The following is a 230,686-nucleotide window of genomic DNA, read 5'->3' on the forward strand; positions in this document are numbered from 1 at the left end:
TTCGTCACTATGATAAGGAAACTTATCAGGTTGTCGCCTGCATGGGTAATGAACCATCGGAAGAAGATGTTCAGGATTTTGAAAATCAATACGGCATTCGTCTGCCAGAAGATTTCAGGGAATTCACCATGTCATCTCTGGGAGGTCTCTTTATGGAAGTCAGAGAAGAGCTATGGCCAAGAGCCAAGGCTTACGATGTAGCACCATTTTGGACCTTCTGTCGAGGTATTAAGGTCTTGGGAATTGCAAATGGCATCCCAGACTTCTTAGACATTCGCCTTCAAACCAAAGAATTACACGCTCTAGGATTTGTGGATTATATCCCATTTCTGTCTATCATTGGTGATGGAGATGTGATTTTCTGTTTTGATAAGGACAATCACATAGTTGCTCTAGACTGGTACAACAGTGGCGAAACCGAGGAGTTTAATTGTGATTTTTCAGAGCTTTTGCTTCATCAAATTGCAGAGCTAGAAGAACGTAAAAATGAGATGGTCAAGCTACTGGCAAATGGAAAAAATAGTCAGTGATTGAAGGCAAAAATCAGGATTGATTTTTAATAATAGCTGTTTCTATAAGGGAAACAGCTTTTTTTGTAAAATCATTAACTAAATGTACATTCAGATTTTTAAACTTTTATACAAATTATAGAAAAAACAATCAAAAATATGATTTTTATGTTTATAGTATTGAAATTTCCTATATTATTTTATAAAATAGGGGGAAAAGGCTATGGAAAAGTAATGCGCTCGCATAGAAATGGAAGCGGTTACTAAAGGAGGGTTTTATGGAAAAAGGCCATTGGAATCGTAAAAGAGTCTACAGTATTCGTAAGTTTGCTGTAGGAGCTTGCTCTGTCATGATTGGAACCTGTGCGGTTCTATTTGGAGGAAGTGTCATTGGAGAATCACCAGTTTTTGCGGATGAAACTCCTATTACACACACTGTAGAACAAGCAAAAGAGGATAGTCCAGCAGTGGAGGAAAAAGAGGATCAAGCAGTAGCAGAGAATAGCAAGGCTACAAGTGTGGATCAAAGCCAAGCTGCTGCCATTGAAGCAAGTAAACAAGAGGTGAAAGAAGATGAACCTGTAACTCCGAAAGAGGAAAAAGCATCTTCTAAATCTGAAGAAACAGCTCCAAAGGTAGAATCTCAAGCTTCAAGTCAAGAAAAGCCTGTTAAGGAAGAATTGAAAGCTGCGACAAATGAAGAAGTAAATCAAATGATTGAAGACAGAAAAGTGAATTTTAATCAAAATTGGCACTTCAAACTCAATGCAAACTCTAAAGAAGCTGTGAAACCAGATGCAGATGTATCAACATGGCAAAAATTGGACCTTCCACACGACTGGAGTATCTTTAACGATTTTGACCATCAGTCCCCTGCCCAAAATGAAGGTGGACAGCTCAACGGGGGTGAAGCTTGGTATCGTAAGACCTTTAAACTTGATGAAAAAGATCTCAAGAAGAATGTTCGTGTGACCTTTGATGGTGTCTACATGGATTCTCAAGTCTATGTCAATGGCCAGTTAGTGGGACATTATCCAAATGGTTATAACCAGTTCTCATATGATATCACCAAATACCTTCACAAAGATGGTCGTGAGAATGTGATCGCTGTCCATGCTGTCAACAAACAACCAAGTAGCCGTTGGTACTCAGGTAGCGGTATTTACCGTGATGTGACCTTGCAAGTGACAGATAAGGTTCATGTTGAGAAAAATGGTACAACCATCTTAACACCAAAACTAGAACAACAGCAACATGGCAAGGTTGAAACGCATGTAGCCAGCAAAATCGTTAATACAGACGATAAAGACCATGAACTTGTAGCAGAATATCAAATCGTTGAACGTGGTGGTCAGGCTGTAACGGGCTTGGTTCGTACAGCGAGCCGTACCTTAAAAGCACATGAATCAACAAGCCTAGATGCGATTTTAGAAGTTGAAAGACCAAAACTCTGGACAGTTTTAAACGACAAACCTGCCTTGTACGAATTGATTACGCGTGTTTACCGTGACGGTCAATTGGTTGATGCTAAGAAAGATTTGTTTGGTTACCGTTACTATCACTGGACTCCAAATGAAGGTTTCTCTTTGAATGGTGAACGCATTAAATTCCATGGTGTTTCCTTGCACCATGATCACGGAGCGCTTGGAGCAGAAGAAAATTATAAAGCAGAATACCGTCGTCTCAAACAAATGAAGGAGATGGGTGTTAACGCCATCCGAACAACTCATAACCCTGCAAGTCCACAGACCTTGCAAATCGCAGCAGAACTTGGTTTGCTGGTTCAGGAAGAGGCCTTCGATACTTGGTATGGTGGCAAGAAACCTTATGATTACGGACGTTTCTTTGAAAAAGATGCCACTCACCCAGAGGCTAGAAAAGGTGAAAAATGGTCTGACTATGATCTTCGTACCATGGTCGAAAGAGACAAAAATAACCCAGCTGTCTTCATGTGGTCTATCGGAAACGAAATCGGTGAAGCAGATGGAAAGGCTCACTCACTTGCAACGGTTAAACGCTTAGTAAAAGTGATTAAAGATGTTGATAAAACTCGTTATGTTACTATGGGAGCAGATAAGTTCCGCTTTGGTGATGGTAGTGGTGGTCATGAGAAGATTGCCGAAGAACTCGATGCAGTTGGTTTTAACTACTCAGAAGATAACTACAAGAAACTTCGTGCGAAACATCCAAACTGGTTGATTTACGGTTCAGAAACATCTTCAGCAACCCGTACACGCGGTAGCTATTATCGCCCTGAACAGGAATTGAAACATAGTAACGGACCTGAACGTCATTACGAACAGTCTGACTATGGTAATGACCGAGTTAACTGGGGTAAAACGGCAACAGATTCATGGACTTTTGACCGTGATAATGCTGGCTATGCTGGACAGTTTATCTGGACAGGTACGGACTATATCGGTGAGCCTACGCCATGGCACAATCAAAACCAAACTCCCGTTAAGAGTTCTTACTTTGGTATCGTAGATACAGCGGGCATTCCAAAACATGACTTCTATCTCTACCAAAGCCAATGGGTTTCTGTTAAGAAGAAACCGATGGTTCACCTTCTTCCTCACTGGAACTGGGAAGACCCTAGTCTAAAAGCAAATGTTGCTGACTCAGAAGGAAAGATTCCTGTTCGTGCATACTCTAATGCTGCAAGTGTTGAATTGTTCTTGAACGGTCAATCTCTCGGAGTTAAGACCTTCAACAAAAAACAAACCAGCGATGGTCGTACCTACCAAGAAGGTGCCAATGCTAAGGAACTCTATCTTGAGTGGAAGGTTGCTTACCAACCAGGTACCTTGGAAGCTGTAGCTCGCGATGAAGCTGGAAAAGAAATTGCACGTGATAAGATCACTACTGCAGGCCAACCAGCAGGAGTTCGCCTCGTCAAGGAAGAACACGCAATCGCCGCAGATGGAAAAGACTTGACCTACATCTACTACGAAATCGTTGACAGTGAAGGAAATGTGGTACCAACTGCCAATAATTTGGTTCGTTTCCAATTGCATGGCCAAGGTCAATTGGTCGGTGTAGATAATGGGGAACAAGCCAGCCGTGAACGCTACAAGGCACAACCAGATGGTTCTTGGATTCGCAGAGCCTTTAACGGTAAAGGGGTTGCCATTGTCAAATCAACTGAACAAGCAGGTAAATTCACCCTTACTGCCCATTCAGATCTCTTGAAATCGGACCAAGTCACTGTATTTACAGGCAAGAAAGAAGGTCAAGAAAAGACTGTTCTCGGGACAGAAGTACCAAAAGTACGTACTGTTATTGAGAAAGAGCCAAAAATGCCGAAGACAGTCGGTTTTATCTACAGTGATGGCAGTCGTGAAAAACGTCCAGTAACTTGGTCTTCAGTTGATGTGAGCCAAGCAGGAGTTGTGACTGTTAAAGGTATGGCAGACGGACGTGAAGTTGAGGCCCGTGTCGAAATTCTAGCAATTGCGAAAGAACTACCAACTGTTAAACGTGTTGCTCCAGGAACAGACTTGAGTGCTGTTGACAAATACGTTTCTATCGCTGTAACAGATGGAAGCGTTCAAGAATACGAAGTTGATAACTGGGAGATTGCGGAAGCAGATAAAGCTAAACTTTCAGTTGCTGGATCACGTATTCAAATGACTGGCCAACTAGGAGGCGAAACCGTTCATGCTACCCTTGTGGTAGAAGAAGGCAATCCTGCAGCACCTGTAGTGCCAAATGTAAGTGTTGGTGGTGAAGCCGTTACAGGCCTCACTAGTCAACATCCAATGCAATACCGCACTCTTGCTTATGGTGCATCCTTGCCAGAAGTCATAGCAAGTGCTGAAAATGCAACTGTTACAGTGGTGCAAGCAAGTGTAGCTAACGGTATGCGTGCAAGTATCTATGTTCAACCAAAAGATGGTGGTCCTCTTCAAACTTATGCAATTCAGTTCCTTGAAGAAGCACCAAAAATTGCCCATTTGAGCCTGCAAGTGGAACAAGCTGATGCTCTCAAAGAAGACCAAACAGTCAAATTGTCTGTTCGGGCTCACTATCAAGATGGAACGCAGGCTGTATTACCAGCTGATAAAGTAACCTTCTCTACAAGTGGTGAAGGGGAAGTCGCAGTTCGTAAAGGAATGCTTGAGTTACATAAGCCAGGAGCAGTCACTCTCAAAGCAGAATATGAGGGGGCTAGAGGTCAGGTTGATCTCACTATCCAAGCCAACACTGAGAAAAAAGTAGCGCAATCTATCCGTCCAGTAAATGTAGTCACAGATTTGCATCAGGAACCAAGTCTTCCAGTAACAGTAACAGTTGAGTATGACAAAGGTTTCCCTAAAGCCCACAAAGTCACTTGGCAAGCCATTCCAAAAGAAAAACTCGACCACTATCAAACCTTTGAAGTTCTAGGTAAAGTTGAAGGTCTTGATCTTGAAGCGCGTGCTAAAGTATCTGTAGAAGGCATCGTTTCAGTTGAAGAAGTCAGTGTGACGACACCAATCGCAGAAGCGCCGCAATTACCAGAAAGTGTTCGTACCTACGATTCAAATGGTCACGTTTCATCTGCCAAGGTTACTTGGGATACGATTCGTCCAGACCAATACGCCAAGGAAGGTGTCTTTACAGTTAATGGTCGCCTAGAAGGTACGCAATTAACAACTAAACTTCATGTTCGCGTATCTGCTCAAACTGAGCAAGGTGCAAATATTTCTGATCAATGGACCGGTTCAGAATTGCCACTGGCCTTTGCTTCAGACTCAAATCCGAGTGACCCTGTTTCAAACGTTAACGATAAATTGATTTCCTTTAATGACCGCCCAGCTAACCGTTGGACAAACTGGAATCGTAGTAATCCAGAAGCTTCAGTTGGTGTCCTATTCGGAGATTCAGGTATCTTGAGCAAACGTTCGGTTGATAATTTAAGTGTCGGATTCCACGAAGACCATGGAGTTGGCGTACCGAAGTCTTATGTGATTGAGTATTATGTTGGTAAGACTGTTCCAACAGCACCTAAAAACCCTAGCTTTGTAGGCAATGAAGAACATGTCTTTAACGATCCAGCTAACTGGAAACCTGTTACTAATCTAAAAGCCCCAGCTCAACTCAAGGCTGGAGAAATGAATCATTTCAGCTTTGATAAAGTTGAGACCTATGCGGTTCGCATTCGTATGGTTCGACTTGATAGCAAGAAAGGAACATCTATCACAGAAGTACAAATCTTTGCGAAACAAGTCGCAGCAGCCAAACAAGGACAAACGAGAATCCAAGTTGACGGTAAAGACTTAGCAAACTTTAACCCTGATTTGACAGACTACTATCTTGAGTCTGTAGATGGAAAAGTTCCTGCAGTAACAGCAAGTGTTAGCAACAATGGTCTGGCTACTGTTGTTCCAAGCGTTCGTGAAGGTGAGCCAGTTCGTGTTATCGCGAAAGCAGAAAATGGCGACATCCTAGGAGAATACCGTCTACACTTTACAAGCAATAAAGACTTGCTCTCTCGTAAACCAGTTGCCGCGGTCAAACAAGCTCGCCTGCTACAAGTAGGGCAATCGCTTGAATTGCCAACTAAGGTTCCTGTTTACTTTACAGGTAAAGACGGTTACGAAACAAAAGACTTGGCAGTTGAATGGGAAGAAGTTCCAGCAGAAAATCTGACAAAAGCAGGTCAATTTACCGTTCGAGGTCATGTCCTTGGTAGTGATCTTGTTGCTGAGTTCACTGTACGAGTGACAGACAAACTAGGCGAAGCTCTTTCCAATAATCCAGAGTATGATGAAAACAGTAACCAAGCCTTTGCTTCAGCCACTAACGATATTGATAGAAACTCCCATGACCGTGTGGACTATCTCAATGACGGAGATCATTCAGAAAATCGTCGTTGGACAAACTGGTCTCCAACACCATCTTCTAATCCAGAAGTATCAGCAGGTGTGATCTTCCGTGAAAATGGTAAGATTGTAGAACGGACTGTTGCGCAAGCCAAACTTCATTTCTTTGCAGATAGTGGTACGGATGCACCATCTAAACTCGTTTTGGAACGCTATATTGGCCCAGAGTTTGAAGTGCCTACCTACTATTCAAACTACCAAGCCTATGATGCAGCCCATCCATTCAATAACCCAGAAAATTGGGAAGCTGTGCCTTATCGTGCGGATAAAGATATTGAAGCTGGTGATGAAATCAACGTAACATTTAAAGCTGTCAAAGCTAAAGCCATGAGATGGCGCATGGAGCGTAAAGCAGACAAGAATGGTGTTGCGATGATTGAGATGACCTTCCTTGCACCGAGTGAATTGCCTCAAGAAAGTACGCAATCGAAGATTCTTGTGGATGGAAAAGACCTTCCTGATTTCGCTGAGGATCGTCAAGACTATCAAATCACCTATAAAGGTCAACGTCCAAAAGTCTCAGTCGAAGAAAGTAATCAAGTAGCTTCAACAGTTATAGATAGCGGAGACGATAGCCTTCCAGTACTTGTTCGCCTTGTTTCAGAAAGTGGAAAACAAGTCAAGGAATACCGTATCCAGTTGACTAAGGAAAAACCAGTTTCTGAGAAGACAGTTGCTGCTGTACAAGAAGATCTTCCAAAACTCGAATTTGTTGAAAAAGATTTGGCCTACAAGACAGTTGAGAAAAAGGATCCAACACTGTATCTAGGTGAAACTCGTGTAGAACAAGAAGGAAAAGTTGGTAAGGAACGGATCTTTACAGCGGTTAATCCTGATGGAAGTAAGGAAGAAAAACTTCGTGAAGTGGTAGAGGCTCCGACAGACCGCATCGTCTTGGTTGGAACCAAATCAGGAACCTCCCTTCCAGAAGATGAAGTGAAGAACCTAGTCCTTAACAGACCAGAACTTGTAATCGAAGAAGAAACAATTGACTTCAAGGTTCAGGAACGTAAGTCTGATAAGTTGTATCTAGGTGAAACTCGTGTTCTCCAAGAAGGTCAAAAGGGTATCCGTGTTCACTTGATCGAGGTTGAAAATGGTAAGCGGACTGAAAAAGAAAGCTATGATAAAGTTTTAACTCAGGATCGCATCGTAGAAGTAGGAACAAAACCAGGAACCTCCCTTCCAGAGGATGAAGTGAAGAACCTTGTCCTTAACAAACCAGAACTTGTAATCGAAGAAGAAACAATTGACTTCAAGGTTCAGGAACAAAAGAACGATAAGCTTCCAGCAGGTCAAACCCGTGTTCTCCAAGAAGGACAAAAAGGTATCCGTGTTCACTTGATCGAAGTTGAAAATGGCAAGCGAACTGAAAAAGAAAGCTATGATAAAGTCGTGGCTCAGGATCGCATCGTAGAAGTAGGTACGGCTGGTGAAACAACTAAACCAGTACCTCAAGAATCTACAAAACCACAAGTATCAGAAAAAACAGATACAAAACAAAACACTTCAAGTGCAGCTGGTCCGGTTCAAAAAGAGCAGTTACCAAATACAGGAAGTGCAGAAAGTCAAGCAGCTCTAGTAGCAGGCTTAGCTCTTCTTGGTTTGAGCGCAGGACTAGTAGCCACTAAAGGCAAAAAAGAGGATTAGAATTTCTACGATATGAAGAAATGGGGACAAAATAGATTTATATTTTAAAAGCTCTTCATTATGAATTTTGAAAATCTAATAGATTAAATAAAAAGTGAACCAAACTATTCTGGGACAATCAGAATTCTGTTTAGTTCACTTTTTGTTATGTTCTAAACTTTTGATTTAATATATTTCTACTATATTAAATCTTATAACAGCATATAGATTAATAAATTGGCTATATTTAGTTTTATGAATAAAGGGACATTATTTATTGAAGGGGAGTAGAAATATCAAAGGAATGAATTCTTTAAAGTTGACATTTTGTAAATAATTTCTTTAGTAATGAGATATATTAATTAAAATATATATGATATAATAGACTTGGTAGGTTCTATTATATTATGTGCTGTAAGTGAATATAATTTTATCAAGAATAGAGTATGGTGTTATTATGGATGCGTCACTATATTGTGGAGGTGTTGCGTATGTGAAATTGAATACTTAATTTTTTATCAATATACAAATGGAAAGGTTGGTCATAATGGATAAGATAAAAAAATATCTAACTTTTCTAATGTTTCCCCTTTTCCTCTTGATGATGTTTTTCCCAGCGGGTGAAGCACATGCGGCAACTGATATTACAAATAAGGTAATACTTAAGAACTTGAAATTAACGATTGCCTCTACTGGAGATGAGTCAACGGGTTATCATGGTGAAAATGATACTACAGTTGCATTAAAGTATTCGGGAGAATTTTCATTTCCAAATGTAACAGCAAATGAGATTAAGGAGGGAGATTTTTTTATAGTAGAAGCCCCTTCTAATCTGAGTTTAGAGGATAGAACCCTCAAGTTGGAAGATAAAATATCAGGAAAGATTATAGGGAATGTAAGGGTAGAGAGTGCCAAACACCGATTGGTATTCACTTTTAATAGCGAAGTAGAGGATAAACAGAATATTCGTGGTGATTTCTTTGCTAGTGCAAAAGAGACAGTCACAAAAGAAGATAAGATAGTCACCTATGTTTTGCCGGGAGGTAAAACGCAAATAATCACATTCAAGACTTTGAAAACAAAACAGGCTCCTGTTGAAGGAGAGGTCATTTACAAAGGTGGCTGGAATCACGGAAGTCTTGCAAAAGCAGGTTATTACGTACGTATTAACCGATCTCAACAGGATTTAAAGAATAAAACCGTTGAAATAACCGATGATATTAGTTTAGGGGCATTTGCTTCTTATATGGATGGTAGTTTTGCACTAAATGAAGCGGAGTTTGATACAACAAATACGAATTTTGCTAATCTTAAACGTAAAATTAAACCCTATAAAATAACGACTGATCCTGAAGAATATAAAAAGGACTCTGATAATACGGCTTTGCTTACACTGACAAATGGTAAGCGTAGTTTTAAATTGCTGATGCCAACTAATATGGGAAAGAAGAGTTTCTTTCTTGAATATGCGACAACTTCACCAGCTGATACTTCAGAGATCAAGAATTCAGCACAATTTTTGATTGATAATGAGCCCCAGTTAACGTGGAAAAAATGGGGTGATAAGATTAATACAAGTAAAGAGAGTATTGTAACACTGAAAACGGTTAAGGCTGCAGGTGCATCAGTCACAGCTGATATTGCTGGTAAAATCAAAATCACAAAATTCGATGAAGCTGATGCAACTGTTAAGTTGGCAGGCGTTGTCTTTGAAATTGTAAACAAAAATAATTCATCAGAAACTTATACTGTAACAACTGATGAAAATGGTGTTGCACTTTCTCCAGCTCTTTCAGATGGTCAATACATCGTAAAAGAAAAGACACCTAAAGCTGGTTATGTAGCGAATAGTCAAGAGTTTGAAGTAGAGATGAAGCAAGGAAAGGGTGTTCCTCTAAACATCTCCAACAAACGTAAGACAGTTGACTTTGAAGCCACTAAGACTTGGGTAGGTGGAAAATCTACAGATTATAAGAAAGCTAAGCTCGGCTTGTATGTCCATAAAGAAGGACAGACCATTGCAGATTCCAAACCTGTTTCTGGTAGCTATACTCCAGAAGTGACAGAGTCCAATGGTGTTTACACTTACAAGTGGAAAAACCAACTTCCTAAGTATGATGTTGATGGAACGAAATTAATCTACTCTGTTCGCGAGCTTCAAGATACTACTGAACTTCCTTTGAAAGAAGGAGAGAAAGTCGCATCTGGCGATCATAACTACGTCGTCTCTTACAATGCAGACAAGACACAAGTAACCAATACTTATGAGGTTCCAAAAACAAAAGTAACTGCTAATAAAGTCTGGACTGGTGGAAGGGATAGTGTTCGACCAAGTCTCTTCTTTAAATTGTATCGTACTCTAGAAGGCGGTACTGCAGAAGCGGTTACAAATGCTGACCAAAAAGAAGTACCTAAGACAGACGGTACTGTAGAATGGTCAGATCTTCCTGCGACCGATCAAAATGGTGTGACATATACCTACAGCGTTAAAGAAGTTGATAAAGATGGAAATCTAGTTACTACAGTTGATGGCTATACCTCAGAACAAACAGCAGGATTGACTGTTACCAATAAGTATGCAGTAAAACTAACTTCAGCCTCTCTTGAAGTAACTAAGAAGTTGACAGGCCGTGAGTTGAAAGCTGATGAATTTGAGTTTGTCTTGAAGAATGATGCAGATGGTTCAGAACTTCAAAAAGTGAAGAACACTGCTGACGGTAAAGTAACATTCGCTCCAATCGAATATACTAAATCTGGTACATACAACTATACCATTGTTGAAACAAACGCTGGTAAGACTGTTGATGGTGTGACTTACGATAATCTTGAAGTTAAAGTCACAGTAGAAGTTACAGATGACGGCGAAGGAAAACTTCATGCGAATGTGACTTACCCAGAGGACAAAGAATTCAATAACAGCTATGGAACTTCAAAAGCAAAAGCAGCTCTTGAAGTGACTAAGAAGTTGACTGGTCGTGAGTTGAAAGCTGATGAATTTGAGTTCACTTTGACAGACCAAGACGGTAATGTGAAAGAAACTGTGAAGAATGACGAAGACGGAAACGTTAAGTTCTCAGAATTGGAATTCGACAAAGCAGGCACTTATACTTATAATATTGCTGAAAAAGCGGGTACTGCTACAGGTATCCAGTACGATACGAAAACTATCACAGCTACAGTAACTGTAGCGGACAATGGTAAAGGTGTCCTTGAAGCAACCGTTGCTTATGACGGTGAAAAAGTATTCGAGAACACTTACACTCCAGCAGGAGCTACAAGTGTAACTCTTGGAGCGAAAAAAGTTCTTGAAGGTAAGAACCTTGAAGCAGGAAAATACAGCTTCGAATTGAAGAAAGAAGACGGTAGTGTTGTTGAAACAGTAACAAATGCTGCTGATGGAACTGTGACCTTCTCACCAATCTCATATGATGAGAGCCAAGTAGGAACTCACAAGTACACTATCTCAGAAGTTGCTGGATCTGAAACAGGAATCACTTACGATAAGACCGTTCAAGAAGTTGAAGTAACGGTTGAAAAAGTAAGTGCAACTGAATTGAAAGCAACAGTTTCAAAAGAAGCAAAAGATCTAGTCTTCACCAACAAGTACACACCAGCAGGCGCAACAACTGTAACTCTTGGAGCGAAAAAAGTTCTTGAAGGTAAAAAACTTGAAGCGGGCAAATATAGCTTTGTCTTGAAGAAAGAAGACGGTAGTGTTGTCGAAACAGTAACAAATGCTGCCGACGGAACTGTGACCTTCTCACCAATCTCATATGATGAGAGCCAAGTGGGAACTCACAAGTATACTATCTCTGAAGTTGCTGGCTCTGAAGCAGGAATCACTTACGATAAGACAGTTCAAGAAGTTGAAGTAACGGTTGAAAAAGTAAGTGCAACTGAATTGAAAGCAACTGCCTCAAAAGAAGCAAAAGACCTAGTCTTCACAAACAAATACACACCAGCAGGAGCTACAAGTGTAACTCTTGGAGCTAAGAAAGTTCTTGAAGGTAAAGACCTTGAGGCAGGTAAATACAGCTTTGTTCTGAAAGAAGGCGACAAAGAGCTTGAAACAGTTACAAACGCTGCTGACGGAACAGTGACCTTCTCACCAATCTCATATGATGAGAGCCAAGTGGGAACTCACAAGTACACTATCTCAGAAGTTGTTGGCTCTGAAGCAGGAATCACTTACGATAAGACAGTTCAAGAAGTTGAAGTAACGGTTGAAAAAGTAAGTGCAACTGAATTGAAAGCAACGGCTTCAAAAGAAGCAAAAGACCTAGTCTTCACCAACAAGTACACACCAGCGAAAACTTCAGTTTCTGTGAAGAAAACATGGGATGATAAGGACAACCAAGATGGTAAACGCCCATCTTCTGTCACAGTTAAATTGCTTGCGGATGGTCAAGATACTGGTAAAACACTTGAACTCAATGCCGCAAACGGTTGGGCTGGAAGCTTCACAGACCTTGATGCTGATAAAGGTGGCATACCTATCCAGTACACTGTAGTAGAAGTAACTGTTCCTGGTTACACTTCAGAAGTTACTGGTGATGCTGCATCAGGATTCACTATCACAAATAGCTATTCTCCAGAAACAGTTGACATTAAAGCAACCAAGAACTGGGATGATGCGAATAACCAAGACGGCAAACGTCCAACTAAGATTACAATCAATCTTTTAGCAGACGGTCAGAAAGTTGATTCAAAAGAGATTCAAGCTGCACCAGACGGCACTTGGTCTGTTGAATTTACAAAACTTGCAAAATATAAGGATGGAAAAGAGATTAAATATACTGTGACAGAAGAAGCAGTTGCAGAATATGACTCTTACATCAAAGACTTTACCATCACAAACAAATATACTCCTAAAGCAATCGACTACAAGGTAACAAAAGTATGGAATGACGCGAACGACCAAGACGGCAAACGTCCTGAGTCCGTAACGGTTCAACTTTATAAAAAAGTAGGAGATGCAGATCCAGTAGCCGTTGAAGGTAAGAAATTGACCTTGACAGCTAAGGATAAGACAGATGCTAACACTTGGGTAGCATCATTTACAAATCTTCCACAATTCGAAGCTGGTAAAGAAATCACTTACTCCATCAAGGAAGTGGATGTACCAGCTGGCTACGAATCTTCTGTAACTGGACAAGTGGTAACAAACACTCACAACCCAGATACTGTTATCCTTTCAGGAACTAAGGTGTGGGATGACAACAACAACCAAGACGGTAAACGTACAACATCTGTGAAAGTTCAAATTCTTAACGGTGACAAAGTTGTTCAAGAAATTGAAGTTTCAGAAAAAACTGGTTGGAAGTTTGAATCTAAAAAACTTCCTAAGTATGAAAATGGTAAAGAAATCAAGTACAAAGTCAAAGAAGTGGTTGTTGCAGAATACAAATCAGTAGTAACTGACCACGAAGACGGTAAGTACACCATTACCAACAAACATACACCAGAGAAAACAACTGTAAAAGGTAAGAAGATCTGGGATGATGCCAACAACCAAGATGGTAAACGTCCAGACTCAATTACAGTAAGACTTTTGGCAAATGGCAAAGAAACTGATAAAGAAGCTACAGCTTCAGAAGCAAGTGGTTGGACGTATGAATTTACAGATCTTGATCGTTATCAAGATGGTGGTAAAGAGATTGTTTATACAGTTAAAGAAGCATATGTTCCTAAAGGCTATACTTCTGAAGTAATTGGCACTAATATTGTAAATCACCATAAGCCAAAAGACCCAGAACCAAATAAACCACAGGATCCAGAGCCAAACAATCCAAAAGATCCAGAACCAAACAAACCAGGAAAACCAGGACAAAAACCTCAACTTCCTAACACTGGTGAAAAAGCATCTAATGTAGCAGTAGTTGCAGGACTTGCTTTGATGGTAGTGACTGGTGGATTGTACTTTGTAAGCCGTAAAAATAAATAATCTAGCGTGAGAAAGATAGTTTTCATTTATTTTTCTTAGGTTTAATCTGCAATAAAAAAGGCCAGAGGAATCCTCTGGCCTTTTTTAGGTATAGGAGTAAAAGAAAGACCCAGCATTTAATACTAGGTTGGTAATCATTTTACCATTATCAATTCGACAATCATTGCTATATAGATGATTAGGGTTAGGAGAAAACCAGCTCTCCAGAAGAATTTGATGAATTTAGGGTAATAAAAACTTCGTTTTTTGACAAGGAAAAAGATTACAAGGAGGATTGCTAGGAGAGAAAGTGCGACACCGAGTCGCGGTAGAAAGTTGTGGGTAAAGGCTTTAGCAGTAATCAGATAGTACTCGAATACCAAAAGTGGAAAAGCTAGATCCGCGAAATTAAATCCTATTTTCCTGAGTCCGAAAAGTTTGGTAACAATAAAGCAAACCACCAAGGTTAATATCAATAATAAAATAGATGCTATTTTCATTAAAATCATACCCATATTGTATCATAAAAAAACGCTAAAGGAAATGAGAAACGAGGGAATTTGTAGGAAAGTCAGGCTTTTGAGATTGTAGGTGTTTTTTGTTATAATGAAAGTTATGAAATCTTATAATACCTTGAATGATTATTATCGAAAACTTTTTGGAGAAAAGACTTTCAAAGTTCCTATTGATGCGGGATTTGACTGTCCAAATCGGGATGGAACTGTAGCTCATGGTGGTTGTACTTTTTGTACGGTTTCAGGTTCTGGAGATGCCATCGTGGCACCGGATGCCCCTATCCGTGAGCAATTTTATAAGGAAATTGACTTTATGTACCGCAAGTGGCCAGATGTTAAAAAGTATCTAGTTTATTTCCAAAACTTTACCAACACCCATGAAAAGGTGGAAGTGATTCGGGAGCGATATGAGCAGGCTATCAACGAGCCAGGTGTAGTAGGGATCAATATCGGAACACGGCCAGACTGTCTGCCAGACGAAACCATCGAATACTTGGCTGAGTTATCGGAGCGGATGCACGTGACGGTTGAATTGGGCTTGCAGACTACTTTTGAAGCAACCTCTGACTTGATTAACCGTGCCCATTCTTATGAATTGTATGTTGAAACAGTAAAACGCTTGAGGAAATATCCCAAGATTGAGATTGTTTCCCATTTAATCAATGGTCTGCCCGGTGAGACTCATGAGATGATGATTGAAAATGTACGCCGCTGTGTTACGGATAATGATATTCAAGGAATTAAGTTGCACTTGCTTCACCTCATGACCAATACACGGATGCAGCGGGATTACCACGAAGGACGCTTGCAACTGATGAGTCAGGATGAGTATGTCAAGGTCATTTGTGACCAACTGGAAATCATTCCCAAGCATATCGTCATCCATCGGATTACAGGAGATGCACCTAGAGATATGCTGATTGGTCCTATGTGGAGCCTCAATAAATGGGAAGTGCTAAATGCTATTGAAACTGAGATGCGACGTCGTGGAAGCGTGCAAGGATGCAAGGCTGTAAAACAGGAGTTTAAAAATGAAAAGACCACTTGAGATGGCACATGATTTTTTGGCTGAGGTTGTGACAAAAGAGGATATTGTAGTGGATGCGACCATGGGCAATGGCCACGATACCCTTTTTCTAGCCAAGCTAGCCAAGCAAGTCTATGCCTTTGATATCCAGGAGCAGGCTTTGGAGAAAACCCAAGAGCGTTTGGATCAGGCAGGTATGACAAATGCCCAGTTAATCTTGAAAGGTCATGAGACACTAGACCAGTTTGTGACAGAAGCTAAGGCAGGGATTTTTAATCTGGGTTATCTGCCTTCTGCTGACAAATCCGTCATCACTCAACCTCAGACTACTATTGAAGCCTTAGAAAAGCTGTGTCATTTGCTTGTCAAAGGAGGACGGATTGCCATTATGATCTACTATGGTCATGAGGGAGGAGACACCGAGAGGGATGCTGTGTTGGATTTTGTTAGCCAGTTGAACCAACAAGAGTATACAGCTGCCATTTATCGGACTCTCAACCAAGTTAATAATCCACCGTTTTTAGTTATGATTGAAAAATTAGAAAGGTATAGACATGGATAAACAATACCTTCGTGAGAAGCTTGAGGCAATGCGCCAAAATTTTGTCGAGTCAACGCATCACGAGCGAGCAGTCGGGGTGCTCGACGAAGCACATATGAGCAAGAAAATGCTTAAAATCAAGAAAAAATTAGTGTCTCTTGAAATGGAACGATGCCAGAAAAAAATTGAGCACAAAGACTGTTCTAAGATTGATCAGAAAATCCAAGAGCAAAAGGAGATTTTTGAATCTTGTTGTAAAAAAGATTAAGGAGGAATTGTGTGGAATTACTCATTTACTTGATTCTATTTTTATTTGTCTTAATCATTTCAACTACGACCAATAAACTTCTCCCTTTTTTGCCCCTTCCTCTTGTACAAATCCTTTTGGGGATTGGGATTGGTTTATTCGTTCCCGATGCAGACTTTCATCTCAATACAGAGCTGTTTCTGGCCATGGTTATTGGCCCCTTACTTTTCCGGGAGGCAGAAGAAGCGGATATTACGTCCATTTTGAAGCACTGGCGGATTGTCGTCTTTCTGATTTTTCCTGTGATTTTTATCTCGACCTTAAGCTTGGGGGGCATGGCTCACTTCCTTTGGATGACTCTTCCTTTGGCGGCCTGTTTAGCAGTTGGAGCGGCACTTGGACCAACAGATTTGGTTGCCTTTGCATCTCTGTCTGAACGTTTTCGTTTTCCCAAACGGGTTTCTAATATCCTAAAAGGGGAAGGACTCTTAAACGACGCTTCTGGTTTGGTTGCCTTTCAGATGGCTCTTGCTGCTTGGACAACAGGAACGTTTTCTTTCAGCCAAGCTGGAACATCCCTAGCACTTTCAATCCTTGGTGGTTTTGCAGTTGGTTTTGTGACGGCTATGGTCAATCGTTTCTTGCATACCTTTTTACTGAGTGTGCGAGCGATAGATATAGCCAGTGAACTATTGCTAGAGCTAAGTTTACCACTCATGACCTTTTTTATCGCAGAAGAGTTTCATGTTTCAGGGATTATCGCAGTAGTGGTTGCAGGTATTTTGAAGGCTAGTCGCTTTAAGAAAATTACGCTCCTTGAGGCTCAGGTAGACACCGTGACGGAGACCGTCTGGCATACCGTGACCTTTATGCTAAATGGCTCAGTCTTTGTTCTCTTGGGAATGGAATTAGAGTTGATAGCGGAGCCAATTCTGTCTAATTCTCTCTACAATCCCCTTCTTTTACTGCTTTCAGTTGTCGTTCTGACCTTCTTGCTTTTTGCGATCCGCTTTGTCATGATTGCTGGTTTTTACTTTTTGAGGACGCGTCGACTTAAGAAAAAGATTCATAAGTACATGAAAGATATGCTTCTTTTGACCTTCTCTGGTGTCAAAGGGACAGTATCTATCGCGACTATTCTCCTCATACCAAGTCATTTGGAGCAGGAATATCCTTTATTACTCTTCCTTGTAGCAGGCGTTACACTGCTGAGCTTTTTAACGGGTTTACTAGTCCTCCCTCACTTATCTGAGGAACAAGAGGAAAGCAAGGACCATTTGATGCATATTGCGATTCTGAATGATGTGGCTGCAGAATTAGAAAAAGAGCTGGACCATCACAAGAACAAACTTCCTCTTTATGCAGCTATTGATAATTATCATGGCCGGATTGAAAACCTCATCCTTAGTCAGGAAAATAAGAGAGTCCAAGAGGACTGGGAGTCCCTCAAGCTTCTTATCTTGAGTATTGAGAGTGACGGTTTGGAGCAAGCCTACGAAGAAAATAGAATCAGCGAGCGTGGCTATCGAGTTTACCAACGTTACCTAAAAAACATGGAGCAGAGTATCAATCGAAATTTCGCTTCTAGAGTGACTTATTATTTCCTTGTTTCCTTACGGATACTGCGCTTTCTACTCCATGAAATGTTTACCTTTGGCAAAACTTTTCGTAGTTGGATGAACGAAGAATCTCGTAAACTACTAGCAGTTGACTATGATCAGATTTCAGAGTTGTATTTGGAAAATACAGAGTTGATTATCGAGAGTTTGGAAAACCTAAAAGGGGTTTACAAGAGTTCTCTGATTAGTTTTATGCAAGAATCTCGTCTACGCGAGACGGCCATTATCGGAAGTGGTGCCTTTGTTGAGCGGGTTATCAATCGCATCAAGCCAAACAATATCGATGAAATGCTACGAGGCTACTATCTTGAACGTAAGGCAATCTTTGAATACGAAGAAGCTAAACTGATAACAGCCAAGTATGCCAAAAAACTACGCCAAAATGTGAATAACTTAGAAAATTATTCTCTGAAAGAAGCTGCAAATACCTTGCCTTATGATATGCTAGATTTAATCAGAAGAACTTAGATGATGAAGAAAATGACGGAGGATGGAAGATGAAAAAGTGGTGGAAAGAGCTGATGGACAGGCCCTTATTGAAAGCTTTCTTGCATTATTATCAAGCATCTGATAGTGAGTTGACCAGTGTTGCGGTTGCCTACTATTGGTTGATTTCAATCTTTCCTTTGCTAATGATAATGGTCAATATTTTGCCTTATTTTCAGATTCCGGTCTCAAATTTCTTACTGACGATCAAGGAATTTTTGCCTGATACAGTGTATGATGTGGTCGCTAAGATTGTCCGAGAAGTTCTGACTCAACCATCGACTGGTTTGCTGAGTTTTGCTGTTTTGTCAGCCCTATGGACCTTTTCAAAATCAATGGATTTCCTCCAAAAAGCTTTTAACAAAGCCTATGGAGTGACCAAAAGTCGAGGAATTATCTCCCATCAGTTGATGAGTTTACTTGTTAGCCTTGGCTTGCAGATTCTTTTTGCCTTAGCCTTGTTTTTGAGTATGTTTGGTCGTATGTTGCTCAACCTCCTCAAAACTTACTGGCAATCAGACAGTCCGCTATTTTCCTACCTGCAAGATTTTACAGGCCCTCTGGTCTATGCCATGATCTTTGCCATTCTGGTTATGATTTATTACTTCCTTCCAAAAGTAAAAGCACCACGAATTCGCTATGTTTTACCAGGAAGTGTCTTTGTCTTGCTAACTCTTATCGGTTTATTGAATATCTTTTCTGTTTATTTTAATAACTATGTCAATCACCTAGTGGATGTCCGATTTTTCAGTTCCATCATCGTGGTAGTCATGATGTTCTGGTTTATTCTCATTGCAAAGATTTTGATTATCGGAGCAGTTATCAATGCCAGTGTTCAGAGCTTGAAAGATCCAAAGTTCAGAACAGACTAACTAGTTCTTTATCCATTACAAAACGCATAGGATCAAATCTGATTCTATGCGTTTTTTGATTATGAAATTAATAGATAAACATGGCATCGCCAAAACTGAAGAAACGGTAGCGTTCTTGAATAGCGTGCTGGTATGCATCTAAGACTAATTTACGGCCGGCAAAGGCAGAAACCAACATGACGAGAGTTGATTTTGGCAGATGGAAGTTGGTTGAAAAGGCGTCCACAACCTTCCATTCGTAACCAGGTTTGATAAAGATATTGGTCCAGCCAGAATCAGCCTGGATTTGCCCGTCAAACTTGGAACCAATAGTCTCTAACGTGCGGATAGAGGTTGTTCCGACAGCGATGACGCGTCCACCATTTTCCTTAACAGAGCGAAGGGTGGCAGCTGCTTCCTCAGAAAGTTGGTAGAATTCGGAGTGCATTTCATGTTCGTCCAGATTGTCCACAGAAACAGGTCTAAAAGTTCCTAAACCAACGTGGAGAGTCAAATAAACCAAATGGACACCCTTGGCTTGGATTTCTGCTAGCAGTTCTTTGGTGAAGTGCAGGCCAGCAGTTGGTGCAGCAGCAGAGCCACTTTCCTTGGCGTAGACGGTTTGATAACGTTCACGGTCATCCAGTTTTTCGTGGATGTAGGGTGGTAGTGGCATTTCACCCAGACTTTCCAAAACTTCTAGGAAAATTCCTTGGTATTCAAAGCGGACAATGCGGCCCCCGTGGGTTAATTCTTCCGTAACGACAGCGCTGAGGCGACCATCTCCAAAGCTGACGCGAGTACCGACCTTGAGACGTTTGGCAGGTTTAGCCAGAACTTCCCACTCATCACCACTAGTATTTTTGAGTAGGAGAAGCTCCACATGGCCTCCTGTCTCCTCTTTTTGACCATAGAGGCGGGCAGGGAGAACGCGAGTGTCGTTCATGACGAGGGCATCACCGGGTTCTAGCATGTCGATAATAGAGTGGAAGTGTTTATCCTGCATTTCTCTCGTCTCACGATTAACGATAAGGAGTTTAGACGCATCACGTTTTTCAAGTGGCGTTTGGGCAATCAATTCCTCTGGCAAGTGGAAATCAAAATCAGCTGTATTCATATATCTGTTCATTCTTTCTAAGTTCTAATCTTATCCATTATAACACGTTTCAAGTTTGGGCGCTCTTTTTTTAGAAATTAAATCGTTTTCACTTGACAAAAATTGGTCTATACCATATAATAAATATAGATTAAAACGGAGGATGAAAAGATGAAAGTTATAAAAGTTGAGAATCAAGTCGAAGGTGGAAAAGTAGCTTTTGAGATTTTGAAGGAAAAATTGGCCAATGGCGCTCAAACATTAGGACTTGCGACAGGGAGCAGTCCACTTGAGTTTTACAAGGAAATCGTTGAGAGTGACCTTGATTTTTCAAATCTAACTAGTGTAAACCTTGATGAGTATGTGGGCCTTGACGGAGACAATCCTCAGTCTTATCGTCATTTTATGCAAGAACACTTATTCAACCAAAAACCATTTAAAGAAAGCTTCTTACCTCGTGGAATTAAGGACAATGCTGAAGCTGAAGTTGAACGCTACAATCAAATTTTGGCTGACCATCCAGTTGATTTGCAAATCTTGGGAATCGGCCGCAATGGCCATATCGGATTTAATGAGCCAGGAACTGCTTTTGATAGCCAGACACACCTTGTAGACCTAGACCAGTCTACAATCGAAGCCAATGCTCGCTTCTTTGACAAGATTGAAGACGTTCCAACACAAGCCATCTCAATGGGGATTAAAAATATCTTGGATGCCAAGTCAATTATTCTCTTTGCTTACGGTGAGTCGAAAGCAGAGGCCATTGCTGGCACAGTATCAGGCCCAGTGACTGAGAACCTCCCAGCAAGTAGCCTACAAAACCACCCTGATGTGACTATTATTGCGGATGCTGAAGCGCTCAGCTTGCTTGAAAAGTAAAATGACAAGAACCACTTGCTCTTTGGAGTGAGTGGCTTTTTACTTCAAATGTTCACTATCCTGCTAAAGTGGTATAATATAGCTATACGGGGAGGCTCGATTTCGATTTATATAATCGGTTTTATTTGTTTTTTACTTTTAATGTTTCTGTTTAGTCGCTTAATTCAGCAATCAAAGAATCCTTCGGGCTTTCTAGGAAAACGAATGATGAAATTGTGGAATCGATCCTATCTCTCCATGTTTGTATGGGCAATTCGTCATCTGGATAGGACATTTTACCCTGTAATCTTAGATGTAGGAGTTGGGAATGGTCGTTCAACTATCCTGCTGAAAGAAACTTTTCCGCAAAGTACCATAACTGGAATCGATATTTCAGATACTGCAATAGCTCAAGCCAAACAGGTAGAGATGACTAATCTAAATTTTGAACGAAGAGACGTTAGGGAGACAGGCTTTTCTGATGAAAGTGTTGGTTTAATCACAGCCTTTCAAACTCATTTTCATTGGCGGGACCTAGAGGCTTCTTTTATGGAACTTCGAAGAATACTCAAATCAGACGGGATGCTCTTACTGGCTTGTGAATATAACAAGTTGTCTTACTTTTTACCAGAGGTTCAAAGCGAAGAAGCATTTAGACGATTCTTGTTATCAGTAGGGTTTGAGCTCGTAACTAGTCAAAGAAAGGGATCATGGATCCTTTATAAAATTGTTAAACATTAATGGAGGTACAATCATGAAACAGTTATTTTTATGTTCATACTTTGCTGGAGTCAAAAAGCTTTTTAGCGATTATGCAAAGGAAAAGAATCTAGAAAACAAGGTTTTATTTATTCCTACCGCTGGGAACAAAGAGGATTATACTGCCTATATCGATGAGGCTCAGCAAACATTCAAAGATTTAGGATTTGAGATAGAGGTTCTAGATATTGCTTCTTGTGATCGAGAAACTGCACAGGCAAAGATTTTCCAAAGTAAGATTCTTTATATCTCAGGCGGGAATACCTTTTATTTATTACAAGAATTAAAGAAAAAGCACCTCCTATCTCTCATCAAAGAGCAAATAAGAGATGGGTTGGTCTATGTGGGAGAATCAGCAGGGGCTATCATTACAGCCAAGGATATTGACTACAATAAACTCATGGACGACAAGACGGTAGCGACAGAGTTATCTGATACAGCGGGATTGGATGAAGTGGATTTTTATGTCCTTCCACATTATGGTGAGGAACCTTTTACTGATAGTAGCAAAAAGACTTTTGAAATGTATAAAAAGCAGCTTGAATTGCTACCGCTTCATAACCACCAAGCAGTTATCGTTAACGATGAGCAAATAGATATCTTGACAATAGAATAAAAGCGTGGTTGGAAGAACGGTAATATTTTACCAATAAAACGATTAGCGGTTGATAATTCACTTAGTGGGAATCTGCCATGGATAGATTAATTTTATGAATTCAAGAAGGGAAAAGTTATGAAAATAAAAACGTTAGATAAAATAGGCGGGGTTATTTTCTTGTTTCTAACGATTGCTATCATTGTCGTTTTTTTATCAGATACGAGCTTTTTTGAGTGGGCATTTACTAGACACCAGAATACTCTGAGTTGGTATATTCGCCCTCTCTTTATTATTCCAATTGTAATGGGAGCTTATAAAAAATCCTATAGCCTGATTTTCTTTTCTATATTTTGCCTATTTACTAGCATGTTTTGGTTCCCAAAGCCGGAAATAGTTGATGTAAAAGTAATTGAGTTTTTGAATTTTGAGAAGACTTATTTTACGAGCGGATGGAGTATTGAAAAAGTTATTATTCTGGCGACGATTCTAGCATTTTTTACGGCGATTATATCCTTAACGTGGAGTAGACGTTGGTATGGATTATTAGCAACGGTAGTGATCGGAGCGTTTCTGAAGGTTGCCCATAGTCTTTTATTTAGCGGAGGAAGTGGCATATCGATTGTGAAACCAGCTGTTTTGGGATTGATTCTCTGCATCTTAGTGATTTATTTCATCTTCAAAAGAAGAAAGTAAAAATAATAAAAGTTTATGGTTGCTTTTCTCTTGACAATTATTCACTTTGTGTGTAAAATGGAATAGATCTTGAACTTGAAGGGAGTGAAAAAAATGTCTAAAACAGTAGTACGTAAGAATGAATCTCTTGACGATGCACTTCGTCGTTTCAAACGTGCGGTTACTAAAGCTGGTACTCTTCAAGAAACACGCAAACGTGAATTCTATGAAAAACCTTCTGTAAAACGTAAACGTAAATCAGAAGCAGCTCGTAAACGTAAAAAATTCTAATTTGAAATGAAAGGCTAGACTTGTCTAGCCTTTTTTCTTTCCAAATAAATACTGTAAATCCTGCAAAAAAAGGAAACTTCCTACCACAATTTGATATAATAGTGGGGAGAACTCGATTGAAGGAGGAAATTATGTCGGTTTTAGTAAAAGAAGTCATTGAAAAGCTCAGGTTAGACATTGTTTACGGTGAAGGTGATTTACTTGAAAAAGAAATCAATACTGCAGATATTTCTCGACCAGGTCTGGAAATGACGGGTTATTTTGATTACTATACTCCGGAGCGGCTTCAACTGTTGGGAATGAAGGAATGGTCTTATTTAGTCTCCATGTCTTCTCATAACCGTTATCAAGTTTTGAAGAAAATGTTTCTACCTGAAACACCCGCTGTCATCGTTGCTCGTGGCTTGGTAGTGCCAGAAGAAATGTTGAAAGCTGCTAGGGAATGTAAGATTGCGATTTTAACCAGTCGAACATCAACCAGTCGTTTATCTGGAGAGTTATCTAGCTACCTTGATTCCCGTTTGGCTGAACGTACGAGTGTGCATGGTGTCTTGATGGACATCTATGGCATGGGTGTCTTGATCCAAGGGGATAGTGGTATCGGTAAGAGTGAGACAGGTCTTGAGCTTGTGAAACGTGGGCACCGTTTGGTAGCAGACGATCGTGTAGATATCTTTGCCAAGGATGAAATGACCCTTTGGGGAGAGCCCGCTGAAATTTTGAAGCATTTGCTTGAGATTCGTGGAGTGGGTATTATTGACGTGATGAGTCTCTACGGAGCAAGTGCTGTAAAAGATTCTTCACAAGTTCAGTTGGCTGTTTACTTGGAAAATTATGATACCCATAAGACCTTTGATCGTCTAGGAAACAATGCTGAAGAACTCGAAGTTTCTGGTGTAACGATTCCGCGTATCCGCATTCCAGTAAAAACAGGACGCAATATCTCTGTTGTTATTGAGGCGGCAGCCATGAACTATCGCGCTAAAGAAATGGGATTTGATGCGACGCGTTTATTTGAAGAACGCTTGACTAATCTCATCTCCAAAAATGAGGTGAAAGATGATTAATCCAGTTGCATTTGAAATCGGTCCTTTTTCCATTCGTTGGTATGCTTTGTGTATTGTAGCTGGTTTGGTTCTGGCAGTCTACCTTGCCATGAAAGAAGCTCCTAAAAAGAAAATCCTGTCAGATGATATTTTGGATTTTATCCTGATTGCTTTTCCTGTAGCTATTTTAGGTGCTAGGCTATACTACGTACTCTTTCGCTTAGATTATTATCTGCAAAATCCAGGTGAAATCATCGCCATCTGGAATGGCGGCTTGGCCATTTACGGAGGTTTGATAGCGGGCGCTATTGTCCTTTATATCTTTGCAGATAGAAAGCTGATTAATACTTGGGATTTCTTAGATATTGCAGCACCGAGCGTCATGGTTGCCCAGAGTTTAGGGCGCTGGGGGAACTTCTTTAACCAAGAAGCCTACGGTGCAGCAGTAGATAGTTTGGATTATTTGCCGGGCTTCATTCGTGACCAGATGTACATTGATGGTAGCTACCGTCAGCCGACCTTCTTATATGAGTCGGTTTGGAATCTAATTGGGTTTGCTTTAATCTTGATTTTTAGAAGAAAATTGAAGGGAATCAGACGTGGTCATATCACTGCTTTCTACTTGATTTGGTATGGCTTTGGTCGTATGATTATCGAAGGGATGCGGACGGATAGTCTCATGTTCTTTGGTCTGCGAGTTTCCCAATGGTTATCAGTTATCCTTATCGGACTCGGTATTTTTATCATACTTTATCAAAATCGAAAGAAAGCCCCTTTCTACCATACAGAGGAGGAAAAATAAATGTTAGAAGTTGCATATATACTTGTTGCGATTGCTTTGATTGTCTGTTTAGTCTATTTGACAATCACGATTCAAAAAGCAGGTCGTATGATTGATGAGACAGAGAAAACCATCAAAACGTTGAGCTCAGATGTGAACGTTACCTTGCATCAGACCAATGAATTGTTGGCTAAGGTTAATGTGCTAGCAGACGATATCAATATCAAAGTTGCGACGATTGATCCACTTTTTACAGCTGTGGCGGACTTGTCAGAGTCAGTATCTGATCTCAACCAACATGCACGTGTCTTGGGTAAAAAAGCCTCATCAGCTGGTTCAAAGACCATTAAAACAGGTGCAAGCTTGTCCGCTCTTCGTGTCGCAAGTAAATTTTTCAAAAAATAAAAAAGGAGAAATCTTATGGGAAAACTATCCTCTATCCTTTTAGGAACAGTTTCAGGTGCAGCTCTTGCTTTATTTTTGACGAGTGACAAGGGCAAGCAAGTTTGTAGTCAAGCTCAGGATTTTCTAGATGATTTGAGAGAAGATCCAGAATATGCCAGAGAGCAAGTCTGTGAGAAATTGACAGAAGTGAAGGAACAGGCAAGGGACTTTGTGCTGAAAACAAAGGAAAAGGTAGAATCTGGTGAAATCACTTTTGATAGTGTCCTTGACCAAGCTAAAAACTGTGCTCGACAAGCGACGGAAACGTCAAAAGAAACCTTTAACAATCTCAAGGAGCAGTGGCAAGAACAGTCAGCAACTCCAGATATCGTAGAAGACGAAGAAGAGATTATTATTGATATTACAGAAGAATAAAACATCACCATCTCTGGTTCTGGAGATGGTGATGTTTATCTGGAAACCAGTCTTTGTGGTATAATAAGTACTATGCAGAAAAAACCAACGTCAGCCTATGTGCATATTCCCTTTTGCACACAGATTTGTTATTATTGTGACTTTTCAAAGGTGTTTATCAAGAATCAGCCAGTAGATAGTTATTTGGAGCATCTGCTAGAAGAGTTTCGTTCTTATGATATCCAAAAATTGCGAACCCTCTATATTGGAGGTGGGACGCCAACGGCTTTGTCAGCTCCGCAATTAGAAGTGCTCTTGGATGGCTTGACTAAAAACTTGGACTTGTCAGTTTTGGAAGAGTTGACCATTGAAGCCAACCCAGGCGATTTGGACGCAGATAAGATTGCGGTTTTGAAACAGTCGCCAGTCAATCGTGTTTCTTTAGGTGTGCAGACTTTTGATGACAAAATGCTGAAAAAGATTGGGCGCAGTCACTTGGAGAAGGATATTTATGAAAATATCGACCGCCTTAAATTGGCTGGTTTTGACAATATCTCCATTGACCTAATCTATGCTCTTCCAGGTCAAACTATGGCTCAGGTCAAGGACAATGTAGCTAAGGCTATCTCGCTTGATATTCCTCATATGAGCCTTTATAGCTTGATTTTGGAAAATCATACGGTCTTTATGAACCGCATGAGACGTGGGAAGTTGCCTCTGCCCAAGGAAGAGTTAGAAGCGGAGATGTTTGAGTACATTATCGCAGAGCTTGAGCGAGCTGGTTTTGAGCATTATGAGATTTCCAATTTCTCTAAACCCGGCTTTGAAAGTCGCCACAATCTCATGTACTGGGACAATGCCGAGTATTATGGTATCGGTGCGGGTGCTTCAGGTTATGTGGACGGAGTGCGTTATAAAAATCACGGTCCTATCCGCCACTATCTTAGTGCAGTAGAGGCAGGAAATGCTCGAATTACAGAAGAACACCTAAGTCAAAGGGAGCAGATGGAAGAAGAAATGTTCCTAGGCCTCCGGAAAAAATCCGGGGTTTGTATGGCACGATTTGAGGAAAAATTCGGACGGTCCTTTGATGGACTATATGGAGAAATCATCAGAGACTTGGTTCAACATGGACTCATGCAGATCGACGGTGACCGTGTCCGAATGACAAAGAGGGGTCTCTTTTTAGGAGACACTGTAGCAGAACGATTTATTTTGGAGTAGAACAATGGGTTTAACTTATCAAATGAAAATGAAAATTCCTTTTGATATGGCGGACATGAACGGTCATATCAAACTTCCAGATGTGATTTTGCTGTCCTTGCAAGTATCAGGTATGCAGTCGATTGAGCTGGGAGTTAGCGACAAGGATATGTTAGAACGTTACAATCTGGTCTGGATTATTACAGACTATGCGATTGACGTGGTTCGCTTGCCTCGCTTTGCTGAGGAGATTACGATTGAAACAGAAGCGTTGACTTACAATCGTCTTTTTTGCTACCGCCGTTTCACTATCTATGATGAAGCAGGGGAGGAGCTCATCCACATGATGGCGACCTTTGTTCTGATGGACCGAGACAGTCGTAAAGTTCATGCTGTCGAACCGGAGATTGTTGCTCCTTATCAGTCCGAGTTTGATAAAAAACTCATCCGTGGGCCAAAGTATGCAAATCTAGAAGACCCGATCAGTAAAGACTACCATATTCGTTTTTACGACTTGGATATGAATGGTCATGTCAATAACAGCAAATACTTGGATTGGATTTTTGAGGTCATGGGAGCAGACTTTTTGACCAAGTATATTCCAAAGAAAATCAATCTCAAATATGTAAAAGAAGTGCGACCAGGTGGCATGATTGCTTCAACTTATGAACTCAAGGGACTAGAAAGCAAGCATGAGATTCTCAGTGATGGCGAGATCAATGCCCAAGCTATGATTACGTGGCAAGAAATTGAAGCGAATTAGAAAGGACGATATGGCTTATAAAGGTTATTTAATTGATTTAGACGGAACCATTTACAAGGGGAAAGACAGAATTCCCGCGGGTGAGGCTTTTGTGCATGAACTGCAAAAGCGAGAAATTCCCTATCTCTTTGTAACCAACAATACAACCCGAACTCCAGAGAGTGTTCAAGAGATGTTGGCTCAGAATTTTAATATCGAAACGCCTCTATCAACTGTCTATACAGCAACCTTGGCAACCATCGACTATATGAATGACTTGGGACTGGAAAAGACAGTCTATGTCATCGGCGAAGCTGGGCTCAAGGATGCCATTCAGGCAGCTGGTTATGTCGAAGACAAGGAAAATCCTGCCTATGTGGTCGTTGGACTGGACTGGCAAGTCGACTATGAAAAGTTTGCAACGGCGACTCTAGCCATTCAAAAGGGGGCTCACTTTATCGGAACCAATCCTGACCTCAATATCCCGACAGAACGTGGTCTTTTGCCTGGTGCTGGTTCACTAATTACACTTCTTGAAGTCGCAACTCGGGTAAAACCAGTTTATATCGGAAAACCAAATACTATCATCATGGACAAGGCAGTTGAGCACTTGGGCTTGAAAAGAGAAGAGTTGCTTATGGTTGGGGATAACTACCTGACAGATATCCGAGCAGGGATTGACAATGGCATTCCAACGCTCTTGGTGACGACAGGTTTTACCAAGGCAGAAGAAGTGGCGGACCTGCCGATTGCACCAACTCATGTGGTTTCTAGCCTTTCGGAGTGGAATTTTGATGAAGACTAAACTGACCTTTTGGGGAAGTATGCTTTTCTTCCTCTCCCTTTCTATTCTCTTAACCATTTATCTGGCATGGATTTTCTATCCTTTGGAAATTCAGTGGCTGAACTTAGCGAATCGAGTCTATCTAAAGCCAGAAACCATTCAGTACAACTTTCATATCTTGATGAATTACCTGACCAATCCCTTTAGTCAGGTCTTAGAGATGCCAGATTTTCGTTCATCAGCGGCTGGTTTACATCATTTTGCGGTGGTGAAGAATCTCTTTCACCTAGTTCAGCTAGTTGCCCTAGTGACACTACCAAGTTTCTATTTCTTTGTTAGAAAGATAGTGAAAAAAGGCTTTTTGCCCCTATATCGTAAAAGTATCCTGATTCTAGTGCTATTACCTCTAGTCATTGGGCTTGTGGGAGTGTTGATTGGTTTTGAGCAATTCTTTACTCTTTTCCATCAGATTCTCTTTGTGGGAGATGATACCTGGCTTTTTGATCCAGCAAAGGATCCAGTTATTTGGATTTTGCCAGAGACCTTCTTCCTCCATGCTTTTTTACTTTTCTTTGCTTTGTATGAAGGAATGTTTGGTTTCCTCCTTGTTAAAGCTTCAAGGAAATAGAGGATAACATTCTGTATTTTTAATAAAAAACGAGAGAAGTTGCCCTGCTCCCTATTTATTGTTATGTTATCCTAAAGATAAGCTTGTAAAACAGGTGATTTTTACAGAAAACAGTCTATTTTCTATGAAAAAATAGGCTTTTTTTCTAAAAATACCTAGTCAAGCGCTTTATTTTTTTGTATAATAGAATAGCAAGTATAGATAAAAGAAGAGAAAAGCATGATTACACTATTTTTATCACCGAGTTGTACATCATGTCGTAAGGCAAAGGCTTGGTTAGAGACGCATAAAGTGCCCTTTCAAGAGCATAATATTATGACTAGTCCTTTAACAAGAAAAGAATTACAACATATTCTTTCCTTGACCGAAAATGGTACTGATGACATCATTTCAACTCGTTCAAAAATTTTTCAAAAATTAGATATTGATGTAGAGAGTATCTCGGTATCGGAGTTGCTTCAGATGATTGAGCAATATCCTAGTCTTTTGCGTCGCCCAATTATTACAGATACCAAACGCATGCAAATCGGTTTTAATGAAGATGAGATTCGTGCTTTTCTCCCTCGTAGTTACCGTAAACAAGAATTAAAAGAAGCAACATTGAGAGCTGGTATTGGATAGATGAACAAACAGTATAGTTACCCACTAGATTTGTCGTGGAGCACTGAAGAACTTGCTTCAGTGCTCTCTTTTTTTAATGATGTTGAAGCTGCTTATGAAGATAAGGTAGAAGCAAAAAAACTGCTAGAATCTTACAAGGAATTTAAGTCTGTCGTTCCGAGCAAAAGTGAAGAAAAGCGCCTAGGTCGCGAATTTGAGACGGCTAGCGGTTATTCCTTCTATCATGCGGTTCAATTAGCAAAAGAAAAAAGAGAAGGGAAGATTTCTCTTGGAAACTAAATTTGAATTTGCCAAACAGATTGTGCAGGAAGCTGCTGACTATATTTTGGCTCACATGAAAGAAGATTTGCAGGTTGAGTGCAAGTCTTCACCTACTGACTTAGTGACACGTTTGGACAAGGAGGTCCAGGAACTCTTGGTTGATCGGATCAAGTCCTCCTATCCTGAGGACTTGATTTGCGCGGAAGAGGGCTGTTTGCGTGCTGCGGTCGATCAAGGTTCTGTTTGGGTGATTGATCCCATTGACGGTACCAATAACTTTGTCGCTCAGCAGGAAGATTTTGCCGTGATGTTGGCTTATTTTGAGAATGGTGTGGGCAAATTTGGCATCATCTATGATGTTATGAAATGTGATTGTTACCATGGTGGTGGTGCCTTTCCTCCTTGTCGCAATAATGAGCCCTTACCGCCTTTTAAAAAGAAGCCCCTCAGAGAATTCCTGGTTGCTGGTAACTCAGGTATGTTTGAAAGCAATGAGTGGGGCCTGGCGGATTTGGGGCGAGCAGCGTTGGGAGTCCGTGTCTACGGCAGTGCGGCCATTAGTTTTGCCAAGGTTTTATCGGGTCGTCTTCTGACTTATATTACCTACTTACAGCCATGGGATTACGCTGCGGCCAGTATCTTAGGGGAAAGTCTGGGTTATCGTCTTCTTACAGTATCAGGTGAGCCCGCTGATTTTAAAACGCGTCAGCCTGTCATGATGGTGCCAATCGAGATGCAAGAAGTGATTCAGTCTTATATCTACGAAAGGAAAGAGAACTAAATGCAATTTCCAGAAGGATTTGTTGAAAAATATGAAGCGATACTAGAAGATGAGGCAAGAGACTTTCTTGCCTCTTTTAAGCGGGAAGCGGTTTCGGCTTTTCGAGTCAATCCCTTAAAAGAAAGTCAATTGTCGTTTGCGGATGCTATTCCCAATACACCTTGGGGGTATTATGGTAAAGTTTCTGGGAAATATCCAGAGCACGCGACAGGTCTTGTTTATTCGCAAGAGCCTGCAGCCCAAATGGTGGCCCAGGTGGCTCAACCAAGTCCTGGCATGAAGGTCTTGGACTTGGCGGCAGCACCAGGTGGAAAATCCACTCAACTAGCCGCTTATCTGGCTAATCAAGGAGTCCTTGTCTCCAACGAAATTTCAAGTAAGCGTGCTAAGATTTTAGTAGAAAATATGGAGCGATTTGGAGCGACAAACGTTGTCGTGACCAATGAATCTGCTGACCGCTTGGCCAAGGTTTTTAAAGGCTATTTTGACCTCATTATCCTTGATGCCCCGTGCTCGGGGGAAGGGATGTTTCGTAAGCAGCCAGAGGCCATGGATTATTGGAGCATCGATTATCCGAGCCAATGTGCTAGTCTCCAAAGGGAAATTTTAGAAGATGCAGTGACCATGCTTGCAGAAGGTGGTCGTTTGGTCTATTCGACCTGTACTTGGGCACCTGAGGAAAATGAAGAAATCGTCCACTGGTTACTGGATACGTATGATTTTGAACTGCTTCCAGTCGAGCATGTGAACGGTATGGTGGCAGGAATTGATCTTCCTGAAACGGCGCGGATGTATCCTAATCATTTCAAGGGAGAAGGCCAGTTTGTTGCCCACCTGCAGTTTAAGGGAGAAAATCCAGCACCTAAATTCAAGGCTAGCAAGAGCAATCTCAGTCGTGAACAGCTGGCCTTGTGGCATGATTTTGCCCAAAAACACTTGCGGGTCAATCTAACTGGTATCTTGCAGACTTTTGGAGACCAACTCTATCTCTTGCCAGAGATGCTACCTGATCTAGGGAAACTCAAAATTGCCCGTAATGGGCTCCATCTGGGTACTTTTAAGAAGAAACGTTTTGAACCAAGCTTTGCTCTCGGTTTGGCCTTGAAACCAAGTCAAGTACTACAAAGTGTTGAAATCAACGATGAGGATTTTGTAAAATATGTGGCTGGTGAGACTGTTCAATTGTCTGAAGCTCGACCAAATGGCTGGTACCAAGTTGTGGTTCAAGGAAACGGACTAGGCTTTGCCAAGGTAACGGGAAATGTTTTGAAAAATTATTACCCAAAAGGACTCAGATTCAGGTGAAAAAGCTAGTCAAAGAGCCTATTCTATGTTATAGTGGAAGTATGAGTTTTTTCTGATAGTCTTTCATTATTACTTATATTATGCGATAGAATTGTCCGCTCCTAAGAATGTCTAGATAAAATAAAGCGGGACAATCATTGATGATAATTGGATGATCAGGACAAACGGAAGAAATCAGAACATTTATCATTATGTTCAAGGAGAATAACAGTGAAAAAAAGAAAAAAGCTCGTCATGTCTCTTGCAGCTCTTTTGATGGCAGGTTCTCTAGCAGGATGTGCTAGCTGGATTGATCGTGGAGAATCCATGACAGCCGTTGGTTCAACTGCTCTTCAGCCTCTTGTCGAAGCGGCAGCAGATGAATTTGGTTCTAGAAACATCGGAAAAACAGTCAATGTTCAAGGTGGTGGATCGGGTACAGGACTATCTCAAGTCCAGTCTGGAGCAGTAGACATCGGGAACTCTGACGTCTTTGCAGAGGAAAAAGATGGAATCGATGCTTCGGCTCTAGTAGACCACAAGGTTGCAGTGGCTGGTCTTGCAGTGATTGTAAACAAGGAAGTGACTGTTGAAAATCTCACAACCGAGCAACTTCGCAAAATCTTTACTGGTGAAGTGACCAACTGGAAAGAAGTTGGGGGCAAAGACCTGGCAATTTCAATCATCAACCGAGCAGCAAGTTCTGGTTCACGAGCGACGTTTGATACGGTGGTTATGAATGGCCAATCTGCTATGCAGAGTCAAGAGCAGGATTCTAACGGGATGGTCAAGTCGATTGTATCCCAAACTCCTGGAGCCATTTCTTACCTGGCTTTTGCCTATGTAGATGACTCCGTGAAAAGCATGAAACTGAATGGGTATGAGCCTACATCTGAGAATGTAACGACCAACAACTGGCCTTTGTGGTCTTATGAACATATGTACACACTTGGTCAGCCAAATGAGTTAGCTGCTGAATTCCTGAATTTCGTCCTCTCAGATGAAGCTCAAAATGGAATTGTTAAGGGCATAGGCTATATTTCTATCAATGAAATGAAAGTCCAAAAGGATGCTTCAGGTACTGTTACAGCAGTAGAAGGAGGTCAATAATGAATCAAGAAGAATTATCTAAAAAATTACTCTCTCCTTCAAAGAACTCTCGGCTTGAGAAGTTTGGTAAAGGATTGACCTTCACTTGCCTTTCTTTGATTGTTATCATTGTGGCGATGATTTTGATTTTTGTAGCCCAAAAAGGCTTATCGACTTTCTTTGTCAATGGGGTGAACATCTTTGATTTCCTCTTTGGACAAACTTGGAATCCTTCAGGGAAACAATTTGGTGCCCTTCCGATGATTTTGGGTTCCTTTATTGTGACGATTTTATCAGCCCTCATCGCAACTCCCTTCGCCATCGGAGCTGCAGTCTTTATGACAGAAGTATCACCAAAGGGTGCAAAGATTTTGCAACCAGCTATTGAACTCCTTGTCGGGATTCCTTCAGTCGTCTATGGATTTATCGGTTTGCAGGTCGTGGTTCCTTTTGTCCGTAGCGTCTTTGGTGGAACTGGGTTTGGGATCTTGTCAGGGATTTTCGTTCTCTTTGTCATGATCCTACCAACTGTAACCTTTATGACAACAGACAGCTTGCGTGCTGTTCCTCGTCATTACCGTGAAGCCAGTTTGGCTATGGGAGCCACTCGTTGGCAAACCATCTGGCGGGTGACCTTGAAAGCAGCACGTTCAGGTATTTTCACTGCAGTGGTCTTTGGGATGGCGCGTGCCTTCGGTGAAGCCCTTGCCATTCAGATGGTTGTCGGAAACTCAGCAGTTATCCCAACTTCGTTAACAACACCAGCTGCGACTTTGACATCTGTTTTGACAATGGGAATCGGAAATACCGTCATGGGAACGGTTGATAATAACGTTCTCTGGTCACTGGCCTTAGTCTTGCTCTTGATGAGTTTGGCCTTTAACAGTGTGATTAAATTGATTACGAAAGAAAGAGGAAAGAAAAATTATGCACGCTAAGAAATTAGATAAACTTGCAACAGCTGTCCTCTATACCATCGCTGGTATCATCGTTGCCATCTTGGCATCCTTGATTCTCTATATCTTGGTGAGAGGGTTACCGCACATCTCTTGGTCTTTCTTGACTGGGAAATCTTCCTCTTATCAAGCAGGTGGGGGTATCGGAGTTCAGCTCTACAATTCCTTCTTCCTTTTGGTCATTACCTTGATCATTTCTGTTCCCCTGTCTATGGGGGCTGGGATTTACCTAGCTGAATATGCAAAAAAGGGTCCCGTGACAAATTTTGTCAGAACCTGTATTGAAATCTTGTCTTCTCTACCATCAGTCGTTGTGGGTCTCTTTGGTTACTTGATTTTTGTAGTCCAGTTTGAGTATGGATTTTCAATCATTTCAGGTGCCTTAGCCTTGACGGTCTTTAACCTCCCTCAGATGACTCGAAATGTTGAGGACAGTTTAAAAAATGTTCCCCATACGCAACGTGAGGCTGGTCTGGCCCTTGGCATTTCTCGTTGGGAGACTGTGGTCCATGTCGTCATTCCAGAAGCCCTTCCAGGTATCGTAACGGGCGTTGTTTTGGCATCTGGCCGTATCTTTGGAGAGGCCGCTGCTCTTATCTATACGGCAGGACAGTCCGCTCCAGCCCTTGACTGGTCTAACTGGAATATCCTCAGTGTTACCAGTCCTATCTCAATCTTCCGTCAAGCAGAAACCTTGGCGGTCCACATCTGGAAGGTCAACAGTGAAGGAACCATTCCTGATGGAACCATTGTATCAGCTGGTTCTGCCGCCGTGCTCCTCATCTTTATCTTGATTTTTAACTTTGGAGCTCGCAAACTCGGAAGCTATTTACACAAGAAATTAACCGCTGCCTAAAGGAGAAGCCATGTCAAAATATAACTGGGATGAAAAGCATATCATCACCTTTCCTGAAGAAAAAGTGGCCCTCTCTACCAAGGATTTACATGTTTACTATGGTAAAAATGAATCCATCAAGGGCATCGATATGCAATTTGAAAAAAATAAAATTACAGCCTTGATTGGTCCTTCTGGATCAGGGAAATCTACTTATCTTCGCAGTCTCAATCGGATGAATGATACCATTGATATTGCAAAGGTCACAGGTCAAATCCTCTACCGAGGGATTGACGTTAACCGTCCAGAAATCAATGTCTATGAGATGCGCAAGCATATCGGAATGGTCTTCCAACGTCCAAATCCATTTGCTAAGTCTATCTACCGCAATATCACTTTTGCTCATGAACGTGCAGGAGTTAAGGACAAGAAAGTCTTGGATGAAATTGTAGAAACCTCTCTAAGACAGGCTGCCCTATGGGATCAGGTCAAAGACGACCTCCACAAATCAGCCTTGATGCTTTCTGGTGGTCAGCAACAACGTCTCTGTATCGCTCGCGCCATCTCTGTCAAGCCAGATATCCTCTTGATGGATGAGCCTGCTTCAGCCTTGGATCCGATTGCGACAGCCCAGCTGGAAGAGACCATGTTGGAATTGAAGAAAGACTTTACCATCATCATCGTTACCCACAGTATGCAGCAGGCTGCACGTGCAAGTGACTACACAGGATTTTTCTACTTGGGCGATTTGATTGAGTATGATAAGACATCCAATATTTTCCAAAATGCCAAGCTACAGTCTACCAATGACTATGTAACGGGACGCTTTGGTTAGAAAGGAAGTAGTATGACAGAACCGATTTTGCAGGTTAAAGACCTGTCCGTTTATTACAATAAAAAGAAGGCCTTGAATAGTGTTTCCCTTTCTTTCCAACCTAAGGAAATAACCGCCTTGATTGGTCCTTCTGGATCAGGAAAGTCCACTCTTCTCAAAGCCATCAACCGCATGGGCGATCTAAATCCTGAGGTGACAACAACTGGAACAGTGATTTATAATGGTCACAATATCTACAGTCCGCGTACCGATACGGTTGAATTGCGTAAGGAAATCGGTATGGTTTTTCAACAGCCCAATCCCTTCCCTATTTCTATCTACGAAAATGTTGTCTATGGGCTACGTATCAATGGAGTCAAGGATAAACATGTTTTGGATGAAGCAGTAGAAAAAGCTTTGCAACGTGCTTCTATCTGGGATGAGGTCAAGGATCGCTTGCATGATTCAGCCATTGGTCTCTCAGGTGGCCAACAGCAACGTGTTTGTGTTGCCCGTGTCTTAGCAACCAGTCCCAAGATTATTCTCTTGGATGAACCGACTTCAGCTTTGGATCCTATCTCGGCTGGTAAGATTGAGGAAACCTTGTATGGTCTGAAAGATAAATACACCATGCTCTTGGTAACACGTTCGATGCAACAGGCCTCTCGTATCTCTGATAAAACAGGATTTTTCCTAGATGGGGATTTGATTGAGTTTAACGATACGAAGAAAATGTTCCTAGACCCACAAAACAAGGAAACAGAAGATTATATTACAGGAAAATTTGGATAAGGAGTTGAATGATGTTACGATCTCAATTTGAAGAAGATTTGGAGAAATTGCACAACCAGTTCTATGCCATGGGACAAGAAGTGCTCTCACAAATCAATCGTACAGTGCGTGCCTTTGTCACACATGACCGTGATTTGGCAAAAGAAGTTATTGAGGAAGATGCAGAAGTAAATGGATATGAAGTGAAACTCGAAAAGAAATCATTTGAAATGATCGCGCTTCAACAACCTGTTTCTCAAGACCTCCGTACTGTATTGACCGTTCTCAAGGCAGTATCAGACCTGGAACGCATGGGAGACCATGCAGTGTCAATCGCAAAAGCAACTATTCGTATGAAGGGGGAACAACGCATTCCTGCAGTTGAAGAAGAGATCAAAAAGATGGGACGCGATGTGAAAAACTTCGTCGAAGCGGCTCTAGATCTCTATCTGAACGGTTCGGTGGATCAAGCCTACGAAGTAGCAGCGATGGACGAAAAAATCAACCATTACTTTGATAGCATTCGTGATTTGGCTACAGAAGAAATTAAGAAACATCCTGAAGCCATCGTTACAGGCCGTGATTACTTCCAGGTCATTTCCTTCTTAGAACGTATCGGAGACTACGCTAAAAATATCTGTGAATGGGTTGTTTACTTTGAAACAGGGAAGATTGTCGAACTATAAGAAACGGTTTAAATATACAGAATAAAAGGCTGATTGTGATAAATCAGTCTTCTTTTTATGAAAAGAATTATTTTACATTCAAAATCTCTAAAAGGGTTGACAACTATTTTTAAAAGAGTTATAATTATTCAGAAATAACAGAAAGGTCGTTTATTTATGAAATTTAAAAAATGGATGTTAGTTGTATGTAGCATGCTTGCCAGCATGGTTTTGGTAGCTTGCCAGTCAGGAACGGATAGCTCCCAGTCTGCTGTGGACGCTATCAAACAAAAAGGAAAGCTAGTCGTTGCGACCAGTCCAGACTATGCACCATTTGAATTCCAATCCTTGGTAGATGGTAAAAACCAAGTGGTTGGGGCAGATATTGATATGGCTCAAGCGATTGCGGATGAGCTTGGGGTTAAACTTGAAATCTCTAGCATGAGTTTTGACAATGTTTTGACCAGCCTTCAAACTGGAAAGGCTGACTTAGCCATTGCAGGAATTAGTGCCACAGATGAGAGAAAGGAAGTCTTTGACTTTTCAATCCCTTACTATGAAAATAAGATGAGTTTCTTGGTTAGAAAAGCCGATTTAGACAAGTACAAGGATCTCTCAAGCCTCGCAAGTGCCAATATCGCAGCTCAAAAGGGAACTGTGCCAGAAACCATGGTCAAGGAACAATTGCCAAATGCCCAGTTGACATCCTTGACCAATATGGGGGAAGCAGTTAATGAATTGCAGGCTGGAAAAGTGGATGCTGTTCATATGGATGAACCAGTTGCTCTTAGCTACGCAGGTAAAAACTCAGATCTTGCCGTTGCAACTGTTAATTTGACGATGAAAGATGGCGAAGCCAATGCTGTTGCTATTAAGAAGAATCAATCAGACTTGAAAGCAGTAGTCGATAAGGTTATCCAAAAACTAAAAGATGACGGAACCTATCAAAGCTATCTAGAAAAAGCAGCGAAACTAACAGAAGTTGAACAATAAGAAAAAACAGAGTTGGACTTTAATCCAATTCTGTTTTTATGTATTCTAATAGCTCTTCTAGATTTTCAAGAGTGACTTTGGCAAACTGATAAGGACAGGCATCCAAATAAGCCTTCTCAAAAAAGTCTAGTTTGAGTGAGCTGTGTTTCAAACTGGCAATCTTAGGATAGTGTCTCAAATCAAGGAGAAGGCCATCATGTAGAGGATAGTGGGGCAAGGGACAGGTGTTTTCTTCAAGTACTTTCTTTATCTGAGCCTGATAGTTCTCTTGAAGGGTCAATCGAGCCAGTCGATTTTTTTCAAATAACTGGCTATCGATGTAAAGGGAAAGAGCCTTTTGCATGATGAGATTGCTGTCATAGTCCAGGATATTTTTGTAGGAAACAAAGGCCTCTTTTAGGGCATTTGGGAGAATGAGAGCGGTAATACGAAGAGCTGGAAAGAGACTGGTTGAGAAGGACTTGATATAAACGACCCGATCCTCAGTATCCAGATAGTGGAAGGTTTGGCCCTTTCTAGGATCTAGGTCCCCTAAATAGTCATCCTCGACGATATATACACCATACTGGTTTGCTAGATCCAGAATGGCCCTTTTTTCCTGATCAGAATAGGAATGGCCGAGAGGATAGTGGAAGCGAGGAATGGTATAGAAAAACTTGATTTTCCCAGATTTGAACTGTTCTTCCAGTTCTTCAAGGTCAATGCCATCAATACGGCGTTCAATGGTCTGGTAGGCCAATCCCTGAGCGACCAAGAGGCGGTTCATTCGGTGATAGGTCGGTTGTTCGACCAAAATCTCCGCTCCCTCGCTCGGAAAGTTGATCTGAGAAAGGATAAAGAGAGCTTGCTGAGTACCAGATGTTAGAACCAGTTGGTCGGGTTTGCAGTAGAGGGCTTGGTTGAAAAGAAGTTGATGGACAGATCGTCTCAGTTCCTCAAGTCCTTCTTGGTTGTCATAATAGTTGAAGAGGTAGTTTTCTCTTCCAATTAGGGTTTCATTGACACAGAGTCGGAAGTCGTCATAGGCACTGGCATGTTCATCAGTGACTTCGATTTCCAAGTCCTGATGCTGTCCTTGTTCCAGAACATAGTAACCACTCTGAGGTTTGGCATAGAGGTATTGTTCATGGCGCAATTCCAGTAGGGATCGTTGGATAGTGTCCTTGCTACAGTGGAAGTCCTGGCTCAGTTGACGGATAGAGGGAAGTCGGCTGCCTGTTGGAAATTTTCCTGATTCGATTTCCTTTTTTAGAAAGGAAACGACTACTTGGTATTTACTTTCTTTCTTCATTCCAGACCTCCCTTGATTTTGTTACATTGTACCTTTTTTTTGCCTCCTTTGCAATGGGAAAAGCATTTCTCCCTTTCACAACTAGGAGCAAATGTGGTATACTTAGAAAGTATGATGATTCATTGAATAAAAGATAAGAAAGAGAATGGATAGAAAAGTGCAGGAACCGGTAAAATTATTTCAATACAATACTTTAGGTGCCCTAATGGCAGGTCTCTATGGTGGAACCATGACCGTAGGAGAATTGCTGGAACATGGCGACCTTGGCTTGGGAACATTGGATTCGATTGACGGGGAATTGATCGTCCTTGATGGCAAGGCTTATCAAGCCAAGGGATCTGGTAAAACGCCTGAAATCGTCGAGGTGGCAGCAGATGCCCTTATTCCCTATGCAGCAGTGGTTCCTCATCAGGCAGAAGTGATTTTCCGTCAGCGCTTTGAGATGACAGATAAGGAATTGGAAAAGCGAATTGAGTCCTACTATGATGGGGAAAATCTCTTTCGTTCCATCAAGATTCATGGCGAATTTTCACAAATGCATGTGCGGATGATTCCCAAATCCACACCTGATACCAAGTTTGCTGATGTCGCTACTCACCAACCTGAATATAGCCGTGAAAATGTATCGGGAACTATTGTTGGATTTTGGACACCAGAGATTTTCCATGGAGTGAGTGTTGCAGGCTACCATTTGCATTTTATCTCAGATGATTTGACCTTTGGTGGGCATGTGATGGACTTTGTTATCAAAGAAGGAATGATTGAGGTTGGGGCAGTCGACCAGTTGGACCAACGTTTTCCAGTCCAAGATCGCCAGTATTTGTTTGCCAAATTTAACGTTGACGAGATGAAGAAAGATATTGATAAGTCAGAATAGGAGAAAAAAATGACAGTACATATTATCCTCACCATGATCGCTTTGGTTCTCATTCTAGTAGGTGGAACTTGGTATGCCAAAAAACGGTTTAAAATCTCTCTTGCAGTGATGGGCTTGGGGGCAATCGCATTTTTTGTTTCTTCTCAGGTGTTAGAGAAGATGGTTCACCTTCTGGTACTTCATCCGCAAAAAGACGGAACCATTTTACTAGCGCAGGAGCATCCTTTCTTATACGTCCTTTATGGGATCGCTATGGCAGCCCTCTTTGAAGAGACGGCTCGTCTTGTCTTTTTTAAATGGTTGGAGAAAAAGAGAAAGTTGGAAGATAGAGATGCTTGGGCTTATGGCTTAGGACATGGAGGCTTAGAGATGCTCTATCTCGGAATGGGAAGTTTGATTAGCCTTTTGATCCTCTTTTCACTCCTACAATCTTCAAACTCTGATGCGGCGAATCTTCTTACAAAGAGTACATTAGAAACAGTTCAGTCTCTATCAGCATGGCAGGTCTATCTACTAGGGGTTGAGCGTGTGCTTGCTCTGGTTCTCCAAATTAGCCTTACTGTCTGGGTCTATCAAAGTGTCCGTCAAAAGAAATGGATCTATCTCGTTGCTGCCTATGGTTTGCATGCCTTATTTGACTTGGCTCCAGCCTTATCTCAAGTGGGGTGGATTGCAAATCCACTTCTAGTTGAGTTCATCCTTCTCGCAGAACTTCTAGCTCTTGTCTGGCTGACAAAATCTACATTTTGGAAAAAATCATAAAAAGAGGGTGACCTCTTTTTATTGTTCTCTCTTAACTCTGTTATTTCTGTTTCTTGCTATTTACCGCCAGCTGTATTATCTGGAAGACAAGCCTATCTTTCTGTTTAATACCTATTTACCAAGGGACAGTCAGCTTTTCAAGAAATGAAAAACTTGTTTGATAAAATCTTTCAATTAAGCCAAGGAGATGCCGTTATCAATCAAGCCCCCATCAACTCTGTCTATACTCGAAAAAATTTAAAAAATTTTTCATTTTCCTCTTGACATGGAACGCGTTCCAGAATGTACAATGGTATCAAAGGTTGGGAATGCGCATTTAAACCGACCTATACACGCTAGCGGACAAAGAAGAAAAGAGGACAATATTATGACCATCAAACGTATTTTTTCAGATATGGACGGCACGCTTCTCGATTCTGAGGGCCGCGTTTCTAGCGAGAATAGCAAGGCTATCCGCGATGCTCAGATTCCGCTGACTCTGATTTCTGCTCGAGCTCCAATGGAAATGAGAGAGGCTATCGAAGCACTTCAGCTGACTGGCCCTCAAGTAGGTTTTAACGGTGGTTTGATTTATCAGATTGTGGATGGAAAGGTCAAACCCCTTCATATAGATATTCTTCCTAGAAAGACAGCACAAACTATCTTACAGGCAGTGCGCCAGCATTTTCCACAAATTAGCGTCAGCTATTATGATATGACGAACTGGTATTGTGATAGAATAGATGAAGGGATTCGTCTAGAGTTCAACATCACGCGCCAGGCACCAACACTTACAAACGAGGCGGATTTTCTAGCAGCTAAGGACAATACCTTCAAGATAATGATGATTGCCCTAGATAATGACGAACTATTAGCACTGGAGAAATACTTGCAAGCCCTAGACTTGGGCGAGGTCAGCATTCTCCGATCTAGTCAATATCATCTAGAAATTACCAGCAAAACTGCTAAAAAATCAAAAGGTATTGCTTATATTCTCAAAAAAGAAGGTTTAGATAAGAGCCAGACCGCTGCCTTTGGTGATGGGCACAACGATATCCCAATGTTTGAGATGGTGGGCTATCCAATCGTAATGGGCAATGCCTTTCCTGACATCAAAGAGCTGGCTTATAAGGTAACACGCAGCAATGATGAACATGGTGTCGGCTACGGCATCCGTAAATATCTTAAAAAAATCCATTAATCACGTGTTCGGAGGGTGTCAATCCTCCTATAGAAAGCAAACAATGACAAATATTCGAAAAATTGCCAAACTGAGTGGCTACTCGGTTTCTAGCGTATCACGCGTTATTAATAACCATCCCCATGTTTCAGAGGAAGCTCGCCAGAAAATCCTGCAAGTTATGGAGGAATTGGACTATCGTCCTAACATCTTAGCTCAGGAGTTAAGTTCGGGTTCGACTCGTAGGGTTGGTGTTGTTATTCCCTACACGACACTCCATCCATATTTTAGTCAGTTACTGAATGGGCTTTTGGATGCGGCCTTGGCTCATAACCACTCGCAGTGTGGATTTAGAAACCATTGCTTCCTACACTAAGTATGGTAATATTGTCTGCTGTGAGGAAGTGCAGGACCCCAATCTGAGCAGCGTCTATGTGAACCAGACCCATGCCTGCAAGACAGCCTTCAACTGGATTAAAGACCAGGGAAAAAGTAGAATTGCTCTGCTATTTACCCGAAAAGACCTAAAAAGTTCCACCTACCGTCTCACTATGGAAGCCTACAAGGAAGTTTTTGGTGAAAAAAAGGAACCTCTGATTTTGGATGGTATTTCCACGGGAGAGGATGCTTATGAGCAAGGGGATAGCCTACTAGAGCAAGATTTAGACTGTATTTTCAGCAACGGAGATGATGTGGCAACTGGTGTAGTTCGCTATTATCAGGAGAAAAATCTTGAATTACCTTTGCTGATTGGCCAAGAAAAGCAACTGACAGGAGAGGTGCTGGGGATTCCTACCATTGATAATAAATCCTACCAACTCGGACAGGAAAGCTTCAAACAAGCTCTCTCTGACGAAAAACGGACCATTATCCTACAATCGGAGTTTATCATACGATGATAAAATAGTCTCAAGTGACAATCGTCACTTGAGACCTATTTTTCTTCTATACAGCATCCGTAAACAAACCAGGATGCAGATGCTTAGGCAGGCAATCAAGACCAGACGATACGGATCCAGTCCTGAGCTAGAACTAGCTAGGTGCACCAAGTTACCAGAGAGATAAAAGACAAGTACGCTAACAAGATAGGCAATCCCCTGATAAATATTCCAAATTGTAAAGGGGCTAGGACTTGCTGCCTGGTGTTTGACTAGAGAAATGTAGAGTCCCCATAGAGCTCCCACAGTCCCATTTAATAACCCCCAACCTATGCTCCAAAAGATTGTATAGGATACAGCATCATGGGGAAGAAAGAAGATCAAAAGAATCTCGCATCCCGTTACCACCAGTAAGATTGTGAAAAACAGAGAACGTCTTTTCTCAAAACAAGGACCTGCAAGAGCAAAGGCTAGGACGTTCCCCAGCAAACTCATACTCGAATATAGAGAAACGAGGTTGGCGGAGAGGTGCAATACCTGTACCATATAGAGGACATTCATTGTTAAGGTCACATATAAAATCAAACTATCCAAAAGTAGGATACGGACATGGTGCCAGAGTTGTTTTTTCAAAACCTGCCAGTCCATTTGTCTTGTTACTTGATGATTTTGAAACAAGCTATAGTCGGTTTGTAACTGTTTCAAAAGGATAAACTGCATGAATAGACTAGCAAGAGCAATCACCAGTAACCAACGATAATGAAGTGCAGTCAGTTCTTTTCCGATGAAAAAGGAAATAAGAAGGGTATAAAAGCTCGTGACCAGCTGAAACAAACCTAAGTAACTGAGAAATTTTGCGCGGACTTTCTCTTCTGTTAATAATGATATTAAGGGATTCCAAGCCAGACCAAAGCCCAACTCCACGGCTATCTGATATAGAACCAGAAAAAGAGCATAGATAGAAAAAGTCACACTTTCGTAGGGAATCACTACTAATATCCCTAGCAAACATAGCTTAGACAGTATACTCCACCGCATCAGGTCAAGGAGATTTTTCCTTCGCATCAGATAAGACAAGGGAATGCGGACAAGGGCTATAATCGGTAGCATTGTGATAAGCCAGCTATTTTGCAAATCACTAAAACTTAAAATCTGACTCATAAAAAGAATCATGAAGTCACCTGTGATGGTGATGGAAACAATTTGATTACTGAGGTTGAGCCCTACCATACTAGATTGATACGATTTTTTCATTTGTTCTCCTTTCTTGCCCCATTATAAACCAGAGTTTGTTCCTTTTCTAGGAGTTCATGATGAAGAAATATGCACTTATGTTGCAAGGAGAAAGCATTTATGAAACTATGGCACTATTTTAAAGAAACATCTAAGGAATTTTACCTTGAAGAGTGTGGGATTGATGATTATTCTAGCTTTCCGTTTTATGACTATACTGTTTTTCAGGATTTTGTCATCCACTGGATTTGTGAAGGGAAAGGCTACCTGCAAGTTGATGGGCAGACCTATTCTTTGGAGAAAAATGATGGTTTTATCCTAAGAAAAGGCCAAAAAGTACGCTATTGGGCAAATCCAGAAGATCCTTGGACAACCTACTGGCTGGGATTCTCTGGAGACAAATTAAGCGACTATCTCCAAAACACACAAGTTTTTTATGAGTCTGTTTGCCATTTCGATAGTTATTTTCAAAGCAGAGAAATCATTCAAGACATCTGTCACAAAACTGCAGAAAGTAGGCAAAAAGAGAGCTGGTACCAGATGCAAGTTTATACTTTCCTTTACTACCTGCAGGAAGAATTTCCAGCAGAAATACCGCTGAATGTCGCTCAACTCCCTGTTGAAAAAGCTGCGCTAATTTTACTACAACAGTACAAACAAGACATCTCCATTCAAGACTTGGCATCCCAGGTCGGACTCAGTCGTAGTACTTTGTTTCGTCAGTTTAAGAAACTTTACCATAAATCTCCTCAGCAATTTCTCCTTGAAACACGCCTGCTAAAGGCAAGAACACTCTTAACTGACACTAATCTATCTATAAAAGAAATTACCTTGGAAGTCGGCTATCAGGACCAACTAGTCTTTTCAAAAGCTTTTAAACATTTTTTCTCTGTGAGTCCTAAATTTTACCGCCAAAGCTGGAAAAGGTCCCCACTCGATTAGCATCCATTTCGGCATTTGCTTTTAGAAGGGTCTTATTGATTGCTTCAAGTGCAGATCGATTCAATATAAAAAATTTTGACAACAGCATCCTGAAAGTTAGATATCATTCATCTAACTCTTGGGGTGTTTTGCTATAACCTTACATTCATGTTCACATCTATCATCTGAAAAATAAGAATGCGATTAACAATAGTAATTTTGAGGTCGTCAAAAATCTTTAAAAATGGTATAATGAAATCACTTTACAAAAGGATGAGAGATATGACATTAGTAACTAGAATACAAGAACAATTAGAAGGAATTGATATTCGTTTTAAGGAACCCTTGAAGCTCTATACCTACACTAAGGTAGGGGGACGAGCGGATTATCTGGTTTTACCACGCAATCGCTATGAGATGGCGCGTGTCGTTCAATTTGCCAATCAAGAGAATATTCCTTGGATGGTGCTAGGGAATGCCAGCAATATCATCGTTCGTGACGGTGGAATTCGTGGATTTGTCATCTTGTGTGACAAGCTTAATAACGTTTCAGTTGATGGCTATACCATTGAAGCGGAAGCTGGGGCCAACTTGATTGAAACGACACGTATTGCCCTCCGTCATAGTTTGACTGGTTTCGAGTTTGCTTGTGGCATTCCAGGGAGCGTCGGCGGTGCGGTCTTTATGAATGCGGGTGCTTATGGAGGAGAGATTGCTCATATCTTGCAGTCTTGTCAAATTTTGACCAAGAAAGGGGAAATCGAGACCTTATCTGCCAAGGAATTGGCTTTTGGTTACCGTCATTCAGCTGTTCAAGATTCTGGAGCTGTTGTTTTGTCAGCTAAATTTGCCCTATCTCCAGGGAATCATCAGATTATCAAGCAAGAAATGGATCGCTTGACGCACCTACGTGAACTCAAACAACCTCTAGAATACCCATCTTGCGGTTCGGTCTTTAAGCGTCCTGTTGGTCATTTTGCAGGTCAGTTGATTTCAGAGGCTGGCTTGAAGGGCTATCGTATCGGTGGTGTTGAAGTGTCTGAAAAGCACGCAGGATTTATGATTAATGTTGCTGACGGAACGGCCAAAGACTATGAGGACTTGATCCAATCCGTTATTGAAAAAGTCAAGGAACACTCAGGTGTCATCCTTGAGAGAGAAGTCCGAATCTTGGGTGAGAAAGAATAAAATTTAGGCAGAAAAGCTGCTACTATGTCAATGGAAAGGGGGTGAAAGCCTATCGTTAGCGAAGATGCATGTAGGCAGTTCAATCTCCTACACGAGGTAGTAGTGGCCTGACAGAGCCCTGATCTGTTAATTTATGAAAAAGAAGGAATTTATGACAATTGAAAAAACCAATTATTGAATTCAAAAACGTCTCTAAAGTTTTTGAAGACAGCAACACCAAGGTTCTCAAAGACATCAACTTTGAGTTGGAAGAAGGGAAGTTTTACACTCTTTTAGGCGCATCTGGTTCAGGGAAATCAACCATCCTAAACATCATTGCAGGTTTACTGGATGCGACGACAGGGGATATTTTACTGGATGGGGTGCGGATCAATGATATCCCAACCAATAAACGTGATGTTCATACCGTCTTCCAATCCTATGCCTTGTTTCCACATATGAATGTGTTTGAAAATGTTGCCTTTCCCCTCCGCTTGCGTAAAATCGACAAGAAAGGAATCGAACAACGTGTAGCGGAAGTTCTCAAGATGGTTCAGTTGGAAGGTTATGAGAAACGTTCTATCCGTAAACTTTCTGGAGGACAACGTCAGCGTGTGGCCATTGCCCGTGCCATTATCAACCAGCCCCGTGTAGTCTTGCTGGACGAGCCCTTGTCAGCGCTGGACTTGAAATTGCGAACAGACATGCAGTACGAACTGCGTGAACTGCAACAACGATTGGGGATTACCTTTGTCTTTGTCACTCACGATCAGGAAGAAGCCCTTGCTATGAGTGACTGGATTTTCGTTATGAACGATGGCGAGATTGTTCAGTCTGGAACACCAGTGGACATCTACGATGAGCCAATCAACCACTTTGTTGCTACCTTTATCGGTGAGTCAAATATCTTGCCTGGTACTATGATTGAGGACTACTTGGTTGAGTTTAACGGCAAACGCTTTGAAGCAGTCGATGGGGGGATGAAGCCAAATGAGCCAGTTGAGGTTGTCATTCGTCCAGAGGACTTGCGCATTACCCTTCCTGAAGAAGGCAAGCTCCAAGTCAAGGTTGATACCCAGCTCTTCCGTGGGGTTCACTATGAGATCATCGCCTATGACGAACTCGGAAATGAATGGATGATCCACTCGACTCGTAAGGCCATTGTGGGTGAGGAAATCGGTCTGGACTTTGAACCAGAAGATATCCACATCATGCGTCTCAACGAAACCGAAGAAGAGTTCGATGCTCGTATCGAGGAGTACGTAGAAATCGAAGAGCAAGAAGCAGGTCTGATTAACGCGATCGAGGAGGAAAGAGATGAAGAAAACAACCTCTAAACTCTTTGTAGTACCCTACATGCTTTGGATTGCCCTCTTTGTCCTCGCACCCTTGGTCTTGATTTTTGGACAATCCTTTTTCAACATTGAAGGGCAGTTTAGTTTAGAAAACTATAAATCCTACTTTGCGTCACAAAACTTGACCTATCTCAAAATGAGCTTCAACTCTGTTCTTTATGCAGGAATTGTGACCTTGGTGACGCTTCTCATCAGCTATCCAACAGCCCTCTTTTTGACCCGCCTTAAGCACCGTCAGCTCTGGCTCATGCTGATTATCCTGCCGACATGGATTAACCTGCTCCTTAAGGCCTATGCCTTTATCGGGATTTTTGGTCAGAATGGCTCTATTAATCAATTTTTGGAATTTATCGGAATCGGTTCGCAGCAGTTGCTCTTTACTGATTTCTCCTTCATCTTTGTCGCAAGCTACATCGAGCTTCCCTTTATGATTTTGCCGATTTTCAATGTATTGGACGATATGGATAACAATCTTATCAATGCCAGCTATGACCTCGGTGCGACCAAGTGGGAGACCTTCCGCCATGTTATCTTTCCTCTGTCTATGAACGGAGTAAGAAGTGGTGTCCAATCAGTCTTTATCCCAAGTTTGAGTCTCTTCATGCTGACACGTTTGATTGGTGGAAACCGGGTTATCACGCTGGGAACGGCTATTGAGCAGAACTTCCTGACCAATGACAACTATGGAATGGGTTCTACCATCGGTGTGATTCTCATCCTGACCATGTTCATCACCATGTGGGTGACCAAGGAAAGGAGAGAACGATGAAAAAATTTGCCAATCTCTACCTAGCCTTTGTCTTTATCGTCCTTTATTTGCCTATTTTTTATCTGATTGGTTACGCATTTAATGCAGGGGATGATATGAACAGCTTTACTGGTTTTAGCTTGAGCCATTTTCAAACCATGTTTGGTGATGGTCGTCTCATGTTGATCCTCACCCAAACCTTTTTCTTGGCCTTTCTATCAGCCTTGATTGCGACCATTATCGGGACTTTTGGTGCTATCTATATCTACCAGTCTCGTAAGAAATACCAAGAAGCCTTTCTATCACTCAATAATATCCTCATGGTTGCGCCTGACGTTATGATTGGTGCTAGCTTCTTGATTCTCTTTACACAGCTTAAGTTTTCACTTGGATTTTTGACGGTTCTATCTAGTCACGTGGCCTTTTCAATCCCTATCGTGGTCTTGATGGTCTTGCCTCGTCTTAAGGAGATGAATGATGACATGATTCATGCGGCTTATGACCTTGGTGCCAGTCAGTTTCAGATGTTTAAGGAAATCATGCTTCCTTACCTAACTCCGTCTATCATTGCAGGTTATTTCATGGCCTTCACCTATTCGCTAGATGACTTTGCTGTGACCTTCTTTGTAACGGGAAATGGATTTTCGACCCTATCAGTTGAAATCTACTCTCGTGCTCGTAAGGGAATTTCGTTAGAGATCAATGCCCTGTCCGCACTTGTCTTTCTCTTTAGTATTATCCTGGTTGTAGGTTATTACTTTATCTCACGTGAGAAGGAGGAGCAAGCATGAAAAAACTCTATTCATTTTTAGCAGGAATTGTAGCGATCATCCTTGTCTTGTGGGGAATTGCGACTCATATAGATAGTAAAATCAACAGCCGAGATAGTCAAAAACTGGTTATCTACAACTGGGGGGACTATATCGATCCAGAACTCTTGGAGCAATTCACAGAAGAAACAGGAATCCAAGTCCAGTACGAGACCTTTGATTCCAACGAAGCTATGTATACTAAGATCAAGCAGGGTGGAACGACCTATGATATTGCCATTCCTAGTGAGTACATGATCAACAAGATGAAGGACGAAGACCTCTTGGTACCACTCGATTATTCAAAAATTGAAGGGATTGAAAATATCGGACCTGAGTTCCTCAACCAGTCTTTTGATCCGGGAAATAAATTCTCCATTCCTTATTTCTGGGGAACCTTGGGAATTGTCTACAATGAAACCATGGTAGATGAGGTGCCTGAGCATTGGGATGACCTCTGGAAGCCAGAATATAAGGATTCCATCATGCTCTTTGATGGAGCGCGCGAGGTGCTGGGACTCGGGCTTAACTCACTTGGTTACAGCCTCAACTCAAAGGATCCTCAGCAGTTGGAAGAGACAGTAGATAAACTCTACAAACTGACTCCAAATATCAAGGCCATTGTGGCAGACGAGATGAAAGGTTACATGATCCAGAACAATGCTGCTATCGGCGTGACCTTCTCTGGGGAAGCCAGCCAGATGTTGGAGAAAAATCCTAATCTCAAGTATGTCGTTCCGACTGAGGCCAGCAATCTTTGGTTTGACAATATGGTCATTCCCAAAACCGTGAAAAACCAAGATGCCGCCTATGCCTTTATCAACTTTATGTTAAAACCCGAAAATGCTCTTAAAAATGCAGAATATGTCGGCTATGCAACACCAAATAACACAGCCAAGGAACTGCTCCCAGAGGAGACCAAGGAAGACAAATCCTTCTATCCAGACGCTGACACCATGAAAAACCTAGAAGTTTATGAGAAGTTTGACCATAAATGGACAGGAAAATATAGTGACCTCTTCCTACAGTTTAAAATGTATCGGAAGTAGGAGTAAATAAAAAAACGAATCAGTCAAGCTGGTTCGTTTTTGTTTTAAAAAATTTATATTTGAGCTTGACAAAAGGAATTTTAATGATAAAATAGTATCCTTTATACATTTAGGAGGAATAAAAAGGTATATGATTAATTTGGTTTTTAGAAATGAAAACTCTTTCAAAATATGGTATACTAATAGTAGTTTCCAATAGGTTATATCTAGTGCTTGTTATAGGTTTACATACAAGATATGGGGTATAGATACCTATCTACCTCGAGAGGGGACGGAAACGTACCTTGTTTCTTATTGGTATTGAAAATAACATCAGTATAGATACCTATCTACCTCGCAAGGGGCCGGAAACGAAGTTTAGAAGACGTAGAATGAAAAGGATACAATTGTATAGATACCTATCTACCTCGAGAGGGGCCGGAAACAAATAGTTGTTATCGTCTATCACTCTGCCAAAGCCTTGTATAGCCACCTATCTACCTCGCGAGGGGCCGGAAACTCTGAATGAAGGAAAAGTTGAATTGCTGGATTACCGTATAGATACCTACCTACCTCGAGAGGGGCCGGAAACAGCCTGTCATAATCTTCGATGCATTCTCTAAAACTGTATAGATACCTATCTACCTCGAGAGGGGCCGGAAACCGGTCTGAGATTTCTTTGTTCATTGGGATCCAGTCGTATAGCTACCAATCTACCTCGAGAGGGGCCGGAAACTAATCAATCCTTGGCATGACCACTGTCAGCACACCTTGCTGAAAGTATAGCCCCCTATCTACCTCGGGAGGGGACGGAAATCACTCCACCTCCTCAATCTCAATACCCGGGCAATCAAAGTATAGCTACCTATCTGCCTCGAGAGGGGCCGGAAACTAGAAGTCAGCGTCAAACGTTCCCTGTACTCCAAGGTATAGCTACCTATCTACCTCGCGAGGGGCCGGAAACTTATCGAGTGCTGATTGATACATTTTTACCAACTTGTATAGCCACCTATCTACCTCGTTAGGGGTCGGAAACTGTTTAACTGCTGACTCAACGAATGTGTCAAGATCAGTTTATAGCTCCCTATCTACCTCGCGAGGGGCCGGAAACCCACGTTGGCTCAAGATTGCACGTTCTTCTGCTGTGAAGTATAGCTCCCTATCTACCTCGCGAGGGGCCGGAAACCCCAAAAGTTCTGGATTTTCGTAGATGTTCCCGATAGTATATCCCCCTATCTGCCTCGCGAGGGGCCGGAAACTCTTTCTCGACCTCGTAGTCGTCAAGCCAAGCACGAGTATCAAATTCTGTTTAACTCTAAAGGGGTCGGAAACTAATAGCGATCTACCGCACCATAATCAAAATGTGGTATAGGACATCTTTCTACCTCAGGAGGGGCCGGAAACAATATTGAATATATCGGTTTATTAGTTTGTACAATTAGTATAGATACCTATCTACCTCGCGAGGGGCCGGAAACTCTGTATACCAGAAATGAATGTTTTCAAACAATGAAAGTATAGCTCCCTATCTACCTCGGTAGGGGCCGGAAACCACGCTCTAAATTTTGGAATCATCCCAAATCCTCGTATAGATACCTATCAACCTCTAGAGGGGCCGGGAACTCTTTTTGTGTTATAATTCAGTTAGATTTTTTGGTATAGCTCCCTATCTACCTCGCGAGGGGCCGGGAACTATTTAGTTGTAATCAAACCATCTGGCTCTATTGTGAATTCTGTATAGATACCTACCTCGCGAGGGGCCGGAAACATAGATGGGAAGTATTCAAAATCAGCGTTTCCATCGTATAGATATCTATCTACCTCGAAAGGGGACGGAAACTTCATAACAGTATTTCCACAGTAAACCAAAACGTTGTATAGACACCTATCTACCTCGAGAGGGGCCGGAAACATTTCTATCCAGTGGTTATCATTAGTTGCATTTTTTTACAGTATAGATACCTATCTACCTCGAGAGGGGACAGCTTCATAAGGGCAAAGGATTCTGAAAGTAAAAAAAAGCGCTCATGAGAAACCAAAAGCGCAATTGTATCAATAAAGGAGGCATATGAAACGCATCGAACTATCATTTAAGCGGATTGACCAATCACCGAGCGACCTATCGACAAAATTTCAAGGTTTTCTCATGGAGAACCTAGAACCAGACTATGTGACTTGGCTACATGAGCAGGAGACAAACCCCTACTCACTAAAAATCATCCATCAAAAGGACAAGACCCTATGGTCCCTTCATCTCCTGACGGATGAGGCTGTCAAGCAGATCTTGCCTGTTCTATTGGAGCTCAAGAAAGTAGAACTTCATGATTTGCCAACTCTCATGGTTGAGTCTTTGTCCATGCAAGATCTCAGTTCAGAGCAACTCTTTGAGTTTTTTAATGAAAACCAAGATCGGTCACTCTACACCATTCTTTTTCAAACTCCGACAGGATTTCGCTCTCAGGGAGAGTACGTGTTCTTTCCGACCATGCGTCTCATCTTTCAGAGTTTGATGATGAAGTATGCACGTCTGGTCGAGAATCGTCAGGACATCGAAGAGGAAACCTTGGACTACTTGGTCAAGCATAGTAGAATTACCAGCTATCGATTGGAATCCAGCTATTTTAAAGTCCATGGCAAAAAAATACCTGGTTTCAGGGGGAAATTGACCTTTAAAATTACAGGTCCAAATACCTTGAAAGCATATGCCAATATGCTTCTAAAATTTGGGGAATACTCAGGTCTCGGTATGAAAACTAGCTTAGGGATGGGAGGTTTAGAACTTGAAGAAAGAAAAGATTGATTTGGTTTATGGATCACTTTTGCACGCTATCGGCAAGGTGATTCAAGGTTCCAGGTATGATGAGAAAGACCTGGGTACCATTGGGTCCGAATGGTTTAGACGCTTTTCGGATAATGAAAAGATAGCCCAGCAGATAGCCAAGGCGACTTCTAGTGATTTGCCGACGGATTTAGCTCCTGATAGTTTAGTCTATATCACGTCAGCTGCTGCAAAGATTGCTTCAGGCCTAAAAGGGGTAGCAGATACTCATGGAGGTAAAGAAGATTTCCTAAGCAAACAATCGGATATCTTCAATGTATTTTTAGATAGCCCTAGTCAACGTTATCTTGATGCACGACCATTAGAGCTTGACGGGGAACCAAACTATGCTAAGAAATCGAGTGAGCCGTCTGACCAGTCAGATTATGACTTGATAGTAGAAACCTTAGAAAAAGAGTTTGAGAGATTGGACTTTAGCCAGTCTGAGATAGATGCCCTTTTGAATCTCCTTGAGTCTACTCTTTCCTATGTGCCTGTTTCGACAAGGACCAAGGAATTATCAGATATTTCTCTAGCAACCTACAGTCGACTAACAGCTGGCTTTGCCCTAGCCATAGAGGACTATTTAGCAGACAAGAATTGCCGTGACTATGAGAAGGTACTGGGGCAAGATTTAGAAGCTTTTTATAGCGAGAAGGCCTTTTTATTAGCAAGTTTTGACTTGTCAGGGATTCAGGATTTTATCTACAATATCGCAACAGCTGGTGCAGCTAAGCAACTAAAAGCACGTTCCATGTATCTAGATTTTATGGGAGAACATATCGCAGACAGCTTACTAGAGAAATTAGAGCTTACAAGGGCTAATCTCCTCTACGTTGGTGGAGGTCACGCCTACTTTATCCTTCCAAACACCGAAAAAATTAAAGAAACCTTGGCTAACTTTGAAGCAGAATTCAATCAGTTTTTGGTCAAGCATTTCCAGACAGGTTTGTATGTCGCATTTGGTTGGAGTCCATTTTCTGCCAATGATATGACAACGACACTGGCCGACTATCGAAAAGTCTATCAAACAACCAGTCGGATGATTTCCCAAAAGAAAATTTCTCGTTACGATGCCAAAACTCTCCTTGAACTTAACCAAGGTGGAAAAAGCTCCCAGAAAGAATGTGCAATTTGTCACTCAGTCGAAAAGCTTGCCAAGTATAAAGATCAAGAGGTCTGTCATATCTGTGCAGGGATGTATCGCTTTGCCAGGGAAATACAAGAAAACTACTATATTGTGACAAAAGAAAAAGGCCTGCCGATAGGTCCGGGAGCCTATATTAGTGGTATTTCTAAAGCCGACCTTGCCAATGAAGAGTGGGACCGTGTTTATGTAAAGAATAGCTATAGTACAGATATCCTAAAAGCAACCCATGTCTTTGTCGGAGATTACAAGTATGATGAGATTTACGAGTATGCCAAATTATCTCAGGATAGTGAAACTGGACAAGGGATTAAGCGATTAGCAGTTGTTCGACTAGATGTGGATGATCTAGGAGCAGCCTTTATGGCTGGGTTCTCCTATCAAGATGGTGGCAAATATAATACTCTGGCACGCTCGGCAACCTTCTCTAGAAGCATGAGTATCTTCTTTAAGGTCTATATCAATCAGTTTGCGAAAGAGAAAAAACTATCAATCATCTATGCCGGTGGAGATGATGTATTTGCTATCGGTTCCTGGCAGGATGTTATTGAGTTTACTATTTGTCTCCGACAAAACTTTATCAAGTGGACAAATGGCAAATTAACCCTATCAGCAGGGATCGGCCTCTTTCCAGATAAAACTCCAGTTAGCCTGATGGCTGAGGAAACTGGTAAGTTAGAAGGAGCAGCGAAGGAGAACGACAAGGATAGTATTTCCCTTTTTGAAAAAGCCTATACCTTGAAGTTCGACCAATTTATTGACAAAGTCTATAATGGGAAACTTAAGAGTATTCGTTACTACTTTAATATTCAAGATGAGCGCGGAAAGAGTTTTGTATACAGACTGATTGAGCTCCTTCGTAACTACGATCGTATGAATATTGCTCGATTAGCCTATTATTTGACCCGCTTAGAAGATCAAACTTCTAAGGATAAAAAAGAAGAGTTTAAAGAGTTTAAAGATTTATTCTTTTCTTGGTATACAGGTAGCGATAATGAACGTAAGGAAGCAGAGATAGCTTTACTTCTATATATTTATGAGATTAGAAAGGATTCATAGATGGCAATTTTAACAGATGATAATTACGTAGATAAGGCAGAGAATGTTATTAAATCACTGAATCGAAACACTAGAGATTCTAGGAACCCTGAAGCATTCCTTTTAACAACCAGCAAAATTAGAAACCTACTAAGCTTGACGAGTACCCTCTTTGATGAAAGTAAGGTTAGAGAGTATAAGGATTTAGCTGACAAAATTGCTTATTTGAGAGTGCAGTTTGTTTATCAATCGGGCCGAGAAACTGCGGTTAAAGACTTGGTTAAAAAGGCTGAAATTCTAGACATTCTAAAAGAAATAAACAATAAGGAAAGTCTCCAACGTTTTTGTCGCTATATGGAAGCACTAGTAGCTTATTTCAAATTTTATGGAGGAAAAGATTAATGGCATTTGCAAAAATTCAAGTAAAAGGACAAATTCGTCTAGAAACAGGACTTCATATTGGTACAAGCAATGCTTTTGCGGCAATTGGGGCTACTGATTCGCCTGTAATCAAGGATCCTATTACTAACTTACCAATCATTCCGGGTTCAAGTATAAAAGGGAAGATGCGTAGTCTTCTTTCAAAAGTTCATAATGAACGACTAGCTAAGAAACCAGGAGAAGATGGAGAAATTCTAAGTCGACTCTTTGGGAACAGTTCTGATAATCGCTATAAAATGGGGCGACTCATTTTTAGAGATGCCTTCTTAATCAATAAGGACAAGTTAGATTCATTAGGGGTCAAGAGTTATACTGAAGTTAAGTTTGAAAATACTATTGACCGTATCACTGCTGAAGCGAATCCAAGACAAATTGAACGTGCTATCCGAGACAGTGTCTTTGGATTTGAGTTAATCTATGAGGTGACAGATAAGAGTCAAGCTCAAGTGGAAGAAGATTTCAAAGTAATACTTGATGGATTAAAACTCTTGGAACTTGATTATTTAGGTGGATCTGGCTCTCGTGGATATGGTAAAGTTGTTTTTGAGGATCTTAAAGCAAATACAGTTTTCGGAAACTATGATGTTAGTAGATTGAATGAACTTTTAACTACGGAGGTCTAGTATGACCTATAAGATGTATATTATGAACTTCCATACTGCTCACTTCGGAGCAGGAACTCTGGATAGTTCTAAAATGACTTTTGCAGCTAATCGCTTATTTTCTGCCTTAGCTATTGAAGCGAAAAAAATGGGGAAAATGGAGGAATTTGTGTCATTAGCAGGTCAAGATGAATTTGTTTTGACAGATGCCTTTCCTTATCAGTCAAGTCCATTTTTACCGAAGCCGATTGGATTTCCAAAGTTTGATCAGCAAGACTTAACAACGGATGTTAAAGAAGTAAGACGTCAAGCGAAAATGGCAAAGAAACTTCAGTTTATTCCTTTAGATAAATTTGATTCCTATGTAAATGGGACGCTTTTTGAAGATGCAGAACATGCAGTAACAAACATTATCACTAAAAACCAACCTCACGTGGATGGGGCTCTTTATCAAGTTTCTACGGTTAGATTTGCTGATAAGTCTGCTCTCTATGTGATTGCTACCGAATCAGACTTCTTGAATGAACTCATGACAAGTTTGCAGTACGCGGGAATTGGGGGTAAACGTTCTAGCGGCTATGGACGGTTTGATTTAACCATTACAGACATACCTGATGCTCTTAAAAATCGTCTTACTAAGGTCCATCAAGGAACAGTCATGGCCTTAACAACTTCTTTACCAATTGAAAAGGAACTTGAACATGCTATGGAAACTGGTTCCTATTTACTAAGTAAATCAAGTGGTTTTGCCTTTAGTACAGAAACTAATGAAAATTATCGTAAGCAGGATTTATATAAGTTTGCTTCTGGATCTACTTTCTGTGAAACCTTTACAGGACAGATTGTAGATGTAAGGCCTCTTGATTTCCCGCATGAAGTATTAAACTATGCTAAACCACTATTTTTCAAGATGGAGGGAGAAAGATGAGAACAGAATATAGAACCTTTCAATTTAGCCTCCTAGCCATGGCTCCTATCCATATTGGGAATGGTGAGAAATATACTTCTCGAGAATTTATCTATGAAAATGGCTACTTTTATTTCCCAGATATGGGTAAGTTTTATAATCGAATGGTGGAGAAAGGTTATGATCAGGAGTTTGAACGGTTTTTACAAGAGACTAAGCCAAGCGCCAAAAATAATCGCTTGATTTCCTTTTTAGAGGATAACCGTATTTCTGACCGTAACTTTGGTGGCTATAGAATTATTGAAACTGAGTTAGAAACAGATAATAAACAATTAAGAGGAGGCGCATTAAATCAAGTATCAAAGTTTATGAGAGATGCTTTTGGAAATCCGTATATTCCTGGAAGTTCATTAAAGGGAGCTATTCGGACTATCTTGATGAATACCAATCCTGACTGGAATAATAAAAATGTTGTGAAAGATAAAAAGGAAAACAAATCTTTGATTCCTTGGGGAGCAAAAAAAGGTCAGAACTATGATGACTTGTTTAACGCTATTCGTGTTAGTGATAGCAAACCATTTAGTAATGAGAGTCTTATTTTAGTTCAAAAATGGGATTGTTCAGCCAAGACCTCCCTTGCCAAGCCTCTTCCTTTATACAGGGAAGCTTTAACTCCTGGCAAAATAATTAATTTTAAAATTACCACAACTACAAAGGAGGCGGGGGAATTAATTGAGAAACTTGGTGAGAAAGCATTTGAATTTTATAATGACTATAAGATTTTTTTCCTCAAAGATTTTCCTGAAAATAAAATTCAGCCAAATATTCAATATCCTATCTATTTGGGAGCGGGAAGTGGAGCTTGGACAAAAACCTTGTTTCAACAAGCGGATGGAATCTTACAAAAACGGTATAGTCGAATGAAGACCAAGATGGTTGGCAAGGGTGTTCTGAAATTGACAAAAGCGCCTAAGAAAAATCTTAAAACTACAACGGGAAATAGAAAACTGTTAAAAAATGATGAATCCTTCTATGAGATGGGCAAGGCAAACTTTATGATTAAGGAGTTTACTAAATGACAATTTTAATTTCAGCAGTAGGTAACACAGATCCTATCAGTAAGAACAGAGATTCAGCCTTAATGCACATAACTCGAAAATATAAACCAGAAAGAATCATCTTACTCTATAGTGAGGAAATGTTAGTTAAAAAAACTCTTATTGAGAGAGCCCTTTTTTCATTTAAAGACTATAAACCTGATGTGAAAATTCATGAGCAAATATTAAGGAATGATGAGGTTTATTTGTATGATAAAATGTATGAGGTCATAGGAAAAATTATAAAAGAGTATTCTAAATTAGGAGAGGAATTAATTCTAAATCTATCTTCTGGTACTCCTCAGATAAAATCAGCTCTATTCGCTATAAACCGAATTGATGACTATAATACGAAGGCAATTCAAGTTACCACTCCTAGTAATTCATCTAACAATCCCCAAAAAATACTCTCCAAGGAAGAGGAAGATAATCTGTTTAAAAATAATGAAGATAATCAGGATAATTATGACAATAGATGTATCATGGATATAGCGGAGAAGTTCAATCATTCTTTAGTTAAACGTCATTTAAGAAGTTTGATAGAGTCATATGATTATTTAGCAGTTGAAAAGATTGTTATCCGGAGAGATTCGAAGGGGCTGCTTTCAAATAAGCAGTTAGCTCGTTTAAGAATCATTCTAACCGACTTAGTAAATGTTTTTAAAAAACAAGAAGTTCTTTCAGAAATTCAGAAATATCCACTTTCAGAGGTTGAGAAAAAAGCCCTTAATTATTTTTTGATGATTGAGATTTTAAACAAACGAGGTCAAGTAGCAGATGTTTTGATTAAGTCAAAATCATTAGTCGAATTTATATTAGAAGATAGAATAAAAAGGAACCATCCGAATCTAATAACATATACAAATAAGTTACCTAAACTAAACAAAGAACATCAAGATTTTGAAAAAGTTATCGGTTATTTAGATAGTGATTATAAAAAAGCACAGAATGAAAATGAGGGCAAAAAAGAAGACTTTTCTCCTACAACAACTCTAAATCTAATTATATACACTAAAATTTTAGAGTATTACAAATATAGTCCTGAATTAATTAAGTCACTTAGAGTTATCATTTCTTTAAACAATGAGAGAAATAAGGTGGCACATGGTTTGTCAGAGATTGATAGTAAACTAGTCAATACAAAGAAATTGCAACAGACAATAGATACCTTGCGTTTTATTTTACAAGATACATTCGAGATTGATGATAGCTATTTCTCTTGTTATCAAGCACTTAATAATGAAATGCTTGACTTACTTCGTCAATAATGTATACCTTTATTGATAAGTCTACCTTTCTGGTGAAATATTTCATGAGATTATGACTCCTTGGTTTCCCAGTTGACGCAAACTTAAAAAAACGATATAATAAGAAAGTTGAGAATTGATTTTCAGTTGTCTTAGTCCAGAGAAATGGCGGTGCTGCGAGCCATCTAAGGTAGAAAGTCATGCTACTCAATCAGACAATTGCATAAGATTATGAGAATGACAAGTTCATTGAATGAAGGTGGTACCGCGGTTTTTCGCCCTTCGTGATGTGAGCTTGTCTTTTGATTTTTGGAGGTGTTTATGAAGACATTTCTCGTGAAACAAAAGTTTCGTCTTGGAGGCGAACGCTTTGATATCAAGGATGATAGAGGAGTGGTAAACTATCAGGTGGAGGGATCTTTCTTCCAAATTCCTAAGACCTTTACCATCTATGACGCCTATGGTGAGCAAGTCAGTGAGATTAGTAAAGAATTTTTCACCTTGCTTCCTCGCTTTAATATCCAGTTACGAAACGGTTCAAATTTCGTCATTCGTAAGAAGTTGACCTTCTTTCGAGATAAGTATGAGTTTGATCATCTAGGGCTTCGTATCGAGGGCAATATCTGGGATTTGAATTTCAAATTGCTAGATGATCGTGATCAGCTTGTCGCCGAAATTCAAAAAGAAATTTTCCATTTGACCTCAACCTACACTGTAACCGTCTATGAAGACTCTTATGCAGATCTGGTCATTTCCCTCTGTGTCGCGATTGACTATGTGGAGATGCTAGAAAGCCAATCAAATTAAACAAGTAAATAAGGAGATATTATGAAACAACTATCTAGTGCTCAAGTTCGCCAAATGTGGCTAGATTTCTGGGCAAGCAAAGGCCACTCTGTAGAACCATCAGTCAGCTTGGTTCCAGTAAACGACCCAACACTTTTGTGGATTAACTCAGGGGTTGCTACCCTTAAGAAATACTTTGACGGGACTATCAAACCTGAAAATCCACGTATCACCAATGCGCAAAAAGCTATCCGTACCAACGACATCGAAAATGTCGGAAAAACGGCTCGCCACCATACCATGTTTGAAATGTTGGGGAACTTCTCTATCGGAGATTACTTCCGTGATGAAGCCATCACTTGGGCTTATGAGCTCTTGACAAGCCCAGAATGGTTTGATTTTCCAGCTGAAAAACTCTACATGACCTATTACCCTGATGACAAAGATTCTTACAATCGCTGGATTGAAGTAGGAGTGGATCCAAGCCACTTGATCCCAATCGAAGACAATTTCTGGGAAATCGGTGCAGGACCTTCTGGACCAGATACAGAAATCTTCTTTGACCGTGGAGAAGAATTTGACCCAGAAAACATCGGTATTCGTTTGCTTGCAGAAGATATTGAAAACGACCGTTACATCGAAATCTGGAATATCGTTTTGTCACAATTTAACGCAGACCCTGCTGTTCCTCGTAGCGAGTACAAGGAATTGCCACACAAGAACATTGATACGGGCGCTGGTTTGGAGCGTTTGGTAGCCGTTATCCAAGGGGCTAAGACAAACTTTGAAACAGACCTCTTCATGCCAATCATTCGTGAAGTTGAGAAATTGTCTGGTAAGGTCTACGACCAAGATGGCGACAACATGAGCTTCAAGGTTATTGCAGACCACATCCGTTCACTTTCATTTGCCGTCGGTGATGGTGCCCTTCCAGGAAATGAAGGCCGCGGTTATGTTCTTCGCCGTCTTCTCCGTCGTGCTTCTATGCACGGTCAAAAATTGGGAATAAACGAGCCTTTCCTTTACAAACTCGTTCCAACTGTTGGAAAAATCATGGAAAGCTACTACCCAGAAGTGCTCGAAAAACGTGACTTTATCGAAAAAATCATCAAGAGCGAGGAAGAGTCATTTGCACGTACCCTTCATTCAGGTCAACACTTTGCAGAAACCATTGTAGCTGATTTGAAAGCGAAAGGTCAAAACGTTATCGCTGGGCAAGATGTCTTCAAACTCTACGACACTTACGGATTCCCAGTTGAGTTGACGGAAGAAATCGCTGAAGAAGCTGGGATGACTGTAGACCGTGAAGGTTTTGAAGCAGCCATGAAAGAGCAGCAAGAACGTGCGCGTGCGTCAGCTGTCAAAGGCGGCTCAATGGGAATGCAAAATGAAACCCTTCAAAATATCACAGTGGAAAGTGTCTTCAACTACAATGCCAGCCAATTGCCTTCTAAGTTGGTGGCTATCGTAGCGGACAATGCTGAAGTTGAAGCTGTTTCAGAAGGAACTGCCTCTCTGATCTTTGCAGAGACTCCATTCTACGCTGAAATGGGTGGACAGGTAGCTGACCATGGTCAAATCTTGGATGCTGCAGGAAACCTTGTGGCTACAGTGACAGATGTTCAAAAAGCGCCAAACGGACAAGCTCTTCACACGGTTGAAGTTCTTGCACCGCTTGCTTTGAACCAAGAATACACCTTGGCCATCGATACCAATCGTCGTCACCGTGTCATGAAAAACCACACAGCCACTCACTTGCTCCATGCGGCCCTTCACAATATCCTTGGTCACCATGCGACACAAGCAGGATCTCTGAACGAAGTCGAATTCCTTCGCTTTGACTTCACTCACTTCCAAGCCGTGACTCCAGAAGAATTGCGTGCTATTGAACAGCAAGTCAATGAGAAAATCTGGGAAGCAATTGCAGTAGAAACTGTTGAGACAGATATTGACACTGCTAAAGAAATGGGAGCTATGGCCCTCTTTGGTGAAAAATACGGTAAGGAAGTTCGTGTTGTGACCATCGGTGACTACTCAGTGGAACTCTGTGGTGGTACCCACGTTGGCAATACTTCTGAAATCGGTCTCTTCAAGATTGTCAAAGAAGAAGGAATCGGTTCAGGTACCCGCCGTATCTTGGCAGTAACTGGTAAGGAAGCCTTTGAAGCCTATCGCGAACAAGAAGACGCTCTGAAAGCCGTCGCAGCAACCTTGAAAGCACCTCAACTCAAGGAAGTTCCTCATAAGGTTGAAGGACTTCAAGAGCAACTTCGTCAATTGCAAAAAGAAAATGCAGAATTGAAGGAAAAAGCCGCGGCCGCAGCTGCAGGTGATGTCTTCAAGAATGTTCAAGAAGCAAACGGCCACCGTTACATTGCTAGTCAAGTTTCTGTATCTGACGCAGGTGCTCTTCGCACCTTTGCGGATAACTGGAAACAAAAAGACTACTCTGATGTGCTTGTCCTAGTTGCCGCTATCGGTGACAAAGTCAATGTTCTTGTAGCTAGCAAGACAAAAGATGTGCATGCAGGAAATCTTGTCAAAGAATTGGCTCCAATCGTTGATGGACGTGGTGGTGGTAAACCAGACATGGCCATGGCAGGAGGAAGCAACCAAGCGAAAATCCAAGAACTCTTGGATGCAGTAGCAGGTAAATTGTAAGACAATGAAGATCTATCCATTTGGGTAGGTCTTTTTGTGCATACAAAAAAGCCAAACCCGGTTGGATTTGACTTGTACCTGATAGGTTTATTTTGCTGCCCAGACACTGACTGAACCCGCTGCTACTGGAAATTCTCCATAACCTTCTTCATCAATTGTAACTTGACCTTGGTGGTTTCCAAGTAAGTCTACAAAGGTTTGGTTAGCCCATTCTTGACCGACAAACATAGACTTGCTGTTTTCTTGATCATTTGAAATCAAGACTGCGATTGGGGATTGATTTTCAGCACCTGAACGTACCCAACCGACACAGTTAGCGTCATCAAAGTAGTCTGTTTGCTCTCCATAGGCCCTGTCTTTTCGGATGGCTAGGAGACGATCAAGAACTTCTCTGAAATCTTGTTGAGCAAATTGCCCAGAAATACCATAATAGTCTCCGTAAAAGACACATGGAAGCCCATCTTGGCGTAATAGAATAAGGGCATAGGCTACTGGTTTGAACCATTCTTCAACAGTAGACTCAAGGGCTTGACCTCGTTGGGTATCATGGTTGTCGACAAAGGTCACAGCCTTATCGGGTTTTAGTTCAACCAAGCTATCTGTGAAAATGCCACGAAGGTCGTAGCTTGCTCCAGCCTGACTAGCTTCAAAGAGATTTTGGTGGAGGCGAACATCGACAAGGTCAAAACGTTCTTCTGTCTTTTCAAGATAGTCTAGATTGGCTTCCTTGTCAGGGTTCCAAAATTCTCCAAAAACATAAAAATCTTGACCGTATTTCTCCTTCATATCACGGATGAAATTGCCCATAAAGAAGGAGTCAATGTGCTTAACGGCATCCAAGCGGAAACCAGCTACACCAGTCGTTTCCATGAACCAGTCAGCCCAGTCATAGATGTTTTGGATGACTTCAGGATGCTTAAAGTCTAGGTCAGCGTACATGAGGTAGTCGTAGTTGCCGTTTTCGTTATCGACCAATTCCTCATTCGCCCAACCCTTATTGTCTCCCTGGATCAGGTAAATGCCAGATTTACGGCGCTTGGCATCGTAGTCTGTACCTGTGAAGTGGTACCAGTGCCAGTGGAAGTCATTGTAGGTGTCTTGGCGACCATCGAAGGTGAAGTGGGTCCAGCCATTGATAGTAAAGGGCTCACTTAGTTGAACGGTACGATCCTCAGGGTCCACTTCAATAACCTGAAAGGCTTCCATGTGATCGGCAGCAGCCTTGTGATTGAGCACTACATCGGCCATAGGTTGAATTCCCTGAGCCTTTAGGGCTTGAATGGCTTGAAGATAGTCTTCTTTAAACCCATACTTGGTGCGGACAGTCCCTTTTTGGTGAAATTCACCTAGGTCAAATAGGTCATATACCCCATAACCCACATCTTTTTCATTTGTAGCCTTGAAGGCTGGTGGCATCCAGACGTGGCTAATTCCCAGATGGGCTAGGTGCTCTGCATCATTTGTCAGTCGCGTCCAGTGTTGGCCGTCGTGAGGCAGATACCATTCAAAGTACTGCATAAGTGTCTGATTTTGCATTGTTTTTCCTCTTGCTTATCAATGTTGTGTTTTATTCTATCATAAAGTTTAGAACTAGGCAAACGTTTGCGCAATTTTCTATACTCATTTCTAGAATTGTCTATTTTTAAAGACACTATTTCCTTCCCATTGCTAGAGAAAGAATGTGTAGGAGAAAAAATGAATTGAGTAAACTTATTTTAATAAAAATGGCACTTAATAAACTAAAGTACAGATGGTTAAACGGTTTCTTTTTTGAGAATTGTCATAAAATTTGCTATAATAGTAGCTATGAATAGAATTAGGGTCAGCAAACGTGTTGAAAAAAAGCTAGCTAAGGGTCTAGTTCTTTTGGAAGCAAGTGATTTAACAGATATTGATCTGACGGATCAGGCAGTAGAAGTTCTTAGTCAAGACGGGAAGTTTTTAGGGAGTGCCTATCTTTCTCAGCAGAACAAAGGCATCGGCTGGATGGTCAGTAAGGAAAAGGTTAGCTTTAACCAAATCTTTTTTGAAGCTCTGTTTCGTAAGGCCAAGGAAGTTAGAAAGCCTTATTATCAGGATGACTTGACTACTGCCTTTCGCCTTTTTAACCAAGAGGGGGATGGCTTTGGCGGTCTGACTGTTGATCTCTACGGAGATTATGCTGTCTTTTCGTGGTACAACTCCTTTGTTTACCAGATTCGGAAGTTGATAGTAAAGGCTTTTAAGGAAGTTTTTCCTGAGGTCTTGGGTGCTTATGAGAAGATTCGTTTTAAAGGTCTAGACTACGAGTCTGCCCATATTTATGGTGAGGAAGCACCAGACTATTTTACTGTTCTTGAGAATGGCGTGCTCTATCAAGTCTTTATGAATGATGGCTTGATGACAGGGATTTTTCTAGACCAGCATGAAGTTCGTGGGAGTCTGGTTGACGGTCTAGCCATGGGCAAATCCTTGCTCAATATGTTTTCCTATACGGCTGCTTTTTCTGTCGCTGCAGCTATGGGAGGCGCGAGTGAGACAACTTCTGTCGACTTGGCCAAACGATCGAGAGAGCTATCAGAAGCTCATTTTCAGACAAATGGATTCAGCACGGACAATCATCGTTTTATCGTCATGGATGTCTTTGAATATTTCAAGTATGCCAAGCGAAAAGGCTTGACCTATGATGTGATTGTGCTTGATCCGCCGAGCTTTGCCCGTAATAAAAAACAAACATTTTCTGTGGCGAAGGATTATCACAAGTTGATTTCCCAGAGCCTAGAGATTTTAAATCCGGGAGGGATTATCATTGCTAGTACTAATGCTGCCAATGTTTCCCGCCAGAAATTTACAGAACAAATTGATAAAGGTTTTGCAGGAAGAAGGTATCAGATTTTAAACCAATATGGTCTTCCTGCAGACTTTTCCTATAATAAAAAAGATGAAAGCAGTAATTACCTCAAGGTGATTAGTATGAAGGTTAGTAAATGAAATTAGTCGTCTCAGTAATGCCAAGAAGTTTAGAAGAAGCGCAAGAACTGGATGCCACTAGGTATGAAGATGCCGATATCATTGAGTGGCGTGCGGACTTTCTTGCAAAGGACGCTATTTTACAGGTAGCACCCGCTATCTTTGAAAAATTTGCAGGACGCGAACTGGTCTTTACCCTTCGGACTCGAGCTGAGGGAGGAGAAATTGAACTTTCCTCAGAAGAGTATGTTCAAATTATCAAGGAAGTGGCGCAACTCTATCAACCAGACTATATTGATTTTGAGTACTACAGCTACAAGGATGTTTTTGAGGAAATGTTGGATTTTCCAAATCTCGTATTGAGCTATCATAATTTCCAGGAGACACCTGAAAATATGATGGAAATCCTGTCGGAGTTGACCAGTCTCTCTCCAAAGGTGGTCAAAGTATCAGTTATGGCCCATACGGAGCAGGATGTTTTAGACCTGATGAACTACACACGAGGATTTAAAACACTCAATCCTGAGCAAGAGTACGTGACCATTTCCATGGGGAAAATGGGCAAGGTATCACGCATTACTTCAGATGTGACGGGTTCAAGTTGGTCATTTGCTAGTCTGGATGAAGCGAGTGCCCCAGGTCAGATTTCTCTATCAAACATGAAGAAAATCAGGGAGATTTTGGATGAAGCTTGATGGCTATACACGTTTAGCTGCAGTTGTTGCAAATCCCATTAAACACTCTATTTCACCTTTTATCCACAATAGGGCCTTTGAGGCGACAGCTATTAATGGTGCCTATGTAGCTTGGGAGATTGAAGCGGGTGATCTGGCAGAAACAGTCGCCAATATTCGCCGTTACCAGATGTTTGGGATCAACCTGTCTATGCCTTACAAGGAGCAAGTGATTCCTTATCTGGATGAGTTGAGTGATGAAGCTCGTTTGATTGGGGCAGTCAACACAGTTGTTAATCAAGACGGAACGTTAATTGGATATAATACAGATGGCAAGGGATTTTTTAAGAGCTTGCCTTCTTTTACAATCTCGGATAAGAAAATGACCATTCTGGGGGCAGGTGGTGCGGCCAAATCAATATTGGCACAAGCCATTTTGGACGGCGTCAGTCAGATTTCTGTCTTTGTGCGTTCAGCTTCCATGGAAAAAACAAGACCTTACCTAGACAAGTTGCAGGAGCAAACAGGCTTTAAAGTGGACTTGTATGCTTTAAAAAATCTTTCTGAACTGCAATCAAGGATTGCCGAGTCGGACCTACTCGTCAATGCGACCAGTGTAGGGATGGATGGCAAATCATCCCCAGTTCCTGAAAGCATAGTCTTACCAGAAACTCTCTTGGTGGCAGATATCATTTACCAACCTTTTGAGACGCCATTTTTGAAATGGGCTAGAAGTCAGGGCAATCCAGCTGTCAACGGCCTGGGGATGTTGCTCTATCAAGCTGCTGAAGCTTTTCAACTGTGGACAGGAAAAGAAATGCCGACAGATGAGATTTGGCAGTCCTTAACAGAAAAATATAAATAGTGAAAAGGAGACCCTACTATGAAAATCAGAATCGATATTCCGCATCATCCTTATGATATTCAGATTGAAAAAGGTTGTCTGGCCCAGGCTGGTCAATGGTTGCGAGAACTCTGGCAACCTCAAAAAGTGGTTATCGTAACCGACAACCATGTAGCTTCTCTCTATGCAGAGAAGGTTAAACTCAGCCTAGAAGATGCTGGTTTTCAGGTAGCTGTTTTTGACTTTTTAGAAGGCGAAGAACGAAAAAATTTAACCACTGTTCAGAAGGTCTATGAGTTTCTAGTTAAGCAAGGTTTGACTCGTAGCGATGGAATCGTGGCTCTAGGTGGTGGTGTCGTTGGGGACCTGGCTGGTTTCGTAGCCTCTACCTATATGCGGGGCATTCACTTTGTTCAGATTCCGACTAGTTTGACAGCCCAGGTGGATTCTTCTATCGGTGGAAAGACGGGTGTTAATACTTCTTTTGCTAAGAATATGGTGGGTACCTTTGCTCAACCAGATGGTGTTCTGATTGATCCGCTTGTCCTTGAAACACTCGGAAAAAGAGAGTTGATTGAGGGAATGGGGGAGGTTATCAAGTACGGCTTGATTGAGGATCCAGAACTGTGGGCTCTCTTGACGGAACTGGATGGTTCTGTAGAGAGCATACTTGAACATGCAGAGACTTTGATTGAACATTCTTGTCAGGTTAAGCGCAAGATGGTGGTTGAGGATGAGTTGGACAATGGCGTTCGCCTTTACCTCAATTTTGGGCACACTATTGGTCATGCTATCGAAGCAACGGCCGGTTATGGCAAGGTCATGCATGGTGAGGCCGTGGCCATGGGGATGGTGCAGATTTCCAAGGTTGCTGAGGAAAAAGGTCTTATGCCAGAAGGAATAACCCAGTCCATTAGAGAGATGTGCCAGAAATTTGGTTTACCTATTGACTATGAGAACTGGGATGTTGACAAGCTTTATCAGGCTTTGACTCATGACAAGAAGGCACGTGGCAACACCTTGAAATTGGTCTTGGTACCAGAGCTTGGTTCAGCGACCATTCACCCAGTTTCTCTGGAAGAGATGAAAGACTACTTGGTAAAATAAGGAGAACGTATGAGATATTTAACTGCAGGAGAATCACATGGACCCCGTCTGACGGCAATTATTGAAGGAATTCCAGCTGGACTTCCTTTGACAGCAGAGGATATCAATGAGGATCTAAAACGTCGTCAGGGTGGCTACGGTCGTGGTGGTCGTATGAAGATTGAGAGTGACCAGGTTGTCTTTACATCGGGCGTTCGCCACGGGAAAACGACAGGGGCTCCCATTACAATGGATGTCATCAATAAGGACCACCAGAAATGGCTGGATATCATGTCTGCAGAGGACATTGAAGACCGCCTTAAAAGCAAGCGAAAAATTACCCATCCTCGCCCAGGTCATGCCGATTTAGTTGGGGGCATCAAGTACCGTTTTGATGATTTGCGAAATTCTTTGGAACGTTCATCAGCTCGTGAAACCACCATGCGAGTTGCTGTTGGGGCAGTAGCCAAACGTCTCTTAGCTGAGCTAGATATGGAGATTGCCAACCATGTCGTGGTCTTTGGTGGTAAGGAAATCGATGTACCTGAAAATCTAACAGTCGCTGAGATTAAGGAACGAGCTGCCCAGTCTGAAGTTTCTATTGTCAACCAAGAGCGGGAACAGGAAATCAAGGACTATATTGACCAAATCAAACGTGACGGTGATACCATCGGTGGGGTTGTGGAGACAGTCGTCGGAGGTGTTCCAGTTGGTCTTGGTTCCTATGTCCAATGGGACAGAAAATTGGATGCGCGATTGGCCCAAGCAGTTGTTTCTATCAATGCCTTTAAAGGGGTGGAATTTGGTCTTGGATTTGAAGCTGGTTACCGCAAAGGCAGCCAAGTTATGGATGAAATTCTCTGGTCTAAAGAAGACGGCTATACTCGTCGTACCAATAATCTAGGTGGTTTCGAAGGTGGTATGACCAATGGGCAACCCATTGTTGTTCGTGGTGTTATGAAACCCATTCCCACTCTCTATAAACCACTCATGAGTGTGGATATCGAAACCCACGAACCTTACAAGGCAACAGTGGAGAGAAGTGATCCGACCGCCCTTCCAGCAGCAGGTGTGGTCATGGAAGCCGTTGTGGCAACGGTTCTGGCACAAGAAATCCTTGAAAAATTCTCATCTGACAATCTAGAGGAATTAAAAGAGGCAGTTGCCAAGCACCGAGACTATACAAAGAACTATTAAGGAGTCCTTATGGCAAAAACCATCTATATCGCAGGTCTCGGTTTGATTGGTGCTTCGATGGCACTCGGTATCAAGCGTGATCATCCTGATTATGAAATTTTGGGTTATAATCGCAGTCAGGCTTCGAGAGACATTGCCTTGGAGCGAGGTATGATAGACCGTGCGACGGATGATTTTGCCAGTTTCGCTCCTCTAGCAGATGTCATCATTCTGACCTTGCCAATCAAACAGACCATTGCTTTTATTAAGGAGCTGGCAGATTTAGATTTGAAAGAAGGTGTCATTATCTCGGATGCCGGCTCGACCAAGTCAGCCATTGTAGATGCGGCGGAGGAATATTTGGCTGGTAAACCTGTTCGCTTTGTCGGGGCCCATCCCATGGCTGGTAGCCACAAGACAGGAGCCGCCTCTGCGGATGTTAATCTCTTCGAAAATGCCTACTATATCTTCACACCTTCGAGCCTGACAAGTCCTGACACACTTGAGGAAATGAAAGATCTGCTTTCAGGCCTTCATGCTCGTTTTATCGAGATTGATGCCAAGGAGCATGATCGAGTCACTTCTCAGATTAGTCATTTTCCTCATATTCTGGCTTCTAGTCTCATGGAGCAGACAGCAGTTTATGCTCAAGAACATGAAATGGCAAGGCGCTTTGCGGCGGGAGGATTTCGAGATATGACTCGAATTGCGGAAAGCGAGCCAGGTATGTGGACTTCTATTCTCTTGTCCAATCAAGAGACTATTCTAGATCGAATTGCGGATTTCAAGGAGCGCCTAGATGAGGTTGGACAAGCCATCAGCAAGGGAGATGAAGAGCAAATCTGGAACTTTTTCAACCAAGCGCGTGAGCAACGACAAGCTATGGAAATCCATAAGCGTGGTGGTGTGGATAGCTCTTACGACCTCTATGTCGACGTTCCCGATGAAGAAGATGTCATCTTGCGAATTTTGGAATTGCTACGTGGGACTTCCTTGGTCAACATTCACATCAACGAAGAAAACCGTGAGGATATTCACGGGATTCTACAAATTTCCTTTAAGAATGCTCAAGATTTAGAACGAGCCGAGCATCTCATAACAGAAAATACGGACTACACAGTCGTCATCAAATAAGGAGAAAATCATGTCAAATATTTACGATAGTGCAAATGAACTTAGTCGCGGGTTACGCGAATTACCAGAATACAAGGCAGTTAAGTCAGCCAAAGATGCTATCCAAGCTGATGAACAAGCTAGCAAGATTTTTGTAGACTACCTCGCTTTCCAGCAAGAAATCCAAGTCATGGCGCAAACGGGACAAATGCCAGACACCTCTTTCCAAGAAAAGATGCAGTCCTTCAGTAAGCAAATCCAAGAGAACGCTCTGTTGTCAGATTTCTTTGCCAAACAGCAACAATTGTCCATTTACCTTTCAGACATTGAAAAAATTGTCTTTGAACCTGTTTCAGAATTATTGAAATAGTATTTTATCTGTATAAAAGCCAGAAATTTCAGGAATTTCTGGCTTTTTTGTGATAAAATAAGAAAAGTATTGCAAGTATGAGGTCAACTATGAAACTAAAAACAAGCATTCGCCACTTACATGGCAGTATCCGGGTACCAGGTGACAAGTCTATCAGCCACCGTTCGATTATTTTTGGAAGTTTGGCTGAGGGCGAGACTAAGGTTTATGATATTCTGCGTGGAGAGGATGTGCTTTCAACCATGCAGGTTTTTCGTGACCTTGGTGTTGAAATTGAGGACAAAGATGGGGTTGTTACCATTCAAGGTGTTGGGATGGATGGTTTAAAAGATCCTAAAAATGCTTTAGACATGGGGAATTCTGGAACCTCGATTCGTCTGATTTCAGGTGTACTTGCTGGAGCAGATTTTGAAGTAGAGATGTTCGGAGACGACAGTCTTTCTAAACGCCCTATGGACCGTGTGACTCTTCCTCTGAAAAAAATGGGTGTCAGCATTTCAGGGCAAACCGAGCGAGACCTGCCTCCTCTTCGCCTAAAAGGGACGAAAAATTTAAGACCGATTCACTATGAGTTGCCAATCGCCTCCGCTCAGGTCAAGTCTGCCTTGATATTTGCAGCCTTGCAGGCTCAGGGGGAGTCCGTTATTCTCGAGAAAGAATGCACCCGTAATCATACTGAAGATATGCTACAGCAATTTGGTGGTCATTTAAGTGTGGATGGCAAGAAAATCACAGTTCAAGGGCCACAAAAACTGACCGGACAAAAGGTAGTTGTTCCAGGAGATATTTCCAGTGCAGCCTTTTGGTTGGTCGCAGGTTTGATTGTTCCAAACTCTCGTGTAGTGCTGCAGAATGTGGGCATCAATGAAACGCGTACTGGTATTATTGATGTCATTCGTGCCATGGGAGGAAAACTAGAAATAACTGAAATCGATCCAATCGCTAAATCAGCAACCTTGACTGTCGAGTCTTCAGACCTGAAAGGAACGGAGATAGGTGGCGCTTTGATTCCACGCTTGATTGATGAATTACCCATTATTGCCCTTCTAGCGACCCAAGCGCAAGGTGTAACGGTCATTAAGGATGCTGAAGAACTCAAGGTCAAGGAAACCGACCGCATTCAGGTGGTGGCAGATGCCTTAAATAGTATGGGAGCGGATATCACTCCTACAGCAGATGGGATGATTATCAAAGGGAAATCAAGACTTCATGGCGCTAGAGTCAATACGTTTGGTGACCACCGAATTGGAATGATGACAGCTATTGCAGCCCTCTTGGTTGCTGATGGAGAAGTGGAACTTGACCGTGCTGAAGCCATCAATACCAGCTATCCTAGCTTCTTTGATGATTTGGAGACTTTGATTCATGGCTAAGGTATTACTCGGATTTATGGGGGCGGGCAAATCGACAATCGCTAGAGGATTGGACCCAGACTACATCGATATGGATGCCTTAATTGAGGAACGTTTGGGCATGTCCATTGCGGATTTTTTCGCTGAAAAAGGAGAAGTGGCCTTTCGTCAAGTAGAGTCAGAAGTCCTATCTGACTTACTACAAAAAGATAAAGTTGTGTCAACTGGAGGAGGGGTTGTCATTTCTCAGAGAAATCGCGACTTGCTTAAGACCAATCCTGATAACATCTACCTAAAAGCAGATTTTGAAACCCTCTACCAACGTATCGCAGCTGATAAGGACAATCAGCGCCCGCTTTTTCTTAATAAAAGCAAGGAAGAACTAGCCAGTATTTTTCAAGAAAGACAAGCTTGGTATGAGGAAGTAGCCAGTCGGGTTCTAGATGTGACCAAGTTAAGCCCAGAGGAAATTATAGAGGAACTGAGATGAAAATTGCCTATCTAGGTCCCAAGGGATCTTTTTCGCATCATGTTGTGCAGACAGCTTTTCCCAAAGAGGAATTGCAGGCTTTTGCCAATATCACAGATGTCATCAAGGCCTATGAACAGGGCTTGGTGGACTATTCTGTGGTACCAGTTGAAAACTCCATTGAAGGTAGTGTCCATGAAAGCTTGGATTATCTTTTTCATCAGGCTCGCATCCAAGCAGTTGCAGAAATCGTTCAGCCCATTCACCAGCAGCTGATGGCAGTTCCAGGTCAGTCAAAAATTGAGAAGATTTTTTCCCATCCTCAGGCTTTGGCTCAGGGAAAAAAATTCATCGATGAACACTATCCAGAGGCCAAAATTGAGATAACCGCCAGTACCGCCTATGCAGCTCGCTTTATTTCGGAACATCCAGACCAGCCATACGCAGCCATTGCTCCTAGAAGTTCAGCTGAAGAATATGGATTGGCATTGATTGCTGAGGATATTCAAGAAATGGAAGCCAATTTCACGCGTTTTTGGGTGTTAGGGGCAGAGATACCGAAGATTCCTTTGAACTCACAGGCTGAAAAAATGAGTTTGGCCTTGACCTTACCAGACAACCTACCTGGTGCTCTTTACAAGGCGCTTTCGACCTTTGCTTGGAGAGGGATTGACTTAACAAAGATTGAAAGTCGCCCCCTTAAAACAGCCTTGGGAGAATACTTTTTCATTATCGATGTAGACAATAGTGACAAAGAACTGGTTCATTTTGCCAGACAAGAACTAGAGGCCATTGGGATCCAGCACAAGATACTGGGAACCTACCCGATTTTTACCATAACTGATATAGAAAAGGAGAGTCAATGAGCAAAGAAAATCCTTTAAGTCATCACGAGCAGTTACGTTATGACTATCTCTTCAAAAATATTCATTACCTCAACGATCGTGAACGGAGGGAGTTTGACTATCTGCAGCAAAAAATGACAGGTTCCAAGTCTGAAGTTCACCATTTCTATCAAGAAGAAAAAGAAGAAACTTGGGGTAGAGATATTGATCTTCCAACTTATGGCAGTAGAAGTCGATCTAAGAGACGTGAAAAGGGAACTCCTCTGCCTAAAGTCAAAAAGAAAAAAAGAAGAATTCGCTTCAAACGAATACTGACTTGGTTCTTGCTGTTGATTACTTGTGTGGCTGCAGGGATGATTTTTATGTTTCTTCGAGGATTCCAGTCAGCAACAAATCCAACAAATAAGCCGGCTGACGCCAAGGCGGCACAAGTACAGGTGTTTAATGGTCAAGATACTAAAGACGGGGTGAATATCCTAATCATGGGGACAGATGGCCGTATTGGCCAAAACAGTGCAGAAACCCGTACCGATACGATCATGGTACTAAATGTCAGCGGATCGGATAAAAAGATCAAGCTAGTCAGCTTCATGCGCGACAACCTAGTTTATATTGACGGGTATAGTAAGATTGTAAATGGCAAGAAACAAACGGATAATAAACTCAATGTTGCCTATGAACTTGGGGAGCAGGAGGGACAAAAAGGAGCAGAAATGGTTCGCAAGGTTCTAAAAGACAACTTTGATTTGGACATCAAGTACTATGCCCTAGTTGATTTCCAAGCCTTTGCAACAGCCATTGATACCCTCTTCCCTGACGGAGTAACGATTGATGCTCAATTCTCAACATTGAATGGTCAACCTTTGACAGAAGCCACAGTTGGAGATGACCTTCATGCAACAGAGACTGAGTCGCCAACTCAAACTATCAAAGTTGGAAAACAGCAGATGAATGGATCCACCTTGCTGAACTATGCTCGTTTCCGTGATGATGATGAAGGGGACTATGGTCGTACCAAGAGACAACAACAAGTGATGTCAGCTGTTCTTGAGCAGATTAAAGATCCAACCAAGCTTTTTACAGGATCAGAGGCACTTGGAAAAGTCTTTGGCATGACATCAACAAATCTACCATATAGCTTTTTGTTGACCAATGGCTTATCTGTCCTAGAAGGTGCTCAAAATGGAATTGAAAGACTCACAGTACCAGAACTTGGTGATTGGGTAGATGCTTATGATGTCTATGGAGGGCAAGGACTTCTTGTCGATCAAAATAAATACCAAACCAAGCTCGCTCAAATGGGGATGAGATAAGAGGTGATAAATGAAAATCAAAGTTTGATTCACTAGTGAAATGGTATTCTGAGCTTTGGTTTTTCTTACTATCTGATAGATTTTTAAGGCTTTTTTATGGTATAATAAAACGATATAACTCGTTATTGGACAGAAGAGGAGAGATATGAGTGATTTGAAAGCGATTCAGGCTCGTAGTCTAGAAATGGCTGAATATTTTGTCGCGTTTTGTAAAGAACATAATTTGTTATGCTACCTCTGTGGTGGAGGAGCTATTGGCGCCCTTCGTAATAAGGGTTTCATTCCTTGGGATGATGACTTAGACTTTTTCATGCCTCGTAAGGACTATGAAAAATTAGCAGAACTGTGGCCCCGTTATGCAGATGAGCGCTATTTCTTGTCAAAGAGCAAGAAGGATTTTGTAGACCGTAACCTTTTTATTACCATTCGTGACAAGGAAACCACTTGTATCAAGCCTTATCAGAAGGATTTGGATTTGCCCCACGGTTTGGCCTTGGATGTTTTGCCTTTGGATTATTATCCTAAAAATCCGGCTGAGCGTAAGAAACAGGTTCGTTGGGCCTTGATTTATTCACTCTTTTGCGCCCAAACTATCCCAGAAAAGCATGGTGCCATCATGAAATGGGGAAGTCGCATCTTACTCGGCCTGACTCCAAAATCTCTACGTTATCACATTTGGAAAAAAGCTGAAAAAGAAATGACCAAGTATGGTCTGGCTGAGAGCGATGGAATCACGGAATTATGCTCAGGTCCCGGCTACATGCGAAACAAATACCCAATCGCATCCTTTGAAGACAATCTCTTTTTGCCATTCGAAGGAACAGAGATGCCCATTCCAGTTGGCTACGATGCCTATCTCAGCACTGCTTTTGGGGATTATATGACACCGCCACCAGCGGACAAGCAAGTACCGCATCATGATGCTATTATAGCAGACATGGACAAGAGCTACACAGAGTATAAGGGAGAATATGGAGCATGATGGGAGAAAAAATAAGCGTTATCGTTCCAGTCTACAATGTAGAAGCCTATCTGGAGCGATGTGTGGAGTCGATTCTTCAACAGACTTATGCCCATTTTGAGTTAATCTTAATCAACGATGGTTCTACTGATTCCAGCGGACAGATCTGTGATCACTTAGCATCTCAGTATGAGAATATCAAGGTTCATCATATCGAAAATGCTGGAGTTTCAAATGCTAGAAATATGGGAATTCAGCTAGCGACGGGTTCTTGGGTTACCTTTATTGATAGCGATGATTTCGTTACCCAGGATTACCTAGCTACTTTAGCTAGTGCAGTTGAGGGGTTGAATGTAGGCTTTGTAATTGCTCCTCTGCACCATATTAAAAATGGCATTGTGACAGATTTACCTCCACATTCTGGAAAAACAGAACTCTGGTCAACAGAAGAAACCATGAAGGAACTACTGATGACCACCAGAACGTCATTTTTTCCAGTTGCAAAACTGTTTAAGAGAGACCTGCTTGCGGATGAAAAGTTTAATACAAATTATCACCTAGCTGAAGATGCCTTATTTTTAACTGAATTGCTACTAAAGACAAGATGCAGTAGCGTATTTATTGACAAGCCTGTTTATTATTATGATCATCGTGAGGGAAGTGCAACAACATCTGTTAATCAGCATGTGTTTGATACGATAGAAGTTTATAAGCAAATAATTGCTCAAGTTTCACAAGTCTTTCCTAATTTAAAATATGAATTAAAAAATAGAGAATGTTGGTCGTACATCACAGTTTACGATAAAATTATCTTTACTTCACGTGAAGAGTATCAAAAGGAGAAAGTCGAGCTGAGGACTTGGATTGTTCAGCATCGACGCGAAATATGGAAGGATGCTTATTTCACTACTTTTCGCAAGGTAGCGATCCTTTCACTTGTCATTTCTCCATGGCTATATAAGAAAATTGTTGGATTAAAAAACTAATATCATGAGAAGGAGTTGAAAATGAATTTTTCAAAAATGGATGAATACTTTGAAAAATCAAAACCATGGATTGCGTATCTGTTTGTTTTCATTTCGATTTTAAGTATGAGTTCACTGGTTTATAAGATAGCAAATCCCTTCTATAAGGGATTGTCCGCGATTGTAGTGCTTTATATTTGCTATACCTTATTGTTTAAGCGGAAAGAAATCACAGTAGATCGCAAATTTCTATCCTTATTTGGACTCTTAGCTGGAAGTCACCTGCTATCTGCTGTCTTCAATCGCTCTGGACATCTGATTGGAAATGTGATTGAAATTCTCTTCATGGTAACCTATGTTTTATTATTTACCATGTTACAATCAGGGCAACTTAAAAAATTATTTGACTGGATTGCCTATACGGTTCAAATTGTTTCTTTTTCTTCAGCAATTTTTGCGTTTGGTTTATTGGTAAGTAGAGTCCTTATCCTATTTAAGATTGGCGAACAATCTTATTACTATGGTGTCATGAATGGACGTCTGTGGGGGATTGTCAATCCTAATGCTAGTGCGATATTTTCATACATTAGCATTATTTTGGCCATGTATTTGATCCATAAAGGAAGTAAATATTCTGTTTATCTTAAACTGAACAATGTGATTCAATTAGTTTACTTCGCTACGATGCAAAGTCGAGGAGCCTTACTTTCTTTACTTCTCATGGTTGGACTTTATAGTTTCTTTGCTACTAGAGGAAGTATCGTTAAACGATTCCTCACTTTTATAGTTGCTGGTTTGCTGATTACTGCTGCTAATATTGGATTAAGCTATGCAACTTCAATTTATATCGCATCTGAAACTGCGACTGTCTTAGATTTAAACAAAGGGCAATCCTATGCTGAAACAGATTCGTCTGTCGCTAAGAAGAACGGTGAACTTCATCTAATCGAAACAACACCAAGTGGTAGAACGTATATTTGGAAAAATGCCATCAAGATGGGAAGTACGAAACCAATTTTTGGTTATGGTGTACGGAATGTTCCAGATTACTACACAGAATATTTCAGTAAATTTGAGATTCAAAACTCTCTTATCGGTGGGAATTTCCATAATATTTTTGTGACCATATTTGTCAGTTCGGGAGTTCTAGGCTTGGTATCCTTCCTTCTTATACTGGCTTATGTCATCAAGCGCTTTTTAACGTATTTGATTGTTTCAAAGAAAAATACTGATAAATTGATCATGATCCTTTTCTTCGGTATCTTGTTTGGTCAATTATTTGAAAGTCAGATTATGTATTCAACCAACTTTATTAATATCATCTTCTGGTTAGCAATTGGCTATGGACTCGTAGTCTGCAAACGAGATGAAGGAGTTCGGTACCAAGAAGTAACAGAAGTCAATGAAATTCAACAGATGGAACTTGGAATCATGGAGTATATTCATGAAGTTTGTCAGAAAATTGGTGCCAAATATTTCTTAGCATATGGAAGTCTAATTGGTGCGGTTCGCCATAAAGGTTTTATTCCTTGGGATGATGATATGGATATCTGCATGCTAAGAGAAGACTATGAGAAACTACAAGATTACCTTATCGCTAACCCTGATGAACGTTACGAAGTCATGTCTTATAAAAATAATCTCAACTATGTCTATCCTTTCATGAAAGTGAAGGACAACCATACTTACTTGTTGGAAGAAGATGTTCGCATCGATTCAAATATGGGAATCTATGTGGATATTTTCCCTGTAGATGGTTATGAAGATGATGCAGATTTTAAAAACAAAATGACGAAACTCATAAAGAAACGTCAATTGAGTTGTTACACTTTTAAAGGAATTACTAATACAAAAAGTCTACTAAATTCTCTAATTCGTTATATTTCTGTTGTCATTTTCTATTTCACAAATACGAATAAGTATGTTGAGCAAATTGATGGGCTTGCTAAATCTAGAGCAGTTGCTGACTACGAGCAAATTGACTATTTGATTTACAAGGATATGAATAAGCCAGTTTGGAAACGTGAGTGGTTAGAACAAGTGATTGTGGGAACGTTTGAAGGCAAGAAATTTATGATTCCAAAACACTACCATGAAATTTTGACCTCTGACTATGGGGATTACATGCAATTGCCGCCTCTTGAACAAAGAGTATCTCACCATGATTTTAAACTGTGGAAAATCACTAAAAGTTCTAAGTAAGCAAATCGCAGTTAAAAATCGTTTAAAAAATTAGTCAAAATTAGGAGAATAGAAAGTATGTCTGAGAGAGTTTTAAGTCTTGAAGAAATAAAACAAGTGGAGTTGGATATTTTAAAGTATCTACATGAACTATGTGAACAGCATCAGATTAAATATTTTATTGATTTTGGAACCTTACTAGGAGCTGTTCGCCATAAAGGATTTATCCCTTGGGATGATGATACGGATATTTCTTTGGCGCGTGATGAATTTGAAAAGCTTTATCAGGTTTTAAAAAATGAGAATCATCCCTACTACAAATTGATTTCATTTAGAGAAACAAAAGGATATCCTTACAGTTATATGCGTGTCCATGATATTAGAACACGTAGAGATGCCAATCTTCTGGACCCGACAGTCGTATTGGGAACTTGCGTTGACATTTTTCCATACGATGGTGTCGTGACAGAGGAAAGTGATTGTAAGAAAATGAAGCTCTATAAACACTTTGTCCGCCTTTCTTCTTTGAATTTCAAAGGAATTAAATCAGAAAATGGGGGGATAAAAAATCTACCTCGTTATATTGGGTCAGCTATTTTTCGCCTAAGTTCTCCACAAACTTGGAATCAAAAATTAGAGAACCTTGCTTTGAAATATAGCGTAAATCAAGCTACAGATCTTACCTGTACGATATTTGATCCAAGCTTTCCAGAGGGAATCAAAAAAGAATGGCTCTATGATCTGGTTGATATGCCATACGAAAACATCGTAGTGAAGGCTCCGAGAAAATACCATGAAATTCTTGTCTACGAATTTGGAGCAGACTATATGACTCCACCACCTGTTGAACAACAGGTTCCAGGAACTGATAAGAATTATTGGATTGATTAGTAAGAGATTGTTTTCATCGAGAAAGGAGTGTTCAAGATGAAGAATAAAGGATTAGTTAAATCAGTCAGTTATAGTTTCTTTGCTTTCCTTTTTGTGTTGATTGGTTTATCACAACAAGTTAATGCAGACACCATTACTGCTGGTTCAGGCAATCGTATCCATTTCATAAATACTAAAGCAAAATCTGGGAGTGATGCCATCCTTCTGGAGAGCAATGGTCATTATGCCCTGATTGACATGGGGGAAGACTATGACTTTCCTGATGGGAGTGATCCACGCTATCCAAGTCGTTGGGGAATTTCCATGAGAAATTATCAAGTCTTGGAAGACCGTTTGATTCGCCATCTTGATCAGATTGGTGTTAAAAAATTAGATTTTATTTTGGGGACTCATGTTCATAGTGACCATATAGGCGGAGCAGATGAGATACTTAATCGTTACCAAGTTGGTAAGTTTTATTTAAAAAAATATTCAGATGAACGGATTACCTCACACTGGGGACTCTGGGATAATCTTTTCAATTATGATAATGCTTTAAGAGCCGCATACAAACGAGGGGTTACTCTTATTCAGAATATTACAGATGAGGATAGTCACTTTAAATTAGGTGATATGGATATCCAACTCTATAATTATAAAAATGAATATGATGCTGAGGGGAATCTGAAAAAAGTTCGAGATGATAACTCAAACTCAATCGTTTCAGTGGTGACTGTGGCAGGAAAGAGAATCTACCTTGGTGGAGATTTGGATAATGCCGAAGGAGCGGAAGATAAGTTAGGTCCAGTTATCGGCAAGGTTGATATGATGAAATGGAATCATCATTATGATGCGACAATTTCAAATACGATTAATTTTCTTGAAAACCTATCTCCAAAGATGATTATTCAAACAACTGGTGGTGATATTAATGTTGCTTCAACCAGAGAATACCTCCAAAAGAAAAATATTCAAGTTCTCAGAGCTTCTAGTCAAACTCAAGATGCTACCGTTTTTGATATTAGTGATAGCGGATTTGCCAATGTTTCTAATCTCTTCCCTGACATCCCTGTAGTTGACGAAAAATGGTATCAAGAAGGTGGCCACTGGAAATATCGTTTAAGTGATGGGGAAATGGCTATCGGTTGGAAAGAGATTGGCGGAGCCACTTACTTCTTTAATGGAAAAGGACAAATGCAAGCAGGCCGCTGGCTTCACCTTAATGATGATTGGGGAGAAAATGCTAAGGGAAATGATTACTATCTCAACTCAAATGGTAAAATGCAAACAGGTGGTTGGTTCAAGCTAGATGGTCATTGGTATTATATCCAATCAAATGGTGCTAGACGATTTAGTGAGCTTTCTGAAATTGGAGGTAAGAAATATCTCTTTGCAGCAGATGGGAAAATGCTAACAGGAAATCAATTCTTTAATGGCAAGAAGATGTTCTTTGCAGACAGTGGTGCACTCCAAACAGCAGGTAAGCCTTCAACCTGGCAAAAGATTGACTCAGATTGGTATTTCTATGATGAGGATGGGTTACGAACTATCGGTAAAAAGAATATCAATGGAAGCACATATTACTTTAATCAAGAAGGTGTCATGCAAAATGGCTGGGCCTTTGTTGATGGTCACTGGAACTATTTTGCAAGTTCTGGAGCTATGAAAACTGGATGGATCAAGGATCAGGATACTTGGTATTATCTGGACAAAGATGGTATCATGCTCACTGGAAAACAAGATATAAATGGTGTTCGTTACTATTTGAACGCTAGTGGTGCCATGCAAACTGGCTGGAAATGGCTAGAGAACCATTGGTATTACTATGCGAACTCAGGAGCTATGAAAACAGGCTGGATTAAGGATAATGAGAAATGGTATTATCTAAATCAAGATGGTATTATGCAGATCGGGAAACAAGAAATCAATGGTACGCGCTACTATTTGAATACCAGCGGTGCCATGCAAACAGGCTGGCAGTGGCTTGATAAACACTGGTATTATTATGCTGACTCAGGAGCTATGAAAACTGGTTGGTTGAAGGATCAAGGAACATGGTATTATCTTGAAGATCAGGAAGGTATCATGCTGGTTGGTTTCCAACAAGTAGATGGTAAGCAGTATTACTTTAGTGCATCAGGAGCTATGCAAACAGGCTGGAAATGGTTTGATAATCATTATCGTTACTTTGAAGTAAGTGGAGCTATGAAGACAGGTTGGATCAAGGATAAAGGAATCTGGTATTATCTCAATCCTGAAGATGGTATCATGTTGGTTGGCCTTCATAAAGTAAATGGTGATCATTATTACTTTGATGAATCAGGAGCTATGCAGACCGGTTGGAAACGACTTGATGGTAATTGGTACTATTTCCAAGCTGATGGTTCTTTATTGAAGAATGCAACGACACCTGATGGTTACAAGGTAAACGAAGAAGGAATTTGGAGACAGGCTGTTGCTACTGTAAATAGCGATGCAGTCAAGCCAGAACAGAAACAAGAAGCTAATTCCTCTAGTGCTGAACAGCCAAAACAAGATTCAAATCTAGAAGCCAATACTTCTGACAAGAAAGAAAAAGAATAAATAAGAAACACCCTACTGATAAACGAGCGTTTATCAGTAGGGTGTTCTTTTAGTTTCTTTTGATCTTAGCTAATACTAGGTTCAGTGCATAGTGAAGTGTTTTATCCTTAGTGAGAAAGAGTGTTAAGAGATAGTAGATTCCACAAGTAGCTATGGTAGAGAGAACCATGAGGATCATGTTGAGGTTCACCGTATAGGAACTGATTTGGAAAATCATCTTGAAAATATAGAAGATCGGGATAAATCCAAGGGATATGAGACCATAACGTGTTAAGGTCTCAAAGATTTCTTTTAAATTAATTAGTTGATGTTTCTTAATAAAATGAATTTCTAAGAGAACAACGATGGCTTCCGCAATAATGGTAGTAGCAATATAATACTCAGGGGCAAAAATATTATTGATATACAAGATACAGTTGAAGAGGAGATTTGCTCCACCACCAGCAAAGTAGAAAGCGGTCAAGCGGTTCTCGTGGTCATTGATAAAGATAATTTGCTTACCAAGAATCAATTCAATAGCCCAGATAATGGTTCGAAAGGCGAAGACGCTGGTCACGATACCTGCCTCAAGATACTTTTCAGAAGAGTAGATAACCGTTGCGTACTTTCCCAAAATCATAATCCCAAAACTAGTTGGAATCATGAGAAAATAGAATAATGACGCCGCTTGATTTACAAGATAATTATAAGAATTATAATCCTTTTTCCCGAGGTAGTAGCCGAGACGTGGAATGCTGACACTGATAGCTCCACTTAAGACACCTGCAATCAGCATAACGATGTTATAGGCAATTGTATAATAAGAAATATAGTTTTCATCTGGTCCCTTGGTGATAAACATTCTATCTAGCAAGGTATAAAGCATATTGGCATTTGCCAGGAGAAGCATAGTAAAGAGTGGTTTAGAAGCCTTAGCTAACTCGATGAAATCAATTTTAACAAAAGAAACTTCTCTCTTAATCCAAAGAAAACTAAGGAGGTAGTTGAGGATAGTGGTCGCTGTCATGACGATAGCATAAGGAACGATATCATCAGCAGTTTTGACAAAGGCAAAGATAGCGACCAGCATGGTAATTCGAATAATCAATGTCTTGTAAAGGATAAAGGCATAGTTTTCATAGGCTTCGTTCATCCATTCGATATTGAGGAATTGGAAGAGAGCCTGGGCCCCTAGGATGTAGTAGAGGACTTTCAGGTTCTCAATGCTGGTGTCAAAGAAGATAAAAAGGAAGTAGATACCAGTGGTCAGGAGAGAAGTGAAAACTGAGATATAAAACAACTTAGAGAAAACATAGTTGATTTTATTCTTGTCATCCTTGACCTTACTGATAGCACGAATTCCGTAGTTGTAAATCCCAAAGGCGGCTAGTGGAATGACAAAACTAGCCCAGGTATTGGCCGTATTGAAATAACCGTAATTGGATTTGCTGAGAATCCGCGTCAGATAAGGGTTGGTTATCAGTGGAAAAACGATATTGAGGATATTGACCAGCAAGCTAGCCAATGCATTAACTTTTATATTTTTCATTGAACTTTCTTTCTTAAATCTTAAATCATATCTAGTATTATATCACATTCTCGCTTCATTCTTTTGATAAAATCGTAAAAATCTAGTATAATAGATAGACTGAAAGTATGAGGTTACTAGATATGAAGATGAAACAAATTAGTGATACAACACTGAAAATCACGATGACTTTAGATGATTTGATGGATCGGGGAATGGAGATTGCAGACTTTCTCGTTCCTCAGGAAAAAACCGAAGAGTTTTTCTATGCTATTTTAGATGAATTAGAGATGCCAGACAATTTCCTTGATAGTGGCATGTTGAGTTTTCGTGTGACGCCAAAACCTGATAAGGTAGATGTCTTTGTGACCAAGTCCAAGATTGACCAGAATCTGGATTTTGAAGATTTGGCGGATCTACCAGACATGGAAGAATTAGCCCAAATGTCGCCGGATGAATTTCTCAAAACCTTGGAAAAGAGCATTGCAGATAAGACCAAGGACGATATTGAGGCCATCCAATCTCTAGAGCAGGTCGAAGCAAAGGAAGAAGAGCAAGAGCAAACAGAAACGGAGACTGAGAGTAAGAAAGAACCTTATATCTACTATATCCTGCGTTTTACAAGTCTTGCTGACTTAGTTGCTTTTGCAAAGACGGTTAACTACCAGATGGAAACATCTGAACTCTATAAGATGAATGGACAGTACTATTTGACAATCTTGGTTGATGTGGCAAATCATCCTAGTCCTTACCCATCCTGGCTGTTAGCCCGTATGCGTGAGTTTGCAGACGACAGTGACATCAGTCGTTCAGTCTTGCAAGAGTATGGGCAAATCTTGATCAACCACGATGCAGTTCTCGGTCTGCAAAAGATTCATTCATAGATTTTTAAAATTAATTTTCATTTATCAGGAAAGACGAATCATGGGATTCGTTTTTTCTTTTCTAGACTGAAATAGTGATTTACTATATTAGGAATTTTCACAAAATTCTGTTATAATATGGCTATATCAGAAAATTTCTAGGAGACAAACATGACAGTTAAAATTGCTTTACTTGGATTTGGTACCGTTGCAAGTGGTGTGCCTTTCCTTCTAAAGGAAAATGGAGAAAAAATCGTTCAGTCAGCTCATTCGGAGATTGAAGTGGCCAAGGTATTGGTCAAGGATGAAGATGAAAAGAACCGCTTGCTTGCAGCAGGAAATGACTTTAACTTTGTAACCAATGTAGACTATATTTTATCAGACAAGGACATTACTATCGTAGTGGAATTGATGGGGCGTATCGAACCAGCTAAGACCTTTATCACTCGTGCCTTGGAAGCTGGGAAACACGTTGTTACTGCTAACAAGGACCTTTTGGCTGTCCATGGTGCAGAATTGTTAGAAATCGCTAAAAATCATAATGTAGCACTTTACTACGAAGCAGCAGTTGCTGGTGGGATTCCAATTCTTCGTACTCTAGCAAATTCATTGGCTTCTGATAAAATCACGCGCGTTCTTGGTGTCGTTAACGGAACTTCTAACTTTATGATGACCAAAATGGTCGAAGAAGGCTGGTCTTATGATGATGCTCTGGCTGAAGCTCAAAGACTTGGATTTGCAGAAAGTGACCCAACAAATGACGTGGATGGGATTGACGCAGCTTATAAGATGGTGATTTTGAGCCAATTTGCTTTTGGTATGAAGGTTGCCTTTGACGATGTAGCCCACAAGGGAATCCGTAACATCACACCAGAAGACGTAGCTGTTGCCCAAAACCTCGGCTATGTAGTGAAATTGGTAGGTTCTATCGAGGAAACTCCTTCAGGTATTGCTGCGGAAGTAACTCCAACCTTCCTTCCTAAAGCACATCCACTTGCCAGTGTGAATGGGGTAATGAACGCTGTTTTTGTAGAATCTATTGGTATCGGTGAGTCTATGTACTACGGACCAGGTGCTGGTCAAAAACCAACTGCAACAAGTGTTGTAGCAGACATTGTCCGTATCGTTCGTCGCTTGAATGATGGCACCATTGGTAAAGACTTCAACGAATATAGCCGTGAACTTGTCTTGGCAAATCCAGAAGATGTCAAAGCCAATTATTACTTCTCAATCTTGGCACCAGACTCAAAAGGTCAGGTCTTGAAACTGGCCGAAATCTTTAATGCTCAAGATATTTCCTTCAAGCAAATCCTCCAAGATGGCAAAGAGGGTGACAAGGCGCGTGTAGTGATTATTACTCATAAGATCAATAAAGCACAACTTGAGAATGTTTCAGCTGAGTTGGCCAAAGCTTTAGAATTTGACCTCTTGAATACCTTCAAGGTGTTAGGAGAATAGGATGAAGATTATTGTACCTGCAACCAGTGCCAATATCGGACCAGGTTTTGATTCGGTCGGTGTAGCTGTAACCAAGTATCTTCAAATTGAGGTCTGTGAAGAACGGGATGAGTGGTTGATTGAACATCAGATTGGCAAATGGATTCCCCATGACGAGCGTAACCTTTTGCTCAAGATTGCCTTGCAAATTGCGCCGGACTTGCAACCGAGACGCTTGAAAATGATCAGTGATGTTCCCCTGGCGCGTGGTTTGGGTTCTTCTAGCTCGGTTATCGTTGCTGGAATTGAACTGGCTAATCAACTGGGCAAGCTCAACTTATCTGACCATGAAAAGTTGCAGTTGGCGACCAAGATTGAAGGACATCCTGACAATGTGGCTCCAGCCATTTATGGTAATCTCGTTATTGCAAGTTCCGTTGAAGGGCAAGTCTCTGCTATCGTGGCTGACTTCCCAGAATGTGATTTTTTAGCTTATATTCCCAACTATGAATTGCGCACTCGCGATAGCCGTGGTGTCTTGCCTAAAAAATTGTCCTACAAGGAAGCTGTTGCAGCTAGTTCTATCGCCAATGTGGCTGTCGCAGCTTTGTTGGCGGGAGATATGGTGACAGCTGGGCAAGCAATTGAGGGGGACCTCTTCCATGAGCGCTATCGTCAGGACCTAGTGAGAGAATTTGCGACGATTAAGCAAGTAGCCAAAGAGAATGGTGCCTATGCGACCTATCTCTCTGGAGCAGGGCCGACAGTTATGGTCTTGGCTTCTCACGATAAGATGCCAATGATTAAGGCAGAATTGGAAAAGCAACCCTTCAAAGGAAAACTTCATGACTTGAAAGTTGATACCCAAGGTGTCCGTGTCGAAGCAAAATAAAGAATAGATGATAGGATGGGGAAACTCTTGACTAGAGGGCTTCCTATCCTTTTTTTGAAAAGAAGTTTATACTCAATGAAAATCAAAGAGCAAACTAGGAAGCTAGCCGCAGGTTGCTCAAAACAGTGTTTTGAGGTTGTAGATGAAACTGACGAAGTCAGCTCAAAATACTGTTTTGAGGTTGCAGATGTAAGCTGACGTGGTTTGAAGAGATTTTCGAAGAGTATTAGTTAAAAACTTGATAGAGGAGAAACGAAGATGGCAGAAATTTATCTAGCTGGTGGTTGTTTTTGGGGCATAGAGGAGTATTTTTCCCGAATTTCTGGAGTGCTAGCAACCAGTGTCGGCTACGCTAATGGCCAAGTCAAAACGACCAATTACCAGCTACTTAAGGAAACAGACCATGCAGAAACGGTTCAAGTGATTTATGATGAGAAAGTAGTGTCACTCAGAGAGATTTTGCTTTATTATTTCCGTGTTATTGATCCCTTGTCTATCAACCAGCAGGGGAATGACCGTGGTCGCCAATATCGAACGGGGATCTATTATCAGGATGAAGCAGACTTGCCAGCTATCTACACAGTGGTGCAGGAGCAGGAGCGCATGCTGGGTCGAAAGATTGCAGTAGAAGTGGAGAAACTTCGCCACTACATTTTAGCAGAAGACTACCATCAAGACTATCTCAAGAAAAATCCTTCCGGTTACTGTCATATCGATGTGACCGATGCTGAGAAGCCATTGATTGACGCATCTAACTATGAAAAGCCTAGTCAAGAGGTGTTAAAGGAAAGTTTAACTGAAGAGTCTTACCGTGTTACGCAAGAAGCTGCTACAGAGGCTCCATTTAGTAATGCTTATGACCAGACCTTTGAAGAAGGGATTTATGTAGACATCACGACGGGTGAACCGCTTTTTTTCGCTAAGGATAAGTTTGCCTCAGGTTGTGGTTGGCCAAGTTTTAGTCGTCCGATTTCTAAGGAATTGATTCACTATTACAAGGATTTGAGCCATGGAATGGAGCGAATCGAGGTTCGTTCTCGGTCAGGAAATGCTCACTTGGGTCATGTTTTCACAGATGGACCTCAGGAGTTAGGTGGCCTCCGTTACTGTATTAATTCTGCTTCCTTACGCTTTGTAGCCAAGGATGAGATGGAAAAAGCAGGATATGGCTATCTATTACCTTACTTAAACAAATAAAACAGAGAGGGTGGGCGTTTCCCACTTTCTTCATTTCCAGAATAAGAATAGAAGGGATTTATGAAACACTTACTATCTTACTTCAAACCCTATATCAAAGAATCAATTTTAGCACCCCTGTTCAAGCTACTAGAAGCTGTGTTTGAGCTCTTGGTTCCCATGGTGATTGCTGAGATTGTTGACCAGTCCTTGCCTCAGAGAGATCAAGGGCATCTATGGATGCAGATTGGCCTGCTCCTTATCTTTGCAGTGATTGGTGTTTTAGTGGCCTTGATAGCCCAGTTTTACTCAGCTAAGGCTGCGGTGGGTTTTGCCAAAGAACTGACAGACGACCTTTATCGTCATATTCTTTCCTTGCCTAAGGACAGCAGAGATCGTCTGACAACATCTAGCCTGGTGACACGCTTGACTTCGGATACCTACCAGATTCAGACTGGGATCAATCAATTCCTGCGTCTCTTTTTGCGAGCGCCTATTATCGTTTTTGGAGCCATTTTTATGGCCTATCGCATCTCAGCTGAGCTGACTTTCTGGTTCTTAGTCATGGTTGTCATTTTAACCATTGTCATTGTCGGTCTCTCTCGACTGGTCAATCCTCTCTACAGCAGTCTCAGAAAGAAAACGGACCAGCTGGTTCAGGAAACGCGTCAGCAATTACAAGGCATGCGAGTTATTCGTGCTTTTGGTCAAGAAAAACGAGAGTTACAGATTTTTCAAACTCTTAACCAAGTTTATGCAAGATTACAAGAAAAGACGGGTTTCTGGTCCAGTTTACTAACACCTCTGACCTATCTGATTGTTAATGGAACTCTTCTTGTCATCATCTGGCAGGGCTATATTTCAATTCAAGGAGGTTTACTCAGTCAAGGTGCCCTCATTGCCCTCATCAATTATCTCTTGCAAATCTTGGTGGAATTGGTTAAGCTCGCCATGCTGATAAATTCCCTCAATCAGTCCTATATCTCAGCCAAGCGAATCGAGGAAGTCTTTGCCGAAGCTCCAGAAGATATCCATTCAGAGTTAGAAGAAAAACAAGTTACCAACGATCAGGTTTTACAAGTCAAAGAGTTAATCTTTACCTATCCTGATGCGGCTCAGCCTTCTCTTAGAGACATTTCCTTTGATATGAAGCAAGGGCAAATCCTTGGTATCATTGGGGGTACTGGTTCTGGGAAATCAAGCTTGGTGCAAGTCTTACTTGGACTTTACCCAGCAGACAAGGGGAGCATTGACCTTTATCGAAATGGACGTAGTCCTCGTAATCTTGAGCAGTGGCGGTCTTGGATTGCCTATGTTCCCCAAAAGGTCGAACTCTTTAAAGGAACTATTCGTTCCAACTTAACTTTGGGTTTAAATCAAGAAGTGACTAATCAAGAACTCTGGCAAGCCTTGGAGATTGCGCAAGCTAAGGATTTTGTCAGTGAAAAGGAAGGGCTCTTGGACGCCCTAGTTGAGGCAGGAGGGCGAAATTTCTCAGGTGGACAAAAACAAAGGCTATCTATTGCCCGAGCGGTGTTGCGCCAAGCTCCATTTCTCATCCTAGATGATGCGACCTCGGCCCTCGACACCATCACCGAGTCCAAGCTCTTGAAAGCTATCCGAGAGAATTTACCTAACACGAGCTTAATCTTGATTTCTCAACGGACTTCGACACTTCGGATGGCTGACCAGATTCTCCTCTTGGAAAAAGGTGAGCTCCTAGCTGTTGGCAAGCACGATGACTTGATGAAGACTAGCCAAGTCTATCGCGAAATCAATGCATCTCAACATGGAAAGGAGGACTAGCATGAAACGACAAACTGCAAACCAGACGCTCAAACGTTTGGCTAAGGATTTAGCAAGCCATCCCTTCCTCCTTTTCCTAGCCTTTCTAGGAACTATTGCCCAAGTTGGCTTATCAATTTACCTACCTATTCTGATTGGACAGGTCATTGACCAAGTTCTAGTGGCTGGTTCATCACCAGTTTTTTGGCAGATTTTCCTCCAGATGATCTTGGTAGTCATAGGAAATACACTGGTACAATGGGCCAATCCTCTTCTTTATAATCGTCTAATCTTCTCTTATGCAAAAGACTTGCGAGAGCGAATCATTCATAAGCTCCATCGTTTACCGATTGCTTTTGTGGACCGGCAAGGCAGTGGGGAGATGGTTAGTCGTGTGACCACGGATATAGAACAGTTGGCAGCTGGCTTGACCATGATTTTTAACCAATTTTTTATTGGTGTTTTGATGATTTTGGTTAGTATTCTAGCCATGATCCAAATTCATCTCCTCATGACCCTCTTGGTCTTGCTGTTGACACCCCTGTCTATGGTAATTTCACGCTTTATTGCCAAACGGTCCTATCATCTCTTCCAGAAGCAAACAGAGACGAGGGGAATTCAGACTCAGTTGATTGAAGAGTCTCTTAGCCAGCAAACTATTATCCAGTCCTTCAATGCTCAAACAGAGTTTATCCAAAGACTGCACGAGGCTAATGCCAACTATGCAGGCTATTCTCAGTCAGCCATCTTTTATTCATCAACGGTTAATCCTTCAACTCGCTTTGTCAATGCGCTCATTTATGCCCTTCTTGCTGGAGTGGGAGCCTATCGTATCATGATGGGTTCAACCTTGACCATTGGGCGTTTAGTGACTTTTTTGAACTATGTCCAACAGTACACCAAGCCCTTTAATGATATTTCTTCAGTTCTAGCCGAGTTGCAAAGTGCTCTCGCTTGCGCAGAGCGTGTCTATGCTGTTTTAGAAAGTCCTGAGGTTGTTGAAACAGGTAAGGAAATCTTGACCAGTGACCAAGTGAAGGGAGCCATTTCCTTTAAGCATGTTTCTTTTGGCTACAATCCTGAAAGGATCTTGATTAAGGATTTGTCTATCGATATCCCAGCTGGTAGCAAGGTAGCCATCGTTGGTCCGACAGGTGCTGGTAAGTCAACTCTTATCAATCTCCTCATGCGTTTTTATCCCATTAACTCGGGAGATATCTTGTTAGATGGGAAATCCATTTATGATTATACCCGAGCATCATTGAGACAGCAGTTTGGCATGGTGCTCCAAGAAACCTGGCTCAAGCAAGGAACCATTCATGACAATATTGCCTTTGGGAATCCTGATGCCAGTCGGGAGCAAGTGATTGCCGCTGCCAAAGCAGCCAATGCAGACTTTTTCATCCAACAGTTGCCACAGGGATACGATACCAAGTTGGAAAATGCAGGAGAATCACTATCTGTCGGTCAAGCCCAGCTCTTGACCATCGCCCGAGTCTTTCTAGCTATACCAAAGATTCTTATCTTAGACGAAGCGACTTCCTCCATCGATACACGGACAGAAGTGCTAGTACAGGATGCCTTTGCTAAACTGATGAAGGGACGTACAAGCTTTATCATTGCTCACCGTTTGTCAACTATTCAGGATGCGGATTTGATTCTTGTCTTGGTGGATGGCGATATCGTGGAGCATGGAAATCATCAAGAGCTCATGGTTAGAAAGGGCAAGTATTACCAAATGCAAAAAGCAGCAGCTTTTAGCTCTGAATAATCCATTCTCTTTTGAAATTTTATAGACGAAAAAAGTTGCCTTCGGGTGACTTTTTTGTTACAATAGCTAGAAAAATTATTCACTGTAAATTGTCTTATAGAAAAGGAGCCTAGAATGAAAGTCTATCAGCATGTAAATATCGTGACTTGTGACCAAGATTTCCATGTTTATTTGGATGGTATCTTAGCCGTTAAAGATTCTCAAATCGTCTATGTTGGTCAAGAGAAGCCAGAGATTTTAGAGCAAGCTGAGCAGATTATAGACTATCAGGGAGCCTGGATTATGCCTGGTTTGGTCAATTGCCATACCCATTCTGCTATGACAGGTTTGCGAGGGATTCGGGATGACAGCAATCTCCACGAATGGCTCAATGACTATATCTGGCCAGCAGAAGCAGTCTTTACTCCCGACATGACTACCAAGGCGGTCAAAGAAGCACTGACAGAAATGCTCCAGTCAGGAACAACAACCTTCAACGATATGTATAATCCCAATGGTGTGGATATTGAGAGAATTTATCAGGTAGTGAAAGCATCTAAGATGCGTTGTTATTTCTCACCGACCCTCTTTTCTTCAGAAGCAGAATCAACTGCTGAGACTATAAGCAGAACACGAGCCATCATCGAGGAAATCTTAGGATATGAAAATCCAAATTTCAAGGTTATGGTAGCCCCACATTCTCCGTATAGCTGTAGTAGAGACTTGCTGGAAGAAAGCTTAGAAATGGCAAAAGAGCTGGACATTCCTATCCATATCCATGTGGCGGAGACCAAGGAGGAATCAGGAATTATCCTGAAACGATACGGCAAACGCCCCCTCGCCTTTATAGAAAAACTAGGTTACTTAGATCATCCGTCTGTCTTTGCTCATGGGGTCGAACTAAACGAACGAGAAATTGAACGTTTGGCAACCTCTCAAGTGGCTATCGCCCACAATCCTATCAGTAATCTAAAACTGGCCTCAGGAATTGCTCCAATCATCCAACTTCAAAAAGCAGGAGTGGCAGTAGGTATTGCGACAGATTCGGTTGCTTCCAACAACAACCTTGATATGTTTGAGGAAGGACGGACTGCAGCTCTTCTTCAGAAGATGAAAAGTGGAGATGCCAGTCAATTTCCCATCGAGACAGCCCTCAAAGCTCTGACGATAGAAGGTGCCAAGGTCCTTGGAATGGAAAAGCAGATAGGAAGCCTAGAAGTCGGCAAGCAGGCAGATTTTCTCGTGATTCAACCACAGAGAAAAATCCATCTTCAACCTCAGGAAAATATGCTCTCTCACCTCGTATACGCAGTCAAATCCAGTGATGTTGACGATGTCTATATTGCAGGAGAACAAGTTGTCAAGCAAGGCAAAGTTTTGACGGTAGAGATTTAAAAAAATTTCAAAAAAAGTTTGCAAAAATCTTGCATTCTTTTTTTGTCTATGCTATACTTATATACGGTTTGAAAAAACTGCCTAAGACAGTAGGGGAGCTCGACTCATAAAGATCCTACCGAGGACAAAACGTATCATGTAAAAAGAAGCGTATTGTACTTTCGTGTCTAGGTTTGGGCGCGTTTTTCTTTTGGAAAAATTCCCCAAGCAAAATAATTACGGAGGTGAACACACTAATGAGTGAAGCAATTATTGCTAAAAAAGCGGAACTAGTTGACGTAGTAGCTGAAAAAATGAAAGCTGCTGCATCTATCGTCGTTGTAGACGCTCGTGGTTTGACAGTTGAGCAAGATACAGTTCTTCGTCGTGAGCTTCGTGGAAGCGAAGTTGAGTATAAAGTTATTAAAAACTCAATCTTGCGTCGTGCAGCTGAAAAAGCTGGTCTTGAAGATCTTGCATCAGTATTTGTTGGACCATCTGCAGTAGCATTTTCTAACGAAGATGTTATCGCACCAGCGAAAATCTTGAACGACTTTGCTAAAAACGCTGAAGCACTTGAAATCAAAGGTGGTGCAATTGAAGGCGCTGTCGCATCTAAAGAAGAAATCGTTGCTCTTGCAACTCTTCCAAACCGCGAAGGACTTCTTTCTATGCTCCTTTCTGTACTTCAAGCGCCAGTGCGCAACGTTGCTCTTGCAGTCAAAGCGGTTGCAGACAACAAAGAAGACGCAGCTTAATCTTAAGCTACGTAGCGTAGCATAGCTACGAAAAAACTATTATAATTAAAAACTTATTTGGAGGAAATAACAATGGCATTGAACATTGAAAACATTATTGCTGAAATTAAAGAAGCTTCAATCCTTGAATTGAACGACCTTGTAAAAGCTATCGAAGAAGAATTTGGTGTAACTGCAGCTGCTCCTGTAGCTGTAGCTGCAGCTGGTGCTGCTGACGCTGGTGCTGCTAAAGACTCATTTGACGTTGAATTGACAGCTGCTGGTGACAAAAAAGTTGGCGTTATCAAAGCTGTACGTGAAATCACTGGTCTTGGACTTAAAGAAGCTAAAGAACTTGTTGATGGTGCACCAGGCGTCATCAAAGAAGGCGTTCCAACTGCAGAAGCTGAAGAAATCAAAGCTAAATTGGAAGAAGCTGGAGCTTCAGTTACTCTTAAATAATAGAGCAACTACAATAGTAGCTTAAAAATATGATTAAACCGCTATTCTTAGGAGTAGCGGTTTTTCTTTATAATCGAAAAGAGAAAATTTATAAAGTGTCTCCAGTTGTTCCATAAGATTTTCATCATACAGTTCTGGAGTTTGATTAGAGAACCATGTCAATCAAACTCCAACGCTCGATAAAGCGATGATGTATCTGTGGAAGGAGATTATGTTTGCTAAGGTATTTTTTGCAGAAATAGTGGTACAATATCCTTAGAATAGTTCAAAATTTATCTTTGCTAGGGGAAAGGGAGATTGAACTCCCTGATGCATCCGTCTTAGTATGGGATTAATGTCCTATAAAAAGGAAATGTTATAAAGGTGATATTGATGGAAAGATATGAATTTACAGCGACAACAGCAAAATCAGATATAATAATTGGTATCCTTTTTCCCATGTTCCTCATGCTTCCTGTATTGGGAATACAGTTGGCTATATTCTATTTAAAACTGAATGATTTTTTTAAATCACAACCTCTTTTTCTTTATACGATAGTATTAGTGTTTTTTGGTATTAGTTTTCTTTTAATTAAAAAAATACAAGGTAGTCTAGTGAAGAATTTTGTCGTAGAATTATCTGGAAGACATATTAGGATTTGGTGTGATGGAAAGGAGATTGTATCAGGAGAAGTTATTTTCTGTAGGATAAAAAATAAGGAGCCTAAACTGGGGGCGAGAGCCTTAAATGTAGACATAGACACCAAGGGGGATAACATTAAATTTCGAATTCGGTCTAAGGAATATGAAAAATTATCATCTTCTACTTGGAATCCTCTCGGGACAAGCAAACCCTCTGATGTAGAAACGTTATTATCTTTGGGCAAAAAAATAAAAAATGCTATGGAAGAAGAAGTTTTGATAGAAGATGAAGCTTCAAAAAAACCTCGATCGTTTTGATTGAGGTTTTTAGCATATTTCTTAAACAATACCTTGGGCAATCATAGCATTTGCTACATTTTCAAAGGCAGCAATGTTTGCTCCTGCAAGGTAGTCAGTACCAAGACCATATGTTTCAGCAGTTGTTTTAGCTGTGTTGAAGATGTTGGTCATGATGTCTTTGAGACGTCCATCAACTTCTTCACGGGTCCATGAGAGGCGAAGGCTGTTTTGGCTCATTTCAAGCGCTGATACAGCTACACCACCAGCGTTGGCAGCTTTGGCTGGTCCGTAAAGGATTCCGTTTTCTTTGTAGACTTTAATCGCATCAAGGTCGCTAGGCATGTTAGCACCTTTTGCAACAAAATATCAAACGCAACACATTCCTCTGAAAGCGAAGTATCCTGGAGGATTTGATGCTCTGTTTCTACTTGGCTTTATGAATCAGTTGCCCGCAACTCTCTCAGAAAAGGATAGACCAGCTATCGACGCTCTAAGTTCTGATCAACTCTGGCAGGACTGCCAGAAAACCATCAAGAGGAGTATCGGTCTTTTTGAGCAAGCTGGCTATGATTTAGGGGTTGAGGATTACCATTTTACTATTTTATTGAGCAATCCAGAAAAACCTATGCTACAGCTTAATAAGGGATACAGTGGAGATGGAGGAATTCCAGGCTACCTCATGCTTAGTCTGTTGCCGAATGACTATACTTTGCCACGAGTACAAGCAGCGCTAGCTCATGAGTGTAACCATAATGTCCGTTTCCAATTTATCAAATGGAATCAGCAGACGACATTAGCAGACTGGGTAGTCAGTGAAGGATTGGCAGAGTCTTTTGCAGCCGAGCTTTATGGTAAAGAGCTCATCGGACCCTGGGTCACTTCAACCAGTCCAGAGCAGTTAGAAGAGATTAAGCCCATCATCTCAAGTCAGATTCAGCTAACGGGGATGGCGGAAATGGCTCCTTATCTTTACGGTGATGAAATAGCTGAGATACAGGGTCAGATACCAGTTGGAATGCCTTATGCTGCGGGCTATGCTTATGGTTATCATCTGATACAAGCTTATCTGAAAAAGACTGGTAAGAGCATTATTGAGGCTACTGTGACACCAACGGAAGAGATTCTAGAGGCGACTAAAGATTTTTGGAAATGACACTTTTGCTTGAAAATCTGCCAGAGTCTGATATAATGAAAGTAATTTTTGGAGGTGACTATATGCACTATAAAAGAGTTGAATTAAAAGTCACAAATCAGGGTATCCATGAGCGCAAGATTTTTCAAGGAGTTAAAATTTTCAGTCGGAGCAAGCTGTCCAAAGATCAGAAAAGCATTCTGACGCAGAAGCTTTACCTGACACCGAAGCAAAATATTGTTTATTATCAACGGAAAGATATCAATTATGACCAGAACTGGCATCATCATAAGGACTATTATGAACTAACTTTTGGCCATATAGATAGAGAGACTGTTTTTAAGGTTTGTCAAGATTTTGACGAACTAAGTCCTTTTCTGGAAAATGAGCTGCTGGAGAAGTTAAAAGAAAAGCAGTCAACAGGCAAATTTTTTGAAAAATTAGATATATAAAAATCCGGCTGCTTTTATAAGCAGTCGGATTTCTTTGAGTTATAGTTTGATAATTTTTCATAAGGAAAAATAGATCTATTTTTATCATGAACAGCTAACTTAGTTAGAAGTTTTGGAAACAGTATAGTTGAAATCTATGAAGAATAAGTGTATAATCAAGAAAAAATGATTGAGCGCTCACTCAATTTTGCAGATGTGTAAAGGAGTTCATACAATGGTTGTTCAAGCAATACAATATAGCCGTTTCGGTGATGAAGAAGTGTTAGATTTAGTGAACATTAAATCTGATTCTTTGAAAGTGAATCAAGTTAGGATAGAAGTTCATGCTGTTGGTTTAAATCCTATTGATTATAAGACTTTTGAAGGTGCAAAGCCACTCCGATTTTTATCTTTTATGACAAAACTAAGGAAGCCAAGTCGTTGGTTTGAGTCAAAATCATCTCTTTTTCCAAGAGGTGTTGGTCGGGATTTTGCTGGAGTTATCACAGAAGTTGGTGAAGGAGTAAGTCGGTTTACAGTAGGTGATAAGGTTTTTGGAACAATGATCAGTGACTCTGGATTGGGGACCAAGAGGGGAGCCTTGGCAACAGAAATTTGTGTCAATGAATCAGAAATTGTGTTGAAGCCAGAGATGATTGATATGAACCATGCTGCTACTATGGGGGTAGCCTCTCTAACAGTGGGAGGTGCTTTTAGAAAGATTGGGCTAAACTCTAAAGATGTTGTAGTTATTTCAGCAGCAGCAGGAGGTATTGGAAGTATTGCAGTACAGTATGCGGTTGCTAAAGGTGCGACAGTTATTGGAATTGCGAGTAAGAAAAATTCAGATTATCTGAAGTCCTTAGGTGCAATACCGGTAGCCTACGAAGAGAACATCCAGAATGCTCTTCTATCAGCAAGTGCAAAGCCAATTACAAAATTCTTGGATTGCTATGGAAGTGATTATGTTAAATTGGCTTTCAGTTTAGGATTGAAGGGCACGGCTATTGGAACGCTAGTACCTTCACCATATGTTATGATAAGAGGAGCTCAGTTCACGGGTCCGAGACATTCCACATATGATGATTTTAAGACTCTAGCGGAAATGGTCTCAGAAGGGAAGGTTCGGCTGAATATTGACCAGGTTTATGATTTTTCTCTAAAGTCAGTTAGAGAGGCATATCGTAGCCTGAAGTCGGGACATACTCGAGGTAAGAAAGTTGTAAAAGTAAGAGAGTAGCAGAGAGGTGCTAGTAATGGAAAGTTTAGAAGAAAAGTATGCTCAGACATTAGAAAATAGCAATTTGAGTTTAAAACAACATCAAGTATTGTTATCAAGTCTAAAGTTATTTTCAGAAATTGGCTTTGAAAATACAACAGCCAGTCTTATTGCTAAGGAGGCTGGAGTTTCAGAAGGGACCGTTTTTAGTTACTTTAAGACCAAGGAAGGCATCTTAGAGGCTATTCTGTCAACTTTTCTCGAACAGGTTATTCCAGATGTAATTGCTGATTTTTCTGAGAAGAAATTTACAGCAAACCAAGAGTCTTTTCCACTATTTTTAAGAAGTATTGTTCGAGATAGACTAGTTTTCATTCAGGAGAATCAAATGCAAGTTAAAATTCTCTTGAGTCGTTCTTTTATTGATAAAACTATTTCTGACCAGTTAGGGAATGTTATTGTTCACTCTATCATTAAGCCAATTAGTCCAGTTCTGAATCAGTTTAAAGAAAATGGTGTTATCCGAGATTGGTCAAATGAAAGAATCGTTCGTTATATTCTAGCTTTGAGTCTTTCTTATGCTCTTCCAATGATGTTGAATGATAATGAGGACCTAGACATAGATGAAGCAGTAAATGAAATAGTTGAATGCCTGTCTTTTGCCTTAGTAGAGGTAAAATAAATCTTGATTTTAAGCTTACTATTTTAAATAGTGAGCTTTTTTGAAGTCGACATAAAAATCCCCAATCAGAGCGATTGAGGATTAAGCAAATGAATCTTAAACAATACCTTGTGCAATCATAGCGTTTGCTACATTTTCAAAGGCAGCGATATTTGCTCCTGCAAGGTAGTCAGTACCAAGACCGTATGTTTCAGCAGTTGTTTTAGCTGTGTTGAAGATGTTGGTCATGATGTCTTTGAGACGTCCATCAACTTCTTCACGGGTCCATGAGAGGCGAAGGCTGTTTTGGCTCATTTCAAGTGCTGATACAGCTACACCACCAGCGTTGGCAGCTTTGGCAGGTCCGTAAAGGATTCCGTTTTCTTTGTAGACTTTAATCGCATCAAGGTCACTAGGCATGTTGGCACCTTCAGATACACAGATAACGCCTTGAGCAACCAAACGTTTAGCTGCGTCACCATTGATTTCGTTTTGAGTCGCACATGGAAGAGCGATGTCGTAGTTCCCAGCGTAAGTCCATACAGAACCTTCATGGTAAGTAGCAGTGGCTTTCTCAGCTGCATACTCAGTCAAACGAGCACGACGGTTATTCTTCACATCCGTTAGAAGGTCGAAGTCGATACCATTTTCGTCAATGACATAACCATTTGAGTCAGATACAGAGATAACAGTTGCACCAAGTTCAGTTGCTTTTTGAAGAGCGTATTGAGCTACGTTACCAGAACCTGAAATCACAACCTTCTTACCAGTAAAGCTGTTACCGTTAGCTTTAAGCATTTCTTCAGTGTAGTAAACCAAACCATAACCAGTTGCTTCTGGACGAATCAAGCTACCACCGAAACCAAGAGGTTTACCAGTCAAGACACCAGCATCAAATTGGTTGAGGCGTTTGTATTGTCCGTAAAGGTAACCAATCTCACGTCCACCGACACCGATATCGCCAGCTGGGACGTCAAGTGATGGTCCGATGTATTTTTGCAATTCTGTCATAAAGCTTTGGCAGAAGCGCATCACTTCAGCATCAGTCTTTCCTTTAGGATCGAAGTCTGATCCCCCTTTACCTCCACCGATTGGAAGGCCAGTCAAGACGTTTTTAAAGATTTGTTCAAATCCGAGGAATTTCAAGATCCCTTGGTTTACAGTTGGGTGGAAACGAAGTCCGCCTTTATATGGTCCAACAGCTGAGTTGAATTGAACACGGTAACCACGGTTGACTTGGACTTTTCCATCACGGTCAACCCAAGGAACACGGAAAGAAATCACGCGCTCAGGCTCAGTGATACGTGCCAAGATGTTTTCTTCGATATACTCAGGGTGTTTTTCAAAGACAGGCTCCAAGGTACTGAAGAATTCTTCAACCGCCTGGAGAAATTCAGCCTCGTGCCCATTACGAGCTGTTACAGTTTCAAACACGCTTTGGATATAGTCTTTAGCAGATGTCATATCGTTCTCCTTTGTTGTTATATTTTATTACATGAGTCATTATAGCAGAATTTTTTTTCACTGTAAAGAAAAAAAACGAAAATTTTCTAAAAATTCTTTCAATTTACATTTGGTCAATACTAAGAGTATTATCAAAAAACGAACGTTTTCTCTAGAAACAACTTTCTCAAAGAGAAAATCTTAAAGTATGGTATAATATTAGAAATAAAAGGAATCTGGAGGATCAGAATCATGGTATCAACGAAAACACAAATAGCTGGCTTTGAGTTTGACAATTGCTTGATGAATGCAGCGGGTGTGGCTTGTATGACGATAGAGGAACTAGAAGGGGTCAAAAACTCAGCAGCAGGAACCTTTGTCACAAAGACTGCGACCTTGGACTTTCGTCAGGGCAATTCTGAACCACGTTATCAGGATGTTCCACTTGGTTCTATCAACTCCATGGGATTACCAAATAATGGCTTAGACTACTATCTGGACTATCTTTTGGACTTGCAGGAAAAAGAGCCAAACCGTACTTTCTTCCTATCTCTAGTTGGCATGTCTCCAGAAGAAACACATACCATCTTGAAAAAAGTTCAAGAGAGTGAGTTTAAAGGACTGACAGAGCTTAATCTCTCTTGTCCAAACGTTCCAGGAAAACCTCAAATTGCCTATGATTTTGAGACAACAGACCGTATCTTGTCAGAGGTATTTGCCTACTTTACCAAACCTCTCGGGATCAAATTACCACCTTATTTTGATATTGTTCACTTTGACCAAGCGGCTGCTATTTTCAACAAATATCCACTCAAGTTTGTTAACTGTGTTAACTCTATCGGGAACGGCCTTTATATAGAAGATGAGTCTGTCGTGATTCGTCCTAAAAATGGTTTCGGTGGCATTGGTGGAGAGTATATCAAACCGACTGCTCTTGCTAATGTGCACGCCTTTTACCAACGTTTAAATCCTCAAATCCAAATCATCGGAACAGGTGGCGTTCTGACGGGTCGTGATGCCTTTGAACACATCCTTTGCGGTGCGAGTATGGTGCAAGTAGGAACGACGCTCCACAAGGAAGGCGTCGGTGTTTTTGAACGCATTACCAAAGAACTGAAAGCTATTATGGCAGAAAAAGGTTATGAGAACCTAGAAGATTTCCGTGGGAAATTGCGCTATATTGATTAAGTTTAATAAAAAATCAGAAGAAGGGAGAGAAGATGCTAGCCATTGAAGACAGTCAGAAGTTGACTTTATCAAATCTATCTAGCTTGAACCTATTTACAGGGACAGATCAGGGTCAGTTTGAAGTTATGAAGAGTCAAGTGCTGAAGCAGATTGGTTATGATCCAGCTGATTTCAATTTTGCTTACTTTGATATGAAAGAAGTAGCTTATAAAGACTTAGAGTTGGAGTTGGTCAGTCTCCCTTTCTTTGCTGATGAGAAAGTCGTGATATTAGACCATTTTGTCGATATTACAACAGCCAAGAAACGGTTTTTAACAGATGATGAACTCAAGTCATTTGAAGAATACCTTGACAATCCTTCGCCAACAACCAAGTTATTGATATTTGCGGAAGGAAAACTGGATAGTAAGAGACGGCTGGTCAAATTGCTCAAACGAGATGCGACTGTCTTTGATGCTATTGAACCCAAGGAACAAGAATTGCGCCAGTATTTCCAAAAGTGGAGCCAGAAACAAGGTCTGCAGTTTGTGGGGCAATCCTTTGAAAATCTACTCATCAAGTCTGGTTTTCAATTTAGTGAAATCCAGAAAAATCTCCTTTTTTTGCAGTCTTATAAGTCCGACGGAGTGATTGAGGAGAAGGACATTGTCGAGGCTATTCCAAAGACCCTGCAGGACAATATTTTTGATTTGACTCAGCTTATTTTAGCTAAGAAGATCGACCAGGCGCGTGACTTGGTTAGAGATTTGACCTTGCAAGGGGAAGACGAAATTAAGCTCATAGCTGTCATGTTAGGACAGTTTCGTACCTTTACCCAAGTGAAGATTTTATCAGAAGCTGGTCAGACGGAATCACAGATTGCAAGCAGTCTAGGAACTTACTTGGGGCGCAATCCTAATCCTTATCAAATCAAGTTCGCACTGAGAGATTCGAGAGGGATTTCCTTGAGCTTTCTCAAACAAGCTATCTGCTATTTAATTGAAACAGACTATCAGATTAAGACGGGTGTCTATGAAAAAGGCTACCTTTTTGAGAGAGCGCTGTTACAGATATCTAGCCAAGCGTAATGAGCATAAAACTTGAAAAAAGAGGATGATTGCGTTATCATCTTCATATAGAAAGAAAAAGAGGTATTACAGATGGCTATTATCTTACCAGATCTTCCATACGCATATGACGCTTTGGAACCATACATCGATGCAGAAACAATGCACTTGCACCATGACAAGCACCATCAAACCTACGTCAACAATGCCAATGCTGCTCTTGAAAAACACCCTGAAATTGGTGAAGACCTTGAAGCTTTGCTTGCTGATGTAGATTCTATCCCAGCTGATATCCGTCAAGCACTTATCAACAATGGTGGCGGACACTTGAACCACGCTCTTTTCTGGGAATTAATGACTCCTGAAAAAACTGCTCCATCAGCAGAACTTGCAGCAGCAATCGATGCAACATTTGGTTCATTTGAAGAATTCCAAGCAGCCTTTACTGCAGCAGCAACAACTCGTTTCGGTTCAGGATGGGCATGGTTGGTTGTCAACAAAGAAGGGAAGCTTGAAGTGACTTCTACAGCAAACCAAGACACACCAATCTCAGAAGGCAAAAAACCAATCTTGGGCTTGGATGTTTGGGAACATGCTTATTACGTGAAATACCGTAACGTTCGTCCTGACTACATCAAAGCTTTCTTCTCAGTCATTAACTGGAACAAAGTAGATGAGCTTTACGCAGCAGCTAAATAAAAAATAGGAAGGGAAGAGTCATTCTTCTCTTTTTGGTTTATATGGCAGAAGTCTGACAAAATCGTCAGACTTTTTTCATTTTTATGAGAAACGTGCTAACTGCTAGAAATTATGGTAAAATAGAGTGTTAAGTAATCGTGGAAAAGGAAGACTATGCGTAAAGAAATTGCACCTGAATTATACAACTATAACAAGTTTCCTGGCCTAGAATTTCATGTAAATGGGGATAAGGTTGAGACTGAAGGGATTGCTTTTACCTTGGTTGAAAATATCAAGGATGCCTTCGATGTGACAGTCTTTAATCAACGCTTCTCAGAAGTGTTGACCAAGTTTGATTATGTCGTGGGGGACTGGAGCAATGAACAGCTCCGTCTACGTGGCTTTTATAAAGACGACCGAACAGAGGAAAAAAATGAAAAGATCAGTCGCTTACAAGATTATCTTTTGGAGTACTGTAGTTATGGTTGTGCTTATTTTGTCCTAGAAAACCAAGCACCGAAGCGGGCTTCATTTGACAAGAAAATGCGTAAAAAAGAGGAGGAAAACCTTTCTAGAAAAGGAAAGAAACCTTCGCAAAACAAGAGAAGACCAAATGCGGATAAGCGAAATAGACGTCGTCATAAGGACCAAAAGTCTCAGAAAGAGGACAAGGGACAGCGCCATTTTGTCATTCGTCAGAAATAGATAGAGAATAAGGAGAAGAGATGAAACCGTCTATTTATAGTTTAACACGTCAAACCATGCAAGAATGGGTATTAGAACAAGGAGAAAAGAAATTCCGTGCAGATCAAATCTGGGAATGGCTCTACCGTAAACGTGTCCAGTCATTTGAAGAAATGACCAATCTTTCCAAGGATTTGATTGCTAAACTCAATGAGCAGTTTGTGGTCAATCCATTGAAACAACGAATTGTACAAGAGTCAGCTGACGGTACCGTTAAGTATCTTTTTGAGTTGCCAGATGGCATGTTGATTGAGACAGTACTGATGCGTCAACACTACGGTTTGTCAGTCTGTGTGACCACTCAGGTCGGTTGTAATATCGGTTGTACCTTCTGTGCGTCAGGCCTGATTAAGAAGCAACGTGACCTTAATAACGGGGAAATCGTAGCGCAGATCATGTTGGTTCAGAAATACTTTGATGAGCGTGGTCAGGACGAACGTGTCAGCCATATCGTTGTCATGGGAATTGGTGAACCATTTGATAACTACAACAATGTTTTGAATTTTGTCCGTACCATCAATGATGACAAGGGAATGGCTATCGGTGCTCGTCACATCACAGTTTCAACTTCAGGTTTGGCACACAAAATTCGTGACTTTGCTAATGAAGGCGTACAGGTCAATCTCGCTGTTTCCCTTCACGCACCTAATAATGAATTGCGCTCAAGCATCATGAAGATCAACCGTGCCTTTCCGATTGAAAAACTCTTCGCAGCTATTGAGTATTATATCGAAACAACAAATCGTCGTGTGACCTTTGAATACATCATGCTCAATGAAGTCAACGACGGAGTAGAACAAGCCTTGGAGCTGGCGGAATTGCTCAAAAATATCAAGAAATTGTCTTATGTAAACTTGATTCCCTATAACCCAGTTAGTGAACATGACCAATATAGCCGTAGTCCTAAAGAGCGCGTGATGGCCTTCTACGATACCCTCAAGAAAAAAGGGGTCAACTGTGTTGTTCGTCAAGAGCATGGTACTGATATTGATGCAGCTTGTGGACAATTGCGTTCCAATACAATGAAACGTGACCGCCAGAAGGCAGTCGCAGCGGTAAATCCATAAAATGACTAAAAAAAGAGAATTAATCTTAAGATTGGGAGTGGCTATTTACAGCCTTTGCATTATTTGTTTTTGCTTTACTCCCCAACCTCAGCTTCCTACAGGAGTGGAAACTCCAGGTATTCAAACTTTTGGACGCCTGGTTTTTCTTTTGACGCCTTTTAACTCCCTTTGGAATCTAGGTGAAGTGACCAGTTTGGGACAGGTCCTTTGGATCTTTTTGCAGAACATTTTAAATGTCTTCTTGCTTTTCCCACTAGTCTTTCAACTTATCTATCTCTGTCCAAACTTGCGACAAACCAAAAAAATCATCCTTCTCAGCTTTCTTCTGAGTCTAGGAATCGAGTGCATGCAACTAGTTTTAGATTTTTTATTCGACTTTAATCGCGTCTTTGAAATTGATGATTTGTGGACCAATACCCTGGGAGGTTATTTGGCTTGGGTCCTCTATAAAGGACTGCATAAAAACAAGATAAGGAATTAGAATGAGTATTTTAGAAGTTAAAAATTTAAGTCACGGTTTTGGTGATCGTGCAATTTTTGAAGATGTGTCCTTCCGTCTCCTCAAGGGAGAGCACATCGGTCTTGTCGGTGCCAATGGTGAAGGAAAATCAACCTTTATGAGCATCGTGACTGGTAAAATGCTGCCAGACGAAGGAAAGGTGGAGTGGTCCAAATATGTGACTGCTGGCTATCTGGACCAGCACGCTGTGCTAAAGGAAGGTCAAACTGTTCGTGATGTGCTCCGTACGGCCTTTGATGAGCTATTTAAAGCAGAAGCACGTATCAATGACCTCTATATGGAGATGGCAGAAGAGGGCGCAGATATCGACGCGCTGATGGAAGAAGTTGGCGAACTCCAAGACCGTTTGGAGAGTCGTGACTTCTATACTTTGGATGCTAAGATTGATGAAGTAGCGCGTGCTCTCGGTGTCATGGACTATGGCATGGATACGGATGTAACAGCATTATCAGGTGGACAAAGAACCAAGGTCCTTTTGGCTAAACTTCTCCTTGAAAAACCAGATATCTTGTTGCTTGATGAGCCAACCAACTACTTGGATGCTGAACACATTGACTGGCTCAAGCGTTATCTTCAAAACTATGAAAATGCTTTTGTCCTTATTTCGCATGATATTCCTTTCCTCAACGACGTAATTAATATCGTCTACCATGTGGAAAATCAACAGCTGACGCGTTACTCTGGCGACTACTACCAGTTCCAAGAAGTCTATGCTATGAAGAAATCTCAGTTAGAAGCGGCCTATGAACGTCAACAGAAAGAGATTGCAGACCTCAAGGATTTTGTCGCTCGAAACAAAGCGCGTGTCGCAACGCGTAATATGGCCATGTCCCGTCAAAAGAAACTCGACAAGATGGATATTATCGAACTGCAAAGTGAGAAGCCAAAACCGTCCTTTGATTTCAAACCAGCTCGTACACCTGGGCGCTTTATCTTCCAAGCCAAGGACTTGCAGATTGGTTATGACCGTCCCCTTACCAAACCCTTAAACCTCACCTTTGAACGCAATCAAAAGGTTGCCATTATTGGGGCAAATGGTATCGGGAAAACAACCCTCTTGAAGTCTCTCTTGGGTATTATTCCACCAATCGCTGGAGAAGTCGAACGCGGTGACTACCTAGAACTTGGTTACTTTGAACAGGAAGTAGAAGGTGGAAATCGCCAAACTCCTCTTGAGGCTGTATGGAATGCCTTTCCTGCACTTAACCAAGCAGAAGTCCGTGCGGCCCTTGCTCGTTGTGGCTTGACAACTAAACATATCGAAAGTCAGATTCAAGTCTTGTCAGGTGGGGAACAAGCCAAGGTTCGTTTCTGTCTCTTGATGAATCGTGAAAACAACGTTTTAGTGCTGGATGAGCCGACCAACCATTTGGATGTAGATGCCAAGGATGAACTCAAACGTGCTCTCAAAGAATACAAGGGATCTATCCTTATGGTCTGCCACGAACCAGACTTTTATGAAGGTTGGATGGACCAAATTTGGGACTTTAACAAGCTAACTTAAAAATGAGGGAAAAAGAAATACAGTATCGAATGTGGATACTGTATTTTTTAGGTTATTTAGGATTTAAAATCGTAATCCTTCACTACTTCGATACTATCAATGGTGATAGCAGAAGTCGGTTTGTCTTTCTCATCTTTTTCAGCTTTGGCAATCTTGTCAACAACGTCCATGCCATCAATGACTTGACCAAAGACAGGGTGTTTGCCGTCTAGACTCGGATTTCCACCCTCTTTATAGGCTTCGATGATCTTCTTTGGATACTTGCTTGAAGGGAGTTTAGCAGAGGTATCTGTAGAGTTTTGGTTGATGAAGAACTGGCTACCGTTGGTGTTTGGCTGACCAGTGTTAGCCATAGCAAGAGCTCCTCGGATATTGTATAGGTAAGGAGAGATTTCATTTTTGAAACCAGTTCCCTTGTCCTTCGTTTTATCCTTATCATGCCAGATAGATTGGCCCCCTGTACCATCTCCCTTAGGATCTCCAGTTTGGACCATAAAGCCATCGATGACACGGTGGAAGGTGATGCCGTTATAGTAGCCTTCTTTGGCGTGAGTAAGGAAGTTTTCAACGGCTAGAGGAGCGAGTTTAGGGAAGAGTTTAATACGAATATCACCCTGACTTGTGTGGAGAACCACTTCGGCTTCATCTTCAGCAACTTCCTTAGAAAGTTGAGGGAAGTTGGCATTTTCATTGGTTAAAGCGTCATTCAAATCTTTGGCAGCCTGAGCAGCTGCTTTAGAACTTTCTTCAGCTGAGATACTAGAGTCAACATAGTCATCGCCACGGAGACCACGTTGGATACTAGTACATCCAGCAAGGGCTATAGTTGATAGTAAAAGAAGGGTTGCTAGTTTTTTCATTGTTAACCTCTCAAAAATTCATTTCTATCATTGTACCTTAAAAGTAAGGGGATTTCAAATATTAGTGACAAGGTAGTTTAAGAGGAAGCCGACCAGAAAGTCGCTTGCTTAGAGATTTTTCTTTGGATGACGGTCGATAATGTCCTGGTACTGTTCCAGTATCTGCTCTCCCTTTGGAGTCAATTTGTAACCACGAATTGAAAAGTAACTTGCTAATTCTTCTCCTGAAAAGTTGTCACGAAGGAATTGGTCCAAATCTGGGGCCTTCATCTTAGAAAGTACTGTAACTCTCCTTACTTTTGAGGATATTCTCTTTCATAGTGGTATTTAGATGATCAAGCGAGTCAAAGACAGTTTCGACAAGAGCATAGCCTTTTTCAACAGGTATTTCTAAATTTTTTGGGGCATCAATGCTATAAGTCTACTTGAAGTATTTAGGAAACCAGTTCTTAAGAAAGCTCGTAAAGAATCACAATTAGTAAACGTTAATTCGAAAGAATTACTATATTTTAAAAGAGCACATTTTCAACGGATTTTTTCTTTCGGCTTCAATTCCTAATTAATCAATGAACTTAATGCTAGGTCTCGAAAAGAATTATGCTTCCTCTTTCTGTCTGAGTTCAAAGAGGTCTTCTACTTTCAGATTAAAAACTTGAGCAATTTTAAGAGCCATTTCCAGCGAAGGATTGTAACGGTTATTTTCCAAGTGCAGAATTGTCTCGCGTCGCATGCCGATGAAGTCGGCTAACTCCTGCTGGGTCATGCCTGTGGACTCACGAACAGATTTGAGATTAGTAATAATCTTACTTTCTTTGGCCATGCTTATCCTCTCCGTTCCAAGATAAGATAGACAACCGCAAAGATGCAAATCAAGGTAGCTATGCTAATAAAGATTTGGCCCATGTAAAGAGTGAGAGCCCCCATATACCCAGTGATAACTGCTAGGATCATCAGTGCGCCTAGTATAAAAACAAACATCAAGCTAGCTGCCTTGGCTAAATTAGCATAAAAGCGTTCGTCCGGAGTTTCCTTGACATTTTTCAAACAGAAAAAACCAAATACAATTACTTCAATAACGAGGCCAATTCCCAAAATCCATTCTTTAATACCAGAACTTTCGCTTGGGGTCGCAACCCAAATCCCTACTGTATAAAAAATGCTTGCTGCAAACAAAAGTATCGTGTAAAGCTTAGCAGACAAGTCAAAAATAGTCTTTCCTTTACCTTTCTGACTCTTATGAGGCCATGGTTTCATATGTAGCCAGCCCCAAATAGCTACAATCTGACCTAACACTGAAATACCAGCAATAACTAACTTGGGTCCCCAACTAAGATTAGAACCAAATAAAACAGTAAAATCAATAAAGAGAGCTGCGGAAATCATTGTAATGAGGCCACCCGTTTTTTGACTTTTTTTCATGATAGACTCCTTTCCTTATGTTAGAAATATTTAACAATCTTTATGTTATAAATATATCACACTTCAATTTGGAAAGCAAGAATTTATGTGTCAATGAGACAATTATTTGAAAAAATTTTTTAATAAAAGCCTTCGCTAGTCAAACAACTAAAGAATTCTTTGAAGCAATGCATCGTATTTGGTTTGATAGTTTCGTTAATAATATTTGATGATAAAGAATTTTTGGAAAATCTAGACACTGTATGAATCTCTACTTTTTTTCTTAGGCTTTTATAAAGTCTGTCAGAATAGGCTTTGTAGGTGTAGAAGTTAATTTTTACAGAAGTGAAGTAAGCATTCAATACGAATCAATACATAAGAAAAACTCTGATTTCAAGCGTTTTTTCTTTTTTCAATTTTAATACATTTCACTATATTTCAGTCCAATCTCTACCTTCTTATCTATACTTTGATGGAGCTGAAGTTGACATCTACAAAGTTTAATGTTAAAATTCATTCAAAAATATATTTGAATGAGGTGTTTTATGATTCAAAATGTTGTTACTTCAATAATCCTGTATTCTGGGACAGCCGTAGACTTACTTATTATCCTAATGTTATTTTTTGCCAAAAGAAAAAGCAGAAAAGACATCATTAATATCTATTTAGGACAATTTCTAGGCTCTGTTAGTCTAATATTGCTAAGTTTACTTTTTGCATTTGTCTTAAATTATATTCCTAGTAAAGAGATTTTAGGTTTGCTCGGTTTGATTCCAATTTTCCTAGGACTCAAAGTTTTGCTTTTAGGAGATTCTGATGGAGAAGCTATTGCAAAAGATGGTTTGCGCAAAGATGATAAAAACCTGATTTTTCTAGTCGCTATGATTACTTTTGCAAGCTGTGGTGCTGACAATATTGGTGTTTTTGTCCCATATTTTATTACCTTAAATTTAGCGAATTTGATAGTGGCTTTACTTACTTTTCTAGTCATGATTTATCTCTTGGTTTTTTCTGCTCAAAAATTGACACAAGTCCCTTCTGTTGGAGAAACTTTGGAAAAATATAGCAGATGGTTTATTGCCGTTGTTTATTTAGGATTGGGGATGTATATCCTGATTGAAAACAACAGCTTTGACATGCTAAGGACTGTGTTCGGCTAGGAGAAAAAATTATGAAAAAAGATAGTATCTGTCAAGTGGATGTTATAAATCAACAAAATGTTACAACCGCAACGAACTACCTTGAAAAGGAAAAAGTTCAAAAATCACTTCGCATTTTATCAAAATTTACCGATAATAAACAGATAAATATCATCTTTTATCTCCTTGCCGTCGAAGAACTCTGTGTCTGCGATATAGCCTGTTTATTAAATCTCAGTATGGCATCTGCCTCCCACCATCTTCGTAAACTATCCAATCAAAACATCTTGGACACTAGAAGAGAGGGGAAAATTATATATTATTTTATAAAAGATGAGGAAATCAGAGATTTTTTTAATCAACTAGGATAACAACTATTTTTACTACTTTTCCATGATTATAGGGGATTATATATGAAATTTTTTGATGAAAATTTCCCATAAGAAATACCTACTCGTATCAAATGTTTAAGAAAAAAGTATAATTTAAAGCAAATCGACCTAGGTAATGCAGCTCAAGTTAGCCAAGTTGAAAAGGGAGGAATTTGAAAGAAAATGTATCTTTGATAGTAGTCATTTATTGTGAAATATGATATATTTATTAATTAGATGGATGAATATTTCTAAAGTTAAATAAAATATGACAGATACATGTTTTTTAGTGTATCTTGTTTGTACTCAAAGTATGAAATGAATATCTAATATTTAAGATTAATAAATATTATACGATGAGATAGAATGCTACAAAATGAAAGGTGATGTAATCTGATGAAGAAAGATAGATTAATTGCATTGACAGATGCGGTTCTAGCAATTATAATGACTATCCTAATCTTAGAATTAGAAAAACCAACGACACCAAGTCTTCAAGCTTTTTGGGATTTACGGCAAAATTTCTTTGCTTATTTTCTTTCCTTTTTCTGGTTAGGATCGTTATGGATGGCACTAAACACACTATGGGAAAAGGTTGAGAAAATTTCCCCACAAATTGTTTGGTGGAATTTGTTTCTTTTATTTTTTGTTTCATTTATGCCCTATGCTACTGGAATCGTTAGTAGTCATTTCATGAACCATACGGCACAGCTCTTTTATGGACTGATCGTTATTGTTTCAACGGTAGCAAACTGGTTTTTACATAAAGTAATTGATAAACCCAATATAGATCAGAAAGAATTACTTGAAGCTACCGCACAATATAGAAAGTTATTGATACCTGACCTAATAATTAAAGGAGTGGGATTGATTCTATCCTTAATTCTCTATCCTCCGATTATGATGTATAGTGTTTTAATTGCGGCATTTTACATCATAACTTTAAAAACACTATCTGAAAAAAGAGTGAATAACTAAAAAACGGTGACCAAAGTTAGGTGTATTATTTTAATGATTACAGACCTAAACTATTCCCCTATTTAGAATCTATTAATTCATATTTTATAAATTAATTAGTAGATATCGTTCTTAAAATCCTTGATATTTCGCTGTTTTTAGTCCAACTGAAACGCATACTTTCCAAACCAGATTTTAAGAAAGCTCGTAAAGCTAGGTAGTTTTCTAAACATTAAAAACTAGCTACAATACAGCATTTACAACACTTCATGGTTCACACCATGGGGTGTTTTTGATGATTTTAAGCAAAATTCACACCATTTAATTGAAAGTTATTTAAATTAGATGAAAATTTGTTTTCTGAAAAAAGTGGGAAAACATTGATTTTAAGCGAATTTTGAATCATATTCGAATGGGAGTTTTTAAAATCATGTTTCAGTAGTGAAAGTTCCAATGTTGATTCTCCAGATAAGGATGATATCACCTGCTAATAGATTGTCTTCTAGTAGTTCCATATTGCGTTTTGGGACAGGTTTAGGGGCTTCCATATCACGATTAGGAGGAGATATAGGGCTTGACAGGGTAGTCCTTATAGATGGTATCAAAAGTAGTATTCATAAATTTTTTCTTTCTAATTTATCACTATTAGATTAGTCTAAAAAATTTAAAAAATAAAAACTCTGTCAAGTTTTTTTCTTGACACCTGCCAGAAATCTGCTATAATAGAACATGTGCTAAATAGCTCAGCTATTTCACCGAAATAAAAAATAAGAAAAGAGACATTAAAAAATGGCAGTTAAAATCCGTTTGACTCGTATGGGTTCTAAGAAAAAACCTTTCTACCGTATCAACGTAGCAGACTCACGTTCACCACGTGACGGACGTTTCATCGAAACAGTTGGAACTTACAACCCACTTGTTGCTGAAAACCAAGTGACTTTGAAAGAAGACCGCGTTCTTGCATGGTTGGCTGATGGAGCTCAACCTTCAGATACGGTTCGCAACATCCTTTCAAAAGAAGGCGTATTGAAAAAATTCCACGATTCTAAATTCTCAAAATAAGTTTAAAGTAGGTTGACAGATGGATACGATTGAAAATCTCATTATTGCGATTGTGAAACCTTTGATTTCACAACCTGATGCCTTAACTATCAAGATTGAAGATACACCAGAGTTTTTGGAGTATCACTTGGATCTTGACCAAAGCGATGTCGGTCGTGTTATCGGTCGTAAGGGTCGCACTATCTCAGCGATAAGAACGATTGTCTACTCTGTCCCAACTGAAGACAAAAAAGTAAGAATCGTTATCAATGAAAAATAAAAAAAGCGGGATAAAAGTCTCGCTTTTTTTGTAAGGAGTAAAAGATGAAAGATTTAACGTTTAGACAATTACAAGACTACTTACTCGAACATTATCAGCAGTCTCGGACTGAGGACGGACTCTTTATCAAGCTAGTGGAGGAAGTCGGAGAAGTAGCCGAGGTCTTGAATGGGCGCTCTGGTCGAAAAGAGGGTGTCCCGGACTCAAACGAGGAACTAGCCAAAGAACTGGCTGATATCATTCACTACACCGTCGCAATCGCGGCTATCAACGACATTGACCTAACCAAAACCATCTTTGACAAAGATAAGAAGGCTGCCATTAAGTATCAACATGAACGTGATTTAGAAAAGTTTTTAGACGCTCAAAGCTGATTAGAGTCACTGTTCTTCAACTTGTGAAAATCCCTAGAACGTGATAAAATAAAGGATAGAAATAGATACAGGAGACAAGATGAACTACTTTAATGTTGGGAAAATCGTCAATACGCAGGGGTTGCAGGGGGAGATGCGAGTCTTGTCTGTGACGGATTTTGCAGAAGAACGGTTTAAAAAAGGGGCAGAGCTGGCTTTATTCGATGAAAAAGATCAGTTTGTCCAAATAGTCACCATCGCTAGCCACCGTAAGCATAAGAATTTTGACATTATTAAATTCAAAGACATGTACCATATCAATGCGATTGAAAAGTACAAGGGTTATAGTCTCAAGGTCGCTGAGGAAGATTTGAACGATTTAGATGATGGTGAATTCTATTATCACGAGATTATCGGTTTGGATGTTTACGAGGGAGATAACTTGATAGGAACTATCAAGGAAATCCTGCAACCAGGTGCCAATGATGTCTGGGTGGTCAAACGAAAAGGTAAGCGAGATTTGCTTTTACCTTACATTCCGCCAGTAGTTCTCAATGTTGATATTCCAAACAAGCGGGTTGATGTGGACATCTTAGAAGGGTTAGATGATGAAGATTGATATTTTAACCCTCTTTCCAGAGATGTTTTCTCCGCTGGAACACTCGATTGTTGGGAAGGCTCGAGAAAAAGGGCTCTTGGATATCCAGTATCATAATTTCAGAGAATACGCTGAAAAGGCCCGTCATGTTGACGATGAGCCCTACGGAGGAGGTCAGGGGATGTTGCTCCGAGCCCAACCCATTTTCGATGCCTTTGATGCTATTGAAAAGAAACATCCCCGCGTCATTCTTCTTGATCCTGCTGGGAAACAGTTCGATCAAGCTTACGCTGAGGATTTGGCTCAGGAAGAGGAACTGATCTTTATTTGTGGTCACTATGAAGGGTATGACGAGCGCATCAAGACCTTGGTAACCGATGAAATTTCCCTAGGAGACTATGTCTTGACTGGTGGTGAATTGGCGGCCATGACCATGATCGATGCGACCGTTCGCTTGATTCCAGAAGTGATTGGTAAGGAGTCTAGCCACCAGGATGATAGTTTTTCTTCAGGACTCCTCGAATATCCTCAATACACACGTCCATATGACTATCGTGGCATGGTGGTTCCAGATGTGCTCATGAGTGGGCACCATGAAAAGATTCGTCAGTGGCGACTGTATGAGAGTCTAAAGAAAACCTACGAGCGCAGGCCTGACTTGTTAGAAAACTATCAACTAACAGCCGAAGAAGAAAAAATGCTGGCTGAAATCAAAGAAAACAAAGAATAAAGGAGAACCTTATGCAAGTAATCAAACGTAATGGAGAAATTGCTGAATTTGATCCAGATAAAATTTACCAAGCTGTCCTAAAAGCAGCTCAAACCGTTTATGTTTTGACAGATGATTTGCGTCAAAACCTTGCACAAGTTACTAAAAAAGTCGTTTTGGACTTGGAAGAAGCAAAAGTGGAACGTGCGACTATCAGCATGATCCAGTCAATGGTTGAGCACCGCTTACTTGGAGCTGGCTACATTACCATTGCAGAACACTATATCTCTTATCGCTTGCAACGCGATTTGGAGAGAAGTGGTTATGGCGACCATATCGCCGTTCATCTTCATTTTGAACAAATCCGCTAAGAAGAAAAAGAGTGGGATGAAATAACACATCTCACTCTTTCTTGAATCTATTTTTCTGAGCTGTTTGTACAGTTGACGGGACGAAACGAAGTCTTTTGATATCTGCAATTCGGATGATACGAGTTACGTTTTTTGCAAAATTCTTGACGATGATTTGTTGACGTTTGCAATCATGTTTAACAATATCACCAGTAAAACTTGTCTCAGCGAGTATGATATGAACAGCCGTTTTTTTCTGGATGGCCTGTTCAATCATAGCAGTGAGGGAGTTATCCTCGATTTGAGGATTATCATCATTCCCATTGAGAAAACCATGTAGTTTATCTAGAACTAGTTGGAATGCCTGTCTCATAGAATCCTCCCTTCTTACATATCCACATTATATAAAATTTTTCTAAAAACCACAAGATTTTTCGAATAATCTAATGAAAACTTAAAAGGAGAACAAAATGGCAGAATTTACATTTGAAATCGAAGAACACTTACTGACCCTGTCTGAAAATGAAAAAGGATGGACCAAGGAAATCAATCGCGTCAGCTTTAATGGAGCCCCTGCAAAGTTTGACATTCGCGCTTGGAGCCCAGATCATACTAAAATGGGCAAGGGAATTACTCTTACAAATGAAGAATTTCAGGTAATGGTGGATGCCTTTAAAGGTGGGAAATGAGAGAAGGATAGTGAATTTTACTCACTATCCTTTTCTTGTAAAATCATATAGTCTCGAAGAGATATTGTTGTTAATAGGAGAAACGTTTTTTTAAACTTTTCTGGTGGAGTAGGGTTCTCTTTTCGTATCCAAGCTTCAATAAAAGTGATAATCATGTTTGCGACGACATAGGTCATGTCATCTTCACTAAAATCAAATTCCTTGTTGTAGTGGACATTCTTTAGAATCCATTTTGAATAAGTATCCCTTAGGAACTCCTTCCAACCAGGATCTGCTTGAGTTATAAAAAGTGTTCGAATGATATTCCTATTTTCATAGATCAAAGGAATCGCAAAATTTGCAAAACACTCAATCGGATTTCCATCCCTTCTTGAACAATAATTATTAAATATCTGGAAAATTTGTTGATCTGCTTGTTCGTGAATATATTTGATAATATCATCATAGTTATGAAAATGTTTTTGATAAATCGCTTGTCTTGAAATACCCGCTTTTTTAGCAATTTCACTCATTGTGAAGGAACTACGTTGAGGATTTTGTTTAGCTAGTGATATAAAAGCAGAAATGATAGAATTTCGAGTATCTTTAGTCATAAGCGCCCTTTCTATGAAATAAATTGTGAATAGGTATCGATTAAAATATTAGATAAAATTGACAACTTGAAAGAAACTGTTGGTAAAGAATTACAGCGATAAAATATTTTAATATTGTTTATATTACTAGATAAATTATAACATAGAATCAACAATTTTCCTAATGAATGATATAAAAAGTGTCTATTTTGCTAAACTATAAGAGGAAAAATAATGTAATAAAAACTTTAAAATGATGTATAAAGAACAAAGTGTGCATTGCATAATATATAATTTAAAACTATCCATCCTCCATGAGCTTATTCTAGATAGTATTTTAGAAAATATTTTTGTTGATAATATACCTTGAAATTTATAATGTTTGGGAACTTTTATAATCCAAATACCTTAAACACCAATATGAATTCATTATGTATGCCATGATGAAAGTAGACAAGCTGTAAATTTTTTCTTTAAAGAATATTCATAACAAATTAATATAATACTTGAGGTTATGGTATAATAAGATGAATGATATTTTGCGAGTTTTCATTCATAAGTGAGTAAGAAATCCTATTAAAGATTAAATTAAATCATTACTTTGAGCAGTATTACTAGCCATAGCAAGGAACCGTCGCAGCTACCATAGGAAGAGTCTTATGGTAAATCTAGCAATTGAAAGGGGTGTTGCCTATTAAACAGATGTGACATACTTCTCAATTAAATTTAATCAAATAGAAAGGATTTTTTATGGATAAACTAAAGAAAGTACTAGGTTTTCTAGTATTCCTTCTTTTGCTATTGCTGATGTTCTTCCCGACAGGTGAAGCACAGGCGGCAACTGATATCACGAGTAAAGTCAAAATAGATGACTTGAAGATTACTATAGCATCTACAGGAAGCGAGACTGAAGGAATTCATGGTTCAAATGATACTTCTATGAAATTGAAATATTCGGGTAAATTCTCATTTCCCAATGTGGCAGCTAATGAAATCAAGGATGGGGATTACTTCATCGTAAAGGCTCCAGATAACTTGAGTTTGACGGATGGTAGTCTGGATTTGATTGATTCGACGTCAAATATCAAAATGGGGACTGTCCGAGTGGATAATGCTAACCATCGGCTGGTATTTACCTTCAATGACAAGGTTAAGGGCAAGCAGAATATCCGTGGGGACTTTGTTGCAGAAGCAACTGAAACACTCCAAAAAGAGGGGAAAACGGTTACTTATGTTTTGCCAGATGGTAAAACACAGACCATCACGTATAAAGTGAATAAATATCAACAGACTGACGTGATAGGAGAAACCATTACAAAGTACGGTTATAACGATAACAATAAGGCGAGAGCACATTTTCAGATGAAGATTAATCGCGCTAAGAAAGATATGACTGGACATGTGGTGAAGATTACAGATGACGTTTCAAAGGGAGCCTTTGCTAACTATGTGGAAGGTACTTTCTATATGCATGAAGCGGAATTCGAAACGACGAATACGAATTCATCTGCTCTTAAACGTTTAGGTGATGAATACGAAATCACAACCGATCCGGAGGTATACAAGGCTAACTCAGATAAAAAAGCTTTGTTGACCTTTGTCAACGGGAAACGAGGATTTGAGTTGCTCATGCCGACCAATATGGGAACAAAGAGCTTTTTCTTAACGTATGATACGTCCTCACCAGCAGATACTTCAACGATAAGTAACTCAGCGCAGTACTTGATTGATAACCAACCACAACTTATTTGGGAAAAATACGGAGGTAGTATTGGAACCAGAACAGAAGCAACGTTTAATTTAAAGACGGTTAAATCTGTAGGTGCATCAGTCACAGCTGATATTGCTGGTAAGATCAAAATCACAAAATACGATGAAGCGGATGCAACTGTTAAGTTGGCAGGCGTTGTCTTTGAAATCCTACGAAAAAGTGACGGGGTTAAAGTTCAGGAAGTAACAACTGATGCGGACGGGATTGCCGTTTCAGATCATCTTAGTGATGGTGAGTATATCGTTAAAGAAAAGACTCCTAAACCAGGCTATCAGGTAAATAGCCAAGAATTCGAAGTAGAGATGAAAGGTGGAAAAGGTGTTCCTCTCAACATCTCTAACAAACGTGTGACAGTTGACTTTGAAGCAACCAAGACTTGGGTAAACGGAAAAGCAACTGACTACAAAGAAGTCAAACTCGGTTTGTATGTGCACAAAGAAGGACAAACTGTTGCAGATGCAAAACCTGTTACTGGGAACTACACCCCTGAAGTAACCGTGTCGAACGGTGTCTACACTTATAAGTGGAAAAATCAACTACCTAAGTATGATGTTGATGGAACTACAGAGTTAGTCTATTCTGTTCGCGAACTTGAAGACCAGACTAATCTTCCTTTAGATGAAACAGAAACAGTTGCAGGTGGGACAAGTGATTATGTCGTATCTTACAACGAAGATAAGACAAAAATTACTAATACCTATAAACCAGCAAAAATTAGCGTGACTGCTAAGAAAGTCTGGAGTGGCGGTCAGGAAACAGTTCGTCCAACAGTTTACTTCAAATTGTACCGTACGCCAGAAGGTGGAGCGATTGAAGAAGTAGTTGGTGTTAGTCAAAAAGAAGTTCCCAAAACAGATGGAACTGTAGAATGGACAGACCTTCCTGCGACAGATGAGCACGGTGTGAAGTACACTTATAGTGTGATGGAAGTAGATGAAGATGGTAATCTTGTCACTACAGTAGACGGTTACACCGCTAGCCAAACAGCGGGTCTTACTGTTACAAATACCTATAGCACTTCACAAACTAAGGCGGACATTAAAGTCAAAAAAGAATTGACGGGTGGTCGTCCAACACCTCTTCAAAACGAAGAATTTGAATTTATCTTGAAAGACAAAAATGGCCAAGAAGTTCAAAGAGCTAAGAACGATGCAAATGGTGATGTAGTCTTTAAAGATATTCCTTTTACACAAGAAGGACATTACCAGTACACGATTGTGGAAGCAAATGCTGGTCAAACCATCGATGGGGTGACCCATGATGCGAGAACGGTTCGTGTCACCGTACACGTCTATGATAATGGAAGAGGTCAGCTAGTTGCCTGGGTTGAGAATTTTGATATTTCTTCTGTAGCAATTCCTGTAGCTGATTTCGCCTCTTCAGCACCTGGTTCTGCTCTCGTCCCTCCAATCTCTGGTGCCATCGATACCATTACAGATGCTGGAATTCAGACATTCGTCAATACTTATAAGCCTGCTAACGCGAAAGTTCCTGTTTCGGCCACCAAATCATTCATCAATAAGAACACTGATAAGCCAATTCAGCTTCAAGGTGGTGAATTTGAGTTTGCCTTGTTTGAGAAAAATGGTACAGCTCCAATTCAAACAACAACAAATGATGCAGCTGGAAACATTAAGTTTGAAGATTTAGAATTCAATAAAGCTGACACTTATCATTACACCATCGTTGAAAAGAATGCTGGGACAACTGATAAAGGAATCACTTATTCTAACAAGACTATCGAAGTAACGATCAAAGTTGTTGACAACGGTAAGGGAGCTCTTGAAGCAACTGTTACCTATGACAATAACGACAGCACCTTCGAAAACACCTATAAGGCTAAAAATGCCAAAGAAGTTCTTGAAGTAGATAAGAAACTAAGCAATCGCAATCTTGAAGCTGACATGTTCGAATTTACATTGACAGACGAAGTTGGTAACGTTGAAAAAGCGAAGAATGGTGCTGACGGAAAAGTTAAATTCTCAGAGTTGACATTTGATGAAGCACGTACTTACACTTACACTATTAAGGAAGTAAAAGCTGGCACAACGGAGAATGGTATCACCTACGATGCTAAGACCGTCACAGCTAAAGTAATTGTAACCGATGATGGTCAAGGTGAATTGCATGCAAAGGTTGAATACAGCAGTGATGCAAGTGATGGTAGCACAAGTTTCACCAATGTCTACACACCAGCTAAAACACAGGTTCCAGTGAAGAAAGTTTGGAATGATGCCGATAACCAAGATGGCAAACGTCCAGAGTCTATTACTGTTAAACTTCTAGCAGATGGTCAAGACACAGGTAAGACCCTTGAACTCAATGAAGGAAACAAATGGCAAGCTACTTTCACAGATCTTGACGCAGATAAAGGTGGTACTCCAATCGCCTATACAATCGAAGAAGTTGCAGTCGCAAAATATGAATCTAAGGTAACAGGAGATGCGACAACTGGTTTCACTATTACCAATAGCTACACACCAGGTAAGACTCAAGTTCCAGTGAAGAAAGTATGGAACGACGCTGAGAACCAAGACGGCAAACGTCCAGGATCAGTCACAGTTAAACTTCTTGCCGATGGTCAAGACACAGGTAAGACCCTTGAACTCAATAAAGACAACAACTGGTCAGGAAGCTTCACAGATCTTGATGTGAACAAAGCTGGTAAAGCGATTAAGTACACTATTGAAGAAGTCGCAGTCGCAGAATATGAGTCTAAGGTGACAGGAGATGCCACAACTGGCTACACCATTACTAATAGCTACACACCAGGTAAGACTCAAGTACCAGTGAAGAAAGTTTGGAATGATGCCAACAACCAAGACGGCAAACGTCCAGGATCAGTCACAGTTAAACTCCTTGCCGATGGTCAAGACACAGGTAAGACCCTTGAACTCAATAAAGACAACAACTGGTCAGGAAGCTTCACAGATCTTGATGTGAACAAAGCTGGTAAAGCGATTAAGTACACTATTGAAGAAGTCGCAGTCGCAGAATATGAGTCTAAGGTGACAGGAGATGCCACAACTGGCTACACCATTACTAACAGCTACACACCAGGTAAGACTCAAGTACCAGTGAAGAAAGTTTGGAAGGATGCCGAGAACCAAGACGGCAAACGTCCAGGATCAGTCACAGTTAAACTCCTTGCCGATGGTCAAGACACAGGTAAGACCCTTGAACTCAATAAAGACAACAACTGGTCAGGAAGCTTCACAGATCTTGATGTGAACAAAGCTGGTAAAGCGATTAAGTACACTATTGAAGAAGTCGCAGTCGCAGAATATGAGTCTAAGGTGACAGGAGATGCCACAACTGGCTACACCATTACCAATAGCTACACACCAGGTAAGACTCAAGTACCAGTGAAGAAAGTTTGGAATGATGCCAACAACCAAGACGGCAAACGTCCAGAGTCTATCACTGTTAAACTCCTTGCCGATGGTCAAGACACAGGTAAGACCCTTGAACTCAATAAAGACAACAACTGGTCAGGAAGCTTCACAGATCTTGATATGAACAAAGCTGGTAAAGCGATTAAGTACACTATTGAAGAAGTCGCAGTCGCAGAATATGAGTCTAAGGTGACAGGAGATGCCACAACTGGCTACACCATTACCAATAGCTACACACCAGGCAAGACTCAAGTACCAGTGAAGAAAGTATGGAACGATGCCAACAACCAAGACGGCAAACGTCCAGGATCAGTCACAGTTAAACTTCTTGCCGATGGTCAAGACACAGGTAAGACCCTTGAACTCAATGAAGGCAACAATTGGTCTGGAAGCTTTACAGATCTTGATGTGAACAAAGCTGGTAAAGCGATTGTTTACTCAGTAGTCGAAGTAACTGTTACTGGCTACAATTCTGAAGTTACTGGTGACCCTGTATCAGGCTTCACAATCACCAATAACTACACCCCGGAAACAGTTAATGTAAAAGCAACCAAGAACTGGGATGATGCGAATAACCAAGATGGCAAACGTCCAACTAAGATTACAATCAATCTCTTAGCAGACGGTCAGAAAGTTGATTCAAAAGAGATTCAAGCTGCACCAGACGGCACTTGGTCTGTTGAATTTACAAAACTTGCAAAATATAAAAATGGTAAAGAGATTAAGTATACTGTGACAGAAGAAGCAGTCGCAGAATATGACTCTTACATCAAAGACTTTACCATCACAAACAAATATGCACCAAAAGAAATCGACTACAAGGTAACAAAAGTATGGAACGATGCGAACAACCAAGACGGCAAACGTCCTGAGTCCGTAACCGTTCAACTTTTCAAATCTGTAGATGGAACTAAACCAGTAGCCGTTGAAGGTAAGAAATTGACCTTGACAGCTAAGGATAAGACAGACGCTAACACTTGGGTAGCATCCTTTACAAAACTTCCACAATACGAAGCTGGTAAAGAAATCACTTACTCAATCAAGGAAGTAGATGTGCCAGCTGGCTATGAAGCCTCTGTAACTGGTCAAGTGGTGACAAACACTCATGACATAGAAACAGTCGTTCTTTCAGGAACTAAGGTTTGGAAAGATAACAACAACCAAAGCGGCAAACGTGCAGATAAAGTGAAAGTTCAAATCTTTAAGGGTGAAGGCGAAAAAGCTGAACTCGTTCAAGAAATTGAAGTTTCAGAAGCAACTGGTTGGAAGTTCGAATCAAAAGCACTTCCTAAGTATGAAAATGGTACAGAAATCAAGTACACTGTCAAAGAAGTGGCTGTGAAAGAATATACCTCAACAGTCACTACAGACAAAGATGGTAAGTACACAGTTACCAATGAATATACACCAGAAAAAACATCTGTAAAGGGTAAGAAGATCTGGAAAGGTGATGAAAACCATAAAGACGCTCGTCCACCATTTATCACAGTAAAACTTCTTATTGATGGTAAAGAGACTAATAAAGTAGCCACAGCTTCAGAAGCAACTGGCTGGACTTATGAGTTCACAGAACTTGAGCGTTATAAAGATACTAAAGGTACAGAATTCAAATACTCTGTAGTAGAAGTTCCAGTTAAAGGTTACACATCTAAAGTAGAAGGCTTCAATATCACAAATACGTACGTTCCAGAAGAACCAACACCAGGTGAACCAAATGAACCACAGGATCCAGAGCCAAACAAGCCAAAAGATCCAGAACCAGGAAAACCAGGACAAAAACCTCAACTTCCTAACACTGGTGAAAAAGCATCTAACGCAACAGTAGTTGCAGGACTTGCTTTGATGGCAGTGACTGGTGGATTGTACTTTGTAAGCCGTAAAAATAAATAATCTCTAGATGAGAGTTGATTTTTAGTTAGTTCTTAGGAAGTAATTGGAAAGGAAATAGTCCAGAACAATTGTTCTGGACTATTCTTTTATTTTGAAAAATATGGAAGGCTTTTCAATCGTTTGAGTAGGGGACGACTAATGAAACTAATGGCAATAATCTTACCAAGATCAGGGAGGATAAAGGGAAGGACACCAACTGCAAGTGCCTGATCAAATGGCATCCCAGCAAGGAAGTGGAGGCTGAGAATTCCCCCGACAAAGACGAGGGAATCACCCAAGAGGTTGGCTAGGAAAATGCGGATATAGCCACTTTTTTGATGGACGAGATAAGATGTAAGTCCTGCATAGACAAGGTCAAACCAAAGATAGCCTGAACTTGGACCGACTAAAACGTGAAATCCTGCACCACCCCCTGCAAAGACAGGTAAACCAATGGCACCCAGTAGGAGATAGAGAGCTACAGATAGGACGGCTTCTCTGGGTCTAAAAACAGTAGCAATCAGACCGATTGCAAAGTTTTGCAGAGTGAAGGGAACAGGACCGATAGGGAGACTGATTTGTGCCAATACGGCGATGAGAGCAGCACCGATAGCAGGAATGGCATAGATATGAGCTTTTTTCAAAACTGTTAACCTCTTTTCAAAATTATAGTAACTATTATACTAATTCAGAAACAAAAGTCAACCTATTTTCTATAACGAGGTAACAATTTTGTAACGGCCGATTTTACAAGTAAAAAGAGACCTCAAGAGGTCTCTTTTGGTAATTAGCGCATGGTTACAAATTCTTCTGAAGCGGTTGGGTGGATAGCTACTGTAGCATCAAAGTCCGCCTTGGTTGCTCCCATCTTGATAGCAACAGCGAATCCTTGAATCATCTCATCCACTCCGTAACCAAGTCCGTGAAGTCCAACAACTTTTTCGTCAGCACCGGCGGTGATGAGTTTGAAGCGAGATTCTTGACGATGGCTTGTAACGGCAGAGTACATAGATGCAAAACTTGACTTGTAAACTTTGATGTTATCTTGGCCGTATTCTTTGATAGCTTGATCCTCGGTTAAACCAACCGTTCCGATTGCTGGGTGGGAGAAGACAACAGTAGGGATAGTCGTGTAGTCCATCTTGGCATTTGTTTTTCCGTTGAAGAGGCGTTCAGATAGGGTGCGTCCTGCCTTGATGGCTACTGGGGTCAGTTCCTTCTCACCAGTAACATCTCCAAGAGCATAGATGCCATCTACAACTGTATTTTGATACTCATCCACTTGGATAAATCCACGTTCGTTGAGTGTGACGCCAGCCTTTTCTAACTCAAGATCGTCTACATTTGGACGTCGCCCGGTAGCCCAGATAACTTGGCTGGCAGTGTGATTAGAACCGTCTTCGAAATGAATGGTAATACCTTGCTCCGTTTCTTCAAGCTTGATGGGTACCTTATGCGTATGCAAAGGTAGACCTGTTTTTCCCATTTCATTGACAAGTCCTTCAACGATGTAGCTGTCAAAAGTGCGCAAGGGACGATCGCGACGGACAAACAAATCCGTTTTTACTCCTAGCGCGTGGAGAACACCTGCTAATTCAACGGCGATATAACCAGCTCCAAGAATTGCAACGGATTCAGGAAGTTGCTCCCAAGCAAAGACATCGTCTGAGCTGCCACCGAGTTCAGCTCCAGGGATAGTTGGGATGCTTGGACGAGCGCCAGTCGCAATCACGATATGCTTGGCACGAATCAATTCACCATTGACGCTAACGGTATGGGCATCAACAAAATGAGCACGACCTTCAATCAAATCAACACCGTTGCGCTTGAAACTTCCATCATAAGATGAGCGAGCACGGTCGATGTAGGCTTCACGGTTTTGACGAAGTTTAGCAAAATCAAATTGAACATCTGAACTTGTAAAACCATAGTCAGGGCCGTAGTGGTGGAAGCTTTCAGCAATTTGCGCTCCATACCACATGATTTTCTTAGGAACACAGCCGACATTGACACAGGTTCCACCTAATTTTTTCTCTTCGATAACAGCAGCTTTAGCACCGTGTTCGCCAGCTCGGTTCATAGTGGCAATGCCGCCGCTTCCTCCACCGATAGCGATGATATCATATTCTCTCATAGAAAACTCCTTATAGCTTTGATAGTCATATTCTATCGTTTTTATTTTTTGAATGCAAAAATCTGCTACGATAAAAAAATTATAAAAACGCTTGCCAAATTCAAAAAGATATTGTATTATATATCTAGCACAATAATCCAATAAACGAATACCGAACGAAATAATGATCCTGAACTATCATTGTTTCCATCTGAACTGTCATTGTTTGGTCTCGGTATTTCTGATATAATGGTTTTTGTAAGGCAAAAGAATAAAGGAGTTTGAAAATGAAAAGAAATAAGAAGGCAAAAAAATGGCAATTATACACAGCGATTGGTGTTGCCAGTGCTATTGTTATCGGTGCTGCGGGGATTTTGATTTTTAGACAGCCTTCCCAGTCAGCAGTCAAGGATGAAACATCTCATATCGTTACTGCTAAGAAAGGTTCTGTTGCTTCATCGGTTCTCTTGTCAGGTACGGTCACAGCAAAAAGTGAACAATACGTTTATTTTGATACTAGTAAGGGAGATTTAGATGAAATCCTTGTTTCGGTTGGTGACAAGGTCGAAGAAGGGCAAGCCTTGGTCAAATACAGCAGTGCAGATGCTCAAGCTGCCTATGATGCAGCCGATCGTGCAGTTGCAAAGGCAGACCGTCATATCGAGGAGTTAAACAAGGCTCGTGAAAATGCATCAGCTGCACCAGCTTCCCCACAAGTTCCAACAGAAGCAGGACTCCCAGAACAAGCGCAAGCAGCAACTTCTTCCGTATCCTCTATCGACTCTCAAATCAGTGATGCCAAAGATAATCGCGCAGATGCCGTAGCCCAGCTCAACAAAGCTCAAGCTCAGCTAGATGCTGCAACTGTCCTCAGTACACTAGAAGGGACTGTAGTTGAAGTCAATCGTAATGTTTCCAAATCGCCAACAGGTAATAGCCAAGTGGTAGTACATGTCGTAAGTAATGAAAACTTGCAGGTCAAAGGGGAGTTGTCTGAATACAACCTTGCTAACCTTTCTGTTGGGCAAGAAGTTACCTTTACTTCGAAGGTTTACCAAGATAAGAGCTGGACAGGTAAGATTAGCTACATTTCTGACTACCCTAAAAATAATGGCGAAGCAGCGAATGCAGCCCTTGGAGGAAATACTGGCTCTAAGTACCCTTATACTGTTGATGTGACTAGCGATATCGGTGAGTTGAAACAAGGCTTCTCAGTCAGTGTGGAAGTCAAAAACAAGAGTAAAGCCATCCTTGTTCCTTTAACAAGTGTTGTTACCGAAAATGACAAAAACTATGTTTGGATCGTTGACGACCAGAAAAAAGCGAAGAAGGTAGAAGTTACTTTGGGGAATGCGGATGCAGACAACCAAGAAATTACTTCAGGTTTGACAGACGGTGCCAAGGTCATCAGTAATCCAACATCTTCCTTGGAAGAAGGAAAAGAGGTGAAGGCTGATGAAGAAACTAATTAGTCTCAAAAATATCTGTAGGAGTTATCGAAATGGTGACCAAGAACTGCAGGTCCTTAAAAATATCAATCTAGAAGTTCATGAAGGTGAGTTTGTTGCCATTATGGGACCATCTGGTTCTGGTAAGTCTACCTTGATGAATACCATCGGAATGTTGGATACACCAACCAGTGGAGAGTACTACCTTGAAGGGCAAGAAGTTGCAGGCCTGGGAGAGAAACAACTGGCAAAGGTCCGTAACCAGCAAATCGGCTTTGTCTTTCAGCAGTTCTTTCTCTTGTCCAAACTCAATGCTCTTCAAAATGTCGAGTTGCCCTTGATTTACGCTGGAGTTTCGGCTTCTAAACGTCGGAAATTGGCGGAGGAATTTCTGGAAAAGGTTGAGCTGACGGAGCGCAGTCATCATTTGCCTTCTGAGTTATCAGGTGGTCAAAAGCAACGTGTAGCGATTGCGCGTGCCTTGGTAAATAATCCCTCTATCATCCTAGCAGACGAACCTACAGGAGCCTTGGATACCAAGACGGGGAATCAAATCATGCAACTGTTGGTGGAGCTGAACAAGGAAGGGAAAACCATTATCATGGTCACACATGAACCTGAGATTGCGGCCTATGCCAAACGCCAAATTGTCATTCGTGATGGGGTCATCTCATCAGACAGTGCTCATGTAGAAAAGGAGGAAAACTAAGATGCAGAATCTGAAATTTGCCTTTTCATCCATCATGGCCCACAAGATGCGTTCCTTCCTAACCATGATTGGGATTATCATCGGAGTTTCGTCTGTCGTTGTCATCATGGCTCTGGGAGACTCCATGTCTCGTCAGGTCAACAAAAATATGACCAAATCACAGAAGGATGTCCATGTCTTTTTCTCTCCTATCAAAAGCAAGGACGGCTCCTTTACGCAGAAACAATCTGCTTTGACAGTCAGTGGGAAAGAAGAGGATGTTCATGTTGAACCACCAAAACCACTAGAATCCTGGGTCAAGGAAGCTGCCAAACTCAAAGGAGTAGACAGTTACTATGTCACCAACTCGACCAACGTTACCCTATCTTATAAGGATAAGAAGGTTGAACGAGCGACTCTGACAGGCGGAAACAGCACCTACATGAACGCAGTTGAAAATGAAATTGTTGCGGGTAGAAGTCTAAGATCGCAAGACTACAAGGAATTTGCCAGTGTGATTTTGCTGGACGAAGAACTAGCCAAGAGTTTGTTTGATAGTCCAGAAGCTGCGGTTAATCAAATCATCTCTGTTAATGAATTTAGTTACCGTGTGATTGGTGTTTATACTAGTAATGAAGCCAAAACTGCGAAAGCCTTTGGGATTGGCGGTCTTCCAATTACGACCAATATCTCTCTAGCAGCCAATTTTAATACTGATGAAATCTCGAACATCGTCTTTCGTGTCAATGATACTAGTCTAACGCAGACCTTGGGTCCGGAGTTGGCTCGAAAACTGACTGAGATTGCAGGTCTTCAGCAAGGGGAGTACCAAGTTGCGGATGCAACTGCTGCCTTCCAAGAGGTGCAACAACTATTTGGTTTTATGACAACCATTATCAGTGCCATCGCAGGAATCTCTCTCTTTGTCGGGGGAACTGGTGTTATGAATATCATGCTGGTTTCGGTGACAGAACGCACGCGCGAGATTGGTCTGCGGAAAGCGCTCGGAGCTACACGGGCTAATATCTTGGTACAGTTTTTGATTGAATCCATGATCTTGACCTTGCTAGGTGGTGTCATCGGTCTTGGGATTGCTGCTGGAATGACCATGTTAGCTGGAATATTGCTTCAAAACATGATTGCAGGTATCGAAGTTGGGGTTTCCCTCCCAATCGCTCTCTTTAGCTTGGCTGTGTCAGCCAGTGTTGGGATGATTTTCGGAGTCTTGCCAGCTAATAAAGCATCTAAGCTTGATCCGATCGAAGCTCTTCGCTATGAGTAAGATATAGAACAGAAAAAACAAGATGGACACTTGTCTATCTTGTTTTTGTATGGATTTTCCTATCGAAAATCACTAAAAATATGATATAATGAAGTGTTAGAAAAACAGGTTTCATTTGCCTGGAAAGGAAAAATCATGTCTGAAAAGAATTTTTATATTACAACACCGATTTACTATCCATCTGGTAAACTTCACATCGGTTCTGCCTACACAACCATCGCTTGTGATGTCCTAGCTCGCTACAAACGCCTCATGGGCTACGATGTCTTTTATCTGACAGGTCTTGACGAGCATGGTCAAAAGATCCAACAAAAAGCGGAAGAAGCTGGCATCACACCACAAGCCTATGTTGATGGCATGGCAGTTGGCGTCAAAGAACTCTGGAAATTACTCGATATCTCATATGATAAATTCATCCGTACAACTGATGATTACCATGAAAAAGTTGTAGCACAGGTCTTTGAACGCTTGCTTGCTCAAGATGATATCTACTTGGGCGAATATTCTGGTTGGTATTCAGTATCAGATGAGGAGTTCTTTACAGAAAGCCAGCTTGCGGAAGTTTTCCGTGACGAAGCTGGAAATGTGACGGGCGGTATCGCTCCATCAGGTCACGAAGTGGAATGGGTATCTGAAGAATCTTACTTCCTTCGCCTCAGCAAATACCAAGATCGTTTGGTAGAATTTTTCAAATCTCACCCTGACTTCATCACTCCAGATGGTCGTCTTAATGAAATGCTGCGTAACTTTATTGAGCCAGGTTTGGAAGACTTAGCGGTTTCTCGTACAACCTTTACCTGGGGTGTGCCAGTTCCTTCCAATCCAAAACACGTTGTCTACGTTTGGATTGATGCCCTTCTCAACTATGCGACTGCTCTTGGTTATGGTCAAGAGAATCATGCTAATTACGATAAATTCTGGAATGGAACAGTCTTCCACATGGTCGGAAAAGATATCCTTCGTTTCCACTCAATCTACTGGCCAATCCTTCTCATGATGTTGGATATGAAGTTGTCTGACCGCTTGATTGCCCATGGTTGGTTTGTCATGAAAGACGGCAAGATGTCTAAGTCTAAAGGGAATGTCGTTTACCCTGAAATGTTAGTAGAACGTTATGGACTGGATCCACTTCGTTACTATCTCATGCGTAGCCTTCCGGTTGGTTCAGACGGGACTTTTACTCCAGAGGACTACGTCGGCCGTATCAACTATGAATTAGCAAATGACCTTGGAAACCTCCTCAACCGTACGGTTTCCATGATTAACAAGTACTTTGATGGACAAATTCCTGCCTACGTAGAGGGTGTAACAGAGTTTGATAATGCTATTGCTGAGGTTGCAGAACAATCAATCGCGGACTACCATACACACATGGAAGCAGTTGACTATCCACGTGCTCTTGAAGCAGTTTGGACGCTTATCTCTCGTACCAACAAATACATCGATGAGACCGCACCATGGGTCTTGGCTAAGGATGAAGAGCACCGTGACCAATTGGCAAGTGTCATGAGCCACTTGGCAGCCAGCCTTCGTGTCGTAGCTCACATGATTGAGCCATTTATGATGGAAACTAGTCGCGCTGTATTGGCACAACTTGGTCTAGCAGAAGTTTCTAGCCTAGAAAACTTGAGCTTGGCAGATTTCCCTGCAGGTGTGACTGTTGTTGCCAAAGGAACACCAATCTTCCCACGTCTCGACATGGAAGAAGAGATTGCCTATATCAAAGAACAAATGGAAAGCAACAAACCAGCCGTCGAAAAAGAATGGAATCCAGATGAAGTTGAACTCAAACTCAACAAGGATGAAATCAAGTTTGAAGACTTTGATAAGGTCGAGATCCGTGTCGCAGAAGTCAAAGAAGTTTCTAAAGTGGAAGGTTCTGACAAGTTGCTCCAATTCCGCCTCGATGCAGGTGATGGCGAAGACCGTCAAATCCTATCAGGAATTGCCAAATACTATCCAAATGAGCAAGAATTGGTCGGCAAGAAGGTACAAATCGTTGCCAACCTTAAACCACGCAAGATGATGAAAAAATATGTCAGTCAAGGTATGATCCTCTCAGCTGAACATGATGGCAAATTAACCCTGCTCACAGTTGATCCGGCTGTACCAAACGGAAGTGTGATTGGGTAAAAGCAAAAAACCAACGTTAGACACGTTGGTTTTTCTTGTTATGCGCGAGATTTTCTAAGAAGTAGTCCATCTCCTTTTGAGACCGGAGGACAATTACTTTATCTGGATAGGTTTCTTGAACCCGTTGATAACGTTCTTTGGCATTCTTTGTCCGCCCATCCCAGAGAATCCATCGGATAAATTCCCAGTCAAAGCGTTCAGGACAGCCTGCTGCCATACTTTCTCTGACCTTGCCTCGGTATGTGAGATACCGTTTAAAGGCTCGAAATAGACAAGTCCATGGTGAAAAATTGAGAAAGATAATTTGGTCAGCTTCCAGCATTCTTTCTTCATAGCAACACCAAGAGTAGTTGCCGTCGATGACCCAAGCTTCGTGCTTTGTGAGAAAGTTTTTCATCTCGGTCAACATCCATTCGCGGTCACTGTCTTGCCAACCAGGTTGAAATTGGAGTGTATCCATATGCAGTTTGGGTATGGAGTAGTAGTTAGATAACTTTTCTGCTAGAGTTGACTTACCAGCTCCAGAATAACCGATAATTGCGATTTTCATTTTCTACTTTTTCTTATTAGAGGACAAAAAAACAGCCTCTATGGACTGTTTCTTATTTAGCAAGTTTAGCTGAAAGACGAGCTTTATCGCGGCTTGCTTTGTTTTTATGAATCAAACCTTTAGTTTCTGCTTTGTCGATAGCTGAGCTAGCAGCACGGAAAAGTTCTTCAGAAGGGTTTGCTTCGAAAGCTTTGATAGCAGTACGCATAGCTGATTTTTGAGCTGAGTTTTTTTCGTTTTGTTTAACGTTCAATTCAGCGCGTTTGATAGCTGATTTAATGTTTGCCAATGTTCTTACCTCCATATTTACTAACTATACCATTATATATGAAAACTTAGGTTTTGACAAGGGGAAATTATTTTTTTAGGTAAATTTCATCGATTTCATGGTTTTTAGTCTTGTGGAGAATGACCTCGGCGCGATTCCTTGTCGGTTCGATATAGTTTTGTAAATTTGTGAGATTAATGCTGGTCCAAACCTGATGAGCAAAGGCTTCAACTTCTCCAATTGGCATTTGCGTAAAACGGTGGTAGTAGCTGTTGGGATCATTTTGGGCAAAGCTAAGGAGTTTTAAGAAACGATCCAGATACCAACTTTCAATGTCCTCGACAGCAGCATCTACATAGATGGAGAAATCAAAGAAATCAGTGATGTAAAGGCGCTCATTTTGAGGGTTTTGAAAGACATTGATGCCTTCGACAATAACAAAGTCAGCAGCTTTGACACGTTGTTTCTCTCCAGGAACGATGTCATACACTTCATGAGAATAGACAGGAATATCGACATCTTGTCCATTCTTTAGGCGATCAAGAAAATCCAGTAAAGCTTCCATATCATAACTTTCAGGAAAACCTTTGCGATTTAAGATATCTTGGGCCATCAAGGTTTGATTGGGATAGAGAAAGCCGTCAGTTGTCACCAATTCTACAGTAGCATCAGTAACTGTACGAGAGAGAAGGATTTGCAGAAGTCGGCTAGTTGTTGATTTTCCTACAGCTACACTTCCTGAAACTCCAATAATGAAGGGTTGAGATTTACTCTCTCTTTGGAGAAAAATCCCCTTAGAAAAGGCTAAATCCTCTTTGGTGCGTTTGTAAATTTGGATGAGATGAGCTAAAGGTAAATAAATATCTGTCACATCTTGTAGACTAATCTGGTCATTGAAACTCTTGATGGATTCTAGTTCCTCTTCTGTCAAAGGAGGTGTTGTCTTTCGATGTAAAGATTGCCAAGTCTGGCGACTGATTTTTTCAAAATGTAAAAATTCGTTGGTCATTGTTTTCCCCTAGATATTTTGTCTATCATACCATAAAAAGCTAAAAAAATAAAGCGGTTTCTTGATGGTAGTAAGTCAATATCGTATAATAGAGATGGAGGTTGAATAGTTTAATGATTAGATAGGGAATTGTTTCTGAAGAGTTATCAGTTATTAAAAGTGGGTTTTTTAGTTCGCAACTTATAGGGGGTATACTATGAAAATCTTGAGATGTTACATATTGGAACTCTGTTTTATTTTAAGTTTTGCACTACCTTTTATAAGGGGAGCGAATGCGGATAATGGTAGACGCTTTGTAGAAACCTATTACGGTTTTACCTTCTTAATGGATCATCTCCTTGTAACAGTTATCTTTATCTGTTCGCTCTTGATTGCCTGGCTAGTAAAAAAGCAGTGGACGAAATGGCTTGCTGCTGGTAGTTATCTATTTTTGATTTTGTGGATTGCTACAGAAGGTTATTTATTCCGTATGTCACTAGAAGATTTGATACGACTTTGGACAAGTTTGGAAATCTTGACACAAACTTATCAGTTGGGCTTTTATCTAAACATCATATTGGGAATCCTGTTGATAATAAAGCATTTTAAGGTTAAGAAATAGTGATAAAAATGTGCCTGATTACAGACTATAGACTATGAGATATCTGCTCCTACATGCTTTATCATTCGTTTATAAGAGCTAAAAGAGATTGAAGAAAAGGTTTTTTGACTAGGATTCTTCAGTCTTTTTCATTTTATCATCACTTTGTAAACGACTTACAATTCAAGTCAAATTATGGTAAAATAGTTTTATGAGTAAAATGTATTATGCAGAAAATCCTGACGCTGCTCATGACATTCATGAGTTGAGAGTGGAGTTGTTGGGAGAAAAAATGACCTTTTTGACGGATGCGGGTGTTTTTAGCAAGAAAATGGTTGATTTCGGGAGTCAGCTTTTATTGAAGTGTCTAGAGGTTAACAAAGGAGAAACAGTCCTTGATGTGGGCTGTGGATATGGGCCGTTGGGTTTGTCATTGGTTAAGGCTTATGGAGTTCAGGCAACCATGGTTGATATCAATAATCGTGCCTTGGACCTAGCGCGACAAAATGCTGAACGAAATAAAGTAGAAGCGACGATTTTCCAATCCAATATCTATGAACAAGTTGAAGGGAAATTTGACCATGTTATTTCCAACCCGCCCATTCGAGCGGGCAAACAGGTTGTTCATGAGATTATCGAAAAGAGCAGAGAATTCTTGAAAGACGGAGGGGATTTAACCATCGTCATTCAGAAAAAACAAGGAGCTCCAAGCGCTAGAAATAAGATGGAAGACGATTTTGGAAATTGTGAAACCGTAAAGAAAGATAAAGGATATTATATCCTTAGAAGTGTGAAAGAATGAGAGCAGTTGATTTAATTCAAAAGAAACGAGATGGTCAAGAACTAACTTCAAATGAAATCAAGTGGCTAGTAGAAGGATATGTGGCAGGAACTGTTCCAGACTATCAGATGTCTGCCTTTGCTATGGCTATTTATTTTAAAGGAATGAGGACACGAGAGATTTCTGACCTGACGATGAATATGGTTAAGACAGGTCAGGAGTTTGATTTGTCAGCCATTGAGGGGGTTAAAGTTGACAAGCATTCTACGGGTGGAGTTGGGGATAAGGTGACTTTGATTTTAGCGCCTTTAGTAGCCAGTTTTGGTGTTCCGGTCGCAAAAATGAGTGGCCGTGGACTTGGCCATACTGGCGGAACCCTAGATAAGTTGGAAGCAATCAAGGGTTACCAAGTGGAGCGCAGTCAAGAAGATTTCATTCGTCAGGTACAGGACATTGGTGTATCTGTTATTGGGCAGTCAGATCAGCTGGTTAAAGCAGACAAACTTCTCTATGCCCTCCGTGATGTGACGGCGACTGTCGACACGATTCCTTTGATTGCTAGTTCTGTCATGAGCAAGAAAATTGCTGCTGGGGCGGATGCTATTTTGCTAGACGTAACGGTCGGTGAGGGTGCCTTCATGAAGACGGTTGATGAGGCGCGTGAATTAGCTCAAACCATGGTCGATTTGGGTAAGGCCGTTGGTCGAAAGACAGTAGCGGTTATTACCGATATGAGCCAGCCCTTGGGACGAGCCATTGGCAATCGTCTCGAAATCCTAGAAGCAATTGAAATTCTTCAAGGAAAGGGTCGAGAAGATATCAGTCACTTTATTTGTGAACTAGCTCAGATTATGCTTGGTTTGGCAAATGTCGAGAAGACGGTTGAAGAAGTCCGTCAACACCTTGAAAACGGCCAAGCGCTGGCTAAGTTTGAAGAAATGGTAGCAGCTCAAGGCGGTGATTTAGAAGATCTCTATCGTCCAGTCAAGGTGGCGCATGTAGTAGATATCCCGGCTCAAGAGTCAGGTGTCATTTCAGCCCTTCCAGCGATGGAATTTGGTCTCTATGCCATGAGATTGGGAGCTGGTCGCGCAGTCAAGTCTGATGATTTAGACTATGAAACTGGAATCGTTTTTGAGAAGAAGGTCGGTGACTCCGTGCAAAAGGGAGAAATTGTCGCAAAAGTTTATACAAATGGAAAAATTTCCCCTCAACTAGTTACAGAATTTCAAAAATATGTTAAAATAAATGATGGAGTGAAACGTTTGCAGGAAATAATTGAAATCATCTCATGAAAAAGAGAGGAATCCGAATATGAAATTAAACAAATACATTGATCATACGCTTTTAAAACAAGATGCAAGTCAAGAACAAATTGATCGTTTGCTATCTGAAGCGCGTGAGTATGACTTTGCCAGCGTTTGTGTTAATCCCACATGGGTTAAACATGCGAAAACAGGACTTGAAGACTCAGATGTAAAGGTTTGTACAGTAGTTGGTTTCCCCTTGGGAGCGACAACTTCAGCTGTAAAAGCTTTTGAAACCAAGGAAGCCATCCAAAATGGTGCAGATGAGATTGATATGGTTATCAATGTTGGTGCTCTCAAATCAGGTAATCTTGATTTGGTTGAATCGGACATCCGTGCTGTCGTAGAAGCGAGTGGTGACAAGTTGGTTAAGGTCATTATTGAAGCTTGCTTGTTGACAGACGATGAAAAGATTGTGGCTTGCCAATTATCCCAGAAAGCAGGTGCTGACTTTGTCAAAACATCAACTGGATTTTCAACTGGTGGTGCCACTATAGAGGATGTTAAGTTGATGCGTAAAACAGTCGGGCCAGATATGGGAGTTAAGGCTGCTGGTGGTGCTCGTTCTTATGCGGATGCTGTTGCTTTTGTGGAAGCGGGCGCTACCCGTATCGGAACATCAGCTGGCGTTGCAATTTTAAAAGGAGAATTAGCAGATGGCGACTACTGAGTTGATTGAACTAGCAATTGAAACCAGCAAACAAGCCTATGTACCCTATTCTCATTTTCCTATTGGAGCTGTTTTAGTAGCTAAGGACGGTAGCATTTATACGGGTGTGAACATCGAGAATGCTAGTTACCCCTTGACTAATTGCGGAGAACGTACAGCGATTTTCAAAGCAGTTTCCGAAGGCCAAAGAGAGTTTTCAGAGTTGATTGTCTATGGACAGACTGAAAACCCCATCTCGCCATGTGGTGCTTGCCGCCAGGTCATGGTTGAATTTTTTGAACAAGATCTAAAAGTGACCTTAGTCGCTAAAGATAAATCGACGGTCGAGATGACGGTCGGGGAGTTACTTCCATACTCATTTACAGACTTAAACTAGTCTGAGTCACTCTTTGAGTGACGCGGTCCTTGTGGCCAACCAATCCAAACTTGCAACATCGTTGCACATCTTATTTAGGAGGTTCAGTAATGAACAAGAAACAATGGCTAGGCCTTGGTCTAGTTGCAGTAGCAGCAGTTGGACTTGCTGCATGTGGTAACCGCTCTTCTCGTAACGCAGCTTCATCTTCATCAGAAATGAAGACCAAAGCAGCGATCGTAACAGATACTGGTGGTGTTGATGATAAATCATTTAACCAATCAGCTTGGGAAGGTTTGCAAGACTGGGGTAAAGAACACAATCTTTCTAAAGATAAAGGTTATACTTACTTCCAATCAACAAGCGAAGCAGACTATGCTAACAACTTGCAACAAGCGGCTGGAAGTTACAACCTGATCTTCGGTGTTGGTTTTGCACTTCACAATGCAGTTGAAGAGGCAGCAAAAGACCACTCTGACTTAAACTATGTCTTGATTGATGATGTGATCAAAGATCAAAAGAATGTTGCGAGCGTAACATTTGCTGATAACGAAGCGGCTTACCTTGCTGGTGTTGCAGCAGCTAAAACAACTAAAACAAAACAAGTTGGTTTTGTAGGTGGTATCGAATCTGAAGTTATTTCACGTTTCGCTGCTGGATTTAAGGCTGGTGTTGAGTCAGTAGACCCATCTATCAAAGTACAAGTTGACTACGCTGGTTCATTTGGTGATGCTGCCAAAGGTAAAACAATTGCAGCAGCTCAATACGCTGCAGGTGCAGACGTTGTCTACCAAGCAGCTGGTGGTACAGGTGCTGGTGTCTTTGCTGAAGCAAAATCTTTGAACGAAAGTAAAAATGAAGACGAAAAAGTTTGGGTTATTGGTGTAGACCGTGACCAAGCAGCAGAAGGTAAATACACTTCTAAAGATGGTAAAGAATCAAACTTTGTTCTTGTATCTACATTGAAACAAGTTGGTACAACTGTAAAAGATATTGCCAACAAAACAGAAAAAGGTGAATTCCCTGGCGGACAAGTTATTGTCTACTCATTGAAGGATAAAGGGGTTGACTTGGCAGTAACAAACCTTTCAGAAGAAGGTAAAAAAGCTGTTGAAGACGCAAAAGCTAAAATCCTTGACGGAAGCGTAAAAGTTCCTGAAAAATAATGGATAAAAGTCATTTCTTAGGAGGCGACCATCGGTCGCTTCTTTAAGAATTGAGGCAATTTTTTGTCTCAATAGAACTTGTTAACACGATTAGCAGGTTTTATTGAAACAAAATAAACCTCGGAAAGGAAAAGCATATGGCACACGAAAATGTCATTGAGATGCGGGATATTACCAAGGTGTTTGGTGAATTTGTAGCGAACGACAAGATCAACTTGCAACTGCGAAAAGGTGAAATCCATGCACTTTTAGGAGAAAATGGAGCGGGTAAATCCACTCTGATGAATATGCTGGCAGGACTTCTCGAGCCAACTAGTGGTGAAATTGCGGTGAATGGTCAAGTTGTCAAACTAGATTCACCTTCTAAAGCCGCTAGTCTAGGAATTGGGATGGTTCACCAACATTTTATGTTGGTTGAGGCTTTTACAGTAGCTGAAAATATCATTTTGGGGAGTGAAATCACTAAAAATGGTGTGCTAGATATAGCTGAAGCTACTAAAGAAATCAAGGCTCTTTCTGAACGTTATGGTTTGGCAGTGGATCCTGCTGCCAAGGTGGCAGATATTTCCGTTGGTGCTCAACAACGTGTAGAAATCTTGAAGACACTTTACCGTGGTGCTGATATCCTCATCTTTGACGAACCTACGGCAGTATTGACTCCTTCAGAGATTGATGAGTTGATGGCTATCATGAAAAACCTTGTTAAAGAAGGAAAATCCATTATTTTGATTACCCATAAACTGGATGAGATTCGTGCGGTATCCAATCGAGTGACGGTTATTCGTCGTGGGAAATCAATCCAGACGGTTGAGATTGCAGGAGCAACCAATGCAGACTTGGCAGAGATGATGGTAGGACGTTCTGTCTCCTTCAAAACGGAGAAACAGGCACCACAACCAAAAGAAGTAGTCTTGTCTATCAAAGACTTGGTTGTTAATGAAAACCGAGGTGTACCAGCTGTGAAGAACCTTTCTTTGGATGTTCGTGCTGGTGAAATTGTCGGTATTGCAGGTATTGATGGCAATGGCCAATCTGAACTCATTCAAGCCATCACGGGTCTTCGTAAGGTTGAGTCAGGTAGCGTTGAATTAAAAGGCAAATCAATCGTAGGGATGCACCCTCGACAAATTACGGAACTTAGTGTAGGTCATGTTCCTGAAGACCGCCACCGTGATGGTTTGATTTTGGAGATGATGATTTCAGAAAATATCGCTCTTCAAACCTACTACAAAGAACCACTCAGCAAGAATGGTATCTTAAACTATGCGAATATCACTTCACATGCTAAGAAATTGATGGAAGAATTTGACGTCCGTGCGGCGAGCGAATTTGTCCCAGCAGCAGCTCTTTCAGGAGGAAATCAACAAAAAGCGATTATTGCTCGCGAGATTGATCGTGATCCTGATCTCCTTATCGTCAGCCAACCAACTCGTGGTTTGGATGTCGGTGCCATTGAATATATCCACAAACGCTTGATTGAAGAACGTGATAACGGGAAAGCTGTGCTTGTTGTCAGCTTTGAATTGGATGAGATTTTAAATGTTTCAGACCGAATTGCTGTTATTCATGATGGGAAGATTCAAGGTATTGTGTCGCCAGAAACGACTAACAAACAAGAACTTGGTATCTTGATGGCAGGTGGAAACTTGGGAAAGGAGAAGGATGATGTCTAAAAAGTTACAACAAATTTCGGTTCCCTTGATTTCCGTATTCTTAGGAATCTTGCTCGGAGCTATTGTCATGTGGATTTTCGGCTACGATGCTATCTGGGGTTATGAGGAGTTGTTCTATACAGCTTTTGGTAGTCTCCGTGGGATTGGTGAGATTTTCCGTGCCATGGGTCCTCTTATCTTGATTGGTCTGGGGTTTGCAGTTGCTAGTCGTGCAGGTTTCTTTAACGTTGGGCTTCCTGGTCAGGCACTAGCAGGTTGGATTCTTAGTGGTTGGTTTGCTTTGTCGCATCCGGACATGCCACGCCCAATGTTGATTTTAGCGACCGTAGTAATTGCTTTGATTGCAGGTGGGATTGTAGGTGCTATTCCAGGTATTCTCAGAGCCTATTTAGGTACATCAGAGGTTATCGTAACCATTATGATGAACTATATTGTTTTGTACGTAGGGAATGCCTTTATTCATTCTTTCCCGAAAGACTTTATGCAAAGTACAGACTCAACGATTCGTGTGAGTGCCAATGCCACTTATCAAACACCATGGTTATCTGAGTTGACTGGTAATTCTCGTATGAATATCGGGATCTTCTTCGCCATCATTGCTGTTGGTGTGATTTGGTTCTTGCTCAAGAAAACGACTCTCGGTTTTGAAATCCGTGCAGTTGGACTCAATCCCCATGCCTCAGAGTACGCTGGTATTTCAGCAAAACGTACAATCATTCTATCGATGATCATCTCTGGTGCCTTAGCTGGTCTTGGTGGAGCGGTCGAAGGTCTTGGAACCTTCCAAAACGTTTACGTTCAGGGATCATCATTAGCTATCGGATTTAACGGGATGGCAGTTAGTTTGCTTGCTGGAAATTCACCAATTGGAATTCTCTTTGCAGCCTTCTTATTTGGAGTTTTGCAAGTTGGTGCGCCGGGTATGAACGCTGCGCAAGTTCCGTCTGAGCTTGTCAGCATTGTAACAGCGTCCATTATCTTCTTTGTCAGTGTTCACTATATTATCGAACATTTTGTCAAACCCAAAAAACAAGTTAAAGGAGGTAAGTAAGGATGTCTATTACAACATTACTCACCCTCTTGGTCTCTTCTATGCTGATTTACTCAGCACCACTTATTTTTACGAGTATCGGAGGAGTTTTCTCTGAACGTGGTGGTGTCGTTAACGTCGGTCTTGAAGGAATTATGGTTATGGGAGCCTTTTCTGGGGTTGTCTTTAACCTTGAGTTTGCAGAACAACTTGGAGCAGCGACTCCTTGGATTTCCTTGTTAGTTGCTGGTATCGTGGGAGCTATTTTCTCTCTCATCCATGCCGTCGCAACGGTTCATTTCCGTGCGGACCATGTTGTCAGTGGTACAGTATTGAACTTGATGGCTCCTGCCCTAGCAGTTTTCTTGGTTAAAGTTCTTTATAATAAAGGACAAACGGATAACTTAAGCCAGACTTTTGGACGTTTTGATTTCCCAGTTTTGGCTAATATCCCAGTGATTGGAGATATCTTCTTCAAGTCTACCAGTTTACTAGGTTATATCGCAATTGCCTTCTCATTCTTTGCTTGGTTTATCCTCTTTAAGACACGCTTTGGTCTTCGTCTCCGCTCTGTCGGGGAACACCCTCAAGCAGCGGATACCTTGGGGATCAATGTCTACAAGATGAGATATCTTGGGGTTATTATTTCAGGTTTCCTAGGGGGAATTGGGGGAGCGATTTATGCTCAATCAATTTCTGTCAACTTCTCAGTAACGACTATTGTCGGTCCTGGATTTATCGCTCTTGCTGCGATGATCTTTGGTAAATGGAACCCAATCGGTGCTATGCTTTCTAGTCTTTTCTTTGGACTTTCACAAAGTTTGGCAGTTATCGGTTCTCAATTACCTTTCCTACAAGGAGTGCCAGCGGTTTACCTTCAAATCGCCCCTTATGTCTTGACCATCCTTGTCTTGGCAGCCTTCTTTGGAAAAGCAGTCGCACCAAAGGCAGACGGTATCAACTACATCAAGTCAAAATAAGCATACAAAAAAACGTCAGTTTCAAACTGGCGTTTTATTTGTTAGGATTTTGATGGGTTAAGTTCAATCCCCAAGGGACAAGATTTTCAGTTTTATTTTTGATACGTGTGATATTATCCTTGTGACGAATGATAATCAAGCTAGCAAGTGCTAGGATAATCAAAATGAAGAGAGGGTCATAGCTGTTTAGGACAAATCCAAATAGTGGAAATAGGAGAACTCCGATAACGGCTGCGATAGAAGCAGTAACGCTAGACAAGGAAATCATACTACCGAGATAGAGGGTTCCAAAGAATACGACTGCTAGGTAGAGACAGAAGATAGGCGCAAATCCGAAAACAACCCCAGCACTGGTTGCAACAGCCTTACCACCTTTAAAGCCTGCAAAGATAGGGAAGGTATGCCCAACGACAGCCAAAAGTCCAAAGACAAGAGGTGATACACCTTGTAGGTGGAAAAAAATTGGAAGCAGAGTGGCCAAGGTTCCTTTAAAGAAGTCAATTACAAAGGTTGCCATACCTGCTTTCTTACCCAAAATACGGAAAGTATTGGTTGTTCCGGTGTTTCCAGAACCGTGTTCACGCAGATTTGTTTGAAAGAAAATTTGTCCGATCCAAAGACCAGAAGGGATTGAGCCTAGTAGATAAGCTGAAATTAATAATACAAATGTCATCATAGACCTATTATACCATGAAATAGTGTAGAAATGATGAGAATATCCTTTAAAATTGTGACAGCTGAACGGGAAAAACTTTGCAAAATCCCTAGAAAACCTGTAAAATAGAAAAGATGAACAAATAGGAGGTTCCTTGTGTCAAAAAAGGAAATCAATATTAATAACTATAATGATGACGCCATTCAGGTGCTAGAAGGGTTGGATGCGGTTCGTAAACGTCCGGGGATGTATATCGGATCGACCGACGGTGCTGGTCTCCACCATCTAGTTTGGGAAATAGTGGACAATGCAGTCGATGAGGCCTTGTCTGGCTTTGGTGACCGCATTGATGTGACTATCAATAAAGACGGAAGTCTAACAGTAGAGGACCATGGTCGTGGGATGCCGACTGGTATGCATGCCATGGGAATTCCAACTGTCGAGGTTATCTTTACCATTCTTCACGCCGGAGGGAAATTCGGTCAAGGAGGTTATAAGACATCTGGAGGTCTCCACGGGGTGGGGTCTTCTGTTGTTAATGCCCTATCAAGTTGGCTAGAAGTTGAAATCACCCGTGATGGCACAGTCTACAAGCAATGTTTTGAAAATGGCGGAAAACCCGTCACAACCTTGAAGAAAATTGGTACAGCACCCAAATCTAAGACAGGTACCAAGGTTACCTTCATGCCTGACGCGACGATTTTTTCTACGACTGACTTTAAGTACAATACTATTTCAGAACGACTCAATGAGTCAGCCTTTCTCTTAAAAAATGTGACCTTGTCTCTGACAGACAAACGAACAGATGAAGCGATTGAATACCATTATGAAAATGGAGTTCAGGACTTTGTTTCCTATTTGAACGAAGACAAGGAAACCCTGACGCCGGTTCTGTACTTTGAAGGGGAAGATAATGGTTTCCAAGTGGAAGTTGCCCTCCAGTACAATGATGGATTTTCAGATAACATTCTATCCTTTGTCAATAACGTTCGTACTAAAGATGGTGGGACGCATGAGACGGGACTCAAGTCTGCCATTACAAAGGTCATGAACGACTATGCGCGTAAGACGGGACTTCTCAAGGAAAAAGATAAAAACCTAGAAGGTTCAGATTATCGTGAGGGACTAGCAGCTGTCCTCTCTATCCTAGTTCCGGAAGAACACCTCCAATTCGAGGGACAGACCAAGGACAAACTTGGAAGTCCTCTGGCTCGTCCTGTTGTGGATGGCATAGTATCTGATAAGTTGACCTTCTTTCTAATGGAGAATGGAGAACTAGCTTCAAATCTCATCAGAAAGGCTATCAAGGCTCGTGATGCTCGTGAAGCGGCCCGCAAAGCGCGTGATGAGAGCAGAAATGGTAAGAAAAACAAGCAAGACAAGGGCTTGTTGTCTGGAAAATTGACTCCAGCCCAGTCTAAAAACCCTGCCAAGAATGAACTCTACCTGGTCGAGGGTGATTCTGCAGGCGGTTCTGCTAAACAAGGTCGTGACCGTAAGTTTCAGGCTATCTTACCTCTTCGAGGTAAGGTTATCAATACAGCCAAGGCTAAGATGGCGGATATTCTTAAAAATGAAGAAATCAATACCATGATTTATACCATCGGTGCGGGTGTGGGAGCAGACTTCTCCATTGAAGATGCCAACTATGACAAGATCATTATCATGACCGATGCGGATACCGATGGTGCCCACATTCAAACTCTTCTTTTAACCTTTTTCTACCGCTACATGCGTCCACTAGTCGAGGCAGGACATGTCTATATCGCCCTTCCGCCTCTTTACAAGATGTCCAAAGGGAAAGGCAAGAAAGAAGAAGTGGCCTATGCTTGGACAGACGGAGAGTTAGAAGAACTTCGTAAGCAGTTCGGTAAAGGCGCTACCCTTCAACGCTACAAAGGTCTTGGTGAGATGAATGCGGACCAACTCTGGGAAACAACTATGAATCCAGAAACCCGTACCCTCATCCGTGTCACGATCGAAGACCTAGCACGCGCTGAACGCCGCGTAAACGTCCTCATGGGTGATAAGGTCGAACCACGCCGTAAATGGATTGAGGATAATGTCAAGTTTACGCTGGAGGAAGCGACAGTGTTTTAATGATTTAGTAAGATTAAGAGTGATAGCCGTAAATGAGGAGAAATTTATGATTAAATTTTTGAGGAATATTGACTATAGCACAAAAGGTGATGTGTTATCGGGATTTACTGATGAGGTAGTAAAAAATATTCTTATTGATTACTATCAAAACAATTTAAAACTTAACGAAATTATTAAAAAATATTCTATTCATACTATAGCATCTAATTTAAGAAAAGAATTTCCAAAAGTTTCTACTTCGTTTATTTGTGAGATATGTGGTGAAGAAAAATACATCCAACTACCGACAAAAAAGGATTATGACAAGCTAGTTAATAATGACCAGTTAGATAACTATTTCGTTCAAGACAATAGATGCTTCAGTTGTGGGCATAAAAATAATGATGATGACTGCTCTTGTGATTATTGTTCAAAAGAAAAGCGTCGAAAAATACAGGACACTTATTTTCTTGAAGAAATTCGATATATATCCGGGTTTGGGCTACGAGAGCAGCTATATTTATCAACTATTTTACAGGGATTTAATATTAGTGAAGATGAATTTGATATTCCTTCTTTCTCGGAAATCAAAAATCAAAAATTACCACAAATGTTTTTTGATGGTAATTATCCCATTGATGAAATATACTTTCTGAAAGAAAAGAATATTTTAGAAATATCCCCAAGAAGCTCTACAACTGCATTTTGTAGTAATAAAGAAATTAAACAAGACCCCAAATTTGCAAATGAAAAATTTCCAAATGTGTTTTATAAGACAAGAGTACGTTTCTCTTTTCAAAATTTAAAAAATGTTTATTCAGAGAAAGATGAACACTGGTTTTCAAATTTTAAGTTTTTAACAAATCTTAAATTTACTGAGACTGAAATAAATCAACTGTGGTTAGAGTTGGCTGAAAAAGAATTGTTTAAACTATTTGACTATCAATTTAGGGAGGAATTTCATTTTGAATATTCTTCAGGGTATAGCGAGAAAGATGAAAATAAGGCTAAGCAACTTATAAAAACAGAAATTAAAAATCTTTTATTTGAATATTCGCCGTCAAAAGTCTACTGTATATTATATCAGGGAGTAAAAAAAGCTGTAACACATAAACAGAAGTATGGTATGACACATTACAGAGACAACCAAGTTCAATTTGTTATTTCTTATGGGATTAAATCATGGCTAAAATATAATGAGGAGCGTATTAGTGATTATGATTATCCTTGGACTTCGGAGATGTCGTTAGTTTCTACTCTATTTTTTAAAAATATTTTACAGAATGATGAGTGGTTTTATAACTTAATCCCTATTGATAAAGTTGAAATTATTGAGCAAGATTTCATGGAATATTTCTGTGGTCTATCACGAGAAAAACAACTTTTATTATTAGAAAAACTATCACTAATTAGCGAGTATTCTTTACTTTGGGAAGAAACTGACTAACAAATACCCTTGCGTACCTCACTTCCCCCAAAATATCTTCCTAAAAAAGTGACTGACAGAAAAAAAGTCAGTTTGTCTGTCTCATGGGAGAGACTGGCACAAAAATATTCAAAAAGAAAAATGAAAAAAGTATATGAAGTAAAAAGTTTGTCCCTGAGTGACTTAGACAATCAGGAGTTTATCGGCTTGGTAGGTCTGCACCATTCGGATTTACGGATTTTTGCTGGAAAAGAAGCTGTAGAAATCGGCTGGCGTTTGCGAAAAGAGTTTTGGAATCGTGGTTATGAGACGGAGGCTGCCCAAGCCTGTCTAGACTTCGCTTTCCAGCAAGCTGGCTTGTCAGAAGTTTACTCTTTTACATCCTTGCACAATCTCCCTTCGCAAAAAGTCATGCAAAAGCTAGGCATGGAATTTGTCAAAGAATTTGATAATGAAAAAGTTCCAGCAGTCAGTCCTCTTTATAGACATATCCTTTACAGAATCAAGAGTTTTCACTAAAAAGGCAGGTATTCCCATGAGAACTGAAACAGAAATGATGAATCTGATTTTACAAATAGCTGAAAGTTTAAAAGTCGATGCTGTTGCTTTATCGGGTTCTAGAACAAATGATCATGCTCCGAAAGATGAATTTCAAGACTATGATGTTGTTTATCTTGTTGATAATCTTGAAAACCTAATTTCAGACTTGTCTTGGCTGGATCAGTTTGGCAATCGTCTGATTGAGCAGCATAATATCTTAGGAAACCGTCGACTTTATCTCATGCTTTTTGAAGATGACAATCGCATTGATTTGACTTTATGTCCTAAAGAGTATATCAAGGAGTGGGTAGAAAGCGAAGCGGATTTCACGGTGCTAGAGGACCCTAAGGGCTTATTTGCGCCTTATTCTCCAAATCCTCAGCGTTACTGGACAAGTCCAGCTAGTCAGATAGATTTCGAAAAAGCCTGCAATGAATTTTGGTGGGTTTCCGCCTATGTGGTTAAGGGTATTCGTCGCTGTCATCTCATCTATGCAACAGACCATCTTTACGGTATTTGCCAACAAGAACTCTTGAAGGTCTTGGATTGGCAGGTCGCAAGTGATGGGGGAAAGGTCGATATCGGCAAGAACTACAAGTATCTTTTCCAGTATTTACCTACAGAGAAAGAGAAACAATTCTCAGCTCTGCTTGATTTTTCAAGTGTAGAGAAACTTACTCAGTCATTGTTTGCTACGATGCAACTTTTCCACAGAGAAGCTCAAATCCTTGCTCAAAAGATGGGCTTTGCCTACGATAAGGAAGTGGCTGAGAAGATGATGAGATATGCTGAGGAGAAACTTCCTAATCGCTAAATAATTAAGCAACGTATTTTAAACTACAGAAAGGGTCGTTTGGTTACTTATCGTAACTGAACACGGGACTAATCCTTTCTACATCCTTTTATCATTACACATACTCTACATTCTTTGAAAGGAGTTGAACACGCCCTAAATACTGTGAAAAAAAGATAAATTCTCTTGCGAGCATCGCTCATTTTAAGAATTTCCTATTTTCACTTTGCATTTTACGGGCTTAGTATCCTATGTCTAATATTCAAAATATGTCCCTGGAGGACATCATGGGAGAGCGCTTTGGTCGCTACTCCAAATACATCATTCAAGACCGGGCTTTGCCAGATATTCGTGATGGATTGAAGCCGGTTCAGCGTCGTATTCTTTATTCTATGAATAAGGATGGCAATACCTTTGATAAGAGCTACCGTAAGTCTGCTAAGTCTGTCGGGAACATCATGGGGAATTTTCACCCACACGGGGATTCTTCTATCTATGATGCTATGGTTCGTATGTCTCAGGACTGGAAAAACCGTGAGATTCTAGTTGAAATGCACGGTAATAACGGTTCTATGGACGGAGATCCGCCTGCGGCTATGCGTTATACCGAGGCTCGTTTGTCTGAGATTGCTGGTTATCTTCTTCAAGATATCGAGAAAAAGACAGTTCCCTTTGCTTGGAACTTTGACGATACTGAGAAAGAGCCAACAGTTTTGCCAGCAGCCTTTCCAAACCTCTTGATCAATGGTTCGACTGGGATTTCGGCTGGATATGCCACAGATATTCCTCCGCATAATTTGGCTGAAGTTATTGATGCGACAGTTTACATGATTGACCACCCAACAGCCAAGGTTGATAAGCTGATGGAATTCTTACCTGGACCAGACTTTCCTACAGGAGCTATCATCCAAGGCCGTGATGAAATCAAGAAAGCCTATGAAACTGGAAAAGGGCGCGTGGTTGTTCGATCTAAGACGGAGATTGAAAAGCTAAAAGGTGGTAAGGAACAAATCGTTATCACCGAGATTCCTTATGAGATCAATAAAGCCAATCTGGTTAAGAAAATCGATGATGTTCGTGTTAATAACAAGGTGGCAGGTATTGCTGAGATTCGTGATGAGTCTGACCGTGACGGTCTTCGTATCGCTATTGAACTTAAGAAAGACGCGAATACCGAGCTCGTACTCAACTATCTCTTCAAATACACCGACTTGCAAATCAATTACAACTTTAACATGGTGGCGATTGACAATTTCACGCCTCGTCAGGTTGGAATTGTCCCAATTTTGTCTAGCTACATCGCCCACCGTCGTGAAGTGATTTTGGCACGTTCCCGTTTTGATAAGGAAAAGGCTGAGAAACGTCTCCATATCGTTGAAGGTTTGATTCGCGTTATCTCGATTTTGGATGAAGTTATTGCCCTTATCCGTGCTTCTGAGAATAAGGCTGATGCGAAGGAAAACCTCAAGGTCAGCTATGATTTTACAGAAGAGCAGGCTGAGGCCATCGTTACTTTACAACTTTATCGATTGACCAATACAGACGTGGTTGTCTTGCAGGAAGAAGAAGCAGAACTTCGTGAGAAAATTGCTATGCTTGCGGCGATCATCGGTGATGAACGAACTATGTACAATCTCATGAAGAAAGAGCTTCGTGAGGTCAAGAAGAAATTTGCGACACCACGTTTGAGTACTTTGGAAGATACAGCAAAAGTGATTGAGATTGATACAGCTAGTCTTATTGTTGAAGAAGATACTTACGTCAGCGTGACCAAGGCAGGTTATATCAAACGCACTAGCCCACGTTCCTTTGCAGCATCCAGTCTGGAAGAAATTGGCAAACGTGATGATGACCGTTTAATCTTTGTTCAATCTGCCAAGACAACCCAACACCTCTTGATGTTTACAACTCTTGGAAATGTCATTTATCGACCAATCCATGAGTTAGCAGATATTCGCTGGAAGGACATCGGAGAGCACTTGAGCCAAACGATTACAAACTTTGAAACCAATGAAGAAGTTCTCTATGTCGAAGTCGTGGATCAGTTTGAAGATGCGACAACCTACTTTGCTGCGACTCGCCTTGGTCAAATCAAGCGTGTAGAACGGAAAGAATTCTCTCCATGGCGGACCTACAAGTCGAAGTCTGTTAAGTATGCTAAGTTAAAAGATGAGACAGACCAAATTGTAGCAGTGGCTCCGATTAGACTTGATGATGTACTCTTGATTAGCCAAAACGGTTACGCCCTTCGTTTCAATATCGAAGAGGTTCCGGTTGTTGGTGCCAAGGCTGCAGGGGTCAAGGCTATGAATCTGAAAGCAGATGATGCGCTTCAGGCAGCCTTCATCTGTAACACCTCATCCTTCTACCTCTTGACCCAACGTGGAAGCTTGAAACGCGTTTCCATTGAGGAAATTCCAGCGACCAGCCGTGCTAAACGAGGCCTTCAAGTCTTGCGTGAGTTGAAAAACAAACCGCACCGTGTCTTTTTAGCAGGAGCAGTTGCAGAGCAAGGACTTGTAGGTGATCTCTTTAGTACAGAAATGGAAGAAAACGACCAAACGTTACTTGTCCAATCAAACAAAGGAACAATCCATGAAAGTCGATTGCAAGACCTCAACTTGTCAGAACGTACTAGCAATGGAAGCTTTATTTCTGACACCATTTCAGATGAGGAAGTTTTCGATGCTTACCTCAAAGAGGTCTTTAAAGAGGACAAAACAAATTCGTAAAAAGAATCAGTCCAGAGGGCTGATTTCTTTATGTTGAAAAAAATTTCAGAAAATTACAAATAATACTTGAAATTTTACTAGAAAAGTGTAGAATAGAACACATAGTTTGAATAGTATAAAGGAGAAACACATGACAGTTGCAATTGATTGGGAAAACCTTGGATTTGCTTATATGAAATTACCTTACCGTTATATCGCTCACTACAAAAATGGTCAATGGGATCAAGGAGAATTGACAGAGGATGCAACCTTGCATATTTCAGAGTCTTCTCCAAGTCTCCACTATGGACAGCAAGCATTTGAGGGATTGAAAGCCTATCGTACGAAGGATGGTAGTATTCAACTTTTCCGTCCTGATGAAAATGCCAAGCGTCTACAACGTACCTGTGACCGTCTCTTGATGCCCCAAGTTCCAACAGAAATGTTTGTAGAAGCTTGTAAAGCAGTTGCCCGTGCAAATGAAGAATACGTACCACCATATGGAACAGGTGGAACCCTTTATCTTCGTCCTCTCTTGATTGGTGTCGGAGATATCATCGGGGTAAAACCAGCAGAAGAGTACATTTTCACTATCTTTGCTATGCCAGTTGGAAATTACTTTAAAGGTGGTTTGGTTCCAACCAATTTCTTGATTCAGGATGAATACGACCGTGCAGCTCCACATGGTACGGGTGCGGCTAAGGTTGGAGGAAACTATGCTGCGAGTCTTTTGCCAGGGAAGTTGGCCAAATCACGCCATTTCTCAGATGTTATCTACTTAGACCCATCTACACATACAAAGATTGAGGAAGTCGGTTCAGCTAACTTCTTTGGAATCACGGCAGACAATGAATTTGTTACGCCATTGAGTCCATCCATCTTGCCATCTATTACCAAGTACTCTTTGCTTTACTTGGCAGAACACCGCTTGGGCTTAACACCGATTGAAGGTGATGTCCCAATCGATAATTTGGATCGTTTTGTAGAGGCAGGTGCTTGTGGTACAGCAGCGGTCATTTCTCCAATTGGGGGGATCCAACATGGCGATGATTTCCATGTTTTCTATAGTGAAACAGAAGTAGGTCCTGTTACACGTAAACTCTACGATGAATTGACTGGTATCCAATTTGGTGATGTGGAAGCACCAGAGGGATGGATTGTCAAAGTGGACTAAATAAAACAGCATAACTACTATACATTAGAGTAGTTGTGCTGTTTTATTAGGCTCTATAATATTTGTAGTGGGTAAATCCCCTATGGATATTATGGAGCCTATTTTATTGTGTACTTATATTGTATACTCAAGATATTCTAAGGAAATTAACATGGGTTTAATCATTAGTTTAGATTAAAAAAATGAATTGAGTCTGCGTGATAGAGGAGATAGAGTGCGAACCTAATTCTTTGTAGTTCACACAATACTGGATATGGTTTGTAAATTCATCATAAATTTATCTAAGACTTGATTTCGTTATAACATATTTTTGTCAAAAATCCGAGTGTTCGTTTTAATTATCAGGGAATCAAAAAAGCCGTTTTTAGCGGCTTGGCTTGGGGAGGTATGGTTTTAGAGTTTTACGGCTGCTTTGATATATGTAGCGATTTCTTCGGGGCTTTCGTGGAAACCGGTACGAATCCAGACGAAGACAACGCTGATAATACTGATAACATAGACGTTTAGAGCGAAGTTTTCAGGTAGTTGATAAGCTTCTTTTAGTTTTTGTTTGTTTATCTTTTTAGAACAGAGAGCAATATCTGTGACATATTCTTTGATGAGGGGGAGGTTATCTGGATAATGAAGAGCAAGCGCGCGCGTGATATCTTGATTTTTTTGAAGATAAGTCAGGACTTCGACAATGACGGGGGTACTAAAGGAAAGGTCAGTGTAGAGAATCTTGGTGACGTCGTCGAGAAAGATGAAGATAGAATTTTTTAAGAAATCTTCTTTCGAGCTAAAATAGTTATAGAAGGTCCGTCTACTTAGTCCAGTTTCTTTACAAATCTCATTGACACTGATTTGTGTCAACGACTTAGTTGTAAGAAGAGTTGAAAGAGATTTTAACAGTCCAATATTCATGTCTGTGCGATCAATCATGTGAATCTAAACACCTCCTACTGATTTTTTATAATGCTATAATGCTATTATACTAAAAAATTGCAAAAACTACAAAAAAATTTACATATATATCAGAAGTGTGAAATGTTTGGTTTATGTGAATGATAGAATAGAGGTGCCGTCAGTCTATGACGGATTAGATTAATCACTAGAAAGGACGTGTTATTTTGTTTAAAGGTAACCGAAAAAAATATGACATATCGCAGGGGAAGCAACGATTTTCGATTAGGAAATTCAAGTTTGGTGCTGCGAGTATAGCTATTGCATTTATGGTAGGAGGACAAGCGGTGGTTTCTGCTGCTGAGCCTAATACAGTAACATCTGATACAGCTGTAAATGCAAACGTTATTCCGGCGAAAGAGTCGAAAGCAACAAGGCAGGATGTTACTAGTCAGCCGACTGCAACTACTGAAACTCCTAAAACTGAAACTCCTAAAACTGAAACTCCTAAAAAAGAAGAGGTGAAAAAGGAGAAAGAAAAAACTTCAGATACGTCACTAGATAATGAACTTAAGACTCCTAATCTTGATATCAATCAACTAATCCGAGGCGGTGCACGAACAGTCGCAGAAGACGGCGGAGATGTGTGGTCTTCACAAATCGGGAATGTTCAAACTAAGTCGAAAGAGTTTAATGATGGTGCGTTGAAAAATGTCAAAAGCTACATTTCGGAAGATAAATATGGAAGTGCTGGACAGACGGAAATAGCTAACCGTTACCGTACAATCGAGAAGACTGAAATCAAAGCTAGATATGTTGAAGAAAATGGTCAAAAATACATTGATTATGATATCTATTTTCAAAATGATGGAAAAAGTCTAACAGGTAATGCGCAGAATGCTTTTTGGTTCTATGGTCCAAGAGATATTATGGATCTTGGAAGTGGTGGAGTATATAACTCAGATACTCTAACCAATCGTAGCTTTACGCGCTATAAATTGAAACCAGGAATGCAGGGACACCTTTCGCAAAATCCAGAACGTTTCGAGCAAGTTGGTTCAACGTTTAATATTCCAAATGGTGATTACGGCGAGAAAGATGCCCCAAATGATTGGAGGGGGAAGAATTTCTATCAACTTAGTGGCGGCCCAAACAGTGATAATCAGCGCCAACAAATGTTGAAAAATTTAGCTGGAAATGCAGAACTGAACAAAATTATTAGGAGAAGCAATAATCAATATCCGAATTTATCTTATTCACAATTGATGACAGTCGGCAGTAATCAACAATATGCTTATAAATACCATGTTCGTGTTAAGCTAAAGAGTACGGTTACACAAGACGAAGCTGATAAAAGTGGAGTTATAGCTGTAACTGCTAAAGCTGGTCTGGCTTCTGAAGCTAAGCAAGCGTATGTAATGGCTGCTATGGGTTCAAAACTCGGTAAGACACAGAGTGAAGAATATTCGCCTGTAGGGAATCTTTTGACTGTTCAAAAGGGTCATAAGATTACAGCTGAGGATCTTGGCAAGCACATTACACATAGGGAAGGCACTAAGCCGCTTCCAGCGGGTTACACTGTTGAAGCAATTTCTGTTCCTGAAACAAATAGTGTCGGAGATTATACAGCTCAAGCCCTTGTTCGTTACCCAGACGGAAGCCGTGAGTTTGTCAATGTCCCAGTTAAAGTAGTTGATAAGGATACACAAGCTCCGACTTTGAAAGTGGAAGCAGAAAAATCAACCGCTATAGTTGGTGAAGATTACACATTCACAGTGACAGCTGAAGACGACCATAAGGTCAATTTAGATATTACGGATTTCACTAAGAAGTTCACTACTGATATCATCATGACACGTATTAAAGTTGATTATTTAACTAAAACAGATACAAAAGTGGTTATGAAAGTTACTATTAGCAAAGTAACGCTGAAAGATAAGAAATCAGTAACGTTCAGGGCGACAGATGATGCTGGCAACAAAGCTCCTGATCAAATCCTTGACATCAACGTCATCGAACCAGACAAAGACAAGTACCAACCAGAGTATCCGTCTGCAACAGGTAAGCCAGGCGATAGTGTCACACTTGAACCCAAAGATAAGACTGGCAAACAAATCCCAGATGGTACTAAATACAAGGTTAAAGACGGTTCGGATATCACCGTAGACGAAAATACAGGTAAAGCTACTGTCAAGATTCCAGCGGATAAGAAACCAGGTGATGTTATCGAAGGTAAAGTAACAGTTACTTACCCAGATGGAACGACAGATGAGGTTCCGGTGAAAGTGACCGTGTCTAAGACACCAGACAATATTACCTACTCACCAGAAGCGAAAGACCAAACTGTAGAACAAGGTACAAAACCAAAAGCTGAGGACAGCATCGGAAACAAGGATGATCTACCAAAAGATTCAACTTACACTTGGAAGAAAGAGCCAGATACAGCTACACCAGGTGAAAAAGAAGGTGTTGTAGAAGTCACTTATCCAGACGGATCTAAGGATGAGGTTCCAGTGAAGGTGACAGTTACACCGAAGAAGACACCAGATAACGAGAACTACCAACCAGAGTATCCGTCTGCAACAGGTAAGCCAGGCGATAGTGTCACACTTGAACCCAAAGATAAGACTGGCAAACAAATCCCAGATGGTACTAAATACAAGGTTAAAGACGGTTCGGATATCACCGTAGACGAAAATACAGGTAAAGCTACTGTCAAGATTCCAGCGGATAAGAAACCAGGTGATGTTATCGAAGGTAAAGTAACAGTTACTTACCCAGATGGAACGACAGATGAGGTTCCGGTGAAAGTGACCGTGTCTAAGACACCAGACAATATTACCTACTCACCAGAAGCGAAAGACCAAACTGTAGAACAAGGTACAAAACCAAAAGCTGAGGACAGCATCGGAAACAAGGATGATCTACCAAAAGATTCAACTTACACTTGGAAGAAAGAGCCAGATACAGCTACACCAGGTGAAAAAGAAGGTGTTGTAGAAGTCACTTATCCAGACGGATCTAAGGATGAGGTTCCAGTGAAGGTGACAGTTACACCGAAGAAGACACCAGATAACGAGAACTACCAACCAGAGTATCCGTCTGCAACAGGTAAGCCAGGCGATAGTGTCACACTTGAACCCAAAGATAAGACTGGCAAACAAATCCCAGATGGTACTAAATACAAGGTTAAAGACGGTTCGGATATCACCGTAGACGAAAATACAGGTAAAGCTACTGTCAAGATTCCAGCGGATAAGAAACCAGGTGATGTTATCGAAGGTAAAGTAACAGTTACTTACCCAGATGGAACGACAGATGAGGTTCCGGTGAAAGTGACCGTGTCTAAGACACCAGACAATATTACCTACTCACCAGAAGCGAAAGACCAAACTGTAGAACAAGGTACAAAACCAAAAGCTGAGGACAGCATCGGAAACAAGGATGATCTACCAAAAGATTCAACTTACACTTGGAAGAAAGAGCCAGATACAGCTACACCAGGTGAAAAAGAAGGTGTTGTAGAAGTCACTTATCCAGACGGATCTAAGGATGAGGTTCCAGTGAAGGTGACAGTTACACCGAAGAAGACACCAGATAACGAGAACTACCAACCAGAGTATCCGTCTGCAACAGGTAAGCCAGGCGATAGTGTCACACTTGAACCCAAAGATAAGACTGGCAAACAAATCCCAGATGGTACTAAATACAAGGTTAAAGACGGTTCGGATATCACCGTAGACGAAAATACAGGTAAAGCTACTGTCAAGATTCCAGCGGATAAGAAACCAGGTGATGTTATCGAAGGTAAAGTAACAGTTACTTACCCAGATGGAACGACAGATGAGGTTCCGGTGAAAGTGACCGTGTCTAAGACACCAGACAATATTACCTACTCACCAGAAGCGAAAGACCAAACTGTAGAACAAGGTACAAAACCAAAAGCTGAGGACAGCATCGGAAACAAGGATGATCTACCAAAAGATTCAACTTACACTTGGAAGAAAGAGCCAGATACAGCTACACCAGGTGAAAAAGAAGGTGTTGTAGAAGTCACTTATCCAGACGGATCTAAGGATGAGGTTCCAGTGAAGGTGACAGTTACACCGAAGAAGACACCAGATAACGAGAACTACCAACCAGAGTATCCATCTGCAGCAGGTAAGCCAGGTGACACTGTGGAAGTTCCGGTGAAAGAAAAAGAAGGTAAGACGATTCCAACAGGTACGACATTCACTACTCCATCAGGAACAGGAATTACAGTTGATAAAGAGACAGGTAAAGTTACTGTCAAGATTCCAGCGGATAAGAAACCAGGTGATGTTATCGAAGGTAAAGTAACAGTTACTTACCCGGATGGAACGACAGATGAGGTTCCGGTGAAAGTGACCGTAAAAGAGAAGCCGACGGACGCAGACACTCATGAACCAAAAGGTAAAGATCAAACAGTCAAAACGGGTGAAACACCAAAAGCTGAAGATTCAATTGCAAATATTCCAGACCTACCAAAAGGAACGAAATTTGAATTTGAAAGTCCAGTAGATACTACAACACCAGGCGATAAGACAGCGAAGGTGAAGGTAACCTACCCAGATGGATCTAAAGATGAAGTAACTGTAACAATTCACGTAGAGAAAAAAGCTACGGACGCAGACACTCATGAACCAAAAGGTAAAGATCAAACAGTCAAAACGGGTGAAACACCAAAAGCTGAAGATTCAATTGCAAATATTCCAGACCTACCAAAAGGAACGAAATTTGAATTTGAAAGTCCAGTAGATACTACAACACCAGGCGATAAGACAGCGAAGGTGAAGGTAACCTACCCAGATGGATCTAAAGATGAAGTAACTGTAACAATTCACGTAGAGAAAAAAGCTACGGACGCAGACACTCATGAACCAAAAGGTAAAGATCAAACAGTCAAAACGGGTGAAACACCAAAAGCTGAAGATTCAATTGCAAATATTCCAGACCTACCAAAAGGAACGAAATTTGAATTTGAAAGTCCAGTAGATACTACAACACCAGGCGATAAGACAGCGAAGGTGAAGGTAACCTACCCAGATGGATCTAAAGATGAAGTAACTGTAACAATTCACGTAGAGAAAAAAGCTACGGACGGCAATCATTCTAATGGTGACGATGTTACAGGAAATCAAATAAATTCAGCTACGAAAACATTACCTAATACAGGTTCGACTGTTAATCCATTCTTTACAGCTGCGGCTATGGCTGCAATTGTAGGCGCGGGGACATTGTATGGAGTAGCACGTAAGAAGCATGAAGATGATGCGAATGACTAAGTTTGATAGCGAATACTTAAGGAAAGTAGATTGCTAAAGGAATAAGCTAAAAAGGGCCAGCATTGTAGCTGGCTCTTTGTTTCGGAGAGAAAGATGAATAAAAAAAGATACGTGATAGCAGGAAGCGTAGCAATTGTGCTCGCTTTAGGATTTCAAGCTCAAGCAGGAGAGGCTCAAGAAGTTGATAAAATAAAATTGACAATTGAAACTGCTCAAGCAATTGCAGAAGGAAAAATCCGATTGGAAGACAATCGCGTTGATTCCTTGTTGTATGGTGAAGAAGTCTTGAAACCAGATGGTGACGATGATGGGGATGGATTGTATAATTCAGAAGAATTGTATACTTATACTAAAAACGGTCGAGTTTATTACGGCTATAATAGTCATCCGCGCCTCAAGGATACGGATGGGGATGGCATTTCGGATAGAGAGGATAAAAATCCCCTTCAATGGGATATCAGCTCAAGGGATATGGCGATGTTTATGGAGTTATGTTATCGTGATGATGACTATATTTCTGAGGTGTTGGATTCTCAAAATCCGTTAGAAGAGCTTTATAAAGGACGCCAAGAATACGCGATGATGCACACGGAGTTGTCTCGCTTTTGGATGGTTCGTGAAACCTATCATTTGAGTAATGGTTTTGATGCAGTGCTGTTCGAGAATAGAAGCGATGTACCTTATTTAGCTGATAAAACAGTCCAAGTATTGGCGGTAAGAGGAACGAAAGGTAGCGCTGATACGGATGATGATACGGCTATCTTTTTGGGTTTGAACCCTAAGCAAGCTATATCTATAGAAAATTTATTGAAAAAATATGAAGCGGAGCATACAGTTACCAATCTCTATGCGACTGGACATTCCTTAGGGGGATATTTAGCTCATCGTGCTTTGATTAACTCAAAAGAGGAGAACTATACTTGGTTCAAGCAATCTTATACTTTTAATGCACCTAAAATCAAAGGTGGAATATTTACTCAATGGCTCAATAGGCTGGCCAAAGTAGGGGAACAACTCACTCTGGAAGGACGTTCAATTCATTATATGGTGAATAATGACAAACTGATTCCTGCGGTGGGGAATTTTGCTCATGCAATCAATATAGGAAATACGACTAATTGTCATGGTTCACGAAGTTACTTTGAATCGTTATTGAATGGTCAACCGGGGTTTTCTATCGGAGACAAGTGGTTGATGGATGGTAGAGGATATGCTGAAGAAAATCTGTCTCGCCTACATTTTAATCAGCAGCTTCATGATGCAGATGTTTATGATGTCGAAGTAAATGATGAGATTTTGAATGAAAATGGAAGTATTGATTTACGAGATAATATCAAGAACAAAGGACAATTACCTCAGAATATAGTGCTTCAGGATGTAACGGACTATTCAAAGATAAATCTTCAAGTAGCAGGAAATTATCAGGGCAAGCTGTTAGTCGTATTTAGTGATGGTAGTAGAAAAGAGGTTCTGATTTCTATAGTGATTCAAAAGAAATCTAATCATCTGACCTCGAGTTCGACAATACCAGAAAAAGAGAAACGGGCAACTGAAGGGGATGCGATTTCGTCAGCTACTGTGGAATAAGCTACTGTGACAGCAGCACGAAGTGCAAGAAATAGGTAGTATAGAAAGTTGCTGAACGATATTGTTAGGATAAGAAGACGAGGGCTCTATTCGAATGTGAGTAGTGCCCTTGTTTTTTATTTAGGGTGGTAAAATAGCTTCTTCAAATTAATTGTAAATTTCTTGTAAGAGATGATTAATAAAATGAATTTTCTTTTTAAATAACATAAATATACGTGCATACTCTAAATTCTTTTTCTACTTTTTCTTATGAGCACTACAAAAATAGACAAAATGATTTATTGTGTTTAAAAATAAATGATTAATGAATGATTAATGAGAAAATATTCATAGAAAACGATTGCATAACCAGTTATCATATGATAAAATAATGATATCTCTAGAAAGCGCATTCAAGAGATGAAATAATAAATAGGAGTTTTTGTATGATTCAAAACAATCAAGAAAAAGGATTTCGGTATTCTATTCGGAAGCATAGAGTTGGTGTGTGTAGCGTAGTTATTGTAGCATTTTTGTTAAGTGCAGGAGCTGTTATTGAAGCTAACACAGTAACGGCGACAGAAACGACAGTTTCAAGTAGTAATCTAAAAACAGATGCAGAGAATACTGAAAAAGAAACGGTCCCAAGTTCAGCTACTAATAATAACAGTGTAGATGTCATGGATAGCCTCATGAAAGCTACAAATCAAGAAGGTAAGGACCTGAATAAATATCTCTTTGGACTAACTTATAATAAAATTGATATTCTGACTCGGAAGGGTGAAACTATCGAAAATTATTCTAATACAAGTGCTAAACAGCAAGGCAATGAGTTTATTGTTGTTGAAAAAGTGAAGAAGAGTCTTTCAAATAAATCTGAGGATGTATCTATTAATGGGAATAGTGACATTTTCTTAGGAGCTTTGTTTAAGGCGAATCAAGATCTTTTGGAAAATAAACCACAGCTTGTAAGTATTTCTAGAAAACCAGGTAGGATTAGTGTAGATTTGCCTGGAATGGCAGGGGCAGATAGTCATACAGATGCCGAACCAACGGTTAGCGGTATGCAAGAAGGAATCAATACATTAGTAAATCGTTGGAATGAAAAGTATGCAGCAAATAATCCTGCACCTGCTCGTATGCACTACGAATCTACTTCAGCTTATAGCATGAATCAACTAAAAGCGAAGTTTGGAAGCGATTTTGAAAAAGTAGGAGCTAATTTAAAAATTGACTTTGAAGCTGCACAAAAAGGTGAAAAGCAAATTGAGGTAGTGGATTTCAAACAAGTTTACTATACTGCAAACTTTGATGCACCTAAAAATCCTTCAGATGTTTTTGGTGACGATGTCACAGTAAAAGATTTGCAAGATCGTGGTCTAGATAATCAAACTCCTCCAGTTTATGTTTCAAGTGTATCTTACGGACGTCAAATGTATGTCAAATTTGAGACTACAAGTACAAGTACAGAACTTAAAGCTGCTATCAATGCTGTAATTAAAGGCGTGCCAATCAATCCAGAATCTGAATGGGCTCGTGTCTTGAAAAACACTTCAGTTACAGCTGTTATTGTCGGAGGAAATGCAGATGGTGCTGCACGTGTGGTGACTGGAACAGCTGAGGACCTTAAAAAACTAATTCAGGAGGGGGCAAATTTCAGCACACAAAATCCAGCAGTGCCAGTTTCTTATAAAACAGCCTTTTTAAGAGATAATCAAGTTGCAACAATTCAAAGTAGTACAGATTATATTGAAACGAAGGTGACCTCTTATAAGAATGGATACCTTAACTTACATCATAAAGGAGGGTACGTTGCACGGTATTATATTTATTGGGATGAAGTAACCTACGATGAAGATGGTATCGAAAGTATCCGTTCTCGCGGATGGGAAGATAACGGTAAAAATAGGACTTCTGGCTTCCAAACAGAACTTCAGTTTAGAGGAAATGTTCGTAATCTTCGTGTAAAAATCCAAGAGAAAACAGGACTTGCATGGGAACCGTGGCGTACTGTATATTACCGTACAGAGCTGCCACTCGTTCAAAAACGAACAATTACTAATTATGGAACAACTATCAGACCGAAATATACAGAGGAGATAGAGAATAACTAAGAGGTTAATTTGCAAAGACACATAAATAATTAGTTAAAGTGACACTCCATAGCAGTTGTAATGGCTGAAATGGAGTTTTTTCTTGCTAGTTTGAGCTTTTTCTTGTACAATAGAAAAAGTGAAAAGAGGTACAGTATGAGTAAAAAAGATAAGAAAATTGAAATTCAATTAACAGATGCTAAAGTGACTGTTGGAAAAGACAGTTATGAAGGATACGTTTTGACAATCGGGAAAAAGGTCATTGGCGAAATTGCCGAATTAGATAACCAATTTGCCATCATAAAGAATGGAAATGTCGATAGTTTTTATAAAAAACTTGAAAAAACTGTGGAAATTTTGATTGAAAACTATAATTTGACAAAATAACACTTGTTTTATTGAAAATTTCATGATATAATAGTCTTCGTTGAACATTGGAGAGATAGCGAAGAGGCTAAACGCGGCGGACTGTAAATCCGCTCCTTCGGGTTCGGGGGTTCGAATCCCTCTCTCTCCATTCATCATTGGGGTATAGCCAAGCGGTAAGGCAAGGGACTTTGACTCCCTCATGCGTTGGTTCGAATCCAGCTACCCCAGTTCTTAGGTAATAAGTTCAAGATAAAAAGAAAAATATCTTAGGGTATTTTATTTTTATAATTGAAAGGCGTGAACGATGTGAACATGTCTTTGCGGGTGCTTAGGAAAAAAATTATAAGTATGTCAAGTTTGGAAAGACTTGATTGTTGGAGGATTTTTTAGATGAACGAATTTGAAGATTTGCTAAATAGCGTTAGCCAAGTTGAGCCTGGTGATGTTGTTAGTGCTGAAGTATTGACAGTTGATGCGACTCAAGCTAACGTTGCAATCTCTGGGACTGGTGTTGAAGGTGTCTTGACTCTTCGCGAATTGACAAACGATCGCGATGCAGATATCAATGACTTTGTGAAAGTAGGAGAAGTATTGGATGTTCTTGTACTTCGTCAAGTAGTTGGTAAAGATACTGATACAGTTACATACCTTGTATCTAAAAAACGCCTTGAAGCTCGCAAAGCATGGGACAAACTTGTAGGACGCGAAGAAGAAGTTGTTACTGTTAAAGGAACTCGTGCCGTTAAAGGTGGACTTTCAGTAGAATTTGAAGGTGTTCGTGGATTCATCCCAGCTTCAATGTTGGATACTCGTTTCGTACGTAACACTGAGCGTTTCGTAGGTCAAGAATTTGATGCTAAAATCAAAGAAGTTGATCCTAAAGAAAACCGCTTCATCCTTTCACGTCGTGAAGTTGTTGAAGCAGCTACTGCAGCAGCTCGTGCTGAAGTATTCAGTAAATTAGCTGTTGGTGATGTAGTAACTGGTAAAGTTGCTCGTATCACTAGCTTCGGTGCTTTCATCGATCTTGGTGGTGTTGACGGATTGGTTCACTTGACTGAATTGTCACACGAACGTAACGTATCACCTAAATCAGTTGTGACTGTTGGTGAAGAAATCGAAGTTAAAGTCCTTGATCTTAATGAAGAAGAAGGACGCGTATCCCTTTCACTTAAAGCAACAACACCTGGACCATGGGATGGCGTTGAGCAAAAATTGGCTAAAGGTGATGTAGTAGAAGGAACAGTTAAACGTTTGACTGACTTCGGTGCATTTGTTGAAGTATTGCCAGGTATCGATGGACTTGTTCACGTATCACAAATTTCACACAAACGTATCGAAAATCCAAAAGAAGCTCTTACTGTTGGTCAAGAAGTTACTGTTAAAGTCCTTGATGTTAACGCTGACGCAGAACGTGTATCACTTTCTATCAAAGCTCTTGAAGAACGTCCAGCTCAAGAAGAAGGACAAAAAGAAGAAAAACGTGCTGCTCGTCCACGTCGTCCAAAACGTCAAGAAAAACGTGATTTCGAACTTCCAGAAACACAAACAGGATTCTCAATGGCTGACTTGTTCGGTGATATCGAACTTTAGTCAAATTGATAATCGCAAAATCCTTTGTTTAAAACAAGGGATTTTTCTTTTGTCTCTTTCCCATTTTTGATATAATAGTTCTATGTTAGATTCAGAAAAACAATCACAATATCAATTGTTAAATGAGGAACTCTCTTATTTACTTGAAGGTGAGAGCAATGTTCTTGCCAATCTTTCGAATGCTAGTGCCCTCCTAAAATCTCGCTTTCCAAATACTGTATTTGCAGGGTTTTATCTGTTTGATGGTAGTGAGTTGGTTTTAGGGCCTTTTCAGGGTGGGGTTTCTTGTATTCGCATTCCGCTTGGAAAAGGCGTATGTGGAGAAGCTGCTGAGTTTCAAGAGACTGTTTTAGTTGGCGATGTGAGCACCTATCCAAACTACATTTCTTGTGATAGTATGGCCAAGAGTGAAATCGTAGTTCCCATGCTCAAGAATGGTCGATTGCTGGGTGTCTTAGACCTGGATTCTTCACTTATTGATGATTACAATGCCATTGACCGTGATTACTTGGAACAATTTGTCGCGATTTTGCTTGAGAAGACAGAATGGGACTTTACGATGTTTGAGGAGAAAGCCTAATGTATCAAGCACTTTATCGAAAATATAGAAGCCAAACTTTTTCACAACTGGTAGGTCAAGAGGTTGTGGCTAAAACCCTAAAACAAGCGGTCGAGCAGGAAAAGATTAGTCATGCCTATCTCTTCTCAGGCCCTCGTGGAACTGGGAAAACTAGCGTAGCCAAGATTTTTGCCAAGGCCATGAACTGCCCAAATCAAGTGGATGGAGAACCATGTAATCACTGCTATATCTGTCAGGCTGTGACAGAAGGTAGTTTAGAAGATGTTATTGAAATGGATGCAGCTTCGAATAACGGAGTCGATGAAATCCGTGAAATTCGTGACAAATCTACCTATGCACCTAGCTTAACACGTTACAAGGTCTATATTATTGACGAGGTCCATATGCTGTCTACGGGAGCCTTCAATGCGCTTTTGAAGACTCTTGAGGAGCCAACTCAGAATGTTGTCTTTATCTTGGCGACCACTGAATTGCATAAGATTCCTGCAACCATTTTATCGCGTGTTCAACGTTTTGAGTTCAAATCGATTAAAACTCAAGATATCAAGGAGCATATTTATCATATTCTAGAAAAAGAAAATATCAGTTCTGAACCGGAGGCTGTGGAAATCATTGCCAGACGAGCTGAAGGTGGAATGCGGGATGCCTTGTCCATTCTGGATCAAGCCTTGAGTTTAACACAGGGAAACGAGCTCACGACTGCTATCTCTGAAGAGATTACAGGCACCATTAGTCTATCAGCACTAGATGACTATGTAGCTGCCTTGTCCCAGCAGGATGTTCCAAAAGCGCTTGATTCTCTGAATCTTTTATTTGAGAATGGCAAGAGCATGACTCGTTTTGTGACGGATCTCTTGCAGTATTTGCGTGATTTACTGGTCGTCCAGACGGGTGGCGAAAATACTCATCATAGTCCAGTTTTTATGAACAATCTAGCTCTGTCTCAGGAAAGTCTCTTTGAAATGATTCGAATAGCAACTGTGAGCTTGGCAGATATGAAAGCTAGCCTGCAACCTAAGATTTATGCTGAGATGATGACCATTCGTTTAGCTGAGATTAAGCCTGAACCAGTGCTTTCAGAAGCTGTTGAAGGAGAAATAGTTGCACTGAGACAGGAAGTCGCTCGTCTCAAACAAGAACTTGTTAATGTTGGAACAGCTACTAAACAAGTGGCGCCAGTCCCTAGCCGTCCAGCTACTTCCAAGACAGTCTATCGAGTGGATCGCAACAAAGTTCAGACTATCCTGCAAGAAGCTGTCGAAAATCCTGATTTGGCACGGCAAAACTTGATTCGCCTCCAAAATGCATGGGGAGAAGTGATTGAAAGCTTAGCTGGTCCGGATAAGGCTCTGCTCGTTGGTTCTCAACCAGTTGCGGCCAATGAACACCATGCTATTTTAGCCTTTGAGTCTAATTTCAATGCTGGTCAAACCATGAAACGTGATAACCTCAATACCATGTTCGGCAATATTCTCAGCCAGGCAGCTGGATTTTCACCTGAGATTTTAGCCATTTCCATGGAGGAATGGAAAGAGGTTCGAGCAGCATTTTCAGCTAAAAACAAGTCTTCTCAAGCCGAGCAAGAGGTGAAAGAAGAGAGTTTGATTCCAGAAGGATTTGAATTTCTGGCTGATAAAGTCATGGTCGAAGAAGACTAAAAGTGGATTTCATGATACAATAATCTTATGAATAGACAACAATTTATCATAATAGCATTATTTACGGCTGCTGAGACTTATTTTTTCAATGAATCTTTGATGACTGGTCGCTATGTTATGGCAGCTTTTTGGGCGATTCTACTCTTTCGAAATTTTAGGTTAAGTTACGTGATGGGAAAAATCGTAGACGCTATTGATCAACACTTAAACCGCAAGGATTAGCCCCCAGCTTCTAGACAAAATCAAAGCCTTTTAGGCTTTTTTTTGTTATACTAGTAGAGTATATTTATTGACCTTTTGTCCTATTTTTTAGGGATTGTAAGCAATTTCCTAAAGTATTGAGCAAAATGTTTGAAAAAGAAAGGAACTATCATGTCAGTATTAGAGATCAAAGATCTTCACGTTGAGATTGAAGGAAAAGAAATTTTGAAAGGAGTCAATCTGACTCTGAAAACAGGAGAAATCGCAGCTATCATGGGACCAAATGGTACTGGTAAATCGACTCTTTCTGCCGCTATCATGGGAAATCCAAACTATGAAGTTACCAAAGGTGAGGTCTTGTTTGATGGCGTAAATATCCTTGAGTTGGAAGTGGACGAGCGTGCGCGTATGGGACTTTTCCTTGCTATGCAATACCCATCAGAAATTCCTGGAATTACTAACGCTGAGTTTCTTCGTGCAGCTATGAATGCTGGTAAAGAAGACGATGAAAAGATTTCAATTCGAGAGTTCATCACTAAACTAGACGAGAAAATGGAACTGCTCAACATGAAAGAAGAAATGGCAGAGCGCTACCTCAACGAAGGTTTCTCTGGTGGAGAGAAAAAACGCAATGAAATTCTACAACTCTTGATGTTGGAACCAACTTTTGCCCTTCTTGATGAGATTGACTCAGGTCTTGATATCGATGCTCTTAAAGTTGTATCGAAAGGTGTCAATGCTATGCGTGGCGAAGGCTTTGGTGCTATGATCATTACTCACTACCAACGTCTTTTGAACTACATCACACCAGACGTGGTACATGTGATGATGGAAGGGCGTGTTGTCCTTTCTGGCGGGCCAGAATTGGCTGCGCGTCTAGAACGTGAAGGATACGCAAAACTAGCTGAAGAACTTGGCTACGACTACAAGGAAGAGTTGTAATTCCCTCGTATCTTTTAGGAGAAGTAAATGACTAAAGAAACTATTAAACTTTTTTCAGAAATGCACGCTGAACCAAGCTGGTTATCAGACCTCCGTCAAAAAGCTTTTGATAAGATTGAGAGTTTGGAATTACCAGTTATTGAACGTGTGAAATTTCACCGTTGGAATCTGGGGGATGGAACCATCACGGAAAGTGAACCTTCAGCAAATGTTCCCGACTTCACAGCTTTAGATAATCACTTGAAGTTGGTGCAAGTTGGAACTCAAACTGTTTTTGAGCAAACTCCAGTTGAGTTAGCTGAACAAGGTGTTGTCTTTACAGACTTTCACTCAGCTTTAGAAGAAATTCCAGAACTTATCGAGGAATTCTTCATGTCATCTGTTAAATATGACGATGATAAATTAGCAGCCTACCACACAGCATATTTTAATAGTGGTGCTGTTCTCTATATTCCAGATAACGTAGAAATCACAGAGCCTATCGAAGGAATTTTCTACCAAGACAGTGATAGCGATGTGCCATTTAACAAGCATATTATGATTATCGCTGGTAAAAATTCTAAGATTAGTTATCTTGAACGTTTAGAGTCTCGTGGCGAAGGTAGTGCCAAGGCAACTGCTAATATCACGGTCGAAGTGATTGCTCGTTCTGGTGCGCAAGTGAAATTTGCAGCTATTGACCGTTTAGGTGAAAATGTCACTGCCTATATTAGCCGTCGTGGTAAACTAGGCAACGATGCAAGCATTGACTGGGCAATCGGTGTCATGAACGAAGGAAATGTTGTTGCTGACTTTGATAGCGATTTGATTGGGAATGGTAGCCATGCTGACCTTAAAGCCGTAGCTCTTTCAAGTGGCCGTCAAGTACAAGGGATTGATACCCGTGTAACTAACTACGGATGCAATTCTATCGGAAATATCCTGCAACATGGGGTTATCCTTGAAAAAGCAACCTTGACCTTCAATGGTATTGGCCACATCATCAAGGGTGCCAAGGGAGCAGATGCGCAACAAGAAAGCCGTGTTCTCATGCTTTCAGACCAAGCACGTTCAGATGCCAACCCAATTCTTTTGATTGATGAAAATGACGTAACTGCAGGTCACGCGGCCTCTATCGGTCAGGTGGATCCAGAAGATATGTACTACCTCATGAGCCGTGGCTTGGATAAGGCAACTGCAGAACGCTTGGTTGTTCGTGGTTTCCTTGGATCTGTTATCGTTGAGATTCCAGTCAAAGAAGTTCGTGATGAAATGATTGCAACGATCGAAGAAAAATTGTCAAAACGCTAAGGGGAAGCCTATGTTAGATGTAGAAGCGATTCGCAAGGATTTTCCAATTTTAGACCAGATTGTCAACGATGAACCTCTGGTCTATCTGGACAATGCTGCGACGACACAAAAACCACTAGCAGTTTTGGGAACAATCAACCGCTACTATAAGCAGGACAATGCAAATGTTCATCGTGGGGTTCATACCTTGGCTGAGCGAGCAACAACATCCTATGAAGCTGCACGTGAAACCATTCGTAAGTTTATCAATGCAGACTCTACAAAGGAAGTACTCTTTACTAGAGGAACGACAACCAGTCTTAACTGGGTGGCACGCTTTGCTGAGGAAGTTTTGACTGAGGGAGATCAGGTCTTGATTTCTATCATGGAACACCATTCCAATATCATTCCCTGGCAGGAAGCCTGCCGTAAGACTGGAGCAGAGCTTGTCTATGTTTATCTCAAGGACGGTGCCTTGGATATGGATGACTTGCGAGCTAAATTGACTGATAAAGTCAAGTTTGTCTCCCTAGCTCACGCCTCCAATGTTCTTGGAGTAGTCAATCCGATCGAGGAAATCACGCAAATGGCACATAAAGTTGGAGCTATCATGGTAGTGGATGGAGCTCAATCTACGCCTCATATGAAGATTGATGTCCAGGACTTGGATGTGGACTTCTTCGCCTTTTCAGGTCACAAGATGGCTGGTCCTACAGGCATCGGTGTGCTTTACGGTAAAGAAAAGTATCTGGAACAAATGTCTCCAGTAGAATTTGGCGGCGAGATGATTGATTTCGTCTATGAGCAATCTGCTAGTTGGAAGGAATTGCCTTGGAAATTTGAGGCTGGAACGCCAAATATGGCAGGTGCTATCGGACTTGCTGCTGCAGTGGATTACCTAGAAAAGATTGGTATGGATGCGATTGAAGCTCATGAACAGGAATTAATCTCATACGTATTTCCAAAACTGCAAGCCATTGAAGGTTTGACCATTTATGGCTCGCAGGATTTGGCTCAACGTTCAGGCGTTATTTCCTTTAACCTAGGTGGTCTTCATCCTCACGACCTTGCGACGGCTCTGGATTATGAAGGAGTGGCTGTTCGTGCGGGTCACCACTGTGCCCAACCCTTGCTCCAGTATTTGGATGTACCAGCAACAGCTCGTGCAAGTTTTTATATCTACAATACCAAGGCAGATTGTGACAAGCTAGTCGATGCCCTACAAAAGACAAAGGAGTTTTTCAATGGCACTTTCTAAACTAGATAGCCTTTATATGGCAGTGGTAGCAGATCATTCGAAAAATCCACATCACCAAGGGAAGTTGGATGATGCTAAGCAAATCAGTCTCAACAATCCAACCTGTGGCGATGTTATCAACCTCTCTGTCAAGTTTGACACAGAGGACCGTTTGGAAGATATTGCTTTTCTAAACTCAGGCTGTACCATTTCAACTGCCTCTGCTAGTATGATGACAGATGCTGTTTTAGGGAAGACCAAACAAGAAATTCTAGAACTTGCAACCATCTTTTCTGAAATGGTTCAAGGTCAAAAGGATGACCGCCAAGACCAACTTGGCGATGCAGCTTTCTTGTCAGGTGTTGCCAAATTCCCTCAACGAATCAAGTGTGCAACCTTAGCTTGGAATGCCCTTAAAAAAACGATTGAAAATCAAGAAAAACAGTAAGACAAGTTTCTTTTGTCTTATGAATCATTAGTAATATAGAATGAAAGAAAGGATATTATGGCTGAAGAAAGAGTAGAACCAAAACCAATTGACCTTGGTGAATATAAATTTGGTTTCCATGACGATGTAGAGCCTGTCCTATCGACAGGAAAAGGATTGAACGAAGATGTTATTCGTGAATTATCTGCTGCCAAGGGAGAACCTGAGTGGATGCTAGAATTCCGTTTGAAGTCTTATGAAACCTTTAAAAAAATGCCTATGCAAACCTGGGGAGCAGACTTGTCAGAGATTGACTTTGATGACTTGATCTATTACCAAAAACCATCTGATAAACCAGCCCGTTCTTGGGATGAAGTTCCTGAAAAAATCAAAGAAACCTTTGAACGTATCGGGATTCCTGAAGCTGAGCGTGCTTATCTAGCAGGTGCTTCTGCCCAGTACGAGTCAGAAGTGGTTTACCATAACATGAAAGAAGAATTTGAGAAGTTAGGCATTATCTTTACAGATACGGATTCTGCCCTCAAGGAATATCCAGACTTGTTTAAACAATACTTTGCGAAGTTGGTACCGCCGACAGATAACAAGTTGGCAGCATTAAACTCAGCAGTCTGGTCTGGTGGAACCTTTATCTACGTACCAAAAGGTGTCAAGGTTGATATTCCGCTTCAAACTTACTTCCGTATTAACAACGAAAATACAGGTCAGTTTGAACGTACCTTGATTATCGTTGATGAGGGAGCAAGTGTCCACTACGTAGAAGGATGTACAGCACCAACTTATTCAAGTAACAGCTTGCACGCAGCCATTGTAGAAATCTTTGCCTTGGATGGAGCTTACATGCGCTATACGACTATTCAAAACTGGTCTGATAACGTCTATAACTTGGTAACGAAACGTGCCAAAGCTTTGAAAGATGCGACTGTTGAGTGGATCGATGGAAACTTGGGTGCCAAAACGACTATGAAATACCCATCTGTTTACCTAGATGGAGAAGGAGCGCGTGGTACCATGCTTTCGATTGCCTTTGCTAATGCTGGGCAACATCAAGACACGGGAGCTAAGATGATCCACAATGCTCCACACACAAGCTCCTCTATCGTGTCTAAATCCATCGCTAAAGGCGGAGGAAAGGTGGACTACCGTGGACAAGTAACCTTCAACAAGAACTCTAAGAAATCTGTCTCTCACATTGAGTGTGATACCATTATCATGGATGACTTGTCAGCATCAGATACCATTCCTTTTAATGAAATTCACAACTCGCAAGTTGCTTTGGAACACGAAGCCAAGGTTTCCAAGATTTCAGAAGAACAATTGTATTACCTCATGAGCCGTGGATTGTCAGAATCTGAGGCAACCGAGATGATTGTCATGGGATTTGTCGAGCCCTTCACAAAAGAACTTCCAATGGAATACGCAATTGAGCTGAACCGCTTGATTAGCTATGAGATGGAAGGTTCAGTCGGATAAGAGTATGCAAAATCTGAACAGGAACTCTTCCTGTTCAGATTTTTTTCAAAAAGGACCTAATAAATATTCACAAAAATGCTTTTGTATGGTAAAATAAAACAACTATATTTAGTGGAGATGAAGTATGAATATTTTTAGAACCAAGGATGTTAGTCTGAGACAGACAGAGATGCGTCGCCATTTGAAATTGTGGGATTTGATTCTATTGGGGATTGGTGCCATGGTAGGGACGGGGATTTTCACCATTACAGGTACGGCGGCAGCAACACTTGCTGGTCCATCACTAGTGGTTTCTATCGTGATTTCTGCCCTGTGTGTTTCTCTATCAGCTCTCTTTTTTGCAGAATTTGCCTCTCGTGTACCCGCAACTGGGGGTGCTTATAGTTATCTCTATGCGATTTTGGGAGAATTGCCAGCCTGGATTGCTGGCTGGTTGACCATCATGGAATTCATGACGGCTGTTTCAGGTGTGGCGTCTGGCTGGGCAGCTTACTTTAAGGGCTTACTCAGTGATTATGGTATCTCCATGCCCCAAGCCTTGAATGGTACCTTTAATCCTGAACAGGGAACCTATATCGATCTTCTGCCTATTTTAGTGCTGACCTTGGTAACAGGACTGGTTTTATTAAATTCCAAAGCAGCCTTACGCTTTAATTCGCTTCTAGTAATCTTGAAATTTTCTGCTCTAGCCTTATTTATCCTAGTTGGTATTTGGTACATCAAGCCTGAAAATTGGTCGAATTTTGCTCCTTTTGGCTTTGGCCAGATTTATGGAGGAAGCACTGGGATTATGGCAGGTGCATCTTTGATGTTCTTTGGATTTCTCGGATTTGAGTCTATTTCCATGGCAGTTGATGAAATCCAAAGCCCGCAAAAAAATATTCCTCGCGGAATTGTCCTTTCTCTGACAATCGTCACTATTCTCTATGCTTTGGTGACCTTAGTATTGACAGGGATTGTTCACTATAGTAAGCTCAATGTGGACGATGCAGTAGCATTTTCATTACGGAGTATTGGTATCGGTTGGGCAGCCAACTATGTTTCGCTTGTAGCCATTCTCACCCTGATAACGGTATGTATTTCCATGACTTATGCTTTGTCTCGAATGATTTATAGCTTAGCACGTGATGGACTTTTACCTCAAAGTTTTAAACGATTAAGCAAGACTAGTCGCGTTCCTAAAAATGCAACCATCTTAACGGGAGTTGTTTCAGCCCTTGCAGCCGGAGTATTTCCTCTAGCCAGTATTGCAGCCTTCTTAAATATCTGTACGCTAGCTTATCTCATTTTACTAGCCTACGGAATAATAAAACTCAGAAAAGATAAGGGTATGCCAAAAAAAGGAGAGTTTAAAACTCCTTTGGTGCCACTTTTGCCAATCCTTTCCATCCTTATCTGTGTTTCCTTTATGCTTCAATATAGTCTAGATACCTGGATTGCCTTTGGCATTGCTCTTGTAGTTGGTCTAGTCATCTACTTTACTTATGGCTACCATCATTCAACCCTCACAGAAGAAAAATAAAAGCTGGGAAATCCCAGCTTTTTAATCTTTCATATAAGTAAATCCTTCACCCAGAATTTCATGGGCCTCTGTGATGGTGATAAAGGCTTGAGGATCGACTTGGTGAATCATGTCCTTCATTTTGACGATTTCGTTCCGACCGACGATACAGTAAATAATTTTTAAATCTTTCTTACTGTAATAACCTTGACCAGATATAAAGGTCACACCACGTCCAAGCTCCTCATTAATCTTATCAGCCAGTTGGTCAGGATGTTGAGTAATGATGATAAACCCTTTGCCAGCGTAACCCCCTTCACCAATCAGGTCAATAACGCGAGCGATGATGAAGTCAAACAAGAGAGTATAGGTCACAAGACGGAGATCTTGGAAAATAAGCAGAATTAACATTAAAATGAAAAAGTCAATTCCAAAAAGCAATTTCCCAATCGAAATATTGGTGTACTTGTTGAGGATGCGCGCAACGATATCAGAGCCACCAGTGGTTCCACCAGCATTAAAGATAATTCCTAAACCAACTCCCAGTAAGACTCCTGAGACTAAAGCGACAATGATGAGATCCCCTTGCAAGTCGATGTGCAGAGGAATGCGCTCAAAGATTGCTAGCCAAATAGAGAGAGAAATAGAACCCAGAAGGCTGGAGTAGAGGGTCTTGGGACCAAATATCTTCCAAGCCAAAATAAATAAAGGAATATTGATTAAGAGATTCATCAATGAGACAGGGATTTTAAAAAGATAGTAGGTAATCAAGGTGATACCTGTCGCCCCTCCCTCAAATAGATGATAAGGAACAACAAAGTAGGTGAGACCAAAGGCATAGATAGCTGCTCCAAATATAATCGTAATAATCGGTTGAACTTTTCGAATCATAGCTATTCCTCGCTTTTCTATAGATAGATTATACCAAAAATTCGTTTTTTTAATTGGATTACTTATGATTTTTTATCATTTTTTTGATATAATAAGAGTGAAAAATCCCAATCCTATTGAGAAGAATAGAAAGATTGAACTTATGACACAAGTAAAAATTGTAACGGACTCTTCTGTTACTATCGAACCAGAAGTAGTTAAAGAATTAAATATCACTATTGTCCCCTTATCAGTTATGATTGATGGCGTACTCTACTCAGATGCTGACTTAAAAGAGGGGGAATTCCTTCATCTCATGCAACAAAGCAAGAATCTCCCCAAAACGAGCCAACCTCCAGTAGGAGTGTTTGCTGAAGTCTTTGAAGAGCTGGGAAAAGATGGCAGTCAGGTTGTTGCTATTCATATGTCTCATGCCTTGTCTGGAACGGTTGAAGCTGCTCGCCAAGGCGCAAGTCTCTCAAGTTCAGATGTGACTGTTATTGATAGTTCCTTTACAGATCAGGCTATGAAGTTTCAAGTTGTTGAAGCTGCAAAACTTGCTAAAGAGGGTAAAGATTTAGAAACTATTCTAGCACATATAGAAGAAGTGAAGAATCACACAGAGCTTTATATCGGTGTTTCGACTCTAGAAAACCTAGTGAAAGGTGGGCGTATTGGACGTGTAACGGGACTATTAAGCTCACTATTAAATATTCGTGTAGTGATGCAGATGAAAAACCACGAACTCCAACCAATCGTCAAAGGACGTGGTGCGAAAACTTTCAAAAAATGGCTTGAAGAGTTAACGGTGGCCCTTACTCATAAATCTGTTGCAGAAATTGGAATTTCCTATGCTGGAACGAATGAATGGGCAAATGAGATGAAGAGTTCATTGCAAGCCTATGTTGAGAAACCAATCTCTGTACTGGAAACTGGCTCTATTATTCAAACTCATACTGGAGAGAATGCTTGGGCAATTCTAATCCGCTATAATTCCTAAAAAAATAGAGAAAAATGCTTGAAATGGCGTTTTTGACTTGACCTATGGGCAATTTTAGGATATGATTATATTTGTTAATCAGAAATTATTTGGAGGATTTGTTAACATGGCAAACAAACAAGATTTGATCGCTAAAGTGGCAGAAGCTACAGACTTAACTAAGAAAGATTCAGCAGCAGCAGTTGATGCTGTATTTGCAGCAGTAACTGAATACCTTGCAGCTGGTGAAAAAGTTCAATTGATTGGTTTTGGTAACTTTGAAGTTCGTGAACGTGCTGCACGTAAAGGTCGCAACCCACAAACTGGTAAAGAAATCGAAATCGCAGCTTCTAAAGTTCCAGCATTCAAAGCTGGTAAAGCTCTTAAAGACGCTGTTAAATAATGAATTTAGAAAAAGCCTATTGTATCAAGCTTTCTAGCTTGGTCAATAGGCTTTTTTTGTTGCTTTGGGGCATTTTGGGGGCAAAGACGAATACTTTTTCATGATATCTACCACTGTTGATTTCATTTCTTTGGTTATATATGTATAAATTTAGGTGTTTTTCAACTGAGTATTTGATATAATATATAACTTCTGAGATAAGTGGTCTTTTGAAAAATAGGGTTTAAGCCTTTACAGTAAAAGAAAAAAGGTTCCCATGTTTGGGAACCTTCTTTTAATTAGTTTTTAGAAGCTGCTTGGAATTCAGGGTTTTTCCATGCTTCATCAATGATAGCTTGCAATTCTTTAGCAGATGCTTGCATTTTTTGAGTTTCAGCGTCGTTCAATGGGATGTTTACTGGACGAACGATACCGTGTGCACCAACAACAGCTGGTTGACCGATAAAGACGTTTTTAACACCGTATTGACCTTCTTGGAAGACTGAAAGTGGAAGGACTGCATTTTCGTCATCAAGGATTGCTTTTGTGATACGAGCAAGTGCTACTGCGATACCGTAGTAGGTAGCTCCTTTTTTGTTGATGATTGTGTAGGCAGCGTCACGAACACCTTCGAACAATTCAATCAATTCAGCTTCTTGAACGTTTTGAGTATCTTTAAGGAATTCTTCAAGGTTTACACCAGCGATGTTGGCATGTGACCAAACCGCAAATTCAGAATCTCCGTGTTCACCCATGATGTAGGCGTGAACGGAACGAGCATCAACGTCCAATTTTTCAGCAAGTGCTTGACGGAAACGTGCTGAGTCAAGTGAAGTACCTGAACCGATAACACGTTCTTTAGGGAATCCAGAGAATTTCCAAGTTGAGTAAGTCAAAACATCAACTGGGTTAGCCGCAACAAGGAAGATACCATCAAAACCTGATTCAACAACTTGTGTTACAATTGATTTGTTGATAGCCAAGTTTTTACCTACAAGGTCAAGACGAGTTTCACCTGGTTTTTGAGGAGCACCTGCAGTGATAACAACAAGATCAGCGTCTGCACAGTCAGAGTATTGAGCAGCGTAGATTTTTTTAGGTGAAGTGAAGGCAAGGGCGTGGCTAAGGTCAAGCGCATCACCAACAGCTTTTTCGTGTAATTGTGGAATTTCGATAATTCCAAGCTCTTGTGCAATTCCTTGGTTAACAAGTGCAAAAGCGTAAGATGAACCTACGGCACCGTCACCAACAAGGATCACTTTTTTGTGTTGTTTAGTTGAAGTCATTATCTAAACATCTCCTTCATTTTTTTTTTTAGGGGAATCCCCAGACACTTTCATTCTATCACTTTTAAAAAGCTTTGTCACGAATATTCTATTCGGTTATCGATGTAAACGTTTTAGTGGTTTTCAAAGACTGAAATGAAGGACAAATTATGGTATAATATATCTAATTACTAATAGTGAAATGAGGCATTTATTAATGCAGGATAGAAATTTAGTGAATGTCAATCTGACAAAGGAGATGAAGACCAGCTTTATCGATTACGCTATGAGTGTTATCGTTGCGCGGGCTCTTCCTGATGTTCGAGATGGTTTAAAACCTGTTCACCGCCGTATTCTTTACGGAATGAATGAACTAGGTGTTACACCAGACAAACCTCATAAAAAATCAGCCCGTATTACAGGGGATGTTATGGGTAAATACCACCCACACGGGGATTCATCTATTTATGAAGCCATGGTTCGTATGGCTCAGTGGTGGAGCTACCGTTACATGCTTGTAGATGGACATGGAAACTTTGGTTCCATGGACGGGGATGGTGCCGCCGCACAGCGTTACACTGAGGCTCGTATGAGCAAGATTGCTCTTGAAATGCTTCGTGACATCAATAAAAACACAGTTGATTTCGTAGACAACTACGATGCTAACGAACGTGAACCCTTGGTTTTGCCAGCTCGTTTTCCAAACCTTTTGGTCAATGGGGCAACGGGTATCGCTGTTGGGATGGCAACTAATATCCCACCCCACAACCTAGGTGAAACCATTGATGCGGTGAAGTTGGTTATGGACAATCCTGAAGTGACGACTAGGGACTTGATGGAAGTCTTGCCTGGTCCAGATTTTCCAACTGGTGCTCTTGTCATGGGAAAATCAGGTATTCATAAGGCCTACGAGACTGGTAAAGGTTCAATCGTTCTTCGTTCTCGTACAGAGATTGAAACTACTAAGACGGGTCGTGAGCGCATCGTGGTAACAGAATTTCCTTATATGGTCAATAAAACCAAGGTACATGAGCATATTGTTCGCTTGGTTCAGGAAAAACGAATTGAGGGCATTACAGCTGTACGTGATGAGTCCAACCGTGAAGGGGTTCGCTTCATTATCGAAGTGAAGCGTGATGCTTCTGCAAATGTCATCCTCAATAACCTCTTCAAGATGACCCAGTTGCAAACCAACTTTGGTTTCAATATGCTTGCTATTCAAAATGGCGTACCAAAAATCTTATCTCTTCGCCAAATTTTGGATGCTTATATTGAACACCAAAAAGAAGTGGTTGTTCGTCGTACTCGTTTTGACAAGGAAAAGGCAGAAGCGCGTGCGCACATCTTAGAAGGCCTTTTAATCGCGCTAGACCATATCGACGAAGTGATCCGTATCATCCGTGCTAGTGAAACGGATGCGGAAGCACAAGCTGAGTTGATGAGCAAGTTTAAGCTTTCTGAACGTCAAAGTCAGGCTATCCTTGATATGCGTCTTCGCCGCTTGACAGGATTGGAACGCGATAAGATTCAGTCTGAATATGATGAATTGATTGCCTTGATTGCAGATTTGACCGATATTCTTGCTAAACCAGAACGCGTGGCGCAAATCATAAAAGATGAATTGGATGAAGTAAAACGTAAATTTGGTGACAAACGTCGTACCGAGTTAATGGTTGGAGAAGTCTTGACACTTGAAGACGAAGATTTGATTGAGGAGTCGGATGTCTTAATCACTCTTTCTAACAAGGGCTATATCAAACGTTTGGACCAAGGTGAATTCACTGCTCAAAAACGTGGTGGTCGTGGAGTCCAAGGTACAGGAGTTAAGGATGATGACTTTGTGCGTGAGTTGGTTTCAACTAGCACCCATGATCATTTGCTCTTCTTTACCAATAAGGGCCGTGTATACCGACTAAAAGGTTATGAAATTCCTGAATACGGTCGCACAGCCAAGGGATTGCCGGTTGTCAATCTTTTGAAGCTGGATGAAGGGGAGAGTATACAAACCATCATTAATGTTAAATCTGAACGTAGTGATGACGCCTATCTCTTCTTCACAACACGTCACGGTATCGTGAAGCGAACCAGTGTTAAAGAATTTGCTAATATCCGTCAAAATGGACTTAAGGCTTTGAATCTAAAGGATGAGGATGAACTGATTAACGTCTTGCTGACAGAAGAAGACACAGATATCATCATTGGTACCAAATTTGGTTATGCCGTTCGCTTTAATCAATCAGCCGTTCGTGGCATGAGCCGTATCGCGACAGGGGTTCGAGGAGTTAACCTTCGTGAAGGAGATACTGTAGTTGGTGCTAGTGTTATCACTGATCAGGACGAGGTTCTTATCATCACTGAAAAAGGTTATGGTAAACGTACTCTTGCAACTGAATATCCAACAAAAGGTCGTGGTGGTAAAGGGATGAAGACAGCCAATGTTGTTGAGAAAAATGGCCCTCTTGCAGGTCTCCTCACTGTTAAAGGAAATGAAGACCTGATGATTATCACGGATACAGGTGTTATGATCCGTACAAATGTTGCCAATATTTCACAAACAGGGCGCTCAACTATGGGAGTTAAGGTGATGCGTCTAGACCAGGATGCCAAGATTGTGACCTTTACAACGGTTGATGCGGTAGAAAAAGAAGAAGTTGGGACTGAAAACGAAACAGAAGGTAAAGCATAATGTCTCATAAAAAAACGAAAAGTAAGAAGAATAAGCGTAGGAATCTATTTCTCAATATTTTAGCCGGTTTCTTGATTCTTCTTTCCCTAGCCTTAATTTTTAATTCTAAGATTCGGGATCTCTTTATGGTGTGGAACACCAATAAATACCAAGTCAATCAGGTTACTAAAGAAAATATAGATGAAAATCTCAAAACAGAAGGAAATTTTGATTTTGATTCGGTTAAATCTATCTCATCTGAAGCAGTTCTAGCCGCTCAGTGGGACGCTCAGAAGCTTCCTGTTATTGGAGGAATTGCTATTCCCGAAGTGGAGATTAACTTGCCGATTTTCAAAGGGTTGGATAATGTAAACTTGTTCTATGGAGCAGGAACCATGAAACCAGACCAAAAAATGGGAGAGGGCAACTATTCTCTAGCGAGTCACCATATCTTTACTGCTGAAAATGCCAGTCAAATGCTCTTCTCACCTTTAGTTAACGCTAAAGCGGGTATGAAAATTTACCTGACCGATAAGGATAAGGTTTATACTTATGAGATTACGGAAGTTAAACACGTTACTCCGGATCGAGTAGATGAAATCGAAGATCATGATGGCGTAAAGGAGATTACTTTGGTTACCTGTGTTGATTATAATGCGACTGAGCGTATAATTGTTAAGGGGATTTTTAAAGAATCAAAAGCTTATTCAGAGACTTCTGAGGATATTTTGAAGGCCTTTAATCAACCGTATAAACAACGTTATTAACCTCAAAAACCAGTGAATTGTATTTTTCACTGGTTTTTGTCAAATAGAACCGTCGGTCAAAGGAGAATGATGCATGTTCGAATATTTTTTGTTTGGAATGAAAATGATGTGGGAAAGTCCTGTCTTTAGTTTTGCCTTTTACTTATTAACCTCTATTCTTTTACTAATCTTTTGGCGACGTTTTATAATTGTCCGTCGTAGTGGTGGTAATTTTTTTGCCCCATTTCACATTGCCAATGGGAGACTTTATATTCACAATGCTTTCGTATTTGTGAAGCGAATCATTCCGCTGAATAACATCAAAAGGATTGAAGTCAAATATATTCGAAGTGTCAAATTGAATGGGGCAAGGTATCATGTGTTTATTGAACAGAAAAACAGAAAGACTCTATCATTTTTCTGTGGCAAATCAAAACAGAATGATCTCCTTGTGAAGAATCTAAAGAATGAAACTAAAAACTACCATATTAGAATTGTAATAGATGGATAAGTGTTTAGTTTAAGAAAGGAATGATCATGGATAAGCTACAAGAAGTCAGAGAAAATGAACAGTTAAGGACCTTACTGATGACTGAATGTGATATTTATTTTTATGACAAGATAAGTGAAGTCCAGTTTTCAGGGAACAATGAGGAGTACTCTCTTGCCTGTAAGGCTTTTGCTCAAGACGGTAGTGGGGGAGAATATGTTTTTCTCGAAGATAACAGCATAGGCTTTATCGGAAGTGAGGGCCAAGTTGGGAGAGTAGCAGAAAGTCTGGATGACTTACTGACATTCTTACTTCACGCAGGTCGTATTTCGGATTTTAGCTGTCGGTATCTTTATCAGAACACAGACTTATTGAAAGCATTTTGTAGGGGCTATGTGTCTAAAATACGAGAAAGTTATCAGGCTAAGCAGGAGAATTGGGATCTGGTACGAGGAAATATGGCGCAAAAACTATCACTTGATTTCAAACCTGAAAAACTAGAAGAAGTAGCTGTGACATTTTACCGAGCAGCGACAAGGAAGCCTGTCTTTTCCTGTAAGTATATAGACGGTGAAGAAGAATATACCTGTAATTCAGTTTTGTCGGACATTGTGGGCTTGTGGACGACAGAACTTGTAGGAATGAGTAGAGAAGAAATCGAAAGCTATAAAACTTGATAATGTATGATGCTTGTAAGATGATCATTCAACTTTAATGGTATCTTTTCAATGTGAAAGGAAATTGGTCAGTAGGTTGAAAGATTTATCGTAAGAAACCGAAGAATGCTTGACATAAGAGAGGATAGATAATGAGTCAGTTAAGAGAAAAGCCTTTAGTTAGGCTCAAAGAAGACATAACAAGTAGTTTTCCATTTGACAAGGATCTTCCTATGATATTCTTGGGAGGAATTGCCAATATGGCTGGACACTGAATCTTCATAGGAAAATCGGGGGAAGTGTTATTTTGGATATCATATTTCACATTTTAGAGAACTAAGTGAAGATGAGATATAGGACTTTCGCAGTAGGAAAAATAGATGAGGAGTTGAGAATGAATAATCAGATTGACTTGGCACTTCCGAACCTATACGCAGAATTCTTGAGTAAAATCGACAAGGCAGGAGAGTTTGTAATAGAGAATACAGGTATCACCTTATATTCGAGGTTAGATTTGCTAGAAAGAAACTCCACCTACCAAATAGAAGAGTGGGAACCTGATTTTTTCCTGATTGGGCAAGATGGGGATGTTGCTTTTTTTATAAAGAAAGATTCTGACGACACTATTTATATGAATGATTTGGGGGCATTAGGTTCACTGGAAATGAAACCCATATCTTTGAATATTTTCGAGTTTGTGAAACAAGCGAGTGAACATTATGATGATATCTTCTAATCATTGCAAGTGTTGTTATTTTATCGTACGCGTGTGTGGAAGACATTTTTATGAAATCATTTGAACATTTTGATTAATGTTAATAAATTTTTAGTAAATGATAATGATTTGGAGAGTGAACAATGAATTTTGATGAGAGTTTACAGCAATACACTTATGAGCATGAGGGAGTGACCTTTGTTTGTGACGAAGAGCCTGATTGTGACTTTATAGATAAAGTTGAACTGTTATCAAAAAATTATCAGGAAAATCTCAATAGAATTATCAACTTCATGCTAGCTGATCTTAAGGAAATGTATGGAGAAGTCAGCGAGGAAGATGTGAAGAACAAGCTGGGGAAACCTATCATTGACTACAATCAAGGAACAGTTAGTTATTGTGAGCAAACCTTCGATGACTGGCACCTATTTGAGTTTGAATTTTTGGATGATCAATTTGAAACATTGGGATGTTTTTCTGTTAATGGGTAAAGGAGAGATTTATGGAATTCCCCAATGCATTGATTTTCTTTGTAGAAAACGTATACAAGAAAGGCTTTTCAAAATGCGTGCTTTATGTTATAATATTCACAAATAAAAGTTTTAGGAGTTTTTTATGGTCTCTTCAGAATTTATTTCAAAGATTGAATTTGCTTGTAAGAAGAAAGAAAGTCTTTATAGCCAAAGCAAGTTTAAGTATGCGATTCGTTCCATGTTTGCAGGTGTTTTTCTAACATTTAGTACGGCTGCGGGCGCAGTTGGTGCTGACTTGATTAATAAGATCGCACCAGGCAGTGGTCGCTTCCTCTTCCCATTTGTTTTTGCTTGGGGATTGGCCTACATTGTTTTCTTGAATGCTGAGCTGGTAACTTCAAATATGATGTTTTTGACAGCTGGTAGTTTCTTGAAAAAAATCTCATGGAGAAAAACAGCTGAGATTTTACTATACTGTACCTTGTTCAACCTCATCGGAGCTTTGATAGCAGGTTGGGGCTTTGCCCACTCAGTAGCCTATGCAAATCTAACACATGATAGCTTCATTTCAGGGGTTGTAGAGATGAAGTTAGGTCGTTCCAATGAGTTAGTCCTACTTGAAGGTATTTTGGCCAATATCTTTGTAAACATTGCCATTCTTTCATTCGTTTTGGTGAAAGACGGTGGCGCCAAACTTTGGCTTGTCTTATCAGCGATTTACATGTTTGTATTCTTAACAAACGAACACATTGCTGCGAACTTTGCTTCTTTTGCGATTGTTAAGTTCAGTGTTGCAGCAGATTCTATTGCTAACTTTGACATACCTAATATTCTTCGTCACTGGGGTGTAACCTTTGTCGGGAACTTTATCGGAGGAGGTCTCTTGATGGGCTTACCATACGCTTTCCTCAATAAAAACGAAGATACTTATGTAGATTAAAAAAACAGGCACGAGTTAATCGTGCTTTTTGTTTGAGATGTAAGACTAGTCATAGTTGTTCCTTATATCAAAATATAGAAAAACTGTATTGGAAAAGACTTGTACAAGATGATACAATATCCCTAATGAAGCTATTTGGAGGTCGTCTTATGACTCGTGATTTTAAATTTGAAACCCTACAATTACATGCTGGGCAAGTCGTTGATCCAGCGACCAAGTCTCGTGCAGTACCGATTTATCAAACAACATCCTTCGTTTTTGATGACACGCAGGAAGGTGCAGATCTGTTTGCATTGAGAAAACCAGGGAATATTTATACTCGTATTACCAACCCTACAACAGCGGCATTTGAAGAAAGAATAGCTGCTCTTGAAGGTGGTGTTGGAGCACTAGCGACAGCATCAGGTATGGCTGCTGTAACCTACACTATTTTGGCGCTCGCTCACGCAGGTGACCATGTGGTGGCCGCGTCAACTATTTACGGTGGGACCTTCAACCTCTTGAAAGAAACCCTTCCTCGTTATGGGATCACAACAACCTTTGTGGATGTGGATAATTTGGAAGAAGTGGAAGCAGCTATCAGTGACAATACCAAACTTGTCTTGATTGAAACCTTGGGGAATCCCTTGATTAATATTCCTGACTTGGGAAAATTGGCTGAGATTGCGCATAAACACAAGATTCCTCTCGTTTCAGACAACACTTTTGCCACACCATATTTGATTAACGTTTTCTCTCACGGTGTAGATATTGCCATTCATTCAGCAACTAAGTTTATCGGTGGACATGGTACGACTATTGGCGGTGTCATCGTGGATAGTGGTCGTTTTGATTGGGAAGCATCAGGGAAATTCCCTCAATTTGTTGAGGAAGATCCAAGTTACCACAATTTGAGCTATACTCGGGATGTTGGTGCAGCAGCCTTTATTATCGCTGTTCGTGTTCAATTGCTTCGTGATACAGGTGCTGCCTTGTCGCCATTTAATGCCTTTCTATTGCTCCAAGGACTTGAAACTCTTTCTCTTCGTGTTGAACGCCATGTGCAAAACGCAGAGAAAATTGTTGATTTCCTTGTCAACCATCCTAAGGTAGAGAAGGTAAATTATCCAAAACTTGCTGACAGTCCTTACCATGCCTTGGCTGAGAAATATTTGCCAAAAGGTGTTGGTTCAATCTTTACCTTCCATGTTAAAGGTGGAGAGGCAGAAGCCCGCAAGGTCATTGATAATTTGGAAATCTTCTCTGACCTTGCAAACGTAGCAGATGCCAAATCGCTTGTTGTCCATCCAGCGACAACCACTCACGGTCAGTTGTCAGAAAAAGATCTAGAAGCGGCAGGTATCACACCAAACCAAATCCGCTTGTCTATCGGTCTTGAAAATGTAGAGGATTTGATTGAAGATTTGCGCTTGGCCTTGGAAAAAATTTAAAGTAAAAGATATAAACAGTGGGTTTCGACTCACTGTTTTTGATTTTCCTTTAAGCATGATATAATGGTTACAGAAGTCTAGAAAGAGGAATATATGAATGAAATCAAATGTCCCAACTGTGGGGAAGTCTTTACAGTAAATGAAAGTCAGTATGCCGAACTTTTATCCCAAGTGAGAACGGCTGAGTTTGATAAGGAACTACATGATCGGATGAAGCAGGAACTGGCCTTGGCTGAGCAAAAGGCCATGAATGAGCAACAGACTAAACTGGCTCAAAAGGATCAAGAAATTGCGCAATTGCAGAGTCAAATCCAAAACTTTGATACAGAGAAAGAGTTAGCTAAGAAAGAAGTTGAACAGACAAGTCATGAGGCCTTATTAGAAAAGGACAAGGAAGTGCAGGCCTTGGAAAACCAACTGGCTACCTTGCGTTTGGAGCATGAAAATCAACTGCAAAAGACCCTTTCTGACCTAGAAAAAGAACGGGATCAGGTCAAAAATCAGCTCCTCTTGCAAGAAAAAGAAAATGAGTTGTCTTTGGCTTCTGTTAAGCAGAATTACGAAGCCCAGCTCAAGGCTGCTAGTGAACAAGTAGAATTTTACAAGAATTTCAAAGCCCAACAATCCACAAAAGCTATCGGGGAAAGTTTGGAACAGTATGCAGAGAGTGAGTTTAACAAGGTTCGTAGTTTTGCCTTTCCAAATGCTTACTTTGAGAAGGATAACAAGGTTTCTGCGCGTGGGTCTAAAGGCGACTTTATCTTCCGTGACTTTGATGAAAATGGGCTAGAATTTATTTCCATCATGTTTGAGATGAAAAATGAAGCGGACGGAACAGAGAAGAAGCATAAGAATGCAGATTTTTACAAGGAGTTGGACAAGGACCGCCGGGAGAAAAACTGTGAATATGCCGTTTTGGTGACCATGCTTGAGGCCGATAATGACTACTTTAACACTGGGATTGTTGACGTCAGCCACGAGTATGAAAAGATGTATGTGGTTCGTCCCCAGTTCTTTATCCAGTTAATTGGTCTCTTACGAAATGCTGCGCTTAATTCTCTAAAATACAAGCAGGAGTTAGCACTTGTTCGTGAGCAGAATATCGATATTACCCATTTTGAGGAAGACTTGGATGCTTTTAAGCAGGCCTTTGCCAAGAACTACAACTCAGCTTCGAATAATTTTGGTAAGGCTATCGATGAAATTGATAAAGCCATTAAACGGATGGAAGAGGTCAAGAAGTTCCTAACCACATCCGAAAATCAACTCCGCCTCGCTAACAACAAGCTTGAAGAAGTGTCAGTTAAAAAATTGACTCGTAAGAACCCAACCATGAAAGCAAAGTTTGAAGCGCTGAAGGGGGAATAGAAAGCAAAAATGAACGGTATTATCAACTTAAGGAAAGAAGCGGGGATGACCTCGCATGATGCGGTTTTTAAACTGCGTAAGATTTTGGGAACTAAGAAGATTGGTCATGGTGGGACCTTGGATCCGGATGTGGTGGGTGTTTTGCCTATTGCGGTTGGTAAGGCGACACGCATGGTCGAGTTTATGCAGGATGAGGGCAAGGTCTATGAGGGGGAAATCACTCTCGGCTATTCCACGACGACCGAAGATGCTAGTGGGGAAGTTGTTGCAGAGACGCCTGTCTTAGCTCCTCTAGATGAAAAGCTTGTTGATGAAGCGATTGCTAGCCTGACTGGGCCTATTACTCAGATTCCGCCTATGTATTCGGCTGTCAAGGTCAATGGTCGCAAGCTTTATGAGTATGCGCGAGCTGGTCAGGAAGTGGAACGTCCAGAACGTCAGGTAACCATTTATCAATTTGAACGGACAAGTCCGATTTCTTATAATGGGCATCTTGCACTCTTTACTTTTCGTGTAAAATGCAGTAAAGGAACCTATATCCGTACCTTATCGGTTGACTTGGGAGAGAAGCTGGGTTATGCGGCTCATATGTCCCATTTGACACGGACTAGTGCAGCGGGTTTACAGTTAGAAGATGCCTTGACCTTCGAAGAAATTGCTGAAAGAGTAGAGTCTGGCCAATTGGACTTTCTCCATCCTCTAGAGATTGGAACAGGGGACCTTATCAAAGTTTTCCTAACTCCAGAACAGGCTACAGAAGTCCGCTTTGGTCGTTTTATTGAACTAGAGCAGTCTGAAAGTCAACTTGCAGGATTTGAAGGAGGAAAACTTTTAGCTATTTTAGAAAAAAGAGATAATCTCTACAAGCCAAGGAAGGTTTTTGGCTAGTCATTGCTGTCTTTTTAGTTTATTATTAATAGATTTGGGGAAGTTATTACTAAGTGTTAATATGTATATCGAAGGGGGAAGTAATTGAAAGCGACTACATAAAAAATTAGGATATTGTATTTTTATCTTGATATAATGATAACAGAATGAAAGGAATTTCTTGAAAATGAGTGTAAGCGAAATTATTGAAAGAATTAGAAGTGAGTATTCGGAGATTGACTGGTTAAAAAGCAGAAGCAACTTTTATAAAATTCCTGATCAAGGAATATTTGTTCAGTATAATCTTAAAGATTTAGAAAAAAATATGAAAGTAGTAAATTTTTAATTATTAATAAATTTGCGAAATCAGCAATCGATTGGAATTATGATTTAGGCAATTATTTTGTTATTACAGAATTGACCGACTCTCCTAAAACAGGGAATATTGAGTTTACAAAAAATAATAAGGCAAGAGAATTTGAAAACTGTATAGGACAAAGTTACTTTACTATTGAACAAGACTTTTTTACATGTCATTTTATAAGAGTTGAAAAGGATGGTGAGGAATACTTAGAGATATTACATGAAATTATTTCCTTAAGTTTTGATGATTTTGTGAAGCAGATGCGCTTAGAACATAATAAGTGGGACGATTATGGATATCAGTTGGTATTTAATCTTAAGATATGGGAACAAACTTTTGAACTACGAGTTAACCCGAATAAGAGTGTTACCTTGGATTATTTAAAAAATGGCGGAGGAGAATATCCTGATGAGGATTTTTGTTCCTTAGGTGAAGTGGCGTACTATGAATTTTTAAAAAAATATCTTTCTTATAAAGATCGTCAAAAATGGTTTACTCGATCTAGAGACCTTGCTTATAACACAAGTGTATTGGAAAAATTTGCAATAAAGTATTCAAAAAAATCGGATTCACATGGACAAACTTTAGATTTCACTCCACCAAATAGTGAATACCATAGTTTTTTATATAATTCATTTCTAAGAACAACTACCTTAAAAGAAATCAAGGAAGTACTTCACCCACTAACCGTTTTTGGCTATATTGACTCTAGGGAATGTTATTCAGAGGACGAAACATTATCTTCCTCAAGTAAAAATATAAAAGAGGCAGTTGATGATAAGGTAGAATCTATAAACTATAGTTTTAAAGAAGATGGTATAGATAAAGGGAAACTACATTTCATAAAAAATAGAATGTCAGAATTACCAATGAATGTTTTTGCAGTGGTTGGTGGAAATGGTAGTGGAAAATCCTATAAAATCAATCAGATAATAAAGGAACATTTAGAAGGAGACAATAAGTTCTCACAGATACTTCATTTTTCATTAAGCCCATTTGACAATATTATTCATTTTAATAGAGATAGCACAAGTATAGAGGTTGCTGATAAAGAAAAAGATTCCGATGGTGAAATTATCTATGAGAAAGTAGGATTTGTTTCTGTAAAACATCCTCCTATTCCAGAAGTAGTCAAAAAAGCAGAAGCGACAACATTGACTGATGTTAAGGAGTATCTACATGAGAAATCTAGAAAGTATCTTGATTCTGATAATACACTAAAACAAGGATTTGAAGCTGAAATAAGTATTAAAGAAAGTTTTTCCTACTATATACAGAATCTATTATTTGACTTGATTGCTTCTAATAAGAAATTAGCTCAGTGGGAGTCAGCTATAGAGTTCTTTGAATTTGAAACTTGGGTAGAAGATATCAAGGTTGCTTTTTTAGATAGAGATATAATAAAAAAAGATCTAGAAAAAATAGACAAGCTAAGTTCAGGACAAGCAACTATTCTTTTATACATAACGAAGCTTGTTTCAAGTATTAATCAAGGAAGTTTAGTAATTTTTGATGAACCAGAAACATTCATGCATCCACCTATGGTTAAAGCATTCATTAGAGCTGTTTCAGAGATAGTGAACAATAATAAAGCTTTCTGTTTGATTGCTACGCATTCTCCAGTAATCATTCAAGAAATTCCTCATTGTAATGTCTTTAGATTAGATTCTAATCACGGATTAAAAAATACTAATTACAAAACCTATGGTCAGAACTTAGATACTCTATACAAAAATATATATGGGGTTGAATTGCAACAAACAGGATATAATAGTTTCTTTAATAAAAAAAGAGACAATATTATTAAGATAACTAGAAAAGAAGAGCAAGAAATTGGTGAAAGCATAGATTCATTATCACACAGAGATGAGAATGAAATAATTAAGAAACAGATTGAGCTATTAGCTTATGAAGATGATAAAAGATATCTAGGTGATGAAGCTTTTCTGAAGTATCTTGAAGTGAAAGAGGAGTTAGAGAAAGCGGGTGATGTCTTATCAAAAGAGTAGCTAAAGAATATCCATCTATAGAAGACGTTATAGTTGTATTACCAGATACTGTCGATAAAGATGGGCTTCGTAGTTTTTTAACAGAATTAGATAGAGAATATGAAAGTAAAGCTAGTATAGGTTCATTGTATGAATTAGACGTTGATCTAATTCAGTCACAGTGTGAGATTGATTCAAAATGGTATGGTACGTATGTTCGACCATCCTCAAAAGGCCTATTTCAAAAATTCGCAGTTGTAAAAAATACCTATAATCAAGCAATTTGTCCTATTTGTGAAGGTGTGTTTTCAACTAAAGTAACACTCGAACATATTATGCCTAAGAGTGAAAAAGAGAATGATGATCGAAAACTTGGTGAACCTAGGCTTGCAATTTTACCAATTAATCTAGTCAAATGTTGTGGGGAGTGCAATACCTCTAAACATAGTAAAAGGTCTTTCACAAAGGAAGAAAGTGAAATTAACCCTTACTTTGAAGAGTTTGATATTGAGGATTATATTGAGGTAAACTTTAATGATACAGATGAGACTTTTCAACCAAATATTAAATTTCACTATCAAGACAATCCTATGGATAAACGTATTCAAAATTTCATTAATAACTATAATATTGAAAAAACATATAATCATAGAATAAGGTTAGAGTTTCAAAAGATTTTGACTATATTAGCAAATAATCCAATAACTTTAACAAAGTCTATTTTAAAGTCATACATAGAATATCTATTTGATACATATAGCAAAAGTAGTGAATTTGAAAAGATTGAATCTAAGTATTGGTTTGATCAAAATTATTTTGGATTTAAAATATGTAAGTATTTAACAGAAATAATAGATAATGATATTTCTGTTATTTATAAATTAAATGAGGAGATAAACAAACGTCGTCAGCCTTCTCAATATATTGCTTTTTCAAATCAAGAATTTCAGAATGAAATGAGCGAAGTAAAAACAATGACGGATTTAGAAATGTTTTTTAAAAATAACAAAGAAGACCTCATTGTCTATTACCAACAGATTAAAAAACAAGGGCTTCCTATTGAATTTCCTAAATTATTTCATGAAGATGAAGATAAGTTAAGTAAAAAATGCTTAGAAGATAGGTTAAGAAAAAAACGCTTAATCGAAGAAATCGTAAAATACTATTTAGAAAGTGGAAAAAGTTTTGATCATTTCAGGGAAGATTGTGCTTCTATAATTGTTATTTAAGGTGAAACTCAAAATAGTAGAAGAAAACGAAGTTTAGAATAATAAAAAATTAGAAGAGATGAATCAAAAATAAGTGAAGGAAATAGTAAAGCGTGCCTCGGCAATTTAATAAGAAGTAAGAGATATTCTTAGAAAAAATGCATATATGGATTATACAAAATTGGTTATAGATATCAAATCTGTTTATTAAAAATTGCACAGTCTTTTTGTTTAGTTAATCAAAGTAGATAATAAGCTTTCTATTGAAATTTATTAGACGAGTACCCAAAATCAGACTATAAATTTTGCTAAAAATGTGATAGAATAGACGACGGATAAAAAAACGGAGGATAGCATGCAAAATAGACCAATCATTATCGGAGTGACAGGTGGTTCTGGTGGAGGAAAAACCAGTGTTTCAAGAGCCATTTTATCTCATTTTCCTGATGAAAAGATTTCCATGATTGAGCATGATTCATACTACAAGGATCAGTCTCACTTGACCTTTGAAGAGCGTGTCAAAACTAACTACGACCATCCATTTGCCTTTGATACAGACTTGATGATCGAGCAGATTAAGGAATTGTTGGCAGGACGTCCGGTGGACATTCCAACTTATGACTATACAGAGCATACGCGGAGTAGCAAGACCTATCGTCAGGAGCCTCAGGATGTCTTTATCGTTGAGGGGATTCTGGTCTTGGAGGACAAGCGTCTGCGCGATTTGATGGATATCAAGATTTTTGTGGATACAGATGATGATGTGCGCATTATTCGTCGTATTAAGCGTGATATGGAGGAGCGTGGCCGTAGTCTAGACAGCGTTATTGAGCAGTATTTGGGCGTGGTCAAACCCATGTACCACCAGTTTATCGAGCCGACCAAGCGTTATGCCGATATCGTCATTCCTGAGGGAGTCAGCAATACCGTTGCTATCGACCTTTTGACGACAAAAATTGCAAAAATTTTGGAAGAAGCGCGAAACAGTAAATAATCAGATGAGGAGGCCATGCCTCCTTTTTCTATTTTTCCTTGAGTTTCAGTAGGAAAAAGGTGATTTTTAAGCATGTTTTTGGTATAATAATACCCATGGAAAAGCAAGAAAATGAATAGTAGGTGGAGATGGAAAAGTATTTATCGGTAACAACTTTGACCAAGTATCTGAAAATGAAATTCGATAAAGACCCTTACTTGGAACGGGTCTATTTAACTGGTCAAGTTTCCAACTTTCGTAAACGACCTACTCACCAATATTTCTCCCTAAAAGATGACCATGCAGTTATTCAAGCGACCATCTGGTCAGGGATCTATCAGAAATTAGGTTTCGACCTGGAAGAAGGGATGAAAATCAATGTGATTGGGCGTGTTCAGGTTTATGAACCGAGTGGGAGCTACTCTATCATCATTGAGAAGGCTGAACCTGATGGAGTTGGTGCGCTTGCGATTCAGTTTGAACAACTCAAGAAAAAATTGACAGAAGAGGGCCTGTTTCAAGAACGCTTCAAGCAACCTCTTCCCCAGTTTGCTAAGCGTATCGGCGTAGTAACCAGTCGCAGTGGAGCCGTTATTCGAGATATTATCACAACCGTCAGCAGACGTTTCCCTGGTGTTGACATCCTTCTTTATCCGACTAAGGTACAAGGTGATGGAGCTGCGGAGGAAATTGCTCGAAATATTGCGCGTGCCAATCAACGTGACGATTTGGACTTGCTGATTATTGGTCGTGGTGGTGGTTCGATCGAGGATCTCTGGGCCTTTAACGAAGAGATTGTGGTACGGGCTATTTTTGAATCTCGCTTGCCAATCATTTCTAGTGTTGGGCATGAGACGGATGTGACCTTGGCAGATTTTGTGGCAGATAGACGGGCTGCGACGCCAACAGCTGCTGCTGAACTGGCAACGCCTGTGACCAAGTTGGATCTTTTGACCCATTTGCAAAATCAAGAAAAGCGGATGGCGACAGCAGTTCAGAATGTCTTGTCAAAGAAAAAAGAAGCTTTGAAAAAATGCAGTCAGTCAGTCATCTTTAGACAACCAGAGCGCTTGTATGATGGTTATTTGCAACGGTTAGATCAACTGCAACTGCGCTTAAAACAAAGTTTGCGAACACGGATTTCTGATAGCAACCAATTAGTCCAATCAAGGACGTATCAACTGGTCCAATTATCACCTGTTACCAAAATCCAGCGTTATCAAGACCGTCTAAGTCAGTTGGACAAGCTCCTACGCAGCCAAATGGCTCTGGTTTATGATGCCAAGGTTGCTGAGGTCAAGCGACTTTCGAAAGCCTTGCTGATGTTGGATACTAGCCGAATTGTCGCGCGTGGTTATGCTATTGTCAAAAAAGAAGAGTCTGTTGTGGATTCGGTTGAGAGTTTGAAGAAAAAAGACCAAGTGACGCTTTTGATGCGAGATGGTCAAGTAGAATTAGAGGTTAAAGATGTCAAAACAAAAGAAATTTGAGGAAAATCTAGCAGAACTGGAGACCATTGTCCAAAGTTTAGAAAATGGTGAAATTGCTTTGGAAGATGCAATTGCGGCCTTTCAAAAGGGCATGGTCTTGTCAAAAGAGCTCCAAGCGACGTTAGACAAGGCTGAAAAGACCTTGGTCAAGGTCATGCAAGAAGACGGAACAGAAAGTGATTTCGAATGAAGAAGCAAGAAAAATTAGCTCTTGTCGAGTCGGCTTTGGAAAATTTTTATGGAGACCAGCAGTTTGCTTCTAGTTTACGAGAAGCTGTTCTCTATTCCATTCATGCTGGTGGCAAGCGTATTCGGCCTTTTCTCTTGCTGGAAGTTCTGGAATCCTTGCATGTTACTATTAGACCAGCACATGCTCAGGTAGCCGCGGCCTTGGAAATGATTCATACAGGGAGCTTGATTCACGATGATCTTCCTGCCATGGATGATGACGATTACCGTCGGGGACGGTTGACCAATCATAAGAAATTTGGCGAGGCAATGGCCATTTTAGCTGGAGATGCTTTGTTCCTAGATCCTTACGCCTTGATAGCGCAGGCAGATTTGCCAAGTCAGATCAAGGTGGACTTGATTGTCAACTTATCCCTTGCTTCAGGAAGTCTGGGAATGGTTGCAGGGCAGGTTTTAGATATGGAAGGCGAACACCAGCACTTATCCTTGGAAGAACTTCAGACCATTCATGCTAATAAAACAGGTAAGTTACTTGCCTATCCTTTCCAAGCAGCTGCTATCATAGCTGAATTAGCACCTGAAATACAAGAAAAACTGAAAACGGTTGGTGAATTGATTGGGCTGGCCTTTCAAGTTCGAGATGATGTGCTGGATGTAACAGCTAGTTTTGAGGAAATCGGGAAGACTCCACAAAAGGATTTGCAGGCAGAAAAGTCAACCTATCCAGCCTTGTTGGGTTTGGAGGAGGCGATTGCTTTTTGTAATCAAACGCTGGATCAAGCTAATGTAAAATTAGAAGAAATTGCCCAAGAAGTCAGCTTTGAAACGGAGCCGATTGTGAAAGTAGTAGAAAGTTTGAGAATCAATGGCTAAGGAAAGAGTGGATGTACTAGCTTATAAACAGGGCTTGTTTGAAACGCGAGAACAGGCCAAGCGCGGCGTCATGGCAGGTCTGGTTGTAGCTGTCCTCAATGGGGAGCGTTTTGACAAACCAGGAGAGAAAATCCCAGATGACACTGAGCTAAAACTCAAAGGTGAAAAACTCAAGTATGTCAGCCGTGGTGGTTTAAAATTAGAAAAAGCCTTGCAGGTCTTTGATTTATCAGTGGATGGCGCAACCACTATTGATATTGGGGCTTCCACTGGAGGATTTACTGACGTCATGTTGCAAAATGGTGCTGAGTTAGTCTTTGCAGTTGATGTTGGTACCAATCAGTTGGCTTGGAAATTACGCCAAGATCCGCGAGTTGTCAGCATGGAGCAGTTTAATTTTCGTTATGCTGAAAAGACTGATTTCGAAAAGGAGCCGAGCTTTGCCAGTATTGATGTGAGTTTCATTTCCCTCAGTCTGATTTTTCCTGCCTTGCACCGTGTCTTGGCTGATCAAGGTCAGGTGGTAGCACTTGTCAAACCTCAGTTTGAAGCAGGTCGTGAGCAAATCGGGAAAAATGGAATCATTCGCGATGCCAAGGTTCATCAAACTGTCCTTGAATCTGTCACTGCTATGGCGGTTGAACAAGGTTTTTCAGTGCTTGGATTAGACTATTCACCAATCCAAGGAGGACATGGAAACATCGAATTTCTAGCATATTTGAAAAAGGAAGAGGGAGCAAGCAATCAAGTTGTCCCCGAAATAGAAAAAGTTGTAGAGAGAGCACATAGAGAATTTAAAGATGAATAAAAAAGAGAGACTTGAAAAAATTAGAAGATTTGTTACGGATTATCAGATCGGGACTCAGGAAGAAATTGTTGAGTACTTGAGGGAAGCAGGTATTTCTGCTACTCAAGCCACTGTCTCAAGGGACATCAAGGAGCTTGGGATTGTTAAAATTCCTTTGAAGAACAATACCTATATTTATGAGTTACCAAAATCAATTGTTAAGAGTTTGCAGTTGGCTGAGGACAATATTGTGAGTTCTGAGTTAATGGGAAATATGATCAACCTTTCTGTCATTCCTGGAAATACTATTTTTGTGAAGAGTCAGTTGGTCGAAGCATTTCCTGAACAGATTTTTAGCTGTCTAGCTGATGATGATTCTATCTTAATTGTAGCTAGAACAGCAGAGGCAGCTGAAGAAATTGTTGAACAAGTTAAAAAATGGTAGGTCAGTATGTTACTTGAAATTTCGATAAAAAACTTTGCCATTATTGAGGCGATTTCGCTCAATTTTGAAAAGGGTATGACTGTTTTGACTGGGGAAACGGGTGCAGGGAAGTCGATTATCATTGATGCCATGAATATGATGTTGGGAGCTCGTGCGACGACAGATGTTATTCGTCATGGTGCGCCAAAGGCAGAGATTGAGGGGCTTTTCTCGGTTGAAAACAGTCGTGTTTTACAGGAACTTTTTGATGAGCAAGGTTTGGAATTGGGCGATGAAATCATAATTCGCCGTGAGATTCTTCAAAATGGGCGAAGTGTTAGTCGCGTCAATGGCCAGATGGTCAATCTTTCTGTCTTGCGTACAATCGGCCAGCATCTTGTCGATATTCATGGGCAACATGACCAAGAAGAGTTGATGCGTCCTCAACTGCACATCCAGATGTTGGATGAGTTTGGTGATGCAGCTTTCTTGGAGTTGAAGGAGACCTATCAGACGAGTTTTGATGCCTATCGCAAAATGCGTAAACAAGTTCTTGAAGTCAAGAAAAATCAGCAGGAACACAAGGCTCGTATTGAGATGTTGGAATTTCAAATGGCAGAGATTGAGGCAGCGAACTTGCAGGCTGGTGAAGACTTGGCTCTCAACCAAGAACGAGATAAACTCCTCAATCATAAAAATATTGCGGATACGCTAACCAATGCCTATAGCATGTTGGACAATGAGGAGTTTTCTAGCCTAGCTAATGTTCGTTCAGCCATGAATGACATGGAAAGTGTTGAAGAATACGATCCTGAATACCGTGAAATTTCAAGTTCTCTATCAGAAATCTACTATGTTTTAGAAGATATTAGCAAGCGTTTGGAAGATATTATTGAAGACTTGGATTTTGATGGCAATCGCCTCATGCAGGTCGAAAATCGTTTAGACCTTCTGAATACTATTACCCGTAAGTACGGTGGGACTGTAGACGATGTCTTGCTTTATTTTGCCAAGATTACAGATGAGTATAATCTCTTGACGGGTAATAACCTTTCTTCCGAAGATTTGGAAGCAGAACTCAAGAAATTGGAAGTTAATCTTGTTGGTTTGGCAGGTCAGCTTGCATCTGCTCGCCATGACTTGGCCCAGCAGCTTGAAGCAGAGATTAAACAAGAACTGCAAGACCTCTATATGGAGAAGGCGCAGTTCCAGGTTCGTTTTAGCAAGGGTAAATTTAGTCGTGAGGGGAATGAAACGGTCGAGTTTTTCATTTCTACCAACCCAGGTGAAGACTTTAAGCCTTTGGTTAAGGTTGCGTCTGGTGGGGAATTATCCCGTCTCATGTTAGCTATCAAGTCAGCCTTTTCTCGTAAGGAAGGGAAGACTAGTATTGTCTTTGATGAGGTGGATACGGGAGTTTCAGGTCGTGTGGCCCAAGCCATTGCTCAAAAGATTCATAAGATTGGTCAGCATGGTCAGGTTCTTGCTATTTCTCACCTTCCACAAGTGATTGCCATTGCGGACTATCAATTCTTCATTGAGAAGATTAGCGATGAGCACTCAACGGTGTCGACGGTTCGTCTCTTGACTTTAGAAGAGCGAGTAGAGGAAGTCGCTAAAATGTTGGCTGGGGAAAATGTAACCGAAGCTGCCCTTACTCAAGCGAGAGAATTATTGCAAACGAGGGAGAAATAAATGACAGACTATTATGTAATTGGAGATGTTCACGGAAAGGCAGGTATGCTAGAAGACCTGCTCAAAACCTGGGATGGTCAAACTCAGTTGCTCTTTCTAGGGGATTTGATTGACCGTGGTGAGGATAGTCGCCGTGTTCTAGAAATGGTCAAGGACTTGGTGGACAATCAAGGGGCTATCTGTCTATCAGGCAACCACGAGTATATGTTTTTAACTTGGTTGGACAATCCCGAAGAAAGCTATGACCACTATCGTCGAAATGGTGGTGATACAACCATTAACTCGATCCTAGGTCGTCCCTTGGATGCACCTGTGGATGCAGTTGAAGACGCTAAACGTGTTGAGACGGAAGCAGCAGATTTAGTTGAATTTATTCGTCAGCTGCCTTTTGTCGTTGAGACAGACAAGTATATCTTTGTCCATGCCGGTATTGATTTGACCTTGGATGATTGGCATGAAACCACTGATTACAAGAAAGTCTGGCTCAGAAAACCGTTCCACGAAGCGACCAATCATACTGGAAAAACCATTGTCTTTGGGCACACACCAGTCTATGGGTTGCTGAAGCAAGACCGTGGTACTGCTGAGCTTTGGGTGACAGAAGATGGCAAGATTGGCATGGATGGAGGAGCTGTCTATGGCGGTGTCCTTCATGGGATTGTCTTTACTGACCAAGGCATGACCGAGCACTATTTCATTGAAAATGACGGCTTTATCGCCGAAGATTAGTACTCCTAGCAGGGTATGGTCTTGTCAAAATGTTAAAAACAATTTATAATTAATAGATACCCTGAAAGGAAGAGCATCATGAACTTAGAAGAATTGAAAAAACGACAGGAGAAGATCCGGAACTTCTCTATTATCGCCCATATTGACCACGGGAAGTCAACGCTGGCGGACCGTATTTTGGAAAAGACCGAGACGGTTTCTAGTCGTGAAATGCAAGCCCAGCTTCTGGATAGTATGGACCTAGAACGAGAGCGCGGGATTACCATTAAACTCAATGCCATCGAACTCAATTACACTGCAAAAGATGGCGAGACCTATATTTTCCACTTGATTGACACGCCAGGGCACGTGGACTTTACCTATGAAGTGTCGCGTTCGCTAGCTGCCTGTGAAGGAGCGATTTTGGTGGTTGATGCGGCCCAAGGGATTGAAGCTCAAACACTTGCCAACGTTTATCTAGCATTGGATAATGATTTGGAAATCTTGCCCGTCATTAACAAGATTGATCTACCAGCAGCTGATCCAGAGCGTGTTCGTACAGAGATTGAGGATGTCATCGGACTAGATGCCAGCGAAGCAGTCTTAGCTTCAGCCAAAGCTGGTATTGGTATTGAAGAAATTCTCGAACAAATTGTAGAAAAAGTGCCAGCACCAACGGGCGATGTGACGGCACCACTCAAAGCCTTAATTTTTGACTCAGTTTATGATGCCTATCGTGGGGTTATCCTCCAAGTGCGTGTTATGGACGGAGTGGTTAAACCTGGCGATAAGATTCAACTCATGAGCAATGGCAAGTCTTTTGATGTGACGGAAGTTGGTATTTTCACGCCGAAAGCAGTAGGGCGTGATTTCCTAGCCACAGGTGACGTTGGTTATATTGCGGCTTCTATCAAGACAGTTCAAGACACGCGTGTCGGAGATACAGTGACCCTAGCAAGCAATCCTGCAGCAGAACCGCTAGATGGCTACAAGCAAATGAACCCTATGGTCTTTGCGGGTCTTTATCCAATCGAATCGAACAAGTACAATGATCTTCGCGAAGCCCTTGAAAAATTGCAGCTCAACGATGCCAGTCTGCAGTTCGAACCAGAAACATCGCAGGCGCTTGGATTTGGTTTCCGTTGTGGATTCCTTGGGCTTCTCCATATGGATGTTATCCAAGAGCGTTTAGAGCGTGAGTTTAACATCGACCTCATCATGACAGCTCCGTCTGTTATATATAAGGTTAACCAAACTGACGGTGAGTCTATGGATGTCTCTAACCCATCAGAGTTTCCAGATCCAACCAAGATTGCGACTATTGAAGAACCTTATGTTAAGGCGCAAATCATGGTACCACAGGAGTTTGTTGGGGCAGTAATGGAATTGGCTCAACGCAAACGTGGGGATTTTGTGACCATGGACTATATTGATGACAATCGTGTCAATGTTATCTATCAAATTCCACTTGCTGAAATCGTCTTTGACTTCTTTGATAAGCTTAAGTCTTCGACGCGTGGTTATGCAAGCTTTGACTATGAATTGTCAGAGTACCGTCCATCTAAGCTGGTGAAAATGGATATCCTTCTCAATGGTGATAAGGTGGACGCCCTCAGCTTTATCGTTCACAAGGACTTTGCCTACGAACGTGGAAAACTCATCGTTGATAAACTCAAGAAAATCATCCCTCGTCAACAATTTGAAGTACCAATCCAAGCAGCTATTGGACACAAAATCGTGGCTCGTACTGATATCAAGGCCCTTCGTAAGAACGTACTTGCCAAGTGTTACGGTGGTGACGTTTCTCGTAAACGCAAACTCCTTGAAAAGCAAAAAGCTGGTAAGAAACGCATGAAAGCTATCGGATCAGTAGAAGTACCACAAGAAGCCTTCCTTAGCGTCTTGAGCATGGATGAAGAATAGAAATATAAAATAAAACTCTTGAAGATTTTTTAAGAGTTTTTGCTTTAAATGTGAGCAATAAAATCGGAAACTAACAGAATAGATTAGGTCAGAATTTGACAGAAGTTCTTATTTTTCTTATAATGCAGATGGAGAGGTGGTAGGATGAAAAAATTATTGATTTTAGGTACTGTAGTTACTGTTAGTGCTTTTTTAGCTTCATGCTCCAATAAGTCGCAAACAGCAACCGAAGAAAGTTCGACTGCGGTTGTTAGTTCTTCTAGCAGTCAGGAAACAAGTAGCTCTAGTTCTGCTGTTTCTGAAGCGAAAAAGGAAGAGACACAAATCATCGGTTCGAATGAATATGGATTTGTCAAGGTACCCAAATCATGGGTTCGATTCCATGAAGTAGAAGGTGGAAATGATATACAGTATTGCGATGGAACAGATATCAACATTGTTACGCTAAATACCTTCAAGGCTGAGCAATTTAATATCAGCGAAGAAGAATATGCTAAACTGGATGTTGTGACTGTCTCATCTAGTATTTTAACTTCCAAAGAACAAAGCTCTGATTTCAGTAAGGTTTGGGGCTCCAAATCGACCATTGGAGGCTATGAAGCCTATGTTGTCAATGCAATTGCTAAGTCAGGGAAATACCTCGTTACCTGGGTCTTCCGATCAAATGATGGTAAAATCCGCTATGTTTCACTTGAAGGGGATGGGGAAACTTTAAAAACAATCTTACCGATGGTTGAAAGTAGCTGGTCAAATACTAAAGCTAAAGCTGAATAAATGAAAAAAAGAAGATCCTTGGTCTTCTTTTTATTTTTTTACGAATAGATAGATGAGTAGAAAAAGAAATGGAGTTGTATATGAAGATCACAAACTATGAGATTTACAAATTGAGAAAAGCTGGGCTGACCAATCAACAAATTTTAACTGTTCTTGAATATGACGAGAGTGTAGATCAGGAGCTCTTGCTAGGTGATATTGCTGAAATATCTGGGTGCCGTAATCCTGCTGTCTTTATGGAACGCTATTTCCAGATAGATGATGCGCAGTTGGAGAAGGAGTTTCAGAAATTTCCATCCTTTTCTATTCTTGACGACTGTTATCCTTGGGATCTGAGTGAGATTTATGATGCTCCAGCGCTTTTGTTTTATAAGGGAAATCTAGACTTGCTGAAGTTTCCAAAGGTTGCTGTTGTAGGGAGCCGTTCATGTTCTAGTCAGGGTGCAAAGTCGGTTCAGAGAGTCATCCAAGGTTTGGGAAACGAGTTGATCGTGGTCAGTGGCTTGGCTAAAGGAATTGATACAGCCTCCCATATGGCTGCACTCCAGAATGGAGGAAGAACAATTGCTGTCATTGGAACAGGATTGGATGTTTTCTACCCTCGTGTCAATAAACGTTTGCAGGAACACATTGGCAATCACCATTTGGTACTTAGCGAATACGGACCAGGTGAAGAACCCTTGAAATTTCACTTTCCAGCTCGTAATCGAATCATAGCAGGACTATGTCGAGGAGTTATTGTAGCAGAGGCAAGGATGCGTTCAGGTAGTCTCATCACCTGTGAGCGAGCTATGGAGGAAGGGCGTGATGTTTTTGCCATTCCAGGAAACATTTTAGATGGCCATTCAGATGGCTGTCACCACCTAATCCAAGAGGGAGCAAAACTGATTGCCAGCGGGCAAGATGTGCTAGCTGAGTTTGAATTTTAAGGAGAAATTTATCCACTCAGATAAACTTTTCTTCTATATATAGGAGCTAAGTCTTGACAGTTATGGCAAAATGGTTTACACTTTATAAAGTTTATTACTTTGAAAAGGTGTGATAGTGTGGCTACGGCAACAAAGAAGAAAAAATCAACAGTTAAAAAAAATCTAGTCATCGTAGAGTCGCCTGCTAAGGCGAAAACGATTGAGAAATATCTAGGCAGAAACTACAAGGTTCTAGCCAGTGTCGGGCATATCCGTGATTTGAAAAAATCCAGTATGTCGGTCGACATTGAAAATAACTATGAACCGCAGTATATCAATATCCGAGGAAAAGGTCCTCTCATCAATGACTTGAAAAAAGAAGCCAAAAAGGCCAATAAAGTCTTTCTGGCGAGTGACCCGGACCGAGAGGGAGAAGCAATTTCCTGGCATTTGGCTCACATTCTCAACTTGGACGAGAATGATGCCAACCGTGTAGTCTTTAATGAAATCACCAAGGACGCGGTAAAAAATGCCTTTAAAGAACCTCGCAAGATTGATATGGACTTGGTCGACGCCCAACAAGCTCGTCGTGTCTTGGACCGCTTGGTCGGGTATTCGATTTCGCCAATTTTGTGGAAAAAGGTCAAGAAGGGCTTATCAGCAGGGCGGGTGCAGTCGGTTGCCCTTAAGCTCATCATTGACCGTGAAAATGAAATCAATGCCTTCCAACCGGAAGAATACTGGACAATTGATGGTGTCTTTAAGAAGGGTACCAAGCAATTTCAGGCTTCTTTCTATGGTATGAATGGCAAAAAGATGAAATTGACCACTAATGAAGAAGTCAAAGAAGTCTTGTCCCATTTGACTAGTAAAGATTTCACAGTAGACCAGGTAGATAAGAAAGAACGCAAACGCAATGCGCCCCTACCTTATACAACTTCAACCATGCAGATGGATGCTGCTAACAAAATCAATTTCCGTACTCGAAAGACTATGATGGTGGCCCAACAGCTCTATGAAGGGATCAATATCGGATCAGGTGTGCAAGGTTTGATTACCTATATGCGTACAGACTCGACTCGTATCAGTCCTGTGGCTCAGAACGAAGCGGCAAGCTACATTAACGACCGTTTTGGTAGCAAGTATTCCAAGCATGGTAGCAGGGTCAAGAATGCATCAGGTGCTCAAGATGCTCACGAAGCCATTCGTCCATCTAGTGTCTTCAACACACCTGAAAGCATCGCTAAGTACTTGGACAAAGATCAACTCAAGCTTTATACCCTGATCTGGAACCGTTTTGTGGCCAGCCAGATGACAGGCGCTATCTTTGATACCATGGCTGTTAAGCTCTCTCAAAATGGGGTTCAGTTTGCGGCAAATGGAAGCCAAGTTAAGTTTGATGGTTATCTTGCTATTTACAATGACTCTGACAAGAACAAAATGTTACCAGATATGGCTGTTGGAGATGTGGTCAAGCAAGTCAATAGCAAGCCAGAGCAACATTTCACCCAACCACCTGCTCGCTATTCGGAAGCGACCCTTATCAAGACCTTGGAGGAAAATGGAGTTGGACGTCCGTCAACCTATGCTCCGACTATAGAAACCATTCAAAAACGTTACTACGTTCGTCTGGCAGCTAAACGCTTTGAACCGACAGAACTGGGAGAAATTGTTAATAAACTCATTGTTGAATATTTCCCAGATATCGTAAACGTGACCTTCACAGCTGAGATGGAAGGGAAACTGGATGATGTCGAAGTTGGTAAAGAGCAATGGCAACGGGTTATTGACGAATTTTATAAACCATTCTCCAAAGAAGTAGCCAAGGCTGAAGCTGAAATGGAAAAAATCCAGATCAAGGATGAGCCTGCTGGATTTGACTGTGAAGTTTGTGGCAGTCCGATGGTGATTAAGCTAGGACGTTTTGGTAAATTCTATGCTTGTAGTAATTTCCCAGACTGTCGTCACACACAAGCGATTGTCAAAGAGATTGGAGTCGAGTGTCCAAGCTGTCATCAAGGACAAATCATCGAACGCAAAACCAAGCGCAATCGTATCTTCTATGGTTGCAATCGCTATCCAGAATGTGAGTTTACTTCTTGGGACAAACCAATTGGCCGTGACTGTCCAAAATGCGGGCACTTCCTTGTGGAGAAAAAGGTCCGTGGTGGTGGCAAGCAGGTTGTATGTAGCAATGGCGACTACGAAGAAGAAAAAATTAAATAAAATGCAGAGTCCTGAAAATGAATTTCAGGCTCTTTTTTGTTGGAGCTTGACAAATTTCCCCCTTGTATGCGAAACTAGAGGAAGAGTAATTTATCTAGGAGAAATCATGCGTATCATTTATCTCAGTATTGGCTTTATTTCACTGGCTTTAGCTGTTATTGGAGTTGTCCTACCACTTTTACCAACAACGCCCTTTCTTTTGTTAGCTATCGCTTGCTTTTCTAAATCTTCTAAGCGTTTTGAAGACTGGCTTTATCATACAAAGCTTTATCAGACTTATGTAGCGGACTTTCGGGAAACCAAGTCTATTGCGCGTGAACGTAAGAAAAAAATTATCGTATCCATCTACATCTTGATGGGGATTTCTATTTATTTTGCCCCTCTTTTGCCAGTCAAAATCGGTCTGGGAGCCTTGACTGTCTTTATCACCTACTATCTCTTTAAAGTCATTCCTGACAAAGAATAGATAAAAATAGTAGTTATTTGCCTTGATAAAAATGAAAGCATATTTAAAATAATATGATATAATAAATTTAAAGAAAACATCAAGGAGAATCAAATGATTTACGAATTTTGTGCTGAGAATGTGACCTTGCTTGAAAAAGCGATGCAGGCTGGAGCTCGTCGAATCGAACTTTGTGATAATCTAGCTGTAGGAGGAACAACGCCAAGTTATGGAGTGACCAAGGTAGCGGTTGAATTGGCAGCTAATTATGACACCACCATCATGACTATGATTCGTCCCCGTGGTGGCGACTTTGTCTATACTGATCTTGAAATAGCAATCATGCTAGAAGACATTCGTTTGACTGCTCAGGCTGGAAGTCAAGGGGTTGTATTTGGGGCTTTAACTGCTGATAAAAAGTTGGATAAGCCTAATCTTGAGAAGCTGATTGCCGCATCTAAAGGAATGGAAATTGTCTTTCACATGGCCTTTGATGAATTAAGCGATGAAGACCAGTTGGATGCCATTGACTGGCTCAGCCAAGCTGGTGTCACTCGTATCTTGACTCGTGCTGGTGTGTCTGGTGACTCGCTAGAAGAACGTTTTGCTCACTATCACAGAATTTTGGAACATGCAGCTGGTAAAATTGAAATTCTACCAGGTGGGGGGATTGACTTGGATAACCGTCAAACCTTTATCGACCAACTGGGCGTGACACAATTACATGGAACCAAGGTTGTCTTTTAAAAAATAGAAAGGAACTGCTAGCTTTTGGTAGCAGTTTTCACTTATGTTTGAAATTTTTAAATCCTATCAGTTTAATAAAGAAAAAGCCCATGCCTATGGTTTTGTAGAAAATGGGGAAGTCTGGAGCTACAGTTTCCAGATCTTGGAGGGCTACTTTGTCATGACTGTATCCATCACAACGGATAATGTGAGCTTTCAAGTTTTTGATCAGGAGACTGGTGATCTCTATCCTCAAGTGCATATGGAAAGCATGAGGGGAAGTTTTGTCGGAAGTGTCCGTGAGGCTTGTTTGGAGATTCTTTACCAGATTCGGAAGGATTGTTTTGATGTGCAGGATTTTATCTGTCCTCAGACTAAGCGTATCATGGATCAGGTTCAGGAAAAGTATGGTAATCAGTTGGAGTATCTGTGGGAAAAGTCGCCTGATACAGCTGTATTGCGCCATGAAGACAATCAAAAGTGGTATGCCGTTTTGATGAGAATCCCATGGGATAAGCTGGAAAAGGGTAGAGAAGGGCTAGTCGAAGCAGTCAATATTAAACACGACCAAGTAGCTGATTTTCTTTCACAAAAGGGCATTTATCCAGCCTTTCATATGAATAAACGCTACTGGCTTAGTATGGCACTTGATGATACTTTGTCAGATGAAATGGTACTGGAATTGATAGAAAGAAGTTGGAACCTAACCGTGAAAAAATAGGGGAATTCGCTTGAGTTTTCAAATACTTTCAATTAGCAAAATATTCTTTACTGAAGAAATTTTCAGAAAATAATGGATTTTTTCTTGACAAGAGATTTTTCCTATGCTAGAATACTAAACAAGATATCAAACGAAGGAGAAAGTCAAACATGAAAACAGCTAAGTTTAATCAATTTGCTTTGTTGTTGAGGTACTCGGGCTAGTGCAAAAGCATTAGTCCTGTTTGGCTTACCAAGCGGGAGTAAATCAACATCTCGCTTGGGCTTCTAAGCGAGATGTTTTTTTAAAACCACATTTGGAAAAGGGGAAATCTTATGCGAACAGTTGAATTTCTAGATACCAGCCTTCGAGATGGAGAGCAGACACCTGGCGTTAACTTTTCAATCAAGGAAAAAATTGCCATTGCAAGGCAGTTGGAAAAATGGGGCATTTCAGCCATTGAAGCTGGTTTTCCAGCTGCTAGTCCAGACTCATTTAAGGCAGTTCAGGAGATTGCTAAAGTCTTGAAGAAAACGGCGGTAACTGGTCTAGCACGCTCTGTCAAGTCTGATATTGATGCTTGTTACGAGGCACTTAAGGATGCCAAGTATCCACAGATTCATGTCTTTATCGCTACCAGTCCGATTCACCGCAAGTATAAGCTCAATAAGAGCAAGGAAGAGATTTTAGAAGCTATTAAGGAGCATGTTTCTTACGCATGTTCTAAGTTTGAAATCGTCGAATTCTCTCCTGAAGATGCAACTAGAACAGAGTTGGATTTCCTCTTGCAAGTCGTTCAAACAGCGGTCGATGCAGGGGCGTCTTATATCAATATCCCAGACACAGTAGGATTTACCACGCCAGAAGAGTACGGCGCTATTTTCAAATACTTGATTGAGAATGTCAAGACGAATCGTCAGATTATCTATTCGCCTCACTGTCATGATGACCTCGGAATGGCAGTGGCTAACAGCCTTTCTGCTGTCAAGAACGGTGCAGGACGTGTCGAAGGAACCATCAACGGTATTGGGGAGCGAGCTGGGAATGCTGCGCTTGAAGAAATTGCAGTGGCGCTCAATATTCGCCAAGATTACTACCGAGCAGAGACCAGTATTGTCCTAAATGAAACCATTAATACGTCAGAAATGGTTTCTCGCTTCTCTGGTATTCCAGTTCCTAAAAACAAGGCTGTGGTTGGTGGTAATGCCTTTTCTCACGAGTCTGGTATTCACCAAGATGGAGTCCTTAAAAATCCTCTCACTTATGAAATCATTACACCTGAATTGGTTGGTGTTAAGAGCAATAGTCTTCCGCTTGGAAAATTGTCAGGTCGCCATGCCTTTGTTGAAAAACTAAGAGAACTGGCCCTAGATTTTACAGAAGAGGATATCAAACCACTCTTTGCTAAGTTCAAGGCACTAGCGGACAAGAAACAAGAAATCACAGATGCAGATATTCGAGCTCTGGTAGCTGGCACCATGGTTGAAAATCCAGAAGGCTTCCACTTTGATGATTTACAACTTCAAACTCATGCAGACAATGACATTGAAGCCCTCGTTAGCTTGGCTAATATGGATGGTGAAAAAGTCGAATTTAATGCAACAGGGCAAGGTTCCGTTGAAGCGATCTTTAACGCTATCGATAAGTTCTTTAATCAATCTGTCCGCTTGGTGTCCTATACCATTGATGCTGTGACAGATGGAATTGATGCTCAAGCTCGTGTCTTGGTTACTGTTGAAAACAGAGATACAGAAACCATCTTTAACGCAGCAGGTCTTGATTTCGATGTATTGAAGGCTTCGGCTATTGCCTATATCAATGCCAATGCCTTTGTTCAAAAAGAGAATGCAGGTGAGATGGGGCGTAGTATTTCCTACCGAGACATGCCTAGTGTGTAAAGGAGAAGGCTATGACAAAGAAAATAGTAGCTTTAGCAGGGGATGGAATCGGTCCAGAAATTATGGAAGCTGGTTTAGAAGTTCTGGAGTCTCTAGCTGAAAAAACAGATTTTGACTATGAGATTGATAGAAGATCCTTCGGAGGTGCAGGTATTGATGCTGAGGGGCATCCCTTACCTGATCAAACTCTCAAGGCATGTCGTGAAGCAGATGCCATTCTCCTAGCGGCTATCGGTAGTCCCCAGTATGATGGTGCAGCTATTCGGCCTGAACAAGGCTTGCTGGCTCTTCGTAAGGAACTCAATCTCTATGCCAATATTCGCCCTGTTAAGATTTTTGACAGTCTCAAGCATTTATCACCTCTCAAACCGGAGCGAATTGCTGGTGTAGACTTTGTCGTGGTACGTGAGTTGACAGGTGGTATCTACTTTGGGGATCATATCCTTGAAGAGCGCAAAGCGCGTGATATCAATGACTATAGCTATGAGGAAGTGGAGCGGATTATTCGCAAAGCCTTTGAAATCGCAAGAAGTCGCAGAAAAATCGTTACTAGTATCGATAAGCAAAATGTTCTAGCGACATCAAAACTCTGGCGGAGAGTAGCTGAGGAAGTCGCGCAGGATTTTCCAGATGTAACCTTGGAACACCAGTTAGTGGACTCAGCTGCCATGCTCATGATTACCAATCCTGCTAAGTTTGATGTCATTGTGACAGAGAACCTTTTCGGAGATATCTTATCTGATGAATCAAGCGTTTTATCTGGCACACTTGGCGTCATGCCATCTGCTAGTCATTCTGAAAAGGGGCCAAGTCTTTATGAGCCTATTCATGGTTCAGCGCCTGATATTGCAGGTCAAGGAATTGCCAATCCTATCTCCATGATATTATCTGTTGCTATGATGTTGAGAGACAGTTTTGGACGTTATGAGGATGCGGAGCGTATCGAGCATGCTGTTGAGGCAAGTTTAGCGGCCGGCATTTTAACAAGAGATATTGGAGGACAGGCTTCGACCAGGGAAATGACAGAAGCCATCATTGAAAGATTATGAAGATAAATGAAGGAATCACGCTTGCCCTCTTGATTTGGAATTTGCTGGTTTTCTTGATTTATGGCATTGACAAATCCAAGGCAAGAAGAGGTGCTTGGCGCGTCCCAGAGAAAATCTTACTCATTTTAGCCTTTACTTGTGGTGGTTTTGGTGCCTGGTTGGCAGGAATCACCTTTCACCACAAGACTAGAAAATGGTATTTTAAAACAGTTTGGTTTCTCGGGATGGTGACCACACTAGTAGCCTTATATTTTATTTGGAGGTAATGGATGGCAGGAAAATCGATTTTTGATAAATTATGGGACCGCCATGTCATCACAGGAGAAGAAGGGCAGCCCCAACTCATGTATGTGGACCAGCACTATATTCATGAAGTGACTAGTCCCCAAGCTTTTCAAGGATTACGAGATGCGGGGCGCAGATTGAGACGGCCCGACTTGACATTTGGAACCTTTGACCACAATGTACCAACGGTCAATATCTACGATATTCGAGATGTTATTTCTAAGGCTCAAATTGATAAGCTTGCTGAAAATGTTGAGGAGTTTGGGATTGAACATGCGGCCCACGGTTCCGAAAAGCAGGGAATCGTTCACATGGTAGGTCCAGAAACAGGACGGACGCAACCAGGAAAATTCATCGTCTGTGGAGACAGTCACACAGCTACTCACGGAGCTTTCGGAGCTATCGCCTTTGGGATTGGGACCAGTGAAGTCGAGCATGTCTTTGCTACCCAGACCCTCTGGCAGGTCAAACCCAAGAAAATGCTGGTAGAGTTCACTGGTGTTCCTCAAAAAGGAGTTTATTCTAAGGATTACATTCTCGCCTTAATTGCCGAGTACGGCGTTGCCTGTGGTGTTGGCTATGTGGTTGAATATCGTGGACAAGCAATTGATGCACTGACCATGGAAGAGAGAATGACCATCTGCAATATGTCCATCGAGTTTGGCTCCAAGATGGGAATCATGAATCCAGATCAGACCACCTATGACTATCTCAAGGGACGGGAATGCGTTCCAGAAGATTTCGAAGAGGCTGTGGCGGATTGGAAAACCCTAGTCAGCGATGATGATGCTGTTTATGATAAGGTTATCCAGATGGATGTCTCTGACTTGGCTCCTATGGTGACCTGGGGAACCAATCCTGCTATGGGCGTCGACTTTGACAGTAGTTTTCCAGAAATTAAGGATATGAATGATGAACGAGCTTATCATTATATGGACTTGGAGCCTGGTCAAAAGCCAGCGGATATTGAACTAGGATATATTTTTATCGGTTCTTGTACCAATGCTCGGCTCAGTGACTTGCAACTGGCTGCTCGATTTGTCAAAGGGAAGAAGATTGCTCCCAATCTAACAGCAATCGTAGTGCCAGGCTCTCGTCCTGTGAAACGAGCTGCTGAGAAGTTGGGCTTGGATAAGGTCTTCTTAGATGCTGGCTTTGAGTGGAGAGACCCAGGTTGCTCTATGTGCCTAGGGATGAATCCGGACAAGGTCCCTGATGGGGTCCACTGTGCCTCAACCAGTAACCGCAACTTTGAAGATAGACAGGGATTTGGTGCTAAAACACATCTCTGCAGTCCAGCCATGGCAGCTGCGGCAGCCATCGCAGGGCGCTTCGTAGATGTTCGGCAAATGCCAGAGGCCCAGTAAGGAGAGGATATGGAGAAATTTATAGTTTATACGGGAACGACCGTTCCTCTCATGAATGATAACATCGACACCGACCAAATACTTCCCAAGCAGTTTCTCAAGTTGATTGATAAAAAATGCTTTGGTAAGTATCTCATGTATGCTTGGCGTTATCTAGACGACAAGTATACTGAGGACCCAGACTTTGTCTTTAACCGACCTGAATATCGTAAAGCCAGTATCCTCATTTCAGGGGATAACTTTGGGGCGGGGTCTTCGAGGGAACACGCAGCTTGGGCTCTAGCCGACTATGGTTTTAAGGTCGTGATTGCAGGATCTTTTGGGGACATTCATTACAATAATGAACTCAATAATGGCATGTTGCCCATTGTTCAGCCTAGGGAGGTTAGAGAAAAGCTAGCCCAGCTCAAACCGACCGACCAGGTAACTGTGGACTTGGAACAACAAAAAATCATCTCACCAGTTGGAGAATTCACTTTCGAAATTGATAGCGAATGGAAACACAAGCTTTTAAATGGTTTGGATGATATCGGTATTACTTTGCAGTATGAAGACTTGATTGCTGCCTATGAAAAACAACGTCCAGCCTACTGGCAGAATTAGAAAAAATAGAAAAGGAAATATAGAATTATGACAAAACACATTCAATGGAACGGAACACTTTCTCAAGAAGGCTATGACATTTTAAAAGGTGAGGGTGGATGTATCGTTTGCCCTACAAAAGTTGGTTACATCATTATGACCAGTGACAAGGCAGGACTTGAACGTAAGTTCGCAGCCAAAGAGCGTAACCGTAACAAACCAGGTGTTGTACTTTGTGGTAGCATGGACGAGCTACGCGCTTTAGCACAACTCAACCCAGAAATTGAAGCCTTCTACCAAAAACATTGGGATGAAGATATTCTCCTTGGTTGTATCCTTCCTTGGAAACCAGAAGCTTTTGAAAAACTCAAAGCATACGGTGATGGCCGTGAAGAACTCATGACTGACGTTCGTGGTACTAGCTGTTTTGTCATCAAGTTTGGTAAAGCTGGTGAACAGTTGGCTACTAAACTTTGGGAAGAAGGCAAGATGGTCTACGCCTCATCAGCCAACCCATCTGGAAAAGGAAACCGTGGTAAGGTAGAAGGAATCGGAGAACGTATCGAAGGAGCAGTGGACCTTGTCATCGAAGCAGATGACTACGTTGCTTCTATCCAACCAGACAAAACGATTGAAACTCGCTACGAGCAAGGTGTGATGGTGTCTATGGTCGATAAGGACGGAAAACTCATCCCAGAACAAGGTGGAGCACGTTCAACCTCACCAGCACCAGTCGTTATCCGTAAAGGGCTTGATATTGATAAAATCATGATGCACCTGTCAGATACCTTTAACTCATGGGACTATCGTCAGGGTGAATATTATTAAGCTGAGTAGACCCTAAAAGCCTATCCTTTCACATGTTTTTATATATAGTGATTTCTAAGAATTAATTAGACACAATGAAAACAATCGTCTAAAAATTTTAAAAATTCAGTATAGAACATGCAAAATCCTAGAAAAAAAGGTAAAATAAAGATAGAAATTGGTAACGATTACATTTTAAAGTGAGTTTGAAGTAAGGTGGTTTATTAGTGGGATTTATCATTAGGAGACCCTGATTTATACAGATTACCATTCGCTTAATGTAACTCATAATATATAAAGACTAAGTGGCATTTGAGTGCTTAAAAGTCCAAGATACTGTTTAAGAGGTTTTACGAGTAGTTTGTCTACTGAAAACAAGCTGATAGAACCTCACCATCATCATATAAATATTAGAATTATCCATTTAACGTTGTTCTTTCGCTTTCTACACTCTCCTTGTTAGCTTACTGAGAGTTGTAGCTGATGACAGCTAGAATTATACTGTAAGTGGCTCATTTAGACTCCCTTCGCATGTTTTGCTACTTGCAGTCGGGGTCTAAGTGAGCTTTTTTGAGTTATAATTGACTAGTTGTCAACAATATTTTTAATAGTCGATATGCATAGAATCGCTCATACCAGTAATCACAATGAATGGGAGGTGGAAAGGATTATTTAAATAGAAAGGCGGTAGGCAAGTGAGTTATTAATGGCTCACTGATAAAAAGAAAAGAGGTACAATATGGGACTTATCAAAGCAGGTCTAGGAGCTGTAGGTGGTGTATTAGCCGATCAATGGAAAGAATTTTTCTATTGTGAGTCTATGGACAAATCTGTCATGGTTGTCAAGGGGCAAAAGCGGGTCTCTGGTCGATCATCCAATACTAAGGGCAGTGATAATATTATTTCCAATGGTTCAGGTATCGCGGTAGCTGATGGTCAGTGTATGATGATTGTTGAGCAAGGTAAGGTTGTAGAGGTTTGTGCCGAACCAGGTGAGTTCACTTATGATGCCTCCAGTGAACCAAGTATTTTTACAGGAAATCTTGGAAATTCTATCAAGGATACTTTCAAACAAATTGGGAAACGTTTCACTTATGGTGGCGATACTGGCAAAGATCAGCGTGTGTATTATTTCAATACAAAAGAATTAATTGATAATAAATTCGGTACACCAAACCCAATTCCATTTCGTGTGGTAGATTCTAAGATTGGTTTAGACCTTGACGTTTCTGTTCGATGCTCAGGTGTTTATTCTTACAAGATCGTTGACCCACTTTTGTTTTATACAAATGTTTGTGGAAATGTTGAAAGAGAGTATTTGCGTGAAGAAATTGACTCACAGTTGAAAACTGAATTTATCAGCGCCTTGCAACCTTCTTTTGCTAAGTTATCTGATATGGAATTGAGACCGAATCAAATTGTTAGCCACAATACAGAATTAGAAAATGCCCTCAATGAAACTCTCTCAGAAAAATGGGGTCAACTTCGTGGTCTTAAAGTCATCAGCATTGCACTCGGCTCTGTTACTCTCCCAGAAGAAGATGCCGAAATGATTAAGCAGGCTCAACGTACTGCTATTATGAAAGATCCGACTATGGCGGCCGCAACCTTAGTTGGTGCACAGGCAGACGCTATGAAGGCAGCCGCAAGCAATGAAGCAGGAGCTATGACTGGCTTTATGGGCTTTGGCATGGCAGCCAATGCAGGCGGTGGCATGAATGCACAAAATCTCTTTGCTATGGGACAAGAACAGGCTGCTAACCAAGCACAAGCAACCAATCAAGCAGCAACTGCCACTCCGAATGTCAATAAGTGGATCTGTCCAAATGGACATGAGGCTATGGGCAAATTCTGTCCGGAGTGTGGCAGTCCAAAACCAGTTGATAATAATTGGACTTGCTCATGTGGCACAGCAAATACAGGTAAATTCTGTTCAAATTGTGGCAGTCCAAAACCTGCAGTTCATCAAATAAAACACTGTAGTAACTGTGGTTGGAAAGTTCCAGATTCTGGCCAGGCACCGAAATTCTGTCCTGAATGCGGGTCAACGTTTTAGAACAAGACAACTCTAGATTGGCTTAGTGTCGGGAGAGGAGATGATGACATGGCTGATAATTTAGAATACAAATGTCCTTGTTGCGGTGGTGCTTTAGCCTTTGATACGAAAATCCAAAAAATGAAGTGTCCTTACTGTGACTCTGAATATGAAATGGAAAGTCTCAAGCACATGGATGAAGGTTTGGTAGATGTACAGTCTTCTACTGAGTCAACTTCAACAACCTACTCTACTGAAGAATGGCAAGAGGATGATGAACAGCTGAACGTCTTTATTTGCAATTCCTGTGGTGGACAATTGATTGCTGATGAAAATACTGCTGCAACAACTTGCCCTTATTGTGATAATCCAGTTGTTCTCAAGGAACGTCTGGTAGGTGATTTGAAACCAGAGTTGGTTATTCCGTTTAAACTGGATAAAAAAGCTGCCAGAGAAGCGCTTAACAAGCACCTTCTTGGCAAGCGTTTATTGCCAAAAATTTTTAAGGATCAGAACCATATTGATGAAGTAAAGGGTGTTTACGTGCCATTTTGGTTATTTAATACAGAAGCGGATGCGGATATTAAGTACAAAGCAACTAGGATAACGACTTGGAGTGACAAAGATTACAATTACACCCAAACTGAATTTTACTCTGTCCTTCGTTCTGGTCAGTTAGCCTTTTCTCATCTACCTGTTGACGGTTCTAAAAGTATGGACAATACCTTGATGGAATCCATTGAACCTTTTGATGTTTCAAAAGCAGTTGACTTTCAAACAGCCTATTTAGCAGGTTATTTGGCCGAGCGTTATGATGTGACGGCAGAAGAAAGTATCACCCACGCTAATAAACGGGCTAAAAGGAGTACTGAAGATAGATTTGCGGAAACAGTTAAAGGCTTTACAATGGTAACTCCAGAAAGTAGCCATGTTGAGTTTAAAAATAGCAAAGCCAAGTATGTCCTTTATCCAGTCTGGTTGTTAAACACAACTTGGAATAATGAAAAGTACGTTTTTGCTATGAATGGTCAAACGGGAAAATTTGTAGGCAACCTTCCCTTGGATAAACGAGTCTACTGGCGCTATTTTATGACGATTGCAATACTTACTTTTATTGTTTGCTATGGCATCGTTTGGTTGATTTATCTAATGTAAGGAGGAAGATATGATGAAAAAACTACTGTCATTCCTTCTTGCGGTTTTTCTCGCTTTTACCTTGATTGGGATTGTGTCAGCTGACATGTCAAGTCAAACTTTAATTTATGATGAGGCCGGCCTCCTATCATCCAATGAGAAAAGCAAACTAGAAGAAGAAGCACAAGCTATTTACAAAGAGCATCAGTTCAAATCTTATCTGCTCATTGCTGACTCTTATGATGATGTAACTCAATATACAACGGATTTCTTCAAGAAAGGGAAGGAAGATGCTATTCTTCTGATAATAGGGAAGTCTAAAGATTATAGAACTATCTGCTACAAGGGAAAAGCAAAAGAGCTTCTGGGAGATTTTTGGGATACCTTTATCAAAGGAGTTTATCATAGCAATAGTAGTTGGTATGACAGTGCCCACCGTAGTTTGACTGCTATTGCTGCTAAGTTTGGACCCCTGAAGCGTCTCGTGGATGAAGCGGATTTACTGAGTGATGCAGAAGAAAAAGATTTATTAAGTAAACTTGATGAGATTAGTGAGCGGCAGAAATGTGACCTTGTTATTGTGACTGTCAAGGATCTGGGAGGGAAGACACCAGAAGCCTTTGCAGATGATTATTTTGACTATAATGGTTATGGTCAGGGTGAGGACCATAGTGGTTTATTGTTGTTGTTAAGTATGAAGGAACGGGATTGGCATATCACCACAACAGGTTATGCGATTCGAGCATTTACCGATGCAGGTTTAGAATATATGTTTGATCGGTTCGTTCCAAAACTAAGCAACGGAGAATATGAGCAAGCATTTAGCAGTTTTGTAGAACTGAGCGATAAGTTCTTAACGCAGGCTAAGACAGATAAACCTTATGACAAAGGGAATCTTCCTAAGGAACCGCTAAGTTGGATATGGGTGCCCCTATCTCTAGGTGTAGGTCTTGTCACAGCCTTTGTAGTTGTTTCAAGTATGGCTGGTCAACTCAAAAGTGTGGATCCAGATGTGGCAGCGACAAATTATATTGTAGAAAATAGTCTCACTGTCACTCAAGCAGAAGAAAAGTTTCTATATAAAACGATTGATAAGGTGGCTCGTCCCAAAGAGAGTAAATCTTCTTCTGGAGGTAGCAGTACTCATACATCTTCATCAGGAAGAACTCACGGTGGTGCAGGAGGCAAGTTTTGATTAGAATAGACGAGTGAATGAGATAGACTTTCAAATCTATTTTAGGAGAAAGGGAAGGTTTCAAAATGAAAAAAATTATTTAGCTTGATATTGGCACTTCTGTTACTTATCACGCTTGGAGCTTGTGGAAAATCAGGTGGAAGAGCGGACGATGCCTTAGTGGGAAAATACGTAGCTGTTAGTGGAACGGCCATGGGAGTAACGCTCTCTGGTGATGATATGGCTGGCTTCAAACTCGAATTGATGAGTGGAGGCAAGGCAAAACTAAACGTAGAAGGAACAACTGCAGAAGGTAAATGGAAAAATGATGATAACACATTAACTCTTACTATTGAAAATACTGATATGGTTGGCAAGCTTGGTAAGGATACGATTACATTTGAAAGCATCTTGAAAGAGCTTGTCGGAACTTCAATGGATGTGAAACTTGCAAAAGAAGGAACAGATGCAGCGAAACCTGAGAACTTCTTGCCAGAAGAAGAGAAAGCCCTCTTAGGAGACTGGATAGGCGCGTCTGTAGCGGATGTAATGGATGCAGACGCATCTGGAGAAATAGCACCAGATTCCTTGAAGGCAACTTTAAAAGCAGATCATACTTCTACAATCACCTATAAAGGAGAAGTAATTGCCACTCCTAAATGGAGTTATGTGACGGGTACCATTATATTTGAAGGTAAGGTTACTGTAAATGCGAGTCTATACAGTGAACAAAAAGATGGGGTCTTTAAAATAACTTATAGCGGAGACAAGTATTATACCTTTACAATGAAATCATCTAAAGGAGATTAGAATAATAAATGGGCTAAATCAGTGCGGTGATGGTATGGAACTGTCATCGCACTTTTGGATTGGCTAAGGTAGTTATCAGCTATAATTTACGAATCTAATAATTTTTAGTGATTTTCAGAAGATTTTGATTGCGATAAAAAACGAACGTTTATAGAATGTTTATTTTAAAAATTGACAAAATCTGTACTTTGGTGTAGAATTAATCAAGGAAACGTCGGAAAAGGCGTAGGGATGCGTAAGCATAGGTAGGTCATTACAAAAGAAACGAGACGTCGATATGTTAAATGAATTTCCAATTTTTGATTACGAAGATATTCAGTTGATCCCAAATAAATGTGTCATTAAAAGCCGTTCAGAAGCAGATACAAGTATTACGTTTGGAAAACACACTTTTAAACTACCTGTTGTGCCAGCAAATATGCAGACGATTTTAGATGAGAACGTAGCAGAGCAACTTGCTAAAGGCGGTTACTTTTACATTATGCACCGTTTTGACGAGGCTGGGCGCATTCCTTTTATCAAACGTATGCACGATCAAGGGCTCATTGCTTCCATTTCTGTTGGTGTTAAGGATTACGAGTATGATTTCGTTAGCCAGCTCAAGGCTGATGCTCCTGAGTACATCACGATTGACATCGCTCACGGTCATGCGGATAGCGTGATTTCTATGATTCAACACATCAAGAAAGAATTGCCGGATACTTTTGTCATTGCTGGTAACGTTGGGACACCAGAAGCTGTGCGTGAATTGGAAAATGCCGGTGCGGATGCTACTAAGGTTGGAATAGGTCCTGGTAAGGTTTGTATCACAAAGGTAAAGACTGGTTTTGGTACAGGTGGTTGGCAGTTGGCTGCCCTACGTTGGTGTGCCAAGGCTGCGCGTAAACCGATCATCGCTGATGGTGGGATTCGTACTCATGGTGATATTGCCAAGTCTATCCGTTTCGGTGCTAGTATGGTCATGATTGGTTCACTTTTTGCAGGACACATCGAAAGTCCAGGAAAGACAATCGAAGTTGATGGGGAACAGTTCAAAGAATATTATGGTTCAGCTTCTCAATACCAAAAGGGAGCATATAAAAACGTGGAAGGTAAACGCATCTTGCTTCCTGCCAAAGGGCATCTGCAAGACACCCTTACTGAGATGGAGCAGGACTTGCAAAGTGCTATTTCCTACGCAGGTGGACGCAGGCTTGCTGACCTTAAACACGTTGATTATGTTATCGTGAAAAACTCTATCTGGAACGGGGATGCTTCCCACTAATGGATGGTTAGTCTACCCATAAAAAACTTGTTATTAGAGCAAATTTCTGTTATAATAAAGCAAGTTTCCACCCTTAGTGTAATGGATATCACGTAAGATTCCGGTTCTTGAGATGGGGGTTCGATTCCCTCAGGGTGGATGTAAACAGTCTAAGAAAGCCTTAAATAGGGCTTTTTTCTTTATCTCGCCCCAAATTTGTCCCTAAAATTGAAAATTTTATTCTAAACAAAGTATAAATTTCTAATTATCTTTTTATATTTTCTTAAATGCTCGTAAAGCCTTATTCTATGTGCTTTCGAGTATTTTTACTGTAGGAAGATACTTCACGTTTCTTTGCATATTTCCTCATGTCTTAGCTGTCAGAAGTGGTAAATAAGTAGTAAATTCATTTGTACTACTAAGCAACAAGACGCTCCTGTTGCTTCTCTTTATTCAAGCGTTTCATTTCTGCCATTGCAGAATCGAATGTTGCATGTGCGTAATAGTTCAGCGTCATGGCTATATTAGCATGTCCCATAATGTACTGTAATGCCTTTGGATTCATTCCTGCATTTGCATAGTTGGTACAGAATGTATGTCGCAAACTATGTGGAGTGATGTGTGGCAATTTATCCTCGTTATACTTATTGTATTTCTTAACAAGACCTTTCATCATGCCGTTGTAATCACTTGCCACTTTTGGATAGTTCTTTCTATTAAGAAAGAGGAAATCACTATATCCATCAATCTCAACACGCTTATCATTCTTTCGATTCGCTAACACTCGCTTAAATGCTTGATAGGCTTCTTCAACCATAGGAACTTGACGTTCGCCACTTTTGGTCTTTGGTGTTTCAATGTAGTACCCAATTTCAGTATCTCTCAATAGCTGATGGTCTATATTGACAAGACGATTCTCAAAATCTAAATCTGGAAGTGTCAAACCACCAAACTCTGAAATACGAAGACCTGTTTTTAAGAGTATCAGAATTTCATCATAATTTTTGCTGTAGGTTTTATCAGCTTTTGCAAAGGCTAACAGTTTTTCTTCCTGTTCTTCTGTTAGTACGGTCTTAGGGACAGTATCATCATCAAGAACTGCTTTCAGTTGAAAGTCAAATGGATTCTTCCGAACACAATCATCTTGTATAGCAATATAGAATGAAGCCTTTAAAGAACGTTTGTAGTTATTGATGGTTTGATAAGCATAACCATTTTCACTCATTCTAATAGCCCATTCTTTAGCGTCTGATGGCTTAATACTGTCAATACTTCTTACACCTAACTTGTCTTTCTTCAAAATATCCATAAGATATTTGCGTCCAGTTTCAGTGTTTTTTCTAACCTTTGGTCTTTGAGCGTTCTGTTTTGCGTAAAGCTGGCAGAGTGTCATTTTCTTTCCTACAACATCAATACCATCATGAATGTCTTTCTGTAACTCTGCGATTTTCTCTCTAAGTGAGATACAATCACGCTTTCCTGCTGGTACTCGGTCTGTAGCCACAAGTTTCCACGAGTAAACAAATTGCGGTTCTCCAAATGAATCTATATATTTGTATAAGTATCTTCCGTCTTTTCGTTGGCTCTCTCCAGTCTTTAAGATTCGACCTTTATTGTCACGTCTTTTTTCTGACATGGCATTTGCTCCTTTCCTTTATGGAAAGAGCCTTGATACGACTTAATACTATTTTATCATATACAAGACCCTTTGGCGACGCTAGATTGCGTCCAATGTATCTATAATTTTTTCAAATTGTTTTCGTTTAATCTGAATACGATTGCCATTCATAATCAGCCAATTTGCATTTTTATTTTCCTCTGCCAAGCGTCGTAGCTTGTTTTCGCCAATACGAAAATATTTTGACGCTTCTTCAATGGTTAGGGTATAACGTTCCCAAATAGGAATGTCAGTCTGCTTCATAAAATCCTCCTTTCCAAATCACTTATTTGGATTTCATAAAAGTTGTTTTACCAGCAATCGAACAGCTTTAGCAAAGCTCACGGGAGTTCCACCCCTGCATGGTTCTCATGTAGCCATACTCATTGCCTGCGACGGTTTTATCACGCTCGGACTATTGACTGTATGGGAGTATCATTATCACGATAAGAATGTCGTTGCAGGCAATCCTGCTAAAGATTGCTTCTCGGATCACTAACATGAATCGCTCGCTATCTTTATAAGATAGGTCATGGCGGTTAGTTCCGTTGGCTCTTTTCTTATCGAAACGTATTCGATTACTTTTATTCAGTTTTCAAAGAACAATGGCTCGTTAGCCTATCAAAACACATTGAAAGCTCAATATGCTTTGGTGGAATAACAAACCTCCCTGTTCGGGAAGCGTGGAATGGTTTAGCACGCTTCCACGAAAGGAGAGAGGATATTACTTAATTTCAAATGACAAAATCTTTGTAATCAGTCTGGTTTCCATTCTTCCACGTAAGACTTCATCAACGACCATACTTTGATTGCCATATTCATCTTTCATAAGTCGTAGGGAACGCTTCGTTATGTACCCTCTGTAATGATGTAGAATCTGGTTAATCGCTTCGGTATCGCCATCTGTTGCCTTTACAATGAGAGGAAAGGGAATCATAGGATATTGTGTTTTCATTCTTCAAATTCCTCCATAAACTTTTTAATTAAGGCTAGTCCACTGGTTCTATGCCGATAGACAGTAGAACGGTTCAATTTCAACAGGTCTGCAATTTCTGAATCGCTCATGTCCATAAAGTAAAACAGCAGTAGAATTTCACGTTTCTTGTCTGGCAACTCACGTAATGCTTCACTCAACAAATCATTTTCAACGCCTACTGATAACCCATTGAGTGTAAAAATCTGAAAGTCAGTTGAATAGTTATCTGTTGTCGCAAACTGGCTAACAAGATAATCGCCAACATCCGAAAAGGACACCTCACGCTTTGCAATCCTTGAAAGATAAAGCATATAATTCTTTCGCTCGTCTTCCATAGCACGTTTACAGATATAGTCAAACTGATTTTCTATTGTGGTCTGAAAAGAAGATGGTTTCATGTTTCTCACCCCCTTTCTGTCTAGGAAAGGAAGTGAGCCTTGCTCGTTTATCTCCTTTCACTCTTAGTCCCAATGTGAAAGGGGGATTTGTTGCATTACTGATAAATAAACTTTGTAAAAAAGTTCTGAATAGCCAAAAAAGCATATAAACAGATTTATTTCTCTGTTTACATGCTTCTGTTATTCTATCTATATGATTTATAAAACCACATTGGTGGACGTACTTATCTATTGCAGATAGACGACTTTTTTTGACAAGAACCCAATGTAAGGAAATTTATTGTATATGATGTACTTCATGGCGACGTTGACCTCCAACAAACCGCCATTTGGAAGTAATATACAATATTTTAACAGCGTAAATAGCACTACCATATAACGGTTTTTTTTATTGGCGTTTAGTAGTGCTTTTTATTAAATATAAACCTATAAACCATATAACACGTTTTTCTATACCTGTTTTTAATTCAGTAGGAACAATAAAATGTATAGAGGTGGTCTACTATGCGTAAAAAAGAAGATAAATATGATTTTAGAGCCTTTGGTTTAGCCATTAAAGAAGCTCGATTGAAACGAGGTTTAACTCGTGAACAAGTGGGAGCATTGATTGAAATTGACCCACGGTACTTAACTAATATTGAAAATAAAGGGCAACACCCCAGCATACAAGTTCTTTATGACCTTGTATCGTTACTTCATGTTTCCGTTGATGAATTTTTCTTACCTGCTAATAACTTGGTAAAAAGCACCCGACGATTACAGATAGAGAAATACATGGATAGCTTTACAGACAAAGAACTATCCTTAATGGAATCTTTAGCCAGCGGTATCAACGAAGCAAGAAACATCGAAGACTAATTAAAAGAATCCATACATAACGGAAAGAGCCGATAAAATGAGATTGTATTAATCTCATTTTATCGGCTCTGCGTCTTTGCGTCTGGCTCTGTAATCACAGTTACTTTGAACTGCTTTATTTCAATTAAATTTTCTTGTCTGCATTTCGGACAATAGAGGGGGAATTTTTTTAATTCAGTATCTTCCCTTATCTTTAATCGTGTTTTATTTCCACATACAGGACACAATATCCACTTGTAGTTTATAATAACTATCTCCTCCTTTACACTTTAATTCAAATCTTTATTAAAAAATATTTCATCTTATTTAACAAGAAACCATATTTATATAACAACATAAAATACACTAAGTTATTTTATTGAACATATATCGTACTTTATCTATCCGACTATTTGGACGACGGGGCTGGCAAACAGGTTCACCGGTAGTAACATGGTACCCTTTTAACTCTGTTAAACAAACACTACGTCCATTTGTAAAGAAAGTTAAATCACTACGATATTCTTGAATACACCGAGCAGGGATTTCTCCACTAAGAATGACCTCATTATTTTTCAATTGAGTGTCTACGATGTTCGCACAATATTTAGGAGCATCGTTGTATGCTCGTGAAAGATATTCCTGTGGCGCATAAATTTTAAAACTAAGATATGGCTCTAACAATTCTGTTCCAGCTTTTTTTAAGACTTGTTCCAATACAATAGGAGCAAGCATCCGAAAATCTGCTGGGGTACTAACAGGGCTATAGTATAAGCCATACTTAAAACAGATTTTACAGTCCGTCACATTCCAACCATATAATCCTTGTTCGCAACCATAGCGTATCCCTTCCATAACTGCATTTTGAAATGATTGATTTAAGTATCCAAGAGAAACCGAGCTCTCATACTGCATTCCACTTCCCAACGGAAGCGGTGATACAGATAAACCAATGGAAGCCCAGAAAGGATTTGGCGGCACTTCGATGTGAATGGTATATTCTGCATTTTTTAACGGTCTCTCCATATAAATGACTGTAGGCTCTTTTAGTTCTATCTCCACATGATACTTTTCTTGCAACAGTGCACTAATCACTTCCATTTGTACTTTCCCTAAGAAAGAAAGTATAATTTCATGTGTCGTAGAATCCACGTAATATCGTAGAAGCGGATCACTATCTGAGATTTCCAAAAGGGCATCAAGCAACATTTCTCTCTGTTCAGGTTTACTCGGTTCAACAGTTGTTTGTAGTAGAGGGTGCGGATTTTCAATCTTTTTTCTCTGTGGCAATAGTTTTGTATCTCCAAGAACACTATTTAACTTCAAAAACTCATTTTGCAAAATAACAATTTCTCCAGAATAAGCTCTATCAATCTTACATAATTCACCATTTATTGAAGTATACATTTCTGTAACTTTTATTTTTTCTTTTTCTGATACTCTAACCGAATCTCGTAAATGTAGTACTCCACTATAAAGGCGTATATATGCAAGACGTTGTCTTTTTTTTGTATATTCAATTTTGAAAACATTTCCGCAAAGTTCAGACGGACCTCGATGTGTTGATGAATAAAATTTATTAGTAATAACTTCTATAAGGTTATCAATCCCTATATTACTTTTTGCACTTCCATGATAAAGAGGGAACAGAGAACAATTCTGAAATCTTATGCTTTCCTCTTGTTCGAGTTCCAATGCTTCTAATGATTTACCGGACATATATTTCTCTAAAAGGTCATCGTTTCCCTCTATTACCGTATCCCATTGTTCAGATTCGGTAAAGTTCGTCACACACATATTAGGATACAGTTCTACCTTCTGTTTGATTACAATTTCGGCAGAAAGTTTCTCTTTAATATCCTGATAAACCGTTGATAAATCAATTCCATTTTGGTCAATCTTATTGATAAAAAAGATTGTGGGAATCCCCATTTTCCTAAGTGCATGAAATAATATACGAGTTTGTGCTTGTACGCCATCTTTTGCAGAAATCAGTAGAATTGCCCCATCTAAAACTGATAATGAACGATATACTTCTGCTAAGAAATCCATATGTCCTGGCGTGTCTATGATGTTCACCTTCGTATTTTCCCACTGAAAAGAGGTTATTCCTGTCTGAATTGTAATTCCTCTCTGACGTTCTAAAAGCGTATTATCCGTCCTCGTTGTACCTTTGTCCACGCTTCCTAATTCTGTAATCGCTCCACTGTTATATAATAAGCTTTCTGTTAAGGTAGTTTTTCCTGCATCAACATGAGCTAAAACTCCAATATTAATAATTTTCATGTGATTTTCCTCCATTCAAAAACCCAAAAGGGCATAAAAATCCCAGTGATAAATACTTTTATCACTGGGATTTTTATGCATAACCATAGGTATACAAAGCATACAGATATTCTCTGGATACTTTAGAATCACATGATAAAGGTATTCTTAAACTGGGTACAAAAAACTAAGCCCTCCTAAAAAAGGACATCCAATTATTTGTTCCCACTATCAAATTGACAGTTTATTTAAGAATACCTTGCCGCATATTTATTAACTCCTTTTAAATAGATACTTAAATAATAGCACGTAAGAGCATATTTGTAAAGGAATCTCCAATTTTTTATCAAAGAGAGTACGTGATTACAAAATAGCTGTAATAATGTACCAATATTTGTTATTCTATAATCTTCCAATTACTCCCGTTCTTTTCAAGTACCAAATCAAATTGAGATACCTGCGTTGCTTTGGTCTGCTGGTCGATATACTCCACTGTCAGCGATACCGTGACTTGATTATCCTTACGATTGTGAATAGGATTTACCAGTTCTTGAAAGATGTACTCTTTTCCGATTGGTTTTAATATCCCGTCATTCACATAGTAGGAAAGTTCACTGGCTGTCGCTGTAGGATAGAGCTTGAAGAACGTCGTTAAAAACTCATTGATTTCATTGGTTGTAATGGAATCAACCGTCCCCTCACTTTCAATGGCTTTTGGTTTATAACTTGATTTCTTAGGTATGTTGGTAATGGTCGGATTCTTAACCAGTACCATATTTCCAGAACCATCTACATAGACACTCACTATATAAGCAGAGTGGACGGTCTTTGTATTTTCTCCCTCTGTAATGAGCTGGTCTACACTGTAGGTTACATTAAACTCATTGTCGCCAGTTGGCTCTACCGTCCATATCTGAAATCCTCTTACAGAAGACGATACAGGAATATCTTTGCGTACTGTATCAACATTGAGAGCTTGAAGTTCATCTGTCAGATAGCCTTTTAGACTTTCCATTCGATTATCAATGGACTTATCGGATTGCTCCCATGAATAGTAGACTTTCGCAAAGTTCTCTACAAAATTTTCTACATGATGAGTATCAACGTATTCCTTTTCTATGATAGTTGTTTCGTGAATAGTATGAGTATCTATAGCTGTAAAGTGCTTGAATATCGCAAAGCTGAAACTAAGCCCTAAAAGTACCCACAAGGCAATCACAACCTTTTTATGAGGATTGACCTTATAGTAGACACGAGGTTTCTTTTCCTTTGGTATCTGTTTTTCTTTATTCTGATTTTTTCTAAATTTCATCATTAAATCTTCCTTTCTCATTGTTTGATTCGTCCTGCTCCCACTAAATGCTGTTGCCAGTAGGGGCTTGTTAAGTCGGCATAACCGATTGGGTCGCCTGCATGAAACATACGGTTATTGCCAAGGTATATCCCAACATGAGTAATATAAGAGCCAGCGTTATAGGTAGAATGAAAGAAAACCAAATCGCCAGCTTGTGCTTCCGATAGTGGGATATGCTGGGTCACATCATATTGCTGTTGTGCGGTTCGTGGTAAGTTAATTCCAGCTTTTCCATACGTCCATTGTGTCAGTCCGCTACAATCAAAAGAAGTAGTCGGGGAAGCTCCACCGTAAACGTATCGCCAGCCCTCATATTTCAGTGCTTCGTCCATGATGGCTTGTACCGTATCATCATCAAACTCTGTTGTGACAAGATACTGCGTTACCAGTTGCACATAAAACATATTGCCATAGTTGTATCGCCAGCCCCCATTGATAGGTATGGCTATGGGATTGGGGTAAGACACTTTTTCGCCACCTGAATACTCTTTTGAGAAACTTTGAGCCAGTTCAAAGGTATATTTATTTCCACGATTAGCCACATACCCTAAGAAACCACCACCATAATTGTAGGACTGGATAACCGATTCTAAATCTACACTGAGCCTTTCGCTACTGGCTAATAATTCACTGAAATACTTCACACCTTGCTTAATGGATTCTTCTGTACTCAATGAATTAGGTGGAAGACCGAGGGATTCCGAGGACTGCATAACATCTTCCGCAGTACCGCCCGATTCCACCTGTATAATCGCAAGAAGTATGTTGACATATTCTTCAACGCCATATTCTTTGGCATATTTTTCTACCATAGGCTTATGAGCCAGCACTTCTGCGGAAACATTCACACCTCCATAATGAATATTGGAAATTCCGCTGTCCTGTTCATCTGAAAATAAAATGGCAACAAACAGAAGCAGTGAGAAGACCATCAAGAATAATCCAGAACCACCAATCACTAAAGTTTTCAACTTCATGGTTTCTTACCGACTTTCTTAATGGTGGCGGTTTTGATTGGTGGTCTACTTCTTGTATTTTGTAGTGGTACTCTTTGAACAGTAGACGGACGTTCTTTTGTGATTGGACGTTGTGAAGTTCTATCTGCTGTAGTGGTTGAAGTTGCTGGCTTTTGAACGGTTTTTTCTTGAACGGTATTGCCTTGGCGTTCCACTTTTGGACTTGAAAAATCGGACTTAACTGCTGGACGCTCTTGTTTGGCTTGTTGAGATTCCTTATATGAAGTCTGAATATTAGACTGTTTTGAGGTCTGTTCATCATGATATTGTTCTTGTCTTGTAGTCGGTCTTTCATGAACAGAAGAAGCAGGCTGTTTTTTCTGTTTGACCTGTTCCATTTCAGAGCGACGCTTCGCAATGGTTTTTCGCCTTTGTTCCTGCTGTTCCTTGCGTCCACTGGCTCTGTCCGCTTTGGTTTGAGAAATACTACTGGTTAAATCACGGACATTCTCTTTTACTTTGGATTTTCCTTGATATACTGCATATCTTGCATTGGTCGGCAAATCTTTAACCTGTTCTTTCAAACCACTAGCAGTGTCTACCATTCTGTCTTTGGTATCAGCTACTGTACCGATGGTTTGACCGATACGTTTTCCAAGTGTTGATTTTTCCTTTCCGTCTGGTCGGGAGTGATCTGCTTGTGTCCTTGCAGAACTCCCCGAACCCGACTGTCCTTTTTTACCTGTAACAATGGCAGACCCAGCCCCTAGAGTAGTCATGGAACGTCCAAGTTTCCGCTGTAGACGGTGCATGTGAGCGTGCATAAGCATACGAGGTTTTCTCATCACACGACTTCCCACACTTTGAGAATCGTTACTCTGTAGAGAAAACATACTCATTAAATCGCCCAGCTTGAAGTAGATTCCTGCAAAGGTCACAATCTGTAGAAAAGCAATCAAAAAGAACGGATAACCAGCCGATAAGGTATAGAGCATGGTTGAAATACTAAATGCTGTCGTAATAATCAATGTGATTCCAGCTCGTGTCAAAATGGTATTAAATCGCTTTGTTATGGCTCGTTTTGACATACCATCAAATGATGGAATCATGCTTAAAATAAAGCTCACAGGCAGAAACATAGCATAGATGATAAAAAGTACCTGCGAGAAAATCATGATTCCTGTTAATAGGAATACAAATATGGAAATCCCAATATTGAAGACAAATAGGAAGAAGACTGTACCTAAACGGTTAATGGTCTTTGTAATGGTTAGATTGGTATTGCTTCTGTCTTCAATTTCTTCCGCAACAATTTTTTCTCTGTCTTCGCCATTGTTGGAATCTGGGCTGGTGGAGAGCAGGCTTTCCACACGGTCAATACCGATACTTTCAATGTCTGAACTGTTGTATTGAAGCAGTAGCCACGGTTGCTGAACCTGTATGGAAAACAGGCTATCTCTGATTAAGTCCACGCTGTCCTTGCCTTGACTATCGGAATGGGGCATGACAATCTTCGTGCCAAGTGATAAACTGGCATTACTGATGTCTGATGAAAAGTCATTGATTTTTTTAATGTAGTCGGGAGCGTAGGCAATAAAGGAAGCCGATAGGATAAACACCAGCACAAAATTCATAATGGCATGAATTGCCTTTGTGGTTTCTCTCTTTATCAGTCCCGTATAGGCAACATAAACCCCAAGAACCAAAATCAAGAGTAAGAGGAATCCAACATAGAAACCCTCTGTTGAAAATCCGTTTGCACTCACACCAGCTAAGGTCTGCATATTCTTACCAATGGAATCTGCTGTAGCGGAAATGAAGTCTAAGGAATAGGCTTCCTGTACTAAGTAACCTGTCGCATTGGAAACATACAAACTGATTGTCCAAATAAAATTGGTAATGGCATATAGTCCATACATGACCTGTTTTCCAATCCCGTCCGACCAGTTCCACGGAAGCCAGCCCCAGCTATTATCCACATAAAAATCCAGTTGATAGTTTTCAAGTGGGTATCGGCTGTATTCATTTGCCACATTGACCGTATCATCTACCAAGCCCGCAGCTTGAACCACCGTTCCCAGCATGGCTAAAAGAAAAATGGCAATCACAAGTGTGAAAGCCACTGTCATTGCCACTTTACCTAGACGTTTCAGCGTCCAGTTTGATTTTATTCTGTTTACTATTGATGGTTTCACATTTACACCTCTTTTCGCACAGGTGGTCTGGTATCAAAGGCATGGAGCAGTTCTTCAAATACAGGGTGGAACTGTATCACACCGACACGACCATATAAATCACTGATAAGGCATTGCCCGTTTTCCAAATCACGCAATCGCTTCTGATTGTTTTCGTCCTCTGGGTCTACACCAAAAAAGGCTAAGGTCTTTTTAATCTCGTTAAGGTCAGTGGAACGAAATGCAAATTTTAAGCCGAGGTTATTTTTCAGTTTTTCATCTAAGAGGTCGTCTGTATTTTGGGTCACGAAATATACCCCAGCGTTCATAGCACGACCAGCCCGAACCAGCTTCATAGATAGTGTTTTTCCTTGTGCTACCTGTAAAAAGCTCCATGCTTCGTCTAAATCTACAATCTTGAAAATGCTTCGGTCTGTATGGATAAAGTCTAAAGCAAAGGTACTAATGACAATCAGCATAGCAACGGATAAAAGCTCCATAGTGGTATATTCCTCAAAGGAAGTTTCCTTGTCGGGAAGTACCAAGTCCGCAACCTGTATAATGTTCAGTTGTTTTTCTAAGCTGATAGACTGCTCCACATAACCATTACTGAATAATAAATGTGCAAAGTCATAGTCTGTAAAACTTTCGATATGGTCGGCTATACTGGTACTTAGTGGCGTATTCTCAACCCGTAATTCCTCAATCACTTTCATCAACCCTCGTACTTCACTATTGGTTACTGCACGAATGGCTTTTCTAAGGATTGGGAAGCGTTCCCCATCACGAGAGGAAATCCCCGTAAGGAATGTCAGAATATCAATAGCCAGTGATTCAGAATCTTTGGGATTTTTCATAATCACATAAGGGTCAAGTAAGCCTTTGTTTTTCTCATCAGAAGTCAGAGTGACGATATTGATTTCATGGGAAATCTCTGGCAAGGTTTCTTTCCATCTGCCACGTTCTGCTTTTGGGTCTACAATCACTGCTTGTGCCCCATAAAGCACCGCATAATAGACGATAAGGTTATTCGCAAAGGATTTACCACCACCCAGCGAACCAACAAAAGCCGACGCTAACGCATTGGTTACTGAACCCTTAACCCCTTGACTGGCAAGAGCAGGTTTCAGATAGACATTGCGTCCAGTATCTAAGCTGTAGCCAACATAAATCCCCTCATTTTCCCCCAGCATTTGAGTAGCACCAAAACCTAAACCAGCGAGGAAATCAGAGGTCACGTATTGAATATAATCATTCATATAACGCTTGCTGGCAGGTAAAAATTCTTCATGTAAGCCGAGCATATCCCCAAATGGTCGTACCAGTTTTACGCTTAAATCGTCATAAAAATCTTTCACTTCATTACAACGACGTTTGAGTTCGTCAAGATCATTTGCTGATACCCTTACCACATAAGACAGCTTGTACATAGATTCCTTGCTTTGGTCTAAATTGGTTTCCAGCTCATTCACACTTTCCAGAGCTTCCGCCACATTGGAGCTGGTTTCATTATCACTTTGCCAAGCGTGGTTATCCAAGTCTTTCAGTTCTTTCTTTTTATTGCGGACAGTAGATAGGGCTTTACGATTCGCTACAATTTCCACATTCATTGACGTATCAATCGGGAATGTAAATTGCTGTTGCTGGTAGTAGAAGATTTCAGAGGACGGGAAGTCCAGTTCTCCGACAATGCTGTTAATGGTAAAGTAAGCTACATAGACGGTTTCATCTTCCTGCTGGATTTTCAAATATCGCTGTTTTTCTTCCACCAAACAGCGAGTAGGCTTAATCAAGTCATAGTATTTAATCAGCGTTTCATTATCCAGCTTTTTCTTTGATAGATGGTACTCATACTCTTCATAGGCAGTGCCTGTCTGTCCGTAAAGGTGTTCAATCAGATAGCCGAAGTCGTCCTTATCTAACCTGCGGATTTTGAAACGACGAGAGATTTTATTTTCTAAGAGCTTTTCCATCTTCTGAAAACGCAGGATTTCATCATTACTCATACTAACAAAATCGCCCATCAGCTTATGGTTCACATCATAGACAAAATCAGACAAAGCATTTTTTGCTTCAACGGTAAGACTTTTCATAGAAAACTCCTGATCGTTGAGAAGCAACTTAAAGCCGATAAAGAAACGGTAGTTCACTTGATTTTCGCCAATCATGGATATTAAAGCGTCTGTCTGTTGGTCGATTTTGTCATAGGCAACCGCTTTGAGCTTGCCAGTGACTTCATTTTTGGAACGCTCTTGTGCAGAACGTATGCTGGATTCTGTACTGATTTGTAAAGCATGAATTTTGCCATCACGATTTTGTGCGATAAGCTGTCTGAAAGAATCATGCACTTGTATTTTCTGTTCTGGACTTAGAAATGAGTAATTGTAAGGAACAAGCTCATAGTAAGCATAACATTCCCCGTCTTTATTCCAGACGAGATTGTTTTCAATGTATTTAATTGGATATGCCATAAAATTCACTCCTAACTGCTGTAATGGCTTCTTGTGGCTGGTTTCTGCCAAGCGTTACTTTTTTTCCTGCATAGGTCAGCTTTGGTCGCAGTGCATAAGCAATGACAGACTTCAAAAATCCATAAGGCTTTTTACCATCAAAAGTTTTTGTAGACATAAACCATGTGAAAGCCACAGGAATCCCAAAGTATTTGAGAAATGCTCCCTCTATCATGGAAAGAGGGGGCAAGTTGCCAAGTATCATCACTGCAAAGAGTGACACGACAAACCATGTCATTTGCGTAAAGGT

206 protein-coding genes, 3 tRNA genes, 4 pseudogenes and 1 other annotated feature (2 of these 214 cut by a window edge) are annotated in these 230,686 nt (G+C 40.6%); of the genes and pseudogenes, 177 read left to right on the plus strand and 36 right to left on the minus strand.

All coding sequences use genetic code 11. The features are described 5' to 3' along the window. The 3 genes from ACVX3R_RS03270 to ACVX3R_RS03280 form a co-directional block, all read left to right on the plus strand. Positions 1-530, plus strand: partial view of an SMI1/KNR4 family protein gene (locus ACVX3R_RS03270; RefSeq protein ID WP_458795450.1) — the 3' portion only. It extends 28 nt beyond the left edge of the window; the window shows 530 of its 558 coding nt (coding positions 29-558); the start codon falls outside the window, past its left edge; the stop codon is at positions 528-530. Between the two features lie 257 nt (positions 531-787). Further along, positions 788-8,026: an LPXTG-anchored adhesin/beta-galactosidase BgaA gene (gene bgaA, locus ACVX3R_RS03275; protein WP_458795451.1), complete on the plus strand. Its 7,239-nt coding sequence runs from the start codon at positions 788-790 to the stop codon at positions 8,024-8,026. Positions 8,027-8,552: 526 nt separating this feature from the next. After that, positions 8,553-13,949: a Cna B-type domain-containing protein gene (locus tag ACVX3R_RS03280; RefSeq protein WP_458795452.1), complete on the plus strand. Its 5,397-nt coding sequence runs from the start codon at positions 8,553-8,555 to the stop codon at positions 13,947-13,949. Between the two features lie 134 nt (positions 13,950-14,083). On the opposite strand, the gene ACVX3R_RS03285 is transcribed toward ACVX3R_RS03280, so the two are convergent. After that, positions 14,084-14,443, minus strand: coding sequence for a DUF3397 domain-containing protein (locus tag ACVX3R_RS03285; protein WP_458795453.1), 360 nt, complete (start codon positions 14,441-14,443; stop codon positions 14,084-14,086). Between the two features lie 91 nt (positions 14,444-14,534). On the opposite strand from ACVX3R_RS03285, the gene ACVX3R_RS03290 reads away from it, so the two are divergent. Genes ACVX3R_RS03290 through ACVX3R_RS03310 form a run of 5 tightly spaced genes read left to right on the plus strand, consistent with a single transcriptional unit; the run spans position 14,535 to position 19,235 of the window. Next, entirely contained in the window at positions 14,535-15,491 is a 957-nt protein-coding gene (locus ACVX3R_RS03290; protein ID WP_458795454.1) for a TIGR01212 family radical SAM protein, read from the plus strand. Continuing rightward, complete coding sequence (locus ACVX3R_RS03295) at positions 15,475-16,032, plus strand: tRNA (mnm(5)s(2)U34)-methyltransferase (RefSeq protein ID WP_458795455.1); 558 nt, start codon at positions 15,475-15,477, stop codon at positions 16,030-16,032. The genes ACVX3R_RS03290 and ACVX3R_RS03295 overlap by 17 nt, the downstream gene beginning before the upstream one ends. Further along, entirely contained in the window at positions 16,025-16,279 is a 255-nt protein-coding gene (locus tag ACVX3R_RS03300) for a hypothetical protein (protein WP_314978417.1), read from the plus strand. The genes ACVX3R_RS03295 and ACVX3R_RS03300 overlap by 8 nt, the downstream gene beginning before the upstream one ends. An 11-nt stretch (positions 16,280-16,290) precedes the next feature. Continuing rightward, positions 16,291-18,345 carry a cation:proton antiporter gene (locus ACVX3R_RS03305; RefSeq protein WP_458795456.1) on the plus strand — a complete coding sequence of 685 codons (2,055 nt, stop codon included), beginning with the start codon at positions 16,291-16,293 and terminating at the stop codon, positions 18,343-18,345. Positions 18,346-18,374: 29 nt separating this feature from the next. Further along, entirely contained in the window at positions 18,375-19,235 is an 861-nt protein-coding gene (locus ACVX3R_RS03310; RefSeq protein WP_458795457.1) for a YihY/virulence factor BrkB family protein, read from the plus strand. A gap of 67 nt (positions 19,236-19,302) precedes the next feature. Here the strand turns inward: ACVX3R_RS03310 and queA are convergent, their stop codons facing one another. Continuing rightward, positions 19,303-20,331, minus strand: coding sequence for a tRNA preQ1(34) S-adenosylmethionine ribosyltransferase-isomerase QueA (gene queA / locus ACVX3R_RS03315; RefSeq protein WP_458795672.1), 1,029 nt, complete (start codon positions 20,329-20,331; stop codon positions 19,303-19,305). 150 nt (positions 20,332-20,481) lie between these two features. Here queA and ACVX3R_RS03320 point away from each other — a divergent pair, with 150 nt between their 5' ends. The 24 genes from ACVX3R_RS03320 to ACVX3R_RS03435 all read left to right on the plus strand — a co-directional run bounded on the left by ACVX3R_RS03320 (position 20,482) and on the right by ACVX3R_RS03435 (position 38,540). Next, the gene (locus ACVX3R_RS03320; protein WP_000864599.1) at positions 20,482-21,189 is read left to right on the plus strand and encodes a glucosamine-6-phosphate deaminase; all 708 of its coding nucleotides are present in this window, start codon (positions 20,482-20,484) and stop codon (positions 21,187-21,189) included. Between the two features lie 204 nt (positions 21,190-21,393). Then, positions 21,394-21,909 (plus strand): class I SAM-dependent methyltransferase, encoded by a 516-nt coding sequence (locus ACVX3R_RS03325; protein WP_458795458.1) that lies wholly within the window; start codon positions 21,394-21,396, stop codon positions 21,907-21,909. A 13-nt stretch (positions 21,910-21,922) separates the two neighbouring features. After that, positions 21,923-22,543: a Type 1 glutamine amidotransferase-like domain-containing protein gene (locus ACVX3R_RS03330; protein ID WP_458795459.1), complete on the plus strand. Its 621-nt coding sequence runs from the start codon at positions 21,923-21,925 to the stop codon at positions 22,541-22,543. Between the two features lie 117 nt (positions 22,544-22,660). Further along, on the plus strand, positions 22,661-23,218 hold the full coding sequence (locus tag ACVX3R_RS03335; RefSeq protein WP_000695595.1) for a hypothetical protein: 558 nt from the start codon (positions 22,661-22,663) through the stop codon (positions 23,216-23,218). Between the two features lie 93 nt (positions 23,219-23,311). Then, entirely contained in the window at positions 23,312-23,488 is a 177-nt protein-coding gene (gene rpsU / locus ACVX3R_RS03340; RefSeq protein ID WP_000048054.1) for a 30S ribosomal protein S21, read from the plus strand. A gap of 131 nt (positions 23,489-23,619) precedes the next feature. After that, the gene (gene hprK / locus ACVX3R_RS03345) at positions 23,620-24,555 is read left to right on the plus strand and encodes an HPr(Ser) kinase/phosphatase (protein WP_458795460.1); all 936 of its coding nucleotides are present in this window, start codon (positions 23,620-23,622) and stop codon (positions 24,553-24,555) included. Continuing rightward, on the plus strand, positions 24,548-25,336 hold the full coding sequence (lgt, locus tag ACVX3R_RS03350) for a prolipoprotein diacylglyceryl transferase (RefSeq protein ID WP_414341115.1): 789 nt from the start codon (positions 24,548-24,550) through the stop codon (positions 25,334-25,336). Before hprK ends, lgt begins: the two co-directional genes overlap by 8 nt. After that, positions 25,337-25,720 carry a DUF948 domain-containing protein gene (locus ACVX3R_RS03355; RefSeq protein ID WP_000895028.1) on the plus strand — a complete coding sequence of 128 codons (384 nt, stop codon included), beginning with the start codon at positions 25,337-25,339 and terminating at the stop codon, positions 25,718-25,720. Between the two features lie 15 nt (positions 25,721-25,735). Beyond that, positions 25,736-26,134 (plus strand): YtxH domain-containing protein, encoded by a 399-nt coding sequence (locus ACVX3R_RS03360; RefSeq protein ID WP_458795461.1) that lies wholly within the window; start codon positions 25,736-25,738, stop codon positions 26,132-26,134. A 72-nt stretch (positions 26,135-26,206) separates the two neighbouring features. Beyond that, positions 26,207-27,337 (plus strand): radical SAM family heme chaperone HemW, encoded by a 1,131-nt coding sequence (hemW, locus tag ACVX3R_RS03365; RefSeq protein ID WP_458795462.1) that lies wholly within the window; start codon positions 26,207-26,209, stop codon positions 27,335-27,337. Positions 27,338-27,341: 4 nt separating this feature from the next. Then, entirely contained in the window at positions 27,342-28,079 is a 738-nt protein-coding gene (locus ACVX3R_RS03370) for an acyl-ACP thioesterase domain-containing protein (protein WP_458795463.1), read from the plus strand. Between the two features lie 10 nt (positions 28,080-28,089). Next, positions 28,090-28,863: a TIGR01457 family HAD-type hydrolase gene (locus ACVX3R_RS03375; protein WP_458795464.1), complete on the plus strand. Its 774-nt coding sequence runs from the start codon at positions 28,090-28,092 to the stop codon at positions 28,861-28,863. Continuing rightward, positions 28,853-29,470: a TIGR01906 family membrane protein gene (locus ACVX3R_RS03380; RefSeq protein ID WP_458795465.1), complete on the plus strand. Its 618-nt coding sequence runs from the start codon at positions 28,853-28,855 to the stop codon at positions 29,468-29,470. Before ACVX3R_RS03375 ends, ACVX3R_RS03380 begins: the two co-directional genes overlap by 11 nt. Positions 29,471-29,689: 219 nt before the next feature. Next, positions 29,690-30,091, plus strand: coding sequence for a Spx/MgsR family RNA polymerase-binding regulatory protein (locus ACVX3R_RS03385; protein ID WP_007520303.1), 402 nt, complete (start codon positions 29,690-29,692; stop codon positions 30,089-30,091). Then, a complete protein-coding gene (locus ACVX3R_RS03390) occupies positions 30,092-30,370 on the plus strand; it encodes a UPF0223 family protein (protein ID WP_001041968.1) in 279 nt (92 codons plus the stop codon). It begins immediately after the preceding gene. Beyond that, the gene (locus tag ACVX3R_RS03395) at positions 30,360-31,133 is read left to right on the plus strand and encodes an inositol monophosphatase family protein (RefSeq protein WP_458795466.1); all 774 of its coding nucleotides are present in this window, start codon (positions 30,360-30,362) and stop codon (positions 31,131-31,133) included. Before ACVX3R_RS03390 ends, ACVX3R_RS03395 begins: the two co-directional genes overlap by 11 nt. Then, positions 31,134-32,438 (plus strand): RsmF rRNA methyltransferase first C-terminal domain-containing protein, encoded by a 1,305-nt coding sequence (locus tag ACVX3R_RS03400; protein ID WP_458795467.1) that lies wholly within the window; start codon positions 31,134-31,136, stop codon positions 32,436-32,438. It begins immediately after the preceding gene. A gap of 210 nt (positions 32,439-32,648) precedes the next feature. Beyond that, positions 32,649-33,527, plus strand: coding sequence for a phosphate ABC transporter substrate-binding protein PstS (locus ACVX3R_RS03405; RefSeq protein ID WP_458795468.1), 879 nt, complete (start codon positions 32,649-32,651; stop codon positions 33,525-33,527). After that, a complete protein-coding gene (pstC, locus tag ACVX3R_RS03410; RefSeq protein ID WP_001070951.1) occupies positions 33,527-34,444 on the plus strand; it encodes a phosphate ABC transporter permease subunit PstC in 918 nt (305 codons plus the stop codon). The genes ACVX3R_RS03405 and pstC overlap by 1 nt, the downstream gene beginning before the upstream one ends. Further along, the gene (pstA, locus tag ACVX3R_RS03415) at positions 34,434-35,318 is read left to right on the plus strand and encodes a phosphate ABC transporter permease PstA (protein ID WP_458795469.1); all 885 of its coding nucleotides are present in this window, start codon (positions 34,434-34,436) and stop codon (positions 35,316-35,318) included. The genes pstC and pstA overlap by 11 nt, the downstream gene beginning before the upstream one ends. 10 nt (positions 35,319-35,328) lie before the next feature. Beyond that, a complete protein-coding gene (pstB, locus tag ACVX3R_RS03420) occupies positions 35,329-36,132 on the plus strand; it encodes a phosphate ABC transporter ATP-binding protein PstB (protein ID WP_458795470.1) in 804 nt (267 codons plus the stop codon). Positions 36,133-36,144: 12 nt separating this feature from the next. Further along, positions 36,145-36,903 carry a phosphate ABC transporter ATP-binding protein PstB gene (gene pstB / locus ACVX3R_RS03425; protein ID WP_458795471.1) on the plus strand — a complete coding sequence of 253 codons (759 nt, stop codon included), beginning with the start codon at positions 36,145-36,147 and terminating at the stop codon, positions 36,901-36,903. Between the two features lie 11 nt (positions 36,904-36,914). Then, complete coding sequence (phoU, locus tag ACVX3R_RS03430) at positions 36,915-37,568, plus strand: phosphate signaling complex protein PhoU (RefSeq protein ID WP_000946475.1); 654 nt, start codon at positions 36,915-36,917, stop codon at positions 37,566-37,568. Positions 37,569-37,724: 156 nt separating this feature from the next. After that, positions 37,725-38,540 (plus strand): ABC transporter substrate-binding protein, encoded by an 816-nt coding sequence (locus ACVX3R_RS03435; protein ID WP_033585614.1) that lies wholly within the window; start codon positions 37,725-37,727, stop codon positions 38,538-38,540. Between the two features lie 19 nt (positions 38,541-38,559). On the opposite strand, the gene ACVX3R_RS03440 is transcribed toward ACVX3R_RS03435, so the two are convergent. Next, a complete protein-coding gene (locus ACVX3R_RS03440; protein ID WP_458795472.1) occupies positions 38,560-39,831 on the minus strand; it encodes an aminotransferase-like domain-containing protein in 1,272 nt (423 codons plus the stop codon). 145 nt (positions 39,832-39,976) lie between these two features. Between ACVX3R_RS03440 and budA the strand changes: the two genes are divergently transcribed. The 5 genes from budA to ACVX3R_RS03465 all read left to right on the plus strand — a co-directional run bounded on the left by budA (position 39,977) and on the right by ACVX3R_RS03465 (position 43,528). Continuing rightward, positions 39,977-40,708 carry an acetolactate decarboxylase gene (gene budA, locus ACVX3R_RS03445; RefSeq protein ID WP_247917219.1) on the plus strand — a complete coding sequence of 244 codons (732 nt, stop codon included), beginning with the start codon at positions 39,977-39,979 and terminating at the stop codon, positions 40,706-40,708. A 9-nt stretch (positions 40,709-40,717) separates the two neighbouring features. Continuing rightward, complete coding sequence (locus ACVX3R_RS03450) at positions 40,718-41,470, plus strand: YhfC family intramembrane metalloprotease (RefSeq protein ID WP_458795473.1); 753 nt, start codon at positions 40,718-40,720, stop codon at positions 41,468-41,470. A gap of 367 nt (positions 41,471-41,837) precedes the next feature. Further along, complete coding sequence (locus ACVX3R_RS03455) at positions 41,838-42,650, plus strand: Cof-type HAD-IIB family hydrolase (protein ID WP_458795474.1); 813 nt, start codon at positions 41,838-41,840, stop codon at positions 42,648-42,650. A gap of 43 nt (positions 42,651-42,693) precedes the next feature. Next, positions 42,694-43,005, plus strand: a complete 312-nt coding sequence (locus ACVX3R_RS03460; RefSeq protein WP_458795475.1) for a LacI family DNA-binding transcriptional regulator — start codon at positions 42,694-42,696, stop codon at positions 43,003-43,005. Further along, positions 42,974-43,528: a type 1 periplasmic-binding domain-containing protein gene (locus tag ACVX3R_RS03465; RefSeq protein WP_458795476.1), complete on the plus strand. Its 555-nt coding sequence runs from the start codon at positions 42,974-42,976 to the stop codon at positions 43,526-43,528. Before ACVX3R_RS03460 ends, ACVX3R_RS03465 begins: the two co-directional genes overlap by 32 nt. 24 nt (positions 43,529-43,552) lie before the next feature. Here the strand turns inward: ACVX3R_RS03465 and ACVX3R_RS03470 are convergent, their stop codons facing one another. Further along, positions 43,553-44,761: an MFS transporter gene (locus ACVX3R_RS03470; RefSeq protein WP_458795477.1), complete on the minus strand. Its 1,209-nt coding sequence runs from the start codon at positions 44,759-44,761 to the stop codon at positions 43,553-43,555. Between the two features lie 99 nt (positions 44,762-44,860). Between ACVX3R_RS03470 and ACVX3R_RS03475 the strand changes: the two genes are divergently transcribed. From ACVX3R_RS03475 to alaS, 15 genes are all read left to right on the plus strand, one after another. Beyond that, a complete protein-coding gene (locus tag ACVX3R_RS03475; protein ID WP_458795478.1) occupies positions 44,861-45,682 on the plus strand; it encodes a helix-turn-helix domain-containing protein in 822 nt (273 codons plus the stop codon). A gap of 261 nt (positions 45,683-45,943) precedes the next feature. Further along, positions 45,944-46,849, plus strand: a complete 906-nt coding sequence (murB, locus tag ACVX3R_RS03480) for a UDP-N-acetylmuramate dehydrogenase (protein WP_458795479.1) — start codon at positions 45,944-45,946, stop codon at positions 46,847-46,849. 158 nt (positions 46,850-47,007) lie between these two features. Next, the gene (locus ACVX3R_RS03485; protein ID WP_458795480.1) at positions 47,008-48,165 is read left to right on the plus strand and encodes an ABC transporter ATP-binding protein; all 1,158 of its coding nucleotides are present in this window, start codon (positions 47,008-47,010) and stop codon (positions 48,163-48,165) included. Further along, the gene (locus ACVX3R_RS03490) at positions 48,146-48,952 is read left to right on the plus strand and encodes an ABC transporter permease (protein WP_000754114.1); all 807 of its coding nucleotides are present in this window, start codon (positions 48,146-48,148) and stop codon (positions 48,950-48,952) included. The genes ACVX3R_RS03485 and ACVX3R_RS03490 overlap by 20 nt, the downstream gene beginning before the upstream one ends. Further along, complete coding sequence (locus ACVX3R_RS03495) at positions 48,949-49,722, plus strand: ABC transporter permease (protein WP_458795481.1); 774 nt, start codon at positions 48,949-48,951, stop codon at positions 49,720-49,722. The genes ACVX3R_RS03490 and ACVX3R_RS03495 overlap by 4 nt, the downstream gene beginning before the upstream one ends. After that, positions 49,719-50,789: an ABC transporter substrate-binding protein gene (locus ACVX3R_RS03500; RefSeq protein ID WP_458795482.1), complete on the plus strand. Its 1,071-nt coding sequence runs from the start codon at positions 49,719-49,721 to the stop codon at positions 50,787-50,789. The genes ACVX3R_RS03495 and ACVX3R_RS03500 overlap by 4 nt, the downstream gene beginning before the upstream one ends. A 2,047-nt stretch (positions 50,790-52,836) precedes the next feature. After that, the gene (gene cas6, locus ACVX3R_RS03505) at positions 52,837-53,568 is read left to right on the plus strand and encodes a CRISPR-associated endoribonuclease Cas6 (RefSeq protein ID WP_458795483.1); all 732 of its coding nucleotides are present in this window, start codon (positions 52,837-52,839) and stop codon (positions 53,566-53,568) included. Beyond that, positions 53,549-55,792, plus strand: a complete 2,244-nt coding sequence (gene cas10 / locus ACVX3R_RS03510) for a type III-A CRISPR-associated protein Cas10/Csm1 (protein ID WP_458795484.1) — start codon at positions 53,549-53,551, stop codon at positions 55,790-55,792. The genes cas6 and cas10 overlap by 20 nt, the downstream gene beginning before the upstream one ends. Further along, positions 55,793-56,173, plus strand: coding sequence for a type III-A CRISPR-associated protein Csm2 (csm2, locus tag ACVX3R_RS03515; protein WP_006148241.1), 381 nt, complete (start codon positions 55,793-55,795; stop codon positions 56,171-56,173). Next, positions 56,173-56,835, plus strand: a complete 663-nt coding sequence (gene csm3 / locus ACVX3R_RS03520) for a type III-A CRISPR-associated RAMP protein Csm3 (protein ID WP_125415272.1) — start codon at positions 56,173-56,175, stop codon at positions 56,833-56,835. The genes csm2 and csm3 overlap by 1 nt, the downstream gene beginning before the upstream one ends. Position 56,836: 1 nt before the next feature. Continuing rightward, a complete protein-coding gene (gene csm4 / locus ACVX3R_RS03525) occupies positions 56,837-57,742 on the plus strand; it encodes a type III-A CRISPR-associated RAMP protein Csm4 (protein ID WP_458795485.1) in 906 nt (301 codons plus the stop codon). After that, entirely contained in the window at positions 57,739-58,800 is a 1,062-nt protein-coding gene (gene csm5, locus ACVX3R_RS03530; protein ID WP_458795486.1) for a type III-A CRISPR-associated RAMP protein Csm5, read from the plus strand. Before csm4 ends, csm5 begins: the two co-directional genes overlap by 4 nt. Then, complete coding sequence (gene csm6 / locus ACVX3R_RS03535) at positions 58,797-60,086, plus strand: type III-A CRISPR-associated CARF protein Csm6 (RefSeq protein ID WP_458795487.1); 1,290 nt, start codon at positions 58,797-58,799, stop codon at positions 60,084-60,086. The genes csm5 and csm6 overlap by 4 nt, the downstream gene beginning before the upstream one ends. 300 nt (positions 60,087-60,386) lie before the next feature. Then, positions 60,387-60,872 carry an LURP-one-related/scramblase family protein gene (locus ACVX3R_RS03540; protein ID WP_125841029.1) on the plus strand — a complete coding sequence of 162 codons (486 nt, stop codon included), beginning with the start codon at positions 60,387-60,389 and terminating at the stop codon, positions 60,870-60,872. 21 nt (positions 60,873-60,893) lie between these two features. Continuing rightward, entirely contained in the window at positions 60,894-63,512 is a 2,619-nt protein-coding gene (gene alaS, locus ACVX3R_RS03545) for an alanine--tRNA ligase (RefSeq protein ID WP_458795488.1), read from the plus strand. 87 nt (positions 63,513-63,599) lie between these two features. On the opposite strand, the gene ACVX3R_RS03550 is transcribed toward alaS, so the two are convergent. Next, complete coding sequence (locus ACVX3R_RS03550; protein WP_458795489.1) at positions 63,600-65,048, minus strand: alpha-amylase; 1,449 nt, start codon at positions 65,046-65,048, stop codon at positions 63,600-63,602. A 270-nt stretch (positions 65,049-65,318) separates the two neighbouring features. Between ACVX3R_RS03550 and ACVX3R_RS03555 the strand changes: the two genes are divergently transcribed. From ACVX3R_RS03555 to ACVX3R_RS03630, 16 genes are all read left to right on the plus strand, one after another. After that, complete coding sequence (locus ACVX3R_RS03555) at positions 65,319-66,482, plus strand: class I SAM-dependent rRNA methyltransferase (protein WP_458795490.1); 1,164 nt, start codon at positions 65,319-65,321, stop codon at positions 66,480-66,482. After that, complete coding sequence (gene aroD / locus ACVX3R_RS03560) at positions 66,479-67,156, plus strand: type I 3-dehydroquinate dehydratase (RefSeq protein ID WP_247917226.1); 678 nt, start codon at positions 66,479-66,481, stop codon at positions 67,154-67,156. The genes ACVX3R_RS03555 and aroD overlap by 4 nt, the downstream gene beginning before the upstream one ends. Beyond that, positions 67,146-68,000, plus strand: a complete 855-nt coding sequence (locus tag ACVX3R_RS03565; RefSeq protein WP_458795491.1) for a shikimate dehydrogenase — start codon at positions 67,146-67,148, stop codon at positions 67,998-68,000. The genes aroD and ACVX3R_RS03565 overlap by 11 nt, the downstream gene beginning before the upstream one ends. Positions 68,001-68,018: 18 nt before the next feature. Beyond that, on the plus strand, positions 68,019-69,086 hold the full coding sequence (gene aroB / locus ACVX3R_RS03570; protein ID WP_458795492.1) for a 3-dehydroquinate synthase: 1,068 nt from the start codon (positions 68,019-68,021) through the stop codon (positions 69,084-69,086). Between the two features lie 9 nt (positions 69,087-69,095). Further along, positions 69,096-70,262, plus strand: a complete 1,167-nt coding sequence (gene aroC / locus ACVX3R_RS03575; RefSeq protein ID WP_070838384.1) for a chorismate synthase — start codon at positions 69,096-69,098, stop codon at positions 70,260-70,262. 9 nt (positions 70,263-70,271) lie between these two features. Continuing rightward, entirely contained in the window at positions 70,272-71,375 is a 1,104-nt protein-coding gene (locus ACVX3R_RS03580) for a prephenate dehydrogenase (RefSeq protein ID WP_458795493.1), read from the plus strand. Between the two features lie 10 nt (positions 71,376-71,385). Continuing rightward, the gene (locus tag ACVX3R_RS03585) at positions 71,386-71,724 is read left to right on the plus strand and encodes a YlbF/YmcA family competence regulator (protein WP_458795494.1); all 339 of its coding nucleotides are present in this window, start codon (positions 71,386-71,388) and stop codon (positions 71,722-71,724) included. Between the two features lie 89 nt (positions 71,725-71,813). After that, positions 71,814-73,097, plus strand: a complete 1,284-nt coding sequence (aroA, locus tag ACVX3R_RS03590) for a 3-phosphoshikimate 1-carboxyvinyltransferase (protein ID WP_458795495.1) — start codon at positions 71,814-71,816, stop codon at positions 73,095-73,097. Then, positions 73,090-73,566, plus strand: coding sequence for a shikimate kinase (locus ACVX3R_RS03595; RefSeq protein WP_458795496.1), 477 nt, complete (start codon positions 73,090-73,092; stop codon positions 73,564-73,566). The genes aroA and ACVX3R_RS03595 overlap by 8 nt, the downstream gene beginning before the upstream one ends. After that, a complete protein-coding gene (gene pheA / locus ACVX3R_RS03600) occupies positions 73,563-74,411 on the plus strand; it encodes a prephenate dehydratase (RefSeq protein WP_458795497.1) in 849 nt (282 codons plus the stop codon). The genes ACVX3R_RS03595 and pheA overlap by 4 nt, the downstream gene beginning before the upstream one ends. Beyond that, a complete protein-coding gene (locus tag ACVX3R_RS03605; RefSeq protein ID WP_458795498.1) occupies positions 74,408-75,703 on the plus strand; it encodes an LCP family protein in 1,296 nt (431 codons plus the stop codon). The genes pheA and ACVX3R_RS03605 overlap by 4 nt, the downstream gene beginning before the upstream one ends. Before the next feature lie 145 nt (positions 75,704-75,848). Next, positions 75,849-76,685 (plus strand): LicD family protein, encoded by an 837-nt coding sequence (locus ACVX3R_RS03610; protein WP_458795499.1) that lies wholly within the window; start codon positions 75,849-75,851, stop codon positions 76,683-76,685. After that, complete coding sequence (locus tag ACVX3R_RS03615) at positions 76,682-77,650, plus strand: glycosyltransferase family 2 protein (protein ID WP_458795500.1); 969 nt, start codon at positions 76,682-76,684, stop codon at positions 77,648-77,650. Before ACVX3R_RS03610 ends, ACVX3R_RS03615 begins: the two co-directional genes overlap by 4 nt. Before the next feature lie 21 nt (positions 77,651-77,671). Continuing rightward, positions 77,672-79,831, plus strand: coding sequence for a LicD family protein (locus ACVX3R_RS03620; protein ID WP_458795501.1), 2,160 nt, complete (start codon positions 77,672-77,674; stop codon positions 79,829-79,831). 57 nt (positions 79,832-79,888) lie between these two features. Beyond that, complete coding sequence (locus ACVX3R_RS03625) at positions 79,889-80,701, plus strand: LicD family protein (RefSeq protein ID WP_458795502.1); 813 nt, start codon at positions 79,889-79,891, stop codon at positions 80,699-80,701. A gap of 36 nt (positions 80,702-80,737) precedes the next feature. After that, positions 80,738-83,263 (plus strand): ComEC/Rec2 family competence protein, encoded by a 2,526-nt coding sequence (locus ACVX3R_RS03630; protein ID WP_458795503.1) that lies wholly within the window; start codon positions 80,738-80,740, stop codon positions 83,261-83,263. Positions 83,264-83,312: 49 nt separating this feature from the next. Here ACVX3R_RS03630 and ACVX3R_RS03635 read toward each other — a convergent pair whose 3' ends face one another. Then, the gene (locus ACVX3R_RS03635; protein WP_458795504.1) at positions 83,313-84,791 is read right to left on the minus strand and encodes an oligosaccharide flippase family protein; all 1,479 of its coding nucleotides are present in this window, start codon (positions 84,789-84,791) and stop codon (positions 83,313-83,315) included. A gap of 122 nt (positions 84,792-84,913) precedes the next feature. Between ACVX3R_RS03635 and mecA the strand changes: the two genes are divergently transcribed. From mecA to ACVX3R_RS03685, 10 genes are all read left to right on the plus strand, one after another. Next, complete coding sequence (mecA, locus tag ACVX3R_RS03640) at positions 84,914-85,654, plus strand: adaptor protein MecA (protein WP_458795505.1); 741 nt, start codon at positions 84,914-84,916, stop codon at positions 85,652-85,654. 150 nt (positions 85,655-85,804) lie between these two features. Then, complete coding sequence (locus tag ACVX3R_RS03645; RefSeq protein ID WP_458795506.1) at positions 85,805-87,091, plus strand: homoserine dehydrogenase; 1,287 nt, start codon at positions 85,805-85,807, stop codon at positions 87,089-87,091. A gap of 1 nt (position 87,092) precedes the next feature. After that, entirely contained in the window at positions 87,093-87,962 is an 870-nt protein-coding gene (thrB, locus tag ACVX3R_RS03650) for a homoserine kinase (RefSeq protein ID WP_458795507.1), read from the plus strand. A 258-nt stretch (positions 87,963-88,220) separates the two neighbouring features. Next, positions 88,221-89,159 (plus strand): peptide-methionine (R)-S-oxide reductase MsrB, encoded by a 939-nt coding sequence (gene msrB, locus ACVX3R_RS03655; RefSeq protein ID WP_458795508.1) that lies wholly within the window; start codon positions 88,221-88,223, stop codon positions 89,157-89,159. Positions 89,160-89,219: 60 nt separating this feature from the next. Then, on the plus strand, positions 89,220-90,944 hold the full coding sequence (locus ACVX3R_RS03660) for an ABC transporter ATP-binding protein (RefSeq protein WP_458795509.1): 1,725 nt from the start codon (positions 89,220-89,222) through the stop codon (positions 90,942-90,944). Between the two features lies 1 nt (position 90,945). Then, entirely contained in the window at positions 90,946-92,694 is a 1,749-nt protein-coding gene (locus tag ACVX3R_RS03665; protein WP_458795510.1) for an ABC transporter ATP-binding protein, read from the plus strand. 114 nt (positions 92,695-92,808) lie between these two features. After that, positions 92,809-94,068, plus strand: coding sequence for a TRZ/ATZ family protein (locus tag ACVX3R_RS03670; protein WP_458795511.1), 1,260 nt, complete (start codon positions 92,809-92,811; stop codon positions 94,066-94,068). Positions 94,069-94,130: 62 nt separating this feature from the next. Beyond that, positions 94,131-94,266, plus strand: a sequence feature (ribosomal protein L10 leader region). A gap of 38 nt (positions 94,267-94,304) precedes the next feature. Beyond that, positions 94,305-94,805, plus strand: a complete 501-nt coding sequence (gene rplJ, locus ACVX3R_RS03675) for a 50S ribosomal protein L10 (protein ID WP_001287274.1) — start codon at positions 94,305-94,307, stop codon at positions 94,803-94,805. A gap of 72 nt (positions 94,806-94,877) precedes the next feature. Beyond that, on the plus strand, positions 94,878-95,246 hold the full coding sequence (gene rplL, locus ACVX3R_RS03680) for a 50S ribosomal protein L7/L12 (protein WP_001196962.1): 369 nt from the start codon (positions 94,878-94,880) through the stop codon (positions 95,244-95,246). 372 nt (positions 95,247-95,618) lie between these two features. After that, entirely contained in the window at positions 95,619-96,185 is a 567-nt protein-coding gene (locus ACVX3R_RS03685) for a hypothetical protein (protein ID WP_458795512.1), read from the plus strand. Between the two features lie 21 nt (positions 96,186-96,206). On the opposite strand, the pseudogene ACVX3R_RS03690 reads toward ACVX3R_RS03685, so the two are convergent. After that, positions 96,207-96,527: pseudogene (locus ACVX3R_RS03690) on the minus strand (NADP-specific glutamate dehydrogenase); the annotation flags it as partial. Here ACVX3R_RS03690 and ACVX3R_RS03695 point away from each other — a divergent pair. From ACVX3R_RS03695 to ACVX3R_RS03710, 4 genes and pseudogenes are all read left to right on the plus strand, one after another. Next, positions 96,508-97,320, plus strand: a pseudogene (locus ACVX3R_RS03695) (DUF2268 domain-containing protein); the annotation flags it as partial. The pseudogenes ACVX3R_RS03690 and ACVX3R_RS03695 sit on opposite strands and share 20 nt — an antisense overlap. A gap of 62 nt (positions 97,321-97,382) precedes the next feature. Further along, complete coding sequence (locus ACVX3R_RS03700) at positions 97,383-97,751, plus strand: EXLDI protein (RefSeq protein ID WP_084976376.1); 369 nt, start codon at positions 97,383-97,385, stop codon at positions 97,749-97,751. Positions 97,752-97,965: 214 nt separating this feature from the next. Further along, on the plus strand, positions 97,966-98,970 hold the full coding sequence (locus ACVX3R_RS03705) for an NADP-dependent oxidoreductase (RefSeq protein ID WP_458795513.1): 1,005 nt from the start codon (positions 97,966-97,968) through the stop codon (positions 98,968-98,970). Positions 98,971-98,986: 16 nt separating this feature from the next. Next, positions 98,987-99,631, plus strand: a complete 645-nt coding sequence (locus ACVX3R_RS03710; RefSeq protein ID WP_458795514.1) for a TetR/AcrR family transcriptional regulator — start codon at positions 98,987-98,989, stop codon at positions 99,629-99,631. 96 nt (positions 99,632-99,727) lie between these two features. Here the strand turns inward: ACVX3R_RS03710 and gdhA are convergent, their stop codons facing one another. After that, positions 99,728-101,074 (minus strand): NADP-specific glutamate dehydrogenase, encoded by a 1,347-nt coding sequence (gene gdhA, locus ACVX3R_RS03715; RefSeq protein WP_458795515.1) that lies wholly within the window; start codon positions 101,072-101,074, stop codon positions 99,728-99,730. Positions 101,075-101,305: 231 nt separating this feature from the next. Between gdhA and ACVX3R_RS03720 the strand changes: the two genes are divergently transcribed. The 7 genes from ACVX3R_RS03720 (at position 101,306) to ACVX3R_RS03750 (ending at position 107,800) form a co-directional block, all read left to right on the plus strand. Next, entirely contained in the window at positions 101,306-102,241 is a 936-nt protein-coding gene (locus ACVX3R_RS03720; protein WP_458795516.1) for a dihydroorotate oxidase, read from the plus strand. Between the two features lie 32 nt (positions 102,242-102,273). Further along, positions 102,274-103,308: a DNA polymerase III subunit delta gene (gene holA / locus ACVX3R_RS03725; RefSeq protein WP_458795517.1), complete on the plus strand. Its 1,035-nt coding sequence runs from the start codon at positions 102,274-102,276 to the stop codon at positions 103,306-103,308. A gap of 72 nt (positions 103,309-103,380) precedes the next feature. Beyond that, a complete protein-coding gene (sodA, locus tag ACVX3R_RS03730) occupies positions 103,381-103,986 on the plus strand; it encodes a superoxide dismutase SodA (RefSeq protein ID WP_000974728.1) in 606 nt (201 codons plus the stop codon). A 153-nt stretch (positions 103,987-104,139) separates the two neighbouring features. Beyond that, a complete protein-coding gene (locus ACVX3R_RS03735; protein ID WP_458795518.1) occupies positions 104,140-104,670 on the plus strand; it encodes a YutD family protein in 531 nt (176 codons plus the stop codon). 20 nt (positions 104,671-104,690) lie between these two features. Next, positions 104,691-105,776 carry a 23S rRNA (adenine(2503)-C(2))-methyltransferase RlmN gene (gene rlmN / locus ACVX3R_RS03740; protein ID WP_000804768.1) on the plus strand — a complete coding sequence of 362 codons (1,086 nt, stop codon included), beginning with the start codon at positions 104,691-104,693 and terminating at the stop codon, positions 105,774-105,776. 1 nt (position 105,777) lies between these two features. Beyond that, the gene (locus tag ACVX3R_RS03745) at positions 105,778-106,257 is read left to right on the plus strand and encodes a VanZ family protein (RefSeq protein ID WP_458795519.1); all 480 of its coding nucleotides are present in this window, start codon (positions 105,778-105,780) and stop codon (positions 106,255-106,257) included. A gap of 1 nt (position 106,258) precedes the next feature. Next, positions 106,259-107,800, plus strand: coding sequence for an ABC-F family ATP-binding cassette domain-containing protein (locus tag ACVX3R_RS03750; protein ID WP_084851431.1), 1,542 nt, complete (start codon positions 106,259-106,261; stop codon positions 107,798-107,800). A 56-nt stretch (positions 107,801-107,856) separates the two neighbouring features. Here the strand turns inward: ACVX3R_RS03750 and ACVX3R_RS03755 are convergent, their stop codons facing one another. The 4 genes from ACVX3R_RS03755 to ACVX3R_RS03770 all read right to left on the minus strand — a co-directional run bounded on the left by ACVX3R_RS03755 (position 107,857) and on the right by ACVX3R_RS03770 (position 110,079). Beyond that, complete coding sequence (locus tag ACVX3R_RS03755) at positions 107,857-108,660, minus strand: peptidylprolyl isomerase (protein ID WP_458795520.1); 804 nt, start codon at positions 108,658-108,660, stop codon at positions 107,857-107,859. A 108-nt stretch (positions 108,661-108,768) separates the two neighbouring features. Then, a complete protein-coding gene (locus tag ACVX3R_RS03760; protein ID WP_142357484.1) occupies positions 108,769-108,930 on the minus strand; it encodes a hypothetical protein in 162 nt (53 codons plus the stop codon). A 325-nt stretch (positions 108,931-109,255) separates the two neighbouring features. Continuing rightward, complete coding sequence (locus ACVX3R_RS03765; RefSeq protein WP_268720383.1) at positions 109,256-109,480, minus strand: helix-turn-helix transcriptional regulator; 225 nt, start codon at positions 109,478-109,480, stop codon at positions 109,256-109,258. Between the two features lie 2 nt (positions 109,481-109,482). Next, positions 109,483-110,079 (minus strand): DUF3796 domain-containing protein, encoded by a 597-nt coding sequence (locus ACVX3R_RS03770; RefSeq protein ID WP_458795521.1) that lies wholly within the window; start codon positions 110,077-110,079, stop codon positions 109,483-109,485. A 524-nt stretch (positions 110,080-110,603) separates the two neighbouring features. Between ACVX3R_RS03770 and ACVX3R_RS03775 the strand changes: the two genes are divergently transcribed. The 3 genes from ACVX3R_RS03775 to ACVX3R_RS03785 all read left to right on the plus strand — a co-directional run bounded on the left by ACVX3R_RS03775 (position 110,604) and on the right by ACVX3R_RS03785 (position 112,546). Beyond that, positions 110,604-111,218, plus strand: a complete 615-nt coding sequence (locus ACVX3R_RS03775; RefSeq protein WP_458795522.1) for a CadD family cadmium resistance transporter — start codon at positions 110,604-110,606, stop codon at positions 111,216-111,218. Positions 111,219-111,229: 11 nt separating this feature from the next. After that, complete coding sequence (gene cadX, locus ACVX3R_RS03780; protein WP_263394338.1) at positions 111,230-111,568, plus strand: Cd(II)/Zn(II)-sensing metalloregulatory transcriptional regulator CadX; 339 nt, start codon at positions 111,230-111,232, stop codon at positions 111,566-111,568. A 396-nt stretch (positions 111,569-111,964) separates the two neighbouring features. Beyond that, positions 111,965-112,546: a TMEM175 family protein gene (locus ACVX3R_RS03785; RefSeq protein ID WP_000711074.1), complete on the plus strand. Its 582-nt coding sequence runs from the start codon at positions 111,965-111,967 to the stop codon at positions 112,544-112,546. A 407-nt stretch (positions 112,547-112,953) separates the two neighbouring features. On the opposite strand, the pseudogene ACVX3R_RS03790 reads toward ACVX3R_RS03785, so the two are convergent. Further along, positions 112,954-113,143, minus strand: a pseudogene (locus tag ACVX3R_RS03790) (hypothetical protein). A gap of 171 nt (positions 113,144-113,314) precedes the next feature. Here ACVX3R_RS03790 and rpsP point away from each other — a divergent pair. The 6 genes from rpsP to ACVX3R_RS03820 all read left to right on the plus strand — a co-directional run bounded on the left by rpsP (position 113,315) and on the right by ACVX3R_RS03820 (position 115,877). Further along, a complete protein-coding gene (gene rpsP, locus ACVX3R_RS03795) occupies positions 113,315-113,587 on the plus strand; it encodes a 30S ribosomal protein S16 (protein ID WP_000268760.1) in 273 nt (90 codons plus the stop codon). Positions 113,588-113,606: 19 nt separating this feature from the next. Continuing rightward, positions 113,607-113,846, plus strand: a complete 240-nt coding sequence (gene kphA / locus ACVX3R_RS03800) for an RNA-binding protein KphA (RefSeq protein ID WP_000379619.1) — start codon at positions 113,607-113,609, stop codon at positions 113,844-113,846. Between the two features lie 44 nt (positions 113,847-113,890). After that, positions 113,891-114,220, plus strand: coding sequence for a MazG nucleotide pyrophosphohydrolase domain-containing protein (locus ACVX3R_RS03805; RefSeq protein ID WP_458795523.1), 330 nt, complete (start codon positions 113,891-113,893; stop codon positions 114,218-114,220). A gap of 79 nt (positions 114,221-114,299) precedes the next feature. Then, a complete protein-coding gene (rimM, locus tag ACVX3R_RS03810) occupies positions 114,300-114,818 on the plus strand; it encodes a ribosome maturation factor RimM (protein WP_458795524.1) in 519 nt (172 codons plus the stop codon). Beyond that, the gene (gene trmD, locus ACVX3R_RS03815) at positions 114,808-115,527 is read left to right on the plus strand and encodes a tRNA (guanosine(37)-N1)-methyltransferase TrmD (protein WP_000686928.1); all 720 of its coding nucleotides are present in this window, start codon (positions 114,808-114,810) and stop codon (positions 115,525-115,527) included. Before rimM ends, trmD begins: the two co-directional genes overlap by 11 nt. Before the next feature lie 11 nt (positions 115,528-115,538). Beyond that, on the plus strand, positions 115,539-115,877 hold the full coding sequence (locus ACVX3R_RS03820; RefSeq protein ID WP_001196045.1) for an ATP cone domain-containing protein: 339 nt from the start codon (positions 115,539-115,541) through the stop codon (positions 115,875-115,877). 31 nt (positions 115,878-115,908) lie between these two features. Here ACVX3R_RS03820 and ACVX3R_RS03825 read toward each other — a convergent pair whose 3' ends face one another. After that, positions 115,909-116,229, minus strand: a complete 321-nt coding sequence (locus ACVX3R_RS03825) for a hypothetical protein (protein ID WP_458795525.1) — start codon at positions 116,227-116,229, stop codon at positions 115,909-115,911. A 97-nt stretch (positions 116,230-116,326) separates the two neighbouring features. Between ACVX3R_RS03825 and ACVX3R_RS03830 the strand changes: the two genes are divergently transcribed. Then, the gene (locus ACVX3R_RS03830) at positions 116,327-116,545 is read left to right on the plus strand and encodes a YdbC family protein (protein WP_084920649.1); all 219 of its coding nucleotides are present in this window, start codon (positions 116,327-116,329) and stop codon (positions 116,543-116,545) included. A gap of 17 nt (positions 116,546-116,562) precedes the next feature. Here the strand turns inward: ACVX3R_RS03830 and ACVX3R_RS03835 are convergent, their stop codons facing one another. Further along, on the minus strand, positions 116,563-117,138 hold the full coding sequence (locus ACVX3R_RS03835; protein ID WP_250316036.1) for a TetR/AcrR family transcriptional regulator: 576 nt from the start codon (positions 117,136-117,138) through the stop codon (positions 116,563-116,565). Positions 117,139-117,867: 729 nt separating this feature from the next. Here ACVX3R_RS03835 and ACVX3R_RS03840 point away from each other — a divergent pair. Next, on the plus strand, positions 117,868-124,173 hold the full coding sequence (locus ACVX3R_RS03840; RefSeq protein ID WP_458795526.1) for a Cna B-type domain-containing protein: 6,306 nt from the start codon (positions 117,868-117,870) through the stop codon (positions 124,171-124,173). An 86-nt stretch (positions 124,174-124,259) separates the two neighbouring features. Here ACVX3R_RS03840 and ACVX3R_RS03845 read toward each other — a convergent pair whose 3' ends face one another. Together ACVX3R_RS03845 and gor are read right to left on the minus strand one after the other, a co-directional pair. Next, entirely contained in the window at positions 124,260-124,796 is a 537-nt protein-coding gene (locus tag ACVX3R_RS03845; protein WP_458795527.1) for a biotin transporter BioY, read from the minus strand. Positions 124,797-124,939: 143 nt separating this feature from the next. After that, the gene (gene gor, locus ACVX3R_RS03850) at positions 124,940-126,286 is read right to left on the minus strand and encodes a glutathione-disulfide reductase (RefSeq protein WP_458795528.1); all 1,347 of its coding nucleotides are present in this window, start codon (positions 126,284-126,286) and stop codon (positions 124,940-124,942) included. Positions 126,287-126,552: 266 nt separating this feature from the next. Here gor and ACVX3R_RS03855 point away from each other — a divergent pair, with 266 nt between their 5' ends. The 4 genes from ACVX3R_RS03855 to metG all read left to right on the plus strand — a co-directional run bounded on the left by ACVX3R_RS03855 (position 126,553) and on the right by metG (position 131,816). Next, positions 126,553-127,737 carry an efflux RND transporter periplasmic adaptor subunit gene (locus ACVX3R_RS03855; RefSeq protein WP_458795529.1) on the plus strand — a complete coding sequence of 395 codons (1,185 nt, stop codon included), beginning with the start codon at positions 126,553-126,555 and terminating at the stop codon, positions 127,735-127,737. After that, positions 127,721-128,422: an ABC transporter ATP-binding protein gene (locus ACVX3R_RS03860; protein ID WP_458795530.1), complete on the plus strand. Its 702-nt coding sequence runs from the start codon at positions 127,721-127,723 to the stop codon at positions 128,420-128,422. Before ACVX3R_RS03855 ends, ACVX3R_RS03860 begins: the two co-directional genes overlap by 17 nt. Position 128,423: 1 nt before the next feature. Next, a complete protein-coding gene (locus ACVX3R_RS03865) occupies positions 128,424-129,683 on the plus strand; it encodes an ABC transporter permease (protein WP_458795531.1) in 1,260 nt (419 codons plus the stop codon). 135 nt (positions 129,684-129,818) lie between these two features. Then, the gene (metG, locus tag ACVX3R_RS03870) at positions 129,819-131,816 is read left to right on the plus strand and encodes a methionine--tRNA ligase (protein WP_458795532.1); all 1,998 of its coding nucleotides are present in this window, start codon (positions 129,819-129,821) and stop codon (positions 131,814-131,816) included. Between the two features lie 16 nt (positions 131,817-131,832). Here the strand turns inward: metG and ACVX3R_RS03875 are convergent, their stop codons facing one another. The 3 genes from ACVX3R_RS03875 to coaA all read right to left on the minus strand — a co-directional run bounded on the left by ACVX3R_RS03875 (position 131,833) and on the right by coaA (position 133,643). After that, on the minus strand, positions 131,833-132,366 hold the full coding sequence (locus tag ACVX3R_RS03875) for a DNA topology modulation protein (protein WP_458795533.1): 534 nt from the start codon (positions 132,364-132,366) through the stop codon (positions 131,833-131,835). 52 nt (positions 132,367-132,418) lie between these two features. Beyond that, a complete protein-coding gene (gene rpsT, locus ACVX3R_RS03880; protein WP_001274000.1) occupies positions 132,419-132,655 on the minus strand; it encodes a 30S ribosomal protein S20 in 237 nt (78 codons plus the stop codon). A gap of 67 nt (positions 132,656-132,722) precedes the next feature. Continuing rightward, a complete protein-coding gene (coaA, locus tag ACVX3R_RS03885) occupies positions 132,723-133,643 on the minus strand; it encodes a type I pantothenate kinase (protein ID WP_458795534.1) in 921 nt (306 codons plus the stop codon). 196 nt (positions 133,644-133,839) lie between these two features. On the opposite strand from coaA, the gene ACVX3R_RS03890 reads away from it, so the two are divergent. The 9 genes from ACVX3R_RS03890 (at position 133,840) to ACVX3R_RS03930 (ending at position 142,185) form a co-directional block, all read left to right on the plus strand. Further along, a complete protein-coding gene (locus tag ACVX3R_RS03890; RefSeq protein ID WP_458795535.1) occupies positions 133,840-134,244 on the plus strand; it encodes a hypothetical protein in 405 nt (134 codons plus the stop codon). Between the two features lie 190 nt (positions 134,245-134,434). Beyond that, positions 134,435-135,025 carry a class I SAM-dependent methyltransferase gene (locus ACVX3R_RS03895; protein WP_458795536.1) on the plus strand — a complete coding sequence of 197 codons (591 nt, stop codon included), beginning with the start codon at positions 134,435-134,437 and terminating at the stop codon, positions 135,023-135,025. Beyond that, positions 135,022-136,299, plus strand: a complete 1,278-nt coding sequence (locus tag ACVX3R_RS03900) for a pyrimidine-nucleoside phosphorylase (protein WP_458795537.1) — start codon at positions 135,022-135,024, stop codon at positions 136,297-136,299. Before ACVX3R_RS03895 ends, ACVX3R_RS03900 begins: the two co-directional genes overlap by 4 nt. Before the next feature lie 19 nt (positions 136,300-136,318). After that, positions 136,319-136,981: a deoxyribose-phosphate aldolase gene (gene deoC / locus ACVX3R_RS03905; protein ID WP_084874950.1), complete on the plus strand. Its 663-nt coding sequence runs from the start codon at positions 136,319-136,321 to the stop codon at positions 136,979-136,981. Then, positions 136,968-137,357: a cytidine deaminase gene (locus ACVX3R_RS03910; protein WP_084943358.1), complete on the plus strand. Its 390-nt coding sequence runs from the start codon at positions 136,968-136,970 to the stop codon at positions 137,355-137,357. Before deoC ends, ACVX3R_RS03910 begins: the two co-directional genes overlap by 14 nt. An 89-nt stretch (positions 137,358-137,446) precedes the next feature. Next, positions 137,447-138,502 (plus strand): BMP family lipoprotein, encoded by a 1,056-nt coding sequence (locus tag ACVX3R_RS03915; protein WP_001036153.1) that lies wholly within the window; start codon positions 137,447-137,449, stop codon positions 138,500-138,502. A gap of 137 nt (positions 138,503-138,639) precedes the next feature. Further along, positions 138,640-140,175 (plus strand): ABC transporter ATP-binding protein, encoded by a 1,536-nt coding sequence (locus tag ACVX3R_RS03920; RefSeq protein WP_084873262.1) that lies wholly within the window; start codon positions 138,640-138,642, stop codon positions 140,173-140,175. After that, positions 140,168-141,226, plus strand: a complete 1,059-nt coding sequence (locus ACVX3R_RS03925) for an ABC transporter permease (RefSeq protein ID WP_000038645.1) — start codon at positions 140,168-140,170, stop codon at positions 141,224-141,226. The genes ACVX3R_RS03920 and ACVX3R_RS03925 overlap by 8 nt, the downstream gene beginning before the upstream one ends. A 2-nt stretch (positions 141,227-141,228) precedes the next feature. Next, positions 141,229-142,185, plus strand: a complete 957-nt coding sequence (locus ACVX3R_RS03930; protein WP_000029134.1) for an ABC transporter permease — start codon at positions 141,229-141,231, stop codon at positions 142,183-142,185. A 34-nt stretch (positions 142,186-142,219) separates the two neighbouring features. Here ACVX3R_RS03930 and plsY read toward each other — a convergent pair whose 3' ends face one another. After that, positions 142,220-142,861: a glycerol-3-phosphate 1-O-acyltransferase PlsY gene (gene plsY, locus ACVX3R_RS03935; protein WP_458795538.1), complete on the minus strand. Its 642-nt coding sequence runs from the start codon at positions 142,859-142,861 to the stop codon at positions 142,220-142,222. Between the two features lie 135 nt (positions 142,862-142,996). Between plsY and parE the strand changes: the two genes are divergently transcribed. The 6 genes from parE (at position 142,997) to ACVX3R_RS03965 (ending at position 151,563) form a co-directional block, all read left to right on the plus strand. Then, entirely contained in the window at positions 142,997-144,940 is a 1,944-nt protein-coding gene (parE, locus tag ACVX3R_RS03940) for a DNA topoisomerase IV subunit B (protein ID WP_458795539.1), read from the plus strand. A 46-nt stretch (positions 144,941-144,986) separates the two neighbouring features. Continuing rightward, complete coding sequence (locus ACVX3R_RS03945) at positions 144,987-146,366, plus strand: hypothetical protein (RefSeq protein ID WP_308688322.1); 1,380 nt, start codon at positions 144,987-144,989, stop codon at positions 146,364-146,366. A 48-nt stretch (positions 146,367-146,414) separates the two neighbouring features. Continuing rightward, positions 146,415-146,864 (plus strand): GNAT family N-acetyltransferase, encoded by a 450-nt coding sequence (locus ACVX3R_RS03950; RefSeq protein ID WP_311164874.1) that lies wholly within the window; start codon positions 146,415-146,417, stop codon positions 146,862-146,864. Positions 146,865-146,880: 16 nt separating this feature from the next. Next, the gene (locus ACVX3R_RS03955) at positions 146,881-147,699 is read left to right on the plus strand and encodes an aminoglycoside 6-adenylyltransferase (protein ID WP_458795540.1); all 819 of its coding nucleotides are present in this window, start codon (positions 146,881-146,883) and stop codon (positions 147,697-147,699) included. A 230-nt stretch (positions 147,700-147,929) separates the two neighbouring features. Beyond that, positions 147,930-150,410: a DNA topoisomerase IV subunit A gene (parC, locus tag ACVX3R_RS03960; protein ID WP_458795541.1), complete on the plus strand. Its 2,481-nt coding sequence runs from the start codon at positions 147,930-147,932 to the stop codon at positions 150,408-150,410. A gap of 115 nt (positions 150,411-150,525) precedes the next feature. Beyond that, complete coding sequence (locus tag ACVX3R_RS03965; protein ID WP_458795673.1) at positions 150,526-151,563, plus strand: branched-chain amino acid aminotransferase; 1,038 nt, start codon at positions 150,526-150,528, stop codon at positions 151,561-151,563. A 393-nt stretch (positions 151,564-151,956) separates the two neighbouring features. On the opposite strand, the gene ACVX3R_RS03970 is transcribed toward ACVX3R_RS03965, so the two are convergent. Further along, positions 151,957-152,484 (minus strand): TetR/AcrR family transcriptional regulator, encoded by a 528-nt coding sequence (locus ACVX3R_RS03970; protein WP_458795542.1) that lies wholly within the window; start codon positions 152,482-152,484, stop codon positions 151,957-151,959. Between the two features lie 188 nt (positions 152,485-152,672). Between ACVX3R_RS03970 and ACVX3R_RS03975 the strand changes: the two genes are divergently transcribed. The 16 genes from ACVX3R_RS03975 to ACVX3R_RS04050 all read left to right on the plus strand — a co-directional run bounded on the left by ACVX3R_RS03975 (position 152,673) and on the right by ACVX3R_RS04050 (position 172,699). After that, the gene (locus ACVX3R_RS03975) at positions 152,673-157,751 is read left to right on the plus strand and encodes a Rib/alpha-like domain-containing protein (protein ID WP_458795543.1); all 5,079 of its coding nucleotides are present in this window, start codon (positions 152,673-152,675) and stop codon (positions 157,749-157,751) included. 93 nt (positions 157,752-157,844) lie between these two features. Continuing rightward, positions 157,845-159,338, plus strand: coding sequence for a Rib/alpha-like domain-containing protein (locus ACVX3R_RS03980; protein WP_458795544.1), 1,494 nt, complete (start codon positions 157,845-157,847; stop codon positions 159,336-159,338). 425 nt (positions 159,339-159,763) lie between these two features. Further along, entirely contained in the window at positions 159,764-161,431 is a 1,668-nt protein-coding gene (locus ACVX3R_RS03985; protein WP_458795545.1) for a thiol-activated cytolysin family protein, read from the plus strand. Positions 161,432-161,566: 135 nt separating this feature from the next. Then, positions 161,567-161,797, plus strand: coding sequence for a DUF2969 domain-containing protein (locus ACVX3R_RS03990; protein WP_458795546.1), 231 nt, complete (start codon positions 161,567-161,569; stop codon positions 161,795-161,797). Between the two features lie 49 nt (positions 161,798-161,846). Beyond that, positions 161,847-161,927: transfer RNA gene (locus ACVX3R_RS03995), tRNA-Tyr, on the plus strand. A gap of 8 nt (positions 161,928-161,935) precedes the next feature. Further along, a tRNA-Gln gene (locus ACVX3R_RS04000) sits at positions 161,936-162,007 on the plus strand. Positions 162,008-162,169: 162 nt separating this feature from the next. After that, the gene (rpsA, locus tag ACVX3R_RS04005) at positions 162,170-163,372 is read left to right on the plus strand and encodes a 30S ribosomal protein S1 (protein WP_001001620.1); all 1,203 of its coding nucleotides are present in this window, start codon (positions 162,170-162,172) and stop codon (positions 163,370-163,372) included. A gap of 82 nt (positions 163,373-163,454) precedes the next feature. After that, entirely contained in the window at positions 163,455-163,952 is a 498-nt protein-coding gene (locus ACVX3R_RS04010) for a GAF domain-containing protein (RefSeq protein ID WP_000887141.1), read from the plus strand. Next, positions 163,952-165,610 (plus strand): DNA polymerase III subunit gamma/tau, encoded by a 1,659-nt coding sequence (gene dnaX, locus ACVX3R_RS04015; RefSeq protein ID WP_458795547.1) that lies wholly within the window; start codon positions 163,952-163,954, stop codon positions 165,608-165,610. Before ACVX3R_RS04010 ends, dnaX begins: the two co-directional genes overlap by 1 nt. Positions 165,611-165,637: 27 nt before the next feature. After that, positions 165,638-165,832 carry a DUF3272 family protein gene (locus tag ACVX3R_RS04020; RefSeq protein WP_001081605.1) on the plus strand — a complete coding sequence of 65 codons (195 nt, stop codon included), beginning with the start codon at positions 165,638-165,640 and terminating at the stop codon, positions 165,830-165,832. A gap of 150 nt (positions 165,833-165,982) precedes the next feature. Further along, on the plus strand, positions 165,983-166,753 hold the full coding sequence (gene sufC / locus ACVX3R_RS04025; protein WP_033606356.1) for a Fe-S cluster assembly ATPase SufC: 771 nt from the start codon (positions 165,983-165,985) through the stop codon (positions 166,751-166,753). A 27-nt stretch (positions 166,754-166,780) separates the two neighbouring features. Further along, a complete protein-coding gene (gene sufD, locus ACVX3R_RS04030) occupies positions 166,781-168,043 on the plus strand; it encodes a Fe-S cluster assembly protein SufD (RefSeq protein ID WP_458795548.1) in 1,263 nt (420 codons plus the stop codon). Positions 168,044-168,053: 10 nt separating this feature from the next. Then, positions 168,054-169,280, plus strand: a complete 1,227-nt coding sequence (locus tag ACVX3R_RS04035) for a cysteine desulfurase (RefSeq protein ID WP_458795549.1) — start codon at positions 168,054-168,056, stop codon at positions 169,278-169,280. Beyond that, positions 169,267-169,707 (plus strand): Fe-S cluster assembly sulfur transfer protein SufU, encoded by a 441-nt coding sequence (sufU, locus tag ACVX3R_RS04040; protein ID WP_458795550.1) that lies wholly within the window; start codon positions 169,267-169,269, stop codon positions 169,705-169,707. The genes ACVX3R_RS04035 and sufU overlap by 14 nt, the downstream gene beginning before the upstream one ends. Positions 169,708-169,764: 57 nt before the next feature. Beyond that, positions 169,765-171,177, plus strand: a complete 1,413-nt coding sequence (gene sufB, locus ACVX3R_RS04045) for a Fe-S cluster assembly protein SufB (RefSeq protein ID WP_458795551.1) — start codon at positions 169,765-169,767, stop codon at positions 171,175-171,177. A 124-nt stretch (positions 171,178-171,301) separates the two neighbouring features. After that, entirely contained in the window at positions 171,302-172,699 is a 1,398-nt protein-coding gene (locus ACVX3R_RS04050; protein WP_458795552.1) for an APC family permease, read from the plus strand. Between the two features lie 21 nt (positions 172,700-172,720). Here ACVX3R_RS04050 and ACVX3R_RS04055 read toward each other — a convergent pair whose 3' ends face one another. Beyond that, positions 172,721-173,569, minus strand: a complete 849-nt coding sequence (locus ACVX3R_RS04055) for a YitT family protein (protein ID WP_458795553.1) — start codon at positions 173,567-173,569, stop codon at positions 172,721-172,723. A 142-nt stretch (positions 173,570-173,711) separates the two neighbouring features. On the opposite strand from ACVX3R_RS04055, the gene ACVX3R_RS04060 reads away from it, so the two are divergent. Then, positions 173,712-174,548 (plus strand): DegV family protein, encoded by an 837-nt coding sequence (locus ACVX3R_RS04060; protein WP_000195448.1) that lies wholly within the window; start codon positions 173,712-173,714, stop codon positions 174,546-174,548. Between the two features lie 106 nt (positions 174,549-174,654). Further along, positions 174,655-174,930, plus strand: a complete 276-nt coding sequence (locus ACVX3R_RS04065; protein ID WP_001284630.1) for an HU family DNA-binding protein — start codon at positions 174,655-174,657, stop codon at positions 174,928-174,930. Positions 174,931-175,208: 278 nt separating this feature from the next. On the opposite strand, the gene ACVX3R_RS04070 is transcribed toward ACVX3R_RS04065, so the two are convergent. Further along, on the minus strand, positions 175,209-176,195 hold the full coding sequence (locus ACVX3R_RS04070; protein ID WP_000204722.1) for an L-lactate dehydrogenase: 987 nt from the start codon (positions 176,193-176,195) through the stop codon (positions 175,209-175,211). Positions 176,196-176,391: 196 nt separating this feature from the next. Between ACVX3R_RS04070 and gyrA the strand changes: the two genes are divergently transcribed. The 39 genes from gyrA (at position 176,392) to ACVX3R_RS04265 (ending at position 217,469) form a co-directional block, all read left to right on the plus strand. Continuing rightward, positions 176,392-178,860: a DNA gyrase subunit A gene (gene gyrA / locus ACVX3R_RS04075; RefSeq protein ID WP_458795554.1), complete on the plus strand. Its 2,469-nt coding sequence runs from the start codon at positions 176,392-176,394 to the stop codon at positions 178,858-178,860. Continuing rightward, positions 178,860-179,606 carry a class A sortase gene (locus ACVX3R_RS04080; RefSeq protein WP_458795555.1) on the plus strand — a complete coding sequence of 249 codons (747 nt, stop codon included), beginning with the start codon at positions 178,860-178,862 and terminating at the stop codon, positions 179,604-179,606. Before gyrA ends, ACVX3R_RS04080 begins: the two co-directional genes overlap by 1 nt. 73 nt (positions 179,607-179,679) lie before the next feature. Continuing rightward, the gene (locus ACVX3R_RS04085; protein WP_458795556.1) at positions 179,680-180,096 is read left to right on the plus strand and encodes a hypothetical protein; all 417 of its coding nucleotides are present in this window, start codon (positions 179,680-179,682) and stop codon (positions 180,094-180,096) included. A 26-nt stretch (positions 180,097-180,122) separates the two neighbouring features. Next, positions 180,123-180,752: a hypothetical protein gene (locus tag ACVX3R_RS04090; protein ID WP_458795557.1), complete on the plus strand. Its 630-nt coding sequence runs from the start codon at positions 180,123-180,125 to the stop codon at positions 180,750-180,752. Between the two features lie 373 nt (positions 180,753-181,125). Next, on the plus strand, positions 181,126-181,467 hold the full coding sequence (locus ACVX3R_RS04095; protein ID WP_458795558.1) for a hypothetical protein: 342 nt from the start codon (positions 181,126-181,128) through the stop codon (positions 181,465-181,467). A gap of 122 nt (positions 181,468-181,589) precedes the next feature. Beyond that, positions 181,590-181,937 carry a hypothetical protein gene (locus tag ACVX3R_RS04100; protein ID WP_458795559.1) on the plus strand — a complete coding sequence of 116 codons (348 nt, stop codon included), beginning with the start codon at positions 181,590-181,592 and terminating at the stop codon, positions 181,935-181,937. A 124-nt stretch (positions 181,938-182,061) separates the two neighbouring features. Further along, entirely contained in the window at positions 182,062-182,859 is a 798-nt protein-coding gene (locus ACVX3R_RS04105; protein ID WP_458795560.1) for a formate/nitrite transporter family protein, read from the plus strand. Positions 182,860-183,008: 149 nt separating this feature from the next. Further along, the gene (locus tag ACVX3R_RS04110; RefSeq protein ID WP_458795674.1) at positions 183,009-184,289 is read left to right on the plus strand and encodes an O-acetylhomoserine aminocarboxypropyltransferase/cysteine synthase family protein; all 1,281 of its coding nucleotides are present in this window, start codon (positions 183,009-183,011) and stop codon (positions 184,287-184,289) included. A 93-nt stretch (positions 184,290-184,382) separates the two neighbouring features. Continuing rightward, positions 184,383-185,657 (plus strand): DUF2130 domain-containing protein, encoded by a 1,275-nt coding sequence (locus ACVX3R_RS04115; protein ID WP_458795561.1) that lies wholly within the window; start codon positions 184,383-184,385, stop codon positions 185,655-185,657. Positions 185,658-185,666: 9 nt separating this feature from the next. Continuing rightward, positions 185,667-186,545, plus strand: coding sequence for a tRNA pseudouridine(55) synthase TruB (gene truB, locus ACVX3R_RS04120; RefSeq protein WP_458795562.1), 879 nt, complete (start codon positions 185,667-185,669; stop codon positions 186,543-186,545). Positions 186,546-186,941: 396 nt separating this feature from the next. Beyond that, the gene (locus ACVX3R_RS04125; RefSeq protein ID WP_458795563.1) at positions 186,942-188,897 is read left to right on the plus strand and encodes an AAA family ATPase; all 1,956 of its coding nucleotides are present in this window, start codon (positions 186,942-186,944) and stop codon (positions 188,895-188,897) included. A 125-nt stretch (positions 188,898-189,022) separates the two neighbouring features. Next, the gene (locus ACVX3R_RS04130; protein WP_458795564.1) at positions 189,023-190,105 is read left to right on the plus strand and encodes an HNH endonuclease signature motif containing protein; all 1,083 of its coding nucleotides are present in this window, start codon (positions 189,023-189,025) and stop codon (positions 190,103-190,105) included. 334 nt (positions 190,106-190,439) lie between these two features. Next, the gene (udk, locus tag ACVX3R_RS04135; RefSeq protein WP_009730252.1) at positions 190,440-191,078 is read left to right on the plus strand and encodes a uridine kinase; all 639 of its coding nucleotides are present in this window, start codon (positions 190,440-190,442) and stop codon (positions 191,076-191,078) included. A 128-nt stretch (positions 191,079-191,206) separates the two neighbouring features. Continuing rightward, on the plus strand, positions 191,207-192,547 hold the full coding sequence (xseA, locus tag ACVX3R_RS04140; RefSeq protein WP_458795565.1) for an exodeoxyribonuclease VII large subunit: 1,341 nt from the start codon (positions 191,207-191,209) through the stop codon (positions 192,545-192,547). Next, the gene (locus ACVX3R_RS04145) at positions 192,525-192,737 is read left to right on the plus strand and encodes an exodeoxyribonuclease VII small subunit (RefSeq protein ID WP_000043226.1); all 213 of its coding nucleotides are present in this window, start codon (positions 192,525-192,527) and stop codon (positions 192,735-192,737) included. The genes xseA and ACVX3R_RS04145 overlap by 23 nt, the downstream gene beginning before the upstream one ends. Then, on the plus strand, positions 192,734-193,609 hold the full coding sequence (locus ACVX3R_RS04150) for a polyprenyl synthetase family protein (RefSeq protein ID WP_458795566.1): 876 nt from the start codon (positions 192,734-192,736) through the stop codon (positions 193,607-193,609). Before ACVX3R_RS04145 ends, ACVX3R_RS04150 begins: the two co-directional genes overlap by 4 nt. Next, positions 193,602-194,417 carry a TlyA family RNA methyltransferase gene (locus ACVX3R_RS04155; protein WP_458795567.1) on the plus strand — a complete coding sequence of 272 codons (816 nt, stop codon included), beginning with the start codon at positions 193,602-193,604 and terminating at the stop codon, positions 194,415-194,417. The genes ACVX3R_RS04150 and ACVX3R_RS04155 overlap by 8 nt, the downstream gene beginning before the upstream one ends. Continuing rightward, complete coding sequence (locus ACVX3R_RS04160) at positions 194,410-194,841, plus strand: arginine repressor (protein ID WP_001034408.1); 432 nt, start codon at positions 194,410-194,412, stop codon at positions 194,839-194,841. The genes ACVX3R_RS04155 and ACVX3R_RS04160 overlap by 8 nt, the downstream gene beginning before the upstream one ends. Positions 194,842-194,847: 6 nt before the next feature. Next, positions 194,848-196,515 (plus strand): DNA repair protein RecN, encoded by a 1,668-nt coding sequence (gene recN, locus ACVX3R_RS04165; RefSeq protein WP_458795568.1) that lies wholly within the window; start codon positions 194,848-194,850, stop codon positions 196,513-196,515. Continuing rightward, on the plus strand, positions 196,516-197,244 hold the full coding sequence (locus ACVX3R_RS04170; protein ID WP_458795569.1) for a metallophosphoesterase family protein: 729 nt from the start codon (positions 196,516-196,518) through the stop codon (positions 197,242-197,244). Positions 197,245-197,322: 78 nt separating this feature from the next. Then, a complete protein-coding gene (lepA, locus tag ACVX3R_RS04175) occupies positions 197,323-199,146 on the plus strand; it encodes a translation elongation factor 4 (protein WP_458795570.1) in 1,824 nt (607 codons plus the stop codon). Positions 199,147-199,290: 144 nt separating this feature from the next. Beyond that, a complete protein-coding gene (locus ACVX3R_RS04180; protein WP_458795571.1) occupies positions 199,291-199,920 on the plus strand; it encodes a hypothetical protein in 630 nt (209 codons plus the stop codon). 80 nt (positions 199,921-200,000) lie between these two features. Further along, positions 200,001-200,849 carry a DNA-processing protein DprA gene (dprA, locus tag ACVX3R_RS04185; protein WP_458795572.1) on the plus strand — a complete coding sequence of 283 codons (849 nt, stop codon included), beginning with the start codon at positions 200,001-200,003 and terminating at the stop codon, positions 200,847-200,849. A gap of 117 nt (positions 200,850-200,966) precedes the next feature. Then, positions 200,967-203,054 (plus strand): type I DNA topoisomerase, encoded by a 2,088-nt coding sequence (topA, locus tag ACVX3R_RS04190; protein ID WP_458795573.1) that lies wholly within the window; start codon positions 200,967-200,969, stop codon positions 203,052-203,054. 106 nt (positions 203,055-203,160) lie between these two features. Beyond that, positions 203,161-203,520 carry a YbaN family protein gene (locus ACVX3R_RS04195; protein WP_061420861.1) on the plus strand — a complete coding sequence of 120 codons (360 nt, stop codon included), beginning with the start codon at positions 203,161-203,163 and terminating at the stop codon, positions 203,518-203,520. 93 nt (positions 203,521-203,613) lie between these two features. Continuing rightward, the gene (locus ACVX3R_RS04200) at positions 203,614-204,246 is read left to right on the plus strand and encodes a copper homeostasis protein CutC (protein ID WP_458795574.1); all 633 of its coding nucleotides are present in this window, start codon (positions 203,614-203,616) and stop codon (positions 204,244-204,246) included. 43 nt (positions 204,247-204,289) lie between these two features. Further along, complete coding sequence (locus ACVX3R_RS04205; protein ID WP_458795575.1) at positions 204,290-204,946, plus strand: MmcQ/YjbR family DNA-binding protein; 657 nt, start codon at positions 204,290-204,292, stop codon at positions 204,944-204,946. 314 nt (positions 204,947-205,260) lie between these two features. Continuing rightward, a complete protein-coding gene (locus ACVX3R_RS04210; RefSeq protein ID WP_458795576.1) occupies positions 205,261-206,823 on the plus strand; it encodes a 2-isopropylmalate synthase in 1,563 nt (520 codons plus the stop codon). 11 nt (positions 206,824-206,834) lie between these two features. Then, complete coding sequence (gene leuB / locus ACVX3R_RS04215; protein WP_458795577.1) at positions 206,835-207,872, plus strand: 3-isopropylmalate dehydrogenase; 1,038 nt, start codon at positions 206,835-206,837, stop codon at positions 207,870-207,872. Next, the gene (locus ACVX3R_RS04220; protein WP_458795578.1) at positions 207,869-208,138 is read left to right on the plus strand and encodes a DUF1294 domain-containing protein; all 270 of its coding nucleotides are present in this window, start codon (positions 207,869-207,871) and stop codon (positions 208,136-208,138) included. The genes leuB and ACVX3R_RS04220 overlap by 4 nt, the downstream gene beginning before the upstream one ends. A gap of 3 nt (positions 208,139-208,141) precedes the next feature. After that, positions 208,142-209,524 carry a 3-isopropylmalate dehydratase large subunit gene (gene leuC / locus ACVX3R_RS04225; RefSeq protein WP_458795579.1) on the plus strand — a complete coding sequence of 461 codons (1,383 nt, stop codon included), beginning with the start codon at positions 208,142-208,144 and terminating at the stop codon, positions 209,522-209,524. Between the two features lie 9 nt (positions 209,525-209,533). Then, entirely contained in the window at positions 209,534-210,127 is a 594-nt protein-coding gene (gene leuD, locus ACVX3R_RS04230) for a 3-isopropylmalate dehydratase small subunit (protein WP_458795580.1), read from the plus strand. Between the two features lie 27 nt (positions 210,128-210,154). After that, entirely contained in the window at positions 210,155-210,934 is a 780-nt protein-coding gene (locus ACVX3R_RS04235) for an L-threonylcarbamoyladenylate synthase (protein WP_173278551.1), read from the plus strand. A 718-nt stretch (positions 210,935-211,652) separates the two neighbouring features. Further along, positions 211,653-212,969, plus strand: coding sequence for an SPFH domain-containing protein (locus tag ACVX3R_RS04240; RefSeq protein WP_458795581.1), 1,317 nt, complete (start codon positions 211,653-211,655; stop codon positions 212,967-212,969). 48 nt (positions 212,970-213,017) lie between these two features. Next, a complete protein-coding gene (locus tag ACVX3R_RS04245; protein ID WP_458795582.1) occupies positions 213,018-214,103 on the plus strand; it encodes a TFIIB-type zinc ribbon-containing protein in 1,086 nt (361 codons plus the stop codon). Positions 214,104-214,113: 10 nt separating this feature from the next. Continuing rightward, complete coding sequence (locus ACVX3R_RS04250; protein ID WP_458795583.1) at positions 214,114-215,277, plus strand: TPM domain-containing protein; 1,164 nt, start codon at positions 214,114-214,116, stop codon at positions 215,275-215,277. 90 nt (positions 215,278-215,367) lie between these two features. After that, entirely contained in the window at positions 215,368-216,066 is a 699-nt protein-coding gene (locus ACVX3R_RS04255) for a hypothetical protein (RefSeq protein ID WP_458795584.1), read from the plus strand. Between the two features lie 277 nt (positions 216,067-216,343). Then, complete coding sequence (locus ACVX3R_RS04260; RefSeq protein ID WP_007516839.1) at positions 216,344-217,330, plus strand: GMP reductase; 987 nt, start codon at positions 216,344-216,346, stop codon at positions 217,328-217,330. Between the two features lie 67 nt (positions 217,331-217,397). Beyond that, positions 217,398-217,469: transfer RNA gene (locus ACVX3R_RS04265), tRNA-Arg, on the plus strand. 258 nt (positions 217,470-217,727) lie between these two features. Here the strand turns inward: ACVX3R_RS04265 and ACVX3R_RS04270 are convergent. The 4 genes from ACVX3R_RS04270 to ACVX3R_RS04285 all read right to left on the minus strand — a co-directional run bounded on the left by ACVX3R_RS04270 (position 217,728) and on the right by ACVX3R_RS04285 (position 220,340). Beyond that, positions 217,728-218,945, minus strand: coding sequence for a tyrosine-type recombinase/integrase (locus ACVX3R_RS04270; protein WP_001291561.1), 1,218 nt, complete (start codon positions 218,943-218,945; stop codon positions 217,728-217,730). An 81-nt stretch (positions 218,946-219,026) separates the two neighbouring features. After that, complete coding sequence (locus tag ACVX3R_RS04275) at positions 219,027-219,230, minus strand: excisionase (RefSeq protein WP_000814511.1); 204 nt, start codon at positions 219,228-219,230, stop codon at positions 219,027-219,029. A 460-nt stretch (positions 219,231-219,690) separates the two neighbouring features. Further along, positions 219,691-219,921, minus strand: coding sequence for a helix-turn-helix domain-containing protein (locus tag ACVX3R_RS04280; protein WP_000857133.1), 231 nt, complete (start codon positions 219,919-219,921; stop codon positions 219,691-219,693). Continuing rightward, a complete protein-coding gene (locus tag ACVX3R_RS04285) occupies positions 219,918-220,340 on the minus strand; it encodes a sigma-70 family RNA polymerase sigma factor (protein WP_000804885.1) in 423 nt (140 codons plus the stop codon). The genes ACVX3R_RS04280 and ACVX3R_RS04285 overlap by 4 nt, the downstream gene beginning before the upstream one ends. 504 nt (positions 220,341-220,844) lie before the next feature. Here ACVX3R_RS04285 and ACVX3R_RS04290 point away from each other — a divergent pair. Then, positions 220,845-221,198: a helix-turn-helix transcriptional regulator gene (locus tag ACVX3R_RS04290; protein ID WP_001227347.1), complete on the plus strand. Its 354-nt coding sequence runs from the start codon at positions 220,845-220,847 to the stop codon at positions 221,196-221,198. A 59-nt stretch (positions 221,199-221,257) separates the two neighbouring features. Here the strand turns inward: ACVX3R_RS04290 and ACVX3R_RS04295 are convergent, their stop codons facing one another. The 8 genes and pseudogenes from ACVX3R_RS04295 to ACVX3R_RS04330 all read right to left on the minus strand — a co-directional run. Further along, entirely contained in the window at positions 221,258-221,443 is a 186-nt protein-coding gene (locus tag ACVX3R_RS04295; protein ID WP_011058338.1) for a cysteine-rich KTR domain-containing protein, read from the minus strand. 100 nt (positions 221,444-221,543) lie between these two features. Beyond that, positions 221,544-223,463: a tetracycline resistance ribosomal protection protein Tet(M) gene (gene tet(M) / locus ACVX3R_RS04300; RefSeq protein WP_000691736.1), complete on the minus strand. Its 1,920-nt coding sequence runs from the start codon at positions 223,461-223,463 to the stop codon at positions 221,544-221,546. Positions 223,464-223,478: 15 nt separating this feature from the next. Further along, positions 223,479-223,526, minus strand: a pseudogene (locus ACVX3R_RS04305) (hypothetical protein); the annotation flags it as partial. Positions 223,527-223,839: 313 nt separating this feature from the next. Beyond that, positions 223,840-224,775: a conjugal transfer protein gene (locus ACVX3R_RS04310; protein WP_001224320.1), complete on the minus strand. Its 936-nt coding sequence runs from the start codon at positions 224,773-224,775 to the stop codon at positions 223,840-223,842. Continuing rightward, on the minus strand, positions 224,772-225,773 hold the full coding sequence (locus ACVX3R_RS04315; RefSeq protein WP_000769868.1) for a bifunctional lytic transglycosylase/C40 family peptidase: 1,002 nt from the start codon (positions 225,771-225,773) through the stop codon (positions 224,772-224,774). The genes ACVX3R_RS04310 and ACVX3R_RS04315 overlap by 4 nt, the downstream gene beginning before the upstream one ends. Next, complete coding sequence (locus ACVX3R_RS04320) at positions 225,770-227,947, minus strand: CD3337/EF1877 family mobilome membrane protein (protein ID WP_458795585.1); 2,178 nt, start codon at positions 227,945-227,947, stop codon at positions 225,770-225,772. The genes ACVX3R_RS04315 and ACVX3R_RS04320 overlap by 4 nt, the downstream gene beginning before the upstream one ends. A gap of 2 nt (positions 227,948-227,949) precedes the next feature. Beyond that, positions 227,950-230,397 (minus strand): conjugal transfer ATPase TcpF, encoded by a 2,448-nt coding sequence (gene tcpF / locus ACVX3R_RS04325; protein ID WP_000331160.1) that lies wholly within the window; start codon positions 230,395-230,397, stop codon positions 227,950-227,952. Then, positions 230,381-230,686 carry the 3' portion of a conjugal transfer protein gene (locus ACVX3R_RS04330; RefSeq protein ID WP_000723888.1) on the minus strand. It continues 87 nt past the right edge of the window, so 306 of the gene's 393 nt are visible here — the last part of the coding sequence; its start codon lies beyond the right edge, outside the window — the gene reads right to left on this strand; it ends in the stop codon at positions 230,381-230,383. Before ACVX3R_RS04330 ends, tcpF begins: the two co-directional genes overlap by 17 nt.

The sequence above is a fragment of the Streptococcus sp. 517s genome (genome assembly GCF_054445985.1).

Excerpts from the sequence above, each read along its gene's own strand:
- bgaA (WP_458795451.1), top strand. The coding sequence starts at position 788 with ATGGAAAAAGGCCATTGGAATCGTAAAAGAGTCTACAGTATTCGTAAG.
- ACVX3R_RS03280 (WP_458795452.1), top strand. The coding sequence starts at position 8,553 with ATGGATAAGATAAAAAAATATCTAACTTTTCTAATGTTTCCCCTTTTC.
- ACVX3R_RS03285 (WP_458795453.1), bottom strand. The coding sequence starts at position 14,443 with ATGGGTATGATTTTAATGAAAATAGCATCTATTTTATTATTGATATTA.
- ACVX3R_RS03290 (WP_458795454.1), top strand. The coding sequence starts at position 14,535 with ATGAAAGTTATGAAATCTTATAATACCTTGAATGATTATTATCGAAAA.
- ACVX3R_RS03295 (WP_458795455.1), top strand. The coding sequence starts at position 15,475 with ATGAAAAGACCACTTGAGATGGCACATGATTTTTTGGCTGAGGTTGTG.
- ACVX3R_RS03300 (WP_314978417.1), top strand. The coding sequence starts at position 16,025 with ATGGATAAACAATACCTTCGTGAGAAGCTTGAGGCAATGCGCCAAAAT.
- ACVX3R_RS03310 (WP_458795457.1), top strand. The coding sequence starts at position 18,375 with ATGAAAAAGTGGTGGAAAGAGCTGATGGACAGGCCCTTATTGAAAGCT.
- queA (WP_458795672.1), bottom strand. The coding sequence starts at position 20,331 with ATGAATACAGCTGATTTTGATTTCCACTTGCCAGAGGAATTGATTGCC.
- ACVX3R_RS03320 (WP_000864599.1), top strand. The coding sequence starts at position 20,482 with ATGAAAGTTATAAAAGTTGAGAATCAAGTCGAAGGTGGAAAAGTAGCT.
- ACVX3R_RS03325 (WP_458795458.1), top strand. The coding sequence starts at position 21,394 with ATGATGAAATTGTGGAATCGATCCTATCTCTCCATGTTTGTATGGGCA.
- ACVX3R_RS03330 (WP_458795459.1), top strand. The coding sequence starts at position 21,923 with ATGAAACAGTTATTTTTATGTTCATACTTTGCTGGAGTCAAAAAGCTT.
- ACVX3R_RS03335 (WP_000695595.1), top strand. The coding sequence starts at position 22,661 with ATGAAAATAAAAACGTTAGATAAAATAGGCGGGGTTATTTTCTTGTTT.
- rpsU (WP_000048054.1), top strand. The coding sequence starts at position 23,312 with ATGTCTAAAACAGTAGTACGTAAGAATGAATCTCTTGACGATGCACTT.
- hprK (WP_458795460.1), top strand. The coding sequence starts at position 23,620 with ATGTCGGTTTTAGTAAAAGAAGTCATTGAAAAGCTCAGGTTAGACATT.
- lgt (WP_414341115.1), top strand. The coding sequence starts at position 24,548 with ATGATTAATCCAGTTGCATTTGAAATCGGTCCTTTTTCCATTCGTTGG.
- ACVX3R_RS03355 (WP_000895028.1), top strand. The coding sequence starts at position 25,337 with ATGTTAGAAGTTGCATATATACTTGTTGCGATTGCTTTGATTGTCTGT.
- ACVX3R_RS03360 (WP_458795461.1), top strand. The coding sequence starts at position 25,736 with ATGGGAAAACTATCCTCTATCCTTTTAGGAACAGTTTCAGGTGCAGCT.
- hemW (WP_458795462.1), top strand. The coding sequence starts at position 26,207 with ATGCAGAAAAAACCAACGTCAGCCTATGTGCATATTCCCTTTTGCACA.
- ACVX3R_RS03370 (WP_458795463.1), top strand. The coding sequence starts at position 27,342 with ATGGGTTTAACTTATCAAATGAAAATGAAAATTCCTTTTGATATGGCG.
- ACVX3R_RS03375 (WP_458795464.1), top strand. The coding sequence starts at position 28,090 with ATGGCTTATAAAGGTTATTTAATTGATTTAGACGGAACCATTTACAAG.
- ACVX3R_RS03380 (WP_458795465.1), top strand. The coding sequence starts at position 28,853 with ATGAAGACTAAACTGACCTTTTGGGGAAGTATGCTTTTCTTCCTCTCC.
- ACVX3R_RS03385 (WP_007520303.1), top strand. The coding sequence starts at position 29,690 with ATGATTACACTATTTTTATCACCGAGTTGTACATCATGTCGTAAGGCA.
- ACVX3R_RS03390 (WP_001041968.1), top strand. The coding sequence starts at position 30,092 with ATGAACAAACAGTATAGTTACCCACTAGATTTGTCGTGGAGCACTGAA.
- ACVX3R_RS03400 (WP_458795467.1), top strand. The coding sequence starts at position 31,134 with ATGCAATTTCCAGAAGGATTTGTTGAAAAATATGAAGCGATACTAGAA.
- pstC (WP_001070951.1), top strand. The coding sequence starts at position 33,527 with ATGAATCAAGAAGAATTATCTAAAAAATTACTCTCTCCTTCAAAGAAC.
- pstA (WP_458795469.1), top strand. The coding sequence starts at position 34,434 with ATGCACGCTAAGAAATTAGATAAACTTGCAACAGCTGTCCTCTATACC.
- pstB (WP_458795470.1), top strand. The coding sequence starts at position 35,329 with ATGTCAAAATATAACTGGGATGAAAAGCATATCATCACCTTTCCTGAA.
- pstB (WP_458795471.1), top strand. The coding sequence starts at position 36,145 with ATGACAGAACCGATTTTGCAGGTTAAAGACCTGTCCGTTTATTACAAT.
- phoU (WP_000946475.1), top strand. The coding sequence starts at position 36,915 with ATGTTACGATCTCAATTTGAAGAAGATTTGGAGAAATTGCACAACCAG.
- ACVX3R_RS03435 (WP_033585614.1), top strand. The coding sequence starts at position 37,725 with ATGAAATTTAAAAAATGGATGTTAGTTGTATGTAGCATGCTTGCCAGC.
- ACVX3R_RS03440 (WP_458795472.1), bottom strand. The coding sequence starts at position 39,831 with ATGAAGAAAGAAAGTAAATACCAAGTAGTCGTTTCCTTTCTAAAAAAG.
- budA (WP_247917219.1), top strand. The coding sequence starts at position 39,977 with ATGGATAGAAAAGTGCAGGAACCGGTAAAATTATTTCAATACAATACT.
- ACVX3R_RS03450 (WP_458795473.1), top strand. The coding sequence starts at position 40,718 with ATGACAGTACATATTATCCTCACCATGATCGCTTTGGTTCTCATTCTA.
- ACVX3R_RS03455 (WP_458795474.1), top strand. The coding sequence starts at position 41,838 with ATGACCATCAAACGTATTTTTTCAGATATGGACGGCACGCTTCTCGAT.
- ACVX3R_RS03460 (WP_458795475.1), top strand. The coding sequence starts at position 42,694 with ATGACAAATATTCGAAAAATTGCCAAACTGAGTGGCTACTCGGTTTCT.
- ACVX3R_RS03470 (WP_458795477.1), bottom strand. The coding sequence starts at position 44,761 with ATGAAAAAATCGTATCAATCTAGTATGGTAGGGCTCAACCTCAGTAAT.
- ACVX3R_RS03475 (WP_458795478.1), top strand. The coding sequence starts at position 44,861 with ATGAAACTATGGCACTATTTTAAAGAAACATCTAAGGAATTTTACCTT.
- murB (WP_458795479.1), top strand. The coding sequence starts at position 45,944 with ATGACATTAGTAACTAGAATACAAGAACAATTAGAAGGAATTGATATT.
- ACVX3R_RS03490 (WP_000754114.1), top strand. The coding sequence starts at position 48,146 with ATGAAGAAAACAACCTCTAAACTCTTTGTAGTACCCTACATGCTTTGG.
- ACVX3R_RS03495 (WP_458795481.1), top strand. The coding sequence starts at position 48,949 with ATGAAAAAATTTGCCAATCTCTACCTAGCCTTTGTCTTTATCGTCCTT.
- ACVX3R_RS03500 (WP_458795482.1), top strand. The coding sequence starts at position 49,719 with ATGAAAAAACTCTATTCATTTTTAGCAGGAATTGTAGCGATCATCCTT.
- cas6 (WP_458795483.1), top strand. The coding sequence starts at position 52,837 with ATGAAACGCATCGAACTATCATTTAAGCGGATTGACCAATCACCGAGC.
- csm2 (WP_006148241.1), top strand. The coding sequence starts at position 55,793 with ATGGCAATTTTAACAGATGATAATTACGTAGATAAGGCAGAGAATGTT.
- csm3 (WP_125415272.1), top strand. The coding sequence starts at position 56,173 with ATGGCATTTGCAAAAATTCAAGTAAAAGGACAAATTCGTCTAGAAACA.
- csm4 (WP_458795485.1), top strand. The coding sequence starts at position 56,837 with ATGACCTATAAGATGTATATTATGAACTTCCATACTGCTCACTTCGGA.
- csm5 (WP_458795486.1), top strand. The coding sequence starts at position 57,739 with ATGAGAACAGAATATAGAACCTTTCAATTTAGCCTCCTAGCCATGGCT.
- csm6 (WP_458795487.1), top strand. The coding sequence starts at position 58,797 with ATGACAATTTTAATTTCAGCAGTAGGTAACACAGATCCTATCAGTAAG.
- ACVX3R_RS03540 (WP_125841029.1), top strand. The coding sequence starts at position 60,387 with ATGAAGACATTTCTCGTGAAACAAAAGTTTCGTCTTGGAGGCGAACGC.
- alaS (WP_458795488.1), top strand. The coding sequence starts at position 60,894 with ATGAAACAACTATCTAGTGCTCAAGTTCGCCAAATGTGGCTAGATTTC.
- ACVX3R_RS03550 (WP_458795489.1), bottom strand. The coding sequence starts at position 65,048 with ATGCAAAATCAGACACTTATGCAGTACTTTGAATGGTATCTGCCTCAC.
- ACVX3R_RS03555 (WP_458795490.1), top strand. The coding sequence starts at position 65,319 with ATGAATAGAATTAGGGTCAGCAAACGTGTTGAAAAAAAGCTAGCTAAG.
- aroD (WP_247917226.1), top strand. The coding sequence starts at position 66,479 with ATGAAATTAGTCGTCTCAGTAATGCCAAGAAGTTTAGAAGAAGCGCAA.
- ACVX3R_RS03565 (WP_458795491.1), top strand. The coding sequence starts at position 67,146 with ATGAAGCTTGATGGCTATACACGTTTAGCTGCAGTTGTTGCAAATCCC.
- aroB (WP_458795492.1), top strand. The coding sequence starts at position 68,019 with ATGAAAATCAGAATCGATATTCCGCATCATCCTTATGATATTCAGATT.
- aroC (WP_070838384.1), top strand. The coding sequence starts at position 69,096 with ATGAGATATTTAACTGCAGGAGAATCACATGGACCCCGTCTGACGGCA.
- ACVX3R_RS03580 (WP_458795493.1), top strand. The coding sequence starts at position 70,272 with ATGGCAAAAACCATCTATATCGCAGGTCTCGGTTTGATTGGTGCTTCG.
- ACVX3R_RS03585 (WP_458795494.1), top strand. The coding sequence starts at position 71,386 with ATGTCAAATATTTACGATAGTGCAAATGAACTTAGTCGCGGGTTACGC.
- aroA (WP_458795495.1), top strand. The coding sequence starts at position 71,814 with ATGAAACTAAAAACAAGCATTCGCCACTTACATGGCAGTATCCGGGTA.
- ACVX3R_RS03595 (WP_458795496.1), top strand. The coding sequence starts at position 73,090 with ATGGCTAAGGTATTACTCGGATTTATGGGGGCGGGCAAATCGACAATC.
- pheA (WP_458795497.1), top strand. The coding sequence starts at position 73,563 with ATGAAAATTGCCTATCTAGGTCCCAAGGGATCTTTTTCGCATCATGTT.
- ACVX3R_RS03605 (WP_458795498.1), top strand. The coding sequence starts at position 74,408 with ATGAGCAAAGAAAATCCTTTAAGTCATCACGAGCAGTTACGTTATGAC.
- ACVX3R_RS03610 (WP_458795499.1), top strand. The coding sequence starts at position 75,849 with ATGAGTGATTTGAAAGCGATTCAGGCTCGTAGTCTAGAAATGGCTGAA.
- ACVX3R_RS03615 (WP_458795500.1), top strand. The coding sequence starts at position 76,682 with ATGATGGGAGAAAAAATAAGCGTTATCGTTCCAGTCTACAATGTAGAA.
- ACVX3R_RS03620 (WP_458795501.1), top strand. The coding sequence starts at position 77,672 with ATGAATTTTTCAAAAATGGATGAATACTTTGAAAAATCAAAACCATGG.
- ACVX3R_RS03625 (WP_458795502.1), top strand. The coding sequence starts at position 79,889 with ATGTCTGAGAGAGTTTTAAGTCTTGAAGAAATAAAACAAGTGGAGTTG.
- ACVX3R_RS03630 (WP_458795503.1), top strand. The coding sequence starts at position 80,738 with ATGAAGAATAAAGGATTAGTTAAATCAGTCAGTTATAGTTTCTTTGCT.
- ACVX3R_RS03635 (WP_458795504.1), bottom strand. The coding sequence starts at position 84,791 with ATGAAAAATATAAAAGTTAATGCATTGGCTAGCTTGCTGGTCAATATC.
- mecA (WP_458795505.1), top strand. The coding sequence starts at position 84,914 with ATGAAGATGAAACAAATTAGTGATACAACACTGAAAATCACGATGACT.
- ACVX3R_RS03645 (WP_458795506.1), top strand. The coding sequence starts at position 85,805 with ATGACAGTTAAAATTGCTTTACTTGGATTTGGTACCGTTGCAAGTGGT.
- thrB (WP_458795507.1), top strand. The coding sequence starts at position 87,093 with ATGAAGATTATTGTACCTGCAACCAGTGCCAATATCGGACCAGGTTTT.
- msrB (WP_458795508.1), top strand. The coding sequence starts at position 88,221 with ATGGCAGAAATTTATCTAGCTGGTGGTTGTTTTTGGGGCATAGAGGAG.
- ACVX3R_RS03660 (WP_458795509.1), top strand. The coding sequence starts at position 89,220 with ATGAAACACTTACTATCTTACTTCAAACCCTATATCAAAGAATCAATT.
- ACVX3R_RS03665 (WP_458795510.1), top strand. The coding sequence starts at position 90,946 with ATGAAACGACAAACTGCAAACCAGACGCTCAAACGTTTGGCTAAGGAT.
- ACVX3R_RS03670 (WP_458795511.1), top strand. The coding sequence starts at position 92,809 with ATGAAAGTCTATCAGCATGTAAATATCGTGACTTGTGACCAAGATTTC.
- rplJ (WP_001287274.1), top strand. The coding sequence starts at position 94,305 with ATGAGTGAAGCAATTATTGCTAAAAAAGCGGAACTAGTTGACGTAGTA.
- rplL (WP_001196962.1), top strand. The coding sequence starts at position 94,878 with ATGGCATTGAACATTGAAAACATTATTGCTGAAATTAAAGAAGCTTCA.
- ACVX3R_RS03685 (WP_458795512.1), top strand. The coding sequence starts at position 95,619 with ATGGAAAGATATGAATTTACAGCGACAACAGCAAAATCAGATATAATA.
- ACVX3R_RS03700 (WP_084976376.1), top strand. The coding sequence starts at position 97,383 with ATGCACTATAAAAGAGTTGAATTAAAAGTCACAAATCAGGGTATCCAT.
- ACVX3R_RS03705 (WP_458795513.1), top strand. The coding sequence starts at position 97,966 with ATGGTTGTTCAAGCAATACAATATAGCCGTTTCGGTGATGAAGAAGTG.
- ACVX3R_RS03710 (WP_458795514.1), top strand. The coding sequence starts at position 98,987 with ATGGAAAGTTTAGAAGAAAAGTATGCTCAGACATTAGAAAATAGCAAT.
- gdhA (WP_458795515.1), bottom strand. The coding sequence starts at position 101,074 with ATGACATCTGCTAAAGACTATATCCAAAGCGTGTTTGAAACTGTAACA.
- ACVX3R_RS03720 (WP_458795516.1), top strand. The coding sequence starts at position 101,306 with ATGGTATCAACGAAAACACAAATAGCTGGCTTTGAGTTTGACAATTGC.
- holA (WP_458795517.1), top strand. The coding sequence starts at position 102,274 with ATGCTAGCCATTGAAGACAGTCAGAAGTTGACTTTATCAAATCTATCT.
- sodA (WP_000974728.1), top strand. The coding sequence starts at position 103,381 with ATGGCTATTATCTTACCAGATCTTCCATACGCATATGACGCTTTGGAA.
- ACVX3R_RS03735 (WP_458795518.1), top strand. The coding sequence starts at position 104,140 with ATGCGTAAAGAAATTGCACCTGAATTATACAACTATAACAAGTTTCCT.
- rlmN (WP_000804768.1), top strand. The coding sequence starts at position 104,691 with ATGAAACCGTCTATTTATAGTTTAACACGTCAAACCATGCAAGAATGG.
- ACVX3R_RS03745 (WP_458795519.1), top strand. The coding sequence starts at position 105,778 with ATGACTAAAAAAAGAGAATTAATCTTAAGATTGGGAGTGGCTATTTAC.
- ACVX3R_RS03750 (WP_084851431.1), top strand. The coding sequence starts at position 106,259 with ATGAGTATTTTAGAAGTTAAAAATTTAAGTCACGGTTTTGGTGATCGT.
- ACVX3R_RS03755 (WP_458795520.1), bottom strand. The coding sequence starts at position 108,660 with ATGAAAAAACTAGCAACCCTTCTTTTACTATCAACTATAGCCCTTGCT.
- ACVX3R_RS03760 (WP_142357484.1), bottom strand. The coding sequence starts at position 108,930 with ATGAAGGCCCCAGATTTGGACCAATTCCTTCGTGACAACTTTTCAGGA.
- ACVX3R_RS03765 (WP_268720383.1), bottom strand. The coding sequence starts at position 109,480 with ATGGCCAAAGAAAGTAAGATTATTACTAATCTCAAATCTGTTCGTGAG.
- ACVX3R_RS03770 (WP_458795521.1), bottom strand. The coding sequence starts at position 110,079 with ATGAAAAAAAGTCAAAAAACGGGTGGCCTCATTACAATGATTTCCGCA.
- ACVX3R_RS03775 (WP_458795522.1), top strand. The coding sequence starts at position 110,604 with ATGATTCAAAATGTTGTTACTTCAATAATCCTGTATTCTGGGACAGCC.
- cadX (WP_263394338.1), top strand. The coding sequence starts at position 111,230 with ATGAAAAAAGATAGTATCTGTCAAGTGGATGTTATAAATCAACAAAAT.
- ACVX3R_RS03785 (WP_000711074.1), top strand. The coding sequence starts at position 111,965 with ATGAAGAAAGATAGATTAATTGCATTGACAGATGCGGTTCTAGCAATT.
- rpsP (WP_000268760.1), top strand. The coding sequence starts at position 113,315 with ATGGCAGTTAAAATCCGTTTGACTCGTATGGGTTCTAAGAAAAAACCT.
- kphA (WP_000379619.1), top strand. The coding sequence starts at position 113,607 with ATGGATACGATTGAAAATCTCATTATTGCGATTGTGAAACCTTTGATT.
- ACVX3R_RS03805 (WP_458795523.1), top strand. The coding sequence starts at position 113,891 with ATGAAAGATTTAACGTTTAGACAATTACAAGACTACTTACTCGAACAT.
- rimM (WP_458795524.1), top strand. The coding sequence starts at position 114,300 with ATGAACTACTTTAATGTTGGGAAAATCGTCAATACGCAGGGGTTGCAG.
- trmD (WP_000686928.1), top strand. The coding sequence starts at position 114,808 with ATGAAGATTGATATTTTAACCCTCTTTCCAGAGATGTTTTCTCCGCTG.
- ACVX3R_RS03820 (WP_001196045.1), top strand. The coding sequence starts at position 115,539 with ATGCAAGTAATCAAACGTAATGGAGAAATTGCTGAATTTGATCCAGAT.
- ACVX3R_RS03825 (WP_458795525.1), bottom strand. The coding sequence starts at position 116,229 with ATGAGACAGGCATTCCAACTAGTTCTAGATAAACTACATGGTTTTCTC.
- ACVX3R_RS03830 (WP_084920649.1), top strand. The coding sequence starts at position 116,327 with ATGGCAGAATTTACATTTGAAATCGAAGAACACTTACTGACCCTGTCT.
- ACVX3R_RS03835 (WP_250316036.1), bottom strand. The coding sequence starts at position 117,138 with ATGACTAAAGATACTCGAAATTCTATCATTTCTGCTTTTATATCACTA.
- ACVX3R_RS03840 (WP_458795526.1), top strand. The coding sequence starts at position 117,868 with ATGGATAAACTAAAGAAAGTACTAGGTTTTCTAGTATTCCTTCTTTTG.
- gor (WP_458795528.1), bottom strand. The coding sequence starts at position 126,286 with ATGAGAGAATATGATATCATCGCTATCGGTGGAGGAAGCGGCGGCATT.
- ACVX3R_RS03855 (WP_458795529.1), top strand. The coding sequence starts at position 126,553 with ATGAAAAGAAATAAGAAGGCAAAAAAATGGCAATTATACACAGCGATT.
- ACVX3R_RS03860 (WP_458795530.1), top strand. The coding sequence starts at position 127,721 with ATGAAGAAACTAATTAGTCTCAAAAATATCTGTAGGAGTTATCGAAAT.
- ACVX3R_RS03865 (WP_458795531.1), top strand. The coding sequence starts at position 128,424 with ATGCAGAATCTGAAATTTGCCTTTTCATCCATCATGGCCCACAAGATG.
- metG (WP_458795532.1), top strand. The coding sequence starts at position 129,819 with ATGTCTGAAAAGAATTTTTATATTACAACACCGATTTACTATCCATCT.
- ACVX3R_RS03875 (WP_458795533.1), bottom strand. The coding sequence starts at position 132,366 with ATGAAAATCGCAATTATCGGTTATTCTGGAGCTGGTAAGTCAACTCTA.
- coaA (WP_458795534.1), bottom strand. The coding sequence starts at position 133,643 with ATGACCAACGAATTTTTACATTTTGAAAAAATCAGTCGCCAGACTTGG.
- ACVX3R_RS03890 (WP_458795535.1), top strand. The coding sequence starts at position 133,840 with ATGAAAATCTTGAGATGTTACATATTGGAACTCTGTTTTATTTTAAGT.
- ACVX3R_RS03895 (WP_458795536.1), top strand. The coding sequence starts at position 134,435 with ATGAGTAAAATGTATTATGCAGAAAATCCTGACGCTGCTCATGACATT.
- ACVX3R_RS03900 (WP_458795537.1), top strand. The coding sequence starts at position 135,022 with ATGAGAGCAGTTGATTTAATTCAAAAGAAACGAGATGGTCAAGAACTA.
- deoC (WP_084874950.1), top strand. The coding sequence starts at position 136,319 with ATGAAATTAAACAAATACATTGATCATACGCTTTTAAAACAAGATGCA.
- ACVX3R_RS03910 (WP_084943358.1), top strand. The coding sequence starts at position 136,968 with ATGGCGACTACTGAGTTGATTGAACTAGCAATTGAAACCAGCAAACAA.
- ACVX3R_RS03915 (WP_001036153.1), top strand. The coding sequence starts at position 137,447 with ATGAACAAGAAACAATGGCTAGGCCTTGGTCTAGTTGCAGTAGCAGCA.
- ACVX3R_RS03920 (WP_084873262.1), top strand. The coding sequence starts at position 138,640 with ATGGCACACGAAAATGTCATTGAGATGCGGGATATTACCAAGGTGTTT.
- ACVX3R_RS03925 (WP_000038645.1), top strand. The coding sequence starts at position 140,168 with ATGTCTAAAAAGTTACAACAAATTTCGGTTCCCTTGATTTCCGTATTC.
- ACVX3R_RS03930 (WP_000029134.1), top strand. The coding sequence starts at position 141,229 with ATGTCTATTACAACATTACTCACCCTCTTGGTCTCTTCTATGCTGATT.
- plsY (WP_458795538.1), bottom strand. The coding sequence starts at position 142,861 with ATGATGACATTTGTATTATTAATTTCAGCTTATCTACTAGGCTCAATC.
- ACVX3R_RS03945 (WP_308688322.1), top strand. The coding sequence starts at position 144,987 with ATGATTAAATTTTTGAGGAATATTGACTATAGCACAAAAGGTGATGTG.
- ACVX3R_RS03955 (WP_458795540.1), top strand. The coding sequence starts at position 146,881 with ATGAGAACTGAAACAGAAATGATGAATCTGATTTTACAAATAGCTGAA.
- parC (WP_458795541.1), top strand. The coding sequence starts at position 147,930 with ATGTCTAATATTCAAAATATGTCCCTGGAGGACATCATGGGAGAGCGC.
- ACVX3R_RS03970 (WP_458795542.1), bottom strand. The coding sequence starts at position 152,484 with ATGATTGATCGCACAGACATGAATATTGGACTGTTAAAATCTCTTTCA.
- ACVX3R_RS03980 (WP_458795544.1), top strand. The coding sequence starts at position 157,845 with ATGAATAAAAAAAGATACGTGATAGCAGGAAGCGTAGCAATTGTGCTC.
- ACVX3R_RS03985 (WP_458795545.1), top strand. The coding sequence starts at position 159,764 with ATGATTCAAAACAATCAAGAAAAAGGATTTCGGTATTCTATTCGGAAG.
- ACVX3R_RS03990 (WP_458795546.1), top strand. The coding sequence starts at position 161,567 with ATGAGTAAAAAAGATAAGAAAATTGAAATTCAATTAACAGATGCTAAA.
- rpsA (WP_001001620.1), top strand. The coding sequence starts at position 162,170 with ATGAACGAATTTGAAGATTTGCTAAATAGCGTTAGCCAAGTTGAGCCT.
- ACVX3R_RS04010 (WP_000887141.1), top strand. The coding sequence starts at position 163,455 with ATGTTAGATTCAGAAAAACAATCACAATATCAATTGTTAAATGAGGAA.
- dnaX (WP_458795547.1), top strand. The coding sequence starts at position 163,952 with ATGTATCAAGCACTTTATCGAAAATATAGAAGCCAAACTTTTTCACAA.
- ACVX3R_RS04020 (WP_001081605.1), top strand. The coding sequence starts at position 165,638 with ATGAATAGACAACAATTTATCATAATAGCATTATTTACGGCTGCTGAG.
- sufC (WP_033606356.1), top strand. The coding sequence starts at position 165,983 with ATGTCAGTATTAGAGATCAAAGATCTTCACGTTGAGATTGAAGGAAAA.
- sufD (WP_458795548.1), top strand. The coding sequence starts at position 166,781 with ATGACTAAAGAAACTATTAAACTTTTTTCAGAAATGCACGCTGAACCA.
- ACVX3R_RS04035 (WP_458795549.1), top strand. The coding sequence starts at position 168,054 with ATGTTAGATGTAGAAGCGATTCGCAAGGATTTTCCAATTTTAGACCAG.
- sufU (WP_458795550.1), top strand. The coding sequence starts at position 169,267 with ATGGCACTTTCTAAACTAGATAGCCTTTATATGGCAGTGGTAGCAGAT.
- sufB (WP_458795551.1), top strand. The coding sequence starts at position 169,765 with ATGGCTGAAGAAAGAGTAGAACCAAAACCAATTGACCTTGGTGAATAT.
- ACVX3R_RS04050 (WP_458795552.1), top strand. The coding sequence starts at position 171,302 with ATGAATATTTTTAGAACCAAGGATGTTAGTCTGAGACAGACAGAGATG.
- ACVX3R_RS04055 (WP_458795553.1), bottom strand. The coding sequence starts at position 173,569 with ATGATTCGAAAAGTTCAACCGATTATTACGATTATATTTGGAGCAGCT.
- ACVX3R_RS04060 (WP_000195448.1), top strand. The coding sequence starts at position 173,712 with ATGACACAAGTAAAAATTGTAACGGACTCTTCTGTTACTATCGAACCA.
- ACVX3R_RS04065 (WP_001284630.1), top strand. The coding sequence starts at position 174,655 with ATGGCAAACAAACAAGATTTGATCGCTAAAGTGGCAGAAGCTACAGAC.
- ACVX3R_RS04070 (WP_000204722.1), bottom strand. The coding sequence starts at position 176,195 with ATGACTTCAACTAAACAACACAAAAAAGTGATCCTTGTTGGTGACGGT.
- gyrA (WP_458795554.1), top strand. The coding sequence starts at position 176,392 with ATGCAGGATAGAAATTTAGTGAATGTCAATCTGACAAAGGAGATGAAG.
- ACVX3R_RS04080 (WP_458795555.1), top strand. The coding sequence starts at position 178,860 with ATGTCTCATAAAAAAACGAAAAGTAAGAAGAATAAGCGTAGGAATCTA.
- ACVX3R_RS04085 (WP_458795556.1), top strand. The coding sequence starts at position 179,680 with ATGTTCGAATATTTTTTGTTTGGAATGAAAATGATGTGGGAAAGTCCT.
- ACVX3R_RS04090 (WP_458795557.1), top strand. The coding sequence starts at position 180,123 with ATGGATAAGCTACAAGAAGTCAGAGAAAATGAACAGTTAAGGACCTTA.
- ACVX3R_RS04095 (WP_458795558.1), top strand. The coding sequence starts at position 181,126 with ATGAATAATCAGATTGACTTGGCACTTCCGAACCTATACGCAGAATTC.
- ACVX3R_RS04100 (WP_458795559.1), top strand. The coding sequence starts at position 181,590 with ATGAATTTTGATGAGAGTTTACAGCAATACACTTATGAGCATGAGGGA.
- ACVX3R_RS04105 (WP_458795560.1), top strand. The coding sequence starts at position 182,062 with ATGGTCTCTTCAGAATTTATTTCAAAGATTGAATTTGCTTGTAAGAAG.
- ACVX3R_RS04110 (WP_458795674.1), top strand. The coding sequence starts at position 183,009 with ATGACTCGTGATTTTAAATTTGAAACCCTACAATTACATGCTGGGCAA.
- ACVX3R_RS04115 (WP_458795561.1), top strand. The coding sequence starts at position 184,383 with ATGAATGAAATCAAATGTCCCAACTGTGGGGAAGTCTTTACAGTAAAT.
- truB (WP_458795562.1), top strand. The coding sequence starts at position 185,667 with ATGAACGGTATTATCAACTTAAGGAAAGAAGCGGGGATGACCTCGCAT.
- udk (WP_009730252.1), top strand. The coding sequence starts at position 190,440 with ATGCAAAATAGACCAATCATTATCGGAGTGACAGGTGGTTCTGGTGGA.
- xseA (WP_458795565.1), top strand. The coding sequence starts at position 191,207 with ATGGAAAAGTATTTATCGGTAACAACTTTGACCAAGTATCTGAAAATG.
- ACVX3R_RS04145 (WP_000043226.1), top strand. The coding sequence starts at position 192,525 with ATGTCAAAACAAAAGAAATTTGAGGAAAATCTAGCAGAACTGGAGACC.
- ACVX3R_RS04150 (WP_458795566.1), top strand. The coding sequence starts at position 192,734 with ATGAAGAAGCAAGAAAAATTAGCTCTTGTCGAGTCGGCTTTGGAAAAT.
- ACVX3R_RS04155 (WP_458795567.1), top strand. The coding sequence starts at position 193,602 with ATGGCTAAGGAAAGAGTGGATGTACTAGCTTATAAACAGGGCTTGTTT.
- ACVX3R_RS04160 (WP_001034408.1), top strand. The coding sequence starts at position 194,410 with ATGAATAAAAAAGAGAGACTTGAAAAAATTAGAAGATTTGTTACGGAT.
- recN (WP_458795568.1), top strand. The coding sequence starts at position 194,848 with ATGTTACTTGAAATTTCGATAAAAAACTTTGCCATTATTGAGGCGATT.
- ACVX3R_RS04170 (WP_458795569.1), top strand. The coding sequence starts at position 196,516 with ATGACAGACTATTATGTAATTGGAGATGTTCACGGAAAGGCAGGTATG.
- lepA (WP_458795570.1), top strand. The coding sequence starts at position 197,323 with ATGAACTTAGAAGAATTGAAAAAACGACAGGAGAAGATCCGGAACTTC.
- ACVX3R_RS04180 (WP_458795571.1), top strand. The coding sequence starts at position 199,291 with ATGAAAAAATTATTGATTTTAGGTACTGTAGTTACTGTTAGTGCTTTT.
- dprA (WP_458795572.1), top strand. The coding sequence starts at position 200,001 with ATGAAGATCACAAACTATGAGATTTACAAATTGAGAAAAGCTGGGCTG.
- ACVX3R_RS04195 (WP_061420861.1), top strand. The coding sequence starts at position 203,161 with ATGCGTATCATTTATCTCAGTATTGGCTTTATTTCACTGGCTTTAGCT.
- ACVX3R_RS04200 (WP_458795574.1), top strand. The coding sequence starts at position 203,614 with ATGATTTACGAATTTTGTGCTGAGAATGTGACCTTGCTTGAAAAAGCG.
- ACVX3R_RS04205 (WP_458795575.1), top strand. The coding sequence starts at position 204,290 with ATGTTTGAAATTTTTAAATCCTATCAGTTTAATAAAGAAAAAGCCCAT.
- ACVX3R_RS04210 (WP_458795576.1), top strand. The coding sequence starts at position 205,261 with ATGCGAACAGTTGAATTTCTAGATACCAGCCTTCGAGATGGAGAGCAG.
- leuB (WP_458795577.1), top strand. The coding sequence starts at position 206,835 with ATGACAAAGAAAATAGTAGCTTTAGCAGGGGATGGAATCGGTCCAGAA.
- ACVX3R_RS04220 (WP_458795578.1), top strand. The coding sequence starts at position 207,869 with ATGAAGATAAATGAAGGAATCACGCTTGCCCTCTTGATTTGGAATTTG.
- leuC (WP_458795579.1), top strand. The coding sequence starts at position 208,142 with ATGGCAGGAAAATCGATTTTTGATAAATTATGGGACCGCCATGTCATC.
- leuD (WP_458795580.1), top strand. The coding sequence starts at position 209,534 with ATGGAGAAATTTATAGTTTATACGGGAACGACCGTTCCTCTCATGAAT.
- ACVX3R_RS04235 (WP_173278551.1), top strand. The coding sequence starts at position 210,155 with ATGACAAAACACATTCAATGGAACGGAACACTTTCTCAAGAAGGCTAT.
- ACVX3R_RS04240 (WP_458795581.1), top strand. The coding sequence starts at position 211,653 with ATGGGACTTATCAAAGCAGGTCTAGGAGCTGTAGGTGGTGTATTAGCC.
- ACVX3R_RS04245 (WP_458795582.1), top strand. The coding sequence starts at position 213,018 with ATGGCTGATAATTTAGAATACAAATGTCCTTGTTGCGGTGGTGCTTTA.
- ACVX3R_RS04250 (WP_458795583.1), top strand. The coding sequence starts at position 214,114 with ATGATGAAAAAACTACTGTCATTCCTTCTTGCGGTTTTTCTCGCTTTT.
- ACVX3R_RS04260 (WP_007516839.1), top strand. The coding sequence starts at position 216,344 with ATGTTAAATGAATTTCCAATTTTTGATTACGAAGATATTCAGTTGATC.
- ACVX3R_RS04270 (WP_001291561.1), bottom strand. The coding sequence starts at position 218,945 with ATGTCAGAAAAAAGACGTGACAATAAAGGTCGAATCTTAAAGACTGGA.
- ACVX3R_RS04275 (WP_000814511.1), bottom strand. The coding sequence starts at position 219,230 with ATGAAGCAGACTGACATTCCTATTTGGGAACGTTATACCCTAACCATT.
- ACVX3R_RS04280 (WP_000857133.1), bottom strand. The coding sequence starts at position 219,921 with ATGAAAACACAATATCCTATGATTCCCTTTCCTCTCATTGTAAAGGCA.
- ACVX3R_RS04285 (WP_000804885.1), bottom strand. The coding sequence starts at position 220,340 with ATGAAACCATCTTCTTTTCAGACCACAATAGAAAATCAGTTTGACTAT.
- ACVX3R_RS04290 (WP_001227347.1), top strand. The coding sequence starts at position 220,845 with ATGCGTAAAAAAGAAGATAAATATGATTTTAGAGCCTTTGGTTTAGCC.
- ACVX3R_RS04310 (WP_001224320.1), bottom strand. The coding sequence starts at position 224,775 with ATGAGAAAGGAAGATTTAATGATGAAATTTAGAAAAAATCAGAATAAA.
- ACVX3R_RS04315 (WP_000769868.1), bottom strand. The coding sequence starts at position 225,773 with ATGAAGTTGAAAACTTTAGTGATTGGTGGTTCTGGATTATTCTTGATG.
- tcpF (WP_000331160.1), bottom strand. The coding sequence starts at position 230,397 with ATGGCATATCCAATTAAATACATTGAAAACAATCTCGTCTGGAATAAA.